The sequence below is a fragment of the Streptomyces sp. NPDC015130 genome, assembly GCF_043080005.1.
Taxonomy (GTDB): Bacteria; Actinomycetota; Actinomycetes; order Streptomycetales; family Streptomycetaceae; genus Streptomyces.
Genome location: NZ_JBIBVC010000001.1, coordinates 432,500 through 616,309 on the forward strand (window position 1 = coordinate 432,500; position 183,810 = coordinate 616,309).

Sequence of the window (183,810 nt, forward strand, 5' to 3'; positions counted from 1 at the left end):
GGAGGAGCGCCCGACGCGGTGCGCGAGGGCGAGACCGGCTACGTCGTCGACGGCCGCTCGGTGGCGGCGACGGCGGACCGCCTGACCAGGCTCCTCCGCAACCCCGGAACGGCGCGCGAGATGGGCGAGAGGGGCCGCAGTTGGGTCCGGAAGGAATGGGCCTGGGACCACTCCTACGCGACGCTCGCGGAACTGCTCGGCGCATCCGGGCACGAGTCCTGAAGGCGCACCAAGATGGGCCCTGATCCGGTGCGGGGCGATCCCGCCCCCCGGGTCCTGCCGCCGTCAGTGCTTCAGGAGCAGCTTGAAGCCGACGATCAGCAGGCCGAGCAGCAGGTTGACGGTGGCGGTGACGGCCACCTGGCGCCATGAGGCGCCGACCCGGCGGGCGGCCGCCGCGGACCAGCCGATCTGACCGGCGATCGCGACTCCGAGTGCCAGCCAGAGGGTGCCGGGCATGTCCAGACCCAGCAGCGGACTGACCGCGACCGCCGCGGCGGGCGGGACCGCCGCCTTGAGGATCGGCCACTCGTCACGGCAGGCGCGCAGCACGATCTGGCGGGTCGCGGTCCGCTGCGCCAGCCGCTCGCCGAACAGCGTCGCGTGGACGTGCGCGATCCAGAAAACCGCCCCGGTGAGCAGGAGGAGCAGCACGAGCTCCAGGCGCGGAAACTGGCCCAGGCTGCCGGCACCGACGACGACGGAGGCCGCGAGCATGGACCCGTACACGGCGCCGGTGTAGTCGGCGTGCTCGCGACGCTCCGTCCGCCGGGCCACGACGTCCTCGCTTCGGCGCATTCCGGCCTCCAGCAGATTTCGACAGAACTCCCTCCAGCATGAAGTCCCACCGGAAAACCCGCCCGCCGCCGCACAGCCCGACCGCTCGGACCGCACCGACCGGACAACGACGAAGCCCCAGGTCGCTGACCTGGGGCTTCGTGAGAAGAGCGGATGACGGGAATCGAACCCGCGCCATGAGCTTGGGAATCACCGCTGCTTTGGCCGCCCACATGGCCTCTGACCTGCGGACAAGTCTCTTCGCGGGTCCTGCCGGGAGGCTCTGCTCACACCCGTGGTGACCGCTGTTCACCGTCCTGGAGGGCACGGATGGGGCACGTACCGGCTTCCACCCGGCGGTCCGGTGCGGCTGGACGGGTGTAGTTCTGCACCGGCCTCCGGCGCTGTGCGCGACGAGCGCCGCGTCGCCGGATTACATGGGCCTGCGCCCCGGCGCGGGGCGTGCCGGTGCCCTTCGCGGCCCCGGACCCGACGACTGGAAGAGCACCATGGCAGAGCGCCACCCTCGCAACCGCACCGGCCGCGGCCCGCTACGTCGCGGGCTCGCCGCCGCCCTGCTCGCGGTCGGCATGCTGACGGCTTCGACGACACCCGGATACGGCACAGGCGAGGCCGCGCCGGTGCCCGGCCCCCAGTTCACGCCGCTGACGGCGGCGGTGATGACGGAACCGGCTCCGTTCGTTGCCACGGACGGCAAGACGCACCTCTCGTACGAACTGCTCACCACGAACGCGCTGCCCAGCAGCGCACGGGTGCGGCTGGACCGTGTCGAGGTCCGGGACGCCCGCACACACCGGGTGGTGGGATCGCTGAGCGGGCAGGCGCTGGCCGATGCCGCCAACCCGGTGGGCGACCCCCTGCCGGGTGCGGACGGGTATACGCCGGCGCCGCCGGGGCCGACGCCGACCGTGATCCCGGGCTCCCAGCAGTGGGTCGTCTGGATCGACCTGGCCCTCGACCACGGCCAGCGGGTGCCCAAGGTCCTTGAGCACCACCTCTCGGGCGCCGTCCTCACTGCCTCCGGCTCCGCCCCGTTCGAGGAGACGGTTCAGGTCACCCCGACCGACCGCACCGCGCCGCTGAACCTGAACGCACCGGTCCGCCCCGGCACCTGGTACTCCAGCGAATCGTGCTGCGGCAACACCCACCACCGTCGCGGCCTCGGCCCGATCAACGGCCGCTTCTACGTACCGCAGCGCTTCGCGATCGACTGGTACCGGGTCGGCGAGCAGGGGCAGACCTGGGAGGGCGACCCCGCGCGGCTCACCAGCTACCTGAGCTACCGGCAGCCCGTCGTGGCGGCGGCCGGCGGCCGAGTGGTGGAGGTCCAGGACGGGATCCCGGACAACACGCCGCCCGTCACGCCGCCGGTCCCCCCGATCGAGGAGACCGTCGGCAACCACGTCACCGTGGAGGTCGCGCCCGGCCGCTACCTCCTCTACGCCCACCTGAAGCCCGGCTCGCTCAGGGTCCGGGAGGGCGACCACGTCGAACCCGGCCGGGTCCTCGGGCTGATCGGCAACAGCGGCAACTCGACCACGCCGCACCTGCACTTCCAGGTGATGACGACGCCCGAGTTCTTCCCGACCGACAGCCCCCCGTTCACCTTCCGGAAGTTCCGCGTCGTCGGACACGTCGAACCCCGCATCTGGGACGACAACCTGGGCCTGCAGCCCACCGGCGTCCTGCCGATCACGCCCTCGCCGTACGACGGCCCCCACCGCGCGCGGTACCCGCTCGACCGCGAGGTGCTGGAGTTCTGACCGGATTCCGGTCGGGCCGACGATCGAGACAACGACGAAGGCCCTGGTCTCTGACCAGGGCCTTCGTCCAAGAGCGGATGACGGGAATCGAACCCGCGCTATAAGCTTGGGAATCACCCTGCACTTGGGCCTGCTGTGGCTGCTGACCTGCAAAAACGTGGGCAGAGGGGGCTCTCCTGGGCACTTCGCTGGGCCCCTTGGTGACCGTTGTTCACCGCCGCTACTGGCACGTTGTGGCACGGCATTCCGTGCGAGCTCCGGGGTGGGGCTTTCTCTCGCTGTCCCTGGTGCTGTGCGGATCAAAACCCGCAGTCCTGCGCAGCCGGTCACATCAGGCGGCACGCTGAGGCTGCTGCCTGAGTTCTGCCTGGCCGAAGAGGAGCGCGTAGCCATCGGGAAGCTGATGGAGGATCCGGCCGAGGAGGCCGGGACCGGTGAGCCGTGTCACGACGGCGAAGACGGCGCCGGTGTCCCAGCGGGCGATGGCCGGGCTGGTGCCGGCCCGGGTGGCGATGTCCTTGATGAAGGCCCAGCCGGTGAGTCGTTCGGTGTCAGGGGTCTGAGCGGTCAGGGCGAGGGCGGCCTCGACGGGCAGGCATCGTGCGAGGTCGACGCGTTCGTCCCCGACGAGCTGCCGTCCGAGGGCGGCGAGGACGGTACGGACGGCTTCCTCGGCGCGTTCGCGGGTGGGATACGCGCCTTCGTAGCGCACGCGTTCCAGCATGTGCTCGAACGTCATGGCGGGCTGGGCCGGGTTCGCTCGAGGCTGGTCGTACATGGTGCTTCGGTTGCCTTTCTCTGAGAGGGGCGGTCCTCGGCCGGCGGTCAGACGGCATGGGGGTGGCCGAAGAGTAGGTCGTATCCGGGCGGGAGCTGGAGCAGGACCTCGTGCATGAGGGGGTCTCCCGCCGCGGCGGCCACGGTGGACAGGACCGCGCCGATGTCCCACAAGGCCGTCTTGTCAGTGGCGCCTTCGATCCAGGCTGCGGTGGCGCGGACGAAGCGTTCGGGGGAGAGCGGCTCTGCGGCCTGCAGGGGGTTGAGGAGGATCAGGGCGTAGGCCTCGGGAAGGCGGGCGGCGAGTGCCGCTCGCACGGATCCGACCAGGTGGGCGCCCAGCAGGGCCAGGACTACGCGGGCCACCCGTTCGGCTTCCTCCTGGGTCTCGTACTCGCCGCGTTCCTGCACGTGGTCCAGAAAGGCTTCCCTGCGCATCGACATCTCACGTCACCTCCAGGGGAGGGGCGAAGGAAGGGGAGGGCGCGGAGGACGGGGTGCCGGAGGGGGATCGGGTTCCCCGTCCTCCGCTGCTGGTGCCGGGTGGTTGCCGGGCCGGTCAGCCGGAGATCTGCTTGCGGCCGGAGTCGCCGCCGATCGCGATCTTCCGCGGCTTGGCGCGTTCGGCGATCGGGATCCGCAGGGTCAGGACACCCGCGTCGTAGTCGGCTTCGATGTGCTCGGTGTCGAGGGTGTCGGCCAGCATGAGCTGGCGGGAGAAGACACCGAGGGGCCGCTCGGAGAGCTCCATCTGCACGCCGTCGGACTTCTCCGCGGGCCGGCGCTCGGCCTTGACGGTCAGCATGTTCCGCTCGACGTCGATGTCGATGGCCTCGGTGCTGACACCGGGGAGGTCGAAGGCGATCACGTAGGCGTCGCCCCGGCGGTAGGCGTCCATCGGCATCACGGACGGCTTCGACCATGTGCCCGACGCACCAGAGAACTGCTGAAGGATCCGGTCCATCTCGCGGAACGGGTCGGTGCGCATCAACATCGCGAAACACCTCCAGTTGGTTCAGGCAGAAACTGCCAATGCGCTTCAACGTGCTCCCGTTGTAACATGTCATCGAAACGATGACAAGCAGGAAGTCATCAGGAGGATGACAGACCACGGAGACCGTCATGAAAGAGGCCGCAGAGCCGACCGCGCGCGTCACCTTCCTGGCTGCCGCCGCGGCGCTGGAGACCATCAACCAGGCCGTCAGGGAAGCGCAGGAAGCCTCTGCGAACACATCGGGAGCACCGCCGGCAGCGGGCGCGAACCCCCACCCGGCGTTGGCCGCCCTGCTCATGCTGCGCGAGGTCCGCGAGCAGCTGGGCGGCTGGGAGACCGGCCTGATCGAAACCGCCCGCAGTGAGGGCGCCAGTTGGGCCGACCTCGCCGGCCCCCTCGGAGTCGCCAGCCGCCAGGCCGCCGAGCGCCGCTACCTGCGCCTGCGGCCGGGGAGGGTCGGAAGTACGGGCGAGGAACGCGTCCAGGCCACCCGGGACGCCCGCGCTGCCGACCGCAGCGTGGACGTGTGGGCCCGTGACAACGCCGCCGACCTGCGCCGGCTCGCCGGCCAGATCACCGCTCTCACCGGCCTCGCCGATGACGCCGAGGGTGCCATCGGCGACCTGAACCAGGCCCTCGCCCACAACGACACCGCCCGACTCGTCGGCCCGCTGACCGGTACCCGCGCCCACCTGCGGCCCGAGGACGCCGAGCTCGCCGAGCGCATCGACGCCATGACCCGACACGCCGACCAGCTCCGCCAGGACGCCCGCGATCAGCGCAGTACGTGACCCGCACCCCCGGTGTCGGAGACGTTCGTAGATGCAAGGAGTGATCACCATGGCCGGACAGCTTCCCCAGCACCCCGGCGGCAATGGCATCGACGTGGAGGTCCTGGACCACGCCGTCACGATCAGGCCCATGGGGGAAATCGACATCGATACGGCACCCGCCTTGCACCGAGCCCTCTCCGATGCCCTCACTCACGCTTCGGCGGCCAAGCCCGTGGCGCTCGACTGCAGCGGTCTCACCTTCTGCGACTCCTCAGCGCTGAACGCACTCCTCGCCGCGCGCCGCGCAGCCCAAGGGACCGGCACTGTCATCCGCCTGGCGGCCCCCCGGCCCCAGCTCCAGCGTCTTCTGGAGATGACAGGCGCCCGGTCGCTCTTCCCTGTGGACCCAGATCCGCCGGCCGGTCGACAGGTGCGGGGGTAGGCGCTGCCTGACCGGACGCGTCCGCCAACTGCCTCTTCAGGGGCGCGAATTCGCACTGGGCGGCTGCTGCTGCGACGCGGGTCACACGAATTGCGTCTCGTGATGCGAGACGCGGTCGCGTCCGGGAGGTGTGAATGGCGCTCGGACAGTCCTCCGGCCTGGGCAACCCTGCGAGTCGGGGCACGCGGAGGGCACGGAAGGCCCTGACAGGTCTAGACAATGACGAAGCCCCAGGTCGCTGACCTGGGGCTTGGTAGAAGAGCGGATGACGGGAATCGAACCCGCGCTATAAGCTTGGGAAGCTCATGTTCTACCATTAAACTACATCCGCACAGCGGACGGGTGATCCGTGCCGCATCGTTGCACACTGTACCCCATGCGCCACTTCAGGCGAAGCTCGCGCCCCCGCGTGTGCGGGTGGGTGCGGAGCGGCGCCTGGAGGGTGTCCTGTTGATCCCCTAATGTGGCTGTCTCGTCCACCGCATGTGTAGGGGAAGGGACTTGATGGGTTCCATGGAGCGCACCGTCGTCCGCTGTGCCGAAGGGCACGTGTTCAGTACCGCCACGTTCCCGCTCCAGCAGCTCGGGGCCGGGCGGATCGGGCCCGGGCGGCTCATCCGGTGTCCGCGGTGTGCGCGGCTGCGGCACGCGGTGCCCGTGGTGCTCGGCGAGCGCTGACGGTACCGGTGGGCGCGGGACCCTGCCGATTGGGGCAGGTCCGCGCCCTCTGCGTATCGTGGGGGCGTGCTTCTCTCAGACAAGGACATCCGGGCCGAGATCGATGCCGGACGGGTGCGCATCGACCCGTACGACGAATCCATGGTGCAGCCCTCGAGCATCGACGTGAGGCTTGACCGCTTCTTCCGGGTGTTCGAGAACCACCGCTACCCCCACATCGACCCCGCCGTCGAGCAGCTCGACCTGACGCGCGAGGTCGAGCCGGAGGGCGACGAGGCGTTCATCCTGCACCCGGGCGAGTTCGTGCTCGCCTCGACCTACGAGGTCATCACCCTGCCGGACGACATCGCCTCGCGCCTGGAGGGGAAGAGCTCCCTGGGGCGGCTGGGGCTCGTCACGCACTCGACCGCCGGGTTCATCGACCCCGGCTTCTCGGGCCACGTGACCCTGGAGCTGTCGAACCTCGCCACCCTGCCGATCAAGCTGTGGCCGGGCATGAAGATCGGCCAGCTGTGCATGTTCCGGCTGAGCACGCCCGCCGAGTTCCCGTACGGGAGCGAGCGGTACGGCTCCCGGTACCAGGGGCAGCGGGGGCCGACCGCCTCCCGCTCCTTCATGAACTTCCATCGGACCCAGGTGTGAGGCGGTAGCCGTCATGAGTGAAGTACGCGAGAACCTGACGTACGAGGGCTTCGGCAAGGCCGTCCGTGAGCTGGCGCAGACCATCGCCGACGACGGCTACGAGCCGGACATCGTCCTCTCCATCGCCCGCGGCGGTGTCTTCGTCGCCGGCGGTCTGGCCTACGCGCTCGACTGCAAGAACATCCATCTCGTGAACGTGGAGTTCTACACCGGCGTGGGCACCACCCTGGAGATGCCGGTCATGCTGGCGCCCGTGCCCGACGCGATCGACTTCTCCGACAAGAAGGTCCTGATCACGGACGACGTCGCCGACACCGGCAAGACGCTCAAGCTCGTCCACGACTTCTGCGTCGACCACGTCGCCGAGGTCCGTTCGGCCGTCATCTACGAGAAGTCGCACTCGCTCGTGAAGTGCGAGTACGTGTGGAAGAAGACCGACGAGTGGATCAACTTCCCCTGGTCGGTCGAGCCGCCCGTCGTGAAGCGCGAGGGCCAGGTCCTCGACGCCTGAGCGGATCGATCCGACGATGCGATCCGACGATGCGATCGGACGACGCGATCCGACGATGCGAGCCCGTGGCGTGATGTGGTGGCGTGATCCGCGACGCGATCCGGTGGCGTGATCTGTGCGTGAACGAAAGGGCCCTCGTCGACTTCGGTCGACGGGGGCCCTTTCCTTTTTCAGCGGTCCGGGAAATGTCAGTCCCAGACGTAAAGGCCCCAGCCCGCGGACTCGCGGTGACAGTAGTACGACGAGTATCCGTGTCGGACGTAGTAGCTGCCGCCGCCGTGGCACTGCGACTCGGAGCTGTAGTGCGTGATGAAGTGCATCGACGTCGGTGCCGCCGGTGCGGCGGAAGCGGTGCTCGTCACCGCCCCCGTCATTCCGAAGGCGGCGAGTGCGGTCGAGAATATTGCTATGCGGGCAAGCTTCCCGGACATAAAACTCCTCGATTGTTGGAAATCGATTCCATGCGGTGAGTCCCGGGTGATCCTCTCATCTGTCTGTGCCATGTCAACGGAATTGCTGAGGGTGGCGGAAAAGCGATCTTGGCGGCCAAACGGAATTGCCGACGCCGGTCGTGAATCAGAATTCACGAACAGTCGACGAAACCCGCTCAATCGACCAGGTTGGCCAGCGCCCCGTACGTGTTCGGGCCCGGGACCCCGTCCAGGGGGCCCGCGTAGCCGCCCGCCGTCGCGATCTTCTGCAGGGTCGTCGACGACGCCTCGCTGATCCGCGAGTCGATCGGGCCGCTCATGCCGGGGCTCGACGGCGTCGCGGCGGTCGCGACGGTCGAGGAGCTGGTGCGCCGCAGCCCGGCGCGCGGCCTCACCCCGGGCGCGAGCACGCCCTCGGGCTCGCGCCGGGCGACCTCCTGGAGTTCTGGGCCGACGGGACGGAGGAGGGGGCGGACCCGGCCGCCCCGGCCGACCCCGCGGCTCGCAAGGACTGGTGGCGCATCGGCCGAGGCCGCTGAGCGGACGCGCAAGGCGGAAGGCGGGCAGCGGGTGGCGGGCGGCGGGTGGCGGGCGGCGGGTGGCGAGTGGCGGGTGGCGAGTGGCGGTGGCGGGAGGCTGGCAGCGGGAAGCGGGAAGCCCTCCGGCGCCGTGCGACGGAGGGCTTCCCGATGTCTTCGTACGTCGTCGCTACAGCATGCCGAGCTTCGTCAGGCTCAGCAGCGCGACCAGCTGGATCGCCGACGCGCCCAGGGCCTTCGGCCACGGGAGGTCGTGCGAGCGGCTCACCATCATCGTGAGCAGCGCGCCGAGCGCGAGCCAGGTCAGCCAGCCGAGGACCTGGACCAGGCCGTTCTCGCCGCCCAGGAAGAGCGCGAAGACGAGCCGGGGCGCGTCCGTGATCGACATGATCAGCATCGACAGGCCCACGGTCGGCTGCCAGGAGCCGTCACCGCCGAGCTGGCGGGCGAGCGTGTGCGTGACCGCGCCGAGGATCAGTCCGCCGAGGACGAAGCCGAGGGCGGTCATCAGGACGTACGGGATCGCCGTCGACAGCGTCGCGTTGATCGCCTCGTCGCGCGCCTTGTCGAAGCCGAAGATCGCGAGCAGGCCGTAGAGGAAGGTGACGATCAGCGCCGGGCCCCAGACGGCGTGGTCCCGCATCCGGAGGAACGTGTCCGCCGGGCGCAGCACGATGCCGCTCAGGAGCGCCTTCCAGGGGAGGCGGGGGCCGACCGGGACGGGGGCGGGCTGGTAGCCGCCACCGCCGTCGCGGTACGGGTCGTCGACGCTGAACATCTGCGTGTGGCCCGGGTTGTTCGCCGTGCCGGGGTGCGCCTGCGAGGGCGGCTGCTGGCCGTAGGGCTCGCCGAAGTACTCCGGCTCGCCGTACGGCTGCTGCTGGCCCTGGGGCCCGCCGCCGTACTGGCCGCCGCGCTGACCGCCGTACTGGCCGCCCTGCGGACCGCCCTGAGGACCGCCGTACTGCGGGCCGCCCTGCGGGGGCCACTGCTGCTGCGGGTACGACGGCGGAGCCGCGTTGTGCCCGTAGGGCGCCTGCTGCGGTCGCTGCTGCTGCTGTTGCTGCGGGGGGCGGTTGTCCCGGCCGCGTCCGTTCCTGAATCCAGCCACGCATTGAACGTACCCGCTCGGGCTGTGGAGGCGCTCCTCAGGCCGCCCCTTGCCACTGAGCTGTGACATCCCCTAGGGGACGTCCGCGGGGCACCCTGGTGGCCCGGCACCGCCGAGACGTACGGGAGAGGGCCGCCCCGCGATCACGCGGGGCGGCCCTCTCTCACGTACCGACTGCTACGTCACCGGCTACTTCGCCGGCTCCGGCTCCTCGGCCGGCTCCGGCTCCGGGTCCACCGGGGCCTTCACCGATTCGAGGAGCAGCTGGGCCACGTCCACGACCGTGACGGCCTCCTTGGCCTTGCCCTCGTTCTTCTTGCCGTTGACCGAGTCGGTCAGCATGACGAGGCAGAACGGGCAGGCGGTGGAGACGATGTCCGGGTTGAGGGACAGGGCCTCCTCGACGCGCTCGTTGTTGATGCGCTTGCCGATCCGCTCCTCCATCCACATCCGGGCACCACCGGCGCCGCAGCAGAAGCCGCGCTCCTTGTGGCGGTGCATCTCCTGCTGGCGCAGGCCGGGGACGGCGGACATGATCTCGCGCGGCGGCGTGTAGACCTTGTTGTGACGGCCCAGGTAGCAGGGGTCGTGGTAGGTGATGAGGCCCTCGACCGGGGTCACCGGGATCAGCTTGCCCTCGTCGATGAGGTGCTGGAGCAGCTGGGTGTGGTGGATGACCTCGTACTCGCCGCCGAGCTGCGGGTACTCGTTCGCGATGGTGTTGAAGCAGTGCGGGCAGGTGGAGACGATCTTCTTCGCCGACTTCGGCTTCCTGGTCGTCTCGTCCTCGTCGTCCTCGCCGAACGCCATGTTCAGCATCGCGACGTTCTCCTGCGCGAGCTGCTGGAAGAGCGGCTCGTTGCCGAGGCGGCGGGGGGAGTCACCGGTGCACTTCTCGTCGCCGCCCATGATCGCGAACTTGACGCCCGCGATGTTGAGCAGTTCGGCGAAGGCCTTGGTGGTCTTCTTGGCCCGGTCCTCCAGGGCGCCGGCGCAGCCGACCCAGTACAGGTAGTCGAACTCGGAGAGGTCCTCGACGTCCTTCCCGACGATCGGGACCTCGAAGTCGACCTCCTTGGTCCACTCGACGCGCTGCTTCTTGGCGAGACCCCAGGGGTTGCCCTTCTTCTCCAGGTTCTTGAGCATCGTGCCCGCCTCGGACGGGAACGCGGACTCGATCATCACCTGGTAGCGGCGCATGTCGACGATGTGGTCGATGTGCTCGATGTCGACCGGGCACTGCTCGACGCAGGCGCCGCAGGTGGTGCAGGACCACAGGACGTCGGGGTCGATGACGCCGTTCTCCTCGGCGGTGCCGATGAGGGGGCGCTCCGCCTCGGCGATCGCGGAGGCGGGGACGTCCCTCAGCTGCTCCTCGGTCGCCTTCTCGTTGCCCTCCATGTCCTTGCCGCCGCCGGCGAGCAGGTACGGGGCCTTGGCGTGCGCGTGGTCGCGCAGCGACATGATGAGGAGCTTCGGGGAGAGCGGCTTGCCCGTGTTCCAGGCGGGGCACTGCGACTGGCAGCGGCCGCACTCGGTGCAGGTGGAGAAGTCGAGGATGCCCTTCCAGGAGAACTGCTCGACCTGGGAGACACCGAAGACGGCGTCCTCGGCAGGGTCCTCCCAGTCGATCTCCTTGCCGGCCGTGGTCATCGGCTGGAGCGCGCCCAGGGCGGTGGAGCCGTCGGCGTTGCGCTTGAACCAGATGTTCGGGAAGCCGAGGAAGCGGTGCCAGGCGACGCCCATGTTGGTGTTGAGCGAGACCGTGATCATCCAGGTGAAGGACGTGACGATCTTGAGGCAGGCGAAGAAGTAGGTCAGGTACTGGATCGTGCTCAGGTCCAGGCCGTCGAGCAGGGCGATCAGCGGGTACGAGGCGAAGAAGCCCGGCTCCCAGCTCGTCACGTGGTGCTGGACGCCCTCCAGGGCGCGGAGCGTCATGATGCAGACGCCGACGATCAGGATGACGGCCTCGACGAAGTACGCCTGGCCCGTCTTGGAGCCGGCGAAGCGGGACTTGCGGCCCGCCCTGGTCGGCTTGCTGAGCTGCCGGATCACGATGAGGGTCACGATGCCGAGGACCGTCATCAGGCCGAGGAACTCGGTGAAGATCTCGTACGGCAGCCAGTCGCCGATGATCGGGATCAGCCAGTCGGCCTGGAAGAGCTGGCCGAAGGCGTTGACGATCGTCAGGAGCAGCGAGAAGAAGCCCACCGCGACGAACCAGTGCGCGAAGCCGACGATGCCCCAGCGGTTCATCCTGGTGTGGCCGAGGAATTCCTTGACCAGCGTGATGGTGCGCTGCTTGGGGTCACCGGTGCGCGTGCCGGCGGGCACCGGCTGACCGAGCCGCACGAAGCGGTAGATCTGCACGGTGGCGCGGCCGAACAGCGCGACGGCCACCACCGTGATGGCGATCGACACGATGATCGCGGCGAGTTGCATGACGGGCTCCTCGGGCGGGCCTACTAAGCGGTAACTTATTGAGTTCCCGCTGAGATTACCCGGTCACGGCGCCGCGCTGTAGCGGCGCTCGCGGTGATATGTGTCGCTCAGGCAAACCTTGCCGCGCGACGCCTGCGGACTGCTGGAAGCGTACGCGCCAGGATGGCGAGGTCCATCCCCAGCCAGTGGTGGTCCACATAGTGGAGATCGAGCAGCTCGCGCTCCTCCCACGGCAGCTCCGAGCGCCCGCTGATCTGCCAGGGCCCGGTGAGCCCGGGACGTACGGAGAGACGGCGGCGACCCTCGCCCGTGCACTCGCGGTGGGTCGGGGTCAGCGGACACGGTCCGACCAGCGACATGCGGCCCGCGACCACGTGCAGGAGCAGGGGCAGTGCGGCCAGCGGGCTCTTCGTGCGGAAGGTCAGCATCGTGAAGGCGCGGCCGTGCAGTCCGGCCACCGTCCGGCGGCGCAGCACGCCCCGCCCGGGGGCCGAGTCGCCGAGCGCCACCGAGAGGGCGACGGCGGCGAGCACAGGGGAGAGGACGGTCAGGAGGGCGAGACCGCCCAGGACGTCGAAGGCGCGCTTGGCCGTCATTCCCCACACCCTTCCGAGTGAACCGATGAGAATCATGGGATATTCGTGGGATATGCCTGCTTTGCCCGGCAAGGGGCATCCGGACTCTCTCATGCGTGCCCCGGTCCGGAGCGGGATCGACGCGCTCAACCCCTCCCTATGGGCCTCATTGAGCCACCGGGCGAGTGAAGAGTTGAGCCACCCACACTCAGGTCTGTTGACGCACCGGGGGGTGTCGTGCATCCTTGAGTCAGATCCACTCAAGTCAGTCAGCTGGAGGAATTGAAATGGCACGTGCGGTCGGCATCGACCTGGGCACGACTAACTCCGTCGTCAGCGTTCTGGAAGGCGGCGAGCCCACCGTCATCACCAACGCCGAGGGTGCCAGGACCACGCCGTCCGTCGTCGCCTTCGCGAAGAACGGCGAGGTGCTCGTCGGCGAGGTGGCCAAGCGCCAGGCCGTCACCAACGTCGACAGGACCATCCGGTCGGTCAAGCGCCACATGGGCACCGACTGGAAGATCGAGATCGACGGCAAGAACTTCAACCCGCAGCAGATGAGCGCCTTCATCCTGCAGAAGCTCAAGCGTGACGCCGAGGCGTACCTGGGCGAGAAGGTCGTCGACGCGGTCATCACCGTCCCCGCGTACTTCAACGACTCCGAGCGTCAGGCCACCAAGGAGGCCGGTGAGATCGCGGGCCTCAACGTCCTGCGCATCGTCAACGAGCCGACCGCGGCCGCCCTGGCCTACGGCCTCGACAAGGACGACCAGACGATCCTCGTCTTCGACCTCGGTGGCGGCACCTTCGACGTGTCCCTCCTGGAGATCGGCGACGGCGTCGTCGAGGTGAAGGCCACCAACGGTGACAACCACCTCGGTGGTGACGACTGGGACCAGCGCGTCGTCGACTACCTGGTGACGCAGTTCCAGAACGGCCACGGCGTGGACCTGGCCAAGGACAAGATGGCTCTCCAGCGTCTCCGCGAGGCCGCGGAGAAGGCGAAGATCGAGCTCTCGTCCTCGACCGAGACCTCCATCAACCTGCCGTACATCACGGCGTCCGCCGAGGGCCCGCTGCACCTGGACGAGAAGCTCACGCGCGCCCAGTTCCAGCAGCTGACCTCGGACCTGCTCGACCGCTGCAAGGTGCCGTTCCACAACGTCATCAAGGACGCGGGCATCGAGCTCCGCGAGATCGACCACGTCGTCCTCGTCGGTGGCTCCACCCGTATGCCGGCCGTCGCCGAGCTCGTCAAGGAGCTCACCGGTGGCCAGGACGCCAACAAGGGCGTCAACCCGGACGAGGTCGTCGCCATCGGCGCCGCCCTCCAGGCCGGTGTCCTCAAGGGTGAGGTCAAGGACGTCCTGCTCCTCGACGTGACCCCGCTGTCCCTCGGCATCGAGACCAAGGGCGGCATCATGACCAAGCTCATCGAGCGCAACACCACGATCCCGACCAAGCGGTCCGAGATCTTCACGACGGCCGAGGACAACCAGCCGTCCGTGCAGATCCAGGTCTACCAGGGCGAGCGCGAGATCGCGGCGTACAACAAGAAGCTCGGCATGTTCGAGCTGACCGGTCTGCCGCCGGCGCCGCGTGGCGTCCCGCAGATCGAGGTCGCCTTCGACATCGACGCCAACGGCATCATGCACGTGACCGCGAAGGACCTGGGCACGGGCAAGGAGCAGAAGATGACCGTCACCGGCGGCTCCTCGCTGCCGAAGGACGAGGTCGACCGCATGCGCCAGGAGGCCGAGCAGTACGCGGACGAGGACCACCGCCGCCGCGAGGCCGCCGAGTCCCGCAACCAGGGCGAGCAGCTCGTCTACCAGACGGAGAAGTTCCTCAAGGACAACGAGGACAAGGTCCCCGGTGACGTCAAGGCCGAGGTCGAGGCCGCGCTCGTCGAGCTGAAGGAGAAGCTCAAGGGCGAGGACACCGCCGAGATCCGCACCGCCACCGAGAAGGTCGCGGCCGTCTCGCAGAAGCTCGGCCAGGCGCTGTACGCCGACGCCCAGGGCGCCCAGGCCGCCGGCGGCGACGCTCCGAACGCGTCCAAGGACGACGACGTCGTCGACGCCGAGATCATCGACGACGAGCCCAAGAAGGGCGGCCAGGCGTGACCGAGGAGACCCCGGGCTTCGAGGAGAAGTCCGACGTCCCCTCCGGCGCCACCCCTGACGACGCCGCCGAGGCCGTCGACTCCTCGAAGGAGGAGGCGACGGCCCCGGCCGGGGACGCAAGCAGCCAGAAGTCGGCCGGTACCGCGGGCCTCACCGCCCAGCTGGACCAGGTCCGTTCCGCGCTCGACGAGCGCACCGCGGACCTCCAGCGGCTCCAGGCCGAATACCAGAACTACCGCCGCCGCGTGGAGCGGGACCGGGTCACGGTCAAGGAGATCGCCGTCGCGACGCTCCTGTCCGACCTGCTGCCCGTCCTCGACGACGTCGGCCGGGCCCGGGACCACGGCGAGCTCGTGGGCGGCTTCAAGTCGGTCGCCGAATCGCTGGAGACCGTCGTCGCCAAGATGGGCCTGCAGCAGTTCGGCAAGGAGGGCGAGCCCTTCGACCCGACGATCCACGAGGCCCTGATGCACTCGTACGCGCCGGACGTCACCGAGACGACCTGCGTGGCGATCCTGCAGCCGGGGTACCGGATCGGCGAGCGGACCATCCGGCCCGCGCGGGTCGCGGTGGCCGAGCCCCAGCCGGGCGCCACGCCCGGTTCCAAGGAAGAGAAGGCCGACGAGGAGAGCGGTGCCCCCGACGAGGGGTGACGCAACGATCGTCCGGAAGGAGGGACGTCGATGAGCACGAAGGACTTCGTCGAGAAGGACTACTACAAGGTTCTCGGCGTCCCCAAGGACGCCACCGAGGCCGAGATCAAGAAGGCGTACCGGAAGCTCGCCCGCGAGAACCACCCGGACGCCAACAAGAACGACGCCAAGGCGGAGGAGCGCTTCAAGGAGATCTCCGAGGCGAACGACATCCTCGGCGACCCCAAGAAGCGCAAGGAGTACGACGAGGCCCGCGCGCTGTTCGGGAACGGCGGCTTCCGGGCCGGCGGCCCGGGCGGCGGCTCGTTCAACTTCGACCTGGGCGACCTCTTCGGGGGAGCCCAGGGCGGGGCGGGCGGCGGCGGCTTCGGCGGCGGTGGCGGCATCGGGGACGTCTTCGGCGGCCTGTTCAACCGCGGGGCCGGCCCGGGTGCGCGCACCCAGCCGCGCCGCGGCCAGGACATCGAGTCCGAGGTGACGCTCAGCTTCATCGAGGCCGTCGAGGGCGCGACCGTACCGCTGCGGATGTCCAGCCAGCAGCCGTGCACGGCGTGCTCCGGCACCGGCGACAAGAACGGCACGCCCCGGGTGTGCCCGACCTGCGTCGGCACCGGGCAGGTCTCGCGCGGCAGCGGCGGCGGCTTCTCGCTCACCGACCCGTGCGTGGACTGCAAGGGCCGCGGCCTCATCGCCGAGAACCCCTGCGAGGTCTGCAAGGGCAGCGGCCGGGCCAAGTCCTCCCGCACCATGCAGGTCCGCATCCCGGCGGGCGTCTCCGACGGGCAGCGGATCCGGCTGCGCGGCAAGGGCGCGCCCGGCGAGCGCGGCGGGCAGAACGGCGACCTGTACGTCGTCGTGCACGTCGACGACCACGCGGTCTTCGGCCGCAAGGACGACAACCTCACCGTCACGGTGCCGGTCACCTTCACGGAGGCGGCGCTCGGCGGCGAGATCAAGGTCCCGACGCTCGGCGGCCCCGCGGTGACGCTCAAGCTGCCGGCGGGCACTCCGAACGGCCGGACCATGCGCGCCCGTGGCAAGGGCGCGGTCCGTAAGGACGGCACCCGGGGCGACCTCCTCGTCACGGTCGAGGTCGCGGTGCCGAAGGAGCTGGACGACAAGGCACGTGAGGCCCTGGAGACCTTCCGCGAGGCGACCGCCTCCGAGGACCCCCGGGCGGAGCTGTTCCAGGCCGCGAAGGGAGCGTGACCCCGTGGACGGGCGCCGACGCAATCCGTACGAACTGACCGACGAGTCGCCGGTGTACGTCATCTCGGTGGCGGCCCAGCTCTCCGGTCTGCACCCGCAGACCCTGCGGCAGTACGACCGTCTCGGCCTGGTCTCCCCGGACCGCACGGCGGGCCGCGGGCGGCGCTACTCGGCCCGTGACATCGAGCTGCTCCGTCAGGTGCAGGCGCTGTCGCAGGACGAGGGCATCAACCTCGCCGGCATCAAGCGCATCATCGAGCTGGAGAACCAGGTCGCGGCGCTGCAGGGCCGGATCGCCGAGCTGTCGGCCGCGGTCGACGGCGCGGCGGCGGCGATGCGCCAGCGCGAGGCCCAGGTGCACGCCTCGTACCGGCGCGACCTGGTGCCGTACACCGACGTGCAGCAGGCGAGCGCGCTGGTGGTCTGGCGCCCGAAGCGCGGCGAGTAAGCGCGGCGAGTAAGCGCGGGCACCAGCTTTCGCAGGTACACGCGAGGCCCCCTCCACCACGGTGGAGGGGGCCTCGCGCGTGTACTCCGCTACGGGATCATCTCGCCCACGATGTCGCCGAGGGTCTCCCACCAGGGCGCCGCCCCGGTGCCGAAAGCGGCGGCCAGGGCCGTGCCGACGGCCAGGTCGCGGGGGGTGGGCTCGCCGTCCCACTCGTCGATGACCCGGGCGTCGCCCGAGCAGGTGAGGATGCCGATCCGGCGCCCGTCGCGGGTGAGGCGGCTCTCGGTGTACCCGCAGGGCACGAGCCGGTAGCGGACGCCGTCGGTCCGGACGTCCACCCGGTAGGAGCGCCGCAGGAGCCGCCCGCGCGCGGGCCGGATGACGGCGGGTTCGCCGTCGACGCTGAGCGCGAGCAGGGCGGCCTTGCGGGTGCCTATGGGGGTGTGGGTGTCGGGGCCGGCCCCGGGAGCCCGTACGAGCTCCACGGTGGGCAGTCCCTGGCCGTGGACCCGGAGCGTCCCCGCGGGTCCGTCGAGGTCGATCTGTACGTACAAGGTGGTCAGTTGTCCTGTTCGAGGATGCCGGACTGGGCGATGAGGTAGCCGAGCTGGGCCCGGCTGCCGCTGCCGAGCGCGGAGGCGAGCTTGGCGATGTGGGCCCGGCAGGTACGGACGTTCATTCCGAGCCGCCGGGCGATGGCCTCGTCGACGTGTCCTTCGACGAGGAGCTTGGCGATGGACCGCTGGACGCCGCCGATGCCGTCCACGGACGGGCTGTAGGGGATCTCCTCCTCCCACGGCACGCCGTGCAGCCAGAACTGGTCGAAGACGCCGACGAGGTACTGGACGAGGCCTTCGTGGCGGAGTTCGAGGGCGACCTGCCGGTCGGTGCGGGCCGGGACGAAGGCGACCTTGCGGTCGACGATGATCAGCCGGTCGATGATCTCTTCGAGGGTGCGGAGTTCCAGCCCGTAGGGGGCGACCCGCTCCACGTACGCCAGCGTCGCGGGGTGGTGCCGGGCGGTGTGCTGGTAGAGCGTGCGCATCCGGACACCGCGGTCGAGCAGGGGTGCCATGCGGCGCAGGGCCGCTTCCAGCGTCTCGGGACGCCGTCCGCTGCCGGGCTGGATGGTGAGGAGCTCGGTCGTGCACTCGTTGATGACCCGGTCGAGCGTCGCGTTGATGACGCTGAGGCCTTCGAGGACCGTGATGGCCTGGGTGGCCGAGGGGTCCGGCGTGTGGATGGCGAGAAACGGTTCGAACGCGTCGGCCAGGGATATCGCGTGCTGGCGGCGGGCCTGTATCTCCTGCTCGATGGGGTGGATCAGCTGGTTGAGCGCTATCGAGGGCGGCACGGCGCGCAGCCACTGGCTGTCGTCCGGGTCCGGGTGGAGGAGGGAGAGTTCCGTCAGGCAGGGGGCGGCCTCGGCCTCGGAACGGGCGATCCGGCCTGTGCGGAGGGCGGTCGCGTACAGCTCCCTCCCGACGTCGCATAGCTCACCGTGACTGTGCTTATGGCCTGATTCGTCACCCTTGCGCATCATTCGCACCCCCCTCAGGGTCATGAATTACAGGAACATGATGCCCGGGTTGGCTGGTGGAAAGGGGCGATGGTGAGCCATCGTCTTAGCGCGGGGGGGAGGTAGTGATCAAAAGAGGTGGAGATCGGCCATGACCAGGATGGTTCGTGCACTTAGCGCCATAGCCGTTGCGGCGGCTGCTCTCGGTGCGCTCGCAGGCATCGGCGAGCCTTCGTGGGAGAGCAACCCGGCGCATGCGGTGGTGGCGGGCCCGAGCGAGCCCTCGTGGGAGAGCGCGCCGGCGCACGTCGTTCTCGCCAGTCCCGAGGAGCCCTCCTGGGAAATCGCACCCAAGGGTGCGGGCGAGTGAGCGTTCCGCCCGATGATCGCCGGTTCCGCCGGGAGATGGCTTCGGCCTATCGCTCCGGCTGGCACTTCGTCGACCTCGCCACGGCCATCCCCCACCGTGGCGACGCGCTGAAGGTCACCCTCTTCGGAGAACCGATCGTCGTGGCGCGCGAACAGGACGAGGACGTCCGTGCGTACCGCTGTCTCCGCCGCCCCCGCGGTGCGCCGCAGCCCATCCGCTGTGCCATCCGGTACGGCATGATCTTCGTCAATCTCGACCAGCGGGACCACCAGCTGATCGAGCCCGAGACCATCACCGCCACCCCCCGCAGTGCCTGAGCGATTCCCCCGTCGTTGTAGATCGCTCCGGCACTTCCCCCACACAGCGGCGCCATCGCGGACCTGAAACGCGATGGCGCCGCTGTGCTGCGCCCGAAGAGGCGTTTCTCAGGCGCGGCCCATCGCCCGGGTGAGGGCGATCTCGATGACGACCCGGTCCGGGTTCGGGGCCGGCGTCCGGCCGTACCGCGCGGCGTAGCGCTCGACGGCGTCCGCGACGGTGTCCGCCTCCGTACGGATGTGGGCGACGCCCTCCAGGGTGGCCCAGCGCCCCTTGTCGACCTGGCAGACCGCCACGCGCGCCCCGTCCGCGCCCGCCGCCAGGACGTTGGCGACCTTCCGGCTGTTCTTGTTGGTGATCACCCGCGCGTACCCGCCCTCGGGGTCGTACGTGACGCCCACCGCCACGACGTGCGGGGTGCCGTCCGCGCGCGGGGTCGTCAGGGTGCACATGTGGTACTCGCGCCAGAAGCTGAGGTACGAGTCGGAAGGGTTCCTCGGGTCTGTGGCCATGCCCCGGAAACTACCCGTGGCAGGAGTCCCGCCGAAAGATTGAGCGGAATGCACTCAACTTTGTGTACGTTGGAAGAGTCAGAGAAGGCAGGGTAGCCACAGCACCAAGGAGGAACACCGCACGTGGACGTCGAACTGACCAACCGGAGCCGGGACGCGCTCAACGCGGCCACGAGCCGCGCCGTGTCCGAGGGGAACCCGGATCTCATCCCCGCGCACCTGCTCCTGGCCCTGCTGGCGGGTCAGGACAACGAGAACATCACCGACCTGCTCGCCGCCGTCGAGGCCGACCAGGCGGCCGTACGCTCCGGCGCGGAGCGGCTCATCGCCGCCCAGCCGAGCATCACGGGGTCCACGGTCGCTCCCCCGCAGCCCAACCGCGAGTTCCTCGCGGTCATCGCCGACGCCGACAAGCGCGCCAAGGAGCTCGGCGACGACTTCCTCTCCACCGAGCACCTGCTCATCGGGCTCGCCGCCAAGGGCGGGCAGGCCGGTGAGATCCTCGACCGGCAGGGCGCGAGCGCGAACAAGCTGCTCGACGCCTTCGAGAAGAGCAGGGGAGGACGCCGGGTGACCACACCCGACCCGGAAGGGCAGTACAAGGCGCTGGAGAAGTTCGGCACGGACTTCACGGCCGCCGCGCGCGAGGGCAAGCTGGACCCGGTCATCGGCCGGGACCACGAGATCCGGCGCGTCGTGCAGGTGCTGTCCCGCCGCACCAAGAACAACCCGGTCCTCATCGGCGAGCCCGGCGTCGGCAAGACCGCCGTCGTCGAGGGCCTCGCCCAGCGGATCGTGAAGGGCGACGTGCCGGAGTCGCTGAAGAACAAGCGGCTCGTCTCGCTCGACCTCGGCGCGATGGTCGCCGGCGCGAAGTACCGCGGCGAGTTCGAGGAGCGCCTGAAGACCGTCCTCTCCGAGATCAAGGCGAGCGACGGCCAGATCATCACCTTCATCGACGAGCTGCACACGGTCGTCGGCGCGGGCGCCGGCGGCGACTCCGCCATGGACGCGGGCAACATGCTCAAGCCCATGCTGGCCCGCGGCGAGCTGCGCATGGTCGGCGCGACCACCCTCGACGAGTACCGCGAGCGGATCGAGAAGGACCCCGCCCTGGAGCGCCGCTTCCAGCAGGTCCTGGTCGCCGAGCCGACCGTCGAGGACACCATCGCGATCCTCCGCGGCCTCAAGGGCCGGTACGAGGCCCACCACAAGGTGCAGATCAACGACTCCGCGCTGGTGGCCGCCGCGACCCTCTCCGACCGGTACATCACCTCCCGATTCCTCCCCGACAAGGCCATCGACCTCGTCGACGAGGCCGCGAGCCGGCTCCGTATGGAGATCGACTCCTCGCCCGTCGAGATCGACGAGCTCCAGCGCTCCGTCGACCGGCTCCGCATGGAGGAGCTGGCCCTGAAGAACGAGACGGACCCGGCGAGCCGGCAGCGCCTGGAGAAGCTGCGCCGCGACCTCGCCGACCGCGAGGAGGAACTGCGCGGCCTCACCGCCCGCTGGGAGAAGGAGAAGCAGTCCCTCAACCGGGTCGGCGAGCTCAAGGAGCGCCTCGACGAGACCCGGGGCCGGGCCGAGCGCGCCCAGCGCGACGGCGACTTCGACACCGCCTCCAAGCTGCTGTACGGGGAGATCCCGGCCCTGGAGCGGGAGCTGGAGGAGGCGAGCGAGGCCGAGGCCCAGCAGGAGACGTCCAAGGACACCATGGTCAAGGACGAGGTCGGCCCCGACGACATCGCGGACGTCGTCGGCTCCTGGACCGGCATCCCCGCCGGCCGCCTCCTGGAGGGCGAGACGCAGAAGCTGCTGCGCATGGAGGACGAGCTCGGACGCCGGCTGATCGGCCAGTCCGAGGCCGTGCAGGCCGTCTCCGACGCCGTGCGGCGGACGCGCGCCGGGATCGCCGACCCCGACCGCCCGACCGGCTCCTTCCTCTTCCTCGGCCCCACGGGCGTCGGCAAGACGGAGCTGGCGAAGGCGCTCGCGGACTTCCTCTTCGACGACGAGCGGGCCATGATCCGCATCGACATGTCGGAGTACGGCGAGAAGCACTCCGTCGCCCGGCTGGTCGGCGCGCCTCCCGGCTACGTCGGCTACGAGGAGGGCGGCCAGCTCACGGAGGCGGTCCGCCGCCGCCCGTACAGCGTGGTCCTGCTCGACGAGGTGGAGAAGGCGCACCCGGAGGTCTTCGACGTCCTGCTCCAGGTTCTGGACGACGGCCGGCTCACCGACGGCCAGGGCCGGACGGTGGACTTCCGCAACACCATCCTGATCCTGACCTCGAACCTCGGCAGCCAGTACCTGGTCGACCCGCTGACCTCGGCGGACGTGAAGAAGCAGCAGGTCCTGGACGTGGTCCGGGCCAGCTTCAAGCCGGAGTTCCTCAACCGCCTCGACGACCTGGTGGTCTTCTCGGCGCTCGACCGGGCCGAGCTGGGCCGGATCGCGCGGCTCCAGATCGACCGCCTCGCGAAGCGGCTCGCCGACCGGCGGCTCACCCTGGAGGTCACCCCGGCGGCCCTGGAGTGGCTCGCCGAGGAGGGCAACGACCCGGCGTACGGCGCCCGGCCGCTGCGCCGCCTCATCCAGACGGCGATCGGCGACCGGCTCGCCAAGGAGATCCTCGCGGGCGAGGTCGTCGACGGCGACACGGTCCGCGTGGACCGGTTCGAGGACGGCCTGATCGTGGGTCCGGCCCGGTGAGCGGGCACGTTCTTGTCAGCCGGCAGCGGATCGCGGCCGGCGGGGCTCCCCCGAACCGCCCGACATGGGGGAGGATGGCGAGCATCCGTACGAAGGGAAATTCACGGTGAGCATCGACCCGTCCTCGATTCCGAATTTCGGGGGCCAGCCCCAGCCTCAGGCCGCAGGACCGGCGGGCCCCGTCGTCCCCGACCAGGACCTTGTCAAGCAGCTGCTCGAGCAGATGGAGCTGAAGTACGTCGTCGACGACGAGGGTGACCTCGCGGCGCCGTGGGAGGAATTCCGCACGTACTTCATGTTCCGCGGCGAGGACGAGCAGCAGGTCTTCTCGGTGCGGACGTTCTACGACCGCCCGCACTCGGCCGACGACCGCGCCAAGGTCCTGGACGCGATCGACGACTGGAACCGCCGCACCCTGTGGCCCAAGGTCTACACCCACCTGCACGAGGAGGAGGACGGCTCCGCCACCCTCCGTCTCATCGGTGAGGCCCAGATGCTGATCGGCACCGGCGTCGCCCTGGAGCACTTCGTGTCCTCCACGGTCAGCTGGGTCCGCGCCTCTATCGAGTTCGACAAGTGGATCGTCGAGCAGTTCGGTCTGGAGACCCCCGAGCAGAAGGCCGGCGACGAGGAGGCCTGAGCCTCCATCGACCGCTGTCCGCGGCACTACGAAGCCCGGCCGGGAAACGTGACCCACGTGGTCACGGCCCCGGCCGGGCTTTCGTACGCCCGGCGCCGCCGGCGGAAGAGCGCTCGCCGCCAGGTGTGACCGTTCACCCGTTTGTCGCATGTCCCGGTCGGGGTCGCGAACTCGTGACGAGGGATGACGGGACGAGAAGGAGGGGCGCGTGCGATGGATGTCGCGCCGGCGGTACCGGAGGCTGGCGCGGCGCGGGTAATCAGGCGCATGGCACAGACGCTCATTTCGCCACCCGCCGCGGAGGTACTCCGCGCGCGGTACGCGAGCAGACTGCCTGCCACGCTCGCGGATCTCACCGGACCCGCGCACGGGCAGGTCGAGCTTCCGCTCCACGTCGCGTGGTCCGGTCTCCGTTCGTACGACCTGGACCGTCCCCGCCTGCGGATGAGCCTGTACCGAACCGTCCTGGCGGAAGGGCAGCACGACGACCTCGCCGCCCTCCTCAATCAGGAGCTGCTGCTCGCCCAGTGGCCGGTGCTGCGCACGCTGATCAGCCGGCACATCCGCCAGGTGTGGGAAGAGGCGTTCCCCGACCTCTCCCGATCGGCATCCGCCGCGGCGTGAACCTGAGCGAACTGCACCGCCGCCTCCTGGCAGACGTTCTCGCCATCGGCACCCCGTATCCGTTGGTGCTCACCGGGGGATACGCCGTACAGGCTCACGGTCTGGTCGACAGACTGAGCCAGGACCTCGACGTAGCCACCGAGAACCCGGCGCCCATGGGCGACATCGTCGGCACCCTGGAGCGCGGCCTGGCCCGCAGAGGCGGGCACGTCACGGTGATCAGTACGGACCCGCTCTCGGCTCGCCTGATCGTCGCGAATCCGGCCCTAGGCCGTGTCATGACCATGAGCGGCCGGGGCAATCTCAACGGTCTCTTCACAGGATCACGTGAACATGAAGGCTGACAAGTTCACGACCGAGGTCGTCATGACGGACGCCGCCAACTACATCCGAGCCGCCGATGCGGCCGGGGCCGAGTGGACGAAGGCCCCTCGCACCGACAACTCCCTGGCCAGCTAAGAGGAATACGCGAAGCTGCTGCTCGACGCAGGCCCCTCGGCGCGCATCGGTATGGAGGAGCAAGCCGGCATCGCCACCTACCACCTCCGGGCATACCTCAGCCTGGCGCAGATCGCCTCAATTGACCCGCGCACCCACACCCATGTGAAGACCAAGGGTGTGACCGGCTTCGATGTCGACCAGTGGATCGACAGCAGGGGCCGCACCATCCGCTTTGAGCAACGATTCGAACTGCGCGGCGTCAAGGCCGCCAACAAGGGTGCTTTCAGCGATTTCGGGCCCGCTGAGAAGTTCACTGCGCCCACCAGCAGGTAGACCGTTGTCGAAAGCAGATCTTGGTTTGTGAATGATCTCGGTTCATGGGTCGGGGAGATCTCACGGACGAGCAGTGGGCGGTGCTGGAGCTGTTGTTGCCGAAGGGCACGAAGGCGGGGCGGCCGCCGGTCTGGTCTCGGCGGCGCTTGATCGACGGCATACGGTTTTGGGTCCGGACCGGTGTTCCGTGGCGGGACGTGCCCGTCGAGTACGGGCCGTGGGGCCGGGTCTACGACTTGTTCCGCCGGTGGCAGCGGGCCGGTACCTGGCACCGGCTCCTCACCCGGCTCCAGTCCCTGGCCGACGCAAAGGGCGAGATCGTGTGGGACTTGAGCGTCGACTCCACGGTCTGCCGCGCTCATCAACATGCGGCCGGGGCCCGCAAGCAGGGTGACCTCAGCTTCGCGGGGTACCGGGTGGCCCGGTGGCAGAAGGGGCGCGCGAGGACCGACGAGTTCCGCGCCCCGGCCGTGCGCGCCCAGGAAACGTTCGTGACGATGGCGCGCGACGGCCTGCCGCTCAACGAGGCACTGCTGGAGGAGGCCCGCCGGCATTGGTCGACACTGACTGCGGCGGGCCGCCGGGCCACCTCGGATTCCGACCTGGACAGGGCGGTCCGAGACCTCGCCCGACAGTTCTCGGTTCTCGTCGCCGACTCGACCGCTCCTTCCCGGGAGAGCCGTGACGAAGCCCGGCGCCGCGAACGGCGGTGGGAGGAGAGCGCGCGCCTCGTGGACAAGGCGTTCGCCCACCTGTTCGACTGCCTTGACGGCCGCAGGAGGCGCTGACCTCAGCCCAGGCGCTTGAGGCGGGAGACGGCCTCTTCCAGGACCTCCGTCTTCTTGCAGAAGGCGAAGCGGACGAAGGGGGCGCCGGCCTCGCGGTGGTCGTAGAAGACGGCGTTCGGGATGGCGACGACGCCCGCGCGCTCCGGGAGCGAGCGGCAGAAGGCGAAGCCGTCGGCGGCGCCGAGCGGGCGGATGTCGGTGGTGACGAAGTAGGTGCCCGCCGGGCGGTAGACCTCGAAGCCCGCCTGCGCGAGGCCCTCGCTCAGCAGGTCCCGCTTGGCGCGCAGATCGGCGCGGAGGCCCTCGAAGTACGCGGCCGGCAGGCGGAGTGCCTCGGCGATCGCGTACTGGAAGGGGCCGGAGGACACGTACGTGAGGAACTGCTTGGCCGAGCGGACGGCGGCGGTCAGCTCGGGGTTCGCGGTGATCCAGCCGACCTTCCAGCCCGTGAACGAGAACGTCTTGCCGCTCGAACCGATGGTGACCGTCCGTTCCCGCATGCCGGGGAGGCTCGCGAGGGGCACGTGCTCCGCGTCGTCGAAGACCAGGTGCTCGTACACCTCGTCGGTGACGACCAGCAGGTCCCGCTCGATCGCCAGCTCGGCCACGGCGGTCAGCTCGGCCCGGGTGAGGACCGTGCCGGTGGGGTTGTGCGGGGTGTTGAGCAGGATCAGCCGGGTCCGGTCGGTGACGGCGGCCCGCAGTTCGTCCAGGTCGAGGACGTACGCGCCCTCGTGCGGGCGGAGCGTGACGGGGACGCGGGTGCCGCCGGCCATGGCGACGCAGGCCGCGTACGAGTCGTAGTACGGCTCCAGAGCGATCACCTCGTCGCCCGGTTCGACGAGCGCGAGCAGGGCCGCCGCGATCGCCTCGGTCGCGCCCGCGGTGACCAGCACCTCCGTGTCGGGGTCGTACGTGAGGCCGTACCACTCACGCTGGTGGTCGGCGATCGCCCGGCGCAGCTCCGGGACGCCCGGGCCCGGCGGGTACTGGTTGCCGAGGCCGTCGCGCAGCGCGCGGACCGCGGCCTCGCGGATCTCCTCCGGGCCGTCGGTGTCGGGGAAGCCCTGACCGAGGTTGATCGACCCGGTCCTGGCGGCCAGCGCGGACATCTCGGCGAAGATCGTCGTACCGAATTCGGCGAGCCGGCGGTTGAGCAGCGGTCGTGTCATGACCGCCATCCTGGGGGGAAGCTCTGGACTTGCTCAAGTGCGCTTTGGCGACGGTCCGCCGAGGGGATCGCCCTGGCATGAACATCGCATTCTTCATCCTCGGGATCGCGGCCGTGATCGCGATCGTGGTGTGGGTCGTCGCGTTCTCCCTGCGCGGCACGGTGCGGTCCGGCGGTCGGTCCGGTGGCCGGTCCGGTGGAGGGTCCGCCGCCTCCGACAGCTGGTGGGCCACCGGGGCGGCGTCGAGCTCGGGCGGGTCGTCCTCGTCGTCCTGCTCCTCCTCGTCCTCGTCGTCCTCCTGCTCCAGCTCCAGCTCGTCGTGTTCGAGCTCCTCGTGCTCGTCCTCCTCCTGCTCCAGCTCCTCGTCCTCGTGCAGCTGAAGCTCTGGAACCGCTCAAGTCGTCTTTGAGGGAGGCCCACAGGGGGCATCTCCCTCGCACAGAAGAACGGGGGTAGTGCACATGGAACTCTTCATGATCTTCATGGGGGCGATCGTCCTCATCACGCTGATCTCCTTCGTCCGCGGCGTCACCGGCTCCGGCAGCCGGCGGGGCGGCCGGAAGAAGGGCCGCAGCTGGGCCGACGGTGGCGGCAGCGGCTCCGGTGGCTGCGGCAGCGGCTCCAGCTCCTGTGGGTCCAGCTGTGGTGGCGGAGGCTGCGGCGGCAGCTGAGACGCAACGGCCCCGGAGGCACGTGACGTTGGCATTTCGGCGGACGTTGTCGATCAATTCTGATTGAACAATTGAACTGTGGGGTCCCCGAAGGGGTTGGAAAACACAGCAAGTTGGGTAAAAACGCTGCGAGTCGCCCGGCGTCCGTGGTTCTTTTGCTCCTGACAGAGACAGCCCTCGGACCGTGTGTGGAACCGAGCCGGCGATCCCCCACTCCCGTTGGACCCTCTCCGGGGCGCCCCCGGCCCACCCGTCAAACCGTGTTTGCGGAGCCGACCCATGCTCACCACCCTGAAAACCTCCTACACCGATACCCGCGCGGCCGATCTGGCCTGGGCCCTCGGGCGCGAGCCGCTGCCCGCCCTCGCCGTACTCGACCTCGAACTCTCCGGCGCCAGTCTCCAGTTGAGACTGCTCGGCGCCTCCCACCAGGTACTCCTGGAGGAGGAGGGGCGCAGCTGCTCCGAGACCGTCGCCTGCATGCCCGGCAGCAGCACCCCCCTCCCGCTCGGCGTCTCCAAGCGCGTCGGCGAATGGGAGTACGAATTCGCGGCGCGCGTCGAGACGCTCTCGCACGGTTCCTTCGCGGGCCGTGCGCAGGAGCTGCTCGCGCTCGTCGCCGACCATCCCAACGGCCTGGCGGGGACCTTCCCCGGCTCCCCGCACGCCTTCACGGCGATGCTGGCGCAGCGCCACGAGGGGCAGGTGCGCTGGCGCACCTGGCACGCCTACCCGCAGGAAGGGCAGCTCGTGGTGACCAGGACCCGAATCGGCGCACGTATGCCCGCAACGCTCTGATACGACCCTTCAGAGCTCCAGATGCACTCGTGTGGGTGACAAGGAGTGCGTAAGTCGTGACGTAGCGTTACGTTCATGATCGAGCCGACCGTGACCATGCCACCCACAAGGGTGCGACAACCGCCCGTGCGGCGGCGCGGGCGGCCGCCCGGATCGTCCAAGGGGCCCAGGGCGCCCCGGCCGCCGAGGTCGCCCCGGTCGGCCGACGCGGTGCGGTTCCCGGTCCTCGCCGTGGTCTTCGTCTGCGCCGCCTGCGGGCTGGTGTACGAACTCGAACTGGTCGCACTCGCTTCCTACTTGATCGGCGACTCGGTCACCCAGGCCTCCGTCGTGCTCTCCGTGATGGTCTTCGCGATGGGAGTGGGCTCGCTCCTCGCCAAGCGGCTGCGCTGCCGCGCCGCCGTCGGCTTCGGCATGGTCGAGGCCGGACTCGCACTGATCGGCGGCTGTTCGGCCCTCACGCTGTACGCGGCCTTCGCCTGGCTGGGCGAGTCGCGGTACGTCGTCGTGGCCTTCTCGCTCGCCATCGGCGTCCTCATCGGCGCGGAGATCCCGCTCCTCATGTCCCTCATACAGCGGGCCGCCGGTACCGGGACCGGTACCGGGACCGGTACCGGGACCGGTACCGGGACGGGGGCAGGGGCCGAGTCAGGGTCGGGGGCTGCGGCCGAGGCAGGGGTGCGGGCCGCGGCGGGAGCGGCCGGCGGCGAGCAGGACGACGCCGCGGGGACGGTCGCCGACCTCTTCGCCGCCGACTACGTCGGCGCGCTCGTCGGCGGCCTCGCCTTCCCCTTCCTCCTCCTGCCCTGGCTCGGCCAGCTCACCGGCGCGCTCGTCACCGGCGCTGTCAACGTGATCGCGGGCGGCGGCCTCGTGCTCTGGGTGTTCCGCCGCGACCTCACCTCCCGCTCCCGCGCCCTGCTGATCGGGGTGAACGTCTCGGTCCTGGCCGTCCTGGCCACGGCGACCGTGCTCGTCGACGACTTCGAGGAGGCCGCGCGCCGGGCCGTCTACGGGGAACGCGTGCGGGTCGCCGTCCACACCGACCTCCAGGAGGTCGTGGTGACGGGCGGCCGCGAGGGGCCGCCCGACCTGTTCCTCGACGGCCGGCTGCGGGTCTCGGGCCAGGACGAGCACCGCTACCACGAGGCGCTCGTCCACCCCGCGATGAACGGCCCGCACGAGCGCGTACTGATCGTCGGCGGCGGCGACGGGCTCGCCGCCCGCGAGGCGCTGCGCTACCCCGGCGTCTCCGCCGTCACCGTCGTCGAGCTCGACCCCGGCGTCGTCCGCCTCGCCCGCACCGATCCGGCCCTCGCCACGCTCAACGCGCAGGCCTTCCGCGACCCGCGCGTCCGGGTGGTCTACGCGGACGCCTTCAACTGGCTCCGGGGCGCCGCCGATCGTGTGCAGGAACGGTACGACGTGGTGATCTCCGACCTCCCGGACCCGGGGATCACCCCCAGCACCAAGCTCTACTCGCAGGAGTTCCACGGACTCGTGGCCCGCGTCCTCACCGCCCGGGGGCGGTTCGCCGTGCACGCCGGATCGGTCGCCGACCGGCCCCACACCTACTGGACGGTGGACGCCACCCTGCGCGCCGCCGGCTTCGCGACCCGCCCGTACAGCGCGAGCGGCCGCACCCCCGGGTTCGCCGCCGGCCCCGACCGCGCCGACCGCACCAGCGGTACGGAGCGGGGGCCGGGGGACTGGGGCTTCCTCCTCGCGGTCCCGGGCGCCCGGCCGCCCGCCCTCGGCCTCCCGCCCGACGCGCCCCGGCTGCGTTCCCTCGGCCCGGGCACCCTGGAGGCCGCGGCCCGCCGCGCCGAACGGGCCAGGGGCGCCGAACTGCCGCCCTCCACCCTCGTGCACCCGCGGTACGGCGACTGAGGGACGGCGGGCCTCGCTCCCGGGGGGCGCGCGGGCCCCGGCACAAAGAGGCGACGCCGCGCCCCGGCCTGAGTAGGCTCGGCTTCCATGGAGCATGAGGTGTTCGTTCCGGTCCCGGCCGAGGCCCTGCGCGCGACGCTCACGGACCCGGCCCGGGTGGTGCGCTGCGTGCCCGGCCTCCAGCGGGACGCGGACGCGGCGGCGGGCCCCCTCGCGGGCCGGCTCAAGATCCGGGTCGGCGGCCACACCATCACCTACCGGGGCGCCCTGAAGGTCGTCGAACGGGACGGCGCCATCACCTACGAGGGGCAGGGCGCCGAGGCCCGGGGCAAGGGCACGGCCGAGCTCTCCCTGACCGTCGTCCTCACCCCTGTGGGCGAGGGCACGTCCCTGGGCTTCACCGGCGCGCTGACGGCCGCCGGCCGGCTCGCCGAGGCGACGGACGAGGCGCGGGCCACGGCCGGCGCCAGGCTGCTCGACAAGTTCGTGGAGGCGCTGGCCGCGCTCGCACAGGAGCCGGAGAAGCCGGAGAAGCCGGAGAAGCCGGAGGAGCCGGAGGAGCCGAAGGCCGGTGGTGCGGAGGCGGGTGACGTGAAGGCCGGTGGTCCGGCGGCCGGTGACTCGGGGGGCAGTGACTCCGCCGGTGCCGGTGCCGGTGCCGGTGCCGGTGGCGGTGACGGTGGCGGTGCCGGGGGCGGTGACGATGCCGACCGCTCCGGCAGCCTGGCCGACTCCGACGGTGTCTCCGGCCCCGGCTCCGGCTCCAACTCCGGCTCCGACTCGGGCTCCAACGCCGGCTCCGACTCCGCATCCGGCTCCGACTCCGAATCCGGCTCGGACTCCGACTCCGACTCCGACCACGACGGTGTGGACGACGGGGTCGAGGAGCCTTCGCGTTCCTCGGTCTTCGACGCTCCCGTCCCGCCCCCCTCCCTCGACCCCCTCCACGACCAGGACTTCGGCGTCACCCCCGTCGAGTTCCCCGCCCCGCAACCCCCCGTCGAGGCCGCCCACGCGCGGCGGACCATGATCGGGCGCAGCGCCGAGGAGGTCGACCACGCCCCGCCGCGCGGCCGGTACGCCCCCGTCCCCGCCCCCGAGGCCACCAGCGCGACCGCCACACTGCGCTGGATCGCCCCCGCCGCCGCGCTCGCCATCGCCTCTGCGGTCGTCGTCGGACGGGCGCTGCGCCGCCGTCGTTGAAACGGTCCCACCGCGGCTAGGGTCGGGATGTGACGATGCAGACGCGACTGACGGCGGGCGCCGCCGAGTTGACCATCAGCCCCGAGCACGGCTGCCGGATCGAGAGCCTGCGCATCGGCGGCACCGAGGTGCTGCGCCAGGGCGAGCGGTTCGGAGCCTTTCCGATGGCGCCCTGGTGCGGGCGGACCGAGAACGGCCGTTTCCGCGACGGGGCGACCACGCACCAGCTGCCGGTCAACGCACCTCCGCACGCCATCCACGGCACCGTCCGCGACCTCGCCTGGAACACCGCCCGCATCTCCGGGACGGAGGCGGTCTTCACCTGCGAGCTCGGGGACCCGTGGCCGTACAAGGGCAGGGTGACCCAGGTCTTCGAGCTGGCCGAGGACTCCCTGACGCTCCGCTTCGGGGTCGAGACCTACGACGCCTCGTTCCCGGCGCAGGCCGGCTGGCACCCCTGGTTCCTGCGCAACCTCGGCAAGGGCGGCCAGGACGCGGAGCTCGACTTCACCCCCGGCTGGCAGGAGGAGCGCGGCGAGAACCACCTGCCCACCGGCCGCCGGATCGACCCCCTCCCCGGCCCCTGGGACGACTGCTTCGGGATGCCCGGGGGCGTCGACGTCACCCTCACCTGGCCGGAGGAGCTGGAGCTGAAGGTCCGCAGCCGCGCCGAGTGGGTCGTGATCTACGACGAGCAGGCCGAGGCGGTCTGCGTCGAACCGCAGTCCGGCCCCCCGAACGGCCTCAACACCCACCCGCGGTACGTCACCCCGATCAACCCCCTGGAGGTCGAGAGCGTCTGGAGCTGGCGACGGCTGTAGGCGATCGCGCACGGCGGGCCCTTAAGCTGCTGACCATGACTGACGTACGCGCTGACCTGCTCCAGCAGATCAAGGACAAGGCCGTGGTGCACGGCAAGGTGACCCTCTCCTCGGGTCTGGAAGCCGACTACTACATCGACCTGCGCCGCATCACGCTGGACGGCGAGGCCGCGCCGCTGGTCGGTCAGGTCATGCTCGACCTCACCGCCGAGCTGGACTTCGACTGCGTGGGCGGTCTGACGCTGGGCGCCGACCCGGTCGCCACCTCGATGCTGCACGCCTCCGCCGCGCGCGGACGGCGCCTTGACGCCTTCGTCGTGCGCAAGGCGCAGAAGGCGCACGGCATGCAGCGCCGTATCGAGGGCACGGACGTCAAGGGCCGCCGCTGCCTCGTGGTCGAGGACACCTCGACCACCGGCGGCTCCCCGCTGACGGCCGTCGAGGCCGTCCGCGAGGCGGGCGGCGAGGTCGTGGCCGTGGCCACGATCGTGGACCGCGGCGCGGCCGACGCGATCGCCGGGGCGGGACTGCGGTACCTCACCGGCTACGAGCTCGCGGATCTGGACCTGGCGTAACCGCCGCGAAGTCGTGACTTAGGTCCCGGACCCTGGTGATACGGGTCCTGACCTGCGCTTTCCTCCAGAGGCGGGGTGTTTCACGTGAAACACCCCGCCTTTGGTGTGCCGCGCCCGTGGGAGCCAGGACGAGAGTCTGAAAGGATGGGGGCGACGATGACGTCGCCCCCAGGTCAGGGACAGCAACGCACACACCCCGCACATCACAAGGAGCGGACGAATGCCCATCGCAACCCCCGAGGTCTACAACGAGATGCTCGACCGGGCGAAGGCAGGCAAGTTCGCCTACCCGGCCATCAACGTCACCTCGACCCAGACCCTGCACGCGGCGCTGCGCGGCTTCGCGGAGGCCGAGAGCGACGGCATCATCCAGATCTCGACCGGCGGAGCCGAGTTCCTGGGCGGTCAGTACAACAAGGACATGGTCACGGGCGCCGTTGCCCTGGCCGAGTTCGCGCACATCGTCGCCGCGAAGTACGACATCACGGTCGCCCTCCACACCGACCACTGCCCGAAGGACAAGCTGGACGGCTACGTGCGTCCGCTGCTCGACATCTCCGCCGAGCGCGTCGCCCGTGGTGAGAACCCGCTGTTCCAGTCGCACATGTGGGACGGCTCCGCCGAGACCCTCGCCGACAACCTGGCCATCGGCCAGGAGCTGCTGGCGAAGGCCGCCGCCGCCAAGATCATCCTTGAGGTCGAGATCACCCCGACCGGCGGCGAGGAGGACGGCGTCACCCACGAGATCAACGACGAGCTGTACACCACCGTCGAGGACGCCATCCGCACCGCCGAGGCCCTCGGCCTGGGCGAGAAGGGCCGCTACCTGCTGGCCGCGTCCTTCGGCAACGTCCACGGCGTCTACAAGCCGGGCAACGTCGTGCTCCGCCCCGAGCTCCTCAAGGACCTCCAGGCGGGCGTCGCCGAGAAGTTCGGCAAGGTCAACCCGTTCGACTTCGTCTTCCACGGCGGCTCGGGCTCGACCGCCGAGGAGATCGCCACCGCGCTGGAGAACGGCGTCGTGAAGATGAACCTCGACACCGACACCCAGTACGCCTTCACCCGCCCGGTCGCGGACCACATGTTCCGCAACTACGACGGTGTCCTGAAGGTCGACGGCGAGGTCGGCAAGAAGTCCACCTACGACCCGCGCACCTGGGGCAAGCTGGCCGAGGCCGGCATGGCCGTCCGCGTGACCGAGGCGTGCGCGGCGCTGCGCTCGACCGGCACGAAGCTGAAGTAAGCAGGTGAACGACGGGCCCGGTACCTCCCGAGGTGCCGGGCCCTCGTGCGTCCACGACACGTGGATCCACCACACCACGCGGGTCCACCACGACATGTGCGTCCACGACACGTGTGTCCACGACACGTGGGTCCGCGACGAGAACACCCACCAGGGGAGGGCACGATGTACGACTTCGACCGCGAGATAGACCGGCACGGGACCTGGTCGGTCCAGTGGGACGGCATCGCGGACCGCTTCGGCGTCCCCGACCTGCTGCCCTTCACCATCTCCGACATGGACTTCGCCTCCCCGCCGGAGGTCCTCGCCGCCCTGCGCGACCGCGTCGACCACGGTGTCTTCGGCTACACGGACTGGCGGCTCGGGGAGTTCCGGGACGCGATCCGGCACTGGTACGCGAGCCGGTACGCGACCGAGATCGACCCGGAGGCGCTCGTGTACGCGCCGTCCGTCCTCAACCAGCTCTCCCAGCTCCTGCGCATGTGGACCGAGCCCGGCGACGGGGTCGTCGTGCACACCCCCACCTACGACGGCTTCCGCAAGGCCGTCACCGGACTCGGGCGCGAGCTGCGGGGTGTGCCGCTCGGCGATCTCGACGCCCTGGAGCGGGAGCTCGCCCGCCCCGACAGCCGGATGCTGCTGCTCTGCTCCCCGCACAACCCGACCGGCCGGGTGTGGACGGAGGCGGAGCTCACCGCCTTCGCCGAACTGGCCGAACGGCACGGCGCGGCCGTCGTCAGCGACGAGATCCACGCCGACCTCACCACCGACGGCCACCGGCACATCCCCTGGACCCGGGTGGCCGAGCCGGGTCGCGGCCGCCGCTGGGCGCTGGTCACCTCCGGCACGAAGGCCTTCAACTTTCCCGCGCTCTCCGGCTCGTACGGGATCGTCGGCGACCCCGACGCGCGCACTGCGTTCGTCCGGCGCATGGAGACCGGCGAGGGCCTCGCCTCGCCCGCAGTCCTCTCCCTGACCGCGCACATCGCCGCGTACCGGCAGGGCGCGCCGTGGCTGGACGAGCTGCGCGGCTATGTCGCGGGCACGATGGAGCTGCTCCGGGAGCGGCTGGCCGACGGGCTGCCCGGCGTCGGCTGGGAGCCCCCGCAGGCCGGCTACCTGGCCTGGATCGACCTGCGCCCGCTCGGGATCGAGGAGACCCGGCTCCAGGAGGAGCTGGTGTCCGTGGAGAAGGTCGCGATCATGCCGGGCGGGGTGTACGGGACGCCCGGCTTCGTCCGGCTGAACGTGGGCTGCCCGCGGAAGAAGGCCGAGCGGGGCGTGGACGCGCTGATCCGGGCGGCGACGCGGCTGCGGACGAGCTGACGGCGGCGGGCAGCGGGCAGCGGGCAGCAAGCGGCTGACGGCTGACGGCTGACGGCTGACGGCTGACGGTAGGCGTGGGGCGTCGAGCGGACGGTGGCGGCGGACGGAAGCCGGCGGCGGACGGAAGCCGGCGAGGGCCGTCGGCTGAAAGGCGGTGGTGTCGGCGAGCGGTGCCGGGGGCTTCGCGGGACCATGCAGGCATGGGTGAGCGGGACGTACGGATGGCCTCGGGGACCGGCCGGTGGATCGTGTTCACGACCGTCCTCGCCTCCGGCATGGCCCTGCTCGACTCCACCGTCGTCAACGTCGCCCTCCCGCACATCGGCGAGGACCTGGACGCCGACCTGGGCGCGCTCCAGTGGACCGTCAACGCCTACATGCTCACCCTCGCGGGGCTGATCCTGCTCGGTGGGGCGCTCGGCGACCGGTACGGACGGCGCCGGGTCTTCGTGATCGGCGTGGTGTGGTTCGCGCTCGCCTCGCTGCTGTGCGGGCTCGCGCCGAACATGGGGGTGCTGATCGCGGCCCGCGCGCTCCAGGGCGTGGGCGGGGCGCTGCTCACCCCCGGCTCGCTCGCGCTGATCCAGGCCAGTTTCCACGAGGACGACCGGGCCAGGGCGGTCGGCCTGTGGTCCGGCTTCGGCGGCGTCGGCGCGGCGATCGGGCCGTTCGTCGGCGGCTGGCTGGTGGACGGGCCCGGCTGGCGGTGGGTGTTCCTGCTGAACGTGCCGCTCGCCGCGGTCTGCGTGCCCGTCGCCCTGCGCCATGTGCCCGAGTCGCGGGACGAGACCTCGCACGGCCGCTTCGACGTGCTCGGCGCCTTCCTGGGCGCGGCGGCGCTCGGCCTCGTGACGTACGCGCTGATCGGCGCTGCCTGGTGGGCGGGGGCGGCCGGGCTGGTGTTCGGGGCGGCGTTCGTGGTGGTGGAGCGGCGGCGCGGTGAGCGCGCGATGACACCGCCGTCGATCTTCGCGTCCCGGCTGTTCACGGCGGTCAACCTGGTCACCCTGTGCGTGTACGCGGCCTTCGGCGGCTTCTTCTTCCTGGCCGCGCTGCAGCTCCAGGTGGTCTGCGGCTACTCGGCGCTCGGCGCCGGTACGGCCCTGCTGCCGACGACCGTGCTCATGCTGCTGCTGTCGGCGAAGTCCGGGGAGCTGGGGGAGCGGATCGGGCCCCGCATCCCCCTCACCGTGGGGCCGCTGCTGTGCGCCGCGGGGATGCTCCTGATGCTGCGGGTCGGGGAGGACGCCTCGTACGTCCGGGACGTGCTGCCGGCCCTGCTGGTGCTCGGCCTCGGCATGACGGCCCTGGTCGCGCCGCTGACCGCGACCGTCCTGGCCTCGGTGGACGTGTCCAGGGCGGGCCTGGCCAGCGGGATCAACAACGCGGCGGCGCGGGCGGCCGGGCTGCTCGCGGTGGCCGCGCTGCCGCTGCTCGCCGGGATGGGCCCGGAGGCGTACCGCTCGGCGGAGGAGTTCGACGAGACCTTCCGGCGCGCGATGCCGATGTGCGCGGGGATCCTGGTGGTCGGTGCGGTGCTCGCCTGGACGACGATGCGCACCCCGGCCGAGGGACCCGGCTGCCACCCGGAGTGCCGGGTGCACTGCGGGGTGACGTCCCCGCCGCTGGACCCGGGCCGACGGGACGCCTCGCCCTGAGACCAGGACGCCCCGCCCTGAGACCGGGAGGCCGGAGGCCGGAGCCGGTCGCCCCCTAGGGCGTGTTGCGAAAGTCCCGCCTGCCCGAAGGCGTCTGGCACGCACGCTCGCCGCGTTGTCGGGATCACCCCGATACATCCAGTATCGGGGCGACCCTCCGCCTTGCGATCGCACGCACCAGACGCCTTCGGGCGGCCGGCGCTACTTTCGCAACACGCCCGAGGTCCTGTCGTCGAACTCCCGCCTGCCCTGCGACGACATGCACGCACTCTCGCCGCACCGTCCGCCCTCCGGGCGGACGACGGGAGTGTGACGACAGGACCTAGGCTGGGGCCATGGCCATCCACGAGAACCTCCTGGGGGGACCGGCCCCCACCCACCTGCCCGACGACCCGGGGCCGCGCGAGCTGCTCGCGAACGGCACGGCGCCGGCCGAGGTCGCCGCGCAGTATCCGACCTCCTCGCTCGCCTGGGCCCAGCTCGCCGACGACGCCTTCGAGGGCGGCCGGGTCGTCGAGTCGTACGCCTACGCCCGTACCGGCTACCACCGCGGCCTGGACGCCCTGCGCCGTAGCGGCTGGAAGGGCCACGGCCCGGTGCCGTGGGAGCACGAGCCGAACCGCGGCTTCCTGCGCGCGCTGCACGCCCTCGCCCGCGCGGCCGGCGCGATCGGCGAGAAGGAGGAGTTCGAGCGCTGCACGACCTTCCTGCGGGACTCCTCGGAGACCGCCGCGGAGACGCTCGGCTGACCTTCCGAACGGTCTTCCGGAGCACTCTCCGGAAGACCTTCCCTTCGGCCCTCCGGGCGCCCTGATCCGTCCCGATTTCCCCCGTCTCGCGGGGCAGGAGGAAATCGGGACAGACCCCTCGACGTGTTCGAGCGCGTTCGAGAACGGAGGAACGGGGCCGGTACGATCCCCGGGACCGCAGGACCGAAGACGCCGGTTTCCGAGGCCCCGCCTCCTCCCCCACACCGGCCGACACAGGGGAGAAGTCTGTCGTGGGCAAGCGTGCCGCACCCGCAGGACGGCGAGGAAAACAGAGCCGCCGGCGGGGCAGAGGCAGACGCGGCCCCGTGCGCCGGCTCGCGCTGCCGGTCCTGGTCCTGGCGACCCTCGCGCTCGGCGGCGGAGCCGCCCTCGCGCACTTCAACGGCCAGGTGGCCGACGATGCGGCCGCCCCCGCCCCCGCGCCGGAGGCGACGACCACGACGGCGGTCCCCACGACGGACGCGCCCACGCCCCGGCCCACGACGGCGAAGCCGAGGCCGAAGGCCACGACGGCGAAGCCGAAGCCCAAGCCGACCCCGAAGAAGACGACCGTGCCGCAGTCCGGTGCCGGGACCTTCACCACCGCGCAGGCCTCCGGCGACGCGGTCGGCACCGGCGGTTCGCTGCGCCGCTACCGCGTCCAGGTCGAGGACGGCATCGAGCTGTCGGCGCGCTCGGCGGCGGCCGAGATCCAGCAGATCCTGGCCCACCCGCGCAGCTGGGCGGCGCACGGCCGGGGCCGCTTCCAGCTGGTCTCGCAGAACGCCGACTTCGTCATCCGGATCGCCACCCCGGACACCGCGGACGCCCTCTGCGCCCGGCAGGGCCTGAACACCCACGGCGAGCTGAACTGCGAGACCGCCGACGGCGTCGTCGTGAACCTCAAGCGGTGGATGCTCGGCTCGCCGACCTTCGCGGGAGAGGCGGCCGAGTACCGGCACCTGATCATCAACCACGAGGTCGGGCACGAGATCGGCATCCGGCAGCACATGGGCTGCCCGGGGCCGGGCAAGCTCGCGCCCGCGATGATGCAGCAGATCAAGGGCCTGAACGGCTGCCGTTCGAACGCGTTTCCGTATGACGAAGACGGTAGCTACATCACGGGTCCGATCGTGTCATGATGCGCTTGGGACGGCGCGCGACGAAGCACGCCTCCCGAGGGGACCGGGGCTCCCGTGCCGCAGCAACGACGGCGCGCACGGTGGAGCAGACCGCTACCCGGTAGTTCGTATCGAGGAGACAGCAATGTCACCCTTCCCCGGTTCTCCCGAATCCGGAGCCGCTCCGGTCGCCGCCGAAGCCGTCGACCCGAACCTCGACTTCGCGGGTACCACGCCGTACGAGGACTACGTCCAGGCGGACGTCCTCACCCACCTCCAGCACCTCCGCTCGGACGACCCCGGCGAGATGGTCTTCCTGGTCACCACCCAGGTCATGGAGCTGTGGTTCACGGTCATCGTCCACGAGTGGGAGACCGCGAGCCGCGCCCTGCGCGAGGACCGCGTCCCCGTCGCGATGGACGCGCTCAAGCGGTCGGTCCGCGAGCTGGAGGCCCTGAACCACTCGTGGCGCCCGCTCGCCCAGCTCACCCCGGGCCAGTTCAACGCCTACCGGGCCGCGCTCGGCGAGGGCTCCGGCTTCCAGTCGGCCATGTACCGCCGCATGGAGTTCCTGCTCGGCGAGAAGTCCGCGTCCATGCTCGTACCGCACCGGGGCGCCCCCCGCGTGCACGCCGAGCTGGAGAAGGCCCTCCAGGAGCCGAGCCTGTACGACGAGGTCCTCGGCCTGCTGGCCCGGCGCGGTCTGCCCGTACCGCAGTCGGTCCTCGGCCGTGACCTCGCGCAGCGGTACGAGCCGTCCCCCGAGATCGAGGCGATCTGGGCCGGGATCTACGCGGACGCCGACCAGAACACCGAGCTGGTCCGGCTCGGCGAGGCCCTCAGCGACGTCGCCGAGCTCGTCTGGCGATGGCGCAACGACCACCTGGTGGCGACCCGCCGCGCGATGGGCGCCAAGACCGGCACCGGCGGCTCGGCCGGCGTGGCCTGGCTGGAGAAGCGCGCCCAGAAGAACGTGTTCCCCGAGCTCTGGACGGCCCGCAGCCATGTCTGACGACCTGCGACAGACCGAGACCGGGTCCGAGGACCTGCGAAAGACAGCCCTCGGCCTCGACGCTGCCGACGAGCTGGCCGAGCACCGCGAGAAGTTCGCCCTCGACGCCGGCACCGTCTACCTCGACGGCAACTCCCTCGGCGCGCTCCCCGCGCACGTCCCGGCCCGCATGGCCGACGTGATCACCCGCGAGTGGGGCGAGCTGCGCATCCGCTCCTGGGACGAGTCCGGCTGGTGGACCGCGCCGGAGCGGATCGGCGACCGGATCGCCCCGATCGTCGGCGCCGCCCCCGGGCAGATCGTGGTCGGCGACTCGACCAGCGTGAACGTCTTCAAGGCGGTCGTCGCGGCGGCCCGGATCAACGGCGGCGACCGCCCGGAGATCCTCGTGGACGCGACGACGTTTCCCACGGACGGGTACATCGCGCAGTCCGCGGCGCGCATGACGGGTCACGAGATCGTGGCGTGCGACCCGGCCGACATGGCCGGCGCGGTGAGCGACCGCACGGCCCTCGCGCTCGTCAACCACGTCGACTACCGGACGGGCCGGCTCCAGGACCTGCCCGGCCTCACCGCCGCACTCCACGCGGCGGGCGCGCTGGCCGTCTGGGACCTGTGCCACAGCGCGGGCGCCCTGCCCGTGGGCCTGGACGCCCACGGGGTCGACCTGGCCGTCGGCTGCACCTACAAGTACCTGAACGGCGGCCCCGGTTCGCCCGCGTACCTGTACGTCGCCGAGCGCCACCAGGCGGCCTTCGACTCGCCGCTGCCGGGCTGGAACTCGCACACGGACCCGTTCGCGATGACCCCCGGCTACGAGGCGGCCGCTGGCGCGCTGAAGGGCCGGGTCGGGACGCCCGACATCCTCTCCATGCTGGCGCTGGAGTCGGCGCTGGACGTGTGGGACGGGGTCGCGATCGAGGACGTGCGTGCCAAGTCCCTGGCGCTCACGGACTTCTTCCTGCGGTGCGTGCGGGCGTACGTGCCGGAGGGCCGCGTCGTGTCCGTGACGCCGGACGCGCACGGGGAGCGGGGCTCCCAGGCCGCGCTGAGCTGCGAGAACGCTCCGGCCGTGATGGCCGAGCTGATCAAGCGCGGGATCGTCGGCGACCTGCGCCGCCCCGATGTCCTGCGGTTCGGTTTCACCCCGCTGTACGTCGGCTTCGCGGACGCGGAGAAGGCGGCGCGGGTCCTCGCGGAGGTCCTGGCCGACCTCCCTGCCTGAGGCATGACCGTCCGATGATCGCCTGATCTGCGGGGGCTCCGGTGCTGGTACCGTCCCCGCAGGTCAGGCCAATTCGGCCGCGTCTCCGAGAGGTTGGAACAGCATGCCGGACCCCGCCGCGCGCGATGCCGCCGAAGAAGCGTCGGCCTTCTCGCACCCGGCCGTCCCCCCGGACGCCTCCGCCGCGTACGGCGACCACCCGGACCAGGTGGTCGACTTCTACGCCCCGCGCGACGGCCGCACCCGGGCCCCGCTGGTCGTCGCCCTGCACGGCGGCGCGTGGCGCGCCCCGTACGATCGGCAGCACCTCACCCCCTTCGTGGACTTCCTCGCCCGCCGCGGCTTCGCCGTGGCCAGCGTCGAGTACCGGCGCGGCAGCGACATCCCCCGGCAGGGCGGTACGGCCCCGGTGGCCGGGCGCTGGCCGGAGACCTTCGACGACGTGGCGGCCGCGCTCGACGCCGTACCGGCCCTCGCCGCCGCCCACCTGCCGCAGGCCGACACCGGCCGGATCGTCCTCACCGGCCACTCGGCGGGCGGCCACCTCGCCCTCTGGGCCGCCGCCCGGCACGTCCTGCCCGCGGACTCCCCCTGGCGGCTGCCCGCCCCGCCCGCGCTGCGCGGCGTCGTCGCGCTCGCCCCGATCGCCCACTTCGGGCGGGCGGTGGAACTCGGCGTCTGCGGCGGCGCGGTCACCGAACTCCTCGGCGGCGAGGCGGAGTACGAGCGCCGGGCGCCCTTCGCGGACCCGGCGGTCCTCCTCCCGACGGGCATCGCGACCACGATCGTCCAGGGCCGAGAGGACTCCGACGTCCCGCACCCGGTCGCCGAGGCGTACGCGGACGCGGCGGCGAAGGCCGGCGAGGAGGTCGGCCTCACCCTCCTCGAAGGCATCGGCCACTTCCCCCTGATCGACCCGTCGGCGGACGCGTGCGCAGTGGTCTCGGAGGAGATCGCCCAGCTGGCCTGGTGAGGCGTGTGACGGACCCGAGGGGCCGCGCGTAGTCCTCAGGGGGGACGCCGGAGGATCCGTAACGAGCGGGACGACCGGGTCCCCCGCCGCCCGTACCGTGGTCGGCGTGACTGAGACACGGACCTCCGAGACGAGCCGCAGCCCCGAGCTGCACCTGGTGCAGGAAGCCCTCGGCGGGCTGCGCCAGGAGCTCTTCCACGATGCCTTCGCCTACCGCCCGCTGCCACGCATGGACGTGGACAGCGGGCCCACCCGCTTCCTTCCGAAGCGGATACGCGTCTTCGCGGGGTTGCTCCCGCACGCCTTCGTCGCGTTCTGCGCCGTGATCGTCTTCGCCATGGGATACGACCGGATCTACTACGGCTTCGGCGTGTCGGCATTCGTGTTCAGCCTCCTGCCGGCCGCGATCGTGCTCCTCACGCTGATCCGGCCGGTCCTCGCCTTCTGGGCCTCGCTCGGCGCCGCCCCCTTCGTCGGGTACATCGGCGGATTCGACGGCGGCTGGCCCTGGTCGTCGGCCTGCCTCGTCGCCCACGTGGTGGTCCTCGGCGTGGTCGCCGCCCGCACCCGGCCCCGTACCGCCGTGTGGATGTGGCTGGTGACGGCCGCCTACTGCCTCTTCGCCGAGATGTTCCTCGGCATGGGGCGCAGCTCCGTCTCGGTCCCGCTGCTCTTCGTCTCGGCCCTCGTCCTGCTCACCGTCTCCATCATCCAGGTCCGCCGCCAGGCCGACCGCGAGGTCACCGCCCACAAGACCGTCACGGCCCAGGAGATCTCCAAGCGGACCGTCCTGGAGGAGCGCACCACCATCGCCCGTGAGCTCCACGACGTCGTCGCCCACCACATGTCGGTGGTCGCCATCCAGGCCGAGGCCGCGCCCTACCGGGTCGAGAACCCGCCGCCGGAGCTGGAGCAGGCCTTCCTCACCATCCGTGAGAACGCCGTCGCCGCGCTCACCGAGCTGCGCCGCATCCTCGGGGTCGTCCGCGCCGAGGACTACGAGGCGCCCGACGCCCCGCAGCCGACCCTCGGCGACCTCGACTCGCTCGTCCGCAACGTGACGGAGGCCGGGCTCGTCGTCGAGAAGACGGTGACCGGCTCGGTGCGGGAGCTGCCCCAGGGCGTGGAGCTCTCCGCGTACCGGATCGTCCAGGAGGCCCTGTCGAACGTGCTGCGGCACGCGCCGGGCGCGGCGGCGAAGGTCGAGGTCAGCTATGTCCTGGGGGGACTCGGGCTGCGCGTCGCCAACGGGCCCGCGCGAGGGCTTGTGAAACCCTCGCCCGGGGCCGGGCACGGCATCACCGGCATGCGGGAGCGTGTGACGATGCTCGGCGGGGAGATGACCGCCGAGGTGACGGCGGACGGCGGCTACGAGGTGGCGGCCTTCATCCCCGTCAGCCGTGACGAGATCCGCGAGGAGGCCGGGGAATGACCATCAAGGTGCTGATCGTCGACGACCAGATGATGGTCCGCGAGGGCTTCTCCGTGCTCCTCGGCGCGATGCCCGACATCGAGGTCGTCGGTGAGGCCGTCAACGGCCGGGAGGCGATCTCCCAGGTCGCCGCCCTCCGTCCGGACGTCGTCCTCATGGACATCCGCATGCCCGAGCTGAACGGCATCGACGCCACGCGCGAGATCGTCGCCGCCGACGCGGACGCGAAGGTCCTCGTCCTGACCACCTTCGACCTGGACGAGTACGTGTACCAGGCGCTGCGCGCCGGGGCCTCGGGCTTCCTCCTCAAGGACGCCTCGGCCCGGCAGCTCGCGGAGGGCGTGCGGGTCGTCGCGGCCGGCGAGGCGCTGCTCGCGCCGACCGTCACCAAGCGGCTGATCACCGAGTTCGCGAAGGCACCCGGCAGCTCCCCGAAGCCGCCGGCCATGTCACAGGTCGGGGAGCTGACGGAGCGGGAGACGGAGGTGCTCGTGCTCATCGCGCAGGGCCTGTCGAACGTCGAGATCGCCGAGCACCTCGTCGTCGCCGAGTCCACGATCAAGACGCATGTCAGCCGGATCCTGGTGAAGCTGGGCCTGCGCGACCGGACGCAGGCGGCGGTCTTCGCGTACGAGGCGGGTCTGGTGCGCGTCGGCGGCTAGGGCGTGTTGCGAAAGTCCCGCCTGCCCGACGGGCGGCCGGCGCTACTTTCGCAACACGCCCTAGAACCGCTCAGGGGCCGGGGGTAGCGTCCGCCCATGGAAGCCGAGAAGTCCGTGAACGACGTCCAGGTCGACGTCGACGCCCTGTACGACCCCTGGTCCCCCGAGTTCGTCGCCGACCCCTACCCCGCCTACGCCCGGCTGCGGGCCGCCGGGCGCGCGCACTGGCACGGTCCCACCCGGCAGTGGCTGATCCCGCACCACGCGGACGTGTCGGCGCTCCTGCGGGACCGGCGGCTGGGGCGGACGTACACGCACCGGTTCACGCACGAGGAGTTCGGGCGGGAGGCTCCGTCCGCCGCGCACGAGCCGTTCCACACGCTCAACGACCACGGGCTGCTCGACCTGGAGGCCGCCGACCACACCCGGATCCGGCGGCTCGTGTCGAAGGCGTTCACGCCGAGGACGGTGGAGAACCTGGCGCCGACGGTACGGAGGCTGGCCGCCGGGCTCGTCGGGGACCTGGTGGCGGCGGGCGGCGGCGATCTGCTCGCCTCGGTCGCCGAACCCCTCCCCGTCGCGGTGATCGCCGAGATGCTGGGCGTCCCGGAGGACGACGAGGAGCGGGGGCGGCTGCGGCCCTGGTCGGCGGCGATCTGCGGGATGTTCGAGCTGAACCCCTCGGAGGAGACGGCCCGGCAGGCGGTCCAGGCCTCGGTCGAGTTCTCGGACTACCTGCGGGAGCTGATCGCGCGGCGCCGGAAGAACCCGGGGGACGACCTCGTCTCGTCGCTGATCGCGGTGGAGGAGCTGACGGAGCAGGAGATGATCTCCACCTGCGTCCTGCTCCTGAACGCGGGCCACGAGGCCACGGTGAACACCACGGTCAACGGCTGGTGGACCCTGCTCAGGCACGGTGTCCGGCCGGATCCCGAAAAGTTGTCCACAGCTGTGGAAGAACTTCTGCGGTACGACACCCCGCTCCAGATGTTCGAGCGCTGGGTCCTCGACGACATCGAGGTCGGCGGCCAGGTCATCCCGCGCGGCTCCGAGGTCGCGCTCCTCTTCGGCTCCGCCAACCGCGACCCGGCCCGCTTCGGCCCGACCGCCGACGACCTCGACCTCACCCGCGCCGACAACCCGCACATCACCTTCGGCGCCGGCATCCACTACTGCCTCGGCGCCCCGCTCGCCCGCCTCGAACTGGACGCGGTCTTCGGCGAGCTCCTCCGCCAGGCCCCGGGCCTGCGCCTCGCGGCGGAGCCCGTGTGGAAGCCCGGGTACGTGATCCGGGGCTTCGACGAGCTGCTCGTGGAGGTGTGAGGCCCCCGACGGGACCTCAGCGGGCGCGGGTCTCCAGGGGCGGGGCGAGCCGGTCGAGGAGCGCCGGGAAGTCCGTCCCGCCCGCCTCCCGGTACGGCCCCGAGGGCCACAGGGGACGCCCGTCGATCCAGGGCACGACGAACGCGTCGCCGTCCCGCGTGTGGTCCCGCCAGCCGTGCAGCCCGGCGGGGCCGACGGGCCGGACCGGCAGCCCGCGGCGGGGGTGCTTCGGCGGACCCGGCGGGATCAGCGGCAGGACCCCTTCGGGTACGTCGTCCAGGCCGCCGTGCATCGGGAAGAACACCAGGACGGGGGCGCCGCCGTGCGGGTCGTACAGCAGGACGTACCGGCGCGGGACGGGAGTGAACGTGGTCGCGGCCCGGGTCAGCAGCCGCACCATGGGCCTCCCGGCGGTCAGCATCCGGTAGCCGGAGAACCCGAGGCCGGCCAGGCACACGGCACCCGCGAAGTACAGCTTCGGGAGGTCCCGCTCCGGCGGCCCGGTCAGCGCGACCGCGCCCATGACCGCGCAGAACACCAGCGAGATCAGCACCGACTGCACCCCGGCGACACGCCGCAGGCTCCGCACCCGCCACCACGGCACCTCGCGCACGTCGGCCTCCGGGCGCGGCGCCCTGCCCGGGGGTTCGGCCTGCCGCTGGGCGTGGGCGGCGAGCACCCCGTACGTCGGACCGGACGGGGCCCGCTCCGTGCCGAGCGGCCCGGTCCCGCCGTCGGGGGTGACGTGGACCAGGCCGTCGGGGGCGAGGAAGACCGGGCCGTCGGGGCCCTCGACGAACTCGGGGGCGTCGTGGACGTCGTAGGCGCCGGGCCGGCCGAGGGCCTCGGAGACGGCGGGGGCATCGGGAACCCCCGGACTCTGCGGCTGCCTCGGGGCCGACCGGTGCAGGAGCCCCTGGGCCTCGGCGCGCGCGACGATCCGGCGCCGCACCCGCTCGCCCCGCAGCGGCTTCGCCCAGATCAGCGGCCCGCCGCCGGGCGGTGCCAGGACCCCGCCGACGTTCGGGTCGCCGCACCACCAGAGCACGCCGTCCGGACCCGGCCGCACCAGCTCGTACCGCTGCCGGGTCGCCACCACGGCAAGCGGCCACATCTCGGGGCCGTCCGGGCCGCGCAGCACGAGGCTCGTCGCGTGGCCCTTGCCGCCGACCGTCACTGCGGGGTGCGCCGACCAGGTGTCGGCGCCGAGCGTCCGCCGCATCCGGCGGGCGCCGAACAGCGTGGCGGCCCCGCCGAGCAGCGAGACGATCCCGAGCGCGAGGGGCCAGGTGACCGCCCCGCGCGGCCAGGTGTCCGCGAAGAGCAGGCCGAGGCCGCCGGCCACCGCGATCGTCGCGAGCCCCGCGACGATCAGCCCGCCGGCTCTTCGCCGGGTCCGCTCCAGCGCCCTCGCCGTCTCCTCGACGTCCAGCGCACACGTCGTCACTACGTCCCCCGCCCCGCCCGGTGATGTCCGCCGGCGCGCGAGGTCCCACCCGGCGTGCGCGCCAGGCCGTGAGCCGACAGTAGCCGAACCGGCCGGACCGGAGGCCCGCTCCGCGTCAGGTCGCCGCACGGAGCTCCTGGGCCGGGTCCCGGGGCAGCGTCAGCCCCCACGCGCCCGCCCGGGCCGTCCACGTACGGCGCCGGACCGGGCCCGTGACGCGGCCGTCCGCGCGGTAGCGGAAGTCCGGGCCCGAGACCGTGAGGGTGCGGGCGGTCCCGTGCCGCTCCGGGGCGGCCGACGGGTGGACCGTGACCTCGGCGGTCCCGGCGACCGAGCGGACCGAGACGCCCTCCACCGGCGTGTCCACGTCCGCGAGGAGCACCCCGTCCGCCTCCACCCGCAGCCGGTGGGTGCGGACCGCGAGGGCCGTCGGGGCCGGGCGGACCAGCGTCCGGACCAGGGAGCGGCAGGTGCCCCAGACGGACGAGGTCGGCGCGTCCAGGAGGCGGCCGGCCGATCCGCCGGGGATGCGGAGGTCGCCGAGGACGACCCCGTCGCTGTCGTCGACGAGCAGGTCGAGGCGGCGGACCACCCCGTCGAGGACCGCCCGCGCCGCCGCCGGGGTGGAGTGCGGCACGCCGAGCGCGCGGGCGACTTCCAGGGCGTCCGGCGGGCCGATCGGGACGAGGGAGAGCGCCCCCTCGGCGAGCTCCCGCTCCCGGTGCAGCAGGGTCACCGTGCGGAGCAGCGCGCGGTCGTCGCCGAGCACCACGGGGTGCCGGGAGCCGCGCCGGGCCAGGGCCCGGACGAATTCCTCGGGACTGTCCGGCAGGCAGATCTTCGCTTCTGCGCGCGCGGACAGGACATCCTTCGCGATCCGTACGGACTCGCCGTCACTTCGGCGGGCGACCGGGTCGACGATGACCAGCAGCTGGTCGTGATCCGACACCTCGGTCCTTCCTCGGGTAGCATCTTTGTGCAAGAGCCCCTTGCGCTATTGCGCCAGGGGCTTCGTCTATTCCGGGGCACACCGGTGAGGCGGCGTACGCCCCCTGACCTTGGACATGCCCCACCCGGAAGGGGTGTACGCCTGTGCCCGCACTTGTGCTGCTCGGTGCTCAGTGGGGTGACGAGGGCAAGGGAAAGGCCACCGATCTCCTCGGTGGATCCGTTGACTATGTAGTGCGTTACCAGGGCGGCAACAACGCCGGCCACACCGTCGTCGTCGGCGACCAGAAGTACGCGCTGCATCTTCTCCCTTCCGGAATCCTCTCGCCGGGGTGCACCCCGGTGATCGGAAACGGAGTCGTCGTCGACCCGGCGGTCCTGCTCTCCGAGCTGAGCGGACTGAACGAGCGCGGCGTCGACACGTCGAAGCTCCTGATCAGCGGTAACGCTCACCTGATCACCCCGTACAACGTCACCCTCGACAAGGTGACGGAACGGTTCCTCGGCAAGCGCAAGATCGGTACCACCGGTCGCGGCATCGGGCCGACCTACGCCGACAAGATCAACCGCGTCGGCATCCGGGTCCAGGACCTGTACGACGAGTCGATCCTCACCCAGAAGGTCGAGGCGGCGCTGGAGGGCAAGAACCAGCTGCTCGCCAAGCTGTACAACCGCCGCGCCATCGACGCCGCCCAGATCGTCGAGGAGATGCTCCAGTACGCGGAGCAGATCAAGCCGTTCGTCGCGGACACCACCCTGATCCTCAACAACGCGCTCGACGAGGACAAGGTCGTGCTCTTCGAGGGCGGCCAGGGCACCCTGCTCGACGTCGACCACGGCACGTACCCCTTCGTCACCTCCTCGAACCCGACCGCGGGCGGCGCCTGCACCGGCGCCGGCGTGGGCCCGACGAAGATCAGCCGGGTCATCGGCATCCTCAAGGCGTACACGACCCGTGTCGGCGCCGGCCCGTTCCCGACGGAGCTCTTCGACGCGGACGGCGAGGCGCTGCGCCGCATCGGTGGCGAGCGCGGTGTCACCACCGGCCGTGACCGTCGCTGCGGCTGGTTCGACGCGGTCATCGCCCGCTACGCGACCCGCGTCAACGGTCTGACCGACTTCTTCCTCACCAAGCTCGACGTGCTGACGGGCTGGGAGCAGATCCCGGTCTGTGTCGCGTACGAGATCGACGGCAAGCGCGTCGAGGAGCTGCCGTACTCGCAGACCGACTTCCACCACGCGAAGCCGATCTACGAGATGCTGCCGGGCTGGTCCGAGGACATCACCAAGGCCAAGACCTTCGCCGACCTGCCGAAGAACGCGCAGGCGTACGTGAAGGCCCTGGAGGAGATGTCGGGCGCCCCGATCTCCGCGATCGGCGTCGGCCCCGGCCGGACCGAGACGATCGAGATCAACTCGTTCCTGTAAGAGGTACTGCTCCGAGGGGCGCTCCTCCAAGAGGTACTCCGCGAAGAGGTACGGGAAGGGCCCGCACCCCGGCTTCCGCCGGGATGCGGGCCCTTCCCGCGTCCGGCCCCGCCCCGCGCGGCGGCCGAACTCCACCGACGTGAGTCCTGAACGAGCCTTGCGGCTCAAGGGAGTCGAGCGCTTAATGGGTTCCCGCTCGTGCGTGGTTCCGTCTCAGGGGGAAGCATGGAAACGCCCGAACCTCCCGCCACACCGCCCCGGCCGTGGCAGCGGCCCGCAGCGGCACCCGCCGCTCCGCCGCTTCCGCCCCGGGGTTACACCTCGGTCGACGTGAGCGTCCGGAAGCGCCTGCTGTGGGTGAACGACGCGTGCTATCCGTTGCGGAACATCGCCCGCGTCCACACCTTCGTCGTGTCGCCCGACCGTGGGGCGGCGATGATGCGGTTCCTGAAGAGGCTGGCCGTCGTGGTGCTGGGGCTGGCCGTCGTCGGTGCCTTCGGCGAGGACCTCGGCGACGCACTGGACATGATCCGGTTCGTCCTCATCTGCTTCCTCGTCTACGCCCTCGTGGACATGCTGATCGTCGTGTGCGGCGCGTCGCACACGGTCCTGGCGGTCGAGACCACGGGCGACCCGGTCGCGCTGGTCACCAGTCGTGAGAAGGAGGTGCTCGCGGATCTCGTCCGCCAGATCGCGGACGCGATCGAGAACCCCGAGGCGGAGTTCCAGGTCCGGGTGGAGCGGCTCACGGTCAACATGAAGAACTACACGGGGGACACGGTCAACATGATCGGCGGACACAACAACACCGGGGTGTCGAAGTGACGGCCGAGGGCAACCGCTACGGCGACCAGGTGAACATGTTCGGCGGCCAGGGCAACCAGGGCATCGTCCATCACCACCACGCGCCCCCGCCGCCGGCCACCCTGGACGAGGCCCTGCGGATCGTCGTCGCGTGTATGCGGGAGCTGCGGGCCGAGGTCGGGCCGGAGGACCGGCAGTCCTTCGACGAGGCCCTGCCCGTCCTCGCCGCCGACGCGACCGACGCGGCCGTGGAGACGCCGGTACGGCGCCGGGCGCTGCTGACGGTCGCGGGGATCGCCGCGATGCTCGGGACACTCGGCGCGCCGCTCCTCGACTCGGCCCGCGCCGCCCTGGAACTACTCGGCGTAGGCGGATAGAGCCCCTCCGGGGGCTGCGCTCACGCAGTGTGTTCGCTTGCTCCGGCCCCGAGTTGCCGACTCGGGGCCACGGGAGAAGAGTGGTTCGTGTGATCCCTGTGAACCGTTGAGTCGTGGAACTCCGGTCACCATGGGCCGCCTTCGGAGGGCCGGCCCCCGAGGACGAAGCAGCACACTGACAGCCACCTGGATTCACCATGACCACAACCGCCCAGCGACGAGTCGTCCGAGCTGCGAGCGCGTCCCTCCTGGCGGCCGGCCTGGCCTTGTCGTCAGGGATGAGCGCCATGGCGGCATCGGCAGCCCCGGCGCAGGTTCAGGCCGTCGAGAGCGGAAGGGCTCAGCCGACACCGCCACCACCCGCCGAGGAGGAGGTGCCGGTCGATCCTCCGGCCGAGGAGCCCCCGGTCGAGGAGCCTCCCGTCGAAGAGCCTCCGGTCGATGAGCAGGTGCCGCCTGTCGAGGAGGAGGTGCCGCCTGAGGAGGAGCAGGTGCCACCGGGCGAGGAGCAGCCGCAGTACCCCGACGGGGAGGAACAGCAGAACCCCGCGGAGGAGGAGGCGAACCCCGCCGAGCAGCCGGGAGAGCTGCCCGCCGAGGGAGAGGAAGTTCCCGCCGTGCAGAACGTGGCGCTCCAGACCCTGACCGCCACGGAGATCAAGCAGCAGGTGGACACGCGTATCTCGACGTCCGGCCTCTCCGCCGCGGAGAAGGCGAAGGCCCAGAAGTCGCTGGACGGCCTCCTCGCCATCATCAACGACCCGACGTCGACGAAGGCGCAGAAGGAAGCCGCGGAGAGCCTCGCGACGGGGATGGGAGAGGCCTTGAGGCTCAGCCAGGACCCGACACTGTCGAAGGCGGAGCAGGCCAGGTTCAACAAGATCGCGCGCGGCATCAGCGAGGCGGCGGGGAAGTTCACCGACCCGAAGGCGACCATCGCCGACAAGATCATTTACGGGAAGGCGCTGGAAGACCTGAACCTGGTCGTCACGAACCTCACGGACAAGAACGTGACCCCGGAGGCGAAGGCGTTCTACGCCAAGTACGCGGACGTGCTCCTCGGTGGCCTGGTGGCCGCCGAGCAGACGGGTACCGCGCCGACGAAGCCCGAGGACAAGAAGAAGGTCAAGGAGAAGCTGGCGAAGAGCGCCGCGGCGCTGAAGGTGTACCAGAGCGCGAGTTCGTCCGACTCGGACCGTTCCGCCGCCAAGGCGACGCTCGACGAGCAGGCCGGTGCGGTGAACAACTCCCAGTACCAGGCGCTCGTGGAGGAGCTGAAGCGGCTGAAGGCACCGCAGTCCTGCCTCGACGTCGTGCAGAACCGCACGCAGCAGGCCGGCTGGCCCGACGGCTCCCTCTGGGGTCTGACCGACAAGGCCTGCGAGGACACCGTGCAGGCCGGCGCGGCCGACACGAACAGCGACTGGAACGGCCTCTTCGAGTGCGTGCTGGACCAGCCGTTCAGCACCTGCACCAACCGGATCCCCGAATAGCCCGAACAGCCCTACAACCGCAGGAACTCACCCGGCTCCGCGTCCACCATCGGGTAGACGAGGAGCCGTTCCTTGCCCTCCCACCTGTCCACGACCACGTAACTGGAGCCGTTCTCCGGGCACTCGGAGTCCGTGTTGCCCGGCTCCTTGACCTGCGGGCCGATGACGAGGAAGTCGCCGACGCCCGCGAGGACGGACGTGGAGGCGCAGCTGACGACGTCGGGGGTGAGCTCGCCGGCCTCGTTCATGCGCGGGAAGACGTCGGTGATGCGGACGACGGGCGTGCCGATCGGGCCCTGGGTGACCGTCACCTCCGTGCGGTAGCGGTCGTCGTTGTCGCCGTAGATCTCCGTCATGGGCTTGCTGCGCCAGCGGCCGAGGAAGCGGGCGGGGACGACGGCGGTGCCGGTGGGTGCCTTGCGGAAGGTGGCCTTCGCGGCGCCGGAGGTCCACTCCAGGACGTCGGGGGAGCGCAGGGTGAGGGTCTGGTGCGCCGCGGGGGTGCAGCGCTGGGCGGGCACGCTGGTCGTGACGTCGGACTCGCCGAGCACGACCTTGTCCTCGTCGGCCGAGACGAGCCGGGAGCGGCCCATGCAGAACCGGCTCTCGGAGGCCTGGACGTAGACCGCGGTCTTGGCGCCCGCCGCGCCCTGGGTGAGCTCGATGCGGGCGGTCTCGCGGGGGTGGTCCGCGGTGCCCTGGATGACGCCCTCCCAGGCGCCGAGGAAGCCGCCGGGGACGATCCCGGCGGGCCGGGCCGAGACGCCGCCGGTCTGGCCCTTGCCGCGGTTCCTCTGCTCGTCGCCGCCGGTGTCCGGGTCGGGCCAGAAGGTGTACGTAGCGGTGGCGGCGGCGGCCACCGCGAGGGCGGCGAGGGCGGCGATCAGGGCGGTCCGGCGGAGGGGCCGGGGGCGGGGTCCGGTGCGGGCGGTGGGCGGCAGCGGGGTGGCGGGCGTCGGGTCGCCGGCGGAGCCGCCCGAGACCGCGTGACCGGTGGAGCCGCCCGTGACCGCGTGACCGGTGGAGCCGCCCGTGACCGCGTGACCCGCCCCGGCCACCGGACCCGCCTCGGCCACCGGGTCCGTCCCCGCCTCCGCCTCCAGGAGCCGGGCCGCGTGCCGCCCCAGCCGGGCCAGGACGTCGGCCGGGAGCCACGGGTCGGCGAGGACCGGCAGCGTCTCGACGATCTCGGCGGCCGAGGGGCGGGCCTCCGGGTCCTTGGCGAGGCAGGCGCGGATGAGGCCGGAGAGCTCGGGAGCGAGGTCCGTCAGGTCGGGCTCGTCGTGGGCGATGCGGAACATCGTGGCGTGGACGCCGCTGTCGGCCGTTCCGAAGGGCGAGCGGCCGGTCGCCGCGTACGCGAGGACGGAGCCGAGGCAGAAGACGTCCGAGGTGGGGGTGACGCGGTCGCCGCGGACCTGCTCGGGCGACATGAAGCCGGGGGAGCCGACGACCGCGCCGGTGGAGGTCAGGCCGCCGCCGTCGGCGACGGTGTCGACGGCACGGGCGATGCCGAAGTCGATGAGCCGGGGCCCGTCGACGGTCAGCAGGACGTTGGACGGCTTGAGGTCGCGGTGGACGAGCCCGGCGTCGTGGATGTGGACGAGGGCGCGGGCGAGCCCGGAGGCGAGGGCGCGTACGGTCGCGGGCGGCAGCGGACCGTACTCGTCACCGACCACGGTCCGCAGCGACGGCCCGGGCACGTATCCGATGGCCACCCACGGGGCCCGGGCGGAGGTGTCCGAGCCGAGCACGGGCGCCGTGCCCGTCCCGCCGACCCGCTCCAGGGCGGCGACCTCGCGGGCGAACCGCCGCCGGAACTCCTCCTGGGCCGCCAGCTCGGCGTGCACCACCTTCACCGCGACCGTCCGGCCGCCGGCCGAGCGCGCGAGGAACACCCGGCCCATCCCCCCGACCCCGAGACGGCCGATCAGACGGAACGGACCGATGCCGACCGGGTCTTCCGCGTTCAAAGGCTCCACGGCGACGAGCATGCCAGACCACGCCCCGGCCGTCCCCAGGCCCTGTCGGCGGGACAACTCCCTCGGTGTGCCCTTCAGCGGGTCCTTCAGGCGGGCGATCACGGGTTGCCCGGGGGTCGAGGGCGTGGGTGTAATGGCGACGAGGGGGCCTTCCGTCTGAGGAGTACCCCATGCGTGTCGTCGAAGTGACCGCCTACGGCGGACCCGAGGTCCTCAGAATGGCCCGCCGGCCGGAGCCGGAGGCCGGGGACGTACCGGGCAGGGTGCGTGTGCGGCTGAAAGCCGCCGGTGTGAACCAGGCCGACCTGCGGATCCGGGCCGGCCGGTACGCGGACGCGGTCGGCTCGCTCACGCCCCCGTTCGTCCTGGGGACGGACTTCGCGGGCAAGCTGCTCGACCCCGTGCCCGGGATGGCTCCGGGGACCCGTGTGGCCGGTTACGTGCCCTGGTACGAGGAGCTGACCGGCGAGGGCACGTACGCGGAGGTCGTACGGGTCGCCCCGGAGTGGCTGGCGCCGATCCCGGACGACGTGGAGTTCACGACGGCCGCGTCCGTCCCGCTCGCCTCGGCCACGGCCCAGCTGGGCCTTGAGAAGCTCGGGCTCTCCCAGGGCGACACGCTCCTGGTCACCGGCGCGAGCGCCGTGGTGGGCCGCTTCATGGTCCAGTTCGCGGCGGCGGCCGGAGTACGGGTGATCGCCGTCGTCCACGAGGGCGACGAGAGCGAGCTGAAGATCCTCGGCGCGGAGCACGCCGTGCCGCGCGGTGCGCCGGAGGAGGTGTCGGCCAGGGTGCGCGCGGTCGCCCCGGACCCGGTGGACGGTGTCTTCGACGGGGCGCTCGTCGTCGAGGGACTCCTTCCGCTGCTGAAGGACGACGGCGTGTTCGTCGCGATCGCTCCCGACCGGATCCCGGCCGCCGAACGGAACGTCCGCGTCGAGGCCATCCGGGCCAAGCCGGACGCCGCCCGCCTCAAGCAGACGCTGGAGAAGGTGGCGGCCCGCGAGCTGATCACCCGGGTGGCCGATGTCTTCCCCCTGGAAGAGGCCGCCGAGGCCCACCGCCGCGCGGAGTCGGGGCACCGCCCGGGCCGCATCATCCTGATGATCTGAGCTGTCGGCGCGCGTCAGCCTCATGATCCGAGCAGCCGACCGGCCCGCGTCGGCCCCGTGATCCGGGTCGCCGGCTCCGTCAACCTCGTCCGCCCGGGTCCCCTCGACCCGGGCGGAAACCGTCGGCGGATGCGGAATCGCCGGTACCTGCGGCGCGGGGGATCGTTAGCGGGGCATGAACTCTTCCCAGCGCGTCCTCACCGCCCTCGCCCTCGCCGCCTCCGCCATCGGTATCGGCGCGGGTGCCGCCGCCGCGGACCCCCTGGCGGGCGCGACCGGCCTGCTCGGCCCGGTCAGCGGCGCCGCCACCCAGCCCGACTCCCCGCTGAGCGCCGTCACGGACGCCGCGAACCCCGCCGCGCTCGGCGACGTCACCAAGGCCCTGCCCCTCTAGGGCGTGTTGCGAAAGTCCCGCCTGCCCGACGGCGCCTGGCACGCACGCTCGCCGCGTTGTCGGGATCGCCCCGATACCTCCAGTATCGGGGCGACCCTCCGCCTTGCGATCGCACGCACCAGACGCCGTCGGGCCCGCCCTTCGGGCGGCCGGCGCTACTTTCGCAGCACGCCCTAGGACGCCCGCTTTTCGCTCCCCTCCCGGCCGGCTCCGGGGCGGCCACTCGCCGCCCCGGGGCCGTTCTCCGTGTGCGGGCTTGGTGTGTCCGAAATCGTTCGAACGCTGTGGCAGGATTCGGACCACTGGCGGCGCGCAAAGTAAGCCGCTGAAGAGCCCCAGGGGGGGATTTCGGTGAACATCATTCGTCGTCGTGCGCTCAAGGGCGCGTTCGTCGCCACCGCCGTCGCGGTCGCGACCGCCACCGTGGCCGGCACCGCCACCGCGGCGGAGCCGCCGGTGCAGCCTCTCTTCGACATGTACGGCGTCCACAAGACGACCCAGGACCTGACCATCTGGTTCTCCACGGGGAGCGGCGGCTTCGACAAGTGGAACACCGAGGACGACGCCTCTTACGTCGCCGACATCATCGACGGCGACAACGACAACGACGGGTTCTCCGACAGCCAGTGGACCGTCCTCAAGAACGGTGAGCTGATCTTCTTCGGGGAGTACTCGGGCTCGCAGGACGCGGACGTCGTCGGCCGGGGCTGGAACATCTACAGGACGGTTCTCTCGCCCGGCAACATCGGCGGGGCCAAGGAGGCCGACCTCATCGGGGTCGACAAGACCGGCGTGCTGTACAGCTACCTGACGTACCCGAGCGGCAAGACCACCCCCCGCGTGCGGGTCGGCGGCGGCTGGAACGTGTACGACCAGATCGCGGGCCAGGGCGACCTGACCGGTGACGGCAAGCCCGACATCGTCGCCAAGGAGAAGTCCACCGGCTACCTGTACCTCTACAAGGGCACGGGCAACTGGAAGGCCCCCTTCAGCGGCCGCACGAAGATCGGCCAGGGCTGGAACGCGTACGACCGCCTCCTCGCGGTCGGCGACCTGAACCTCGACGGCAAGGCGGACCTGCTCGCCCGCAAGCCCAGCGGTGCGCTGATGCGCTACTACGGCACGGGCCTCGCCGCGACCCCGTTCAAGGCGCCCACCCAGATCGGCACCGGCTACCAGGCGTACAACCTGCTGTAGTGGTACGGGTGTTACTCACCCAGCGGCGGCCCCGGGCCTCGGATCTCCGAGCCGGGGCCGCCGTGTACGCAACCGGAACCCCAACCTGCGCGAGTTCCGATCCAGACCCTCCCCGTCGGCTCCCGGGCGGCGCCTCGCCGCCCCGGAGCTGTTGCTTTGTAACAGGCCTTGATGGCACACACGTTCCGGTCACTGTGGCAAGATTTTCCATGATCGACGACGCGGGACGCGCGTCGTCGAGGACCGAGAATCCCAGGGGGGGATCTTGATGAAGATCAATCGTCAGCGTGTGCTCAAGGGCGCGCTCGTCGCCACCGCCGTCGCCGTCGCGACCGCGACCGCCGTCGGCACCGCCTCCGCCGCGCCCGCCGCGGCGACGGTGACGCCCAGCTTCGAGATGTACGGCGTCCACAAGACGACCGGCGACCTCTACACGTGGATCGCCAACGGCAACGGCGGCTTCAGCGCCGGGATTCCCACGGCGGACAGCGCCGGCGACCTCGCCGACATCATCGTCGCCGACAACAACAACGACGGCTTCGGCGAGGCCGAGTGGACGCTCTACAAGAACGGGCGTCTGGACTTCTTCTCCTTCGACGGAGACGCCGAGGACGCGAACACCGTCGGCCGGGGCTGGAACATCTACAAGACGGTCATCTCGCCCGGCAACATCGGCGGTGCCCAGCAGGCCGACCTGCTCGGTGTCGACTCGGCCGGTGTGCTGTGGAGCTACCTGTCCTACCCGGACGGCCGCCTCACCACCCGCACGAAGGTCGGCGGTGGCTGGAACGCGTACAACCAGATCGCGGGCCAGGGCGACCTGACCGGTGACGGCAAGGTCGACATCGTCGCCCGCGACACGGCCGGTGTCCTGTGGCTCTACAAGGGCACGGGCAACTACCGCGCCCCGTTCACCACCCGCACGAAGGTCGGCAGCGGCTGGAACACCTTCAACCGCCTCCTGTCGACGGGCGACATCGACTTCGACGGCAAGGCGGACCTGCTCGCCCGCAAGGCGGACGGCAAGCTCTTCCGCTACTCGGGCACCGGCAACGCCGCGGCCCCGTTCAAGGCGCCGGTCCAGATCAACACCGGTCTGCAGAACTTCAACCTGCTCTAGTCGTACCGCTTCACGCGGCCGACGGCGGCCCCGGGCTCGGAACTCCGAGTCCGGGGCCGCCTCTTGCGTTCCCGGGGCCGTTTCGTATGCAACCGGAACCCCAACTGTCACAAGTTCTGGTCTAGACCTTGACAGGTCCAGACCAATAGCGCTTCGCTGTGCTTCCCCGACCCGGCCCCACCCGGAAGGAAGCACGCATGCTGCGTAAGTTGGTCACCTCGCTGGCCGCGCTCTGTACGGCCGCTGGACTCGCCCTGCTCCTCCTCCCCGCCGCCTCGGCAGGAGCGGCAGCCGCCTGCGCGGCCGCGTGGAACTCCTCCAGTGTCTACACGGGCGGGATGACCGCCTCGCACAACGGCCGCAACTGGCAGGCCAAGTGGTGGACCCAGAACGAGACCCCCGGCACGACCGGCGAGTGGGGCGTCTGGGCCGACCAGGGCGTCTGCGGCGGCGGACCCACCACCCCGCCCACCACCCCGCCGACCACGCCGCCGACCTCCGGATTCGTGGTCTCCGAGGCCCAGTTCAACCAGATGTTCCCGAACAGGAACCCCTTCTACACGTACGCGGGCCTCACCGCGGCCCTCAAGTCGTACCCCGGCTTCGCCAACACCGGCAGCGACACCGTGAAGAAGCAGGAGGCCGCGGCCTTCCTCGCGAACGTCTCCCACGAGACGGGCGGCCTGGTCCACATCGTCGAGCAGAACACCGCCAACTACCCGCACTACTGCGACCGCAACCAGCCCTACGGCTGCCCGGCCGGCCAGGCCGCGTACTACGGCCGCGGGCCCATCCAGCTCTCCTGGAACTTCAACTACAAGGCGGCCGGTGACGCCCTCGGCATCGACCTGCTGAACAACCCCTGGCGGGTCGAGCAGGATCCGGCCGTCGCCATGCAGACGGGCCTCTGGTACTGGAACACCCAGAACGGCCCCGGCACGATGACCGCCCACAACGCCATGGTCAACGGCGCCGGCTTCGGGCAGACCATCTGGGCGATCAACGGCAGCCTGGAGTGCAACGGCGGCAACCCGGCGCAGGTGCAGAGCCGGGTCGCCAAGTACCAGCAGTTCACCCAGATCCTGGGCGTCCCCGCGGGGGCGAACCTGTCCTGCTGAGCCGACCCCGCACCGCGGATTCCGTACGGCTGAGTCCGTACCCCTGGGTCCGTACCCCTGAATCGGTGACGCTGAATCAGTACCGCTGCCCCGCGCCGTAATTGTCGGCGCGGGGCAGCGGCGTCCTCGCGGCCTGGATGTCCTCGACCGGATCGTCAGGGGCTGATCACGTCGGATCGGGGGCGCCGTGGCGCGCACTGACGGCGTCCAGCGCTCCCGAGAGCCGTTCCAGCACCCGTACGGTCTCGTCGAAGGCCTCCTGGCCGCCCAGCTCCCGCACGAGCAGGGCCGCCAGCTCCGCGTGGCCCGGACCGATGCGGTCGATCGCCGCCCGGCCCGCCTCCGTGGGCGCGAGGAGCTTGGCGCGCCGGTGGGCCGGGTTCGGCTCGTACGCCGCCAGGCCCTCCCGGACGAGCAGGTCCGCGATCCGCTGGACGCTCTGCCGGGTGATGCCCATGACGCGGGCGATCCCGGCGACCGGAAGCGGTTCGGGGAGGACCGCGCCGAGGACCTGCCACCAGGCGGCGGTCAGGCCGGCCGGTTCGGCCAGCCTCTCCGAGACGGCGAGGAACTGGCCGTTGAGACGGAAGACGCCCAGGGCCGTCCGGGACAGGGCATCCTGCTCCTGCCTGCGGCTCATGAGTTCAGCTCGACGAAGGCCGCCGGGTCCGAGTCGTGGAAGAGGCGGTACCAGGCGTCGCGCTTGCCCTCGTACGCGCCGAGCCGGGCGAAGATCTCCCGCGCGAACGCGACCGGCTCCGTCGGGCCCGCCGTGATCAGGTCGCCGGCCGTCACCGCGTCCGCGTCGACGTAGTGCTCACCGCCCTTGTAGCCGGTGGCGGCGAGGTAGAACGAGACGGCGCTGGTGTGCGGGCGGTCGTCGAGCAGGCCCTCCTTCGCCAGGCCCGCCGTGGCGCCGCAGATCGCGGCGACCGGCACGCCGGCGTCCAGGAAGGTCCGGGCCTTGGCGGTGAAGGGGGCGAGCTCGTCGCCCTCGTCGTACTTCTCGGCACCCGGAAGGATCAGCAGGGCGCTGTCCTCGGGGCGGAGCTCGTCGAGCCCGAGGTCGGGGACGATCCGCATTCCGGCGATCGTCGTGACGGGCTCCCCGGCGGCCGGGCCGACGGTCCGGACCGTGAATCCGGCGCGGGCGAGCCAGGCCGTGGCGTGGCCCGTCTCCCAGTCGGCGAGCGTGTCGTAGACGGCGAGGTGGACGGTCGTGGTGGCGCTCTCGGTTCCCATGACAGAAGACTGTCATGATGACAGCCTGCTGTCAATGGGATTCCGGGGTCGCCGGCATCCCGGCAGCCGTCCTCCGTCGATTTCCTCCGGGGCCCCGGCCCGGCACGAAACGGGACAGAGCGCCGACGGGGCAAGGGGTGGAGCGAGGGACAGAGCAAGGTGTCGCGTCCGGCCCGGTCTCGGTGGACAAGATGGCCATGGCCCGCCCCACCTGCGATTCCTTACCCTCGACCGCATGACCCCTCATGTCGCCGCACCCGATCCGCAGGCCGGCGCGGCCGTCAAGGCCGCCGACCGCGCGCACGTCTTCCACTCCTGGTCCGCCCAGGGTCTGATCGACCCGCTCGCCGTCGCCGGCGCCGAGGGTTCGTACTTCTGGGACTACGACGGAAACCGCTACCTCGACTTCACCAGCGGCCTCGTCTACACGAACATCGGCTACCAGCACCCCAAGGTCGTCGCCGCGATCCAGGAGCAGGCCGGCAAGCTCGCCACCTTCGCGCCGGCCTTCGCCGTGGACGTCCGCTCCGAGGCCGCACGCCTCATCGCCGAGCGCACCCCGGGCGACCTGGACAAGATCTTCTTCACCAACGGCGGCGCCGAGGCCGTCGAGAACGCCGTCCGGATGGCCCGTCTGCACACGGGCCGCCACAAGGTGCTCTCCGCCTTCCGCTCGTACCACGGCGCCACCTCCACCGCGATCAACCTCACCGGCGACCCGCGCCGCTGGGCCTCCGACACCGGCTCCGCCGGCGTCGTGCGCTTCTGGGCGCCCTTCCTCTACCGCTCGCCGTTCTACTCCGAGAACGAGCAGCAGGAGTGCGAGCGCGCCCTCGCCCACCTGGAGGACACGATCGCCTTCGAGGGTCCGGCGACGATCGCCGCGATCATCCTGGAGACCGTGCCCGGCACCGCCGGCATCATGACCCCGCCGCCCGGCTACCTCGCCGGCGTCCGCGCGATCTGCGACAAGTACGGCATCGTCTTCGTCCTCGACGAGGTCATGGCCGGCTTCGGCCGCACGGGCAAGTGGTTCGCCGCCGAGCACTTCGACGTCGTCCCCGACCTGATGACCTTCGCGAAGGGCGTGAACTCCGGTTACGTGCCCCTCGGCGGCGTCGCCATCAACGCCGAGATCGCCGCGACCTTCGACAAGCGCCCCTACCCCGGCGGCCTGACCTACTCCGGTCACCCGCTGGCCTGCGCCGCCGCCGTCGCCACCATCCAGGTGATGGAGGACGAGAAGGTCGTCGAGCACGCCGCCCACCTCGGCGAGAACGTCCTCGGCCCCGGCCTGCGCGAGCTCGCCGAGCGTCACCCGTCCGTCGGCGAGGTCCGCGGCCTGGGCGTCTTCTGGGCGCTGGAGCTCGTGAAGAACCGCGAGACGCGCGAGCCGCTCGTCCCGTACAACGCCGCGGGCGAGGCCGCCGCGCCGATGGCCGCCCTGGGCGCCGCGGCGAAGAAGAACGGCCTGTGGCCCTTCATCAACATGAACCGCACGCACGCCGTCCCCGCCTGCAACGCCTCCGAGGCCGAGGTCAAGGAGGGCCTGGCGGCCCTGGACGCCGCGCTGACGGTGGCCGACGAGTACACCGCGTAACCGACTCGTCGCGTAAGGGCGTTACGGGGAGGTTCCCTCCGTTTGGACTAGGGTGTCCGCAGCCGGACGGAGGGGGCCGACCACATGCCCGCGAGCGGAGCTGTCACCCGCAACACCTTGCGACAGCAGATCGCGGACGCGCTGCGTGACGAGGTGCTCGCGGGCCGTCTCCAGCCGGGCCAGGAGTTCACGGTCAAGCAGATCGCCGAGCAGTACGGGGTGTCCGCGACGCCCGTGCGGGAAGCCCTCGTCGACCTCTGCGCGCAGGGCCTCCTCGACTCCGACCAGCACCGCGGCTTCCGCGTCCACCAGTACTCGGTCGACGACTACCGGCGGATGGTCGAGGCCCGGATGCTCGTCGTCGACGGCATCTTCCGCCGCGACGCCGCCCGGGTGCCGCCCCGCTCGGTGGCCACGGAACCCGACCTCGGGGTCGGTGTCGCGCTGGTCTCCGTGCGCCGCAGGGGCGAGGCCGCGGCCCGCGCCGCCCGCGCCGGCGACCTGGACGTCCTCATCGGTTACGACATCCGCTACTGGCGCGAACTGGCCCGCCTGGTCGCCGCCAACGACTACATCGCCGAGTTCCTGCACCGGCTCCGCGTCCAGGCCTGGGTCTTCTCCGTGCCCTACCTGCGCTCCGAGCGGGACATGAACGGCTGGCTGTGGAGCGGTCACGTCGACCTGGTGGACGCGGTCACGCGCGGCGACGCGGAGGCGGCCGTCGCGATCGTACGGGACTACAACGCGCACTCCCTGGAGTGGGCCGGGTATCTGGAGGCGCAGGCCCGCTGAGGCCGGGGTGGGCCGGGGTGCACCAGTGGCGGGGCGCGTGGGGTTGAGGCCGGTGCTCCGGGGGCAGTTCCTGAGCGGGTGGGCGTCGTCGGCGCCGCCGACTACCCTGGCCGTCCCTGCAACCGACGGAGAGCGAGCCTCCCTTGGCCTGTGACCTGTGGCTGGTCCCCCTTGTCGACCTGCTGTGCCACAGCCCCGACAACCCCTTCGCCGAAGAGATAGCGGCCTACGACGCCGTGCTGACCGCGTCCGGCCTGCCGACCGTGCCCGTCTACGCGTACATGCCGGGTCTCTCCGGCGACGTCGCCCCGGTCGCCGGCTTCGACTACGAGGCCCTGCACTTCCTGCGCCGCGCGTACCTGCTCCAGGTGTGCGGGCTGCCGGTCGAGCCGGTCGGCGAGCTCGGCGGGGACTACGAGCAGCTCCTGGAGATGTTCGAGGCGACCGCCCAGCAGTCGCACCTGGTCTGGCACTACGACCACGCGGGCTCGTACGTGCCCGTCGACTTCCCGGCGCCGCTCTCCAACGACGAGCTCCTGGAAGGCGGCGGCCCGCTCGGCTCCTCGTACGGACTCCTGCGCGAGCTGGAGTTCGTGGCGCCCTCGATCGGCATCGACCCGATGAACCCGCCGGCGCTGCCCGTGCCGCCGGAGCGGCCGACCTCCCTGGAGGAGCCGGCCGGCCCGGTCCCGTACGACGGCAGCCCCTTCGCGCGGGAGCGGCACGTGTGGCTGGGGCTGCACGCGGCGGCGACCAGGAGCCTCGCACAGGGCTCGATGATCATCCTGAGCTGAGCGCCCCGGGGGACCCGGCGGCCGTCCTCGGAGGCTCAGCGCCCCCCCGGAGTGCTCCAGAAGGCCTCCGGAAGCCCTCCAGTGGCCCCTCCGGAGGCTCAGCGGGCCTCCGGGGGCCGCTGGCGCGGCATGTTCGGGCGGGTGCCCGGCGGCATCGGGAAGCGGCCCGACGGGTGGGGGATCTCCGCGCGCGTGGGCCCCGCGCCCACCGACTGGAGCATCAGCGGCGCCGGGCCCGAGCGGAACTCGACCATCCAGTCCGCGGTCTCCGCCCGTACGAGCTCCGTCACGTCCTCCGAGAAGCGGCGCAGCACGCCCAGACATCGCTCGGCGGCCTCGCTGGCCGTGCCCTCCGTGGGGCCCAGGACCTCGCGGACGCTCTCCGAGGCCCAGTCGAACTGCAGGGCCTGGAGACGGCGCTGCACGGCCTGTGCCGTCGCCACGTCCCTCATCCAGCCGGACGTCAGCCCGAAGTACCGGTCGCAGGCCAGGCAGGCCGCGCCGATCAGCAGCGACAGATAGCCCCAGCCGGCCGCGCCCTCGGCCGCCCCGGTCAGGTCGAGCAGCGGCAGCGCGGCGCCCGCGATCACGCCGGCGGCGGTGCCGAGCCGCAGGATCCGGGCGCCGCGGCGCTTCCAGACGCGGTCGGAGAGGTACCACTCCGCCGTGCGCAGGGCATGGGACTCGACCCAGCGGTACAGCTCGTCGAGCCGCTCGGCGGGCTCGCCCCAGTCGCCCAGGGGGAAGGGCGCGCCGGTGAGGTCGCGGTCCGGCCGCTCGGTGACTTCCCGGTTCTCCCCGGACTGACCCGGTGGCTGCATGTCCGGCTGCTGGCTCACCGGGGGACTCCTCTGTTCAGCTCAGCGCGCGTGTCCTTCTGTGACGTGCGGTGCACGTGGTGCCTGCCCTTCCTACCGCCGAATGGTGGGCGATGGGCCCGGAATCCCGGGATTTCCGCCCGCAAGAGGGTGTTGATCAGGTAGAGAAGCCCGCAGTTTCTCACCCGAAAGAGTGATGGAGGCAGGGCGGGCGGCGAGCACGTAGGCTCGTGCGTACCCGACATTCGGACGTATCGAACCTCAGGAGTGCCCGTGATTCCCGGTGGTGGCCAGCCCAATATGCAGCAGCTTCTCCAGCAGGCCCAGAAGATGCAGCAGGACCTCGCCCGCGCGCAGGCGGAGCTCGCCGCGACCGAGGTGGACGGCCAGGCGGGCGGTGGCCTGGTCAAGGCGACCGTCACCGGCTCCGGCGAGCTGCGCGCCCTGGCGATCGACCCCAAGGCCGTCGACCCGGAGGACACGGAGACGCTGGCGGACCTGATCGTGGCGGCCGTGCACGCGGCGAACGAGAACGCGCAGCAGCTCCAGCAGGCGAAGCTGGGCCCGCTGGCGCAGGGCATGGGCGGCATGCCGGGCCTGGGCTTCTGACCCGTAATCCCCGTACACCTTCAAAGGTGCACTTCCAGCCACTACCGTAAGAATCAAGCACCCCCGAGAAGGGCGTTCCGTTGTACGAAGGCGTGGTTCAGGACCTCATCGACGAACTGGGCAGGCTGCCCGGCGTCGGTCCCAAGAGCGCGCAGCGGATCGCCTTCCACATCCTCCAGGCGGAGCCCACGGATGTCCGGCGGCTGGCGCACGCGCTCCTGGAGGTCAAGGAGAAGGTCAGGTTCTGCACGGTCTGCGGCAACGTGGCACAGCAGGAGCAGTGCAACATCTGCCGGGACCCGCGGCGCGACCTGACGGTCATCTGCGTGGTCGAGGAGCCGAAGGACGTCGTGGCGATCGAGCGGACGCGCGAGTTCCGGGGGCGGTACCACGTCCTCGGCGGCGCGATCAGCCCGATCGAGGGCGTCGGCCCGGACGACCTGCGCATCCGGGAGCTCCTCGCACGGCTCGCGGACGGCGCGGTCACCGAGCTGATCCTCGCCACCGACCCGAACCTGGAGGGCGAGGCCACCGCGACGTACCTGGCGCGGATGATCAAGCCCATGGGGCTGAAGGTGACCCGACTCGCGAGCGGGCTCCCGGTCGGCGGCGACCTGGAGTACGCCGACGAGGTGACCCTCGGCCGTGCCTTCGAGGGGCGGCGACTGCTAGATGTATGACGAGGACCGAGCCCACGCAGGTGCGCCCCGAGGAAGGCTGCTCGATGTCTGACGCCACGCTTCACTCCGTCACGCAGGACCCCGACGACTTCGCGGTCCAGATCGCCGACTCGATCGAGAGCTTCATCGTCGCGACCACCGAGGTCGCGAAGGGCGACGAGCCCGACAGCGCGGTCCCGTTCATGCTCCTGGAGATCTCGCAGCTGCTGCTCGCGGGCGGGCGGCTCGGCGCGCACGAGGACATCGTCCCCGACGAGCGGTACGAGCCGGACACGGGCCCGGAGCCGGACGTGGACGACCTCCGCGAGCGGTTCGCGGTCATGCTGGACCCGGTCGACGTGTTCTCCGAGGTCTTCGACCCGTACGAGCCGCGCAAGGCCCCGGTGCCGGCGCGGATCTCCGACAACCTCGCCGACATCGTCACCGACCTCCGGCACGGCCTGGCCCACTACCGCGCGGGCCGCACCAGCGAGGCGCTCTGGTGGTGGCAGTTCTCCTACTTCTCCAACTGGGGACCCACCGCCTCGGCCACCCTCCGCGCCCTCCAGTCCCTGGTCGCCCACGTCCGTCTCGACCAGCCCCTGGCCGAGCTGGACGGCCTCGACACGGACGAGGACCTGACGGAGGACGACCTCGCGGAGGAGGCGGGCCGCGTGATGCTGCAGGAGATCGCGGCGCCGCTGGGCCTGCGGGCCAAGAAGTAGCGGACCGCTCCCACTGCCCCCTGTCATCATGGGCCGATGACTGGGGGAGCGGTACCAAGCAGTGCCGAGGCGTCCGGCGAGCGGGCGGTGGCGGCCGGCGGGACGATCGGAAGCGTCAACACGGGTGACTTCGTCACCCAGGTGGAGAAGGCGACGCTGCTGCCGCCGGAGGCACTCGCCATCACCCCGGCCGGACTGGTCCATCTCCCCGAGCGCACCCAGCTGTTCGTGGGCCGGGCCCGTGAACTGGCCCTGCTGGACGAGGGCGTGGGCGTCCAGGTCCTGTGCGGGCTCGGCGGCATCGGGAAGTCGACGCTGGCGGCGCGCTGGGCGGCGGACCGGGTGGCCGGCCACTCGGTCGTCTGGTGGATCACGGCCGAGACGCCCGCCGAACTCGACGCGGGCCTCGCCGGTCTGGCGCGGGCCATGCAGCCGGGCGTCGTGGGCGTCCTGCCCGAGGACGCGCTGCGCGAACGGGCGCTGCAGTGGCTGGCCACCCACGACGACTGGCTCCTCGTCCTCGACAACGTCTCCGCCCCCGCCGACCTCCGCCCCCTGCTGGCACGGGTCGGGGACGGCCGGATCGTGGTCACCTCCCGGCGCGCGAGCGGCTGGCAGGACGTGGCGCGGACGGTGGTCCTGGACGTCCTGAGCCCGGGGGAGGCGGCGGAGCTTTTCAGGGGGGTGTGCGCGGGGGCCGCCGAACAGGACGGCCTCGACGAGCTCTGCGCGGAGCTGGGATACCTGCCCCTCGCGTTGAAGCAGGCTTCGGCCTACTGCGCGGAGGCCGGCATCACCCCGCGCGCGTACCTGGGGCTGCTCGCCGAGTACCCCGGTGAGATGTTCGCGGCGACTGCGGAGGGGGGCGAGGCGGCGCGGACGCTCGCGCGGGTGTGGCAGGTGACGCTGGAGCGGCTGCGGGACACGCCGCTGGCCGTTTCCGTGCTTCAGGTCATCGCGTGGTGGGCGCCGGAGGACATTCCGAGGCGGTTCCTCGATCCGCTGGGGACGCCCCTGGAGGTGACCGAGGCGGTACGACGCCTGGCCGCGCACAGCATGATCACGCTCGGGGGCGGGATGCTGAGCGTTCACCGCCTGGTGCAGGCGGTGGTCAGGGCGGATCAGTCGGAGGCGACGAACCGGGCGCGCGGGAGCGCTTCGGCGTTGCTGCTCCTGAGTCTCCCCGAGGGGAAGGCCCTCGGGGACCGGCACGTGGCGGTGCACGCGGAGGCGCTGGCCGGGCTCACCGACCCGGGGGACGACGACCAGGTGGCGGCCGAAGTGTTCCTCCAGGCGGCTACCTTCCTGGGCACGGTGACGGCGTTCGGTCGGTCCCAGTGGCTCGGCGAGCGGGCACTGCAGGCCATGCGCAGGCTCCACGGCCCGGACCACACACGCACGATGGACGCCGCGCAGGTCCTCGCCATCGCGGCGGGTATGACGGGCAGCGGAACGTGGGTGCCCGCGGAGCTTCTGTCGGAAGGCCTCGCGAGCCGGCTGAGCGTCTTCGGACCCGATCATCCAGGGACGTTGTCGACCCGTAGGTACCTGGCGCGCGCACTGCTGGCGAGCGAGCCGGAGCGGGCGGAGGAGCTGCTCCGGGAGAACGTGGCGCACACCCATCGTGTTCTGGGACCGAGGCATTCGGAGTCCATCCGGGCCCGGTACGACCTGATCCTGGGGTCGGACGTGGCAGCGCGGGACGTGGCCGAGCTGGAGAAGCTCTGCGCCGATGCCGAGAAGGCGTCGCCCGAGGACCCCGCCCTGTGCGGGACGATCAAGCGGACGCTGGTTCTGCGGCTCTCTGCCGCCGGAGAGACGGAGCGCGCGCTCGCCCTCGCGGAGGAGGCTGCCGAGGAATCCCTCCGGGTGCACGGCGACGCGGACACGCGCACCTTCATCTCCCGCCTGCTCTTGGTGCACGCTCTGACGCAGAGCGGCCGGGTGGAACAAGCCCGTCTGCTGGGACGCGCGGTGCTGGAGGAGTGTCTGCGGACGGTCGGAGAAGGCGAACTGGCGCGCCTGGTGAGGATGACCGTGCGGTAGTCCCGCCGGGGCGTCTTCGCGCTGCCATCATGAACACATGGCAGCGCAGACAAGCGGACGCTCAAAGAGGGTGCTCCGGACCGGTGTTGGCGTCGGTGTCCTCGGGATCGGCGCACTGATCGCCGTCGCGGTCACCGACCTCGGGAAGGCCGACCAGCTCGCGAGCGTCATCGGTGCCGTCCTGGCAGCCGTCGGCCTCGGGCTCTCCCTCTGGGGGCAGTTCGGGAGCGGCGCGGCACCCGCTCCCGCCCCGCCGTCCCCCGCCGCCCCGACCATCACCGCCTCCGGTACCGGTGCCGTCGCCGTCGGCGGGAGCATCGGGTCCGCGGCGACGGGCAGTGGCACGACACCGGCTCCGGCCCCCGCACCCACGACACCGCCCGCCCCCGCGCGGCCCGCCCCCGGGTCCGTCACCGCCTCCGGTGACCGGTCCGTCGCGGCGGGCGGGGACATCGGGACGGTGTCCACGGGCGACGCGTGAGCGGGGGCGTATCCGCCTCGGGGGACCGGCCCCTCGGGACCAGCACCCCTGCACGCTTCTCTCGTCGAAGGGACCCGCTCGTCGAAGGGTCCCGCTCGTCGAAGGGTCCCGCTCGTCGAAGGGACCCGCGGAGCTGTCCGAGTGATCACCCCTCGATCACCGCATCTCACCATTCGATATCACCCTGGTGTTTTTCGGTCCCTCGTTAGACTGAGCCGATCGCAGCGCCGGCTGCGGCACACACTGAGCGAGGAGCGCACGTGGGCCTTGTCGTGCAGAAGTACGGAGGCTCCTCCGTTGCCGATGCCGAAGGCATCAAGCGCGTCGCCAAGCGGATCGTGGACGCCAAGAAGAACGGCCACCAGGTGGTCGTCGTGGTTTCCGCGATGGGCGACACGACGGACGAGCTGATCGATCTCGCCGAGCAGGTATCCCCGATCCCTGCCGGGCGGGAGTTCGACATGCTGCTGACCGCCGGAGAGCGGATCTCCATGGCCCTGCTGGCCATGGCGATCAAAAACCTGGGCCACGAGGCCCAGTCGTTCACGGGCAGCCAGGCAGGTGTCATCACCGACTCGGTCCACAACAAAGCGCGCATCATCGATGTCACGCCGGGCCGGATCCGCACCGCCCTCGACGAGGGCAACATCGCCATCGTCGCCGGCTTCCAGGGCGTGTCCCAGGACAAGAAGGACATCACCACCCTGGGCCGTGGCGGCTCCGACACGACCGCCGTGGCGCTGGCCGCCGCGCTCGACGCCGAGGTCTGTGAGATCTACACGGACGTCGACGGCGTGTTCACGGCCGACCCGCGCGTCGTGAAGAAGGCGAAGAAGATCGACTGGATCTCCTTCGAGGACATGCTGGAGCTCGCCGCCTCCGGCTCCAAGGTGCTGCTGCACCGGTGCGTCGAGTACGCGCGCCGCTACAACATCCCGATCCACGTCCGCTCGTCCTTCTCGGGGCTGCAGGGCACGTGGGTCAGCAACGAACCGCAAGGAGCCCAGAAGGTGGAGCAGGCCATCATCTCGGGTGTCGCCCACGACACCTCCGAGGCGAAGATCACCGTTGTCGGCGTGCCGGACAAGCCGGGTGAGGCCGCGGCCATCTTCCGCGCCGTCGCGGACGCCGAGATCAACATCGACATGATCGTGCAGAACGTGTCCGCCGCCTCCACCGGTCTGACGGACATCTCCTTCACCCTCCCCAAGGCCGAGGGCCGCAAGGCCATCGACGAGCTGGAGAAGGCGAAGAGCGCGATCGGCTTCGACTCGCTCCGCTACGACGACCAGATCGGCAAGATCTCCCTGGTCGGCGCCGGTATGAAGACGAACCCGGGCGTCACCGCGGACTTCTTCAAGGCGCTCTCCGACGCGGGCGTGAACATCGAGCTCATCTCGACGTCCGAGATCCGCATCTCGGTCGTCACCCGCGCCGACGACGTCAACGAGGCCGTGCGCGCCGTCCACACCGCCTTCGGTCTGGACAGCGACTCGGACGAGGCCGTCGTCTATGGAGGCACCGGCCGATGACGCCGAAGCCGACGCTCGCGGTCGTCGGTGCGACCGGAGCCGTCGGCTCGGTGATGCTCCAGCTGCTCACGCACCATGCGGACGTCTGGGGCGAGATACGCCTGCTCGACACCCCGGGGGCGGCCGGCTCCAAGGCCGCCGTCCGGGGGGTGGAGTGCGAGGTCCTCACGCTCGACGAGGACTCCGAGGAGTCCCTGGACGGCGTCGACCTGGCGCTCTTCCTCGTGTCCGAGGAGGTCGCCGCCCGGTGGGCGCCCGTCGCCGCCGCCAAGGGCGCGGTCGTCGTGGACACCTCCGCGGCCTTCCGGGGCGACGCGGACGTGCCGCTCGTCGTCCCCGAGGTCAACGCGCACGCCGCCCGGGTACGCCCCCGGGGCATCGTCGCGAGCCCCGGCTGCACCACCCTCGCCCTGATCGCCGCCGTGGGCGCCCTGCACGCCGAGTTCGGGGTCGCCGAACTGGTCGTCACCGCCCAGCAGGCGGCGAGCGGCCCCGGCGCCGGGCAGCCGGGCGTCGACGCGCTCCGCGCACAGCTGGGCCTGGTGGCCGGCGGCGGGGAGCTCGGCACGCAGCCCGGCGACGTCCGCCGGGCCGTCGGCGAGGACACCGGACCCTTCCCCGGGCCGCTCGCGCTCAACGTCCTGCCCTGGTCGGGCACGGCCGGCGAGGACGGCGCCTCCTCGGAGGAGGAGCGCGTCCGGGACGAGACCCGCAGGATCCTCGGACTGCCCGCGCTGCGGATCGCCGCGACCTGTCTGCGCGTCCCCGTCGTCAGCGGCCACTCCGTCTCCGTCCACGCGCGCTTCGAACACCCCGTCACGGTCGGGCGCGCGCACGAGGTCCTGGCGACCTCACCGGGGGTCGTGCTGTACGACGATCCCGCGGCGGGTGACTTCCCCACCCCGGCCGACGTCGTCGGCACCGACCCCGCCTGGGTCGGGCGGGTGCGGCGCTCGATGGACGACGAGCGTGCCCTCGACTTCTTCGTCTGCGCCGACAACCTCCGCAAGGGCGCCGCGCTCAACGCGCTGCAGATCGCGGAATCGGTTGTCACGGATTTGTGGGATCTGTGAAGGCGCTGTGAGCAAAAAGGCGTCAGATACCTCTTGAACTGCGGTGATTCCGTGTTCGACGATGCTGTTCACCCGTGTTGCAACCACGAGTTGAGCGGGGCGCGTCTCTGCGTTCACTCACCATCGTGTGGCGCGGAGCACGCTGCGAAAGCGGGGCATCGGGGGAGAACGGTTACGCATGAGGACAAACGGGTCACCGTCGATTTCGGTGGCGAACGCGTACAACCCTGGCGGGGGGAGGCGTGTCCAACAGGCGTGGCAGAGGTACTCGACATCGCGACCATCGCTCCGCTGCGCGGCGCGGGCACAGCGGTGCTCCCCGTGCGGAGCGCCGCCGTCATCCCCGTACGCGGCTCCGCGGTCCGTCCGTTCGGACGTCCGCGCGGGCTCGGCGGGATGCCGGTGATCGCCCCCGTGCCCACCGGATCCCGCATGAGAGCGGTGGACGGCATCCCGTCCCCCCGCACGAGCTCTGAAGGGGACATGGCCGCCGGCACCACCGTCGACCACCTGACCGAGACCTACCGCGCCCACTACCGGTCGCTGCTCGGCCTCGCGGCGCTTCTCCTCGACGACACGGCCTCCTGCGAGGACGTCGTCCAGGAGGCCTTCATCCGCGTCCACTCGGCCCGCAAGCGCGTCCGCGAGCCCGAGAAGACCCTCGCCTACCTGCGCCAGACCGTCGTGAACCTCTCCCGGTCCGCGCTGCGCCGCCGCATCCTCGGCCTCAAGCTGCTGTCCAAGCCGATGCCGGACATGGCCAGCGCGGAGGAGGGGGCGTACGACCAGCTGGAGCGCGACGACCTCATCAAGGCGATGAAGGGCCTTCAGCGGCGGCAGCGCGAGGTGCTCGTGCTGCGGTACTTCGCGGACATGACCGAGGCCCAGGTCGCCGAGACGCTCGGGATATCGCTGGGATCGGTGAAGGCGTACGGTTCGCGGGGCATCGCGGCGCTGCGCGTCGCGATGGAGGCGAACGCATGAGCCACGAGAAGGACGAGCCCCGCGCCGAGCGCGACGCCCGCGACGCCGACGCGGTCGAGCGTGCCGCCCGTGACGCCGACGCGGTCGAGCGGGACACCGGTGACGCCGACGTGGTCGAGCGGGACACCGGTGACGCCGACGCGGTCGAGCGGGACACCGGTGACGCCGACGCGGTCGAGCGTGCTGCCCGTGACGCCGACGCGGTCGAGCGTGCCGCCCGTGACGCCGACGCGGTCGAGCGGGACGCCCTCGATGCCGAGCGCGATGCCCGTGCTGTCGGGCGTGACGCCCATGGCGTGCGTGACGCCCGTGACGAACGTGACGACCTGAGTGGACGACGGATGCTGAACATCGAGCCCGATTCCGAGCCTGGTTCGGAATCCGATCCGGAGCCCGACCCAGGCACGGACCCGAAGTCCGGCGGCGGTCCCGGAGGCGAGCTCGGGGACGAGCTCGCGCTGCGGCGGCTGCTCCAGGGCGCGGTCGCGGGCCTGGAGCCCACCGCCGGGTCCCTTGACCACCTGCGCCGTGCCGTGCCCGCGCGGCGCGCCCGCAAGCGGCAGGCCGTCGTCGGCGCCGCCGCTGCCGCCGTCCTCATCGGAACGGCCGTGCCCGCCTTCGTCCACGTCGCCGGCTCGGGCGGGATCACCGCCGCCAACCCCGTGAACGCGGGCCACGGCCAGGACGCCCAGGGCGGCACCGGGGCGGAGACGGGCGTCGAGGGCGGGAAGACCTCCCAGTCGCCGGCCTCCCACGTCTCCCCCAGCCAGGGCGCGGTCGACGGGGCCACGGGCAAGCCGCAGCAGCCGGGAAGCGGCACGAGCACCCAGGGGCCGCAGATCACGCAGGACCCGGTCCCCGGCGACTCGCCGAAGTGCGAGCCCGGCCAGCTCGGCGTCAGCTCGACCCAGACGAGCGGCCCCGACGGCTCGGGAAGCGTGTACGGCACGTTCCGCGTCGCCAACGTCTCCGGGAAGAGCTGCGTCGTCGACGGCAGCGGCATCGTCAGCTTCGAGGCCAGGGGCGCCGCCGACCCGAGCCGGATCTCGGTCGTCCGGCACACCGCCGGCGACGGCAGCGGGCTTCCCGATCCGGCGCAGGAGGCCACCGTGCTCCTCCTGAAGCCCAGCGGCTCCTACGAGGTGCGGTTCGCCTGGCTGCCGAGCGAGACCTGCCCGACGACCGGGGGCACCCCGACGACCGAGCCGACCCCGACGGCGCCGACGACCGAGCCGACCCCGACCGAGCCGACCCCCACGGTGCCGCCGACGACGGTCCCGCCGACGACGGCGCCCCCGACGACCGAGCCGGCCACCCAGGACCCCGGCGGGGGCACGGGCGGCACGGACACCGGGACCGGTACGGAGGCGGAGGGCGGCGTCGCGCCGCAGCTCCTCCGGGCGGACGGCGGGCCGGCGGACGGCAGCGTCTCGGTCAGCCACACGGCGGAGCCGGGCGGCCCCGTCGCCGTGGCGACCGTCCCGAACGCCTGCGCGGGCACGATCTACCGCACCGGCATCCTCGCCGGCCCCTGAGCGGAGCCCGCGGCGACAGACGGGAAAGGGCCCGGAGGACGGATCGCCGTCCTCCGGGCCCTTTCCCGTGCCTGCTCGTACCGGCCGGCCTACGGGCCTACAGGCCCAGTGCCGCGTCCCGCGAGGCCTCCGCCTCACGGCGCACCAGGCGGAACCACATGAAGAGCACGAAGCCGGCGAAGACGAACCACTCCGCCGTGTAGCCGAGGTTCTGGAAGGCCTTCACGTCCAGGCTCGTCCCCGCGGCGGCCGCCGCCGGGACCGGCGTGAGACCGGCGGGGGAGTCGGCGAGGGTGATCCAGGCGTCGTAGACGTCGTCGGTGACCACGTTCACCAGGGCCGCCGCGCTGATCATGCCGAGCTGGCCCTCGGGCAGGCCGCCCGCCGCGTGGGCGCCCTTCGTCCCGGGGTTCTCCGAGGCCTGGAGCGCGCCCACCACCGTGACCTCGCCGGACGGCGGGGCCGGGGCCTTCGCGCCCGTGGGGAGCCAGCCCCGGACCACCGGCAGCGACTGGCCGCCGTCCGTCCGCAGCAGCGTCAGGACGTACGAGCCGGTCCTGCCGTCCAGGTCGCGGTCCGGGACGAGGAACTGGTCGCCGAACCGGCCGCGCGCCTCGGCGGACCGCCCCGAGGTCTCCTTGTCGACCGGCAGGAGCGTGTCCAGCGGGGCCGCCTTCAGCGAGCTCGCGGCGGGCCGCTGCTCGGCCTCCTGATGGGAGTCGACGCGATCCTCGAACTTGCCCAGCTGCCAGGTCCCCATGAACACGCAGAACGGGATCGCCAGCAGGACGAAGACGTTGATCCCCCACCAGCGGGGCGTTCTCAGGAACCGGTACACACCCCCACGGTACGCAAGCCGGCTCGGCTCCCCGACGGCCGGGTACCCGGGGGCGCCCTGTCGATCAGGCCGGGTTCGCGGCGTCCGGCGCGTCACCCCCCAGGTGCTTCGCGGCGAAGGCCAGGTCCAGGGCGACCTGCTTGATCCGCTCCTCCACGACCAGCGAGCCGTGGCCCGCGTCGTACCGGTACACCTCGTGGACCGCGCCCCGGGCCGCGAGCCGGTCCACGTAGTTGTCGATCTGCCGGATCGGGCAGCGCGGGTCGTTGACCCCGGCCGAGATGTGGACCGGCGCCTTCACCGCGTCCACGTACGTCAGCGGCGAGGAGGCCGCGTACCGCTCGGGCACCTCCTCGGGCGAGCCGCCCAGCAGGGTCCGGTCCAGCGCCTTCAGGGCCTCCATCTCGTCCTCGTACGCCGTGACGTAGTCCGCGACCGGGACCGCCGCGAGACCGACCGCCCAGGCGTCCGGCCGCGTCCCCAGCCCGAGGAGCGTCAGGTAGCCGCCCCACGAGCCGCCGGAGAGGACCAGGCGCGCCGGGTCGGCGAGGCCGCTCGACACCGCCCACTCGCGGACCGCCTCGACGTCCTCCAGCTCGATCAGACCGACCCGGTGCTTGAGCGCGTCCGTCCACTCCCGGCCGTACCCCGTCGAGCCCCGGTAGTTGACCCTCACCACCGCGTAGCCGTGGTCCACCCAGGCCGCCGGGCCCGAGGCGAAGGCGTCGCTGTCGTGCCAGGCGGGCCCGCCGTGCACCTCGAAGACCGTGGGGAACGGCCCCTCGCCCTCCGGCGGGCGCTGCACGAGGGCGTGGACCCGGCCGCCGGGCCCGTCCACCCACACGTCCTCCACCGGCACCGAGGGCGGCGCCTTGGGGCCGGGAGGGTCGAGGACGATCCCGCCGTCCGTGGAGCGCACCACCGGCGGCTCGGCCGCCGACGACCACAGGTACTCGACGCTGCCGTCGGGCCGGGCCGTCGCGCTCGACACCGAACCGGCCGGGGTCTCCACCCGCACCAGGGCGCGCGTGGCGATCTCGTACCGGAAGAGCTCGCTGCGGGCCTCGAAGCTGTGCACGATCAGCAGCCCGGAGCCGTCCGGGTACCACTCGGCCGACACGTCGCCCGGCAGGTCGAGCCGCAGGTCGGTCTCGGTGCCCGCCGCCACGTCCCAGAGCATCGGCTCCCAGCGGCCGCGCCGCTGGTGCCCGACGAGCAGCCGGGAGTCCCCCGCCAGCGGCGCGAAGCCGAGGACCGCGAGTCCGAGCTCCTCCGTGCCGCCCTTGGTGTCGTCGAGCTCGGCCAGCACGCTCGCGTCGGCCGCGCGCAGCACGCGCAGCGCCGAGTGCATCGCGTCCCCGTGCTCGGTGTGCTCGATCGCGATCAGCGAGCCGTCGTGCGAGAGGTCGCCGACCCCGGCCGACTCCCGGTGCCGGTAGATCTCGACCGGGGCGTCGGCCCCCGGGCGTACGAGATGGACCGTCGAGCCGTCCTCGTCCGTGGAGCGGCCGACCACCAGCGTGCCGTCCCGGCCGATGGCCAGGCCGCCCGGGTAGGAGGCGTCGAGCCCCGGCACGGCGGGCTCGTCCGCGCCGCCCGCGAAGGGCTGGCGCATCCACACCCCGAACTCGTCCCCGTCGGTGTCCGCGAACCACCAGATCCACGCGCCGTCGGGGGAGAGCGTCCCGTCCGTCGTGCCGTTCGGCCGGTCCGTGACCTGCCGCTGCCCGCCGCTCGCCCGGTCCCAGGCGTACAGCTCGTACGTCCCCGTGGCGTTGGAGACGAACAGCGAGCGGTCCGGGGCCTCCTCGGCCCACTCGGGCAGGGAGACGCGCGGCGCGCGGAACCGCTGCTCCCACGCCGGGATCCGGTTGAAGTCCTTGCTCTCAGTCATGACACCCATGATGCGCCGCGCGGCCGACAATCCGGTCGCGTCGTCCGCAAGCTGTGGATAACCTCGCCGACATGTACTCCCCGACCCCTGAGGACTGGCGCGAGGCGAATCGCGCGCGCTGGGACGAGCGCGTCCCGATCCACGCCTCCAGCGACTTCTACGACCTCGACTCCTTCCGGGCGGGCAAGGAGGCCCTGCGGGACTTCGAGCTCGCGGAGGTCGGTGACGTCACCGGACGCTCCCTGCTCCACCTCCAGTGCCACATCGGCCTGGACACGCTCTCCTGGGCGCGCCACGGCGCGGCGCACGTCGTCGGCCTGGACTTCTCCGAGCCGGCCGTCGACACGGCCCGCTCGCTCGCCGCCGACCTCGGCTTCGCGCAGGACCGGGCGGCCTTCGTCGCCGCCGACGTGTACGAGGCCGCCGAGGCCGTCCCGGACAGCGCGTACGACATCGTCTACACCGGTGGCGGGGCGCTGAACTGGCTGCCGGACATCGAGCGCTGGGCGGAGACCGCCGCCTCCCTCGTCACCCCGGGCGGCTTCCTCTACGTGGCCGAGTTCCATCCGCTGACCGACTCGCTCGACGACGAGACCGGCACCCGGATCGTGAACGACTACTTCATCCGCGAGCCGTGGGTGGACAGCTCCCCGGGGACGTACGCGGACCTCGACGCCGACACCGTCCACAACCGCAGCGTGGAGTGGGTGCACCCGGTCGGCGAGGTCGTCACGGCGATCGCGAGGGCGGGCCTGAGGATCGAGTTCCTGCACGAGCACGACGCCTCGCTGTACCCGCGCTACGGCGCGCTCCAGCGGCACGAGGACGGCTACTACCGCTTCCCGGCGGACCGCCCCCGGATCCCGCTGATGTACTCGATCAAGGCGTCCCGCCCGGCGTAGGGCGACGCCGCCTTCAGGACCGGGCGATCAGGAGCGGGCGATCCGGATGACGGCGCGCCCGCCCTTCAGGTCCACCGTCGAGTGGTGCGGCGGGGCGCCGTCCTCCTCGTCGTCGCGCATCACGAGGGCGCTCTGACGCTCCTTGAGCTCGTTCTGCTTGCCCGGCGAGAACGTCGCGTGGAGCTGCTCGAAGCCCGTGGAGGAGACCTGGCCGGTGCGCTTGCCGCGCCCGGTCGCGCGCAGCAGCTGGTCGGCGAAGGCGACCACGGTCAGCAGGATGACGAGGCCGGGCAGCGTCACGAACACGGCGAACTCCATGGCCCCATGAGACCACGCGCGCCCGTGCGGCGGAACGGGCCGACCGGCCTCCGGCCTCAGACCACCCGCCTCCGGCCTCAGATCGTCACGTCGGGCCGTATGTGGTGCGTGCGCCGGCCGTCCGGGCCGAGGACCTGCGCCCCGATCTTGTGTGTGCGCAGCGCGACCTGGGTGCCGGTGATCCGCAGCGTGGGGGCGGCCCGGACGAGCGTCGCCGTCACCTCGTGCAGCTCCTCGACCGTACGGAGCCACATCGCGAGCGCCAGGTTGTGCGGCCCCGTCACCGAGGTGATCAGCAGGGTGCTGCGCAGCCGGGTCAGCGCCGAGACCGTCGAGGACACCTCCAGGGGCGGGACGTCGGCCGTGACCAGCGCCCACACCGGCCGGCCGGAGAACCTCGGGGCCGGCAGGCAGTGCTGGTGCAGCGCGCCGGAGGCCATGAGGGCGTCGAGCCTGCGCCGTACGGTCGACTCGCTCGTACCGCACTGCCGGGCCAGTTCGGCGGCGCTGCGGCGGGCGTCCCCGGCCAGTTCCGCGACCAGCTCGCGGTCGAGGTCGGTGAGGGGCGTCCTGGGCCGGCCGGCCGGGCGGGGGCGCCGGTCGCCGCCCGTGACCTCCGCGAGGAGCCGGACCTGCCCGGGGGCGAGGTGTTCGATCCGGGACCGGTACGGGCGGTTGTGCAGCCGGGTGACGACCTGCGTACGGGAGCGGAGCACTCCGGTCAGGCGGCGCACCCGCCCCGCGAGGTAGGCGTCGAGGGCGTGGAGGTCCGGGGAGACCACGAGCAGCAGCAGGTCGGCCTCGCCGGTGACCTGGTGGACGCCGAGGGTGTACGGGTCGTTCGTGAGCTCGGTCGCGGTGGCCTCGGCCGTACCCGCGGCGCATTCCAGCTCGACCCAGGCGTACAGCGTGGAGTCCCCGCCGCGGGCGACGATCAGCGAACTCCACGCCCACCCGCCCGAGGTGAGGTGGTCCCAGCGTCGGGCGAGCGTGTCCGGGCTCGACCCCAGCACCGCCGAGAGCTGCGTCCAGCTGGCGCGCGGAGCGAGCTGCAGTGCGTGGATCAAGGACAGATCCGGCTCTCCGAGGACGGATTCCCCGGTATGCATGTGCCTCCTTGGCCGATACCTGGGAAACCGTGGGTGTGGGCACCAGGGCGCCCCAGGATGTGGACTGGGGCATATGCATTCAAGCCGCATCGGCGATTGTTCGCCATGAGGGTCGGCATAAGTCGCAGACATGACAGGATCAGGCCGGGACATAACGGGACAAGGTGGTACGGGGGATGGGATCCATGGGGCACCTGGGGAATCCGGAAGACCCGCGGAACACGGGAACCACACGGGGGAATCCCGAGATCGCACGCCTGCCCGAGATCGCGCGCCTGCCAGGGAGCACGGCGGAGCCGCCCGAGGCGGAGCTGCTCTGGGGCGAGCCGGTGAGCCCCGGCCAACTGGCCGCCGCCGAGCAGGGCTACGAGCGCTGCAACGCCGCCGAGCGCCTCCTCTGGGAACGGCTCTCCGTCTTCGAGGGCGCCTTCGGCCGGGAGGCCGTCCAGGAGGTCTGCGCCTCCGGCACCCTGCCCGCCGGGGACGTCCAGGCGGTGCTCGACCGGCTCGCCCCCTTCGCGCTCCTCCCCGTCGACGACCTCTTCGACGGCGAGGACGGCGCGCCCCGCTTCTGGATGCCGCAGCCGATGCGGGCCGTCGGCGCCCGGCACCTCACCGCACGCGGCGACCGCTGGGCCGTCCTCCTGCACCACCGGAGGTGGTGCGTGAAGCTGGCCCGGCAGGCCGCCGACTGGTGGCAGAGCGGCCGCCAGATCGACGCCCGGAACCTCGCCCTGCGGGAACTCCCCGACCTGGCCGCCGCCATGGACCCGACGACCGCCCCGCTCTCGCCGAGCGCCGAGGCCGACACGTCCGTCGAGATCGCGGTCTCCCTGTGGTTCCTCTGGGTGGCCTGCGGACGGGTCGCCGAGGGCCGCACCCGGCTGCGGCACGCCCTCTCCCTGCACTCCGGCCCGCCGCCCGCCCGCGCCCTCTGGCTCGCCGCCTACCTGGAGCTGGAGTCCGGCCGCCCCGAGGACGCCGACCCGCTGCTCGTCCAGGCCTGGGCCGCGGCCGTACGGGACGGGGACGACCGCTGCCTCGGCATGCTGGCCCATCTGCGCGGCGCGACGGCCCTCTTCCAGGGGCGCGCGCGGGAGGCGGCGGCCGAGTTCCGGGAGGCGCTCGCCCTCATGGAGGAGCACCCGGAGTTCGGGCCCAGCCGGGAGCTGTGCTGGGTCGCGCTCGCCCTGACCCTCAGCCGGACCGACCCGGAGGCCGCCCAGGAGGCCCTGGACCAGGCGGTCCTCGACACCTCGGCCCGGCGGGCCTGGACGGGGCGCGACCTGTGGGCCGACGCCTGGGCCCACCACGCGCGCGCCGAACTCCTCGCCTGGGACGGGGAGCGGGAGCGGGCCGCCGAGCACGCCCGGCGCGCGCTCCGCGCCCACCTGTTCCTCGGGACGGCCGTCGGGGCGGCCTGCGCGGCCGAACTCCTCGCCCAGATGCGGGTCATGGTCGGCCGGACGACCTCCGCCGCCCATCTCCTCGGTGCGGCGGACCTCTTGAGGGCCTCGGCCTTCGAGGAGACGTACCGCCCCGCGGAGTACTGCGCGACCTCGCGCGACCGCAGCGAGGCGCTCCTGCGCGGGCGGCTCGACGCCCGCGAACTGCGCCGGGCCTACGAAGAGGGCGCCCGTCTGGGCCTGTTCGCCCTGGCGGGCGAGGAGTAGGAGCACCGGTACGCCGACCGCGTGTCAGCGGCGATGTCTACGATGTCGAAATGATCGCCTTCGTCGTGGCCGCCGTCTTCCTGCTGCTCTTCGGAGCCGGTGTGCTGCGCGACCGGCGCCGCTTCGGCAATGCCGTGTACCTCGGCCTGGCCGTCACCTTCCTCGGTCTCGGCCTCCTCGCGGAGATCGACGCCGCCCCGCCCGGCGTCGCCGAGACCGTGATGATCCTGGTGCTGCTCGTGCTGGGCCTCGGCCCGTTCGTGCTCGCCGTGCTGCTCTGCATGAACGGCGTGAAGATGGTCCGCAAGGAGGGCAGACGCCCGGCGAACCTGCTCTCGCTCCTCGCGGGCCTCGGCATCTTCGGGGTGATGGGCCTGATGGCGGCGGCCGTCGCCACCCACTCGCGGGCCGTGGGCCTGATCGCCGTCACCACCCTGCTCGTCCTCGGCTACGTCTCGTTCCTGTTCCTCTGCTTCGTCGGGTACGCCTTCCTGTACGGCCGGATGAGGCTCCGCCGCGACGCCGACTACGTCGTGGTCCTCGGCTCCGGGCTGATCGGCGGCCGCCGGGTGCCGCCGCTCCTCGCGAGCCGGCTGGACCGGGGCCGACAGGTGTACGAGACGCTGGCCGCGCGCGGCGGGGACGCGCCGGTCCTCATCACCTCGGGCGGCCGGGGCCCCGACGAGGAGGTGCCCGAGTCCCACGCGATGGCCGACTACCTCGTCGAGCGCGGCTTCCCGGCCGGGGCGGTCGTGCGCGAGGACCGCTCACGCACGACCGAGGAGAACATGCTGTTCAGCAAGGAGCTCATGGACCGGGACCGGCCCGGCTCCTCCTGCGTGATCGTCACCAACAACTTCCACGCCTTCCGGGCCGCCCTGATGGCCCGGCGCGCGGGGGTGGACGGCCAGGTCGTCGGCTCGCCCACCGCCGCCTACTTCTGGCCGTCGGCGACCATGCGCGAGTTCGTCGCCGTCTTCCTCCAGTACAAGGTGGTGAACCTCGGGATCTGCGCGGCGCTGATCCTGCTCGGCGTCGTGGCCTGGTTCGTCCGCTGACCCCCCGGCGCGCGCCCGGCCCGGTGCGCCCCGCGGGCCCCGTGGCCGCTCACGGCGTGACGATCGGGAACTGGGGGTCGGGCGTCGTCACGTACGACAGGAGCCGTGTGAGCAGGGCCGGGTCGCCCTCCACGCCGACCCCGAGCTCCTGGAGGTCCTGGCCGGCCAGCAGACCGAGGAGCTGGGCCTTGGCCAGCGTGAGCGTGAGCCCGGCGGGGGTCCGGGGCGGGCCCGTGACCACCCGCTGGGTGAGGGCGCCGTTGTGCAGGGTGAGCCGGTGGCGCGTCCCCGCGCCCGTGGGGCCGTCCAGCACGAGCAGGTCGACGGTCAGGTCGTCCCGCCAGGCGCGCGGCCCGTCGATCCGTACGGCGACCGAGTCGACGAGCATGGGGACGGTGAGGGCCTTCGCCAGCTCGGGGTTCGTGGTGTCGAGGTCCGTCTTCACGACGCCCTCGCGGAGCTCCAGGGCCGACGTCAGGTAGAAGTTGCGCCAGGGGCCGTTCTCGGAGCCGTACCCCAGCCGGTCGTAGACCGAGGCCAGGGCCTCCTTCGCCTCGATGTTCCCCGGCTCCGCGAAGACCAGGTGGTTGAGCAGGGTCGCCGCGAACCGCAGGTCGTCCGCGTCGACGTACTCGCGGGCCTTGACGAGCATCTCGGCGGGGCCGCCGGCCAGGGCCACGTACCGCTTCGCGGACTCGACCGGCGGATGCTCCCAGAGGTGGGCCGCGTTCCCGTCGAACCAGCCCAGGTAGCGCTGGTAGACGGCCTTGCTGTTGTGGCTGAGCGAGCCGTAGTAGCCGCGCGCGTGCCAGGACGTGGCCAGGCCGGGCGGCAGCTCGATCCGCTCGGCGATCTCCGGGCCGGTGAGGCCCTCGTTGAGCAGTCGTAGCGACTGGTCGTGCAGATACGCGTAGAGGTCCCGCTGCCCGGTCAGGAACTCCACCACGTCGTCGTGGCCCCAGGTGGGCCAGTGGTGGGAGGCGAAGCCGACGTCGTACTGCCCGTGGAAGAGCTCGACCGCCTCGTCGAGGTACGCGGCCCACACGCGCGCGTCGCGGACGACCGCCCCGCGCAGGGTCAGGACGTTGTGCAGGTTGTGCGTGGCGTTCTCGGCCAGGCACAGGGCCCGCAGGTCCGGGAAGAGGAAGTTCATCTCGGCCGGGGCCTCGGTGCCCGGCGTCAGCTGGAAGACCATCCGCACGCCGTCGACCGTCTCCTCCTGACCGGTCGCGGTGACGTCCACGGTCGGCTCGATGAGGCTGACGGTGCCGAGGGAGGTGGTCTGGCCGAGCCCCGCGCCGATCTGCGCGTCCGGGGCCTTCGGCAGGTTCGCCCCGTACATGAAGGTCGCGCGGCGGGTCATCGCGTTGCCCGCGTACACGTTCTCGCTGACCGCGTGCTCCAGGAAGCCGACGGGCGCGATGACCGGCACGCCCTCCTCGGCACCGTGCGGCAGGACCCCGCGGGCGCCGCCGAAGTGGTCGGCGTGCGAATGGGTGTAGATCAGGCCGGTGACGGGCCGGTCGCCGCGGTGCTCCCGGTAGAGCGCGAGCGCGGCGGCGGCGGTCTCCGTGGAGATCAGCGGGTCGATGACGACGATCCCGCGCTCGCCCTCGACGACCGTCATGTTCGACAGGTCGAGCCCCCGCACCTGGTACACGCCCTCGGTGACCTTGTAGAGGCCCTGGCGCGAGCAGAGCTGGGCCTGGCGCCACAGGCTGGGGTGCGCGGTGTCGGGGCACTCCGCCTTGAGGAAGTCGTAGACGTCGCCGTCCCAGACGGTCCGGCCGTCGGCGGCCGTCACGGCACCGGGGACCAGGGCGCCGATGAAGCCCCTGTCCGCGTTCTCGAAGTCGGTGGTGTCCTCGAAGGAGGGCAGGGTGTCACTCATGGACGAGGTGCTCCGTTCCGCGCGGGCGCTGATCGGCCTTCCGGTCCATCTGAACACCGGGCCTCCACGACCGCACTCCGGAGCGGGCGGGGGGCGGCGGAGACCGGCGGAGAGTGGCGGGAAGCGGGCGGGGGAGCCCCTCCGTACCTACTCTTGAGGTACGGAGGTGACCCATGAGCCGACGCCACCACTTCCACACCGACTACCTCGGGCACTCGGTCTCCGTGACCGTCCAGACCGGGCACACGTCCGTCGTCGAGGTGCTCGTCGACGGCAAGGAGACCGGGCACGCCACGACGAAGGACGACCGGCCGGTCACCGTCCCGATCGAGCTGCCGACCGACCCGCCGACCGCCGTGTCCGTGCGGGCGACACCCGGGCCCGGTGTACCGCGCTGCCTGCTGCTGGCGACGGCGGACGGGGAGCCGCACGTGATGGCGCCGAGGCTGTACTGACGGGTGCCCCGGTGCTCCGGTCCCCGGAGCACCGGGACCCCGGCACCGGGGGCCCCGGCCGCTCAGGACAGCCAGGCCATGCCGATCACCAGGAACACGACGAAGGCGATGGCCCCGGCGACGGCGGCCGTCTTACGGGGACGGCGCCGGGACAGCTCGGCGAGCCCGCCGCTGCCGCCGCTGCCCCCGCTCCGGCCCGCGGGCTGGCGCCGCCGGGAGGGGGGTGGGGCCTGGTGGACGGGCTGCGGCACCCGATGAGCGGGTGGGGGCGCCTGGTGGACGGGCTGGGCGTGCGGCGCCTGGCGGACGGGTGGCGGGGGCTGGTGGACCGGCTGGGAGTGCGGGGCGTGGTGGACCGGCTGGGAGTGCGGGGCCTGATGACCGGGCTGGGGGTGCGGGGCCTGGTGGACGGGCTGCGGGTAGCCGCGCCAGGCGCCCGACGAGAACCAGTCCGCGATCGCCTGGGCCGAGGGCCGCTGCTCGGGCTGCTTCGCCAGCAGGCTGAGCAGGTACGTCTCGAAGACGGGCGGCAGCGCCACCCCCAGGCGGCCGGGCGGCACCGGCGGGGTGTCGATGTGCTGGTAGAGCAGGGCCGTGGCGGTGTCCGCGCGGAACGGCGGCTGACCGGTGAGCAGTTGGTAGAGCACGCACCCGAGCGAGTACACGTCGGACGCGGAGGAGGCGGGCTGCCCCAGCGCCCGCTCGGGCGCGAGGTAGAGGCCGGTGCCGACGATCTGGCCGGTCGTGGTGAGCGCCGCCGAGGGGTCGTCGACGAACCGCGCGATGCCGAAGTCGGCCAGCTTCACCGTGCCCTCGGAGTCGACGAGCAGGTTCCCGGGCTTGATGTCGCGGTGCACGACCCCCTGCCGGTGGGCGGCGGCGAGCCCGGCGGCGGCGTGGGCGGCGACGACGGCGACCCGTTCGGCGGGCAGGACCAGCGGATCGGACGGGCTGCCCGCGAGGCTGTCGCCCTCGACGAGCTCCATGACGAGGAACAGCTTCCCGTCCCACGTACCGAAGTCGAAGACGCCCACGACGTGCGGGTGGCTCAGCCGGGCGGCGGTCTGCGCCTCCAGCCGGAAGCGGTCGCCCGCGGACGGGTCGGTGCCGTGACCCAGCATCAGCTTCACGGCCACGGGCCGGCCGAGGACCTCGTCCGTGGCCTGCCACACCTCGCCCATGCCGCCCCGGCCGATACACACATGAAGCCGATATCGGTCCGCGACCAGCACCTGGACACCACCCTTTCGACGATCGATCAACTTGACGGAAGGGAACCAGCGTAGAGCCGCCGGAACACGCACTTCGCCGCGCGTCCCCTCAGCGCCCCGCCCGGCATGATGACGGGATGCTGATCGAACACGACGGCCAGGCGCCGACCGTCCATCCGACCGCGTACGTGGCCCCGACGGCGACGCTCTCCGGCGACGTGCGCGTCGGCGCGGGCTGCCGGATCCTCTTCGGAGCCGTACTGACCGCCGAGGGCGGCCCGGTGGAGCTCGGCGAGGGCTGCATCGTCATGGAGAACGCCGTCCTGCGCGGCACGGCCCGCGACCCCCTGACGCTCGGCCGGCAGGTCCTGGTCGGCCCCATGTCCTCCCTCGCCGGCTGCACGGTGGAGGACGAGGCCTTCCTCGCGACCGGCAGCAGGGTGTTCAACGGGGCGCGGATCGGGACGCGTTCGGAGGTCCGTATCAACGGGATCGTGCACCTGCGGACGGTCCTCCCCGCCGACTCGACCGTCCCGATCGGCTGGGTCGCGGTCGGCGACCCGGCGCGGATCCTCCCGCCGAACGACCACGGCGAGATCTGGAAGACGCAGAAGGCGCTGGACTTCCCCGGCTACGTCTTCGGCCTGGACCGCCCGGCGGAGGGGGAGAGCCTGATGCCGGGCGTCTCCGAACGCTACGGCCGCGCCCTCGCCCGCCACCGCGAGGACCGTGTCGTCGAGACGTGACGCGGGTGAACGGAAGGTGACGTCCGGCGGTTAGCATCCGGGGCGAGTGTCGGTCAGCGTGGGACGGAGTGGGTCGTGACACGACCGCGTATGGGTGTGGCGGTACTGACGATGGGCACGCGCCCCGACGAGCTGCGGGCCCTGCTCGACGCCGTGGCCCGGCAGGACGAGCCGCCGGCCAGGATCGTCGTGGTCGGCAACGGCACCGGCTCGCTCCCGGAGCTCCCCGAGGGCGTCACCGGGGTCGAACTCCCCGAGAACAGGGGAGTGTCGGGCGGCCGGAACGTCGCGATCGAGACGCTGCGCGCCTTCGGGGACGTCGACGTGGTGGTGGACCTCGACGACGACGGCCTGCTGGTCGACACGGACGTCCTGCGCCGCCTCGGAGACCTGTACGAGGCCGACCCGGCCCTCGGGATCGTCTCCTTCCGCATCGCCGACGAGACGGGCGAGACGCAGCGCCGCCACGTGCCGCGCCTCGGCGCGAAGGACCCGCTGGTCGGCGGCGAGGTGACGACGTTCCTCGGCGGCGGCCACGGCCTGTCTATGCCGATGCTGGACCAGGTCGGGGACTGGCCGGAGGACTTCTTCTTCACCCACGAGGAGACCGACCTGGCGTGGCGGGCCCTCGACGCGGACTGGAAGGTCGTGTACGCGCCGGAGCTCCTCCTCCAGCACCCGAAGACCAGCCCCGCCCGGCACGCCGTCTACCACCGGATGACCGCCCGCAACCGCGTCTGGCTCGCCAAGCGCAACCTGCCCGTCGTCCTGGTCCCCGTCTACCTGGGCGTCTGGACCCTCCTGACCCTGGCCCGCACCCGCTCGCTCCCGGGCCTGGGCGCCTGGTTCGCCGGCTTCGCGGAAGGCGTCCGCCGCCCCTGCGGCCCCCGCCGCCCCATGCGCTGGTCCACGGTCGCCCGCATGACCCGCCTGGGCCGCCCGCCGATCATCTAGTGCCCGCCCGTCCGGCTCCCGGAGCACTCCGGGGGCCGGACGGATGGACAAGCATGCAAAAACAGGTGAGGCACCTACCAAAATTGGTAGGTGCCTCACCTGGTGTTTCGGCTGTCGGGGTGGCGGGATTTGAACCCACGACCTCTTCGTCCCGAACGAAGCGCGCTGCCAAGCTGCGCTACACCCCGATGTCGCTGCTCTGTGCTTCACGTCGCGGCGACATCGCTTACTTTAGCCCACGCGCGCGCTGAGACGAAATCCGGTTTTCGGAGAGCCGCGCCGCAGGTCGGACGCGGTCGAGGCCGACGATGGCGAGGCCCAGGGCGTAGAAGGCGGCGCCCAGCACGACCGTGTTCGTGAGGACGCCGGCGTAGCCGTGGGCGGTGACGTCGAGGAACGGGTACGTGTAGCGGGTGGGGGCGTCCGGGGAGATCAGTTCGCCGCGGATCAGGGCGAAGGCGAGGTAGAGGCCCGGGGCGGCGAGCCACTGGGCGGCGTGGCGCCACCGGAGGGCGCCGGGGAGGGTGAGGAGGAGGAAGTCGAGTGCCGCGCCGATCGGGGTGACGGTGTGGAGCAGCTGGTTGGCGACGGCCTTCGCGCCGGTGAGCCGGGAGATCTCGGCCGCCTGGTCGAACGGGCTCGACGGGTTGGCGAGGACCAGGTGGAAGACGAGGCCGACCACCGAGATGCAGAGCAGGGCGCCGCCGGTCCAGAGGGCGGGGAGCGGCGGGCGGCGGGTCCAGGCGCGGACGGCGCTCAGGCCGAGGACGACGGCGATCAGGATGTTCGACCAGATCGTGAAGAAGCTCAGGACGACGAGCACGCTCCCGTGGACGCACTCGATGACGATGCCGGTGGCCGCGCACAGCGCGATCAGGCCCCGGAACGCCGCCGCGAGGGGGCGGCGCTCGGCGGGGGGTACGACGGCGGAGGCCGGCACGGCCGAGGAGCCGGCGGAGCGGGGCGTGATCATCACCCCACCGTAGGGGGTTACGCGCGTGCCGTCAGCGTGAGCAGGGTGACCTCGGGCGGGCAGGCGAAGCGGACCGGGGTGAAGCGGTTGGTGCCGCAGCCCGCCGAGACGTGCAGGTAGGAGGTGCGGTCGCCGACGGTGTGGGTCGAGAGGCCCTTGACCCGGTCGGTGTCGAGGTCGCAGTTGGTGACGAGCGCCCCGTAGAAGGGGATGCACAGCTGGCCGCCGTGGGTGTGGCCGGCGAGGATCAGCTCGTACCCGTCCGCCGTGAACGCGTCGAGCGAGCGCAGGTACGGGGCGTGGACGACGCCCACGGTGAAGTCGGCCGAGGTGTCGGGGCCGCCGGCGACCCGCTCGTACCGGTCGCGCTTGATGTGTGGGTCGTCGAGGCCGGTGAAGGCCAGTTCGGCCTCGGGGAGCTTGAGCGTGCCGCGGGTGTTGGTGAGGTTCACCCAGCCCGCCGCGTCGAAGGCGTCCCGCAGGCCCTCCCACGGGTTGTGGACGGCGCCGACGACCGGCTTGTTGCCGTTGAGCCCGTGGCGGCCCTGCACCTTCTCCATCAGGTAGCGGCCGGGGTTGCGGAGCATCGGCCCGTAGTAGTCGTTGGAGCCGAAGACGTACACGCCGGGGAACTCCATCAGCGGCCCGAGCGCGTCCAGGACCTCCGGTACCGCCTCGGTGTCGGAGAGGTTGTCGCCGGTGTTGACGACGAAGTCCGGGCGGAGCCCCGCGAGCGACTGGAGCCAGGCCCGCTTCTTGCGCTGGCCGCTGACCATGTGGATGTCGGAGACCTGAAGGACCCGCAGGTCGCGCATGCCGCGCGGGAGTACGGGCACGGTGACGCGGCGGAGCCGGAAGGAGCGGGCCTCGTAGCCCGCCGCGTAGACGATTCCGGCGGCTGCCGTCGCCGCGAGACCTGCCGTGACCTTCAGGGGAATCCCGTACCGTGCGCGCATCGCACCATCGTCGCAGACCCGGCGGGTGGAAATGTGCGGGCGGGTGGGGCGGGGCACCTGCCACACTTGTCCCCATGACCACGCTCAAGGAGAAGCTCAAGGCCGACCTCAACGCCGCGATCAGGGAGCGCGACGAACTGCGTTCCTCGACCCTGCGGCTCACCATCACCGCGATCCAGAAGGAGGAGGTCGCGGGCAAGACCAAGCGCGAACTCTCCGACGACGAGGTGCAGAAGGTGATCGCCAAGGAGGCGAAGAAGCGCCGCGAGGCCGCGGAGGCCTTCGCCCAGGGCGGCCGGGCCGAGTCCGCCGAGCGGGAGCGCGCGGAGGGCGTCCTCCTCGACGCGTACCTGCCGAAGCAGCTCAGCGACGAGGAGCTCGACGGGATCGTCGCGGCGGCCGTCGAGGAGGCGAAGGCGGCGGGTGCCGAGGGGCCGCGTGCCATGGGCGCCGTCATGAAGATCGTGAACCCGAAGGTGGCCGGCCAGGCCGACGGCGGCCGCGTCGCCGCCTCCGTGAAGAAGCTGCTCGCGGGCTGAGAACCCGAGCGCGTACGAGAGAACGAGGAAGGGCGCCCCACCGAAGTGGGGCGCCCTTCCTCGTGCCGGTGGCCGGAGCCGTACGTCAGCGGTTTCCGCCTCGGCGGTTGCCGTTGCCGGTGTCGTCACCGTCGCCGAACATGCCCGGCGGGATCGTGATCCCGGGGATCGTCGGCGGCTTGGTGTCGCCCGGCTTGTTGTCGCGCGGCTTCCGCGGCTTGTTCGGGCCCTCGTCGCCCTCCTTCTCCTTGTCCTTGGGCTTCTCGGCCCGCGGTACGGAGACGGTGTTGAAGCCCGGAGTCTCGGAGGCGTCCAGCGCGCCCGTCATCGCGATCTTCCAGATGGGGCCGGGGAGGCAGCCACCACAGACCTTGTCGTAGTACTCGCCGCCGATGGTGATGTCGTACATCGACTTCTTCTCGCCGACGTCGTCGCCGACCCAGACGGCGGTGGAGAGGTTCGGGGTGTAGCCGACGAACCAGGCGTCCTTGCGGTCGTTGGTCGTACCGGTCTTGCCCGCGTTGTCGCGGTCGCTGAGGCCGGCCTTCTGGCCCGTACCGTCCTCGACGACGCCCTTCAGCATCTGGTTGATCATGTCGGCGGTGCGGTCGCTCATCGCGCGCGTGCACTTGGTCTGCGGCACGTTCAGCTTGTCGCCGTTGGCGGCCTTGATCGACTCGATGGCGACGGGGGTGCAGTAGATGCCCCGGTTGGCGAAGGTCGCGTAGACGCTCGCCATGTCGAGCGGGGTGCTCTCCTGCGCGCCGAGGGTGACCGACGGCAGCTGCTGAAGCTTCTTGCCGAGCTCACGCTCGTATCCCATGTTCTTCGCCATGGTGAGCGTCTCGCAGAGGCCGGCCATCTGCTCCAGCTTGGCGAAGTACGTGTTGATGGACTTGCCGAGGGCGCTCGTCATGTCGAACGCGCCCTTCTCCGACTGGAGCTCGTTGCCGATCTCCCAGGTGGCGTACCCGGCGGGCTTGCCGTCGCAGCGGGTGTAGTCCTTCTCCGGGATGTTGATCTTCCACGGGGTGTCGAAGCTCTGCGCCGGGCTCAGGCCCTTCTCCAGCGCCGCCGCGGCCGTGATCGGCTTGAAGGTCGAGCCGACCTGGAAGCCGTAGGTCGTGCCGCCCATCTTGCTGCCGACGGCGAGGTTGAGCGTGGTCTGGTGCTGCTTCTGGTCCAGGCCGTACGGACGGGACTGGCCCATCGACAGGATGCGGCCGGTCTTGGGCTGGACCTGCACGACCGAGGCGGCGACCGGGTCGTCCTTGTCGATCTTCGCGACGGCGGCCTCGTTGGCGGCGGCCTGCGCGCGCGGGTCGAGCGTGGTCTTGACGGTGAGGCCGCCGAGGTTCCACAGCTTCTGCCGCTCCTCGACCGTCTTCCCGAAGACCGGGTCGGTCAGGATCGTCTTGCGGACGTAGTCGCAGAAGAAGCCGGCGCCGTCGACGGCGGTGATGCAGCCGTTCTTCGGCGTCTTGACCTTCAGCTTGAGCGGCGCGGCCTTCGCCTTGTCGGCCTCCGCCTGGCTGATGTCCTTCACGTCGGCCATCCGCTGGAGGACCACGTTGCGGCGCTTGGTGGCTTCCTGGATGTCGTTGATCGGGTCGTAGCGGCTCGGCGACTGGACGAGTCCGGCCATCATCGCCGCCTCGCCCAGTTCGAGCTTGGCGGCCGGCTTGGAGAAGTACCGCTGGGAGGCGGCCTCGATGCCGTACGCCTGCTGACCGAAGAACGTGATGTTGAGGTAGTTCTCCAGGATCTTCTTCTTGCCCAGCTCCTCCTCGACCTGGATCGCGAACTTCAGCTCGCGGACCTTGCGGCCGATGGTCTGCTGGGTGGCCTGCGCGACCTTCTCGGGGTCGTCACCGGCCTCCTCGACGAAGACGTTCTTCACGTACTGCTGGGTGAGCGTGGACGCGCCCTGCGCGACCCCGCCCGACTGCGCGTTGCGGTTGATCGCGCGCAGCACGCCCTTGAGGTCGATCGCCCCGTGCTCGTAGAAGCGGCCGTCCTCGATCGCGACGATCGCCTTCTGCATGTACGGGGAGATCTTGTCCAGCGGGACGACCTTCCGGTCCCGCGAGTACACCGTGGCGAGGAGTCCGCCCTCGGCGTCGAGAATGGTGGTGCGCTGACTCAGCGGCGGGGTCTTCAGGTTGGAGGGGATCTCGTCGAATCCCTCGACCGTGCCCTTCGCGGCCAGCCCGAGTGCTCCGGCCGCGGGCAGGGCGATGCCCGCCAGCACGGCTCCGGAGAGCACACTGACACCGAGGAACTTGGCGGCCTGCTGGGTCCCGGTCAGACCACCGCCCGAGCGCTTCTTTGCCATGGGGGCAGCCTACGTTCTCATTCGCCGGACACGCGTATATGCCTTGGCCTAAGCTGCTCACAACTGTCACAGCAGTGCGGTCTCGCATCAAGACCCGTGCGTGACATCGGCATGAATTTCCGTGACCCCGAAACACGGGAAGCTCGTGTCCGTTTCCGGATCATGCGTCACCCGGTGCCCGAAGTGGGGCTGGTGAGGAAGGGCGTATCCATGGGGATATGTCCACTATCGCACGCATGTCCTTCGGTCACTCCCCTGGGTGATCTGACGCGTACGCATAGTCCGTTCGGGCCATTCAAGATTGGGCCCGAAGGGGGTGTTGCGCTGTGCCCACCTTCCGTAACGTCCCAACTGGCAGCGGTGAATATGCCGCTACCGCCGTGGGGGAGCCTCGATTCGGGAGAGGACGGCGCCGGTATGGGCTGGGTAGCTGACTGGAGTGCGCAGGCGGCCTGCCGCACTACCGATCCGGATGAACTTTTCGTGCAGGGAGCGGCACAGAACAGGGCAAAGGCGGTGTGCACCGGATGCCCGGTGCGGACCGAGTGCCTCGCCGACGCCCTCGACAACCGCGTGGAGTTCGGTGTGTGGGGCGGCATGACGGAGCGCGAGCGTCGTGCCCTGCTGCGCCGACGGCCGACCGTCACCTCGTGGCGCCGGCTCCTGGAGACCGCGCGGACGGAGTACGAGCGCGGTGCGGGCCTGCTGCCCGTGGCGATCGAGGACGACGCGACGTACGAGGCGTACGCCGCGGTGGGCTAGCCCACGGACCGGCAGGGTGGCTCAGGCCGAAGGCACGCGCCCGGCCGTGAGCCGGTCACCGATGGCCCGCAGCCCGGCGAGGTCGTGCACATCGCCGGGCAGGGCGGCCACTTCGGCCACGGCCACCTCGGGGTGGAGCGCGGTGAAACGGTCGCGGGTGCGCTGCTCACGCGCGAGCACCCGCATGCGCTCGGCATGCAGGCGCAGAAGTCCCGCGGTGAGATGCCGTACGTCTGAATCCGTGATGTCTGCGTCTACGTCGGGGTGCTGTGCGGCCGGTTCGGCTGTGGGGGCAGCCTCGGGTACGGAAGATGCGGCGGCGGCGGTGGCGAGATCTGACAGCTCGGGTGACGTGGCCGGGGAGCCACTCAAACCAGCTTTCCCGTCCGCCCGATCCGGCATGCGCCCCTCGTCAAGATTTTCCGCGGCGGCCCGCGCCCGCTCGGCCGACAGGCCGGCCGCGCCACTGCCGTGGACGCGGTTCAGGACGAGCCCCGCCAGCGGCATCTCCTCGGCGGCCAGCCGCTCCACGAAGTACGCTGCCTCGCGCAGCGCGTCCCGCTCCGGCGTGGCGACGACGAGGAACGCCGTGCCCGGGGCCTGGAGCAGCCGGTACGTGGCGTCGGCGCGGGTCCGGAAGCCGCCGAACATCGTGTCCATCGCCGCCACGAAGGTCTGCACGTCCTTGAGGAACTGACCGCCGAGCAGCTTCCCGAGCGTCCCGGTCATCATCGACATGCCGACGTTGAGGAACTTCATGCCGGCCCGGCCGCCGACCTTCGCCGGGGCCATGAGCAGCTTGATGAACTTCCCGTCGAGGAAGGACCCGAGCCGCTTCGGCGCGTCCAGGAAGTCCAGCGCGGAGCGGGACGGCGGCGTGTCGACCACGATCAGGTCCCACTCGTCGCGCGCCCGGAGCTGGCCCAGCTTCTCCATCGCCATGTACTCCTGCGTACCGGCGAACCCGGCCGACAGGGACTGGTAGAAGGGGTTCTCCAGGATCGCCCGGGCCCGCTCGGGCTCCGCGTGCGCCTCGACGATCTCGTCGAAGGTCCGCTTCATGTCGAGCATCATGGCGTGCAGTTCGCCGCCGTCGGACCCCTTGATCCCGTCGACCTTGCGCGGGGTGTTGTCGAGGGAGTCGATGCCCATCGACTGGGCGAGGCGGCGCGCCGGGTCGATGGTGAGCACGACGACCCGCCGGCCGCGCTCCGCCGCCCGCACGCCCAGGGCCGCCGCCGTGGTCGTCTTGCCGACCCCGCCCGCGCCGCAGCACACGATGATGCGGGTGCCCCGGTCGTCGATGAGCGGGTCGAGCTCCAGCACGGACACGGCGTCGAGCGCGGCCGCTTCGGGATCCGTACCGGCCGCCCCCGTCGTGTCGGTGCCGGTTCCGGCGGTCGGCTTCTCCGTCACGCGCCCACCCCTTGCTTCCGCAGTTCCTTCGCCAGCCGGTAGAGCCCCGCGATGTCCCCGCCGTCCCCGAGGAACGGCAGCTCGTACGCGGGTACGCCGATGCCGTCCAGGACCGCGCGCTGCTCCCGCTCCAGCTCCACCCGCCGGGCGTGCTCGGCCGCCTGGTCGAGGAGCGGTTCGACGAGCCGCGCGCCGCCCGGGACGCCGACGGAGGCCAGGCTCCGTACGATCGCGTCCCGGTGGTCGCCGGAGGCGGCCCGTACCGCCGCCTCGTCGAGGACGTGCGGCCGGACCATGTTCACCACGACCCTGCCCACCGGCAGTTCGGCCGCACGGAGCTCCGCGATGCCGTCGGCCGTCTCCTGGACCGGCATCTCCTCCAGGAGCGTCACCAGGTGGACCGCCGTCTCGGGCGACTTGAGGACCCGCATGACGGCCTGCGCCTGATTGTGTATCGGGCCGATCCTGGCCAGCCCCGCGACCTCGTCGTTGACGTTGAGGAAGCGGGTGATGCGGCCGGTGGGCGGCGCGTCCATGACCACGTGGTCGTAGGTGTGGCCGCCGTGCTTCTCGCGCCGCTTGACCGCCTCGCACGCCTTGCCGGTCAGCAGGACGTCCCGTACCCCCGGCGCTATCGTCGTCGCGAAGTCGATCGCCCCGAGTTTCTTCAGGGCCCTCCCCGCGCCGCCGAGTTTGTAGAACATCTGGAGGTAGTCGAGGAGCGCGCGCTCGGCGTCGATCGCCAGCGCGTACACCTCGCCGCCGCCGGGCGCGACGGCGATCTTGCGTTCCTCGTACGGAAGCGCTTCCGTCTCGAAGAGCTGTGCGATGCCCTGTCTGCCTTCGACCTCGACGAGGAGGGTGCGTTTGCCCTCCGTCGCGAGGGCGAGCGCGAGGGCGGCGGCGACCGTCGTCTTACCGGTACCGCCCTTTCCGCTGACGACCTGGAGCCTGCTCACGCTGTCGAGCCTAACCACTGGCGGCGGCGCCCAATCAGGAGGCCGCCCTCCGGCAGCGGATACAGTCGCCTCCATGACCAAGTGGGAGTACGTCACGGTGCCGCTTCTGGTGCACGCGACGAAGCAGATTCTGGACACCTGGGGCGAGGACGGCTGGGAGCTCGTCCAGGTCGTGCCCGGGCCGAACAACCCCGAGCAGCTCGTGGCCTACCTGAAGCGGGCCAAGTCGTGAGCGGGGCCGTCGAGGCGAAGCTCGCCGAGCTCGGCCTGACCCTGCCGGAGGTCGTGCCGCCGCTGGCCGCGTACCAGCCGGCCGTGCAGTCGGGCGTGTACGTCTACACCTCGGGCCAGCTCCCGATGGTGGGGGGCAAGCTCTCGGTGACCGGCAAGGTCGGCGACGAGGTCACCGCGGAGGAGGCCAAGCAGCTCGCGGCCACCTGCGCGCTGAACGCCCTCGCGGCCGTGAAGTCGGTCGCCGGTGACCTGGACCGGATCAAGCGGGTCGTGAAGGTCGTGGGCTTCGTCGCCTCCGCCTCCGACTTCACCGGGCAGCCGGCCGTCATCAACGGCGCCAGCGAGCTGCTCGGCGCGGTCCTCGGCGACAAGGGCGTGCACGCCCGCAGCGCCGTCGGCGTGGCCGTGCTGCCGCTCGACGCGCCGGTCGAGGTCGAGGTCCAGGTGGAGCTCGTCGAGGCCTGATCCGTCCGTGGTGTTCCTGGAGCCGGCTTCCTCACGGGTGGGGGAGCCGGCTCTCGCGTGTCCGAGGCCCGGCCCACACCGTCCTGCCCTCGTGCATTCCGGTGCTTGCGCATAGCATCCGCCCATGTCGAATGCTCAGCCGAACGGTCAGTGGTACCCGCCGGAATGGCCCGACCGCATCCGTGCCCTCGCCGCGGGCGAGCTCACCCCGGTGAGCCCCCGGCGCGCCGCCACGGTGCTCCTCCTGCGGGACGGGGCCGCGGGGCCCGACGTGCACATGCTGCGCCGCCGCGCCTCGATGGCCTTCGCGGGCGGCGCGTACGCGTATCCCGGCGGCGGGGTCGACCCGCGCGACGAGCAGCCGGTGCGCTGGGCGGGGCCCTCCCTCGCGGAGTGGGCCGGGAGCCTCGGCCTCGACGACCCCGCGCAGGCCCAGGCCGTGGTCTGCGCCGCCGTGCGCGAGACGTTCGAGGAGGCGGGCGTCCTGCTCGCCGGCGAGACCCCGGGCACCGTGGTCGGCGACACCACCGGCGAGGACTGGGAGCGGGACCGGGAGGCGCTCGTCGCCCGGGAGCTCTCCTTCGCCGACTTCCTCGACCGGCGCGGGCTCGTCCTGCGCTCGGACCTGCTCGGCGCGTGGGCCCGCTGGATCACGCCCGAGTTCGAGCAGCGGCGGTTCGACACGTGGTTCTTCGTGGCCGCGCTCCCCGCCGGGCAGCGCACCCGGGACGTCTCCGGGGAGGCGGACCGCACGGTGTGGATCCGTCCCGCGGAGGCCGCCGCCGGCTACGACCGGGGCGAGCTGCTGATGATGCCGCCGACGATCTCGACCCTGCGCACCCTGGAGCCGTTCGGCACGGCCGCGGAGGCGCTGGAGGCGGCCCGGGAACAGGATCTGACCCCCGTACTCGCGCAGGCGCGGCTGGAGGGCGACGAGCTGGTCCTGAGCTGGCCGGGGCACGAGGAGTTCACCAAGATCATCCCGGCCGGGGGTGCGTCATGAGCGACGCCGCCGCCCTGCCCGGGCAGCCGCGTGGGCTCGTCGTCTCCGGGCCCGCGACCGCCCGTGCGGTGAACGTGCTCGCGCCGAACGCGTCCGCGATGACCCTCGACGGCACCAACACCTGGCTGCTCTCCGAGCCCGGCTCGGACCTGGCCGTCGTCGTCGACCCGGGCCCCCTCGACGAGGGCCATCTGCGCCATGTCGTCGAGACCGCCGGGAAGCTCGGCAAGCGCATCGCGCTCACCCTGCTCACCCACGGCCACCCGGACCACGCGGAGGGCGCCGGCCGTTTCGCCGAGCTGACCAGGACCGACGTACGGGCCCTGGACCCGGCGCTGCGGCTCGGGGACGAGGGGCTCGGCGAGGGGGACGTGCTGGACGTCGGCGGCCTGGAGGTGCGGGTCGTCCCGACGCCCGGGCACACCTCGGACTCGCTCTCCTTCCATCTGCCCGCCGACCGTGCGGTCCTGACGGGGGACACGATCCTGGGGCGCGGCACGACGATGGTCGCGCACCCGGACGGGCGGCTCGGCGACTACCTGGACTCGCTGCGGCGGCTGCGCTCGCTCACCGTCGACGACGGGGTCCACACGGTCCTGCCGGGGCACGGGCCGGTCCTGGAGGACGCGCAGGGGGCGGTGGAGTTCTATCTGGCGCACCGCGCGAGCCGGCTCGCGCAGGTCGAGACGGCGGTCGAGAGCGGCCACCGGACGGCGGCGGAGGTCGTGGCGCACGTGTACGCGGACGTGGACCGCTCGCTGTGGCCGGCGGCGGAGCTGTCCGTACGGGCCCAGCTGGAGTACCTGAGGGAGCGCGGGCTGGTTTAAGGCGGTCGTCACGATCCTGTTCCGAGGTGGGCCCCGGCACTGCGGCCCACTTGCCCCGTGTTTTACGCTCCGTTTACTTCTGGCCGTAGCTTTCGGGGGGAACGCCCGTGTTCGTCATCGCCATCCTGCTGGTCATCGCCGCAGTGGTGCTCTATTTCGTCGGCCGCGCCAGCGGCTCGAAGGGGCTGAAGTTCGGCGCCCTCGGCGCCGTCCTGGCCGGTGTCTTCTCGCTGATCGTGAGCATGACGTACGTGATCAGCGCGTACGAGGTCGGTGTGCCGGTCGCCTTCGGCAAGGTCGGCTCGCCCATGACCTCGGGCATGCACGTGAAGTCGCCGTTCACCGACGTCACGACCTTCTCGACCCGCCCCGTCGACCTCAACCTCTCCGACAAGGACGTGGTCGAGGTCCGCTCCTCGCAGGGCGGTGTCATGTACGCCGAGGTGACGGTGAAGTGGGCCGTCGTCCCGTCCAAGTCCGTCGAGCTGTACAAGCTCGCGGGCAGCGAGGACGCCATCCAGCAGCGGCTGGTCTACCCGGACAGCCGGGAGATCGTCCGTAACGTCTTCGCCCGCTACACCAGCGAGCAGGGGTACGCCTCCGACCGCGAGAAGATCAACGCCGAGATCGGCTCCCTGATCAAGGAGCGCCTGGCCCCGCGCGGCATCGACGTGACCACCGTCAACCTGCGCAACGTGAAGCCCTCGGACTCGCTCCAGGCCCAGATCGACCGCAAGATCCAGCAGCAGCAGGCCACCGAGCGGGCCACCGAGGCCGCCCGTACGGCCAAGGCCGAGGCCGACCGGCGCCGGATCGAGGCGGAGGGCATCGCCCGCGCCAACAAGATCCTCAACGACTCGCTGACGGACAAGGTCCTCATGAACCAGTGCATCGACGCGTTCAAGGAGGCCGCCTCGAAGAACGCGATCTACACGGTGCCCTGCGCCGGCGGCAGCTCGGCCCCGGTGATCGTGGACGGCTCCAAGCGCTGACGGTCCGCGCCCTGACGCACGGAAGGCCGCCCCGGTCCTCGGACCGGGGCGGCCTTCCGCGTACGTACGGAGGTGCGTACGGGGGTACGCGCGGGTCTGCCTACCGCGAGCGCTTCGCGAGGCGCTCGACGTCCAGCAGGATCACGGCGCGGGCCTCCAGGCGCAGCCAGCCGCGCTGGGCGAAGTCGGCGAGCGCCTTGTTGACCGTCTCGCGGGAGGCGCCGACCAGCTGGGCCAGCTCCTCCTGGGTGAGGTCGTGGACGACGTGGATGCCCTCCTCCGACTGCACGCCGAAGCGGCGCGACAGGTCGAGGAGCGCGCGGGCGACACGGCCCGGCACGTCGGAGAAGACCAGGTCCGACATCTGGTCGTTGGTCTTGCGCAGCCGGCGGGCGACAGCGCGGAGCAGAGCGGTGGCCACCTCCGGGCGGGCGTTCAGCCAGGGCTGGAGGTCGCCGTGCCCGAGGCCGAGCAGCTTGACCTCGGTCAGCGCCGTCGCGGTCGCGGTGCGCGGGCCCGGGTCGAAGAGGGACAGCTCGCCGATGAGCTCGCCGGGGCCGAGGACCGCCAGCATGTTCTCGCGGCCGTCGGGGGAGGTGCGGTGCAGCTTGACCTTGCCTTCGGTGACCACGTACAGGCGGTCACCGGGGTCGCCTTCGTGGAACAGCGCGTCGCCACGGGCGAGCGTCGCCTCACTCATCGAGGCGCGCAGCTCGGCGGCCTGCTCGTCATCGAGCGCCGCGAAGAGCGGGGCGCGCCGCAGAACGTCGTCCACGAGTTCTCTCCATACTGTCGACCTGCTCAAAGGACCTGGGTCCCATGATGCCGGACGCACAAAACAGTGCGATCAATCACAACAAGTTTGACGCACTTGGCTACCCGTGCGTACGGCAGGGGCCCGATTGGGCTCCGATCGGCCGTGCCCACGGCGGATGTCGGTGGTGGCCCCTAGGCTGGCCGGGTGTCCAACTCGCCGGTGAGAGCGCAGGCCAAGGGGGCTGAAAGAGTGTCGGCCGAAGGTAATTCCGCTGTGGGCGAACACGGCGTGTCGAAACGGGTGAAGGCCCCGAATCGGAAGGTTCGGGGCGTCAAGCCCGAGTCGCGGCTCGCGATGGTGCGGCGGGCGCGGAAGATCAACCGCGAACTGGCCGAGGTCTTCCCGTACGCCCATCCGGAGCTCGACTTCCGGAACCCCTTCGAGCTGCTCGTCGCCACGGTCCTCTCCGCGCAGACCACCGACCTGCGGGTCAACCAGACCACCCCGGCGCTCTTCGCGAAGTACCCCACGCCCGAGGACCTCGCCGCCGCCGTGCCGGAGGAGGTCGAGGAGCTGATCCGTCCGACCGGCTTCTTCCGGGCCAAGACCAAGTCGATCATGGGCCTGGCCGCCGCCCTGCGAGACGACTTCGGCGGGGAGGTCCCCGGCCGCCTGGAGGACCTCGTCAAGCTGCCCGGCGTCGGCCGGAAGACCGCGTTCGTCGTCCTCGGCAACGCCTTCGGCGTCCCGGGCATCACCGTCGACACCCACTTCATGCGCCTCGTCCGGCGCTGGCGGTGGACCGAGCAGGAGGACCCGGTCAAGATCGAGGCGGAGATCGCCGAGATCTTCCCGAAGAGCGAGTGGACCATGCTCTCGCACCGGGTGATCTTCCACGGCCGCCGGATCTGCCACGCCCGCAAGCCCGCGTGCGGCGCCTGCCCGATCACCCACCTCTGCCCCTCGTACGGAGAGGGCGAGACGGATCCGGAGAAGGCGAGGAAGCTGCTCAAGTACGAGATGGGCGGCTTCCCCGGCCAGCGGCTCGACCCGCCGCCCGGCTACCCGGGCCGCCCCGCGCCCCCACTGGGCACGAGCGGCTGAGCCTGAGCGGCTGAGCGCGGGCGGCCTGCGCGCGGGCGCCGGACCACCGGAGCGCCCGAGTCCGGGCCCGCCACGCCCGAGCGCCCGCCACGCCGGCTGCCGCCCGCCACGTCCGCCACACCCGCCACGTCCGAGCGGCCGGAGCGCCGCCGGGCAGCAGGAACCTCCCGTTCCCTAGGCTCCAGGCCCGCGGGGAACGAACACGTCCATCGATCGCGTTGTGAAACACGGGGTGCCTATGACGCGCACTGACGAAGAGATCCACGACGAGCACGTGCACGGCGACGGGGCCGGAGCCCCCGGCCACGGCGGTCTGCTCGACAGAGGCGGCCTGCCCGGCTGGCTCGGCCCCGTCGACCGGGCCGCGCGCACGGTCGCGCCCGAGCAGCTGAGCCGCTTCCTGCCGCCCGCGAGCGGCGCCGGCCGCCAGTCCGCCGTCCTCGTCCTCTTCGGCGAGGGCGAGCGCGGGCCCGAGCTGCTGCTCATGGAGCGCGCCGGCAGCCTCCGCTCGCACGCCGGGCAGCCCTCCTTCCCGGGCGGCGCCCTCGACCCCGAGGACGGCGACCCGGCGGACGGCGGGCTGCTGCGCGCCGCACTGCGGGAGGCCCAGGAGGAGACCGGGCTCGACCCGGCGGGCGTCCAGATCTTCGGCGTGCTGCCGCAGCTCTACATCCCGGTCAGCGGCTTCGTCGTCACCCCCGTCCTCGGCTGGTGGCGCGTCCCCAGCCCGGTCGGGGTCGTCGACCCCGGCGAGACCGCCCGCGTCTTCACCGTGCCCGTGGCGGATCTCACGGACCCCGCGAACCGCGCGACGACCGTCCACCCGAGCGGCCACCAGGGGCCCGGCTTCCTGGTCGAGTCCGCTCTGGTCTGGGGTTTTACGGCCGGAGTGATCGACCGGCTACTGCACTACTCGGGCTGGGAGCGCCCCTGGGACCGGTCCAAGCAGGTCCCGCTCGACTGGCGCTCATGACAGTCTGATCCCGGGCGACCGAAACGAATTTGCGAGGCTATCGACGGTGAACGTGCTGGACATCTTGTTGCTGCTCGCCGCCGTGTGGTTCGCCGTCATCGGATATCGCCAGGGATTCGTGGTCGGCATCCTGTCGGTGGTCGGGTTCCTCGGCGGCGGCCTCGTCGCCGTCCTGCTGCTCCCGGTCCTCTGGGACCAGCTGACGGACAACAGCGAGGTGTCGACCACGGCGACGGTCGTCTTCGTGATGGTGGTCATCATCTGCGCCTCGGTCGGGCAGGCGTTCACCACCCACCTGGGCAACAAGCTCCGTCGGCACATCACCTGGTCACCCGTGCGCGCCCTGGACGCCACCGGCGGCGCGCTGGTCAACGTCGTCGCGATGCTGCTGGTGGCCTGGCTGATCGGCTCGGCCCTGGCGCGGACCTCGCTGCCCACCGTGGGCAAGGAGGTGCGGAACTCCAAGGTGCTGCTCGGGGTCGAGCAGGTGATGCCCGATCAGGCGTCCAGCTGGTTCGACGACTTCAGCTCCATGCTGGCCCGCAGCGGCTTCCCCCCGGTCTTCAGCCCCTTCGCCAACGAGCAGATCACCCCGGTCACCCCGCCCGACCCGGAGCTCGCCGACAGCCCCGTCGCCGCCCGCGCCCAGCGGTCCATCGTGAAGGTCGTCGGCACGGCGCAGAGCTGCGGCAAGGTCTTCGAGGGCACCGGCTTCGTCTTCGCCGACCGCCGGGTCATGACCAACGCCCACGTCGTCGGCGGGGTCGACGAGCCGACCGTCCAGATAGGCGGTGAGGGCAAGCTCTACGACGCGAAGGTCGTCCTCTACGACTGGCAGCGCGACATCGCCGTCCTGGACGTGCCGGACCTCAAGGCGCAGCCGCTGAACTTCACCGAGCAGGACGCCCGCAGCGGCGACGGGGCGATCATCGCGGGCTTCCCGGAGAACGGCGCGTACGACGTGCGCTCGGCGCGTGTGCGGGGCCGTATCAGCGCCAAGGGTCCCGACATCTACCAGCGGGACGAGGTGCGCAGGGACGTGTACTCGCTGTACGCGACGGTGCGCCAGGGCAACTCCGGCGGTCCGCTCCTGACCGAGGACGGCGAGGTGTCCGGAGTGATCTTCGCCCGCTCCCTCGACGACGTGAACACGGGTTACGCCCTGACGGTCGACGAGATCCGCGAGGACATCGAGCGCGGTCGGACCGCCGTCCAGCAGGTCGACACCCAGGGCTGCGCGCTGTAGCGAGGCGCCGCCCCGGGTGCCGTACCCGTATCCCCTAAGGGGTGTCGCGTGGATGCCGGAGCCGGGCCGAGACCCATCGCGCCCGGCGACGCAGAATGCGTGAGATCCCTACCTCTGGCACGGTGCGCGCGTGGCCCTGATCCTGCGGGCCACCCCTCTCTCGGGAGCCCGGCCCAGCGGCCGAGCGGCGGTTGCGTGCTGTGTCACTGTAGTCGTGCGTCCAGCCCATACCTCGACGTCTGCCCGTGCCCCAAGGTCGGTAACCGCCCGGGGGCCCGCCAATTGGAGTATGCGCGGGGCACATTGCCGTTCGACGCATTCCTGTGCGTCTGTTGTGCGTCGGCCGTGCGTCCGCGGTGTGCCCCACGGGTGTCCGAGGTGTGTTCTCCGCGTGGCCGGCTGTACGTCAGAAGCCGGGCCGGACAGGGTGCGGACGGTGTGTCAGCGGTCGGGCTCGGGGTCCTTCAGCCAGCTGACGAGCTCCGTGGAGAAGGCCACCGGGTCCTCCTCGTGCGGGAAGTGGCCCAGACCGTCGAAGAGCCGCCAGCGGTACGGCGCCTCCACGTACTCGCCCGAGCCGGCCGCGCTGCGGGTCCGCATCACCGGGTCCAGGGAGCCGTGCAGGTGCAGCGTCGGAACCCGTACGGGCCGCTTCATGCGCCGGTTGAACTGGATGCCGTCGGGGCGGGCCAGGGACCGCACCATCCAGCGGTACGGCTCGATCGAGCAGTGCGCCGTCGACGGGATCAGCATCGCCCGCCGGTACGTCTCGACGGCCTCCTCGTCGGCGGGGCGCGGCCCCGACCACTCGTGGATCAGCTCCCCGACGAGCGCCGCGTCGTCCGCGACGAGCCGGCGCTCCGGCAGCCACGGCCGCTGGAAGCCCCAGATGTGCGAGCCGGCCCGCGACTGCGCGAAGTCGCCGAGCATCGCCGAGCGCCAGCGGCGCGGGTGCGGCATGGAGGAGACGGCCAGACGGCGCACCAGCTTGGGCCGCATGACGGCCGCCGTCCAGGCGAGGTAGCCGCCCAGGTCGTGCCCGACGAGCGCCGCGTCCGGCTCCCCGAGGGAGCGGATGACGCCGGTGATGTCGAGGGCCAGATTGGCGGGGTCGTAACCCCGGGGGGTGCGGTCGCTGCCGCCCACCCCGCGCAGGTCCATCGCGACGGCCCGGAACCCCGCGTCGGCGAGGGCCGGCAGCTGGTGGCGCCAGGTCCACCAGAACTGCGGGAAGCCGTGCAGGAGCAGCACCAGCGGGCCGTCGCCCATCTCGGCGATGTGGAAGCGGGCGCCGTTGGCGGCCACGTCGCGATGGGTCCACGGCCCGTCGAGCCGGACGGGCCCGCCGTTGCCGCTGCTGCTCTCGGGGAGGGTCATACGGACGAGCGTGCCACAGCGGAGGCCTTGTCCAGCGCCTTGGCCGCCTCCGGGCGCGGGTGGGGCTTCACCGTGGCGATCACGGCAGCCGTCTGCTTCGCGGAGGCGATGGACTTCTCCGGCGGCTTCACCTTGCGGAACTTGGCGTACGCCACGAAGCCGAGGAGGCCCGCGAGCAGCACGTTCGCCGCGAAGGAGAGCAGGAAGCACCAGACGAGGTTCCAGCCCCCGTTGCCGTTGTGCCCGCCGGTCCAGGTGTTGATGGCGTAGGCGAGCGCGAAGCTCAGCATCGGCAGCGAGAACAGCAGTACGACGCCGGCGGCGATGCCCGCGGCACTGCCGATCGCGCCGCGCTTGACGTCCTGCTTGACCTCGGCCTTGGCCAGGGCGATCTCGTCGTGCACCAGCGCGGACATCTCGGCGGTCGCCGAGGCGACCAGCTGGCCGAGGCTGCGCTCGGTGCCGTCGAACGGGTCGCTCATCGCTGCTCCCTCTTCTCTTCTGCGGTCCGAGGCTCTCCACACGGGTGCGAGTCCTCTTCCACGGTCCGACTTCTACGGTCCGACTCAGATCATGCCGGACGGTCGGCGTCGTCGCGCGATGCCCCCGCCGCTCGGGCGCGCTCGCGGTGCTCCGCGGCCTTCCTCTCGTAGATCTCCGCCATGCGTACGTGGTACGCCGGGTCGTCCTCCTCGTAGATGTCGGGGATGCCGTCCTGGTCGTCGTCGCGCTCCTCCTCGGCGATGAGCGAGCGGTACCTGCGGACCCGGAGCTTCAGCAGGACGGAGGCGCAGACGGCCGCGATGAGGGAGCCGACGAGGACGGCGGCCTTCACCTCGTCGGTGAGGGCGGCGTCGTCGGCGAAGGCCAGTTCGCCGATGAGCAGCGAGACGGTGAAGCCGATGCCGGCGAGGGACGCGACGGCGAAGACGTCCGGCCAGGTCAGTTCGGGGTTGAGCTCGGCCCGGGTGAAGCGGGCGGCGAGCCAGGTGCCGCCGAAGATGCCGATGGCCTTGCCGACGACCAGGCCGAGGACGACGCCGAGGGTGATCGGCTGGGTGAAGACGTCCCCGAGTGCCCCGCCGGTGACGCCGACACCGGCGGAGAAGAGCGCGAACAGCGGGACGGCGAGCCCGGCCGAGAGCGGTCGTACGAGGTGCTCGATGTGCTCGCCGGGGGAGTGCTCCTCGCCCTCGCGGGTGGTGCAGCGCAGCATCAGGCCCATCGCGACGCCGGCGATGGTGGCGTGGACGCCGCTGTTGTACATGAGGGCCCAGATGACGAGGGCCAGCGGGACGTACACGTACCAGCCGCGGACGTCCTTGCGGAGCAGTACCCAGAAGACGGCGAGTCCGGCGAGGGCGCCGCCGAGCGCGGCGAAGTTCAGGTCGCTGGTGAAGAAGATCGCGATGATCAGGATCGCGAAGAGGTCGTCGACGACGGCGAGGGTGAGCAGGAAGGCGCGCAGCGCGGACGGCAGCGAGGTGCCGATGACGGCGAGGACGGCGAGCGCGAAGGCGATGTCGGTCGCGGTGGGCACGGCCCAGCCGTCCATCGAGCCGTTTCCGACGGTGTTGACCAGGGCGTAGACGAGGGCGGGCGCGGCCATGCCGCAGATCGCGGCGATGACGGGGAGCGCGGCGGCCTTGGGGTCGCGCAGCTCGCCCGCGACGAGCTCGCGCTTGAGCTCGATGCCGGCGACGAAGAAGAAGACGGCGAGGAGGCCGTCGGCCGCCCAGTGCTGGACGGACAGGTCGAGGCCGAGGGCGGCGGGGCCTATGTGGAAGTCCTGTACGGCCTTGTAGCTGTCCGCCGCGGGGGTGTTGGCCCAGATGAGGGCGGCGACGGCGGCGACGAGGAGCAGTACGCCGCCGACGGTCTCGGTGCGCAGGGCGTCGGTGAGGTAGCGCCGCTCGGGCAGGGAGAGCCGGCCGAGGAACTTGCGGTCGGTGGGCGCAGACACGTGGGATTCCTCCGTCGGGCAGGCAGGGCGAAGCACATGCCGACCAGACTTCCCGGCTCACCTGGGTCTTTCTGACGCGTTCCTGACGCGATCCTTACTTTACCTAACGAGCGGGGGATGTGTCCGGCGGGGTTCTCTGGTGGGATTCACTTTATGGATGTTCACGGCTTTCGTCCCTTCGGGCGGGGCACACGGAAACGCCCGCCCCGAAGGTTCGGGACGGGCGTTTCCGTGTCGATCGGTCCTGGACCGGCCTCGATCCGGTCCTGCACCGGCCTCGGTGAGGTCCTCGACCGGCCTCGGTCAGTCCTCGCTGGAGGAGGACGGCAGCTGGGTCTGGATGAGCGACATGACCGAGGAGTCGGTCAGGGTCGTGACGTCGCCCAGCTCCCGGTTCTCCGCGACGTCGCGGAGCAGCCGGCGCATGATCTTGCCCGAGCGGGTCTTCGGCAGCTCCGCGACCGGCAGGATCCGCTTCGGCTTGGCGATCGGGCCGAGGGTCGCGCCGACGTGGTTGCGCAGGTCGGCGACGAGGTTCTCGTCCTCGCTGGCCGAGCCGCGCAGGATGACGAAGGCGACGATGGCCTGGCCGGTGGTCTCGTCGGCGGCGCCGACGACGGCCGCCTCGGCCACCGACGGGTGCGAGACGAGCGCGGACTCGACCTCGGTGGTCGAGATGTTGTGGCCCGAGACGAGCATGACGTCGTCGACCCGGCCGAGCAGCCAGATGTCGCCGTCCTCGTCCTTCTTGGCGCCGTCACCGGCGAAGTACTTGCCCTCGAAGCGGGACCAGTACGTGTCGATGTAGCGCTGGTCGTCGCCCCAGATCGTGCGGAGCATCGACGGCCACGGCTCGGTGAGGACCAGGTAGCCGCCACCGCCGTTCGGCACCTCGTTCGCCTCGTCGTCGACGACGGTCGCGGCGATGCCGGGCAGCGGGCGCTGGGCGGAGCCCGGCTTCGTCTCGGTGACGCCCGGCAGCGGCGAGATCATCATCGCGCCGGTCTCGGTCTGCCACCAGGTGTCCACGATCGGGGTCTTGTTGGCGCCGATGTGCTCGCGGTACCAGACCCAGGCCTCGGGGTTGATCGGCTCGCCGACCGAGCCCAGCACGCGGAGGCTGGACAGGTCGAACTTCGCGGGGATGTCGTCGCCCCACTTCATGAACGTGCGGATCGCGGTGGGCGCCGTGTAGAGGATCGTGACGCCGTACTTCTGCACGATCTCCCAGAACCGGCCCTGGTGCGGGGTGTCCGGGGTGCCCTCGTACATGACCTGCGTCGCGCCGTTGGCCAGCGGGCCGTAGACGATGTACGAGTGACCGGTGACCCAGCCGATGTCGGCGGTGCACCAGTAGACGTCGGTCTCCGGCTTGAGGTCGAAGACGGCGTGGTGCGTGTACGCGGCCTGGGTGAGGTAGCCGCCGGAGGTGTGCAGGATGCCCTTCGGCTTACCCGTGGTGCCGGAGGTGTAGAGGATGAAGAGCGGGTGCTCCGCGTCGAAGGCCTCCGGGGTGTGCTCCGTGGACTGGCGGGCGACGATGTCGTCCCACCAGACGTCGCGGCCCTCGGTGAAGGCGGTGTCCTGGCCCGTACGGCGGACCACGAGGACGTGCTCGACCTGCGGACACTTGGCGACGGCCTCGTCGATGGCCGGCTTGAGGGCGCTCGGCTTGCCGCGGCGGTAGCCGCCGTCGGCGGTGACGACCAGCTTGGCGTCGGCGTCCTGGATGCGGGAGGCGACGGCGTCGGCGGAGAAGCCGCCGAAGACCACCGAGTGGGCGGCGCCGACGCGGGCGCAGGCCAGCATCGTGACGGCCGCCTCGGGGATCATCGGCAGGTAGACGGCGACCCGGTCGCCCTTGCGGACGCCCAGCTCGGTCAGGGCGTTGGCCGCCTTGGAGACCTCGTCCTTGAGCTCGGCGTAGGTGATGGCGCGGCTGTCGCCCGGCTCGCCCTCGAAGTGGATGGCGACCCGGTCGCCGTGGCCGGCCTCGACGTGGCGGTCGACGCAGTTGTACGCCACGTTGAGCTCGCCGTCCGCGAACCACTTGGCGAACGGCGGGTTCGACCAGTCGAGCGTCTCGGTCGGCTCGGTGGCCCAGGTCAGGCGCTTGGCCTGCTCGGCCCAGAAGCCCAGCCTGTCCGCCTTGGCCTGCTCGTACGCCTCCGCCGTCACATTGGCGTCCGCGGCCAGCTCGGCGGGCGGCGCGAACCGCCGCTCTTCCTTGAGCAGGTTGGCCAAGGATTCGTTGCTCACGACATCTCCCTTTCCCAGGGCGTCCTCTGTGCGTATGTGTCCCGCGTCATACCTCATCAGTCAGATGCCCGGGTGACAAGAGTCTCCGGAGAATTGGTTTAGACCTGTGAGTGACTTGACGCGATGTGGCCCCTCGCTCCCGAGCGGTGGGAGAAAGGGGCCACACAGTCTCACGGACGGGGGCGCCGGATGGTTCAGGACGCGCGCGCGGGCTCCCAGACGACCGGCCCGCGACCGGTCGCCGCTCCGGCCTCGGCCTCCCTCGCCTCCGTCGCTCCGGGCTCCGTCCCGCCGGCGTCCGGCGCGCTCGGGGCCGCCGGCATGACCTGGGTGAAGACGTCGTCGTAACTGTGCACCTCGTCCGTGCCGGAGAGCAGGTAGGCCTGCGCCTCGCCCACGTGGAAGTACACGCCGTGCAGCGTGAGGCTGCCCTCGGCCAGCCGGCGCGCCACCGATTCGTACGCCCTGAGGTGCTCCAGCTGCTGCACCACGTTGGTCAGGCAGAGCTGCTCGACCGCGTCGGCCGGCAGCCGTCCGGAGATCCGGGCCCAGGCGTGCCGCCGGCTCGCCATCCGCTCCAGGCTCGGCCGGCCGTGCCGCAGCCAGCGCCGCAGCGGGGTCGGCGGCACCGCCGGATCGTCGGGGCCGCTGCCCAGCAGGGCCTGCATCGCGCCGCAGCCGGAGTGGCCGCACACCGTGATCGACGCGACCTGGAGCACGTCCACCGCGTACTCGATCGCCGCCGCCACCGAGTCGTCCCCGCTCTCCTCGCCGGGGAGGGGGACGAGGTTGCCGACGTTGCGCACGGTGAAGAGGTCGCCCGGGCCGCTGGACGTGATCATGCTGGTGACCAGCCGGGAGTCCGCGCAGGTCAGGAAGAGCTGCGAAGGGCGCTGGCCCTCGCGGGCGAGCCGGGCGAGCTCGTCCCGCACCAGCGGGGCGGTGTTCCGCTGGAACTTGCCGATGCCGCTGGCCAGGTGCAGCCCCGACGTCCGCCGGGCCTCGGCGGGCGCGTCCGGCCTCTCGGGCCCTTCCTCCGGGGCGGCCGGTCCGTCGGCCGGCAGCTCCCCGCACTGGTGGTTGTGCCACGGGGTCCAGGGGCGGCAGCAGGCATGCGCGGCGGAGGCGGCGGCCGCGGCGGGGGAGGGCTCGGCGATCCGGGCGCCGGACGGGCCGGTCGTCTCGACCGTCCCGCCGTGGGCGAGGTGCCCGGTCGTCCATTCGCTCAGTGTCTCGTAGGCGGCGTGGTCCATGAAGGACCCGTCGAGTTCGACCACGACGTGGGATCCCTGGGGTAGTTGGTGCAGGGCTCGGCTCAGCCGGGGGACGGCGAGGAAGGTCAGCTGGCCCCGCACGCGCAGCAGCTGGTTGCCGTCCCGCTCCTCGCGGCTGATCCGCGTACGGGCGAGCCGGTGCAGGGCGACGGCGATGGCCACGGCGATGCCGAGGGCGACGCCCTCCAGGATGCCGACGAGGACGACACCGGCCAGCGTCACCGCGTAGACGACGACCTCGCGGTGCCGGGTGACCGTACGGATGTGGGTGATGCTGACCATCTGGATGCCGACCACCATGACGAGCGCGGCGAGTGCGGCGAGCGGGATGAGGTCGAGCACGGGGACGAGCAGCAGGGCCGCCAGCACGATCCACAGGCCGTGGAGCATGGTGGAGGTCCGGCTCACCGCTCCCGCCGAGACGTTGGCGACGCTGCGGACCGCGACCCCCGCGACCGGCAGTCCGCCGAGCGCCCCGGAGACCATGTTGGCCGCGCCCTGTCCGGCGAGCTCCCGGTCGAGGTGGGAGCGGGGGACGCTTCGGCCGTGGTCGGCGCGGGCGGTGACCAGCTTGTCGACCGCGACGGCGGAGAGCAGCGACTGCACGCTCGTGACCAGCGTGATCGTGAGCACCCCGGCGGCGATGCCGAGGACCGGCCCCTCGGGCAGGCCGGGCAGCGCGTGGCTGCTCCAGGAGGGCAGGTCGACACGGGGTACGGAGAGTCCGGCGACGACGGCCACCGCCGTCGCCCCGGCCACCGCGACGAGCGCGGCGGGGACCTTTCGTACGAGCCGGCCGGCCCTGCCCGGGAGTCTCGGCCAGGACAGCAGCACGGTCACGGTGAGGGCGCTGATGGCGAGCGCCGACGGGTGGATGTGCGCCAACTGGGCCGGCAGGCCCAGGACGTTGTCCACGACGGAGCTCTGCGGCGTGCCGCCGAGCACGATGTGGAGCTGCGCGAGGGCGATGGTGACGCCGATCCCGGCCAGCATGCCGTGCACGATCGCGGGTGAGACGGCGAGCGCGGAACGGGCCACGCGGAGGGCGGAGAGACCGAGTTGGGCGAGTCCGGCGAGGACCGTGATGGCGCAGGTGGTGCGCCAGCCGTACCGCTGGATGAGCTCGGCGGTCACGACGGTGAGGCCCGCCGCGGGGCCGCTCACCTGGAGCGGGGAGCCGCCGAACCGGCCGGCGACGAGGCCGCCGACGGCGGCGGCGACCAGCCCGGACTGGAGCGGCGCTCCGGTGGCGAGCGCGATGCCGAGCGAGAGCGGCAGGGCGATCAGGAAGACGGCGATCGAGGCGGACAGGTCGGCGCCCGCGATGCGGAGGCGGCGCGGTCCGCCCGGCGGTCCGTGGGGGCGCTGGGCCCTGGGCCGGTTGGTCTTGTGGTGGGTGGGCTTGCGGGCAGGGGTGCAGAGGGTCATGTTCCCGTCTCCTCCGGGGCGGCGCGGTCGCGGCTCGTGCGGGACGAACGTGGGGGGTCGCGGCCGTGGGTCACGGCGTGCAGCGGCGGGATTCCGGCTGGACCCTCGGGATGGGGAGGATCAACGCTCGGTAAATGGATCGTAATGGAGAGTAAAGTCTCCGGCATTATTTTCGGGGCAAACAGGGCAATGATTCACCGGTTCCGGTGATAGCCAAACGGAATGCCGCTTGTCGTTTCATCTCTCCGGCAGGTGTGGTGCGACGTTGACGCCGCTCGTACGGGATGCCGCTCGTACGGAACACGTGCTTCGAGGAGAGGTGGGCGGATGCCAGCCGCCGGGAGAAGGACCGCAGTCCACAAGGCCGTCCACGTGGGCGTCCACGGGGCCGTCCACAAGGCCGTCCGTAAGAGGGTGCTCGCCGCCGGTGCCCTCGCGGTCGCCCTGATCACCGGCCTCGCCGGCTGCTCGGGCTCCGACGGCACCTCCACGAAGCCCCCGGTGGGTGGCGCGGGCGCCAAGAAGGCCCCGGCCGCGGCGCCGCCGAACGCGGTCCGCCTGATCGGCGACGGCTCCACGGCCTTCACCGGAGCCCAGCCCCGCCAGCCGGTCTGGCAGCGGCTCAAGCCGGGGGAGACCCCGCCGCAGTTCGTGGTCTTCTCGTGGGACGGCGCGGGCGAGGACAGCCAGAAGCTGTTCTCCCACTTCCGTTCGGTCGGCCGGAAGTACGACGCGACCATGACGTACTTCCTGAGCGGCGTGTACCTGCTGCCCGAGGAGAAGCGGAAGCTCTACGACCCTCCGCAGCACAGCGCGGGACGCTCCGACATCGGCTTCAACGACGTCGAGGGGATCCGCGACACCGTCCGCGAACTGCGTGCGGCGTGGCTGGAGGGCAACGAGATCGGCACCCACTTCAACGGCCACTTCTGCGGGAAGGAGTCGGGCGTCGGCAACTGGTCGCCGGAGGAGTGGAAGAGCGAGATCAACCAGGCCAAGTCCTTCGTCAAGAACTGGAAGACGAACGCCGGGCTGAGCGCGGAGCAGCCGCTCCCCTTCGACTACGACAAGGAGCTCGTCGGCGCCCGCACCCCCTGCCTGGAGGGCCGGACGAACTTCGTCCAGGCCGCGGCGGAGATGGGCTTCCGCTACGACACGAGCGGCGTCAACGACCAGATCTGGCCCAAGAAGGACCTGGGTCTCTGGGACCTGTCGATGCAGCTCGTGCCGGTCCCCGGCCGCGCCTTCCAGACGCTCTCCATGGACTACAACTTCCTCGTCAACCAGTCCCCCGGCACGACCCAGGGCGACCCCTCGCAGCACGCGTACTGGGGGGACCAGATGCGGGACGGCCTGGTGCAGGCCTTCGAGCGCTCCTACCGGGGCAACCGAGCGCCGCTGATCATCGGCAACCACTTCGAGTCCTGGAACGGCGGCACGTACATGCGCGCCATCGAGGAGACCATCGCGACGGTCTGCGTGCAGAAGGACGTCGAGTGCGTGTCCTTCCGGCAGCTCGCCGACTGGCTCGACGCCCAGGACCCCGAGGTCGTCGCCAAGATGCGCACCCTGAAGGTGGGCGAGGCCCCGCAGGGCGGCTGGCAGACCTTCCTGGCCGCCCAGCCCCCCGCCCCGGCGGCCGCCCCGGCCCCCGGCGCCAAGCGGTCCGAGCGAGGCTGAGCCCTTCGCGCACCGTGAACCCGGGGCCGACCTGCGCCGGCAGGCCGGCCCCGGGCCCCCTTGTCCCCGCGTACGCGGCGCGTCAGCCGAGCCGCCCCGCGGTCAGGGGCTCGCCGAGTACGAACCCGGGGTCGACCTGCGCCGCCAGGTCGGCCCCGGTCTTGGCGTTGCCCCAGCTCTCGGCGTTGCGCAGGTGGAAGTGGACCATCTGGCGGGTGTAGCGGTCCCAGTCGCGGTGGGCGTACGAGTCGTCGGCCGCGTCCTGGAGGGCCTGGAGCGACATGCGGTTCTCCGCCTCCAGGAGCTCGAAGCGGGGCGGGCGGCCCTTCTCCATTGCACGGACCCAGTCCGAATGGCCCACGGTCACCAGCAGGTCGTCGCCGACCTCCGCGCGCAGGAAGTCGAGGTCGTCCTCGCCCTGCACCTTGTTCCCGACGACCTTGAGCGCGACGCCGAAGTCCCTCGCGTACTCCTTGTACTGGCGGTAGACCGAGACACCCTTGCGGGTCGGCTCGGCGACCAGGAAGGTCATGTCGAAGCGGGTGAAGAGGCCGGAGGCGAAGGAGTCCGAGCCCGCCGTCATGTCGACGACCACGTACTCGTCGGCCCCGTCGACCAGGTGGTTGAGGCACAGCTCCACCGCGCCGACCTTCGAGTGGTAGCAGGAGACCCCGAGGTCCGACTCGGTGAAGGGGCCGGTCGCCATCAGCCGGACGTCGCCGTCGTCGAGCGCGACCGTGCGCGCGCAGGCCTCGTAGACCGGATTGTCTTCGCGCACCCGCAGCAGCCGTGAACCCTCCCCGGGCGGCGTCGTCTTGATCATCGTGTCGGCGGAGACGATCCGCGGGTTCGAGCCCCGCAGGTACTCCTTGATGAGCGGCAGGTGCGCGCCCATCGCGGGCATCGCGGCGGCCTCGGGCTCGGGCAGCCCGAGCGCGGCGCCCAGGTGCTGGTTGATGTCGGCGTCGACGGCGACGACCGGGGACTCGGTGGCTGCGAGGTGGCGGATGAAGAGCGAGGACAGCGTGGTCTTGCCGCTGCCGCCCTTCCCGACGAAAGCGATCTTCATGTTCACCTAGCGTAGCCGCACGGATGCTTCGCGTGGTCAAGGTGCGTGAAGAAGACCACTCCATCGTGGGGCGGGCCGCCGGGGCGCGTAGCCTCCCTACTTATGAGTACGCACGCCTCTGACCCCTTGGCCGCCCTCGGCTCCCTGCCGGGCGTCGCCGACGCGGTGGACTCCGTACGCAAGGCCGTCGACCGGGTCTACGGCCACCGCGTGATGCGCCGTCGCAGCAACGAGATCTCCTCCGAGGCCGCACTGCGCGGCGCGCGCGGCTCCGCCGCCCTCTCCGGTGCCGACTGGGCGCTGGAGGAGGTCCGTCGGCGCTCCGACTTCAGCGCCGACGCCGAGGCCCGCACGGTCGGCGCCGCCCTGCGACTGGGCGCGGAGGCCGGGCAGCTCCTCTCCATCTGGCGCCAGTCGCCCATGCGGGTGCTCGCCCGGCTGCACCTGGTCGCCTCGGGTGACACGGCAATCCCGGAAGGCGCCGCCGCCGACACGGTCGGGCGGCCCCGGCTCGACGGCGAGACCGTCGACGAACCCCTGATCGACGCCCCGCTGCCGTCGCCCTCCGAGGTGGCCGGCCGGCTCGACGGGCTCGCGGAGCTGATCGTCGCCGGCGGCGAGGCCCCGGCGCTCGTGACAGCCGCGATCGTGCACGGCGAACTCCTCGCCCTGCGCCCCTTCACCTCGTACAACGGTCTGGTCGCGCGGGCGGCGGAGCGGATCGTGCTGGTCGGCAGCGGTCTCGACCCCAAGGCGATCTGTCCGGCCGAGGTCGGCCACGCCGAGCAGGGGACGGCGGAGTACCTTGCCGCGTTCGAGGGGTATCTGTCGGGCACCCCGGAGGGTGTGGGCGGCTGGATCGCGCACTGCGGCCGCTCGGTCGAACTCGGGGTCCGGGAGTCGACGGCCGTCTGCGAGGCGCTCCAGCGCGGCGCGGCCTGAACCGGCCCTGAACGGGTTGCGGCGGCACCAGGTCTGGTACCGCCGCTGGCACGTCTACCCAGTTACCATGCGTCCTCGATAAGTGCCCATCAGGCCGGGTACTTTGCCCTTGGCCTGGTGCGGCTGGCCCGTAATCGACGGGTCGACGTCGCGTGGGTGCTCGGTTTCTGTGCTAGGTCCGTGGGGCCTTCATGCTCAACAGGTGATCCTCTCGGATGTCCTCGGTCTCGCGGGCCTGATTCCTTTCTACTCCTGTCCGCGGGGAAGCGAAAGTGCTGGCTCCGCTTCTTTGCTCATTGCTCAAATTCGGGCAAAGTCGCCGGCGAGGCGATGGGTCAGCGCGGCCTGGCGGCGCCGGGAGGCGTACCAGACGAGTCCGGCCGTGGCCGCCGCCGCACCCACGGCCGCGGCGGCGACGAGCGCGGGTCGGGGCGGCATCCGGAACTCCGGCAGTCGCTGCTTGAGACGCACCGGCTTGTGGAACGCGAGCACCGGCCATTCACGGGCGACGGCCTCGCGGCGCAGGGTCCGGTCGGGGTTGACGGCGAACGGGTGACCGACGGCCTCCAGCATGGGGATGTCGGTCGCGGAGTCGCTGTAGGCGTAGCAGCGGGACAGGTCGTACCCCTCCGACTCCGCGAGCTCCCGGACGGCCTCGGCCTTCGTCGGCCCGTAGGCGTAGTACTCCACCTCACCGGTGAAGCAGCCGTCCTCCCCGACCACCATCCGGGTGGCCACGACGCGGTCGGCTCCGAGCATCTCGCCGATCGGCTCGACGACCTCGGCGCCGGACGTGGAGACGATCACGACGTCGCGGCCGGCGGCGTGGTGCTCCTCGATGAGGGAGGCGGCCTCGTCGTAGATGATCGGGTCGATCAGGTCGTGCAGGGTCTCGGCGACGAGCTCCTTGACCTGGGCGACGTTCCAGCCTTTGCAGAGCGCGGAGAGATATTCGCGCATCCGCTCCATCTGGTCGTGGTCGGCTCCGCCCACCAGGAACACGAACTGGATGTAGGCCGTCCGCAGGGCGGCGCGGCGGCTGATCAGCCCGCCCCGGTAGAAGGACTTGCTGAAGGTCAGCGTCGAGGACTTCGCAATGACCGTCTTGTCCAGGTCAAAGAAGGCGGCTGTGCGCGGCAAGGAGTGGTTTTCCACAAGCCTGAGCATAGGTGCCCGCCATTCGGCGTACGCTGGGGCGCGTGGGTTTGCCTGAGAAGGCTCTCGGGTACACCATGGAAGTCACGGATCGTTCGCGACCGTGCTAACCCGGTCCGGCTCCTCCCCCCCCGAGTCGGCCGGAAAGACGACCCCCGCTCTCCCCCCCGGCGGGGGTCGTCGCATGTCCGGAGCCGTTTCGGCCCTCCGTTTCATCGCGGATTCCTCTCTCTGCGCGCCTCGGTCGCGCTTCGGCCGGTCTGCCGCCGAGCGCTTGATTCATCACTGACGGTAACCGTCGGGCTGCGCTCCGGGGAGTCCCCGGAGGGGTGGCGTAGATATTCACAGACCCTCGGTTATCCACAGTTTTTCGGTGAGATCTCCAGGATTTCCGGTACGGCCTCACGGTGATTCCTGACGCGAAGTTCGCGGACGACAGGAATCACGAGAGGGGTGTGCGCCGTGGAGGGAACGAGGACTTCCGGGGCCAGGAGTGCGGCGAGGGCCGGAGGGAGCGCGGCCGTGGGCGCGGCGGTCCCGGCCGGGGCCGCGGGCGAGGCGCGCCGGACCGGGCCGCTGATCGTCACCGAGGACCTCGCGCTCCTCGACGACCTGCTCCGGCTGTGCGCGGCGGCCGGAGCGGAACCCGAGGTGCACCACCGCGTGCCGGAGCGGCGGGCGAGCTGGACCGACCCGCCGCTCGTCCTGGTCGGCGACGACTCGGCGGCCCGCTGCCGGGCGGCGGCACGTCGCCCGGGAGTCGTCCTCGTCGGCCGTGAGCGGGACGACCCCGGGGTCTGGCGGCTGGCCGTCGAGGTCGGCGCGGAGTCCGTGCTGCGGCTGCCGGAGGCCGAGAGCGTCCTCGTCGACCGCATCGCCGACGCGGCCGAGGGCGTGGGACGACAGGCGCTGACCGTCGGGGTCGTGGGAGGCCGGGGCGGCGCGGGCGCCTCCACGCTGGCCTGCGGCCTCGCGCTGGCCGCCGCGCGGACCGGCCGGCGCACCCTGCTCGTCGACGGAGACCCGCTGGGCGGGGGCCTCGACGTGTTGCTCGGCGGCGAGCGCGAGGACGGCAGACGCTGGCCCGACTTCGCGGCCTCCAAGGGACGGCTGGCCGGCGGAGCCCTGGAGGAGTCCCTGCCCGCCGTGCGCGGTGTGCGGGTGCTCAGCTGGGGCAGGGAGCCCGCCGCGCCGGTGCCGCCCGAGGCCGTGCGGTCCGTGCTCGCCGCCGCTCGCCGGCGCGGCGGGGTCGTCGTGGTCGACCTGCCGCGCGGCACCGACGAGGCGGCCACCGAGGCCCTGGCCCAGCTGGACCTCGGACTGCTCGTCGTCCCGGGCGAGCTGCGGGCCGTCGCGGCGGCCCACCGGGTGGCCTCGGCTCTCGGCATGGTCGTGCGCGACCTCCGGGCCGTGGTCCGCGGGCCGTACGCGGCGGGGCTCGACGAGCGCTGGGTCGCCGACGCGCTGCGGCTGCCGCTCGCCGGCGAACTGCCCTACGACCCGGGGATCGTCGCCGACCAGGACGCGGGCCTGCCGCCGGGCGCGGAGCCCCGAGGGGCGCTCGGCCGGTTCTGCGCCGCCTTCTGGGAGCGCGCCCTCGCCCCCGGCGGTGCGGCATGACCGGGACCGCCGTCGTGGACGGCGGCCGGCTCGGGGCCGGCGGTGCGGGGCTGCTCGACGCCGTGCGGCAGCGGCTCGCGGCGAGCGGGGCCGAACCGACACCCGCGCGGGTGGCGGCGGCACTGCGGGCGCAGGGACGACTGCTCGGCGACGCGGAGGTGCTCGGCGCGGCAGAGGAGCTCAGGTCCGAGCTGATCGGGACCGGCCCCCTGGAGCCGCTGCTCGCCGATCCGGCGGTCACCGACGTCCTGGTCTCTGCGCCCGACCGGGTCTGGGTGGACCGGGGCACCGGCCTGGAGCGGGCCCCGGTGGCCTTCCCCGACGCCGCCGCCGTCCGCAGGCTCGCGCAGCGGCTCGCCGCGGTGGCGGGACGCAGGCTCGACGACGCCCGGCCCTGGGTGGACGCGCGGCTGCCCGACGGCACCCGCATGCACGCGGTGCTGCCCCCGGTGGCGGTCGGCTCGACCTGTCTGTCGCTGCGGGTCGTGCGCCCCCGCGCCTACTCCCTGGAGGAGCTGGCCAAGGCGGGCACCGTGCCGCCGGGCGGGGACCGGGTCCTGCGGGCGCTGATCGACGCCCGCGTGTCGTACCTGGTCAGCGGCGGTACCGGGACCGGGAAGACCACATTGCTCGCCTCTTTGCTGGGTCTCGTGGGCCATCGGGAGCGGATCGTGCTCGCCGAGGACTCGGCGGAACTGCGGCCGGACCACCCGCACGTGGTGCGCCTGGAGGCGCGGCCCCCGAACCAGGAGGGCGCCGGTCTCGTGACCCTGCGGGACCTGGTCCGCCAGGCCCTGCGGATGCGGCCCGACCGGCTGGTGGTCGGCGAGGTCAGAGGCGGCGAGGCGGTGGACCTGCTCGCCGCGCTCAACACGGGCCACGAAGGCGGCTGCGGGACGGTCCACGCCAACACCGCGGCGGACGTGCCGGCCCGTCTCGAGGCGCTCGGGACCGCGGCCGGGCTCGACAGGGCGGCCCTGCACAGCCAGTTGGGCGCCGGTCTGTCCGTGGTGCTCCACCTCGTGCGGGACCGGGACGGGCGGCGGAGGATCGCCGAGCTCCACGTCCTGGAGCGGGACCGCGACGGGCTCGTCCGGACGGTGCCCGCGCTGCGGTGGGGTGCCGCCGGGTTCGAGCGGGAGCGGGGCTGGGAGCGGCTGAATTCGCTGACCGGAGGCGGGACGTGGTGATCGCGGAGGCGGTGACGGTGCGGGCCGTGGCGGAGGGCGCGGCGGTGCTCTGCGCGGTGCTCGGCCTGTGGGGGCTCGTCGAGTGGCGGCGCGGGACGGCCCGGGCCCGCATGGTGCTCGCGGGTGTCGTGCCGGACGGGGCCCGGGAGTGGGACGAGCTCCGCGCGCGGTGGGCGGCGGCCGGGGCGCGGTGGCGGGCCTCGGTGCGGAGGCGGCGCTCCTGGCTGTGTCTGCCGGTGGCGGGGACGGTCGCTCTGCTGAGCGGGTCGCCGCTGCCGCTGCTCGCCGGGGCGGTCGCGGTGCCGGTCGTGGCGCGGCGGCTGAGGGCGGCCCAGCGGCGGAAGGAGTGCGAGGCGCGTGCCGGGCGGGTGGTGGCCCTCTGCGGGGCCGTCTCCGGGGAGTTGAGGGCCGGCTGGCAGCCCGCACAGGCGTTGTCCTTCGCCGCCCGGCGGACGGGCGCGCTGGGTGACGAGGAGGCGGCGGTGCTCGCGGCGGCCCGGTTCGGCGGGGACGTGCCCGAGGTGTTGCGGCGGGCGGCCCGGCAGGACGGCGCCGACGGGCTCGCCGGTCTGGCGGCCTGTTGGCAGGTGGCCGTGGACGGGGGTGCGGGCCTGGCGGCGGGGCTCGATCGGCTGGAGGCGGCCCTGCGGGACCACCACGAGCAGCGGGAGCGGTTGCGGGCCGAGCTGGCCGGGGCCTGGGCGACGGTGACGGTCCTCGCGGTGCTGCCGGCGGCGGGGCTCGCCCTCGGCGCGGCGCTGGGCGCCGATCCTCTGCGGGTGCTCCTGCACACCCCGGCGGGCCTGGGGTGCCTGGCGGTGGGCGGTGCGCTGGAGGCGGCCGGTCTGTGGTGGGCCGCGCGGATCGTCCGGGGAGGGGAGCGGGCATGACGGGCGCTGCTCAGGTCGCGGGACTCCTGGTCCTGTTGATGGTGCTGTGCGTGCAGGCCGGGCGTGAAGTGCTGCGCGAGCGGCGGGCGCGGGGCATGCGGCGGCGGGTGGACGGGCTGCTGGCGGCGTCCGCGCCACGGCCCGGTAGCAGCCCGGGGGCCCGGAGGGCCGGGGGCCGGTGGTCGACCGGGGTGCAGCGGTGGGCCGTGCCGCTCGCGGCCGGGCTCGCCGGCTGGGCGCTCCTCGGCGGGCTCGGAGGACTGGGCGCCGGAGTCCTGGCGGCCTGCGGAGAGCGATGGCGGCGGACCCGGAAGCGGACGGCCGTGCTGTCCGGGGAGGCCGAGTCGGCGGGGCGTCACCTTCCGCTCGCGGCCGATCTGTTGGCCGCCTGTGCCTCCGCGGGGGCGGGGCCGGGAGAGGCGGCGGAGGCCGTGGGCCGCTCGCTCGGCGGGCCGCTCGGTGAGCGTCTGACCCGTACGGCGGCCGAACTGCGGCTGGGCGGCGAACCGGCCGAGGTGTGGCGGAGGTTCGGCGCGATACCGGGCGCCGAAGAGCTGGCCCGCTGCATGGAGCGGGCCGGTTCCTCGGGGGCACCCGCGGCGGAGGCCGTCGCACGGCACGCGGCCGGCCTGCGGGCCGCCCGGGCCCGGACTGCCGCGGCCCGCGCCCGCCGGGCGCAGGTGCTGATCAGCGCGCCCGTGGGGCTCTGCTTCCTGCCCGCGTTCCTGGCGGTGGGGGTGGCGCCCGTGGTGATCGGGCTGGCGACGGGACTGATGGACCGATGACGAGGACAAGGCGAGAGAAGGAGATCGACATGACGAACACGGTGAGCACGACGGGCGCGAAGACGGGCGCGGGCGTGACCGGCGGGGTGGCGGCGAGCCGCCCGGAGAGGAGGGGGCCGGTGAGTGCGGTGCGGGAGTGGTGGCGGGCCCGGCGGCGGGGCCTGCGGTCCGACTCGGGGATGACGACGTCCGAATACGCGGTGGGCACGATCGCCGCGGCGGCCTTCGCCGCGGTCCTCTACAAGCTCGTGACGGGCGGGACCGTGTCGGGAGCGCTCGAGTCGGTGATCGGCAAGGCCCTCGATGCGCCGTTCTGACCGGGGGTTCGTGACCGTCGAGGCGGCGATGGTCCTGCCCGTCGTCGCGCTGTTCACGGTGACCCTGCTCTGGGCGCTGGCCGCGGCCGCCGCGCAGATCCGGTGCGTGGACGCGGCGCGGGCGGGGGCCAGGGCGGCGGCCCGCTCCGAACCGGTCGCCGGCGCCGAGGCGGCCGCACGGGCCGCCGCGCCCGAGGGCGCCCGGGTGGCGGTGACGCGGTCGGGCGAGCTGTGGCGGGTGACGGTGGAGGTGTCCGCACCGGGCCCCCGGGGCATGGGGCTGACCCTGCGGGCGGACGCGGCGGCCCTCGCGGAGGATGCGACGGCCCTCGTGGAGGACGCGGTGGGCGGGGAGCCGGCGGTCGGGGGGTCGGCGTGACCGCGGGCCGCTGGAACGGCACCGGTCGGACGACCGGTCCCGGCCGCCGGACCGGTTTCGTCAGGCGGACCGGTCCCGGCCGGCGGACCTGTTCCGGTCGCCGGGCCGGTCTCGTCGGGCGGGGCTTTCGGGGTGATCGGGGTGCGGCGACCGTGTGGGCGGCGTTCGCGGCCTGTGCGCTGTGTGTGGTGTTCGGGGCGGTGCTCGCGTTGGGGCAGGCGGTGACGGCGCGGCACAGGGCCGGCGGCGCGGCCGACCTGGCCGCGCTCGCGGCGGCCGACCGGGCCCTGTGGGGCGAGGCCGAGGCGTGCGCCGCGGCGTCCCGGGTCGCCGCGGCTCAGGGCGCCGAGCTGCTGCGGTGCGTCGTGCGCGGCGAACTCGCCGATGTGACGGCCAGGGTGGTGAGCGGGCCGTACCGGCCGGACGTCAGCTCCCGGGCGGGGCCTCCACGGGCGGCGGCTCCGGGGCCTCCCGCAACAGTTCCGTGAGGAGGCGGACCGCGCCGCGCTTGTGCAGCGGATCGTTGCCGGTGCCGCACTTCGGGGACTGGACGCAGGAGGGGCAGCCCGCCTCGCACTCGCAGGAGGCGATGGCCTCGCGGGTCGCGGTCAGCCAGGCCCTGGCCGTGTGGAAGGCGCGCTCGGCGAAGCCCGCGCCGCCGGGGTGGCCGTCGTACACGAAGACGGTCGGCAGCAGCGTGTCGGGATGGAGGGGCACGGAGACGCCGCCGATGTCCCAGCGGTCGCAGGTGGCGAAGAGCGGCAGCATGCCGATGGAGGCGTGCTCGGCGGCGTGCAGGGCGCCGCCGAGGATCTCCGGGGTGATCCGGGCTGCGTCGAGCTGGTCCTCGGTGACCGTCCACCACACGGCCCGGGTGCGCAGGGTGCGGGGCGGCAGGTCGAGCTTGGTCTCGCCGAGGACCTCGCCGGTGATCAGACGGCGGCGCAGGAAGGAGACGACCTGGTTGGTGACCTCGACGGAGCCGTAGCAGAGGCGGCCGGCTCCCCAGGGGATCTCGGTGTCGGTTTCGAGGACGGAGACGGAGGTGGTGTCGCGGGCGGTGGTGGAGTACGGCGGGACGGCCTCCTCCACGAGTGCCACGGAGTCCTTCAGGTCGAGCTCCCGCACCAGGTAGGTGCGGCCCTGGTGGAGGTGGACGGCGCCCTCGTGGACGGCGGTGTGGGAGGCGGCCTCGTCGACCGTGCCGAGGAGGCGGCCGGTGCCGGCCTCCACGATCCGGACGGGGCTGCCGCCGCCGCCCCGGATGTCGGTGAGGTCGGCGGCCCGCTCACGGCGGGTCCAGTACCAGCCGGTGGAGCGCCGGCGCAGCAGTCCGGCGCCCTCCAGCTGGGGCATCAGGCCGGGCGCGGCGGGGCCGAAGAGCGTCAGGTCCGGGTCCGTCAGCGGGAGCTCCGCGGCGGCGGCGCAGAGGTGGGGGGCGAGGACGTAGGGGTTGTCGGGGTCGAGGACCGTGGACTCGACGGGCTGTTCGAAGATCGCTTCGGGGTGGTGGACGAGGAAGGTGTCCAGCGGGTCGTCCCGGGCGACGAGGATCGCGAGGGCGCCCTCGCCCGAGCGGCCGGCGCGGCCCGCCTGCTGCCACAGGGAGGCCCGGGTGCCCGGGTAGCCGGCGATCACGACGGCGTCGAGGCCGGAGACGTCCACACCGAGCTCCAGGGCGGTCGTGGCGGCCAGGCCGAGGAGCTCGCCCGAGTGCAGGGCCCGCTCCAGGGCGCGGCGCTCCTCGGGCAGGTAGCCGCCCCGGTAGGCGGCGACCCGGCGGGCCAGGGCGCGGTCGGTCTCGGCGAGCCGTTCCTGGGCGATCACCGAGATCAGTTCGGCGCCGCGCCGGGAGCGGACGAAGGCGACCGAGCGCACGCCCTGCCGGGTCAGGTCGGTCAGCAGGTCGGCGGTCTCGGCGGTGGCGGTGCGGCGGACGGGCGCGCCGCGCTCGCCGTGGAGCTCGGTGAGCGGCGGCTCCCACAGGGCGAACACCAGTTCGCCGCGCGGGGAGGCGTCGTCGGAGATCTCGGTGACCGGCAGCCCGGTGAGGCGGCCGGCGGCCAGGGCCGGCTCGGCGGAGGTGGCCGAGGCGAGGAGGAAGACGGGATCGGAGCCGTACCGGGCGCAGATCCGGCGCAGGCGGCGCAGCACCTGGGCGACGTGGGAGCCGAAGACGCCCCGGTAGGTGTGGCACTCGTCGATCACGACGTAGCGCAGGGCGCGCAGGAAGGAGGACCACCTGGGGTGGGAGGGGAGTATGCCCCGATGGAGCATGTCGGGGTTGGTCAGCACGTAGTTCGCGTACTGGCGGACCCACTCGCGCTCCTCGACCGGCGTGTCGCCGTCGTAGACGGCGGGGCGGATCCGGGTGCCGAGCGGGCCGGCCAGTTCCCGTACGGCGCGGCGCTGGTCGGCGGCGAGGGCCTTGGTGGGCGAGAGGTAGAGCGCGGTGGCCCCGCGCCCGTTGGGGGCCTCGGCGCCGTCCAGGAGGGTCGTCAGGACCGGGGCGAGGTAGGCGAGCGACTTGCCCGAGGCGGTTCCCGTGGCGATCACCACGGAATCGCCGTTCAGCGCGGCCTCGGCGGCCTCGGCCTGATGGGCCCAGGGGTGCTCGATCCCGGCCGCCTGGATCGCGTTGATCACCTCGGGGCGGATCAGGTGCGGCCAGACGGCATGACGGCCCTCCCGGGCGGGCATGTGCTCCGTATGAGTGATGCGCGCGGCCCGACTCTCGCCTGCGGAGAGCCGGCCGAGGACACTGCCGGGGGAGGGGCGACTGCCCGTGTCCCCGGCCGGGTGACGGGGGCGCTGATTCTTGGCCATCGGCACCGAGTGTGTCACTGCCAGGACGGACAATGCTTCCAAGGCGTCGTGCATGGCTGCTCGTAAGTGATTGAATGCCATTGCGGCTGGCGATCAGTTCCCTGGCTCCGCCTGGGAGGCCCGAGGGGGCGATCGCCCGATAGCAAGGTGCTGGAGGATCCGTGGACCTGTCCCTGTCGACTCGCAATGTGTCCGGCGCTGGTGGCGACCGTACGGTCGTCGAGGTCGGTGGCGAGATTGATGTGTATACCGCGCCCAAGCTGCGCGAGCAGTTGGTCGAGTTGGTGAACGACGGCAGCTACCACCTGGTCGTCGACATGGAGGGCGTGGACTTCCTCGACTCCACCGGCCTGGGTGTGCTTGTCGGCGGTCTGAAGCGCGTCCGCGCGCACGAGGGCTCGCTGCGTCTGGTCTGCAACCAGGAGCGCATTCTGAAGATCTTCCGGATCACGGGGCTCACCAAGGTGTTCCCGATCCACCAGTCGGTCGACGAGGCCGTCAACGCGGTCGACTGACCGAGGGAGATCGCATGGCCACCGTTGAACTCCGATTCAGCGCTCAGCCCGAGCACGTCCGTACGGCCCGCCTGGTGGCGGCCGCGGTCGCCCGCAGGGCCGGAGTGGACGAGGCGGTCCTCGACGAGGTGCGTCTCGCCGTCGGTGAGGCCTGTTCCCGTGCGGTCGGGCTGCATCGCAGCAACGGCGTCACGACCCCCATCAGGGTCGTGCTGACCGAGGAGGAGAAGACCTTCTCCATCGAGGTCGGCGACGAGGTGCCGGGCGCGGGCGTGGCGGCGGCGGATGCCGTCGGTGTGCCCGGTGCGCGGTCCTCGGCCCCGACCGACGACTTCGACGACGCCGACGGCGAGGACGAGATGGGTCTCGCGGTGATCCGCGGGCTCGTCGACGACGTCGCCGTGAGCGCCGGCGAGGACGGCGGGACCATCCGCATGAGCTGGCCGACCAGCCCGGCGGACATCCTGTCCTGACACCGTCCGAGCGGTAAGAGCGAAGGGAAGAGGCCCTGCCCAGCGGCAGGGCCTCTTTTCCGTCCCCGCCCCCGTCCGGCTCGACGAGCTCGCCCGACGGGCCCGCTCGCAGCGCGCACTCGACGCGCCCGCCCGGTCGGATTGGTGCATCCGCGCGGTGGCTCCGCGAGGTCCCCGTTTGTGTCGGTTTATATCCCTATGATCCGTCCTCATGGACCCCACTTCGCTCGCCGCGGCGGTGCTCACGAGCGGGAACCGGACGATCGTGGTCGTCGTCGCGGCCGTCGCGCTCGCCGCGCTGGTCGTCGCCCAGCTCCTCGTCCGCCAGGTGCTCGCGGCAGGCGAGGGCACCGAGAGGATGAAGGAGATCGCCGCCGCCGTGCAGGAGGGCGCCAACGCCTATCTCGCGCGGCAGCTGCGCACCCTCGCCGTCTTCGCGGTCGCCGTGTTCTTCCTGCTGATGCTGCTGCCCGCCGACGACTGGGCGCAGCGCGCCGGGCGGTCCCTGTTCTTCCTGGTCGGGGCGTTGTTCTCGGCGTCCACCGGGTACGTCGGCATGCGCCTCGCCGTCCGGGCCAACGTGCGGGTCGCGGCCGCGGCCCGGGAGGCCACCCCGGGGCCGGGCGAGCCCGAGAAGGACCTCACCGAGGTCGCGCACCGGGCCATGCGGATCGCCTTCCGCACGGGCGGGGTCGTCGGCATGTTCACCGTCGGCCTCGGACTGCTCGGGGCCTCCTGCGTCGTCCTCGTCTACGCCGCCGACGCGCCGAAGGTGCTGGAGGGATTCGGCCTCGGCGCCGCGCTCATCGCGATGTTCATGAGGGTGGGCGGCGGCATCTTCACCAAGGCCGCCGACGTCGGCGCCGACCTGGTCGGCAAGGTCGAGCAGGGCATCCCCGAGGACGACGCGCGCAACGCCGCCACCATCGCCGACAACGTGGGCGACAACGTCGGCGACTGCGCGGGCATGGCCGCCGACCTCTTCGAGTCGTACGCGGTGACGCTGGTCGCGGCCCTCATCCTCGGCATGGCCGCCTTCGGCGACCACGGCCTCGCGTTCCCGCTGATGGTGCCCGCCATCGGCGTGGTCACGGCGGTGATCGGCATCTTCGCGGTCGCCCCGCGGCGCGCCGACCGCAGCGGGATGAGCGCGATCAACCGGGGTTTCTTCCTCTCGGCGAGCGTCTCGCTCGTCCTGGTCGCCGTCGCCGCCTTCGCCTACCTGCCGTCCTCGTACGCCGAGCTCGAAGGCGTCACCGAGCCCGGCATCCCCGGCCACAGCGGCGACCCGCGGGTCCTCGCCCTCGTCGCGGTGGCCGTCGGCATCGTCCTCGCCGCCCTCATCCAGCAGCTCACCGGCTACTTCACCGAGACCGGCAGGCGGCCCGTGCGGGACATCGGCAGGTCCTCGCTCACCGGACCCGCCACCGTCGTCCTCGCGGGCGTCGCCCTCGGCCTGGAGTCCGCCGTCTACGCGGCGCTGCTGATCGGACTGGCCGTGTACGGGGCGTTCCTGCTCGGCGGCGCCTCGGTCATGCTGGCGCTGTTCGCGGTCGCCCTCGCCGGGACGGGCCTGCTCACCACCGTCGGGGTGATCGTCGCGATGGACACCTTCGGCCCGGTCTCCGACAACGCGCAGGGCATCGCGGAGATGTCCGGGGACGTCCGGGGCGCTGGCGCGCAGGTCCTCACCGACCTCGACGCCGTCGGCAACACGACGAAGGCCATCACCAAGGGCATCGCCATCGCGACCGCCGTCCTGGCGGCCGCCGCGCTCTTCGGCTCGTACCGGGACGCCATCGGGGCGGCGGTCGCCGAGGCCGGCGGGGCGAGGGCGATCGGCGGGGCCGCCGACCTCCTGACGCTCTCGATGGACATCTCGCAGCCCAACAACCTCTTCGGGCTGATCCTCGGCGCGGCGGTCGTGTTCCTCTTCTCGGGGCTCGCGATCAACGCGGTGTCCCGGTCGGCCGGTTCGGTGGTCCACGAGGTGCGGCGGCAGTTCCGCGAGCACCCGGGGATCATGACGTACGCCGAGAAGCCCGAGTACGGGCGGGTCGTCGACATCTGCACGAAGGACGCGCTGCGCGAACTCGCCACGCCCGGGCTGCTCGCCGTGACGGCCCCGATCGCGGTCGGCTTCGCGCTCGGCGTCGGACCGCTCGGCGCGTACCTCGCCGGAGCGATCGGCACGGGCGCGCTGATGGCGGTCTTCCTCGCCAACTCCGGTGGCGCGTGGGACAACGCGAAGAAGCTGGTCGAGGACGGGAACCACGGCGGCAAGGGCAGCGAGGCGCATGCCGCGACCGTCATCGGGGACACGGTCGGCGACCCGTTCAAGGACACGGCGGGGCCCGCGATCAACCCGCTCCTGAAGGTGATGAACCTCGTCGCGCTGCTGATCGCCCCCGCCGTCGTGAAGTTCGGTTACGGGGAGGACGCCAGCGACTGGATGAGGGCGGTGGTCGCGGGACTCGCGGTGCTCGTGGTGGTCGTCGCGGTCCGGGTCTCCAAGCGGCGCTCGGTGGCGGTCTCCTGACGTGGCGTCCGTCTCATTCCCCGGGCGCGGGGCGGGTCCGAGGGGCCATCTCGCTTGGTTCAAAAGACTGCAATGTGGGATGAATCCCTCCCACGAAAGGTGGAAGTAGCCCGTTCGGCGTGTATGTTCCGGGGCCGAGAGCCTTGGAAGGGACCGATCCGGTGAACAAGAAGCTTGCGGCCGCACTGTCCGGCGGTGCGGTACTGGTGCTCGTGCTGTCCGGTTGCAGCGACGACGAGGGCAACAAGGTGGAGGACTGGGCGAAGACGTTCTGCGACCAGGCCAAGCCGCAGATCCAGAAGCGGGCCGACGCCCACCAGATCATCATCTCGACGGCCGCCGACAGCCAGCCGGCCGAGATCCAGGCCGCCGACTCCAAGGCGTTCCAGGACATCGCCGACGCGGACCGCGCGCTCGCGAAGGCCGTCGAGGCCGCCGGGGCGCCGCCCGTCGAGAACGGCGAGAAGGTCCAGCAGGACGCGATCAAGGAGCTCAACGCCACCGCCGTGGCCTACGAGGGGCTCAAGAAGGAAGTCGACGCGCTCGACCCGGCGAACCAGCAGAAGTTCGCGGACGGCCTCCAGGACGTCGCCGACGGGCTGACCAAGATCGAGAAGATGGACCAGGCGGCGCTCGCCAAGCTGGAGGAGGGCGAGCTGGGCCAGGCGATGGCCAAGCAGCCCGGCTGCCAGAAGCCCACGGCCTCGGTCCCGCCGAAGACCTCCGGATCGGGCACGGCCTCGCCGAAGGCGGGCGCGACCGCCTCGGCCAAGTCCTCCGCCTCGGCCACGCCCACCAAGAAGTCCTCGGAGTAGCCCCGGAGCGGGCCCGGCCCCCCGGCGGCGGCAGCGGCGACCGGCCGCCTGCCGCCGGGCCCCCGCCGTGCCACCCTCTGCGGCCGGCTGACACCGGGCCGTGTCGGGTCCGTCGCCCCTCTGCGGCCGGCTGACACCGGGCCGTGTCGGGTCCGTCGCCCCTCTGCGGCCGGCTGACACCGGGGCGGCGCCGTGCCCGAAGCGCCCCTCCGCGGCCGGTTCGGCGGCCGGCTGACGCCGGGCCGTGGCCGGGTCGGGCGCCCGGATGTCGGTGGCGGCCGTCACAATGGGATCCGTGAGTACGACCAGCCTGCCTCCCCGCCTCCCGGTGCCCGCGCACGCCGACCGTCTGCGCGAGGCACTGCTCGCCGCCGACTACACCGCCGACGGCCTGCTCGACCTGCTCGGCGCCCCCGCCTACGCGGCGCTCGCCCGCAGCGAGACCGTGCCCGCCCTGCGCGCCACCCGCGGTGACTCGCCGCTGGAGACCCTCGTCCGGCTCTTCCTGCTCCAGCGGGCCGTCGACCACGACAAGGCCGCCGCGGCGCTGCCGCTGGCCGAGGCCCTCGCCGACGGCTGGGTGGTCCGCGAGGACGACTCCGTGCTCGCGACGGTCGACATCCGCCCGTACGGCGGCCCGGACGACGCCAAGGACGGCGGGAACTGGTTCATCGTCTCCGACCTCGGCTGCGCCGTCGGCGGTGCCGGGGGCATCGGGAAGAAGGCCGAGGGAGTCGTCCTCGGCGTCGGCGGCGCCTCCACCACGCTCGCCGGGATCACCGTCCGCACGCCGGTGTCCTCCGCGCTCGACCTCGGCACCGGCTCCGGCATCCAGGCGCTGCACGCCGCCCAGCACGCCACCCTGGTCACCGCCACCGACCTCAACGCGCGCGCCCTGGACTTCACCAGGCTCACCCTCGCCCTCTCCGGGGCCCGGGAGGCCGAGCTGCTCGAAGGGTCCCTCTTCGAGCCGGTCGACGGCGACACGTACGACCTGATCGTCTCCAACCCGCCGTTCGTGATCTCACCCGGCGCCATGCTCACCTACCGGGACGGCGGGATGGGCGGCGACGACCTGTGCCGCACGCTCGTGCAGCAGGCGGGCGAGCGGCTCAACGACGGCGGATACGCCCAGTTCCTCGCCAACTGGCAGCACGTGGAGGGCGAGGAGTGGCAGGACCGGCTGCGGTCCTGGGTGCCGCGCGGCTGCGACGCCTGGATCGTGCAGCGCGAGGTGCAGGACGTCACGCAGTACACGGAGCTCTGGCTGCGGGACAGCGGGGACCACCGCGGCGACCCGGAGGAGTACCGGCTGGCGTACGGGCGCTGGCTCGACGAGTTCGAGGCCCGCAAGACCAAGGCGATCGGCTTCGGCTGGATCACCGTCCGGCGGAACGCGGAGGTGGAGGCGGGCCGGGCCGAGCCCTCGATCCTCGTCGAGGAGTGGCCGCACCCCGTCGAGCAGCCCCTCGGCGACACCGTCCGCGCCCACTTCGAGCGCCAGGACTACCTGCGGAGCCACGACGACGCCGCGCTGCTCGCCGACCGCTTCACGCTCGCGCCCGAGGTCGTGCAGGAGCAGGTCGGGCTGCCCGGCGCCGAGGACCCCGAGCACGTCGTGCTCCGGCAGAACCGCGGCATGCGCCGCGCCACCAAGGTCGACCACGTCGGCGCCGGCTTCGCCGGAGTGTGCGACGGCACCCTCAGCGCCGGCCGCATCCTCGACGCGATCGGACAGCTCATGGGCGAGGACCCGGTGGTACTGCGGGACCGCACCCCGCAGGCGATCCGGCTGCTCGTCGAGGAGGGCTTCCTGCTGCCCGTCGGCGAGGACGGCGAGGCCGTCGGCGGGGGGAGCGGCGCTTGATACGGATCGAGCTGGACGAGGCCTCGCTCGGGGCGACGCGGATCGCGATCAGCCCGCTGCGGGACGCGTTCTGCTCGATGCACTCCCCCAGACTCCGTCCGGGGGTACCCCCACGCGCTGCCGTGGCGCCGTCCCTCCTGGCCGTACCAGGAGTGGGTCGGGCGGGCGCGCGAGGTGTGGCGCGAGGACGACAGGCTGCGGCCGCTGTGGGACCTCTTCGCCGAGGGGCGGTACGACGTCTCCGACTTCCTGCTGCCCCGCCCGTTCGGCACGGTCCACGTCCACGAGGAGCTGGCGGCGCTGCGGGACACCGACCCGGAGTTCGTCCGCGCCCAGGTGGCCGCCTGCTACCCGGGCATGGCCGACGCGCCCTTCGTGCAGCCGTACCTGAAGGACCCCGAGGCGGCCTGCGCGGCGCTCGCCGACGCGTACGCGGCCTACTGGGAGGGCGCCGTCGAGCCGTACTGGCCGACGATGCGCCGGCTCGTCGAGGACGAAGTGCTCGTCCGGGCCAGGACGTTCGCGACCGAGGGCGTCGACGCGCTGTTCGCCGGACTGGAGAGCCGGGGGCGGTGGCAGCCGCCCGTACTCGAACTGACCAAGCACATCGACGCCGAGTACGCGCCGGAGGAGCGGCGGCTCGTGCTCGTGCCGCTGGTCTTCGCCGAGGGCTGCCGGCTCTACTCGACGGACGACCCCGAGGTCTTCGCGCTCAGCTTCCAGGCCAGGGGCGCCGCCGCGCTGCGCGAACCGTCCGAGCCCGTCGCCGAGGACCGGCTCGGCCTGATGCTCGGCCGGGGCCGCGCGGCGGTCCTGCGCGAGCTGGGCGGGCCGCTGACCACGGCCGGGCTCTCCGACCAGCTCGGCCTCGCGCCCAGCACGGTCTCCGAGCACCTGTCGGTGCTCTCCGGGGCCGGGGTGGTCACCCGCCACCGCGTCGGCCGCTCGGTGTACTACCAGCTGACGGACACCGGCCGTTCGCTGTTCGCGCTGCTCGCGGGTGAGGGCCTCCTCAAGGCCGTGGCCTGAGGCCGTGGCCCGACGATTCGGGGCCTCCCGAATCGATGGCCCGGCCCCTCCGGGCTTCTCGCGTCCGCCGCATGCTCGCAATCGAGGCGGACGCGCTGCGCCGCACCTACACCAGCAGGACCGGGTGGCCGAAGCCCCGCCGGACCGAGACCGAGGCCGTGCGCGGCGTCACCTTCGAGGTGGCGCCGGGGGAGCTGTTCGGCCTGCTCGGCCCCAACGGCGCCGGGAAGACCACCACCGTCAAAATGCTGAACACTCTGCTTCTGCCGACCTCCGGCACGGCCCGGGTGTTCGGACACGACGTGGCCCGCGACCCCGTCGCCGTGCGCCGCAGGATCGGGTACGTCTTCGGCGGCGACCGCGGCCTGTACGACCGGCTCTCCGCCCTCGACAACCTCCGCTACTTCGCCGAGCTGTACGGCGCCGAGGCCCGCGAACAGAAGCGGCGCATCGCCGAACTCCTCGACCTGGTCGGGCTCCTGGGCCGGGAGAGGGAGAGCGTCGAGGGGTACTCGCGCGGCATGCGGCAGCGCCTCCACATCGCCCGCGGCCTCCTCCACCGGCCCGACGTGCTCTTCCTCGACGAGCCGTCCATCGGCGTCGACCCCGTCGCCGCCCGCGACCTGCGCCGCACGGTCGCGGACCTGTCGGCCGCCGGCACCACCGTCCTGCTGACCACCCACTACATGGGGCCGAGGCCGACGAGCTCTGTGGCCGGATCGCCGTGATCGCCGGTGGCCGGATCTGTGCCCTCGGCACGCCCGGGAGCCTCAAGTCCCGTGTGCGCGGCCGGGACGTGCTGGAGATCGAGGCCTACGGGGTCGACGAGGAGCGGCTCGACCGGGTGCGGCGCCTCCCCGGTGTCCGGGGCGCCTCGGTCGAGGACCGGGGAGCGCTCCAGGTCGTCGCCGTCCGGACCGGGCGGAGCTCCGCCGAGCTGCACGGGCCGGTGCTGAGCGCGCTGGACGGCGTACGGATCGGCCGGGTCACGAGCCGTGAACCGTCCCTGGAGGACGCCTACATCACGATCGTGGAGGAGGCGGCGGCGACCGCCTCCGGTGCCGGTGCCGCCTCAGGGACCGGTGCCGGTGCCTGTGTCGAGGAGGCGGCCGTACGAGGCGCGTCCTGCGGCTCGTCCTCGTCGGCGTGCGCACCCATGTCTCGTACATGTCGCGCTCCCCGATCGAGATCACCTTCGCCGTCCTCGTCCCACTCGTCTACGCGACCCTCGCCGTCTACCTCTTCCGCGCCGCGGGCGACCCCGACCGGCTGCTCGCCGCCTCCGTCGGCGCCGGGCTGATGGGCATCCGGGGCTCGGTCCTCTTCGGCTCGGGCGGCGCCGTGCAGAACCAGCGCTGGCTCGGCACCCTGGAGACCCTGGTCGTGGCCCCGGCGCCGCTCGCGCTCGTGCTGCTCCCGATCACCCTCGCGACCGCCGTCATCGGCACGTACGCGATGGGCGCGACCGTCCTGTGCGGCGTGGTCCTCTTCGACGTCCCGCTCGACTTCGCGCACCCGCTGCTCTTCCTGCTCGCCGTGCCCGTCTGCGTCCTCGCCCTCGGCATGACGGGGCTGCTCCTCGCCGCCACCTTCGTCCTGCTGCGGAACGCCAACGCCCTGGCCAACCCGCTGGACACGCCCGTCTGGCTGCTGTCCGGGCTCCTCGTGCCCGTCACCGTGCTGCCCGCCTGGACGCAGCCGCTGTCCTGGGCGCTGCCGACCACCTGGGGCGCGCGGGCCGTCCACGCGGCGACCTCCGGCGGGGACGTGATCACCCCGCTGCTCGCCGCCGCCGCGCTCGGGGCCGGCTACGCCCTGGCCGCCGTCCTCGTCCTCGGGCGGGTGGAGCGCCGGGCGCGCGCCGCCGCCACCCTCGCCCTCGCCTGAAAGGCCAGACAGAGATGTTCCGCTTCCCCGCTGCCGCCCGGCTCGTCGTCGTCGGCGGCGCGATCTCCTACCGGGCGCTCCTCAACTGGACGACCCCGCCGATGTTCATCGGAACCCTGCTGGTGGGACCGCTGCTCCAGGTCTTCTTCTTCGTCTTCCTCGGACGGGAACTCGGCGTCGCCGACGACCGTTTCCATCTCGTGGGGAACGCCGTCCTCGCAGCTTCCGCCTCCTGCGTGTACGGCGGCACGATGGCCGTCGCCAACGAGCGCCGGTACGGCACGCTCGGCGCCGTCCTGCTCTCGCCCCGGCACCGTGTCCCGCTCTGGATCGGCCGCGCCCTTCCGTACGTGCTCAACGGGCTGTTCGTCAGCGCCTTCGTGCTCACAGCCGCCGCGCTCGTGCTCGGACTGCCCGTGCCCGCCGGGGCACTGCCCGGGCTCGGAGCGGTGCTGCTCGCCGCGGCCGCCGCCTGCTCGGCCTTCGGGCTCGCGCTGGGGGCGCTCGGGCTCCGCTTCCGGGACGTGTTCCTGGTGTCCACCGTGGCGAGTTCGGGGCTGCTCCTCCTGACGGGCGCCGCCGTGCCCCGGGATTCGCTGCCGGAGTGGATGCGGTTCCTCGGCGAGCTGCTGCCGCTCACGCACGCGGCCGACGCGGCGCGGAGACTGACCGCGGGCGGCGGCCTGGACGGGGCCCTGCTCGGGACCGAGCTCGCGGTCGGGGCCGGCTGGGCGCTGCTCGCCGTCGTCCTGCTCGCCGTCTTCGAGCGCGGCAGCCGACGCCGGGCCACGCTCGACACGATGTGACAGGAGAGGCGGAAGGGGGTGGGTCACTACCGGCCATCTTCGTGAAACCGAACGGGACGGTCCGCGTCGTTCACCCGGAATTCGCGCCCCCGACGCCCGGAGGTGCCAGCCTCGGCTGCGGGAGAACGATCACCGCACGTGGACGGAACGGGGTACGGGCATGGAGAGCGGGCCGGCGATCTTCGCGGGGGCGGCGTTCACGCTGTTCGGAGGCGCGCTGCTGCTGTGGACCACCGTGCGGACGCTGCACCGCGAGCCCGTGGCGTACGGGGTCGGGCCGCGGACGGCCCTGGCGGCCACGAGCCTCTTCGGCGCCGCCTCCGTCCTCCTCGGCGTCTGGTGCTTCAGCAGGCTCTGACCCTCGCGGCCGGACCCTCTCCGGGGCTCTTCCCGGGGCCTTCTCCGGAACTCGCTCCGGCGCTCCGGCGCGCCGCCCGCTCCGCCGCCCGCCCCGCCCGACCGGGAGTCCGGGCGGCAGGAATGCCAGGACTCGGGTTACCGTTCGAGTGGCCGTTGCGGGCTTTCGCCGTTTGACACGGGGGCGGGTTGTACCGTCACACTCCGCAGCGACGGGAGCGTCACCGTCCGTGCCGCTGCCGTGCGTGCCAGTGCCGTACGTGCCAGAGAGTGTCGATCCGGAGAGAAGAGCGAAGTTGTCCCCGACCAGCGAGACCGCACACGGCGGCCGCCGACTCGTCATCGTCGAGTCGCCTGCCAAGGCGAAGACGATCAAGGGCTACCTCGGCCCCGGCTACGTCGTCGAGGCGAGCGTCGGGCACATCCGCGACCTCCCCTCCGGCGCCGCCGAGGTGCCGGAGAAGTACACCGGCGAGGTGCGCCGCCTCGGCGTCGACGTCGAGCATGACTTCCAGCCCATCTATGTCGTCAACGCCGACAAGAAGGCGCAGGTCAGGAAGCTCAAGGAGCTGCTCGCCGAGTCCGACGAACTCTTCCTCGCCACCGATGAGGACCGCGAGGGCGAGGCCATCGCGTGGCACCTCCAGGAAGTCCTGAAGCCCAAGGTCCCGGTCCACCGGATGGTCTTCCACGAGATCACCAAGGACGCGATCCGCGAGGCCGTCGCCAACCCGCGCGAGCTCAACCAGCGCATGGTCGACGCCCAGGAGACCCGCCGCATCCTCGACCGGCTGTACGGCTACGAGGTCTCGCCGGTCCTGTGGAAGAAGGTCATGCCGCGGCTGTCCGCCGGCCGTGTGCAGTCCGTCGCCACCCGGCTCGTCGTCGAGCGGGAGCGCGAGCGCATCGCCTTCCGCTCCGCCGAGTACTGGGACCTCACCGGCACCTTCGGCACCGGCCGCTCCGGTGACACTCCCCCTGCCTTCGGCGGGGGGACCCCCACCGACCCGTCCTCGCTGGTCGCCCGGCTGAACACGGTCGACGGCAAGCGCGTCGCGCAGGGTCGCGACTTCGGCGCCGACGGCCGCCTGAAGACCGACAGCGTGCTTCACCTGGACGAGGCGAACGCCCGGGCGCTCGCCGCCGCGCTCGCCGACACCGCGTTCTCCGTGCGGTCGGTCGAGTCGAAGCCGTACCGCCGCTCGCCGTACGCCCCCTTCCGCACCACGACCCTCCAGCAGGAGGCGAGCCGCAAGCTGGGCTTCGGTGCGAAGGCGACCATGCAGGTGGCGCAGAAGCTGTACGAGAACGGCTTCATCACCTACATGCGTACGGACTCCACGATCCTGTCCGACACCGCCGTGACGGCGGCCCGGGCGCAGGTCACGCAGCTGTACGGCGCCGACTACCTGCCGGAGAAGCCGCGGGTCTACGCCGGCAAGGTCAAGAACGCGCAGGAGGCGCACGAGGCGATTCGCCCTTCGGGTGATCGTTTCCGCACCCCCGCGGAGACCGGTCTGACCGGCGACCAGTTCCGGCTCTACGAGCTGATCTGGAAGCGGACCGTCGCCTCCCAGATGAAGGACGCCACCGGCAACTCGGTCACCGTGAAGATCGGCGGCCGGGCGTCCGACGGCCGTGACGCCGAGTTCAGCGCGTCCGGCAAGACGATCACCTTCCACGGCTTCATGAAGGCCTACGTCGAGGGCGCCGACGACCCGAACGCGGAGCTCGACGACCGCGAGCGGCGCCTGCCGCAGGTCGCCGAGGGCGACGCGCTGACCGCCGAGGAGATCACGGCGGACGGCCATGCGACGAAGCCGCCGGCCCGCTACACCGAGGCCTCGCTGGTCAAGGAGCTCGAAGAGCGCGAGATCGGCCGCCCGTCGACGTACGCGTCGATCATCGGCACGATCCTCGACCGCGGGTACGTCTTCAAGAAGGGCACGGCCCTCGTGCCGTCCTTCCTGAGCTTCGCCGTCGTCAACCTCCTGGAGAAGCACTTCGGGCGGCTCGTCGACTACGACTTCACCGCCCGCATGGAGGACGACCTCGACCGCATCGCGCGGGGCGAGGCCCAGTCCGTGCCGTGGCTGAAGCGTTTCTACTTCGGCGAGGGCGAGTCCGGCGGCGGTGCCGCGGACGCGGGGAACGGCGACGGGGACCACCTCGGCGGCCTCAAGGAGCTCGTCACCGACCTCGGCGCGATCGACGCCCGCGAGATCTCCTCCTTCCCCGTCGGCAACGGCATCGTGCTGCGTGTCGGCCGCTACGGCGCGTACATCGAGCGCGGCGAGAAGGACCAGGAGGGCTACCAGAAGGCCGACGTCTCCGACGACCTCGCGCCCGACGAGCTGACCGTCGAGCACGCGGAGGAGCTGCTCGCCAAGCCGAGCGGCGACTTCGAGCTGGGCGCCGACCCCGTCAGCGGCAACCAGATCGTCGCGAAGGCCGGCCGCTACGGCCCGTACGTCACGGAGATCCTGCCCGAGGGCACCCCGAAGACCGGCAAGAACGCGGTGAAGCCGCGGACGGCCTCCCTCTTCAAGTCGATGGCGCTCGACACCGTCACCCTGGAGGACGCGCTCCGGCTGATGTCCCTGCCCCGGGTCGTCGGCGCGGACGCCGAGGGCGTCGAGATCACCGCGCAGAACGGCCGCTACGGCCCGTACCTGAAGAAGGGCACGGACTCGCGGTCGCTCACCGAGGAGGAGCAGCTCTTCACGATCACGCTGGAAGAGGCGCTCGCGATCTACGCGCAGCCGAAGCAGCGCGGCCGGGCGGCGGCCAAGCCGCCGCTGAAGGAGCTGGGCACCGACCCGGTCAGCGAGAAGCCCGTCGTCGTCAAGGACGGGCGCTTCGGCCCGTACGTGACGGACGGCGAGACCAACGCCACCCTGCGGACCGGTGACAGCGTCGAGGAGATCACTCCGGAGCGCGGTTACGAGCTGCTCGCGGAGAAGCGCGCCAAGGGACCGGCGAAGAAGGCCGCCAAGAAGGCCCCGGCGAAGAAGGCCCCCGCGAAGAAGGCGACGGCCAAGAAGACGGCGGCGAAGAAGACCACCGCCGCCAAGACGACCGCCGCGAAGAAGACCACGGCGGCGAAGACCACCGCCGCGAAGAAGACGACCGCGGCCAAGAAGACGGCGACGGCACAGCAGGAGTAGCCGTTCCGAGGTCGTGCAGGGCGTGCGAGAGGGGCGGGGGCCGGTGGCCTCCGCCCCTCGCGTGTCCGTCCTGTCACAGGCTCGTCCGGATGTTCGGGCGGAGGCCGCCGGGAGTAAGGGCGTCCGGATAGGGTGGACGGATGACGCGAGCAGAGCAGCCAGACCGCCTCGGCGATTCCGACGCCGCACTCGTCGCGGATTCCCAGGAGCGTGCCGTACGGGCCCTCCTGCGCCATCAGCCCCTGCGCAGGCTGTGGGGCGCCCAGGTCGCCGGCGGCGTCGGTGACGCCCTCGGCCTCCTCGTCCTCGTCCTGCTCGGCCTCCAGGCCGCCGTCGCCGCGGGGGCGCTCGGGGGCGGCTACCGGGGCGCCGCGTTCGCCGTGGCCGCCGTCGTCGGTACGCGCCTGCTCGCCTCGCTCCTCTTCGGGGCCGTCCTCCTCGGCCCGCTCATCTCGCTGACCGGGCCCGACGGTCCGCTCGACCGCCGCTGGACGATGATCGGCGCCGACGGGCTGCGGATCGGGCTCCTCGTCGTCGCGCCCCTGTGGATCGACTGGACCCCCGAGAACGCGCTCTGGTACCTGCTCGGCACCGTCTTCGTCACCGGTGCGGCCGAGCGGCTCTGGACGGTCTGCCGCGAGGGCGCCGCGCCCGCGCTGCTGCCCGCCCCGCCCCTGGAGGGCGACGCCGTACGCCCCCTCCCCGACCACTACGGGGCGCTCCGCCGGCTGTCCCAGCGCACCGGCTTCCTCGCCGTGCCCGCTGCCGCCGCCGTCCTGCTCGTCGCCACGCTCCTCGGCGACCTGCTCGGCGTCGGCCTCGACTGGTTCTCGCTGCACCAGGCCGCCCTCGGCTCGTACGTGGCGGCCGGCCTGTTCGCCGCCTCCGTCACCGGCCTGTACGCCATGGCGCTGCCCGCCGGAGCCACGCCGCGGCCCCGCTCGCCGCTGGAGGGCCTGCGCCGCCCGGCGGCCGCCAAGCCCGCCGCCGACGGCGCCGCCGAGGGCAAGGGCCGCACGGGCGAGAAGGGCCGCACCGGCGCCCTGCCGCTGCTCGTCCTGACCTGCGCCACCGTCGCCGGGGCGATCGCCGCCGCCGCGTCCCTCGCCGTGCTCCACGCGTACGACCTCGGCGGCGGCCCCGTCACGTACGCCCTCCTGATCCTCGCGCTCAGCGGCGCCACCGCCGTCGGCATCCGCACCGCGCGCAAGGTCCTGCCCGTCCTGTCCCGGCGTCGGCTGCTCGCCCTCGCGACCGCCGTCACCGGTGTCGCACTGATCGCCATGGGCCTGGTCCCGGACACCGCGACCGTGCTGTTCCTCGCCGTCCTCGCCGGGTACGCGGCCGGGGTCGCCGCCAACACCGGGCACACCCTCGTCGACCAGGAGACCGAGGAGCCGCGCCGCGCCCGGACCACCGAGTACCTCCAGGCCAACGCCCGCGTCGGCATGGCCGTCGGCGCGCTCGCCGCGCCGCTGCTCGCCGCCGCGATCGGACCGCACCGGCTCGCCTCCGACTCCGGCACCTTCGTCTTCGACCACGGCGGCGCCGCCTTCACGCTCGCCCTCGTCGGCGCCCTGCTGCTGCCCGTCGCCGCACTCGTCCTCGCGAAGACCGACGACCGCGCCGGCGTCCCGCTCCGCCGCGACCTGCGCGACGCGCTGCGCGGCTCCGACCCGGCCCAGGCACCCGCCGCGACCGGCTTCTTCATCGCCCTGGAGGGCGGCGACGGCGCCGGGAAGTCCACCCAGGTCCAGGCGCTCGCCGAGTGGATCCGGGCGAAGGGCCATGAGGTCGTCGTCACCCGCGAGCCCGGCGCCACCCCGATCGGCAAGCGGCTCCGCTCGATCCTCCTCGACGTGTCGTCGGCGGGGCTCTCGAACCGGGCCGAGGCCCTGCTGTACGCGGCCGACCGCGCCGAGCACGTCGACTCCCTGGTCCGGCCCGCCCTGGAGCGGGGCGCGATCGTCCTCTCCGACCGGTACATCGACTCGTCCGTGGCCTATCAGGGCGCGGGCCGCGACCTGTCCCCGACGGAGATCGCCCGGATCTCGCGCTGGGCGACGGACGGGCTCGTCCCGAACCTCACCGTGGTCCTCGACGTCTCCCCGGAGACCGCCCGGGAGCGCTTCACCGAGGCGCCCGACCGTCTGGAGTCCGAGCCGCCCGAGTTCCACGCGCGCGTGCGGGCCGGTTTCCTCGCCCTCGCGGCCGCCGACCCGAGCCGCTACCTCGTCGTCGACGCCGGGCAGGAGCCCGAGGCCGTCACCACCGTCGTACGCCACCGGCTCGACCGGGTCCTGCCGCTCTCCGAGGCCGAGGTGAAGGCCGCGGAGGAGGCCCGCCGGAAGGCCGAGGAGGAGGCGCGGCGCCTGGCGGAGGAAGAGGCCGCCCGCAAGGCCGAGGAGGAGCGCCTGGAGCGCGAGCGGCAGGAGCAGCTCGCCAAGCTCCGCGCCGAGGAGGAGGAGCGCAAGCGCCGCGAGGAGGAAGAGGCGCGCCGCCTGGAGGCCGAGCGGAAGGCCGAGGAGGAGCGCCGCCGGGCCGAGGAGGCCCGGATCGCCGCCGAGCTCGCCGCCGAGGAGGAGCGGAAGCGGCTCGCCGCCGAGGAGAAGGCCCGCCAGGAGGAGCAGGAGCGGATCCGCAAGGAGGCCGAGGAGGAGGCGCGGCTGCGGGCCGAGGCCGAGGAGCGGCGCCTGGAGAAGCAGCGCAAGGCCGAGGAGGCCCTGCTGCGGGCCGAGGAGGCCCGCCGGATGGCCGAGGCCGCCGCCGCCGCGAAGGCCGCGGAGGAGGCCGCGGTGCGCGCCGCCGCCGAGAAGGTCGCGGCCGAGGCCGCCGCCAAGGCAGCCGCGGAGAAGGCCGCCGCCGAGCGGGCCGCCGCGGAGAAGGCCGCCGCTCAGCGGGCCGCGGCCGAGCAGAAGGCCGCCGCCGAGAGGAAGGCAGCCGCGGAGAAGGCTGCCGCCGAGCGCGCCGCTGCGGAGAAGGTCGCCGCCGAGCGGGCCGCTGCGGAGAAGGCCGCAGCCGCGGAGAAGGCCGCGGCCGAGACGGCTGCCGCCGAGCGTGCCGCCGCCGAGGCGAAGGCGGCCGCCGCTCGGGCAGCCGCCGAGAAGGACGAGGCCGCCCGGGCCGCCGAGGTCTCGGCGAACGAGGTCACCGTGCCCACGCCGGTCGTGCGGTCGGACGCCGCGTCCGAGGCGCCCACCGTGTCGCCCGAAGAGGTCACCGTGGCCACGCCGATCGTGCGGCCGGAGGCCGAGACGGCCGTCCTGCCGCAGATCCGCGACCCGCGGGCCGCCGACGAGACCGCCGTCCTGCCCGCCGTGAAGGACCCCCGGGTGTCCGACCCGGTCGACCGGGTGCCGCAGGGCATCTTCCGCGACGAGCGGCAGCAGCCGCAGCCGGAGGGCGCGAACGACCGGACCCGCGAGCTCCCCCAGCTCGACGAGAACGGGCAGCCGCGCCGCCGTTCGGACTGGGCCGAGGAGACCCCGCTGGACGACCTGCCGACCCTCGCGGACGAGCTGTTCGGCCCGCACGACGACGAGACCGACGGCCGTCGCCGCCGCTGAGGTCCAGCGGGCTTCCGGGCCGAGGGTGTAGCCAGCCCCACCATCGACCTGGAAGCCAGCCCCATACCGCTGCGACCTGCGCTTTTCTAGCGTGGTCGGTATGACGACGACAGCAGTGACGGAGAACGGTGCCGCCCTCGCCCTGGACGGGGTGAGCCGCACGTACGGAGGCGGCGCGCCCGCGCTCGACGGGGTGAGCCTCGTCGTCCCGCGCGGGCGTTTCGTGGCGGTCATGGGCCGGTCGGGCTCCGGGAAGTCCACGCTGCTGCGGTGCGCGGCGGGCCTCGAACGGCCGGACACGGGCACGGTACGGATCGGGGGCACCGACCTCGCCGGCCTGAAGGCGGCCGGGCTCACCCGGCTGCGGCGCGACCGCGTCGGCTTCGTCTTCCAGTCGCTGAACCTCGTCTCCGCGCTGAACGTGCGCGAGAACGTCACCCTGCCCCTGCTGCTCGCCGGCGCCCGCGAGGGCCGTGAGCTCGACGAGCGGGCCCTGGCCGGTCTCGCCGCCGTGGGTCTCGCCGACCGGGCCGAGGACGTGCCGGAGAACCTGTCCGGCGGTCAGCGGCAGCGGGTGGCGATCGCGCGGGCCCTCGTCAACGAACCCGAGGTCGTCTTCGCCGACGAGCCGACCGCCGCGCTCGACCCGGTCACCGCCGCCGGGGTCCTCGCCCTGCTGCGGCGCGCGGTGGACGAGCGCGGCCGGACCGTCGTCCTCGTCACGCACGACCCGGTGGCGGCGGCCTGGACGGACGAGGCGGTGTTCCTGGAGCGCGGCCGGCTGGTCGGCCGCCTCGACAGGCCCGACGAGGCCGGGGTCCGCGCGGCCCTCGGCGCGCCGGCCGGGCAGCACCTGGCGGTGGCACGATGAGCGCCGTCGGAAACCCGGCGGTGAGGCTGCTCGCCGCCCGCTCGCTGCGGACGCACCGCAAGGCCTGGGCGGCCGTGTTCGCGGCCGTCGTCGTCACCTCCGCGCTGCTCGGCGCGCTCGCCCTCGCGATCGGTTCGGCCGGCGTCGGCCACGCGCGCGTGGAGCGGTACGCGGCGGCGCCCGTCGTCGTCGCGGGCGACCAGGAGATCAGCTGGACCACCGACCCGTGGGGCAGCGAGCCGACGACCGTCTCGGCGGGGCTGACCGAGCGCGTACGGATCCCGGCCTCGGCCGTCGACGTCCTGCGCGAGGTCCCGGGCGTCCGCGCCGCGGTCCCGGACGACACCTTCGTCGTACGGGGGACGGGGCCCGATTCGGGTGCCGCCGCCGGCGAGGTGCACCGCGGGCGGTCCTGGGAGGCCGCCGCGCTCGCGCCGTACGGGCTGCTCGACGGGCGGGAGCCCCGTACGGCCGGAGAGGTCGTCACCGGGACCGGCACCGGGGCGCGGGTCGGGGACACCGTGGCCGGGCGGAAGGTCGTCGGCGTGGCCGACGGGCCCGCCGCCCTGTACGTCACCGCCCAGGAGGCGCGACGGCTCGCCGGACACCCGGGCGCCGTGGACGCCGTCGGGGTCCTCGCCGAGCCCGGCGTCCCCGTGGACACCCTCCACGCGCGCGTGCGGGCGGCCCTCGACGAGGCAGGGCTCAAGGACACCGCGACGGGGCAGCCCCTTCGGGCGCTCACCGGCGACGGCCGGGGCGGCGCCGAGCACCTCGCCGCGCCGCCCGCCCGCACCGAGCTCCTCCAGATCCTCGCGGCCGTCTCCGGGACGGTCCTCCTCATCGCCGTCCTCGTCCTCTCCTCGCTCGTCGCGCAGGCGCTCGGCCAGCGCGGCCCCGAGCGGGACCTCCTGCTCGCGGTCGGCGCGACGCCCCGTCAGGTGCGGGCCGCCGCGGGCCGGGAGGTGACCCGGGTGGCGGGCGTGGCGGCGGTACTGGGCGCGCTGGCGGCCGTGCCGACCTTCCTGGTCGCCTGGACGCTGCTGCGGGCCCGTACCGGGGTCGTACCCGAGGGCCTCGTCCTGCCCACCCCGCCCTGGCTGCTCGCCTCCGTGCTCGTCGTCGCGGCCCTCGTGGTGGGCCTCGCCCGGCTCGTCGTCCTCTTCTCGACCCGATCGACCGGATCGACCCGGTCGGCCCGACGCGGGGGCCGCGCGGGCAAGGGTTCCGCACGGCGGGTCAGCGGGATCGTCCTGCTCGTCCTGGGCGCGGCGGCTGCCGTGACCGCCACGGCCCAGGGCGGCGAGGCGGCCGGCGCCGCGGCCGGCGCGGCCACGGTGACGCTGGTCTCCGGGTGCGCGCTCCTCGGGCCGTGGATCGCGCGGGGCGCGATGCGGGTCCTGGACGGGCCGCTGCGGCGGCTCGGCGGGGCACCCGGACGGCTCACGGCGGCCGGTGCGGCCGCGCACTCCCGGCGGCTCGGGGCCGCCCTCGTCCCGGTCGTCCTCGTCACCGCCTTCGCGCTGGTCCAGCTCACCGCGGGCTCGACCGTGGGCCGGGCGGCCGAGGCGCAGGCGAGGGCGGCGACCACCGCCGACCTCGCGGTCTCCGGCACGACGGCGGAGCAGGTGCGGAAGCTGCCGGGCGTGACCGCGGCGACGGACGTGCTGCGTTCGACGGTGGTCCTGGCCCGTACGGAGGCCGGCGCGCCGCGCCTCGACCGGCTCCCGGTGCTCGGCGTGGACGCCGACGGGCTGGCGGGCACGCTCGACCCGGGCGTGGTCGCGGGCGACCTGGCCGGGCTCGCGGCGCGCGGGACGGTCGCGGTCGGCGCGGACATGGCCGGTTCGCTGGACGTGCGGCCCGGCTCGACGGTCGCCCTGCGGCTCGGCGACGGCACGGAGAAGCGGCTGCGGGTGGTCGCGGTGTACGAACGCTCGCTCGCCCTCGGCGAGTTCCTGCTGCCGAAGGCCGAGCTGGCCCCGCACATGACCGACCCGTTCCCCGCGCGCGTGCTGGCGGCGACGGAGGGCGGGGCCACGGGACCGGACGGCTCGGCCGCCGCACCCGCCACGGGTACGGGCGGCTCGGCTGCCGCACCCGCCACGGGTACGGGCGGCTCGGCCGCCGCACCCGCCACCGGTTCCGCCGCACCCGCCACCGGCTCGGGCGCCGCACACGCCACCGGTTCCGTCGCACCCGCCATCGGTCCGGGCGCCCCGGCCGTCGCGCCGGAACAGGTGACGGCGGCCGGGGCCGAGCTGAACGGGATCGTCTCGGCGGCGGTCGTCACCGCGATCGGCGCGCTCACCGTCCTCTCGGTCCTGAGCACCCTCGCCCTGATCGGCGCCGGCCGCCGCGGCGAGCTCGCGCTGCTGCGCCAGGTGGGTGCCTCGGTCGGTCAGGTGCGGAGGATGCTCGGCCTGGAGGCCGGGTTCCTCACGGCCGCCGGGCTGCTCATCGGGGCCGTGGTGGCCGCGCTGCCGCTGACCGCCTTCGCCTGGGCCATGACGGGCGGGCTGCCCTACCTGCCGCCCGCGCAGGCGGCGCTGATCGCGGGGACGGTGGTGGTCACGGTGGCGGCGGGCGTGTTCCTGCCCGTCTCGGGGCGGCGCCTCAGGCGTTGAGGTAGGCGAGCACGGCGAGGACCCGGCGGTGGCCGCCGCTGTCGCTCGGCGGCAGGCCGAGCTTCGCGAAGACATTGCCGATGTGCTTGTGCACGGCCCGCTCGGTCACCACCATCGAGCGGGCGATCGTGCCGTTGTCGTGGCCCTGGGCCATCAGCCCCAGGACCTCGCGCTCGCGCGGGGTGAGCGAGTCCAGGGGGTCGTCGCGGCGGCGGGCGAGCAGTTCGGCGACGACCTCCGGGTCCAGGGCCGTACCGCCGGCGGCGACCCGCTCCAGGGCGTCGAGGAACTCGTCGACGCGCCCGATCCGGTCCTTCAGGAGGTAGCCGACCCCCCGGGCGCCGCCGCCGAGGAGCTCGGCCGCGTACGTCTCCTCGACGTACTGGGAGAGGACGAGCACCGGCAGTCCCGGCAGCTCCTCGCGGGCCGCGAGCGCCGCCCGCAGCCCCTCGTCGCGGAAGCCCGGGGGCAGCCGCACGTCGAGGACGGCGACGTCCGGGCGGTGCTCCAGGAGCAGCGGCAGGATCTCCGGTCCGGTGGCCGCGACCCCTGCGACCTCGTGGCCGGAGGAGGACAGCAGCAGGACCAGGCCCTCCCTGAGGAGGGCGTTGTCCTCGGCGATCACCACACGCACGGAAGCTCCACTTCGATCACGGTCGGGCCCCCCGGGGGGCTGGTCAGTCGTACGGTGCCGTCGAGCGCGGCGACCCGGCGGCGCATGCCCGTCAGGCCGGAGCCGCCGCGCTCGCCGGCCTCGGCCCCGCCGCGGCCCGCGTCCTCGACACGGACGCGCAGGCCGGCGGGCGCGGAGGCGAGGGCGACGGAGGCGGCGGGGGCGCCGCTGTGCTTGGCGGCGTTGGTGAGGGCCTCGGCGACGACGAAGTACGCGGCGGCCTCGACGGCGGCGGGGGCGCGGGTTCGGTGGCCGTCGCCGCTGCTGCCGGTGCCGGCCGTGCTGTCGGCGTGGTCGTCGAGGCCGGTGACGGACACCGCCACCTCCAGGCCGCTGCTCGCGGCGAGGGCCCGCACGGCTCCGGTCAGGCCGCGGTCGGTGAGGATCGGCGGATGGATGCCGCGGACGACGTGGCGCAGCTCGGCCAGTGCCTCCTCGGCCTGTTCCTGGGCGTCGTCGAGGAGTTTCCTGGCGGTCGCGGGATCGGAGTCGTACGCCCGTCTGGCCAGGCCGATCCGCATGGACAGCGCAACCAGCCGGGCCTGCGCGCCGTCGTGCAGGTCGCGCTCGATCCGGCGCAGCTCGGCGCCGTGCGCCGCGACCGCCCCCGCCCGGGTGGCCGTCAGCTGCTCGACACGGGCGGCGAGCGCCGCGTCCCGGGCGGCGGACGGGGGAGGGGTGAGCAGGACGCGCGCCCAGTCGGTCTCCAGCGCGGCCAGCCGGCCGATCAGCGGCAGTACCAGCGGGCGGCGCCCCGCGAGCCCGGTCCACACGCCGTCGACGGCCAGCGCGCACACCCACACCACGAGCGAGACGCACCACAGCGCCATGCCGTAGACGGCGTGCGCGGCGGCCCAGACCAGGTCCCGGTGGGTGCCGGGATCGGTGACGGCGGTCCGCACGCGCGCGGGGAGGGGGCCGTCGAGCGGAAGGTACGCCTCGGGGACGGGCGTCCCGGTTCTGGCGGCGGTACGGCTCCGCTCCCGGCCCGCGAGGGCGCGGAGCAGCAGGACGCTCTCGGGGAGGACGCCGGCGCCGATGACGGTGAGAGTGAGGACGGCGGTGAAGAGGGCGACCGCGGCCATCAGCAGACAGAGCACCGCGAGAGCGGCCCCGGTCAGCAGGTGCCACCAGGCCCGGGCCGCTTCCTTGATCGCCTCGCGCATCCCGCCAGGGTAGGCGGCGGACCCGAGGAGCACGGTGGTGCGGGCTCCACCATCGGTCCGGGAGCAGGCACCGCTGTGCGGGGACGGGGCAGCGGAGAGGATCGAACCACTGCCCCGACGGCAGGGAAGCACACGACGCCGAGGCCCCGTACGGACCCACACGACGCCGAGGCCCCGCCTCCCGGCGGCGCCTCGCGGCGCCCCTCCCCTTCGACACCCTCGACACCCCTGGAGATCCCCATGCGATTCCTGCTCTGGCTGCTGCTCGCGACCGGCGCCTTCGTCAACCTCTTCGTCAACACGCTCTCCGGCTGGACGGGAGCCGCGCACGTCGCGGCGAGCGTCTGCTCGGGCGTCCTCGTGCTCGGCTCCGCCGTCGGCCTGTGGCTGACCCGGACGCGCACCGGAGCGGGAGCCCGCGGCGCGGCCTGACCCGCCGTCGGCCGGGGCCGCCCGGAGCGCTGCCCACTCTTGTCAGAGCACTGCCCCACAATGGAGGGCGTACCTGAGGAGGGGCAGACATGGCCGTATGGGACGACCTGGTCGGACAGGCGCGGGTCGAGGAGCAGCTCGCCGCCGCCGCGCGCGACGCCGACGCGTTCGTGACCGCCCATGCCGCCGGAGAGCCCGTCCCCGAGGCGTCGAAGATGACCCACGCCTGGCTGTTCACCGGCCCGCCGGGCTCCGGGCGGGCGACCGCGGCGCGGGCGTTCGCCGCCGCGCTGCAGTGCGTGAGCCCCGACCGGGCGATGGGCGGGGTCCCGGGCTGCGGCTTCTGCGACGGCTGCCACACGACGCTCGTCGGCACCCACGCGGACGTGGAGATCGTCCGTACGGACCTGCTGTCCATCGGTGTGAAGGAGACGCGCGACCTCGTCCGGCGCGCCCAGCTCTCGCCCGCGGGCGGCCGGTGGCAGGTGATCGTCCTGGAGGACGCCGACCGCCTCACCGAGGGCGCGGGGAACGTACTGCTGAAGGCCGTCGAGGAGCCCGCGCCGCGCACGGTCTGGCTGCTGTGCGCGCCCTCCATCGAGGACGTGCTGCCGACGATCCGGTCCCGCTGCCGGCACCTGACCCTGCGGACGCCGCCGGTGGAGGCCGTGGCCGACGTGCTCGTCCGGCGCGACGGCATCGAGCCGGAGGCGGCGCACGCGGCGGCCCGCGCGACCCAGGGGCACATCGACCGGGCCCGGCGGCTCGCCACGGACGAGCGGGCCCGCGCGCGCCGGGCCGTCGTCCTCAAGCTCCCGCTGCGGGTGGGGGACGTCGGCGGCTGCCTCAAGGCCGCCCAGGAGCTGGTCGACGCGGCGGCCGAGGACGCGAAGCAGGTCGCGGAGGAGGTCGACGCCAAGGAGACCGAGGACATGAAGGCGGCGCTCGGCGCCGCGCAGGGCGGGCGGATGCCCCGCGGCACGGCCGGTGTGATGAAGGAGCTGGAGGACCGGCAGAAGCGCCGCCGGACGCGTACGCAGCGCGACAGCCTGGACCTCGCGCTCACCGACCTGACCGGCTTCTACCGCGACGTCCTCGCGCTCCAGCTCCGCTCGCGCTCGGCCATCGCCAACGCCGACGTGCGGGACGCGCTGGAGCGGGTCGCCCGGGACAGCGCGCCGGAGCGGACCCTGCGCCGCATCGAGGCGATCCTGGCCTGCCGGGACGCCCTCGACCGGAACGTGGCACCGCTGCTCGCGGTGGAGGCGATGACGATGGCGCTCCGCGACTGACCCTGTTCGACCGCCTTGCCCGCGCGATTGGACACGTTCCGTACTCACCCGGATACGCTCCGGGGATGGACTCCAGGCGTTTGCTCCGTACGTCCGCCACGGCCCTCGCGGCCGCCGGACTGATCCTCTCCGGCTGCACGGGCGGAAGCGACGCCGCCGCGTCCCGTACGACGACGGAGGCGGCCGCCCGCGCCTCCGCCTCCGCCGCGCCCGACGGCGAGGCGCTGAAGAGGTACTACGAGCAGAAGCCGAAGTGGCGGGACTGCGGTGTGACGGGCTTCCAGTGCGCGACGCTGCTGGCCCCGCTCGACTACGCGAAGCCGGACGGCGGTGACGTCCGGCTGGCGGTCTCGCGGATCAGGGCCACCGGCCCGGGGAAGCGGCTCGGCTCCCTCCTGGTCAACCCGGGCGGGCCCGGCGGGTCGGCCGTCGGCTACCTCCAGGGGTACGCGGGCATCGGCTATCCCGCCCCCGTCCGCGCCCGCTACGACATGGTGGCCGTCGACCCGCGGGGGGTCGCCCGCAGCGAGCCGGTGGAGTGCCTGACGGGCCCGCGGATGGACGCGTACACGCAGGTGGACCAGACCCCCGACACGGCGGCGGAGACCAACGCGCTGAGTGCGGCCTTCAAGGAGTTCGCGGCGGGCTGCCGGAAGAACTCGGGGAAGGTCCTGCCGCACGTCTCCACCGTGGAGACGGCCCGGGACATGGACATCCTGCGGGCGGTGCTCGGCGACGAGAAGCTCAGCTACGTGGGGGCCTCGTACGGCACGTTCCTGGGTGCCACGTACGCCGAGCTCTTCCCGGACAGGGTCGGCCGGCTGGTCCTCGACGGGGCCATGGACCCGTCCCTGTCCGCGCTCGACCTTAACCGCGACCAGACGGCCGGCTTCGAGACCGCCTTCCGCGCCTTCGCCGCCGACTGCGTCACGAAGCCGGACTGCCCGCTGGGCACGGAGTCGGCCACGGCGGCCGGCGAGGCGCTGCGGGCGTTCTTCCGGGACGTCGACGCGAAGCCGGTGCCGACGGGGGAGAGCCGTGAGCTCGGCGAGTCGCTCGCGACGACGGGCGTGATCGCGGCGATGTACGACGAGGGCGCCTGGCCCCAGCTGCGGGAGGCCCTCACCCGGGCGATCGGCGGCGAGGGCTCGGGCCTGCTGGCCCTGGCCGACAGCTACTACGAGCGGGAGGCGGACGGCACCTACGCCAACCTGATGTACGCCAACGCCGCCGTGAACTGCCTCGACCTGCCGGCCGCCTACGCGGGCCCCGCGGATGCCGAGAAGGCGGTGCCGTCCTTCGAGAAGGCCTCCCCGGTCTTCGGCGAGGGCCTCGCCTGGGCGGCCCTCAACTGCACCTACTGGCCCATGCGGCCCACCGGCAGCCCCCACCGCATCACCGCCGAGGGCGCCGCCCCGATCCTGGTCGTCGGCACCACCCGCGACCCGGCCACCCCGTACAAGTGGGCCAGGTCCCTGGCGGAGCAGCTCTCCTCGGGCACCCTCCTGACCTACGAGGGCGACGGCCACACCGCGTACGGCCGGGGCAGCGACTGCGTCGACACGGCCGTCAACGCCTACCTCCTGGAAGGCACTCCTCCGCAGGACGGAAAGCGCTGCTCGTAGCCATGATCCGGGGGTGGTCGGAGCACCCCCGGAAACTGTGTAGACTTGGCCGCGCTGCTGCACCCACGATGGGTCTGCACGGCAAGCCGCCTTAGCTCAGTTGGCCAGAGCAACGCACTCGTAATGCGTAGGTCTCGGGTTCGAATCCCGAAGGCGGCTCCACGAAAGCCCCAGGTCAGGTGTATCTGACCTGGGGCTTTGTGCTCACCGGGTGCGGCTCCTTAGCCGACGGCGGGAGATGCCCGTCCTCCCGGTCTCAGTCCTGGTCTCAGTAGGACTCTGCGGCGCCTGCTGGGAAAGGTCCCGCTATGCGTTACCCCACGCTTCAAAGAATCGCTTGCGGTCATCCTCCGTCTCGTGTGACCGATGCTTGGCGAGTAGCACGTGCCAGGCGGAGACCTCGGCGTCACGCATCCACAGCCTGCCGAGGTACTGACTTGCCGAACCGATCTCGACGTCTCCTACGGCTCCACCGATCACCTCGGCGACAGCGTCACGCTGCGGGTCGTCGAGTTCTCCCAGGAAGCTGAGAACGCGGCTGGCGATACCTCCTTCATTGCCCTTGACTAGACGGCCGAAGAACGGGCCACCCGCATTGGCGGGGTCGACGTAGAGAGTGGCGCTGCCACCTGCGTCCCGCAGTGCATCCCAGAAATCACGTCCGTCGGGCGTGTCGGGCAGGGGCAGAACGGCGAAGAGATCAACCAGGTGCCCATTGGCGGCCTGGTTGTACGAGACGTCGCAGGCTGCCGCGGCAGCGATCTCGGCGACGTGCTCAGTGTTCAGCTCCGCATCCTCTGGCCAGTCCAACGGAGTGTTGAGCTCCTTACGGACGTACTGAGCCAGCTCGCCATCCTCATCGAAGTGGCGTCGAACGATCATAAGTCCCCCAAAACGCAGTTGACTTGGTGCATGAAGTCGATCTTTTCCAGGGGAGGTCCGCTTCAATCTACGGGGGCCGCTTCGCTGAAACTCAGACCGAATGGTGCCAGCCTGAGGCTTAGCGGATCCGACGCCGAAGACGGGATCGTGCTGAACGGCTGTCTGAGCTCTTGCTTCGATCCTCAATCGGCTGCTCTGGCTTGGGCAGGAGCTGCGGGAGGAACGCCTCTCCCATCCGCCGCATTGCGTCCACGGACTGCTCGGACCGGCCCTTCACGTACCGCCGAGTCTGGGTCACCTGGGTGTGCCGCAGGATCTCCATGATGGTCACGAGAGGGACGCCGAGTTCGTTCAGGATCGTGCCGGCCGTGTGGCGGCTCCCGTCATACAGGCGCCGGTCGTCGATCCCAGCCTCATCGAGCAGCTCCTTGAACTCCTCCCAGTCCTGGCGGGGGTCAAGCGGCCGCCCGTCCGGCCGGGCAAACAGGACGTCGTGCTCCTGCCAGAGCTCACCCGCCGCCGCTCGATCCTGCTCCTGGAGGGCGCGCAGGTCCCGCAGGGGCTGCACGAAGGGCGGGGGAATCGGAACGGGCTCCTTGCTCTTCTTAGTCTTGGGGCGAGTGAAGACCAAACCGCCTCCCTTCCGCTCAGGGCAGGTGCTGGCGTGCTTCGTGCACGTCTTCTCGCACGACTTCGGGCATCCCCGCTTGTAGCCCTTGTGGGTGGTGCAGGTCGGTGGGCACGACTCGAACCGGTGCAGCCGCTCGCCGCAGCGGTGAGGGTCGGTGCAGCCGTGCCTCCAGGTGAGCCGCTGGAGCTGCCAGCGTGGGTGAAAGAGTCCCGCTTCCAGGTCTACGTACTTCCAGCGCATCCCGAGCGTCTCGCCCTGCCGGAACCCCATGCCGACACCTACCAGCCAGCGGGCGAACGTAGGTCGTTTGGCCGCCGCCTCCAGGAAGGTCCTCGCCTCTTCCTGAGTGAACGGGTTCGCCTCGGTCTCGTCCACGGTAGGCGGGTCCACCAGGGTGGCGACGTTCTCCACGATCATCCGGCGGCGGTGTGCAATCTTCAGCGCCCGCGACAGGATGCGGTGCACCTTCAGTACGTGAGACGGTGCGTGCCCCTCGCGGAGCATGGCGGCGTACATCGTTTCCAGGTGCTCCGGCTCCAGCTTGTTCAGCCGGTGCTGGCCGATGCTGGGGATGATGTCGTTGCGGGTCTTGGACCAGTAGTCATCCAGGGAGCGAGGCTTGAGAGTCAAGCTCGCGATCGTCGTCAGGTAGGTGTCCATCCACTGCCCGACGGTGGGCACGCGGCCAGCCTTCGGCGCCCGCTGCTCGTCGCGCAGCTTCTCCAACTCCTTGACCTTGCGCTTGACCTCGGTCTCGGTCGCGGCGCTGCGGTGGCGGCGGTCGGGGCTTCCATTGGCCTTCAATCCCATGGTGACGCGACCGTGCCACCGGCCGTCGTGCCCCTGATAGATGGAGGACTCCATGTTGGGCTTACGGTTCATCTTCGCCTTTCACGCCAGAGGTGGCCCCGGCGGTGACCAGGGCCGCCCCGCATTCCTAGATGGTCAGTTGGTGGATACGTCCAACTGGGCTACAAAAGCGTCGAGTTCGGTCCGGCGGAGCCTGCGGATACGGCCGACCTTGACGTACGGCAGCTTGTTCGCGGCCATGAGTTCGTAGACGGTTGAGCGTCCGAGAGAGAGGTACTCGGCGGCTCCCTTGACGGTGAACAGGGCGCGGGTGGGAGAGGGGTTCGCGGCGGTGGTCACTACGTGTGCCTCCTTGGCGGAGTTCAGGGGTTAAGGATCGAGATGCTGGGAGCGGCACCTGTCCGAGGTGGGGATTTCTGCGTCACTGCGTCATCAGCGTCACTTGTGGGGGCTGACCTGCGGTTTTTCGGTGACGCAGGGGGTAGCGGTCTGTGTCACCGGTGACGGAGCCGTCCGTCACGGGTGACGCAGGTGACGAAGGGTGACGCAGGATTTCGGGCTCTGCGTCACCCTTGTTGATGCAGGTCAGGCCCGGTTTTGGGGGCCGTGGTGACGCAGGTGACGCAGCGTCTTCCTACTTAGGGAAAAGGCGGGGTCTGTTGTCTGTTGGTGTGCGCCTTCGGGCATGAAATGGGGAGCCGCAAGCGGCACGCCCTTTGGGCGGCGGCGAGCCGCCGAGGAGCAAGAGGAGCACGCCTGTCGCTGGGCGCGGCGTGCTCCTCTTGCCTGTGCGGCTGGTCCCGTGTGGCGCGGTTTTAGAACGCCTGCTGCTCGTCGTGCGTGGGCTTGGGGCAGGCCATTTCGATGTAGCGGGCGCTGTTCTTCCGCCCCCAGTCGACGAGTACGCCGCGGGCGGCGAGGACGGGCTGGAGGCGCTTGAGGCGGTCGGAGAGGACCTTGCCGGTGGTGGGCCAGCCCTTGGGCAGGGGCCTGAACTCTCCCTCACCGATGTAGAGCTGGGTCAGGCCGTGCAGCCACTCGGCGGACGTCATCCGGACCTCGGTTCCGGGCTCGATGCCGGCGGCGTGCCTGAGGACGGTCTGGGCGAGGAGGTCGCCTTCGATGACGTCGTCGTTGAGGTCGTCCAAACTGGCCCGGTAGGCGTCCAGGGCCCCGAAGTTCCGGGCGGTATCGAGCTGGGCGCACAGGTGGGCGAAGTCGGCCATGCGCAGGTCGGTCGGGATGTCTGCCTCGGCGGCGCGGACCTCGACGGCGAGGTCGAGGACGGACCCGAGGATCATGGGCAGGGACTGTGCGAACTCGGCCCAGAGCTCCGCCTCGGTCCGCCGCACCCTCGGCCGCTCCAGCCGAAGGGGCAGGAGGCGTTCGGCGAGGTCGGGTCGGATGACGCCGACGTCGATGCCTGTCAGCAGCATCGGCCGGCGGTAGCGGGAGCGGACGACGTCGCCGTCGGTGAACAACGCGCGCTTGATGTTCTCGGCGCCGGTGACGATGCAGCACATCAGGTCGGACAGGTCTGGGCCGAGGTGGGAGAGGTTGTCCAGGCCGGTGACCCACCCCGCCGCGACAGCGGTGATCAGGTTCTCCTCGTCCTTCGGCGCGCGCCGGAGGTCGCCGCTCATGCCCTCGATGATCCGCACCAACATCTTCCCGGCGGTGGACTTGCCCGCGCCCTGGGGGCCGGTGAGGAAGGGGGCGGGGACGGGGGCGTCGGGGCCGAGGCAGCCGATCAGCCAGGCCAGGGCCAGGCTTTCCCCGCGGGCGTCGGAGAAGTTGCAGAGTCGCATGAGCAGGTCGATGCCCTTGCCGTTGGTGTCCTTGACGGGGAGGGGGAGTTCGCCGGTGAGTTGGGTGCGTCGCCAGCAGATCTCGCGCGGGTCGGGGGTGAGGATGTCCCAGCCGGTGGGGTGGATGCGGACGGATTTGCCGTCGTCGCGGCCGAGGTCGAGCCAGGTAGCGCCGTCGAACCCGGGGGCGACGCGGATGTGGACGGGCTGGACGTCCTCGGTGAGCGCGAGTGCTTCGATCAAGTCGAGTGCCTCCTTCAAGGCGGTTCCGTTGAAGACGCCGAGCCCGTCGCGGAACAGGCCGACCATGAGTTCCTGCCGGTGGCTCCCCGTGGAGCCCTGGGAGCGGATCGGGCGGGCGACGGGGTGGCCGTTGCGCTGTGCGTAGACGGTGCCGTCGACCGTGCGGAAGTAGCGGAAGTTGGCCTGCGCGTAGTCGGTGATGACCTCGCGGGCGGGGTTCTTCTCCTCCTCGGCCACGTCACATCCCCAAAGCCGTGGAAGCGTTGGACCAGGCGGTCGTGCAGTGGCGCGGGGACTCGCCCTTCGCCTGCGCGGCGGTGAACAGGCGGCCGATGTGGGTCTCGGTGAGGCAGCCGCACCGGCCGTGTGCGGACAGCACGGCCAGGAACGTCCGGTACACCGCCGTGTGCACCCCGCTCTGGGCCTCCGTGATGCGCTGCTCGGCCATGGCGATCCCGCGCTCCAGGTAGACGGGCGAGCGGTGCGGGCACGTCCCGCCGCTGGCCGGTGCGGGCACCGTGACAGCGCGGGGCGCCGGGCGGGCAGCGGGCTTCTCCTCGACCAGTGCCTGCACGGCGGCGGGGACGGCCGCCGTGGTGCCGGTGCCGGGGCCGAGCCAGCGGGCGTAGGACATGGCCGATTTGATGTCCACGCCCTGGCGGACGCCGTTCACCGACCGGACGGTGCCGGAGTAGATCCAGTGCTCCCCGCGCGTCGTCGTGACGGTTGTGGTGGGCGGGAGGGTGTTGCGGGCCCAGGTGACGGCGTCGGCGTCGTCGAGGTCGACGACGGTGAACCGGGCGCCGCCGGGGTGGTAGCCGATCGCCCTCGCTCGGCGCCATGCCGCCGCCCACTGCGGGGACGCCAGGATCCGGTGGTCGGTGGTGGCGGCTGCCCAGCCGTGGCACGGCCACGGGCAGACGCACGGGCCGGGGACGCGCATGTTCGGCCGGCCGCCGCAGGCGAGGTCGTCGCAGGCGCGGCAGTTCCCGAACGGGCGCTTGTCGGCCCGCAGCGGCAGCACCGGCAGGCCGTACTCGGCGAGGCCGAGGGCGATGGTGGGGAGGCTGTTCACGCGGCCACCTCCATCCGGGCCAAGGTGAAGGGGTAGTTGAGGCGGGGACGGATGTCGACGCCGAGGACGTCGAACCCGGCACGCCGGTAGCCGGTCCCTGCGCTGCCGGCGCAGCAGAACAAGTCCAGCAGTAGCGGCCGGGCGGCACGCTCTCGCCGAGTGAGGGGCGGATGGGTCATGCTGGATGCCTCCAGGTCTCTTGGTAGGGGCAGGGAGTGCAGGGCGGCCCCGGTTCTTTGGCGAGAGGGGGCCGCCCTCGGTCTTGCTAGAAGGGCGGTTCGGCGCTGTATCCACCGGACGGGGCCCATCGGTCGGTGGGCGGGGTGCGGCGGCGCGGCAGGCGAGGGAGGGGGGAGCAGGGTCCGCCTGTTGTCCTCGTTCCAGCACGGGCAGGGCTCCCACTCGGTGCCGGCGTACTCGCCGGTCTCGTAGTCGCCGTAGTCGTGGTTCCACCCGCCCCCTCCGCCGCAGTCGGGGCAGTCGGGCCGGGGGGTGTCGGTCAGGACCAGGGCCCGGTGCGGCCAGTCGGTGCGGTGGATGCGCAGTCGGGGCACGGGAGTTCTCTCAGAGGTTGGAGGCGGCGTCGATGAGGGACTCGGCGACGCGGTTGATGGGTCCGGCGGCGCCGGTGGAGGCGAGGAAGAACCCGAACATCACGGCGGTGAAGGCGGAGCCGGGGCCGAGTTCCTTGGAGCGCAGGAGGAAGAACAGGGCGAGTCCGAAGAGCATGACGAGCGAGACGGTGATGACCACGGGGCGGTGTCTCCCTGGGGAGGGTGCAGGCCCTGAATCCGGGCCTGTGAGGGTCCGGAAGGGGGCCGCCAGGGCCCCCTTTACCGGCCTTACCTTGCAGGTCAGGGGCCCTTACCACCCCCTTGACCGGGGTAAAGGGCCCCCGCTACTTCCGGGCCCCTCCGGGATGTGCGGGAGGGGCCGGATCCGGGGTGGAGTTCTGGGCGTGGGTAGAGGGGGCCCCCTCTACCGGCCGGCCGAGAGGAGGATCTCGGCGGGCACGGCGGCCTCGATGTCGCGGCGCTGGTATCCGGCGCCGTTGCTGCCGCTGATCTTGACCTGCTTGCTCGTCCGCTTCACCCCAGCGCTCTCCAGGGCGGCGGCCAGCTGCTCGGCGTTGAAGTCGCCGTAGGTGTCCTCGTCGATGTTGACGAGTCCGGCGAGCAGGTCGGTGGTGAACATGCGCGGGGAGTGCCGCATGACCTCCAGGACGTCGGAGACGATCGGCGGGACGGCGACGCCGGCCGCGTCGGCGGCGGCGGTGACGTCTCCGGCGGCGTCGCCGGTGAGCTGCCCGGCCTGCTCGCGCAAGGTCCGGCCCTTGCGGCACAGGGCCGCGAAGCTGGTGCCGTCGAGGTAGTCGGCCCGCACGGTCACGTACGACGCGGGACCGGTCACGAGGACGCCGACGCCCTTGTGTTCCTCGGAGAGCACGGACGCGTCGGCTCCCTGGGCGGCCTTGCCCTTGCCGAGCACCATGTCGCTGGAGGCGCGGTCGACGACCTGCGTGGAGTAGCGGATGGTGATGATCTCTCGCAGCTTCGTGGGGACGGAGTCGGCGTCGGGCCGCTGGGAGGCGAAGTTGGAGATGAAACCGGCGGCCGGGCCGCGGCGGGCGATCCGGCACAGGTCGTTGATGACCTGCTCGCGGTCCTCGCGTTCCATGGCGGTGAAGTACTCCTGGAGTTCGTCGATGGTGACGAAGATGACCGGGAGGTTGTAGCGGGCGACGATCTCCGGGGTCAGCTTGCCCTCCGGGCACACCGACGTCGGCAGGTCGCGGAGCAGGGCGAAGCGGCGTTCCATCTCCGCCAGCAGCTCCGCGAGCATGGCCTTCAGCGCGTCGATCGCGTCGTCCTCGGCGCCCATCACGAGCCGGTGGGCGACGGCCTTCATCGGCATCCAGTCCGCACCGCCCTTGCCGTCCGCGACGTAGTGCCGCACGTAGGCGTCGAGGAGTCCGGCGGCGGTGAGGAGTCGCTGGGTGAAGGTCTTGCCCCGGCGGGGCAGGCCGCCGAAGAACATCGACTGCCACATGACCGGCACGTTGATCCGCGTGCCCCGGGCGTCCTGCCCGAAGGGGACCGGCTCCCAGATGGAGAACGTGTCCGCCTTCTCCAGCGGGGAGGGGTTCGGGGTGCCGAGGTAGGGGTCGTCGTCGGAGACCCACATCGAGACGCGGCCGGCGTTGCCGCCGTTGACGGCGCGGACGCGGGACATGATGACCTGGATCTCGTCCACGCCGAGTTCCTGGGCGATGACCTCCCGCTTCGCGAGGACGTCGGACGCGGTCTTGCCACCGCCACGGGGCATGTCGAAGATCACCGACCAGCCACGGCCGTCCCGGACGGGGCCCATCGTGCACGACACCCGCGGAAGGTCCTTCTCGTCCTTGCCGCCACCGCTTTTGAGGAGGCCGGCGGCCCGCAGCGCGTCGTTGAGCTGCTGCGCGGACATGTCCACCCGGATCGGCGGCGCGGCATGGTCCAGCAGCCGCGTCTCCTCGCCGCGCCCGAGGTGGGCGAGCGGGATGGTGACGGCCCCGGCGATCGCGGCCTGGAGCAAGGGGTCGGCGAGCATGATGCCGGTCGCGGCCGCCGCAACGCCCGTAGCGGCGAGACCGAACCGCCACTTGCGGCTGCGGGTCCGCTCCGCATAGGCGGCCTGGTGACGGGCCGCCAATTCGATGTCCTCCGGCCGCAGCTTCGACTGCGCGCGCAGGGCCTTGACGGTCGCGGACTGCTCCTGCGCGGACAGCGTCGGCCACAGCCCCTTCACGGCCCGGTAGAAGCCGCGGGCCGCGAGGAGCACGGTCTTGAACAGGTACTTCGGGGTCCGCACCGAGTGGTAGCGGGTGTGCCACCAGATGAGGCGGCCCAGCGCGGTGACGTTGTCGAGGATCGACTTCGGGGAGCGGGCCCACACCGGCAGCACCGGCATGTCGGGCACGATCAGCCAGTCCGCGAGCGGGTTGCCGGGCAGGTCGACCACGTCGACCCCCGCCCCGTCCTCCTCCGCGACGGTGGACTCGACGGGGCTGGGCTTGTCGAGGACTAAGGCCGCCGTCTCGGTGCGGGCGGCGCGGTGCTCGTCGAGGTCGACCACGGTCGCCTCGATCACGGGCTCAGTCATGATGGACGGACTCCTGCTGCTCGAAAGGGCGGAGGGATGGGCCCGGGGCGGTCGGGATGCTTGCCGGCTGTCGGCCGCCTCGGGGCACAGCTACTTCTTCTTCGCGTTCTTCTCGGCGCGCTCGCGGGCGCGGTCGATGATCCGGTCGACCTTCTTCTCCAGGTCGCCCTGGTAGACGGTCTCGCTGGCGATGCCGCGCTTGCACATGCGGGCGACGTACCAGCCGACCTGTGCCTTCTCACCGGCGGTGAGCTTGGGGTTCTTCGGATCGGGCTCGTTGCTGTTCTTGCTGGCCACGGGATTCCTCCGTCTGCGGTGTGGTGTGCGGATCCTGGGTTAGCGGCGGGCGTAGGGGTTGAGCGGCATCTGGCACCTGGGGTTGGGGCAGAGGCGGGGGTTGGGCTTGGGGGCGGGCTGGCGGCAGCCGGGGCAGTGGTTGTAGTCGAAGAACTTCGGCTTCCCGAACATCCGGTACTCCTTGGATCGATGGGGCGCGGGGCTGTCCCGGCTCCCCGCCCACCCCCGACCCGGGTCAGGTCAGGGGGTGGACGGGCAGCCGTCAGCGGCGCTTGCGGGCCTTCGCGATGCTCTTCGCGGCCCGTCGGCCGTCGGGGCCGCCGATGGAGCGGACTACGGTCACGACGCCCCAGGACAGGACGGCGGCGAGGAACGCGAGGAGGGCCAGGTTCGCGGCGATCGCGGTGAGCGCGCCGACGAGGAGGGGGCCGAAGTAGACCCCGGCGGCCACCGTGCCGGCGCCGATCCCGGAGCCGAGCGCGATCCGCTGGACGGTGCGGTCGGGCGGGGCCTGGTGGATGTGCTGATGCACCACCTGCGGCACGGCGGCCGTGGGCTGTACGGCGGGGAGTTGGTCGGCGTAGGCGTAGGTGCCGTCGGGGAGTCGGACGATGGGGGCGGGTTCGGGGAGGTTCGACATCGGTTCTCCCAGGTCAGAGGGGCCGCTAGAGTCGCGGCCATGGGGGATCAGAGGATGCGTACGAAGCCGTGCAAGTGGTGCGGGCGCCAGCTCGTGTACCGGTCGTGGTGGCGCTCTCGCCGGTACTGCAACCGGTGGCACCAGGTGCGCAAGTGGATCGCCCGGATCTTCGAGCTGGTCGGAGAAGCCTCAAGCGCCTGACCGCTGAGCCTCAGACGGCCAGCGCGAGGGCTCCGAGGGCGAGAGCGAGAACGTGGGCGGTCTGGTCGACGTGGGCGGCCCCGCCGTGCTGGGCCCATGAGCCCTGGCGGGTGTGCTCCATCCACCAGCGGACGGGCCAGCGGCGGTCGATGAACGCGTGAGTGCCGCCGATCCAGCCCAGAGCCACGACGGCGGCCGGGACGCTCACGGTCACGTCGTCGAGCAGGACGGCGCCGGCCGCAAGAGCGAGGCCGCACGGGACGACGTGCGTGGCGGCGTGGGCGAGGTTGGCGCGCCAGCCCGCGGCGCCGCAGTCAGCCTTGTGGGCTGCCTGGTGGTCGGTCTGGAAGGGGTAGTCGGCCAGCAGGTGACCGAGGTAGAGCAGCACGAACACGGTCGCGAACACGGGTGTCTCCTCGGTGCCGCTCACGCGGCCGTGGTGTCGGGGTAGGCGCAGGGGGTGCACATGCCGAGCGAGGCGGGGACGCGGTACCCGGCGTCCCGCCCGCACTCGGGGCAGAGCCGCCGGGCGGCGTTCGCCCGCTCCAGCGCCGCCCACCGGGCCGGAGTCATCGGCCGTACCGGCAGCGCCAGGTCGATGCGGTAGAGGAAGGCGACCAGCGGGCCGCGTCGGCGGCGGGGGCGTTCGAGCTGGGCGGCGACGTCCTGACCGCCGGGCCGGAGCCCGATCGCGCGGAGCTGCCGGAACGTCGCCAGCCCATCCGGCGCGAGCCGCCAGGGGTAGACGGGGACCGTGCTCACGCGGCTTCACTCCGCTCGCTCTTGAGGGTGTCGCGGAGCCACCGCCCCTTCTCCGACGACGTCCGCAGCGCCTTCCGGATCCCGTCGGCAGTCAACTGACCCACCGGCCATGACTCAGTCAACTGCCTTGCCTCAGAGAGCAGTTCGTCCTTCGTGCGGCGAGGCTGGGTAGATCGGGCGACCGCCGGTACCCGTCCGGTTGCCCGGCGGGGAGTCGACTGCTCGGCTGCGACCGCCCGAACCACCACCCGACCGGTCGACCCCTCGGACGGCACCACGGTGGGCTCTTCCTGCGCGATCGAGCCGGGGTCCATCGGGACCGGTTCGAGAGCCGGTACAGGCAGGTCAGAGGTAGACCGTTTCTTAATAGTCTGTTCCGAATTCTCCGCATTAGTGGGGTGGATCGGTCGGGTGGACCGGTCTACCTCCAACTCGACCACCGGGGCGTCCATGTCGACCGCGATGTTCGGGACGGCGATGCTGGCGCCGAACATCGCGGCGAGGGCAGCGTCGGCCCCCGTGGTGACCCGATCGCGTTGGACGTCGACCAGTCGAGTGCCTAGGGCGATGTCGCCGGCGCCGACCTTCCGGGCCAGCTTCCACGACGTCCGTTCCGACTTCTGCCGGACCTTCTCGTCGGGGTGGTTCGCGGCGCGAGCCCGGTGATAGGCGAGCGCCTGCACGATGGCCGCCATCTGTGCTTCGGTCTCGGCGTCGCGTCCGTCGCGGTAGACGACGATCCGGCGGGCCAGGAACGCGGCGCCCTCGGCCGAAGCGGTCATGCCCATAGGAGTGAGCGCGTAGATCACCACCTCGCCCAGAGAGGTGGCGGCGGTGGCGGACATGGCGGCGGCCGCTGCGGGCAGAGCCCACAGCCCCGCCCGGATCACGCGGGGCGAGGACTGTCCGAGCAGGGTCAAGCCGAGCAGCACAATCGCCAGGACGGCCGTGGCGCCCTCACCGGCCGCGACGGCACCGACGGCAGTGCCAGAACCGTAGGCGGCCTTGATGTTCGTGTAGGTGCCGTACCCGCCGGCGCCGCCCGTGGCGACCATCGGCACGAACGCCGCCCCCAACACGATCTTCTGGAGCCTGCTCAGCTCCTTGCCGGTGACGCTCACCCCTCCTCACCGCCCTCGCGCTGGTTGGCGCGGTACAGGAGGCGGGCGACGGCGATCACGCAGAGTCCGGCGAGCAAGCCGACGGGGGCGAGGTCGTGGTTGCCGATGACCTGGCCCCAGATCTCGACGCCGGTGCACAGGGCGATCAGGAGCCAGTAGATGAGGGTGTTCATGCGGCACCGCCGGCCTGAGTCAGGCCCAAGCGGTTGGTCAGGTTGCGGCGCTCGCCGAGGACCCGGTTGCGGGCCCGGCGGATCCTGCGCTCGTCCAGCTCGGTGGCCGGACGGTCGATGGTCATGATCTCCGCGTCGAGCAGGTCGACCTCCGCCAGGATCAGTGGCATGTCCAGCTCGACCGCGTCCAGCTCCGCGCCCGACGGCTCACCGTCAAACGCCAAGGCCCCGCTGGTGGCGGGGAGTGTGATGATGGACTTCATTGGGTGTGTTCCTCTCAGACAGGAACGGCCCGAACCGAAGCCCCGGTGTTCCAGCACCGGGGCTTCACGCCGTTTGGAACCATCCGGCTCCCCTCAACCCCGCCCGTACGAGACGGGCGGAGGAGGCAACCGGCCGCAGTTGAGAGCTGCGGAGTTGGGTAGATCAGTGATCTCTTTCGAGGCCGCGCCTGCCGGTTCAAGGAACAGTCGCTAGGGCCCCGCTTTAGGCAGAGATCTGCCGTCCGGACTGACAAGGACCGCTCCTCTGGAAGCAAACGGATGTCCGGCATCCTCGGCCCGCTCTGTCCCGGGCCCCTTGTCGTGCGAGTGCGCCCCGACCTGAACCAATGACGGCGCAGCTCTGCAGGCAACACGGGTACTCCTGCGCTCATGCACTCATGTGCAGGAGTGATGTGTATGAGAGTGCCCAGCTCCTGCACATGAGTCAACCCGCCGTGCAGCCTCGGACACGGCGGGTTGCGTTCAGAAGGGACTGTTTTCAGTCACCAGCAGGGATGCGGTACTCCAGAACGAACTGGTCAGCGGCCATGAAGGTGTCGCAGACCTCTACAACTCGGCCATTCGAGGTCTCAGCATTCCGGGTTAGGTGGATGATGGGCGAGCCGGGGCTGAGGCTCAGCGCCGCGACCTCCTGTTTGGTGGCAAGGCGTACCCGTACGGTCTCCGTGAACTCGACCAATGAGTGGCCGTTCTCCTCCAGGCGTGCGTAGATGCCACCGCCGCCCGGGTTGTCTTCGAAGAGCTGAGGGATGTCCTTGGCGACATCCCAGGGCAGGTAGGAGATTGCTTCCTCCGTCGGGATGCCGTCGCTGAAGTAGAGACGGCGCCGAGCGAGGATCTTGGAGCCAGTGGGGACCGATAGTCGCTCGGCAATGTCGGCCGGGGCGTCGACCGGGCCGACGTACAGCACGCTGACGCTCGGCTTACTGCCGGACTGCTCAGCTTCGGCGAGGTAGGCCGCTTTGCCAGCGGTGCGGTGGGACCTTCTGAAGCGATCGGACGACTTCCGGCGAACTGGTGGCCGCCGCTTCACGAAGGAGCCCTTGCCGTGGAGGGTGTCGATGAGGCCGGTAGCGCGAAGTTCAGCCATCGCCTTCCGGACAGTGCCCTGGGATGCGGAGTACTTCCGCATGAGATCCGACTCGCTCGGCATTTGTTCGCCGGGTTCAAGTGCGGCCTCGTTGATCTGCTGGACGAGGTCGTCGGCGATCTGGAGATACCGCGGCTTTCCGGAGTCCCGTGAGGGGATGGATGCCATGTCCTTCTGTTCCTCCTAAGCTCCTGTATATAAGCAACGCTACTGGAGGGCGCAACTATGCCGCTGCACTCGGTGTCGGTAGCTGGAGTGGTGGTGCGGGAAGACGGCCGCATCCTCGCGATCCGGCGCGCGGACAACGGCACCTGGGAGCCCCCGGGCGGGGTGCTCGAACTGGATGAGCGGCCCGAGCAGGGCGCGGCTCGGGAAGTTCTCGAAGAGACGGGCGTGCGCGTCGAGGTTGAGCGCCTGAGTGGGGTCTACAAGAACATGACGCGGGGCGTGGTCGCTCTCGTCTTTCGATGCCGGCCTGTAGGCGGCGAGGAGAGCACTTCCGCCGAGTCGACTGCGGTCGAGTGGCTTACCCGGGAGGAGGTAGAGGAGCGGATGGGCGAGGTCTACGCCGTGCGGGTCCTGGACGCCCTGGGCGCAGCGTCGACGCCCCATGTTCGCGCGCACAACGGTCGACACCTGCTGGAGCGTGCTTGACCTCGACGTACTAGGTCGTGAGTGACCCGTTTGGGCCCCCTTCGGGTGGCCCAAACCCGTGCCCCACGCAGGTCGTGTTGGGCGATCACGCTCCGTGTGGAAGATCTTTTCTCTTCCACAGCTTGTGCCTGAAGAACCTGCAGATCAGAGGGTTGATCGACTCGCCGCTGCGGCCTTTTCAACAGCGTCATCCCCTGACCCGTCCACAGAAAATCGGGGGTTATGAACAGGTTTTGAATTGTTATCAACATGCCCTGTGGATAAGCAGATTGGCCGCCGCTCTTGTCGGTGCGAACATCAGCGGAGCGTCAACCCCGGACACTCGCGTGGCGAACGGTTGCATCGGGCAAGCGCGTTCGTATCGCTTCGTCGGGACGGAGATCCCACATGAATGAGGTGCCGGCAGCGTCGCCGCGACGACTTCACGCCTTCATCGATGAGGCTGGCGTGAGGTCGCACTCAGCCAAGTCCAGCGACTGCTTCGTCATGTCCGCTGTAATCGTGGCTGAGGCCGACCTTCCCGAGGCCGCTGCCTTCCTGGCCAAGCTCCGCATCGAGCTCGGCCGCGGCCAAGGCGCGACGCTGCACTGGCAGAACTTCAAGCACATCGACCGGGTCCACGCGGCGAAGACCCTCGGCGGCCAGCAGTGGGCAACGATCTCGACCGTTGTCGTGTGTAAGCGGCACCTCAGCTCCTCGAGTATGGATGAGGACCAGTTCTACCTGTACACGCTTCGCTATCTCCTCGAAAGACTGTCGTGGTTCGCCCGCGACTCCCGCTCGGTTCTGACGTTCACGCTGGCCCATATCGTTCGGATGAAGCTGGCCAAGCTGCGGGCGTACGAGGCAGCGCTTCAAGTCGAGGGGACGCAGATCTGTTGGGCGGCCTTGGACCCGACGGGTGGGCGGATGGATCAGCCCAGCCGGGTTGAGATGCTCCAGGTGGCCGACATTGCGGCCTCAGCTACCTTTGCCGCATTCAACCCCGACAAGTATGGCAACACGGAGCCGCGCTACCTGCGGGAGTTGCGTGGGCTTCTGTATCGGCGGGGAACGGGTGCGATCACCTCGTACGGGATGAAGATGCACCCGTGGGGGCCCAGCACAAAGGCCGCTTACCCGTGGGTAGCGGCCCTGTGAAGCACGTCGGCCGGCTTAAGCCGCAATCGCGGGTGCTGCCGTTTCCGATCAGCAGACGACCATCCGTGCACTTCTACTCTACGGGAACGGGGCGTACGGTCAACCGGCAATTCGGACATTAAGGCTGCCGTTCGAGTAACGTTTCGAACGCCAGTGCGCATCTGAATCAAGCGGCTCGAGTTCCTCACGCGGCACCCAGGGGCTTCCCCCTCCTGGTCTGCTCGCGGCCTCGCGGCCCGATCGCGGTGGTCTCATTTGTGGTCTCAGACTGCCTTGATTCCAGAGGTGTCCAGGACTGTTCGGTGCAGTCCGACTGGCTGTGCTGACCTGCGCCGCAGCGGTTCGGGCGGGCGTCCGTAGACGCCTCAGGATCGAGACCGGACAACTCGTAATGCGTAGGTCTCGGGTTCGAATCCCGAAGGCGGCTCGGTTGAACCCCAGGTCACGTCATTTGTGACCTGGGGTTTTTTCGTGCCCGGGTGCGGCTGCGGCCCCCGGGGCGGTGTCGGGGCCCCTTGCTTGGCTCATTGGTCTAGTCCAAACTGATCGATTGACGAAGCCTCCGCGGAGTCGGCCATGCACAGCCCGCAATGCCACCGCCGGTCGTGACCGACACGTCGCGGTCATCGGATGAGGGGGATGCCATGTCAGAGAGGACGGCGGCCACGGGGCTTCCCCGGGGAGGTCCGGCGGGCGAGTCCGGCTCGTTCGGCCCACGGCTTCAGGCGTTCCGCAGACGGTCCGGGCTCAGCCAGGAGGTGGCGGCGGCACGGGCCGGGATCAGCACCAGGGCCCTGCGGGACATCGAGCGCGGCCGGGTCCGGCGGCCCCAGTCGCGCACCCTCCAGCGGCTGGCCGAGGCCCTCGGGCTGACCAACGGCGAGCTCGCGGACCTGCTGGCCGGCGCCGGCACCGGGCCCCCGCGCGACCCCGGCCGACCGCGCCTGCTCATCCTCGGCCCGCTCTCCCTGCAGAGCGGCCGCACCCCCGTCCCCGTCACCAGCCCGATGCTGCGCCGGCTCCTCGGACTCCTCGCCCTCAAGCACCCCGAGCCCTCCACGCAGCAGGAGATCACCGACACCCTCTGGCCCTCGGGGCCGCCCAGCTCCCACCAGAGCCTGATCCACACCTACGTCAGCCAGGTCCGCCGGCTCCTCGAACAGGGCGCCCTGCGGACCGTCCCGCCCCCGACCGTCGTCCGGACCCCCACCGGCTACCTCCTGGAGGCCCCCCGGAACCAGATCGACCTCGGCCACTTCGACGACCTCCTCGCCGAGGCGGAGCGCCTGCACCGCGCGCCCGACCCGCGCGCCGCGTACGAGGCGCTGACGCAGGCCCTCCAGTGGTGGCGGGGTCCCGTCCTCGCCGACGCCGACCCCGTGCTGCGCCAGCACCCGGCCGCCGTCGTGGCCAACGAACGCCGGGTCAAGGCCGTGCTGCTGCACGCCGACACCGCACTCCTCCTGGGCCGGCCCGAGGAGACCGTCCCCGTGCTGTGGGACATGGTCAACACCGAGCCCCTGCACGAGGGCCTGCACGCCCGGCTCGTCCTCGCCCTCGCCAGCTGCGGCGAACAGGCCGCCGCGCTCAACGTCTACAACCGGCTCCGCGACCGGCTCGACGAGGAGCTCGGCATCGCGCCCAACGCGGAGGTCCGCGACGCCCACCTGCGGGTCCTGCGCCAGCAACTGCCCCTCGCGCTCCCCCTCGCGCAGCGCCGCACCGAGCAGCCCGCACCCCCCGCCCCCGCGGCGCCCCCCGCCCGCCCGGCCGCCCAGCCCGGCGGGCCGCTCCCCGCCCAACTGCCCGCCAGAGCCGGCTCGTACGTCGGACGTCGGCGCCAGATGCGGGAGCTCGACGCCCTCGTCTCGCCCGACCCCGCACACCGCTCGCACCTCGTGGCCGTGGTCGGCGCCCCCGGCGTCGGCAAGACCGCCCTCGCCAAGCACTGGGCCCACGCCCGGCGCGAGCACTTCGCGGACGGCCAGCTCTTCGTCGACCTGCGCGGCCACTCCCCGCTCCCCACCCTCCGCCCCGCCGACGTCCTCGCACAGTTCCTCCGCGCCCTCGGCGCCCCGCCCGACCAGCTGCCCGCGGACGAGGACGAGGCCGCCGCCCTCTACCGCACGCTCCTCGCCGACAAGCAGATGCTGATCGTGCTCGACAACGCCCGCGACGCCGAACAGGTCCGCCCCCTCATCCCCGGCGCCCAGGGCTGCGCCGTCGTCATCACCAGCCGCAGCCGGCTCGCCGGCCTCGTCGCGAGCGACGGCGCCCGCCAGCTCGTCCTCGACGTCCTCGACCCCGACGAGGCCCGCCAGCTCCTCGGCGGCACCATCGGCGAGAGCCGGGTCGCGGCCGAGGAGGAAGCGGCCCGCAGACTCGTGCGGCTCTGCGGAGGACTGCCGCTCGCCATCCGCATCGCCGGCGCCAACCTCCTCGCCCGCGACGCCCGCATCGCCGACTACTGCGCCGAGTTAGCCGGCGACGACATGCTCAACCGGCTCCGCATCGAAGGAGACCGGCGCTCGACCGTGCGCGCCGCCTTCGACCTCTCGTACCGCGCGCTCCCCGCCGCCGCCCAGCGCATGTTCCGGCTCCTCAGCCTCATCCCCGGCCCCGACGTCACCGCCGCCGGCGCCGCCGCGCTGGCCGACTCCGCCCCGGCCGAATCGGCGGCGCTCCTCGTGAGCCTGACCAACGCCCACCTCGTACGCGAACGGGCCGCCGGCCGCTTCGGCATGCACGACCTGCTGCGCTCGTACGGCCGCGAGCTCGTCAGCCGCGAGGAGGCCCACGCCGCCCGGCAGCGGCTCTACGACTGGTACCTCCACCACACCGACGCCGCCGCCCGCCTCCTCTACCCGGCGGCCCCGGGCACGGACCCCTCCAACGGACCCGCCCCCTCCTCCGCGCCCGTCTTCGTGGACCGGCGCGAGGCCTCGGAGTGGCTGGACAGCGAGCGGGAGAACCTGGCCGGAGCCGTCCTGCAGGCCTCCGGCGCCGGGTTCACCGCCCTCGCCTGGCGGCTCGCGGAGAGCCTCCACGACTACCTCTCGGTGGGGATGTACACCGGCGACTGCCTCAAGGTCGCGACCGCCAGCCTCTTCGCCGCCGTCGCCGACGGCGAGCTGCGGGCCCAGGCCGCCGCGCAGCTGCGGCGCGCCGAATGCCACTGGGTCCTCGCCAACAACGCGCAGGCGCTGGAGCTGTTCGGCAGCGCCCTGGAGCTCGCCCGGCTGGCCGGCTGGGACGAGGGCCAGGCCCTCGCCCTGCGCCGCATCCGCGCCGCCCACCAGGAGGACGGCGGTCTCCGGCCCGCCTGCGACCACCACTCCGCGGCCCGGAAGCTCGCCCGGCGCGGCAGCGGGGCGGAGGCCGGGGGGATCCTCACCCCGCCGTAGAGGAGCGGGCGGCTCCGTCCCGGGCGGTGCCGGTCCGGCGGCAGGACCATTACTCCGGCAGTTGCCCCAGTTCTGCCGGTCCCTGCTGGCCGTTCTGCGGCGACCGGAAGAACCGTAGGTCAGGGGCGGTGCGGGTGGTCCTCCGGGGGCTTCCGGTCCTCTGGTCCGGCTGTAGGAGCCCGCCCAGGCCGGAATCGTACGGTGGCCGCACCGGAAGGCCGTTCCCCGTGCCGATTCATGAGGTGACACGTTGCCACAGCTCACGTTGGCCTTCGCAGCCGCCCCGTGCCGAGCGCGTTCCGGGACCCTCCCCTTCGGTCATGCCCACCGTCCGCACCACCACCGCGCGATCAGAAAGGTGACGATGGAATCCCCGGCACAGACCCCACGTCAGGAAGCCCGGCTCACAGCCGAGGTGAACGAGTTCGTGGTCGCGTTCTACGAACGCGCCATCGGACGTGCCGAGTTCAGTCCGTCCGGCCTCGCCGAGGAGCTGGGCGTCCCGCGGCAGCGAGCCGAGCAGGCCGTCGGCACGCTGCGCGCCTTACGGCTGGTCAAGCCCGCGGAGGGCGGCGGAGGCCGGTTCGTCGCGGTCAGCCCCGAGGCCGCCCAGATGGAGCTGCTGGTCCCCCTGGAGCGGGAGATCCTCGACAGCCGCCACCGACTCGAAGGTTTCAAGGGGCAGTTGAGCTCCTTCGTGACGGCCTTCGAGAAGCAGTCCAGGAGCCGGCCGGAACCGGTGGTGATCACCGAGGACCGCGAGGAGATCGAACTGCGCCTCCTGGAGGCCGCCCAGAGCTGCACCCGCGAGGTCCTCGTGATGCAGCCCTGTGTCGCCCGCGAGACCAGTGAGCTGCGGCTGGCCCGCCCGCTCGTCCTGGAGGCCGTACGGCGCGGGGCGCAGGGCCGGATCCTCTACCCCCACACCGCCCGCGGCGACTCCGACACCCGTGCCCACCTCGGTGAACTCCTGCCCGCGGGAGGCCAGGTGCGGACGACCAACGAGGTGCGCGACCGCTTCCTGGTCTTCGACCGGAAGACGGCCTTCATCCCGGCCGGCGAGGGCGACGCGATCGCCGTCGTCTACGACGGCGCCGTCGCGGCCTTCCTGGCCGGACTGCACGCCCGGGTCTGGGAGTCCGCCTTCGACTTCGACTCGGCCGCGGCCGGCTACGCGGGGACGATGGGGGACCTGAAGGCGACCCTGCTCGACCTGCTGGCCTCGGGCGCCAAGGACGAGGTGATCGCGCGCCGGGTGGGCATGTCCGAGCGGACCCTCCGCCGCCACGTGGCCACGATCATGCAGGACCTGTCGGCCTCCAGCCGCTTCCAGGCCGGGGTGCTCGCCGCCCGGACCGGTCTGGTCGACACGGCCCTGCGGGGTGCCGCATGAGCCGCTACGACCACCTCGCGTACAGCTCCTCGGTGCGCAGGGTCCAGGAGGAGATGGGCAGCGCCACGGCGACCGACCGCCGTCTGCGGGAGCCGGCGGAGGAGGCCGAGCCGCTCACCGCCGCCGCGGCCGGATTCATCCAGGGCCTCGACGGCTTCCTCTTCGCGAGCGTCGGCGAGACCGGGTGGCCGTACATCCAGTTCCGGGGCGGCCCGCCGGGCTTCGTCCACGTCCTCGACGAGCACACCCTCGGCTATCTGGACGTCCGGGGGAACCGGCAGTACATCACCACCGGGAACGTGCGGGGCAACGACCGGGTCGCGCTGTTCTTCATCGACCACGCCCGGCAGACCCGCCTCAAGCTCTTCGGCCGCGCGAAGGCCATGTCGGTCGACGAGGCCGTCCGGCTGGGGGGCCGGGCCGTCGAGCTCGTCGAGCGCCTCGACGCGCACCGTACCGAGGGCACGGTCGAGCAGCTCGTCACCATCCGGGTCGAGGCCTTCGCCTGGAACTGCCCCAACCACATCACCCCCCGTTTCACCCGGGCCGAGGTCTCCGACGCCATGGCGCCCGTCCTGGACCGGGTCGCCCGCCTGGAGAAGGAGAACGCCGCCCTGCGCGCGGAACTCTCCGCCCGGACCGCCGGCTGATCCGTCGGCCTGCCCGCCGCCGGCTGATCCGTCGGCGGCCCGCCGCCGGCCGATTGCCCGCTGACCGAATTCGGCAGCCGGTTTCGGTCCTTGAGAGCGCCTCTAGCGAGAATCCAGACTGGATTCAGCAAAGAGCCCTCGAAGCGAACGGAGACATCGCGCGATGGTCAGCGACGTGATCGACCGAAACGATCGGTTCCGGGGAATCCTGGACCGACTCGCCACGAAGTCGATCGACGACTACTACAACCCGTACCGGCTGTTCGAGTGGCCGGACCGACTGCCCGAGGACATGTGGTGGATGAGCCCCGAGCTCACCACCACGTACGGGACGGAATGGGCCGAGAAGCTCACTCCGCAGCAGCTCCACACGCTTTCCAAGCACGAGAGCATCAATTTCTACAGCCTCAATGTGCACGGTATCCGGGAACTGCTCATCGAGGTGGTCGCCCGGATTCACACCGCCGGTTTTGAAACGCCTTCGGAGTTCTTCCACCATTTCATCGGTGAGGAGAACGAGCACATGTGGTTCTTTGCCGAGTTCTGCCTCCGCTACGGCGGGAAGATCTACAAGCAGCCCGCCGGCGGCGCCGAGGTGGCCGGATCCTCGGCCAAGATCCAGAGCCTGCTGGTCTTCACCCGCATCCTGATCTTCGAAGAGCTGGTCGACCACTTCAACTCGATGATGGCCGAGGACGAGCGGCTGCACGAGACGATCCGCGGCATCAACCGGATCCACCACCAGGACGAGTCCCGGCACATCGCCTTCGGCCGCGAACTGGTCAGCCTGCTCCACCAGGACCTGAAGGAGACGGCGACCGAGCAGGAGCTCGACGAGATCTCCACCTATCTGCGCCGCTACCTGAAGCACAGCTTCGACTCGCTCTACCACCCGCAGGTCTACCGCGACGCCGGACTGGAGAACCCGCACGAGCTGCGCCGGTCCCTCATGGAGTCGCCGGCCCGCGCCGAGGCCGAGCTGCGCACCTTCCGCAAGACCGCCAAGTACCTCGAGAAGACGGGACTCATCCGATGAACCGCCTGACCGGGAGCGACGGCGCGCCCGCGCTCGCCATCCTCGGGCCGCCGGCCACCCGGCTCGTCAAGGAGCTGGACCGGGTCTTCGCCGGCTGGGGCACCGAGGCCGGCGCCGAGGAGATCATCGCCCCGCCGCTCTTCCCGGTGACCGACCTGGAGAAGTTCGACGTCTACACCAACTTCCCCCAGCTCGCCTGGGTGGCGGGCTCCCTCGACCTGACCGAGGACCAGTTCAAGCCGGTGGACGGCCGGTTCGGGCCCGGCGCCGTGACCGAGGCGCGGTACGGGCTGCCGCACGCCACCTGCTACGGCGCGTACCTCTTCCACGAGGGGCACGAGGTCGCCGACGACACCCTGGTGACCCTGGTCAACCGCTGCTTCCGCAACGAGGACCACTACGGCGGGCTGCGCCGCCTCGCCAGCTTCCAGATGCGCGAGATCGTCGCCATCGGCAGCTTCGAGCACACCCAGCAGGTCCTGGCCCGCTTCACCGAGCGGATCCAGGCCTTCGCCGGAGCGCTCGGCGTCGAGCTGGGCAAGGTGCCGGCCGGCGACCCGTTCTTCCGGAACGACAACGGCCGCGCGCTGCTGCAGAAGCTCAGCCCGGTCAAGTACGAGTTCCAGTACGGCGATCTGGCCATCGCCTCCGTCAACACCCACCGCAACTTCTTCGGCGAGCGGTGCGGCATCCGGCTGGGCTCCGGCGAGCACGCCTACACCTCCTGCGTGGCCTTCGGCCTGGAGCGCTGGATCGCCGTCCTGACCGAGCACTTCGGGGAGGACCTCGACGCCGCGCTCACCGCCGTGCGCGACGCGGCGGCCCGGGTGGCCCCCGCCGCGGCAGCGGCCCCCGCAGCCGACCCGTCGTGACCCAGCCCCTGATCGGCGTCGACCTCGTGCCGCTCTCCCGGGTCGACGAGCTCCTCGATCCCGGCATCGGGCCGCTGCTCAGGAAGTACCTCTCCGCCGAGGAGCTGTCCGGCTCCCGGACCCCGGACGGCGCGCCCGACCAGGCCAGGATCGCCGGCCGGCTGGCCGCGAAGGAGGCCGTCTTCAAGCTCCTCGGTGCCGTCGGACGGCCCGTCCCCTGGCAGGGCATCGAGGTCCTGCGCGGCCCCGGCGGGCGGCCTGAGGTCCGGCTCTCCGGCCGGGCCGCCGAGCTGGCCCGGGCCGCCGGGCTCGGCCCGATCGACGTGAGCATCAGCCACGACGCCGGCTTCGCGATCGCCGTCGCGACCTCCTCCTCCGCTTCCTCCGCCTCCTCGGCCTTCTCCGCCGCTTCTCCCGACCACCCCAACTCGCAGCAGTCAGCGACTCCGAAGGGAATGCCATGAGTTCCGCAGGTATCGACAAGGTCCGGGACTGGATCCTCGGCCGTCACCCCGAGCGCACCGAGCTCGCCTCCGACGTCGACCTCATCGAGAGCCGGCTCGTCGACTCGCTCGCCTTCGTCGAGCTCGTCTACACGATCGAGGACGCCGCGGGCGTCGAGATCGACTTCGACAACATCGACATCGAGGACTTCCAGACCCTCGCGACCATCGAGAAGGCGTTCTTCGCCTGATCCCGAGGAGGGATCTTCACCATGGATGCAGTCTCGTACACCGCACAGTGGATGGCCGCCGCCCGCTACCTGGAGTCCCAGCGGGAGGACGCGCTCTTCGTCGACCCGCTGGCCAAGGACCTTGCCGCGCCCCGGGGCTTCGAGCTGATCGACCGCTACGAAGGCGGCGGCCTGCTGCCGTTCATCTCCATCCGGACCCGGTTCCTGGACGACGCCATCAAGGACGTCCTCGCCGAGGGCGGGATCCAGCAGGTCGTGCTGATCGCGGCCGGCATGGACACCCGGGCGTTCCGCCTCGACTGGCCCGAGGGCACCCAGGTCTTCGAGGTCGACCACGCCCTCCTCATCGCCGAGAAGCGGCGCCGCCTCGACGCCCTCGGCGCCGAGCCGCGCACCGACCGGCGCGAGGTCTCCGCCGACCTCACCAAGGAGTGGCTGCCCGACCTGGAGGCCGCCGGCTTCGACCGGACCCGCCCGACCCTGTGGGTCGCCGAGGCGCTGACCTTCTTCCTCACCGAGGACCAGGCCGCCGGGCTGCTCCAGCTGCTCGCCTCGGCCTCCGCCCCCGGCAGCCACCTGGCCTTCGACATCCTCGGCCGCGCCCTGCTGCGCAGCCCGTTCTCGAAGCGCTGGCTGGACACCCTCGCCGCCGACGGCACGCCGTGGATCTTCGGCACCGACGAGCCCGAGGAGTTCCTGACGGCCAACGGCTGGAAGACCACCGACCTGCGCGAGCCCGGCCAGCCCGGCGCCGGCGAGGGCCGCTGGCCGTACGAGGTCCAGCCGAGGGACCGCCGGGGCGCCAACCGGCTGTGGCTGATCCGCGCCGAGATAGCGACGGGCTGATGGGTCAGCCGACCACGGACCGCCGGATCACCCTGGAGCGGATCGAGTCGTACCTGCCCGAGCGCAGCGTACGGATCGAGGAGCTGGGCGAGCGGCTCGGTCTGCGCCGGGCCGAGCTCGGGGTGTTCCGGAAGTTCTACGGCCTGGACACGCTGCGCTTCGACCCCGAGCTGCCGCTGCTCGACCTGCTGCGGCCCGCCGCGCGCGGCGCCCTGGCCGCCCTCCCCGAGGGCGGCACGGTGGACTACCTGGCGTACGCCCACGTCACCCAGGCCGTGGCCCCGGCCGACGTGGACATCGCCCAGGAGGTCGGCAAGGACCTCGGTCTCACCGACACGGAGGCGTTCGGCCTCAGCCACCAGGCCTGCGTCAGCAGCCTGGGCGCCATCGAGGTGCTCGGCGAACTGCTGCGCGCGGAGGGCTCCGAGGGGTCGTACGCCCTGATGGTCACCGGCGAGCAGGCGTACTCGCCGATGGTCCAGCTCGTCCCCAACACGTCGATCATGGCCGACGCCGCCGCCTCGTGCCTGATCACGCTGGACGGCGAGGGCGATGTCGTCCGGTCCTTCGCCACCCGGACCCTGGGCGAGTACGCCCAGTGGCTGGAGCTGACCGCCGAGCAGAACACGGAGTTCGGCGAGCAGTACGGCAGCAGGATCGCCGAGGTCATCCACCAGGCCGTGGCGGAGGCGGGGCTGACGCTCGACGACGTCGACCTGGTGATCCCGCACAACGTCAACAAGCTGGCCTGGCGGCAGACCATCAAGGTGCTGGAGGTGGCGCCGGAGAAGGTCTTCCTGGACAACGTCCCGCGCTACAGCCACACCTTCGCCTCGGACGTCTTCGTCAACTACACGACCCTGCGGGACGAGGGCCGCCTCGTGGACGGCGCGCACTACCTGCTGGTCTCCGTCGGCCTGGGCGCCACCTTCGGCGCGATGGTGATCACCCACCGGGCGGGAGGCGGGAAGTGATGGACCGTCAGGAGATTCTGCTCGTCATCGAGAAGGCGCTCAGCGAGGTCCTGGAGCGGCCGGTCTCCGGGCTCACGGAGGAGACCGCGCTCTTCGACGAGCTCCAGCTCGAATCCATCGCCGTCCTGGGGCTCCTCATGACCGTCGAGGAGGCGACCGGCATCGCGGTCGACCCGGACGAGCTCGACATCGACCACCTGCGGACCATGCGGTCCTTCGCCGACTACGTCGAGGCCGCACTCCGCGAAGCAGAGGGGACGTCATGAGCGGGGACGTCAGGAGCGGGGGCGCGGCCGGACTCGTCGTCCGGGCCGCCGCGGCGGTGCGCTCGCCGGAGGGCCGGGCCCCCGAGGACCGCCCGGCCGCGCTGGACTACTTCCGCGACCTGCTCACTCCCTTCGGCGAGAAGCCGGACGAGGAGCTGCTGAACAGCGGGGCGCACGTCCAGCACCGGGACCTCGCGGACCTGCTCGTCGCCGACGAGGGCGTCGGCCGGAGCAGGCCGGAACTGCTGATCGTCACCCACGCCCTGCCGGACGTGGTGCCGTTCACGGCCGTCGCACCGCACATGACCGACCGCCTCGGCGGCCGGGCGGCCAACTTCGCGATCGCCGAGCAGGGCCTGGCCGCGCCCTTCACCGCGCTGCGGATCGCCTCGGCGTACCACCGCTCGGGCCGGGCCGCGGAGGTGGTGATCGCGGTCCTCGAACAGACCACGCTGCCGACGCCGTTCCCGCTGGTTCAGGACACCCCGCTGATCGACTCGGCGGCGGCGCTGGTCCTCGGCACCGGGGGCGGCGACGGCGCCGCCGAGGACGGTCCGCGGTTCGTACGGGCGTACTCGGCCGCCTCGGCGGCGGAGGCGCTCGGCGCGGACGCCCTGGGCCGGGGCCTCGGGGAGGACGGCGACCTGCTCGTCCTCGGCCCCTGGGTCACCGAGGACGTCCCGGAGCGCGCCGCCACGCGCCGGGTCGCCCCGGGCAGCTACTGCACCAGCCTCTGGCTGGAGCTGGCCGACCACTGGCAGGAGTGGCGGGAGAACCACCGGCGGATCGTCCTGTGCGACACGGACCCCCGCACCGGCCGCAGCCACGTGGCGGTCTTCGCCCGCGGCGAGGGATAGCACCCCACCCGCGCGGCCCCGGGAGAGCCCGTCCACCACGCCCCCGCCGTGGTGGACGGGCTCGCCCCGGTCGGCCGCACGGACGCCCGGCTCGTGGCGGGCGCGTACGGCACGGCTTCGACAGACATCGGACAAGGCAACCGAACCGAACCGAAGGGAAGGTCGGAACACGATGACCACGGCTGAGACGCGGACCATCAGGCTGGACTCCGCGAGGGCCGGCGCCGGCCCGGCGACCTGGGGGCAGCGGGCGATCTGGGGGGTCGTGACCCGGCTCGGCGACGACGCGCCCCGCTACAACGTGCCGGTCGACCTCCCCGTCACCCCGCCCCGCCCCGCGTCCCGCGTCCTCGCGGACGTCACGGAGCTGCTCCTGCTCCACGACAGCCTGCACACCCGCTTCCTGGCGGACGGCGAGGACGGTCTGCGGCAGGTCGTGGACGGCAGCGGCGAGCTCCCGGTGGAGATCCGCACGTGCGCCGCCGACCGGGCCGCCGAGACCGGCGCCGCCCTGCGCCAGGAGCTCGCCGGGCGCTCCTTCGACCACACCCGGGAATGGCCCCTGCGGGTCGGCCTGGTGGAGTGCGAGGGCCTGGTCCACCGCCTGGTGCTCGTCGGCGCGCACACCGGGATGGACTACTGGGGCCTCGGCCGGCTGCTCCGCGACCTGGAGTCCGTCGAGTCGGGGGAGACCGCCGCCTCGCTGCGACAGGCGCGCCCCTCGCTCCAGCCGCTGGACGCCGCGGAGGTCCAGGCCTCGCCGCTCGGCCGCCGCCGGGACGAGGCGGCCCGCCGCTACTGGCTCGACCAGCTGACCGCGGGACCCCGGCAGCTCTTCCGGGAGCCCGCGGCGCCGGAGCTCGCGGACGACCCGGGCCGGATGTTCCCGAACGCGCTGCTGCGCTCGCCCGCGCTGGCGGTCGCCGTCGGGCGGGTGGCGGCGGAGCTGGAGGTGAGCGACGCCGCGGTGCTGCTCGGCGCGGCCGCCCACCAGCTGGCCAGGATGTCGGGGAGCAGCGACGTGCTGTTCCAGGTGGTCGTGGGCAACCGCTTCCAGCCGGCCGCCGCCGCGGCGGTCAGCACGGTCGCGCAGGAGGCCCTGTTCCGGCTCACGGACGCGGACCGGGACTTCGAGGACGCGGTGCGGCGGACCCGGTCCGTCGCCTTCAGCGCGTTCCGGCACGCCGCGTACGACAAGTGGGCGCTGGACCGGGAGGTGGCGCCGCTGGTCGAGAAGGGCGAGGCCGCCGACCACTCGTACTGGTGGAACGACACCCGCGACCCGGGCGTCGGGCCCTTCGACGGCGGGGAGCCGCCGAAGACGCCGCTGAGCGAGCTGATCGGCCGGACCGAGCTCAGCTGGCCGACGGAGTTCCTGCCCCGCAAGAACGTCTCGATGGCCGTGGACGTGCTGACCGCGCCGGGCGCCCTGGACCTCGCCATGACCGCCGACCCGGCCGTCCTCGACCGCGAGGGCATGGAGCGGTTCCTGCGCGGCGTCGAGCGGCTGATCGTCGCCGAGGCGATAGCGCTGGGGGACTGATGACGCGGACGTACGCGGGAATCGCCTGGACGGACGAGGGCTACCAGGTCGAGGTCCTGGACGGCGCCGGGCGCCGGGTCGCGGAGCCGGGCCGCTGGAGCGGCGCCCAGACCGCCGAACTCATCGCCTGGCTCAGGGACTTCGACGGCGGACGGGCGCCGGCGGTCGTCCTGGAGAGCACCAACGGCCTGCTCGACGGCCCGATGACGGCGGCCGGCCTGGAGGTCTACCGCGCGGACCCCTGGCTGCTGCCGCCGCGGCCCGGCTTCGGCTCCGTTCCGGCCGGGCTGCTGGCGGAGCGGGCCAGGACCGCGCCCGGCGAGCTGGCCCGGGTCACCGCCGAGGGCGGCACGCTGACCGGCCGCGCCGAGGAGTACTTCGACGGCGTGAAGCGCGGCGAGCCGATCGTGGCCGGGCTGACGGCGGCCGGACGCTGCTTCGAGCACGGCCGCCGGGACGACCCCCGGGTCGCGCTCACCTTCGACGACGGCCCCGATCCGGTCTTCACCCGGCAGGTCCTGGACATCCTGGACCGGTACGGGGCCCGGGCGACGTTCTTCTGCGTCGGGCACCACGTCGCGGCACTGCCCGATCTCGTACGCCGGACCGCCGCGGCCGGCCACGAGCTCGGCAACCACTCCTGGTCGCACCCCTATCTGCCCGACCTGACCCCGGAGCAGCTGCGCGAGCAGCTCGACCGGACGGCGGAGACCGTGGCCAAGGTGACCGGCGAGGAGGCCCCGACCCGGTTCCGGCCGCCTTACGGGGCGCTGAGCCCCGAGGTCCTCGCCGCCCTGGAGGGGTATCCGACCACGCTGACGATGTGGGACGTGGACACCCGCGACTGGGCGCGGCCGGGGCCGGAGCGGATCGCCGCGACCGTCCTGGAGTCCGCCGGGCCCGGCTCGGTGGTGCTCATGCACGAGGGCGCCGGAGACCGCTCCCAGACCGTGGCTGCCCTTCCGTCGATCGTCGAGGGCCTGCTCGAACGCGGCCTGGAGCTGGTGACGGTGGCGGAACTCGAAGACCACGACCAACGATTGAAGGGTTGAACAGCCATGGAAGAACGTCTCGCCGAGCACACCGCGGCGGAGGGGCCCCCGCGGACGAAGGAGGGACCCGACGGAGCGCCGCCCGCGGGGCCGCCGTCGGACCCGCCCTCGGGCCCGTCGTCCTCGGAGCCGGCGATCTGGTCCCGTAACTTCCGGTACTACTTCACGGCCCGCAGCGCCGGTCTGCTCAGCTGGGCCATGCTGCCGGTCGCGGTCTCCGCCGGTCTGCTCGCCGGCGGGTACGGACTGGACACCGCCGGCTACTCGATGGCCTTCCTGGTCGCCCCGTTCGCCGGCCTGGTGCTGTTCGGCGGGGTGCTCGCCGACCGGTTCACCGCCCGCCGGATGATGATCATCGCGGACCTGGCCAACCTCACCGCCCACATCCTGCTGGCGCTCCTCTTCATCCACGGCATCGACCACCTCTGGCAGCTGTACGGCCTGCTGGTCGTGGCCGGTACGGCGAACGCGCTGTTCCAGCCGGGCGCCTCCTCGACCGTGCCGCTGGTCTCCCGGGACGTGCAGGGCGCCAACGGCGTGCTGCGCACCTCCGAGGCGATCACCGGCCTCGGCGGCCCGGCCCTGGCCGGCGCCCTGGTCGGCTTCGGGTCCACCGGCTGGGTGATGGTGATCTCCGCCGTCGCCTACGGGACCAGCGCGATCTGCCTGTTCGTGCTGCGGCTCGGCAGGGTGCCCGCCCCGCCGGCCGGGCAGAGCCTGTGGCGCAACCTGGCCGTCGGCTGGCAGGAGTTCACCTCCCGCAGCTGGCTGTGGGGCGTCATCCTGATCTGGATGTTCTACGCGGTGCTCTCCTGGGGCCCGCAGCTGTCGGTGGCCGCCGGCGTCATCGTGCCCGAGCACGGCGCCTCCGCCTTCGGCCTCATCAACGCCGCCCTGGGTGCCGGCACCGTCGCCGGTGGCCTCATCGCGATCCGCTACAAGCCCCAACGGCCGCTCGCCGCCGGGGCCGTGGCGATGATGGCGTACCCGATCTACCCGCTCGGCATCGTCCTCGACTGGCCCGTCTGGCTCCTCGCCGTCGCCCAGGTCCTGGTCGGCGCCGGCATCGGCGTCTGGGGCGTCATGTGGGCCACCAGCGTGCAGACCCAGGTGCCGGGCGAGGTGCTCAACCGCGTCCACGCCTACGAGGTCGCGGGCTCCGTCGGCATGTACCCGATCGGCAGCGCGCTGGCGGGTCCCGCCGTCGGTGCGTTCGGCACGGACACCGTGCTCCTGGTGGGCGTCGTGGTCTCCTTCCTCACCGCCTCCGCGCTCCTGGCCGCCCGCCCGATACGGACCCTCGAACGCGTCCCGGACCGCGTCTGAGCGGCACCGGCGGCGCGCCCGAGCGACGGCATCGGCAGGACGGGCGGCATCAGCGGCCCGCGGGGCCCGAGCGGCGCGCCGGGCGTCCCACGGCGGACGTCCGGGCGCCGCGCACCGGACGTGCCTCGGCGGACGTCCGGGCGCCGCGCACACCCGCGGAGGGCGTGCACTACCTGGTCCGCCGCGCCGACGAGGTCCTCGCCGCGCTGCCCGTCGCCGCGCCGGACCGGGCGGCCGCCGCGGCACTGCCGCCGTGGCGGGCCCGGGAGCACACCGCCTCGCGCACCCTGCTGCGGGCCCTGCTGCGGGAGCTCGGCGAGGACCTCCGGGGCGGCCCGGTCGCGGCCCTCCAGGGCGGCCGGCCGTACCTCCCCGACCGTCCCGACCTGGGCGTGAGCCTCTCGCACTCCGCGGGCTGGGTCGCCGCGGCCGTCGCCAGGGACCGTGACGTCGGCGTCGACGTCCAGGCCCCGCGCGCCGTCGGCGACCGCCTGCTGCGGCGGTGCTGCGCGCCCGGCGACGCCGAGGCGCTCTCCGCCCTGCCCGAGGACGACCGCAGACGGGAGTTCGCCTGGATCTTCACGGTCCAGGAGGCCTGTGTGAAGGCCACCGGGACGGGCTTCGCGGGCCGCCCCTGGACCGTCCCGGTGACCCTCGGACAGCGAACGGGCGCCTGGGAGAAGGTCCGTTGGTGCGCCCCGCGCGAGGCGCAGCCGGTCCCGGCCGGCTGCGCCTGGACCGAACGGCGCTGAGCGGGCGGGGTGTTCCGACAGGTGGGCGCGGGTGGCGGTGCCGGGGCGTGAGCCCGTAGAACTCCAGCAGCAACCGGCACGCCGAACGAGAGGGCACCATGAGCGCCACCACAGAGGCCACCGCCGAACCGAGGGGCGGCGACGCCGACCCCACGGGTGGCGACCTGCCCGTCACCGAGCGGACCCGGCTGCGGCGCATGCGGGAGAAGGGCAGCCACAAGCGGGCCGACCTGGACGCCGTGCTCGCGGCGGGCTTCCTGTGCCACCTCGGGGTGCCCGTCGACGGGACGACGATGGTCGTGCCCACCGCGTACGGAGTGGACGGCGACCGGCTCTACCTCCACGGCTCGGTCGCCAGCCGCAGCCTGGTCCAGGCCCCCGACACCACCGTCTGCGTCACGGTCACGCACGTCGACGGGCTCGTCCTCGCCCGTTCCGTCTTCGAGCACGGCGTCAACTACCGCTGCGCGATGGTCTACGGCGTACCGCGGCTGGTGACCGACCCGGAGGAGAAGCTGCGCGGACTGCGGGCGCTCACCGAGCAGAGCTCGCCGGGCCAGTGGGAGTACGTGCGGCAGCCCAGCCGCAAGGAGCTCGCCGCCACCTCGGTCCTCGCCCTCGACCTCACCGAGGCCTCGGTGAAGACCCGGAGCGGCCCGCCGGACGACGGCGACTCCGAGGACGCGGCCCTCGGCCTGTGGGCGGGCGTCCTGCCCGTCGTGACCACCTTCGGCGAGCCGGTCACCGACCCCGTCCTGCCCGGGGACCTCGCCCCGCCCGCGCACGTCGCCTCGCGCGCGGGGCGGGTGCTGGGGGAGATCCCGGGGGAGTGACCGGGCTCAGGGGCCGGTGGTGTTCCCCACCAGGGGGCGCAGGGTCAGGCGGCTGAGGTGGCCCTCGTCCGCCAGGACGTCGACCGAGGTGATCCGGCCGTGGAGGACGGTGAAGGCGAAGACCGTGTGAGGCCGCCCGTCGCGGGTCAGGACCAGGCCGGCCGTCCCGTCCACCAGGGCCGGGCGGGCCTCCAGGATCCGCCCGGCGAGGGCCGGGGCCACCGGACCCGCCCCGTGCGTGGGCCGCATCCCGGCCCGTACGGCGGTGGGGTCGGCCCGCAGCGCCACGTCCGGATCGAGGAGCGCGCGCAGCGCCTCGGCGTCCCCGGTCCGCGCGGCTGCCAGGCACGCGGCGACCGTCTTCCGCTGGCGTGCCGGGTCGGGTTCCGGCATCTCCTCGGTGCCCCGCACCCGGTGCCGGGCGTGGGCGGCCAGCTGCCGGGCGGCTGCCGGGGTGCGTTCCAGGATCCGGGCGATCTCCTCGTACGGGATGTCGAAGAGGTCGTGGAGGACGAAGGCGAGCCGCTCCGGTGGTGTGAGCGTGTCCAGGGCCGTCAGGAGGGCGGGGTCGGGGTCCGCCGGGTCGTGCCGGGCGGGGGCCCAGGGATCCCAGGGGGCCGCCCGGTGGCTCTCGCGCGCGCGGAGGCGTTCCAGGCAGTTCCGGGCCAGGGCGTCGAGCACCCGTCCGCCGGAGGTGGGGCGGCGGGCCGTCCTCGGTGCCCGCTCCCGTACAGCACCGCGTACCGACTCCGGCATCGCCTCGTGGACCGCTTCCCGTACCGACTCGCGTACCGCGTCCCGTACCGCTTCATCGGCCTCGTCGGACGAGCCGAGCATCCGGTACGCCACGGCGTGCAGCCGCGGCTCGCGCTCCTCGGCGGGGGCCGCGAGGTCGTCGTCGTCATTCACGGGTCGTGACCTCCGGATCAGGGGCGGGGCCGGCGTGCGGCCGTCGCCGGGGCGCCCTCGGGGGACGTCCCGGCGCGGCCGGGGGCGCGCACGGCTTCAGTCGCCGTGGCCGGTGCCTCCGCTGCCGAAGCCTCCGCTGGAGATGCCGCCCCACTTGCGCTTCTCCTCGGTCGGCGGGTCCGGCGAGGTCTCGGTGCCGGACTTCTTGAGCTGGTACGGCATGAGGCGGTGCTCGCCGTCGGTCTGCGGCATCACCTCGGGCCTGCGGTACTCGGACATCTCGCCGGGCAGTGCGTCGGTCTCCGGCCGGTGCGGCTGCTCCTCCGGCTTGGGTGTGTCGGACTCGCGGTCGCGGACCCGGTAACCGAACCAGAACGCTCCGATGAGTACGGCGACGAGTACGAGCCCGCCGATGACCTGTCCGAGGCCCGACTGCCAAACCCCAGCGGCCAGGGCCTCTGCTGCGCTGAGAGTGTTCATACTCCAGGATTACCCGATTCCGCTTATTCGGACCCGTCGGGCGGTGAACCCTTCGAAGTTTTCTGAAACATTCCCGCGCCCCTGCCGCGTCAATGAGGTGTACGGCGACCACACCACGTGACCGCGAGGGAAAGGAGGGGCATGAGAAAGTCCCGCGCGGACGAGTTCCTGGAGTTCGCCTCCGCACGCACGGGGCACCTGTTCCGGTCCGCATGCCTGCTGACCAGCGGCGACACCCATCTCGCCGAGGACCTCACGCAGGAGACGCTCGGCAAGATGTACGCCCTGTGGGGCCGCATGGCACGGATCGGCAACCCCGCCGCGTACGCCCAGACCGTGCTCGTCCGCACGTTCCTCAGCCACCAGCGGCGCCGCTCCGCCACCGAGCGCCCCCTGGGCGAGCTGCCCGACCGCGCCCCCGAGAACGGCGAGGACCCGGCACTCCGGATCGCCCTGCTCGACGCGCTCGCCGGGCTCGCGCCCAAGGACCGGGCGGTCGTGGTGCTGCGGTACTGGGAGGACCGCAGCGTCGAGGAGACCGCCGACGCCCTGCACGTCAGCTCGGCGGCGGTCCGCACCCGCTCCGTGCGGGCGCTGGCCAAGCTGCGGCAGCGGCTCGGCGGCAGCATCGCCGAGTTCGCCGTGCGCTGACCGGCGCACCCGCAGGACCCCATCCATCAGACTTCTCATCACCCACGGACCGGAGACGGTGATCTCGGCATGCCTCTGAACGAAGGTTCCCAGCACGACGACGCCCCGCACGAGGGCTTCGAGAAAGAGCTCGGCGCGGTCCTGCGCAGCACGGGCGAGGGCTTCTCCACCGAGGGCCGGCGCGAGCTCGTCACGGGCGGCCTCGCCCGCGGCCGGCGCCGCCTGGTCCGCCGCCGCCTCGCGGTGACCGGCGGCGCCCTCGCGCTCGCCGCCGTCGGCATCGGCGGGGTGTACGGCGGATCGCTCATCGGCGGCGGCAAGTCGACGGCCGCCGGCGTCGCCGCGGCCCCCACAGTCCGGCCGGGGGACAAGGTCGGCTCGCCCGACGCCGCGAACCAGGGCATGGGGCAGATCCCGGTCCGGGACATCGCGGCCGTCATCGAGGCCAACACCCCCGACGGCGAGTGGCAGTTCGACAACCTGGGCGGCAAGGGCCAGTCCGCCCTCGGCGTCTACGACGACGGCGCCGGCAAGGCGTCCGTCTCCGTCGGCCTCTACCGCTCCGCCGGCGGCGAGGGCGAGGCCGGCGCGGGCCAGGTCACGTGCCCGAGCGAGGTCCACGTCTCCTTCGACTCCTGCACCAGCAAGACGCTCGCGGGCGGCGACCGGCTGATGGTCATCCAGGGGTACGAGTACCCCGACCGGCGCGAGGACACCAAGAACTGGCGCGCGGTCCTGCTCACCAAGGACGGCTTCCTGGTCGACGCGAGCGAGCACAACGCCGCCGCCCAGAAGGGCTCCGCCGTCACCCGCGAGAACCCGCCCTTCACCCCCGCCCAGCTGAAGGCCCTCGTCACCTCCGACGACTGGCGCCCGCTGCTCGCGCAGCTGCCCAAGCCCGAGAAGCTCAAGGCCGACCCGGGCGCGGCGCTGCCGTCCGGGGAGCCCAGCGGCGCCGAGATCCAGTCCACCCTGCGCTCGCTCCTGCCCAAGGGCCTGCGCGTGACGGACAAGGACGGGAACTACGGCTACGGCTTCGCGGTCGTCGACGACGGCCAGGGCAAGAGCCTCGTCGAGATCAACGTCCAGCCGAAGATGGGCGACGTGGCCCACCAGCTCTACGGCAGCGGGAACGTCACCATCCTGCCCGACGGCCGCAGGGTCAAGGTCACCCAGCAGGCAGCGGAGAAGGGCGGCTCCGGCACGGTCATGTGGACCGTCGACACCATGACGGCCGACGGCTTCAGGGTCGTCGTCTCCACCCTCAACGCCGGGGGGTACCGCAAGGCGGCCACGCGCGCCGAGCCCGCGCTGACGGTCGAGCAGCTGAAGACGATCGCGCTGAGCCCGAAGTGGCTGAAGGAGCCCGCGAAGTAGCACCGGGACGGACGGGGGAGCGAACGGGGGAGGGAGGGGTGGGGGGGGGCCCCCCCGCCCCCCCCCCCCCCCCCCCCCCCCCCCGGCCCCCCCCCCCCCCCCCCCCCCCCCCCCCCGGGCACAAATGGAGGGGCGGCCCCCGGCCCC

Annotated in this window: 182 protein-coding genes, 3 tRNA genes and 2 pseudogenes (1 of these 187 running past the window's edge); 121 read left to right on the forward strand and 66 right to left on the reverse strand. The window is 72.2% G+C overall.

The window, feature by feature from the left end:
- Positions 1-222, forward strand: partial view of a glycosyltransferase family 4 protein gene (locus ACF08F_RS02055; RefSeq protein ID WP_392296559.1) — the 3' end only. The gene continues 1,044 nt to the left of window position 1, outside the view; only the last 222 of its 1,266 coding nucleotides appear in the window; the start codon falls outside the window, past its left edge; its stop codon occupies positions 220-222.
- A gap of 63 nt (positions 223-285) precedes the next feature.
- Here ACF08F_RS02055 and ACF08F_RS02060 read toward each other — a convergent pair whose 3' ends face one another.
- A complete protein-coding gene (locus tag ACF08F_RS02060; RefSeq protein ID WP_392296560.1) occupies positions 286-798 on the reverse strand; it encodes a hypothetical protein in 513 nt (170 codons plus the stop codon).
- Between the two features lie 488 nt (positions 799-1,286).
- Between ACF08F_RS02060 and ACF08F_RS02065 the strand changes: the two genes are divergently transcribed.
- A complete protein-coding gene (locus tag ACF08F_RS02065; RefSeq protein WP_392296561.1) occupies positions 1,287-2,561 on the forward strand; it encodes a M23 family metallopeptidase in 1,275 nt (424 codons plus the stop codon).
- 331 nt (positions 2,562-2,892) lie between these two features.
- On the opposite strand, the gene ACF08F_RS02070 is transcribed toward ACF08F_RS02065, so the two are convergent.
- The 3 genes from ACF08F_RS02070 to ACF08F_RS02080 all read right to left on the reverse strand — a co-directional run bounded on the left by ACF08F_RS02070 (position 2,893) and on the right by ACF08F_RS02080 (position 4,332).
- Entirely contained in the window at positions 2,893-3,339 is a 447-nt protein-coding gene (locus ACF08F_RS02070) for a DUF2267 domain-containing protein (protein ID WP_392296562.1), read from the reverse strand.
- Between the two features lie 47 nt (positions 3,340-3,386).
- Entirely contained in the window at positions 3,387-3,782 is a 396-nt protein-coding gene (locus tag ACF08F_RS02075) for a DUF2267 domain-containing protein (protein ID WP_392296563.1), read from the reverse strand.
- A gap of 115 nt (positions 3,783-3,897) precedes the next feature.
- Positions 3,898-4,332 (reverse strand): Hsp20/alpha crystallin family protein, encoded by a 435-nt coding sequence (locus ACF08F_RS02080; RefSeq protein WP_392296564.1) that lies wholly within the window; start codon positions 4,330-4,332, stop codon positions 3,898-3,900.
- A 128-nt stretch (positions 4,333-4,460) separates the two neighbouring features.
- On the opposite strand from ACF08F_RS02080, the gene ACF08F_RS02085 reads away from it, so the two are divergent.
- Positions 4,461-5,123, forward strand: coding sequence for an HSP18 transcriptional regulator (locus ACF08F_RS02085; protein WP_392296565.1), 663 nt, complete (start codon positions 4,461-4,463; stop codon positions 5,121-5,123).
- 49 nt (positions 5,124-5,172) lie between these two features.
- A complete protein-coding gene (locus ACF08F_RS02090) occupies positions 5,173-5,547 on the forward strand; it encodes an STAS domain-containing protein (RefSeq protein ID WP_392296566.1) in 375 nt (124 codons plus the stop codon).
- 260 nt (positions 5,548-5,807) lie between these two features.
- On the opposite strand, the gene ACF08F_RS02095 is transcribed toward ACF08F_RS02090, so the two are convergent.
- Positions 5,808-5,878, reverse strand: a tRNA-Gly gene (locus tag ACF08F_RS02095).
- Positions 5,879-6,051: 173 nt separating this feature from the next.
- Between ACF08F_RS02095 and ACF08F_RS02100 the strand changes: the two genes are divergently transcribed.
- The 3 genes from ACF08F_RS02100 (at position 6,052) to ACF08F_RS02110 (ending at position 7,378) form a co-directional block, all read left to right on the forward strand.
- Positions 6,052-6,225 (forward strand): hypothetical protein, encoded by a 174-nt coding sequence (locus ACF08F_RS02100; RefSeq protein ID WP_392296567.1) that lies wholly within the window; start codon positions 6,052-6,054, stop codon positions 6,223-6,225.
- Positions 6,226-6,291: 66 nt separating this feature from the next.
- Positions 6,292-6,867, forward strand: coding sequence for a dCTP deaminase (dcd, locus tag ACF08F_RS02105; RefSeq protein ID WP_055642613.1), 576 nt, complete (start codon positions 6,292-6,294; stop codon positions 6,865-6,867).
- A 13-nt stretch (positions 6,868-6,880) separates the two neighbouring features.
- Positions 6,881-7,378, forward strand: a complete 498-nt coding sequence (locus ACF08F_RS02110) for a phosphoribosyltransferase (RefSeq protein ID WP_141302456.1) — start codon at positions 6,881-6,883, stop codon at positions 7,376-7,378.
- A 188-nt stretch (positions 7,379-7,566) separates the two neighbouring features.
- Here ACF08F_RS02110 and ACF08F_RS02115 read toward each other — a convergent pair whose 3' ends face one another.
- From ACF08F_RS02115 to ACF08F_RS02135, 5 genes are all read right to left on the reverse strand, one after another.
- Positions 7,567-7,740, reverse strand: coding sequence for a hypothetical protein (locus tag ACF08F_RS02115; protein ID WP_392296568.1), 174 nt, complete (start codon positions 7,738-7,740; stop codon positions 7,567-7,569).
- Positions 7,741-7,985: 245 nt separating this feature from the next.
- Positions 7,986-8,360, reverse strand: coding sequence for a hypothetical protein (locus ACF08F_RS02120; protein ID WP_392296569.1), 375 nt, complete (start codon positions 8,358-8,360; stop codon positions 7,986-7,988).
- Positions 8,361-8,517: 157 nt separating this feature from the next.
- Positions 8,518-9,459 (reverse strand): Yip1 family protein, encoded by a 942-nt coding sequence (locus ACF08F_RS02125; RefSeq protein ID WP_392296570.1) that lies wholly within the window; start codon positions 9,457-9,459, stop codon positions 8,518-8,520.
- A 189-nt stretch (positions 9,460-9,648) separates the two neighbouring features.
- The gene (locus ACF08F_RS02130; protein WP_392296571.1) at positions 9,649-11,904 is read right to left on the reverse strand and encodes a (Fe-S)-binding protein; all 2,256 of its coding nucleotides are present in this window, start codon (positions 11,902-11,904) and stop codon (positions 9,649-9,651) included.
- Positions 11,905-12,011: 107 nt separating this feature from the next.
- Positions 12,012-12,500: a sugar transferase gene (locus tag ACF08F_RS02135; RefSeq protein ID WP_392296572.1), complete on the reverse strand. Its 489-nt coding sequence runs from the start codon at positions 12,498-12,500 to the stop codon at positions 12,012-12,014.
- A 266-nt stretch (positions 12,501-12,766) separates the two neighbouring features.
- Here ACF08F_RS02135 and dnaK point away from each other — a divergent pair, with 266 nt between their 5' ends.
- From dnaK to ACF08F_RS02155, 4 genes are read left to right on the forward strand one after another with little or no spacing between them, the layout of a single operon-like run.
- Positions 12,767-14,605 (forward strand): molecular chaperone DnaK, encoded by a 1,839-nt coding sequence (dnaK, locus tag ACF08F_RS02140; RefSeq protein WP_392296573.1) that lies wholly within the window; start codon positions 12,767-12,769, stop codon positions 14,603-14,605.
- Entirely contained in the window at positions 14,602-15,258 is a 657-nt protein-coding gene (gene grpE / locus ACF08F_RS02145) for a nucleotide exchange factor GrpE (RefSeq protein WP_392296574.1), read from the forward strand. Before dnaK ends, grpE begins: the two co-directional genes overlap by 4 nt.
- Positions 15,259-15,288: 30 nt before the next feature.
- On the forward strand, positions 15,289-16,467 hold the full coding sequence (gene dnaJ, locus ACF08F_RS02150; protein WP_392296575.1) for a molecular chaperone DnaJ: 1,179 nt from the start codon (positions 15,289-15,291) through the stop codon (positions 16,465-16,467).
- A gap of 4 nt (positions 16,468-16,471) precedes the next feature.
- On the forward strand, positions 16,472-16,915 hold the full coding sequence (locus ACF08F_RS02155) for a heat shock protein transcriptional repressor HspR (protein ID WP_392296576.1): 444 nt from the start codon (positions 16,472-16,474) through the stop codon (positions 16,913-16,915).
- A gap of 89 nt (positions 16,916-17,004) precedes the next feature.
- Here the strand turns inward: ACF08F_RS02155 and ACF08F_RS02160 are convergent, their stop codons facing one another.
- Entirely contained in the window at positions 17,005-17,472 is a 468-nt protein-coding gene (locus ACF08F_RS02160; protein WP_392296577.1) for a hypothetical protein, read from the reverse strand.
- Positions 17,473-17,477: 5 nt separating this feature from the next.
- The gene (locus ACF08F_RS02165) at positions 17,478-18,482 is read right to left on the reverse strand and encodes a helix-turn-helix transcriptional regulator (protein WP_392296578.1); all 1,005 of its coding nucleotides are present in this window, start codon (positions 18,480-18,482) and stop codon (positions 17,478-17,480) included.
- A gap of 321 nt (positions 18,483-18,803) precedes the next feature.
- Here ACF08F_RS02165 and ACF08F_RS02170 point away from each other — a divergent pair, with 321 nt between their 5' ends.
- Positions 18,804-19,124 carry a hypothetical protein gene (locus tag ACF08F_RS02170; RefSeq protein WP_024755935.1) on the forward strand — a complete coding sequence of 107 codons (321 nt, stop codon included), beginning with the start codon at positions 18,804-18,806 and terminating at the stop codon, positions 19,122-19,124.
- 108 nt (positions 19,125-19,232) lie between these two features.
- Here the strand turns inward: ACF08F_RS02170 and ACF08F_RS02175 are convergent, their stop codons facing one another.
- Positions 19,233-19,637 carry a pyridoxamine 5'-phosphate oxidase family protein gene (locus ACF08F_RS02175; protein ID WP_392296579.1) on the reverse strand — a complete coding sequence of 135 codons (405 nt, stop codon included), beginning with the start codon at positions 19,635-19,637 and terminating at the stop codon, positions 19,233-19,235.
- Between the two features lie 123 nt (positions 19,638-19,760).
- On the opposite strand from ACF08F_RS02175, the gene clpB reads away from it, so the two are divergent.
- From clpB to ACF08F_RS02210, 7 genes and pseudogenes are all read left to right on the forward strand, one after another.
- Positions 19,761-22,352, forward strand: coding sequence for an ATP-dependent chaperone ClpB (gene clpB, locus ACF08F_RS02180; RefSeq protein ID WP_392296580.1), 2,592 nt, complete (start codon positions 19,761-19,763; stop codon positions 22,350-22,352).
- Between the two features lie 106 nt (positions 22,353-22,458).
- Complete coding sequence (locus ACF08F_RS02185) at positions 22,459-22,992, forward strand: YbjN domain-containing protein (RefSeq protein WP_392296581.1); 534 nt, start codon at positions 22,459-22,461, stop codon at positions 22,990-22,992.
- Positions 22,993-23,259: 267 nt separating this feature from the next.
- On the forward strand, positions 23,260-23,616 hold the full coding sequence (locus ACF08F_RS02190) for a hypothetical protein (RefSeq protein WP_392296582.1): 357 nt from the start codon (positions 23,260-23,262) through the stop codon (positions 23,614-23,616).
- A pseudogene (locus ACF08F_RS02195) lies at positions 23,613-23,888 on the forward strand (hypothetical protein); the annotation flags it as partial. The gene ACF08F_RS02190 and the pseudogene ACF08F_RS02195, both read left to right, overlap by 4 nt.
- Before the next feature lie 61 nt (positions 23,889-23,949).
- Positions 23,950-24,075 (forward strand): hypothetical protein, encoded by a 126-nt coding sequence (locus tag ACF08F_RS02200; RefSeq protein WP_392296583.1) that lies wholly within the window; start codon positions 23,950-23,952, stop codon positions 24,073-24,075.
- Positions 24,076-24,126: 51 nt separating this feature from the next.
- The gene (locus ACF08F_RS02205; protein WP_392296584.1) at positions 24,127-24,390 is read left to right on the forward strand and encodes a hypothetical protein; all 264 of its coding nucleotides are present in this window, start codon (positions 24,127-24,129) and stop codon (positions 24,388-24,390) included.
- Positions 24,391-24,434: 44 nt separating this feature from the next.
- Complete coding sequence (locus ACF08F_RS02210) at positions 24,435-25,178, forward strand: transposase (protein ID WP_392296585.1); 744 nt, start codon at positions 24,435-24,437, stop codon at positions 25,176-25,178.
- A gap of 2 nt (positions 25,179-25,180) precedes the next feature.
- Here the strand turns inward: ACF08F_RS02210 and ACF08F_RS02215 are convergent, their stop codons facing one another.
- Positions 25,181-26,359, reverse strand: coding sequence for a pyridoxal phosphate-dependent aminotransferase (locus ACF08F_RS02215; RefSeq protein ID WP_392296586.1), 1,179 nt, complete (start codon positions 26,357-26,359; stop codon positions 25,181-25,183).
- Positions 26,360-26,573: 214 nt separating this feature from the next.
- Here ACF08F_RS02215 and ACF08F_RS02220 point away from each other — a divergent pair, with 214 nt between their 5' ends.
- The 18 genes from ACF08F_RS02220 (at position 26,574) to ACF08F_RS02305 (ending at position 45,032) form a co-directional block, all read left to right on the forward strand.
- On the forward strand, positions 26,574-26,759 hold the full coding sequence (locus ACF08F_RS02220; RefSeq protein ID WP_392296587.1) for a hypothetical protein: 186 nt from the start codon (positions 26,574-26,576) through the stop codon (positions 26,757-26,759).
- A gap of 52 nt (positions 26,760-26,811) precedes the next feature.
- Entirely contained in the window at positions 26,812-27,021 is a 210-nt protein-coding gene (locus tag ACF08F_RS02225; protein WP_392296588.1) for a hypothetical protein, read from the forward strand.
- Between the two features lie 279 nt (positions 27,022-27,300).
- Positions 27,301-27,819, forward strand: a complete 519-nt coding sequence (locus ACF08F_RS02230; RefSeq protein ID WP_056653176.1) for a DUF2617 family protein — start codon at positions 27,301-27,303, stop codon at positions 27,817-27,819.
- Between the two features lie 75 nt (positions 27,820-27,894).
- Entirely contained in the window at positions 27,895-29,709 is a 1,815-nt protein-coding gene (locus ACF08F_RS02235; RefSeq protein WP_392296589.1) for a spermidine synthase, read from the forward strand.
- 87 nt (positions 29,710-29,796) lie between these two features.
- Complete coding sequence (locus tag ACF08F_RS02240; RefSeq protein ID WP_392296590.1) at positions 29,797-30,912, forward strand: SRPBCC family protein; 1,116 nt, start codon at positions 29,797-29,799, stop codon at positions 30,910-30,912.
- 35 nt (positions 30,913-30,947) lie between these two features.
- Complete coding sequence (locus ACF08F_RS02245) at positions 30,948-31,733, forward strand: aldose 1-epimerase (RefSeq protein ID WP_392296806.1); 786 nt, start codon at positions 30,948-30,950, stop codon at positions 31,731-31,733.
- A 35-nt stretch (positions 31,734-31,768) separates the two neighbouring features.
- The gene (gene pyrE / locus ACF08F_RS02250) at positions 31,769-32,308 is read left to right on the forward strand and encodes an orotate phosphoribosyltransferase (RefSeq protein WP_392296591.1); all 540 of its coding nucleotides are present in this window, start codon (positions 31,769-31,771) and stop codon (positions 32,306-32,308) included.
- 220 nt (positions 32,309-32,528) lie between these two features.
- Positions 32,529-33,551 (forward strand): class II fructose-bisphosphate aldolase, encoded by a 1,023-nt coding sequence (fbaA, locus tag ACF08F_RS02255; RefSeq protein WP_392296592.1) that lies wholly within the window; start codon positions 32,529-32,531, stop codon positions 33,549-33,551.
- 165 nt (positions 33,552-33,716) lie between these two features.
- Entirely contained in the window at positions 33,717-34,877 is a 1,161-nt protein-coding gene (locus ACF08F_RS02260) for a MalY/PatB family protein (RefSeq protein ID WP_392296593.1), read from the forward strand.
- A gap of 200 nt (positions 34,878-35,077) precedes the next feature.
- Positions 35,078-36,535, forward strand: coding sequence for an MFS transporter (locus tag ACF08F_RS02265; protein ID WP_392296594.1), 1,458 nt, complete (start codon positions 35,078-35,080; stop codon positions 36,533-36,535).
- A gap of 335 nt (positions 36,536-36,870) precedes the next feature.
- On the forward strand, positions 36,871-37,284 hold the full coding sequence (locus ACF08F_RS02270) for a DUF3151 domain-containing protein (RefSeq protein WP_055642639.1): 414 nt from the start codon (positions 36,871-36,873) through the stop codon (positions 37,282-37,284).
- 251 nt (positions 37,285-37,535) lie between these two features.
- Positions 37,536-38,426: a DUF3152 domain-containing protein gene (locus ACF08F_RS02275; RefSeq protein ID WP_392296595.1), complete on the forward strand. Its 891-nt coding sequence runs from the start codon at positions 37,536-37,538 to the stop codon at positions 38,424-38,426.
- Between the two features lie 124 nt (positions 38,427-38,550).
- The gene (locus tag ACF08F_RS02280) at positions 38,551-39,417 is read left to right on the forward strand and encodes a tryptophan 2,3-dioxygenase family protein (RefSeq protein ID WP_392296596.1); all 867 of its coding nucleotides are present in this window, start codon (positions 38,551-38,553) and stop codon (positions 39,415-39,417) included.
- Positions 39,410-40,642, forward strand: coding sequence for a kynureninase (gene kynU, locus ACF08F_RS02285; protein ID WP_392296597.1), 1,233 nt, complete (start codon positions 39,410-39,412; stop codon positions 40,640-40,642). The genes ACF08F_RS02280 and kynU overlap by 8 nt, the downstream gene beginning before the upstream one ends.
- 103 nt (positions 40,643-40,745) lie before the next feature.
- Entirely contained in the window at positions 40,746-41,615 is an 870-nt protein-coding gene (locus ACF08F_RS02290; protein ID WP_392296598.1) for an alpha/beta hydrolase, read from the forward strand.
- A gap of 106 nt (positions 41,616-41,721) precedes the next feature.
- Positions 41,722-43,047 carry a sensor histidine kinase gene (locus ACF08F_RS02295; RefSeq protein ID WP_392296599.1) on the forward strand — a complete coding sequence of 442 codons (1,326 nt, stop codon included), beginning with the start codon at positions 41,722-41,724 and terminating at the stop codon, positions 43,045-43,047.
- Positions 43,044-43,709 (forward strand): response regulator, encoded by a 666-nt coding sequence (locus ACF08F_RS02300; RefSeq protein WP_392296600.1) that lies wholly within the window; start codon positions 43,044-43,046, stop codon positions 43,707-43,709. Before ACF08F_RS02295 ends, ACF08F_RS02300 begins: the two co-directional genes overlap by 4 nt.
- Before the next feature lie 96 nt (positions 43,710-43,805).
- The gene (locus ACF08F_RS02305; RefSeq protein ID WP_392296601.1) at positions 43,806-45,032 is read left to right on the forward strand and encodes a cytochrome P450; all 1,227 of its coding nucleotides are present in this window, start codon (positions 43,806-43,808) and stop codon (positions 45,030-45,032) included.
- A gap of 16 nt (positions 45,033-45,048) precedes the next feature.
- Here ACF08F_RS02305 and ACF08F_RS02310 read toward each other — a convergent pair whose 3' ends face one another.
- Both ACF08F_RS02310 and ACF08F_RS02315 read right to left on the reverse strand, forming a co-directional pair.
- Positions 45,049-46,479 (reverse strand): hypothetical protein, encoded by a 1,431-nt coding sequence (locus tag ACF08F_RS02310; protein ID WP_392296602.1) that lies wholly within the window; start codon positions 46,477-46,479, stop codon positions 45,049-45,051.
- A gap of 115 nt (positions 46,480-46,594) precedes the next feature.
- Positions 46,595-47,428, reverse strand: coding sequence for a diacylglycerol kinase (locus ACF08F_RS02315; RefSeq protein ID WP_392296603.1), 834 nt, complete (start codon positions 47,426-47,428; stop codon positions 46,595-46,597).
- 143 nt (positions 47,429-47,571) lie between these two features.
- Between ACF08F_RS02315 and ACF08F_RS02320 the strand changes: the two genes are divergently transcribed.
- The 4 genes from ACF08F_RS02320 (at position 47,572) to ACF08F_RS02335 (ending at position 51,529) form a co-directional block, all read left to right on the forward strand.
- Entirely contained in the window at positions 47,572-48,855 is a 1,284-nt protein-coding gene (locus ACF08F_RS02320; protein ID WP_056653106.1) for an adenylosuccinate synthase, read from the forward strand.
- Positions 48,856-49,185: 330 nt separating this feature from the next.
- Positions 49,186-49,680 carry a DUF6232 family protein gene (locus tag ACF08F_RS02325; protein ID WP_392296604.1) on the forward strand — a complete coding sequence of 165 codons (495 nt, stop codon included), beginning with the start codon at positions 49,186-49,188 and terminating at the stop codon, positions 49,678-49,680.
- Entirely contained in the window at positions 49,677-50,036 is a 360-nt protein-coding gene (locus tag ACF08F_RS02330) for a hypothetical protein (RefSeq protein WP_392296605.1), read from the forward strand. The genes ACF08F_RS02325 and ACF08F_RS02330 overlap by 4 nt, the downstream gene beginning before the upstream one ends.
- Before the next feature lie 287 nt (positions 50,037-50,323).
- A complete protein-coding gene (locus tag ACF08F_RS02335) occupies positions 50,324-51,529 on the forward strand; it encodes a hypothetical protein (protein WP_392296606.1) in 1,206 nt (401 codons plus the stop codon).
- An 11-nt stretch (positions 51,530-51,540) separates the two neighbouring features.
- Here ACF08F_RS02335 and ACF08F_RS02340 read toward each other — a convergent pair whose 3' ends face one another.
- Complete coding sequence (locus ACF08F_RS02340; protein WP_392296607.1) at positions 51,541-53,511, reverse strand: serine/threonine-protein kinase; 1,971 nt, start codon at positions 53,509-53,511, stop codon at positions 51,541-51,543.
- 170 nt (positions 53,512-53,681) lie between these two features.
- Here ACF08F_RS02340 and ACF08F_RS02345 point away from each other — a divergent pair, with 170 nt between their 5' ends.
- From ACF08F_RS02345 to ACF08F_RS02365, 5 genes are all read left to right on the forward strand, one after another.
- Complete coding sequence (locus ACF08F_RS02345) at positions 53,682-54,623, forward strand: NADP-dependent oxidoreductase (protein WP_392296608.1); 942 nt, start codon at positions 53,682-53,684, stop codon at positions 54,621-54,623.
- A gap of 175 nt (positions 54,624-54,798) precedes the next feature.
- Positions 54,799-55,017: a hypothetical protein gene (locus ACF08F_RS02350; protein WP_392296609.1), complete on the forward strand. Its 219-nt coding sequence runs from the start codon at positions 54,799-54,801 to the stop codon at positions 55,015-55,017.
- Between the two features lie 351 nt (positions 55,018-55,368).
- Complete coding sequence (locus ACF08F_RS02355; RefSeq protein WP_392296610.1) at positions 55,369-56,214, forward strand: FG-GAP repeat domain-containing protein; 846 nt, start codon at positions 55,369-55,371, stop codon at positions 56,212-56,214.
- Between the two features lie 268 nt (positions 56,215-56,482).
- The gene (locus tag ACF08F_RS02360; protein ID WP_392296611.1) at positions 56,483-57,334 is read left to right on the forward strand and encodes an FG-GAP repeat domain-containing protein; all 852 of its coding nucleotides are present in this window, start codon (positions 56,483-56,485) and stop codon (positions 57,332-57,334) included.
- Between the two features lie 197 nt (positions 57,335-57,531).
- On the forward strand, positions 57,532-58,452 hold the full coding sequence (locus ACF08F_RS02365; RefSeq protein ID WP_392296612.1) for a glycoside hydrolase family 19 protein: 921 nt from the start codon (positions 57,532-57,534) through the stop codon (positions 58,450-58,452).
- A gap of 166 nt (positions 58,453-58,618) precedes the next feature.
- Here ACF08F_RS02365 and ACF08F_RS02370 read toward each other — a convergent pair whose 3' ends face one another.
- Together ACF08F_RS02370 and ACF08F_RS02375 are read right to left on the reverse strand one after the other, a co-directional pair.
- Positions 58,619-59,092, reverse strand: coding sequence for a MarR family winged helix-turn-helix transcriptional regulator (locus ACF08F_RS02370; RefSeq protein ID WP_392296613.1), 474 nt, complete (start codon positions 59,090-59,092; stop codon positions 58,619-58,621).
- Entirely contained in the window at positions 59,089-59,694 is a 606-nt protein-coding gene (locus ACF08F_RS02375) for a DJ-1/PfpI family protein (RefSeq protein WP_392296614.1), read from the reverse strand. Before ACF08F_RS02375 ends, ACF08F_RS02370 begins: the two co-directional genes overlap by 4 nt.
- A gap of 235 nt (positions 59,695-59,929) precedes the next feature.
- On the opposite strand from ACF08F_RS02375, the gene ACF08F_RS02380 reads away from it, so the two are divergent.
- The 3 genes from ACF08F_RS02380 (at position 59,930) to ACF08F_RS02390 (ending at position 62,880) form a co-directional block, all read left to right on the forward strand.
- Complete coding sequence (locus tag ACF08F_RS02380) at positions 59,930-61,294, forward strand: aspartate aminotransferase family protein (protein ID WP_392296615.1); 1,365 nt, start codon at positions 59,930-59,932, stop codon at positions 61,292-61,294.
- An 84-nt stretch (positions 61,295-61,378) separates the two neighbouring features.
- Complete coding sequence (locus ACF08F_RS02385) at positions 61,379-62,086, forward strand: GntR family transcriptional regulator (protein WP_392296616.1); 708 nt, start codon at positions 61,379-61,381, stop codon at positions 62,084-62,086.
- A 143-nt stretch (positions 62,087-62,229) separates the two neighbouring features.
- Complete coding sequence (locus ACF08F_RS02390) at positions 62,230-62,880, forward strand: hypothetical protein (RefSeq protein WP_392296617.1); 651 nt, start codon at positions 62,230-62,232, stop codon at positions 62,878-62,880.
- A gap of 98 nt (positions 62,881-62,978) precedes the next feature.
- Here the strand turns inward: ACF08F_RS02390 and ACF08F_RS02395 are convergent, their stop codons facing one another.
- Positions 62,979-63,719, reverse strand: a complete 741-nt coding sequence (locus ACF08F_RS02395) for an SLATT domain-containing protein (protein ID WP_392296618.1) — start codon at positions 63,717-63,719, stop codon at positions 62,979-62,981.
- A 252-nt stretch (positions 63,720-63,971) separates the two neighbouring features.
- Here ACF08F_RS02395 and ACF08F_RS02400 point away from each other — a divergent pair, with 252 nt between their 5' ends.
- From ACF08F_RS02400 to ACF08F_RS02440, 9 genes are all read left to right on the forward strand, one after another.
- Positions 63,972-64,307 carry a YbaB/EbfC family nucleoid-associated protein gene (locus ACF08F_RS02400; RefSeq protein WP_392296619.1) on the forward strand — a complete coding sequence of 112 codons (336 nt, stop codon included), beginning with the start codon at positions 63,972-63,974 and terminating at the stop codon, positions 64,305-64,307.
- An 80-nt stretch (positions 64,308-64,387) separates the two neighbouring features.
- Complete coding sequence (gene recR, locus ACF08F_RS02405; protein WP_392296620.1) at positions 64,388-64,987, forward strand: recombination mediator RecR; 600 nt, start codon at positions 64,388-64,390, stop codon at positions 64,985-64,987.
- Between the two features lie 44 nt (positions 64,988-65,031).
- Positions 65,032-65,691: a DUF5063 domain-containing protein gene (locus tag ACF08F_RS02410; protein WP_392296621.1), complete on the forward strand. Its 660-nt coding sequence runs from the start codon at positions 65,032-65,034 to the stop codon at positions 65,689-65,691.
- A 36-nt stretch (positions 65,692-65,727) separates the two neighbouring features.
- Complete coding sequence (locus ACF08F_RS02415) at positions 65,728-67,737, forward strand: tetratricopeptide repeat protein (protein WP_392296622.1); 2,010 nt, start codon at positions 65,728-65,730, stop codon at positions 67,735-67,737.
- A gap of 37 nt (positions 67,738-67,774) precedes the next feature.
- Positions 67,775-68,218 (forward strand): hypothetical protein, encoded by a 444-nt coding sequence (locus ACF08F_RS02420; protein WP_392296623.1) that lies wholly within the window; start codon positions 67,775-67,777, stop codon positions 68,216-68,218.
- A gap of 260 nt (positions 68,219-68,478) precedes the next feature.
- Positions 68,479-69,750: an aspartate kinase gene (locus ACF08F_RS02425; protein WP_392296624.1), complete on the forward strand. Its 1,272-nt coding sequence runs from the start codon at positions 68,479-68,481 to the stop codon at positions 69,748-69,750.
- Entirely contained in the window at positions 69,747-70,823 is a 1,077-nt protein-coding gene (locus ACF08F_RS02430; RefSeq protein ID WP_392296625.1) for an aspartate-semialdehyde dehydrogenase, read from the forward strand. The genes ACF08F_RS02425 and ACF08F_RS02430 overlap by 4 nt, the downstream gene beginning before the upstream one ends.
- Positions 70,824-71,078: 255 nt before the next feature.
- The gene (locus ACF08F_RS02435) at positions 71,079-71,807 is read left to right on the forward strand and encodes a SigE family RNA polymerase sigma factor (RefSeq protein ID WP_392296626.1); all 729 of its coding nucleotides are present in this window, start codon (positions 71,079-71,081) and stop codon (positions 71,805-71,807) included.
- Entirely contained in the window at positions 71,804-73,342 is a 1,539-nt protein-coding gene (locus tag ACF08F_RS02440; protein ID WP_392296627.1) for a hypothetical protein, read from the forward strand. The genes ACF08F_RS02435 and ACF08F_RS02440 overlap by 4 nt, the downstream gene beginning before the upstream one ends.
- Before the next feature lie 97 nt (positions 73,343-73,439).
- Here ACF08F_RS02440 and ACF08F_RS02445 read toward each other — a convergent pair whose 3' ends face one another.
- Together ACF08F_RS02445 and ACF08F_RS02450 are read right to left on the reverse strand one after the other, a co-directional pair.
- Positions 73,440-74,180 carry an SURF1 family protein gene (locus tag ACF08F_RS02445; RefSeq protein WP_392296628.1) on the reverse strand — a complete coding sequence of 247 codons (741 nt, stop codon included), beginning with the start codon at positions 74,178-74,180 and terminating at the stop codon, positions 73,440-73,442.
- A 64-nt stretch (positions 74,181-74,244) separates the two neighbouring features.
- A complete protein-coding gene (locus ACF08F_RS02450; RefSeq protein WP_392296629.1) occupies positions 74,245-76,083 on the reverse strand; it encodes a prolyl oligopeptidase family serine peptidase in 1,839 nt (612 codons plus the stop codon).
- 62 nt (positions 76,084-76,145) lie between these two features.
- On the opposite strand from ACF08F_RS02450, the gene ACF08F_RS02455 reads away from it, so the two are divergent.
- Positions 76,146-76,976, forward strand: a complete 831-nt coding sequence (locus ACF08F_RS02455) for a class I SAM-dependent methyltransferase (protein ID WP_392296630.1) — start codon at positions 76,146-76,148, stop codon at positions 76,974-76,976.
- A gap of 27 nt (positions 76,977-77,003) precedes the next feature.
- On the opposite strand, the gene ACF08F_RS02460 is transcribed toward ACF08F_RS02455, so the two are convergent.
- Both ACF08F_RS02460 and ACF08F_RS02465 read right to left on the reverse strand, forming a co-directional pair.
- The gene (locus ACF08F_RS02460; protein ID WP_392296631.1) at positions 77,004-77,294 is read right to left on the reverse strand and encodes a DUF6191 domain-containing protein; all 291 of its coding nucleotides are present in this window, start codon (positions 77,292-77,294) and stop codon (positions 77,004-77,006) included.
- Positions 77,295-77,371: 77 nt separating this feature from the next.
- Positions 77,372-78,403, reverse strand: coding sequence for an Lrp/AsnC family transcriptional regulator (locus ACF08F_RS02465; protein WP_392296632.1), 1,032 nt, complete (start codon positions 78,401-78,403; stop codon positions 77,372-77,374).
- Between the two features lie 176 nt (positions 78,404-78,579).
- Here ACF08F_RS02465 and ACF08F_RS02470 point away from each other — a divergent pair, with 176 nt between their 5' ends.
- Entirely contained in the window at positions 78,580-80,076 is a 1,497-nt protein-coding gene (locus ACF08F_RS02470) for a tetratricopeptide repeat protein (RefSeq protein WP_392296633.1), read from the forward strand.
- A 50-nt stretch (positions 80,077-80,126) separates the two neighbouring features.
- A complete protein-coding gene (locus ACF08F_RS02475; RefSeq protein WP_392296634.1) occupies positions 80,127-81,134 on the forward strand; it encodes a YdcF family protein in 1,008 nt (335 codons plus the stop codon).
- A 49-nt stretch (positions 81,135-81,183) separates the two neighbouring features.
- Here ACF08F_RS02475 and ACF08F_RS02480 read toward each other — a convergent pair whose 3' ends face one another.
- Positions 81,184-83,025: an alkyl/aryl-sulfatase gene (locus tag ACF08F_RS02480; RefSeq protein WP_392296635.1), complete on the reverse strand. Its 1,842-nt coding sequence runs from the start codon at positions 83,023-83,025 to the stop codon at positions 81,184-81,186.
- A gap of 173 nt (positions 83,026-83,198) precedes the next feature.
- On the opposite strand from ACF08F_RS02480, the gene ACF08F_RS02485 reads away from it, so the two are divergent.
- Positions 83,199-83,480, forward strand: a complete 282-nt coding sequence (locus tag ACF08F_RS02485; protein WP_392296636.1) for a hypothetical protein — start codon at positions 83,199-83,201, stop codon at positions 83,478-83,480.
- Positions 83,481-83,542: 62 nt separating this feature from the next.
- Here ACF08F_RS02485 and ACF08F_RS02490 read toward each other — a convergent pair whose 3' ends face one another.
- Positions 83,543-84,682: a protein kinase gene (locus ACF08F_RS02490; protein WP_392296637.1), complete on the reverse strand. Its 1,140-nt coding sequence runs from the start codon at positions 84,680-84,682 to the stop codon at positions 83,543-83,545.
- Between the two features lie 146 nt (positions 84,683-84,828).
- On the opposite strand from ACF08F_RS02490, the gene ACF08F_RS02495 reads away from it, so the two are divergent.
- Positions 84,829-85,437, forward strand: coding sequence for a gamma carbonic anhydrase family protein (locus tag ACF08F_RS02495; RefSeq protein ID WP_392296638.1), 609 nt, complete (start codon positions 84,829-84,831; stop codon positions 85,435-85,437).
- A gap of 75 nt (positions 85,438-85,512) precedes the next feature.
- The gene (locus tag ACF08F_RS02500) at positions 85,513-86,391 is read left to right on the forward strand and encodes a glycosyltransferase family 2 protein (RefSeq protein ID WP_392296639.1); all 879 of its coding nucleotides are present in this window, start codon (positions 85,513-85,515) and stop codon (positions 86,389-86,391) included.
- Positions 86,392-86,505: 114 nt separating this feature from the next.
- On the opposite strand, the gene ACF08F_RS02505 is transcribed toward ACF08F_RS02500, so the two are convergent.
- From ACF08F_RS02505 to ACF08F_RS02515, 3 genes are all read right to left on the reverse strand, one after another.
- Positions 86,506-86,579 (reverse strand) — tRNA-Pro (locus ACF08F_RS02505).
- Positions 86,580-86,617: 38 nt separating this feature from the next.
- Entirely contained in the window at positions 86,618-87,364 is a 747-nt protein-coding gene (locus ACF08F_RS02510; RefSeq protein WP_392296640.1) for a Pr6Pr family membrane protein, read from the reverse strand.
- Between the two features lie 17 nt (positions 87,365-87,381).
- The gene (locus ACF08F_RS02515; protein WP_392296641.1) at positions 87,382-88,320 is read right to left on the reverse strand and encodes a metallophosphoesterase; all 939 of its coding nucleotides are present in this window, start codon (positions 88,318-88,320) and stop codon (positions 87,382-87,384) included.
- 74 nt (positions 88,321-88,394) lie between these two features.
- Between ACF08F_RS02515 and ACF08F_RS02520 the strand changes: the two genes are divergently transcribed.
- A complete protein-coding gene (locus tag ACF08F_RS02520; protein WP_189508317.1) occupies positions 88,395-88,859 on the forward strand; it encodes a GatB/YqeY domain-containing protein in 465 nt (154 codons plus the stop codon).
- A gap of 85 nt (positions 88,860-88,944) precedes the next feature.
- Here ACF08F_RS02520 and ACF08F_RS02525 read toward each other — a convergent pair whose 3' ends face one another.
- A complete protein-coding gene (locus tag ACF08F_RS02525) occupies positions 88,945-91,194 on the reverse strand; it encodes a transglycosylase domain-containing protein (RefSeq protein ID WP_392296642.1) in 2,250 nt (749 codons plus the stop codon).
- A 417-nt stretch (positions 91,195-91,611) separates the two neighbouring features.
- Here ACF08F_RS02525 and ACF08F_RS02530 point away from each other — a divergent pair, with 417 nt between their 5' ends.
- Positions 91,612-91,956, forward strand: a complete 345-nt coding sequence (locus tag ACF08F_RS02530) for a WhiB family transcriptional regulator (RefSeq protein WP_015034550.1) — start codon at positions 91,612-91,614, stop codon at positions 91,954-91,956.
- Between the two features lie 21 nt (positions 91,957-91,977).
- Here the strand turns inward: ACF08F_RS02530 and ACF08F_RS02535 are convergent, their stop codons facing one another.
- Positions 91,978-93,288, reverse strand: a complete 1,311-nt coding sequence (locus tag ACF08F_RS02535) for an ArsA family ATPase (RefSeq protein WP_392296807.1) — start codon at positions 93,286-93,288, stop codon at positions 91,978-91,980.
- A gap of 80 nt (positions 93,289-93,368) precedes the next feature.
- On the reverse strand, positions 93,369-94,331 hold the full coding sequence (locus tag ACF08F_RS02540; RefSeq protein ID WP_392296643.1) for an ArsA family ATPase: 963 nt from the start codon (positions 94,329-94,331) through the stop codon (positions 93,369-93,371).
- A 73-nt stretch (positions 94,332-94,404) separates the two neighbouring features.
- Here ACF08F_RS02540 and ACF08F_RS02545 point away from each other — a divergent pair, with 73 nt between their 5' ends.
- From ACF08F_RS02545 to ACF08F_RS02565, 5 genes are all read left to right on the forward strand, one after another.
- Entirely contained in the window at positions 94,405-94,563 is a 159-nt protein-coding gene (locus ACF08F_RS02545; protein ID WP_015034547.1) for a DUF4177 domain-containing protein, read from the forward strand.
- The gene (locus ACF08F_RS02550; RefSeq protein WP_329622620.1) at positions 94,560-95,030 is read left to right on the forward strand and encodes a RidA family protein; all 471 of its coding nucleotides are present in this window, start codon (positions 94,560-94,562) and stop codon (positions 95,028-95,030) included. Before ACF08F_RS02545 ends, ACF08F_RS02550 begins: the two co-directional genes overlap by 4 nt.
- A 124-nt stretch (positions 95,031-95,154) precedes the next feature.
- Entirely contained in the window at positions 95,155-96,033 is an 879-nt protein-coding gene (locus ACF08F_RS02555) for an NUDIX hydrolase (RefSeq protein WP_392296644.1), read from the forward strand.
- A complete protein-coding gene (locus tag ACF08F_RS02560) occupies positions 96,030-96,860 on the forward strand; it encodes an MBL fold metallo-hydrolase (protein ID WP_392296645.1) in 831 nt (276 codons plus the stop codon). Before ACF08F_RS02555 ends, ACF08F_RS02560 begins: the two co-directional genes overlap by 4 nt.
- Before the next feature lie 107 nt (positions 96,861-96,967).
- On the forward strand, positions 96,968-97,852 hold the full coding sequence (locus ACF08F_RS02565; RefSeq protein WP_392296646.1) for an SPFH domain-containing protein: 885 nt from the start codon (positions 96,968-96,970) through the stop codon (positions 97,850-97,852).
- A gap of 100 nt (positions 97,853-97,952) precedes the next feature.
- Here ACF08F_RS02565 and ACF08F_RS02570 read toward each other — a convergent pair whose 3' ends face one another.
- Positions 97,953-98,627, reverse strand: coding sequence for a Crp/Fnr family transcriptional regulator (locus ACF08F_RS02570; protein ID WP_015034542.1), 675 nt, complete (start codon positions 98,625-98,627; stop codon positions 97,953-97,955).
- 255 nt (positions 98,628-98,882) lie between these two features.
- Here ACF08F_RS02570 and nth point away from each other — a divergent pair, with 255 nt between their 5' ends.
- The 3 genes from nth to ACF08F_RS02585 all read left to right on the forward strand — a co-directional run bounded on the left by nth (position 98,883) and on the right by ACF08F_RS02585 (position 101,932).
- Positions 98,883-99,713 carry an endonuclease III gene (gene nth, locus ACF08F_RS02575; RefSeq protein WP_392296647.1) on the forward strand — a complete coding sequence of 277 codons (831 nt, stop codon included), beginning with the start codon at positions 98,883-98,885 and terminating at the stop codon, positions 99,711-99,713.
- 238 nt (positions 99,714-99,951) lie between these two features.
- Entirely contained in the window at positions 99,952-100,686 is a 735-nt protein-coding gene (locus ACF08F_RS02580; protein ID WP_392296648.1) for an NUDIX hydrolase, read from the forward strand.
- A gap of 46 nt (positions 100,687-100,732) precedes the next feature.
- A complete protein-coding gene (locus ACF08F_RS02585) occupies positions 100,733-101,932 on the forward strand; it encodes a MarP family serine protease (protein ID WP_392296649.1) in 1,200 nt (399 codons plus the stop codon).
- A 34-nt stretch (positions 101,933-101,966) separates the two neighbouring features.
- On the opposite strand, the gene ACF08F_RS02590 is transcribed toward ACF08F_RS02585, so the two are convergent.
- The 6 genes from ACF08F_RS02590 to ACF08F_RS02615 all read right to left on the reverse strand — a co-directional run bounded on the left by ACF08F_RS02590 (position 101,967) and on the right by ACF08F_RS02615 (position 110,233).
- Positions 101,967-102,161, reverse strand: coding sequence for a hypothetical protein (locus ACF08F_RS02590; protein ID WP_150268771.1), 195 nt, complete (start codon positions 102,159-102,161; stop codon positions 101,967-101,969).
- A gap of 212 nt (positions 102,162-102,373) precedes the next feature.
- A complete protein-coding gene (locus tag ACF08F_RS02595; RefSeq protein WP_392296650.1) occupies positions 102,374-103,309 on the reverse strand; it encodes an alpha/beta fold hydrolase in 936 nt (311 codons plus the stop codon).
- Positions 103,306-103,791: a phage holin family protein gene (locus tag ACF08F_RS02600; RefSeq protein ID WP_392296651.1), complete on the reverse strand. Its 486-nt coding sequence runs from the start codon at positions 103,789-103,791 to the stop codon at positions 103,306-103,308. The genes ACF08F_RS02595 and ACF08F_RS02600 overlap by 4 nt, the downstream gene beginning before the upstream one ends.
- A gap of 89 nt (positions 103,792-103,880) precedes the next feature.
- The gene (nhaA, locus tag ACF08F_RS02605) at positions 103,881-105,272 is read right to left on the reverse strand and encodes a Na+/H+ antiporter NhaA (RefSeq protein WP_392296652.1); all 1,392 of its coding nucleotides are present in this window, start codon (positions 105,270-105,272) and stop codon (positions 103,881-103,883) included.
- Between the two features lie 303 nt (positions 105,273-105,575).
- Positions 105,576-107,531, reverse strand: a complete 1,956-nt coding sequence (gene acs, locus ACF08F_RS02610) for an acetate--CoA ligase (RefSeq protein WP_392296653.1) — start codon at positions 107,529-107,531, stop codon at positions 105,576-105,578.
- 194 nt (positions 107,532-107,725) lie between these two features.
- Complete coding sequence (locus tag ACF08F_RS02615) at positions 107,726-110,233, reverse strand: SulP family inorganic anion transporter (RefSeq protein WP_392296654.1); 2,508 nt, start codon at positions 110,231-110,233, stop codon at positions 107,726-107,728.
- 327 nt (positions 110,234-110,560) lie between these two features.
- Here ACF08F_RS02615 and ACF08F_RS02620 point away from each other — a divergent pair, with 327 nt between their 5' ends.
- Entirely contained in the window at positions 110,561-111,913 is a 1,353-nt protein-coding gene (locus tag ACF08F_RS02620; RefSeq protein ID WP_392296655.1) for a hypothetical protein, read from the forward strand.
- A gap of 82 nt (positions 111,914-111,995) precedes the next feature.
- Here the strand turns inward: ACF08F_RS02620 and ACF08F_RS02625 are convergent, their stop codons facing one another.
- A complete protein-coding gene (locus ACF08F_RS02625) occupies positions 111,996-112,982 on the reverse strand; it encodes an ATP-binding protein (protein WP_392296656.1) in 987 nt (328 codons plus the stop codon).
- 102 nt (positions 112,983-113,084) lie between these two features.
- On the opposite strand from ACF08F_RS02625, the gene ACF08F_RS02630 reads away from it, so the two are divergent.
- Positions 113,085-113,924 (forward strand): oxidoreductase, encoded by an 840-nt coding sequence (locus tag ACF08F_RS02630; protein ID WP_392296657.1) that lies wholly within the window; start codon positions 113,085-113,087, stop codon positions 113,922-113,924.
- Between the two features lie 300 nt (positions 113,925-114,224).
- On the opposite strand, the gene ACF08F_RS02635 is transcribed toward ACF08F_RS02630, so the two are convergent.
- Positions 114,225-115,091 carry an HAD family hydrolase gene (locus ACF08F_RS02635; protein WP_392296658.1) on the reverse strand — a complete coding sequence of 289 codons (867 nt, stop codon included), beginning with the start codon at positions 115,089-115,091 and terminating at the stop codon, positions 114,225-114,227.
- 510 nt (positions 115,092-115,601) lie between these two features.
- On the opposite strand from ACF08F_RS02635, the gene ssd reads away from it, so the two are divergent.
- From ssd to ACF08F_RS02670, 7 genes are all read left to right on the forward strand, one after another.
- Complete coding sequence (gene ssd, locus ACF08F_RS02640; RefSeq protein ID WP_392296659.1) at positions 115,602-116,699, forward strand: septum site-determining protein Ssd; 1,098 nt, start codon at positions 115,602-115,604, stop codon at positions 116,697-116,699.
- Entirely contained in the window at positions 116,696-117,889 is a 1,194-nt protein-coding gene (locus tag ACF08F_RS02645; RefSeq protein WP_392296660.1) for a TadA family conjugal transfer-associated ATPase, read from the forward strand. The genes ssd and ACF08F_RS02645 overlap by 4 nt, the downstream gene beginning before the upstream one ends.
- Entirely contained in the window at positions 117,889-118,779 is an 891-nt protein-coding gene (locus ACF08F_RS02650; protein ID WP_392296808.1) for a type II secretion system F family protein, read from the forward strand. Before ACF08F_RS02645 ends, ACF08F_RS02650 begins: the two co-directional genes overlap by 1 nt.
- Complete coding sequence (locus tag ACF08F_RS02655) at positions 118,776-119,564, forward strand: type II secretion system F family protein (protein WP_392296661.1); 789 nt, start codon at positions 118,776-118,778, stop codon at positions 119,562-119,564. The genes ACF08F_RS02650 and ACF08F_RS02655 overlap by 4 nt, the downstream gene beginning before the upstream one ends.
- A gap of 29 nt (positions 119,565-119,593) precedes the next feature.
- Entirely contained in the window at positions 119,594-119,881 is a 288-nt protein-coding gene (locus tag ACF08F_RS02660) for a DUF4244 domain-containing protein (protein WP_392296662.1), read from the forward strand.
- Positions 119,882-119,891: 10 nt separating this feature from the next.
- Entirely contained in the window at positions 119,892-120,260 is a 369-nt protein-coding gene (locus tag ACF08F_RS02665) for a TadE family type IV pilus minor pilin (RefSeq protein ID WP_392296663.1), read from the forward strand.
- Between the two features lie 152 nt (positions 120,261-120,412).
- On the forward strand, positions 120,413-120,748 hold the full coding sequence (locus ACF08F_RS02670) for an Rv3654c family TadE-like protein (protein WP_392296664.1): 336 nt from the start codon (positions 120,413-120,415) through the stop codon (positions 120,746-120,748).
- On the opposite strand, the gene ACF08F_RS02675 is transcribed toward ACF08F_RS02670, so the two are convergent.
- The gene (locus ACF08F_RS02675) at positions 120,687-123,167 is read right to left on the reverse strand and encodes a DEAD/DEAH box helicase (RefSeq protein WP_392296665.1); all 2,481 of its coding nucleotides are present in this window, start codon (positions 123,165-123,167) and stop codon (positions 120,687-120,689) included. The genes ACF08F_RS02670 and ACF08F_RS02675 overlap by 62 nt on opposite strands.
- A gap of 80 nt (positions 123,168-123,247) precedes the next feature.
- Between ACF08F_RS02675 and ACF08F_RS02680 the strand changes: the two genes are divergently transcribed.
- The 7 genes from ACF08F_RS02680 (at position 123,248) to ACF08F_RS02710 (ending at position 131,052) form a co-directional block, all read left to right on the forward strand.
- Positions 123,248-123,601, forward strand: coding sequence for an STAS domain-containing protein (locus ACF08F_RS02680; protein WP_055642712.1), 354 nt, complete (start codon positions 123,248-123,250; stop codon positions 123,599-123,601).
- 14 nt (positions 123,602-123,615) lie between these two features.
- A complete protein-coding gene (locus tag ACF08F_RS02685) occupies positions 123,616-124,074 on the forward strand; it encodes an ATP-binding protein (RefSeq protein WP_392296666.1) in 459 nt (152 codons plus the stop codon).
- Between the two features lie 211 nt (positions 124,075-124,285).
- Entirely contained in the window at positions 124,286-126,613 is a 2,328-nt protein-coding gene (locus ACF08F_RS02690) for a sodium-translocating pyrophosphatase (protein WP_392296667.1), read from the forward strand.
- A gap of 161 nt (positions 126,614-126,774) precedes the next feature.
- Positions 126,775-127,428 carry a small secreted protein gene (locus ACF08F_RS02695; protein ID WP_392296668.1) on the forward strand — a complete coding sequence of 218 codons (654 nt, stop codon included), beginning with the start codon at positions 126,775-126,777 and terminating at the stop codon, positions 127,426-127,428.
- A 286-nt stretch (positions 127,429-127,714) separates the two neighbouring features.
- The gene (locus tag ACF08F_RS02700; protein ID WP_392296669.1) at positions 127,715-129,295 is read left to right on the forward strand and encodes a methyltransferase; all 1,581 of its coding nucleotides are present in this window, start codon (positions 127,715-127,717) and stop codon (positions 129,293-129,295) included.
- 174 nt (positions 129,296-129,469) lie between these two features.
- Positions 129,470-130,324, forward strand: coding sequence for an ArsR/SmtB family transcription factor (locus ACF08F_RS02705; RefSeq protein ID WP_392296670.1), 855 nt, complete (start codon positions 129,470-129,472; stop codon positions 130,322-130,324).
- Positions 130,325-130,395: 71 nt separating this feature from the next.
- Positions 130,396-131,052, forward strand: a complete 657-nt coding sequence (locus ACF08F_RS02710; RefSeq protein WP_392296671.1) for an ABC transporter ATP-binding protein — start codon at positions 130,396-130,398, stop codon at positions 131,050-131,052.
- Here ACF08F_RS02710 and ACF08F_RS02715 read toward each other — a convergent pair.
- Together ACF08F_RS02715 and ACF08F_RS02720 are read right to left on the reverse strand one after the other, a co-directional pair.
- On the reverse strand, positions 131,007-131,267 hold the full coding sequence (locus tag ACF08F_RS02715; RefSeq protein WP_392296672.1) for a hypothetical protein: 261 nt from the start codon (positions 131,265-131,267) through the stop codon (positions 131,007-131,009). The two genes, ACF08F_RS02710 and ACF08F_RS02715, sit on opposite strands and share 46 nt — an antisense overlap.
- Before the next feature lie 74 nt (positions 131,268-131,341).
- Positions 131,342-131,482: a hypothetical protein gene (locus ACF08F_RS02720; RefSeq protein WP_392296673.1), complete on the reverse strand. Its 141-nt coding sequence runs from the start codon at positions 131,480-131,482 to the stop codon at positions 131,342-131,344.
- A 9-nt stretch (positions 131,483-131,491) separates the two neighbouring features.
- Here ACF08F_RS02720 and ACF08F_RS02725 point away from each other — a divergent pair, with 9 nt between their 5' ends.
- The 7 genes from ACF08F_RS02725 to ACF08F_RS02755 all read left to right on the forward strand — a co-directional run bounded on the left by ACF08F_RS02725 (position 131,492) and on the right by ACF08F_RS02755 (position 143,605).
- Positions 131,492-132,211: an ABC transporter permease gene (locus tag ACF08F_RS02725; RefSeq protein WP_392296674.1), complete on the forward strand. Its 720-nt coding sequence runs from the start codon at positions 131,492-131,494 to the stop codon at positions 132,209-132,211.
- A gap of 14 nt (positions 132,212-132,225) precedes the next feature.
- A complete protein-coding gene (locus ACF08F_RS02730; protein ID WP_392296675.1) occupies positions 132,226-133,017 on the forward strand; it encodes an ABC transporter permease in 792 nt (263 codons plus the stop codon).
- Positions 133,018-133,177: 160 nt separating this feature from the next.
- Entirely contained in the window at positions 133,178-133,375 is a 198-nt protein-coding gene (locus ACF08F_RS02735; protein WP_392296676.1) for a hypothetical protein, read from the forward strand.
- Positions 133,376-133,670: 295 nt separating this feature from the next.
- A complete protein-coding gene (gene topA / locus ACF08F_RS02740) occupies positions 133,671-136,541 on the forward strand; it encodes a type I DNA topoisomerase (protein WP_392296677.1) in 2,871 nt (956 codons plus the stop codon).
- Between the two features lie 140 nt (positions 136,542-136,681).
- Entirely contained in the window at positions 136,682-140,107 is a 3,426-nt protein-coding gene (tmk, locus tag ACF08F_RS02745; protein ID WP_392296678.1) for a dTMP kinase, read from the forward strand.
- A 100-nt stretch (positions 140,108-140,207) separates the two neighbouring features.
- On the forward strand, positions 140,208-140,978 hold the full coding sequence (locus ACF08F_RS02750; RefSeq protein WP_392296679.1) for an ABC transporter ATP-binding protein: 771 nt from the start codon (positions 140,208-140,210) through the stop codon (positions 140,976-140,978).
- Positions 140,975-143,605: an FtsX-like permease family protein gene (locus ACF08F_RS02755; protein ID WP_392296680.1), complete on the forward strand. Its 2,631-nt coding sequence runs from the start codon at positions 140,975-140,977 to the stop codon at positions 143,603-143,605. The genes ACF08F_RS02750 and ACF08F_RS02755 overlap by 4 nt, the downstream gene beginning before the upstream one ends.
- Here the strand turns inward: ACF08F_RS02755 and ACF08F_RS02760 are convergent.
- Positions 143,595-144,239 carry a LuxR C-terminal-related transcriptional regulator gene (locus tag ACF08F_RS02760; RefSeq protein WP_392296681.1) on the reverse strand — a complete coding sequence of 215 codons (645 nt, stop codon included), beginning with the start codon at positions 144,237-144,239 and terminating at the stop codon, positions 143,595-143,597. The genes ACF08F_RS02755 and ACF08F_RS02760 overlap by 11 nt on opposite strands.
- A complete protein-coding gene (locus ACF08F_RS02765; RefSeq protein WP_392296682.1) occupies positions 144,227-145,444 on the reverse strand; it encodes a sensor histidine kinase in 1,218 nt (405 codons plus the stop codon). The genes ACF08F_RS02760 and ACF08F_RS02765 overlap by 13 nt, the downstream gene beginning before the upstream one ends.
- 240 nt (positions 145,445-145,684) lie before the next feature.
- On the opposite strand from ACF08F_RS02765, the gene ACF08F_RS02770 reads away from it, so the two are divergent.
- The 4 genes from ACF08F_RS02770 (at position 145,685) to ACF08F_RS02785 (ending at position 148,955) form a co-directional block, all read left to right on the forward strand.
- Complete coding sequence (locus ACF08F_RS02770; protein ID WP_392296683.1) at positions 145,685-145,876, forward strand: hypothetical protein; 192 nt, start codon at positions 145,685-145,687, stop codon at positions 145,874-145,876.
- Positions 145,877-145,965: 89 nt separating this feature from the next.
- A complete protein-coding gene (locus tag ACF08F_RS02775; RefSeq protein ID WP_392296684.1) occupies positions 145,966-147,168 on the forward strand; it encodes a DNA polymerase III subunit delta' in 1,203 nt (400 codons plus the stop codon).
- Between the two features lie 65 nt (positions 147,169-147,233).
- Entirely contained in the window at positions 147,234-148,793 is a 1,560-nt protein-coding gene (locus ACF08F_RS02780) for an alpha/beta hydrolase (RefSeq protein ID WP_392296685.1), read from the forward strand.
- A gap of 85 nt (positions 148,794-148,878) precedes the next feature.
- A tRNA-Thr gene (locus tag ACF08F_RS02785) sits at positions 148,879-148,955 on the forward strand.
- A gap of 144 nt (positions 148,956-149,099) precedes the next feature.
- On the opposite strand, the gene ACF08F_RS02790 is transcribed toward ACF08F_RS02785, so the two are convergent.
- From ACF08F_RS02790 to ACF08F_RS02875, 18 genes and pseudogenes are all read right to left on the reverse strand, one after another.
- Positions 149,100-149,675 (reverse strand): hypothetical protein, encoded by a 576-nt coding sequence (locus ACF08F_RS02790; RefSeq protein ID WP_392296686.1) that lies wholly within the window; start codon positions 149,673-149,675, stop codon positions 149,100-149,102.
- 118 nt (positions 149,676-149,793) lie between these two features.
- Positions 149,794-151,170, reverse strand: coding sequence for a tyrosine-type recombinase/integrase (locus tag ACF08F_RS02795; RefSeq protein ID WP_392296687.1), 1,377 nt, complete (start codon positions 151,168-151,170; stop codon positions 149,794-149,796).
- An 81-nt stretch (positions 151,171-151,251) separates the two neighbouring features.
- A complete protein-coding gene (locus ACF08F_RS02800) occupies positions 151,252-151,455 on the reverse strand; it encodes a helix-turn-helix domain-containing protein (protein ID WP_392296688.1) in 204 nt (67 codons plus the stop codon).
- Between the two features lie 476 nt (positions 151,456-151,931).
- Positions 151,932-153,404 (reverse strand): ATP-binding protein, encoded by a 1,473-nt coding sequence (locus ACF08F_RS02805; protein WP_392296689.1) that lies wholly within the window; start codon positions 153,402-153,404, stop codon positions 151,932-151,934.
- A gap of 1 nt (position 153,405) precedes the next feature.
- Complete coding sequence (locus ACF08F_RS02810; protein ID WP_392296690.1) at positions 153,406-154,242, reverse strand: DNA primase; 837 nt, start codon at positions 154,240-154,242, stop codon at positions 153,406-153,408.
- Positions 154,239-154,421 carry a hypothetical protein gene (locus ACF08F_RS02815; RefSeq protein ID WP_392296691.1) on the reverse strand — a complete coding sequence of 61 codons (183 nt, stop codon included), beginning with the start codon at positions 154,419-154,421 and terminating at the stop codon, positions 154,239-154,241. The genes ACF08F_RS02810 and ACF08F_RS02815 overlap by 4 nt, the downstream gene beginning before the upstream one ends.
- An 86-nt stretch (positions 154,422-154,507) precedes the next feature.
- Positions 154,508-154,796 (reverse strand): annotated as a pseudogene (locus ACF08F_RS02820) (hypothetical protein).
- A 10-nt stretch (positions 154,797-154,806) separates the two neighbouring features.
- On the reverse strand, positions 154,807-154,995 hold the full coding sequence (locus ACF08F_RS02825) for a hypothetical protein (RefSeq protein ID WP_392296692.1): 189 nt from the start codon (positions 154,993-154,995) through the stop codon (positions 154,807-154,809).
- A 225-nt stretch (positions 154,996-155,220) separates the two neighbouring features.
- A complete protein-coding gene (locus tag ACF08F_RS02830; protein WP_392296693.1) occupies positions 155,221-157,386 on the reverse strand; it encodes an FtsK/SpoIIIE domain-containing protein in 2,166 nt (721 codons plus the stop codon).
- A 90-nt stretch (positions 157,387-157,476) separates the two neighbouring features.
- Positions 157,477-157,683, reverse strand: coding sequence for a DUF6257 family protein (locus ACF08F_RS02835; protein WP_392296694.1), 207 nt, complete (start codon positions 157,681-157,683; stop codon positions 157,477-157,479).
- 39 nt (positions 157,684-157,722) lie between these two features.
- Positions 157,723-157,854, reverse strand: coding sequence for a hypothetical protein (locus tag ACF08F_RS02840; RefSeq protein WP_392296695.1), 132 nt, complete (start codon positions 157,852-157,854; stop codon positions 157,723-157,725).
- A gap of 91 nt (positions 157,855-157,945) precedes the next feature.
- Positions 157,946-158,323, reverse strand: a complete 378-nt coding sequence (locus tag ACF08F_RS02845) for a DUF6251 family protein (RefSeq protein WP_392296696.1) — start codon at positions 158,321-158,323, stop codon at positions 157,946-157,948.
- 211 nt (positions 158,324-158,534) lie between these two features.
- Positions 158,535-158,930: a DUF3307 domain-containing protein gene (locus tag ACF08F_RS02850; RefSeq protein ID WP_392296697.1), complete on the reverse strand. Its 396-nt coding sequence runs from the start codon at positions 158,928-158,930 to the stop codon at positions 158,535-158,537.
- A 20-nt stretch (positions 158,931-158,950) separates the two neighbouring features.
- Positions 158,951-159,286 carry an RRQRL motif-containing zinc-binding protein gene (locus tag ACF08F_RS02855; RefSeq protein WP_392296698.1) on the reverse strand — a complete coding sequence of 112 codons (336 nt, stop codon included), beginning with the start codon at positions 159,284-159,286 and terminating at the stop codon, positions 158,951-158,953.
- The gene (locus ACF08F_RS02860; RefSeq protein ID WP_392296699.1) at positions 159,283-160,407 is read right to left on the reverse strand and encodes a conjugal transfer protein; all 1,125 of its coding nucleotides are present in this window, start codon (positions 160,405-160,407) and stop codon (positions 159,283-159,285) included. The genes ACF08F_RS02855 and ACF08F_RS02860 overlap by 4 nt, the downstream gene beginning before the upstream one ends.
- Complete coding sequence (locus ACF08F_RS02865) at positions 160,404-160,580, reverse strand: hypothetical protein (RefSeq protein ID WP_392296700.1); 177 nt, start codon at positions 160,578-160,580, stop codon at positions 160,404-160,406. Before ACF08F_RS02865 ends, ACF08F_RS02860 begins: the two co-directional genes overlap by 4 nt.
- On the reverse strand, positions 160,577-160,843 hold the full coding sequence (locus tag ACF08F_RS02870) for a DUF6284 family protein (RefSeq protein ID WP_392296701.1): 267 nt from the start codon (positions 160,841-160,843) through the stop codon (positions 160,577-160,579). The genes ACF08F_RS02865 and ACF08F_RS02870 overlap by 4 nt, the downstream gene beginning before the upstream one ends.
- A 499-nt stretch (positions 160,844-161,342) precedes the next feature.
- Positions 161,343-162,122, reverse strand: coding sequence for a GntR family transcriptional regulator (locus tag ACF08F_RS02875; RefSeq protein WP_392296702.1), 780 nt, complete (start codon positions 162,120-162,122; stop codon positions 161,343-161,345).
- Between the two features lie 57 nt (positions 162,123-162,179).
- Between ACF08F_RS02875 and ACF08F_RS02880 the strand changes: the two genes are divergently transcribed.
- The 18 genes from ACF08F_RS02880 (at position 162,180) to ACF08F_RS02965 (ending at position 180,246) form a co-directional block, all read left to right on the forward strand.
- Positions 162,180-162,608, forward strand: coding sequence for an NUDIX domain-containing protein (locus ACF08F_RS02880; RefSeq protein WP_392296703.1), 429 nt, complete (start codon positions 162,180-162,182; stop codon positions 162,606-162,608).
- A gap of 387 nt (positions 162,609-162,995) precedes the next feature.
- Positions 162,996-163,748 carry a DUF3800 domain-containing protein gene (locus ACF08F_RS02885; RefSeq protein WP_392296704.1) on the forward strand — a complete coding sequence of 251 codons (753 nt, stop codon included), beginning with the start codon at positions 162,996-162,998 and terminating at the stop codon, positions 163,746-163,748.
- Positions 163,749-164,392: 644 nt separating this feature from the next.
- On the forward strand, positions 164,393-167,152 hold the full coding sequence (locus tag ACF08F_RS02890; protein WP_392296705.1) for a BTAD domain-containing putative transcriptional regulator: 2,760 nt from the start codon (positions 164,393-164,395) through the stop codon (positions 167,150-167,152).
- A 364-nt stretch (positions 167,153-167,516) separates the two neighbouring features.
- The gene (locus ACF08F_RS02895) at positions 167,517-168,545 is read left to right on the forward strand and encodes a LuxR C-terminal-related transcriptional regulator (RefSeq protein ID WP_392296706.1); all 1,029 of its coding nucleotides are present in this window, start codon (positions 167,517-167,519) and stop codon (positions 168,543-168,545) included.
- Entirely contained in the window at positions 168,542-169,195 is a 654-nt protein-coding gene (locus ACF08F_RS02900; protein ID WP_392296707.1) for a pyridoxamine 5'-phosphate oxidase family protein, read from the forward strand. Before ACF08F_RS02895 ends, ACF08F_RS02900 begins: the two co-directional genes overlap by 4 nt.
- 163 nt (positions 169,196-169,358) lie before the next feature.
- Positions 169,359-170,231: a diiron oxygenase gene (locus ACF08F_RS02905; protein WP_392296708.1), complete on the forward strand. Its 873-nt coding sequence runs from the start codon at positions 169,359-169,361 to the stop codon at positions 170,229-170,231.
- A complete protein-coding gene (locus ACF08F_RS02910) occupies positions 170,228-171,103 on the forward strand; it encodes a hypothetical protein (RefSeq protein ID WP_392296709.1) in 876 nt (291 codons plus the stop codon). Before ACF08F_RS02905 ends, ACF08F_RS02910 begins: the two co-directional genes overlap by 4 nt.
- Positions 171,100-171,567, forward strand: coding sequence for a holo-ACP synthase (locus tag ACF08F_RS02915; RefSeq protein ID WP_392296710.1), 468 nt, complete (start codon positions 171,100-171,102; stop codon positions 171,565-171,567). Before ACF08F_RS02910 ends, ACF08F_RS02915 begins: the two co-directional genes overlap by 4 nt.
- Positions 171,564-171,797: a phosphopantetheine-binding protein gene (locus tag ACF08F_RS02920; protein WP_030219305.1), complete on the forward strand. Its 234-nt coding sequence runs from the start codon at positions 171,564-171,566 to the stop codon at positions 171,795-171,797. Before ACF08F_RS02915 ends, ACF08F_RS02920 begins: the two co-directional genes overlap by 4 nt.
- Before the next feature lie 21 nt (positions 171,798-171,818).
- Entirely contained in the window at positions 171,819-172,643 is an 825-nt protein-coding gene (locus ACF08F_RS02925) for a class I SAM-dependent methyltransferase (protein ID WP_392296711.1), read from the forward strand.
- On the forward strand, positions 172,643-173,617 hold the full coding sequence (locus ACF08F_RS02930) for a 3-oxoacyl-[acyl-carrier-protein] synthase III C-terminal domain-containing protein (RefSeq protein WP_392296712.1): 975 nt from the start codon (positions 172,643-172,645) through the stop codon (positions 173,615-173,617). Before ACF08F_RS02925 ends, ACF08F_RS02930 begins: the two co-directional genes overlap by 1 nt.
- Positions 173,617-173,883: an acyl carrier protein gene (locus ACF08F_RS02935; RefSeq protein ID WP_317596642.1), complete on the forward strand. Its 267-nt coding sequence runs from the start codon at positions 173,617-173,619 to the stop codon at positions 173,881-173,883. Before ACF08F_RS02930 ends, ACF08F_RS02935 begins: the two co-directional genes overlap by 1 nt.
- Positions 173,880-174,740, forward strand: coding sequence for a hypothetical protein (locus tag ACF08F_RS02940; RefSeq protein ID WP_392296713.1), 861 nt, complete (start codon positions 173,880-173,882; stop codon positions 174,738-174,740). Before ACF08F_RS02935 ends, ACF08F_RS02940 begins: the two co-directional genes overlap by 4 nt.
- Before the next feature lie 172 nt (positions 174,741-174,912).
- Positions 174,913-176,283, forward strand: a complete 1,371-nt coding sequence (locus tag ACF08F_RS02945) for a condensation domain-containing protein (protein WP_392296714.1) — start codon at positions 174,913-174,915, stop codon at positions 176,281-176,283.
- Positions 176,283-177,335: a polysaccharide deacetylase family protein gene (locus ACF08F_RS02950; RefSeq protein WP_392296715.1), complete on the forward strand. Its 1,053-nt coding sequence runs from the start codon at positions 176,283-176,285 to the stop codon at positions 177,333-177,335. The genes ACF08F_RS02945 and ACF08F_RS02950 overlap by 1 nt, the downstream gene beginning before the upstream one ends.
- 6 nt (positions 177,336-177,341) lie before the next feature.
- Positions 177,342-178,661 (forward strand): MFS transporter, encoded by a 1,320-nt coding sequence (locus ACF08F_RS02955; protein WP_392296716.1) that lies wholly within the window; start codon positions 177,342-177,344, stop codon positions 178,659-178,661.
- 164 nt (positions 178,662-178,825) lie between these two features.
- Positions 178,826-179,413, forward strand: coding sequence for a 4'-phosphopantetheinyl transferase family protein (locus ACF08F_RS02960; protein WP_392296717.1), 588 nt, complete (start codon positions 178,826-178,828; stop codon positions 179,411-179,413).
- Positions 179,414-179,511: 98 nt separating this feature from the next.
- Positions 179,512-180,246: a pyridoxamine 5'-phosphate oxidase family protein gene (locus tag ACF08F_RS02965; protein WP_392296718.1), complete on the forward strand. Its 735-nt coding sequence runs from the start codon at positions 179,512-179,514 to the stop codon at positions 180,244-180,246.
- 6 nt (positions 180,247-180,252) lie between these two features.
- On the opposite strand, the gene ACF08F_RS02970 is transcribed toward ACF08F_RS02965, so the two are convergent.
- Complete coding sequence (locus tag ACF08F_RS02970) at positions 180,253-181,155, reverse strand: sigma factor-like helix-turn-helix DNA-binding protein (protein ID WP_392296719.1); 903 nt, start codon at positions 181,153-181,155, stop codon at positions 180,253-180,255.
- 96 nt (positions 181,156-181,251) lie between these two features.
- Positions 181,252-181,635 (reverse strand): DUF6479 family protein, encoded by a 384-nt coding sequence (locus tag ACF08F_RS02975; RefSeq protein ID WP_392296720.1) that lies wholly within the window; start codon positions 181,633-181,635, stop codon positions 181,252-181,254.
- A 141-nt stretch (positions 181,636-181,776) separates the two neighbouring features.
- Between ACF08F_RS02975 and ACF08F_RS02980 the strand changes: the two genes are divergently transcribed.
- Together ACF08F_RS02980 and ACF08F_RS02985 are read left to right on the forward strand one after the other, a co-directional pair.
- Positions 181,777-182,286, forward strand: a complete 510-nt coding sequence (locus ACF08F_RS02980) for a SigE family RNA polymerase sigma factor (protein WP_392296721.1) — start codon at positions 181,777-181,779, stop codon at positions 182,284-182,286.
- A gap of 69 nt (positions 182,287-182,355) precedes the next feature.
- Positions 182,356-183,663 (forward strand): hypothetical protein, encoded by a 1,308-nt coding sequence (locus ACF08F_RS02985; protein WP_392296722.1) that lies wholly within the window; start codon positions 182,356-182,358, stop codon positions 183,661-183,663.
- Positions 183,664-183,810 lie beyond the last annotated feature (147 nt).

What these genes read in the sequence shown, in the direction of transcription:
- ACF08F_RS02060 (WP_392296560.1), bottom strand. Translation starts at nt 798, where the DNA reads ATGCGCCGAAGCGAGGACGTCGTGGCCCGGCGGACGGAGCGTCGCGAG.
- ACF08F_RS02065 (WP_392296561.1), top strand. Translation starts at nt 1,287, where the DNA reads ATGGCAGAGCGCCACCCTCGCAACCGCACCGGCCGCGGCCCGCTACGT.
- ACF08F_RS02070 (WP_392296562.1), bottom strand. Translation starts at nt 3,339, where the DNA reads ATGTACGACCAGCCTCGAGCGAACCCGGCCCAGCCCGCCATGACGTTC.
- ACF08F_RS02075 (WP_392296563.1), bottom strand. Translation starts at nt 3,782, where the DNA reads ATGTCGATGCGCAGGGAAGCCTTTCTGGACCACGTGCAGGAACGCGGC.
- ACF08F_RS02080 (WP_392296564.1), bottom strand. Translation starts at nt 4,332, where the DNA reads ATGTTGATGCGCACCGACCCGTTCCGCGAGATGGACCGGATCCTTCAG.
- ACF08F_RS02085 (WP_392296565.1), top strand. Translation starts at nt 4,461, where the DNA reads ATGAAAGAGGCCGCAGAGCCGACCGCGCGCGTCACCTTCCTGGCTGCC.
- ACF08F_RS02090 (WP_392296566.1), top strand. Translation starts at nt 5,173, where the DNA reads ATGGCCGGACAGCTTCCCCAGCACCCCGGCGGCAATGGCATCGACGTG.
- ACF08F_RS02100 (WP_392296567.1), top strand. Translation starts at nt 6,052, where the DNA reads ATGGGTTCCATGGAGCGCACCGTCGTCCGCTGTGCCGAAGGGCACGTG.
- ACF08F_RS02110 (WP_141302456.1), top strand. Translation starts at nt 6,881, where the DNA reads ATGAGTGAAGTACGCGAGAACCTGACGTACGAGGGCTTCGGCAAGGCC.
- ACF08F_RS02130 (WP_392296571.1), bottom strand. Translation starts at nt 11,904, where the DNA reads ATGCAACTCGCCGCGATCATCGTGTCGATCGCCATCACGGTGGTGGCC.
- ACF08F_RS02135 (WP_392296572.1), bottom strand. Translation starts at nt 12,500, where the DNA reads ATGACGGCCAAGCGCGCCTTCGACGTCCTGGGCGGTCTCGCCCTCCTG.
- dnaK (WP_392296573.1), top strand. Translation starts at nt 12,767, where the DNA reads ATGGCACGTGCGGTCGGCATCGACCTGGGCACGACTAACTCCGTCGTC.
- dnaJ (WP_392296575.1), top strand. Translation starts at nt 15,289, where the DNA reads ATGAGCACGAAGGACTTCGTCGAGAAGGACTACTACAAGGTTCTCGGC.
- ACF08F_RS02165 (WP_392296578.1), bottom strand. Translation starts at nt 18,482, where the DNA reads ATGACCCTGAGGGGGGTGCGAATGATGCGCAAGGGTGACGAATCAGGC.
- ACF08F_RS02175 (WP_392296579.1), bottom strand. Translation starts at nt 19,637, where the DNA reads ATGGCCACAGACCCGAGGAACCCTTCCGACTCGTACCTCAGCTTCTGG.
- ACF08F_RS02190 (WP_392296582.1), top strand. Translation starts at nt 23,260, where the DNA reads ATGGCACAGACGCTCATTTCGCCACCCGCCGCGGAGGTACTCCGCGCG.
- ACF08F_RS02200 (WP_392296583.1), top strand. Translation starts at nt 23,950, where the DNA reads ATGAAGGCTGACAAGTTCACGACCGAGGTCGTCATGACGGACGCCGCC.
- ACF08F_RS02205 (WP_392296584.1), top strand. Translation starts at nt 24,127, where the DNA reads ATGGAGGAGCAAGCCGGCATCGCCACCTACCACCTCCGGGCATACCTC.
- ACF08F_RS02210 (WP_392296585.1), top strand. Translation starts at nt 24,435, where the DNA reads ATGGGTCGGGGAGATCTCACGGACGAGCAGTGGGCGGTGCTGGAGCTG.
- ACF08F_RS02215 (WP_392296586.1), bottom strand. Translation starts at nt 26,359, where the DNA reads ATGGCGGTCATGACACGACCGCTGCTCAACCGCCGGCTCGCCGAATTC.
- ACF08F_RS02225 (WP_392296588.1), top strand. Translation starts at nt 26,812, where the DNA reads ATGGAACTCTTCATGATCTTCATGGGGGCGATCGTCCTCATCACGCTG.
- ACF08F_RS02230 (WP_056653176.1), top strand. Translation starts at nt 27,301, where the DNA reads ATGCTCACCACCCTGAAAACCTCCTACACCGATACCCGCGCGGCCGAT.
- ACF08F_RS02235 (WP_392296589.1), top strand. Translation starts at nt 27,895, where the DNA reads ATGATCGAGCCGACCGTGACCATGCCACCCACAAGGGTGCGACAACCG.
- ACF08F_RS02240 (WP_392296590.1), top strand. Translation starts at nt 29,797, where the DNA reads ATGGAGCATGAGGTGTTCGTTCCGGTCCCGGCCGAGGCCCTGCGCGCG.
- ACF08F_RS02245 (WP_392296806.1), top strand. Translation starts at nt 30,948, where the DNA reads ATGCAGACGCGACTGACGGCGGGCGCCGCCGAGTTGACCATCAGCCCC.
- pyrE (WP_392296591.1), top strand. Translation starts at nt 31,769, where the DNA reads ATGACTGACGTACGCGCTGACCTGCTCCAGCAGATCAAGGACAAGGCC.
- fbaA (WP_392296592.1), top strand. Translation starts at nt 32,529, where the DNA reads ATGCCCATCGCAACCCCCGAGGTCTACAACGAGATGCTCGACCGGGCG.
- ACF08F_RS02260 (WP_392296593.1), top strand. Translation starts at nt 33,717, where the DNA reads ATGTACGACTTCGACCGCGAGATAGACCGGCACGGGACCTGGTCGGTC.
- ACF08F_RS02265 (WP_392296594.1), top strand. Translation starts at nt 35,078, where the DNA reads ATGGGTGAGCGGGACGTACGGATGGCCTCGGGGACCGGCCGGTGGATC.
- ACF08F_RS02270 (WP_055642639.1), top strand. Translation starts at nt 36,871, where the DNA reads ATGGCCATCCACGAGAACCTCCTGGGGGGACCGGCCCCCACCCACCTG.
- ACF08F_RS02280 (WP_392296596.1), top strand. Translation starts at nt 38,551, where the DNA reads ATGTCACCCTTCCCCGGTTCTCCCGAATCCGGAGCCGCTCCGGTCGCC.
- kynU (WP_392296597.1), top strand. Translation starts at nt 39,410, where the DNA reads ATGTCTGACGACCTGCGACAGACCGAGACCGGGTCCGAGGACCTGCGA.
- ACF08F_RS02290 (WP_392296598.1), top strand. Translation starts at nt 40,746, where the DNA reads ATGCCGGACCCCGCCGCGCGCGATGCCGCCGAAGAAGCGTCGGCCTTC.
- ACF08F_RS02300 (WP_392296600.1), top strand. Translation starts at nt 43,044, where the DNA reads ATGACCATCAAGGTGCTGATCGTCGACGACCAGATGATGGTCCGCGAG.
- ACF08F_RS02305 (WP_392296601.1), top strand. Translation starts at nt 43,806, where the DNA reads ATGGAAGCCGAGAAGTCCGTGAACGACGTCCAGGTCGACGTCGACGCC.
- ACF08F_RS02335 (WP_392296606.1), top strand. Translation starts at nt 50,324, where the DNA reads ATGGCGGCATCGGCAGCCCCGGCGCAGGTTCAGGCCGTCGAGAGCGGA.
- ACF08F_RS02345 (WP_392296608.1), top strand. Translation starts at nt 53,682, where the DNA reads ATGCGTGTCGTCGAAGTGACCGCCTACGGCGGACCCGAGGTCCTCAGA.
- ACF08F_RS02350 (WP_392296609.1), top strand. Translation starts at nt 54,799, where the DNA reads ATGAACTCTTCCCAGCGCGTCCTCACCGCCCTCGCCCTCGCCGCCTCC.
- ACF08F_RS02360 (WP_392296611.1), top strand. Translation starts at nt 56,483, where the DNA reads ATGAAGATCAATCGTCAGCGTGTGCTCAAGGGCGCGCTCGTCGCCACC.
- ACF08F_RS02365 (WP_392296612.1), top strand. Translation starts at nt 57,532, where the DNA reads ATGCTGCGTAAGTTGGTCACCTCGCTGGCCGCGCTCTGTACGGCCGCT.
- ACF08F_RS02370 (WP_392296613.1), bottom strand. Translation starts at nt 59,092, where the DNA reads ATGAGCCGCAGGCAGGAGCAGGATGCCCTGTCCCGGACGGCCCTGGGC.
- ACF08F_RS02375 (WP_392296614.1), bottom strand. Translation starts at nt 59,694, where the DNA reads ATGGGAACCGAGAGCGCCACCACGACCGTCCACCTCGCCGTCTACGAC.
- ACF08F_RS02380 (WP_392296615.1), top strand. Translation starts at nt 59,930, where the DNA reads ATGACCCCTCATGTCGCCGCACCCGATCCGCAGGCCGGCGCGGCCGTC.
- ACF08F_RS02385 (WP_392296616.1), top strand. Translation starts at nt 61,379, where the DNA reads ATGCCCGCGAGCGGAGCTGTCACCCGCAACACCTTGCGACAGCAGATC.
- ACF08F_RS02410 (WP_392296621.1), top strand. Translation starts at nt 65,032, where the DNA reads ATGTCTGACGCCACGCTTCACTCCGTCACGCAGGACCCCGACGACTTC.
- ACF08F_RS02415 (WP_392296622.1), top strand. Translation starts at nt 65,728, where the DNA reads ATGACTGGGGGAGCGGTACCAAGCAGTGCCGAGGCGTCCGGCGAGCGG.
- ACF08F_RS02420 (WP_392296623.1), top strand. Translation starts at nt 67,775, where the DNA reads ATGGCAGCGCAGACAAGCGGACGCTCAAAGAGGGTGCTCCGGACCGGT.
- ACF08F_RS02430 (WP_392296625.1), top strand. Translation starts at nt 69,747, where the DNA reads ATGACGCCGAAGCCGACGCTCGCGGTCGTCGGTGCGACCGGAGCCGTC.
- ACF08F_RS02440 (WP_392296627.1), top strand. Translation starts at nt 71,804, where the DNA reads ATGAGCCACGAGAAGGACGAGCCCCGCGCCGAGCGCGACGCCCGCGAC.
- ACF08F_RS02450 (WP_392296629.1), bottom strand. Translation starts at nt 76,083, where the DNA reads ATGGGTGTCATGACTGAGAGCAAGGACTTCAACCGGATCCCGGCGTGG.
- ACF08F_RS02455 (WP_392296630.1), top strand. Translation starts at nt 76,146, where the DNA reads ATGTACTCCCCGACCCCTGAGGACTGGCGCGAGGCGAATCGCGCGCGC.
- ACF08F_RS02460 (WP_392296631.1), bottom strand. Translation starts at nt 77,294, where the DNA reads ATGGAGTTCGCCGTGTTCGTGACGCTGCCCGGCCTCGTCATCCTGCTG.
- ACF08F_RS02465 (WP_392296632.1), bottom strand. Translation starts at nt 78,403, where the DNA reads ATGCATACCGGGGAATCCGTCCTCGGAGAGCCGGATCTGTCCTTGATC.
- ACF08F_RS02470 (WP_392296633.1), top strand. Translation starts at nt 78,580, where the DNA reads ATGGGATCCATGGGGCACCTGGGGAATCCGGAAGACCCGCGGAACACG.
- ACF08F_RS02475 (WP_392296634.1), top strand. Translation starts at nt 80,127, where the DNA reads ATGATCGCCTTCGTCGTGGCCGCCGTCTTCCTGCTGCTCTTCGGAGCC.
- ACF08F_RS02480 (WP_392296635.1), bottom strand. Translation starts at nt 83,025, where the DNA reads ATGAGTGACACCCTGCCCTCCTTCGAGGACACCACCGACTTCGAGAAC.
- ACF08F_RS02485 (WP_392296636.1), top strand. Translation starts at nt 83,199, where the DNA reads ATGAGCCGACGCCACCACTTCCACACCGACTACCTCGGGCACTCGGTC.
- ACF08F_RS02495 (WP_392296638.1), top strand. Translation starts at nt 84,829, where the DNA reads ATGCTGATCGAACACGACGGCCAGGCGCCGACCGTCCATCCGACCGCG.
- ACF08F_RS02510 (WP_392296640.1), bottom strand. Translation starts at nt 87,364, where the DNA reads ATGATCACGCCCCGCTCCGCCGGCTCCTCGGCCGTGCCGGCCTCCGCC.
- ACF08F_RS02515 (WP_392296641.1), bottom strand. Translation starts at nt 88,320, where the DNA reads ATGCGCGCACGGTACGGGATTCCCCTGAAGGTCACGGCAGGTCTCGCG.
- ACF08F_RS02520 (WP_189508317.1), top strand. Translation starts at nt 88,395, where the DNA reads ATGACCACGCTCAAGGAGAAGCTCAAGGCCGACCTCAACGCCGCGATC.
- ACF08F_RS02525 (WP_392296642.1), bottom strand. Translation starts at nt 91,194, where the DNA reads ATGGCAAAGAAGCGCTCGGGCGGTGGTCTGACCGGGACCCAGCAGGCC.
- ACF08F_RS02530 (WP_015034550.1), top strand. Translation starts at nt 91,612, where the DNA reads ATGGGCTGGGTAGCTGACTGGAGTGCGCAGGCGGCCTGCCGCACTACC.
- ACF08F_RS02545 (WP_015034547.1), top strand. Translation starts at nt 94,405, where the DNA reads ATGACCAAGTGGGAGTACGTCACGGTGCCGCTTCTGGTGCACGCGACG.
- ACF08F_RS02555 (WP_392296644.1), top strand. Translation starts at nt 95,155, where the DNA reads ATGTCGAATGCTCAGCCGAACGGTCAGTGGTACCCGCCGGAATGGCCC.
- ACF08F_RS02560 (WP_392296645.1), top strand. Translation starts at nt 96,030, where the DNA reads ATGAGCGACGCCGCCGCCCTGCCCGGGCAGCCGCGTGGGCTCGTCGTC.
- ACF08F_RS02580 (WP_392296648.1), top strand. Translation starts at nt 99,952, where the DNA reads ATGACGCGCACTGACGAAGAGATCCACGACGAGCACGTGCACGGCGAC.
- ACF08F_RS02590 (WP_150268771.1), bottom strand. Translation starts at nt 102,161, where the DNA reads ATGGGCTGGACGCACGACTACAGTGACACAGCACGCAACCGCCGCTCG.
- ACF08F_RS02595 (WP_392296650.1), bottom strand. Translation starts at nt 103,309, where the DNA reads ATGACCCTCCCCGAGAGCAGCAGCGGCAACGGCGGGCCCGTCCGGCTC.
- ACF08F_RS02600 (WP_392296651.1), bottom strand. Translation starts at nt 103,791, where the DNA reads ATGAGCGACCCGTTCGACGGCACCGAGCGCAGCCTCGGCCAGCTGGTC.
- ACF08F_RS02615 (WP_392296654.1), bottom strand. Translation starts at nt 110,233, where the DNA reads ATGACCCTCTGCACCCCTGCCCGCAAGCCCACCCACCACAAGACCAAC.
- ACF08F_RS02620 (WP_392296655.1), top strand. Translation starts at nt 110,561, where the DNA reads ATGCCAGCCGCCGGGAGAAGGACCGCAGTCCACAAGGCCGTCCACGTG.
- ACF08F_RS02625 (WP_392296656.1), bottom strand. Translation starts at nt 112,982, where the DNA reads ATGAAGATCGCTTTCGTCGGGAAGGGCGGCAGCGGCAAGACCACGCTG.
- ACF08F_RS02630 (WP_392296657.1), top strand. Translation starts at nt 113,085, where the DNA reads ATGAGTACGCACGCCTCTGACCCCTTGGCCGCCCTCGGCTCCCTGCCG.
- ACF08F_RS02635 (WP_392296658.1), bottom strand. Translation starts at nt 115,091, where the DNA reads ATGCTCAGGCTTGTGGAAAACCACTCCTTGCCGCGCACAGCCGCCTTC.
- ACF08F_RS02645 (WP_392296660.1), top strand. Translation starts at nt 116,696, where the DNA reads ATGACCGGGACCGCCGTCGTGGACGGCGGCCGGCTCGGGGCCGGCGGT.
- ACF08F_RS02655 (WP_392296661.1), top strand. Translation starts at nt 118,776, where the DNA reads ATGACGGGCGCTGCTCAGGTCGCGGGACTCCTGGTCCTGTTGATGGTG.
- ACF08F_RS02660 (WP_392296662.1), top strand. Translation starts at nt 119,594, where the DNA reads ATGACGAACACGGTGAGCACGACGGGCGCGAAGACGGGCGCGGGCGTG.
- ACF08F_RS02675 (WP_392296665.1), bottom strand. Translation starts at nt 123,167, where the DNA reads ATGGCATTCAATCACTTACGAGCAGCCATGCACGACGCCTTGGAAGCA.
- ACF08F_RS02685 (WP_392296666.1), top strand. Translation starts at nt 123,616, where the DNA reads ATGGCCACCGTTGAACTCCGATTCAGCGCTCAGCCCGAGCACGTCCGT.
- ACF08F_RS02690 (WP_392296667.1), top strand. Translation starts at nt 124,286, where the DNA reads ATGGACCCCACTTCGCTCGCCGCGGCGGTGCTCACGAGCGGGAACCGG.
- ACF08F_RS02700 (WP_392296669.1), top strand. Translation starts at nt 127,715, where the DNA reads ATGGGATCCGTGAGTACGACCAGCCTGCCTCCCCGCCTCCCGGTGCCC.
- ACF08F_RS02710 (WP_392296671.1), top strand. Translation starts at nt 130,396, where the DNA reads ATGCTCGCAATCGAGGCGGACGCGCTGCGCCGCACCTACACCAGCAGG.
- ACF08F_RS02720 (WP_392296673.1), bottom strand. Translation starts at nt 131,482, where the DNA reads ATGGGTGCGCACGCCGACGAGGACGAGCCGCAGGACGCGCCTCGTACG.
- ACF08F_RS02725 (WP_392296674.1), top strand. Translation starts at nt 131,492, where the DNA reads ATGTCGCGCTCCCCGATCGAGATCACCTTCGCCGTCCTCGTCCCACTC.
- ACF08F_RS02730 (WP_392296675.1), top strand. Translation starts at nt 132,226, where the DNA reads ATGTTCCGCTTCCCCGCTGCCGCCCGGCTCGTCGTCGTCGGCGGCGCG.
- ACF08F_RS02735 (WP_392296676.1), top strand. Translation starts at nt 133,178, where the DNA reads ATGGAGAGCGGGCCGGCGATCTTCGCGGGGGCGGCGTTCACGCTGTTC.
- tmk (WP_392296678.1), top strand. Translation starts at nt 136,682, where the DNA reads ATGACGCGAGCAGAGCAGCCAGACCGCCTCGGCGATTCCGACGCCGCA.
- ACF08F_RS02750 (WP_392296679.1), top strand. Translation starts at nt 140,208, where the DNA reads ATGACGACGACAGCAGTGACGGAGAACGGTGCCGCCCTCGCCCTGGAC.
- ACF08F_RS02755 (WP_392296680.1), top strand. Translation starts at nt 140,975, where the DNA reads ATGAGCGCCGTCGGAAACCCGGCGGTGAGGCTGCTCGCCGCCCGCTCG.
- ACF08F_RS02765 (WP_392296682.1), bottom strand. Translation starts at nt 145,444, where the DNA reads ATGCGCGAGGCGATCAAGGAAGCGGCCCGGGCCTGGTGGCACCTGCTG.
- ACF08F_RS02770 (WP_392296683.1), top strand. Translation starts at nt 145,685, where the DNA reads ATGCGATTCCTGCTCTGGCTGCTGCTCGCGACCGGCGCCTTCGTCAAC.
- ACF08F_RS02775 (WP_392296684.1), top strand. Translation starts at nt 145,966, where the DNA reads ATGGCCGTATGGGACGACCTGGTCGGACAGGCGCGGGTCGAGGAGCAG.
- ACF08F_RS02780 (WP_392296685.1), top strand. Translation starts at nt 147,234, where the DNA reads ATGGACTCCAGGCGTTTGCTCCGTACGTCCGCCACGGCCCTCGCGGCC.
- ACF08F_RS02790 (WP_392296686.1), bottom strand. Translation starts at nt 149,675, where the DNA reads ATGATCGTTCGACGCCACTTCGATGAGGATGGCGAGCTGGCTCAGTAC.
- ACF08F_RS02795 (WP_392296687.1), bottom strand. Translation starts at nt 151,170, where the DNA reads ATGGAGTCCTCCATCTATCAGGGGCACGACGGCCGGTGGCACGGTCGC.
- ACF08F_RS02815 (WP_392296691.1), bottom strand. Translation starts at nt 154,421, where the DNA reads ATGACCCATCCGCCCCTCACTCGGCGAGAGCGTGCCGCCCGGCCGCTA.
- ACF08F_RS02830 (WP_392296693.1), bottom strand. Translation starts at nt 157,386, where the DNA reads ATGACTGAGCCCGTGATCGAGGCGACCGTGGTCGACCTCGACGAGCAC.
- ACF08F_RS02840 (WP_392296695.1), bottom strand. Translation starts at nt 157,854, where the DNA reads ATGTTCGGGAAGCCGAAGTTCTTCGACTACAACCACTGCCCCGGCTGC.
- ACF08F_RS02845 (WP_392296696.1), bottom strand. Translation starts at nt 158,323, where the DNA reads ATGTCGAACCTCCCCGAACCCGCCCCCATCGTCCGACTCCCCGACGGC.
- ACF08F_RS02865 (WP_392296700.1), bottom strand. Translation starts at nt 160,580, where the DNA reads ATGAACACCCTCATCTACTGGCTCCTGATCGCCCTGTGCACCGGCGTC.
- ACF08F_RS02870 (WP_392296701.1), bottom strand. Translation starts at nt 160,843, where the DNA reads ATGAAGTCCATCATCACACTCCCCGCCACCAGCGGGGCCTTGGCGTTT.
- ACF08F_RS02875 (WP_392296702.1), bottom strand. Translation starts at nt 162,122, where the DNA reads ATGGCATCCATCCCCTCACGGGACTCCGGAAAGCCGCGGTATCTCCAG.
- ACF08F_RS02880 (WP_392296703.1), top strand. Translation starts at nt 162,180, where the DNA reads ATGCCGCTGCACTCGGTGTCGGTAGCTGGAGTGGTGGTGCGGGAAGAC.
- ACF08F_RS02885 (WP_392296704.1), top strand. Translation starts at nt 162,996, where the DNA reads ATGAATGAGGTGCCGGCAGCGTCGCCGCGACGACTTCACGCCTTCATC.
- ACF08F_RS02890 (WP_392296705.1), top strand. Translation starts at nt 164,393, where the DNA reads ATGTCAGAGAGGACGGCGGCCACGGGGCTTCCCCGGGGAGGTCCGGCG.
- ACF08F_RS02895 (WP_392296706.1), top strand. Translation starts at nt 167,517, where the DNA reads ATGGAATCCCCGGCACAGACCCCACGTCAGGAAGCCCGGCTCACAGCC.
- ACF08F_RS02900 (WP_392296707.1), top strand. Translation starts at nt 168,542, where the DNA reads ATGAGCCGCTACGACCACCTCGCGTACAGCTCCTCGGTGCGCAGGGTC.
- ACF08F_RS02905 (WP_392296708.1), top strand. Translation starts at nt 169,359, where the DNA reads ATGGTCAGCGACGTGATCGACCGAAACGATCGGTTCCGGGGAATCCTG.
- ACF08F_RS02910 (WP_392296709.1), top strand. Translation starts at nt 170,228, where the DNA reads ATGAACCGCCTGACCGGGAGCGACGGCGCGCCCGCGCTCGCCATCCTC.
- ACF08F_RS02920 (WP_030219305.1), top strand. Translation starts at nt 171,564, where the DNA reads ATGAGTTCCGCAGGTATCGACAAGGTCCGGGACTGGATCCTCGGCCGT.
- ACF08F_RS02925 (WP_392296711.1), top strand. Translation starts at nt 171,819, where the DNA reads ATGGATGCAGTCTCGTACACCGCACAGTGGATGGCCGCCGCCCGCTAC.
- ACF08F_RS02930 (WP_392296712.1), top strand. Translation starts at nt 172,643, where the DNA reads ATGGGTCAGCCGACCACGGACCGCCGGATCACCCTGGAGCGGATCGAG.
- ACF08F_RS02935 (WP_317596642.1), top strand. Translation starts at nt 173,617, where the DNA reads ATGGACCGTCAGGAGATTCTGCTCGTCATCGAGAAGGCGCTCAGCGAG.
- ACF08F_RS02940 (WP_392296713.1), top strand. Translation starts at nt 173,880, where the DNA reads ATGAGCGGGGACGTCAGGAGCGGGGGCGCGGCCGGACTCGTCGTCCGG.
- ACF08F_RS02945 (WP_392296714.1), top strand. Translation starts at nt 174,913, where the DNA reads ATGACCACGGCTGAGACGCGGACCATCAGGCTGGACTCCGCGAGGGCC.
- ACF08F_RS02950 (WP_392296715.1), top strand. Translation starts at nt 176,283, where the DNA reads ATGACGCGGACGTACGCGGGAATCGCCTGGACGGACGAGGGCTACCAG.
- ACF08F_RS02955 (WP_392296716.1), top strand. Translation starts at nt 177,342, where the DNA reads ATGGAAGAACGTCTCGCCGAGCACACCGCGGCGGAGGGGCCCCCGCGG.
- ACF08F_RS02965 (WP_392296718.1), top strand. Translation starts at nt 179,512, where the DNA reads ATGAGCGCCACCACAGAGGCCACCGCCGAACCGAGGGGCGGCGACGCC.
- ACF08F_RS02975 (WP_392296720.1), bottom strand. Translation starts at nt 181,635, where the DNA reads ATGAACACTCTCAGCGCAGCAGAGGCCCTGGCCGCTGGGGTTTGGCAG.
- ACF08F_RS02980 (WP_392296721.1), top strand. Translation starts at nt 181,777, where the DNA reads ATGAGAAAGTCCCGCGCGGACGAGTTCCTGGAGTTCGCCTCCGCACGC.
- ACF08F_RS02985 (WP_392296722.1), top strand. Translation starts at nt 182,356, where the DNA reads ATGCCTCTGAACGAAGGTTCCCAGCACGACGACGCCCCGCACGAGGGC.